The 230,686-nt window shown below is 72.5% G+C and carries 184 protein-coding genes, 5 pseudogenes and 1 riboswitch (2 of these 190 only partly in view); of the genes and pseudogenes, 77 read left to right on the top strand and 112 right to left on the bottom strand.

Translation table 11 applies throughout. The features are described 5' to 3' along the window. The 5 genes from ACGF3H_RS15095 to ACGF3H_RS15075 form a co-directional block, all read right to left on the bottom strand. Positions 1-12: the start of an ABC transporter ATP-binding protein gene (locus ACGF3H_RS15095; protein WP_362499424.1), read on the bottom strand. It extends 1,113 nt beyond the left edge of the window; only the first 12 of its 1,125 coding nucleotides appear in the window; the start codon lies at positions 10-12; its stop codon lies beyond the left edge, outside the window. Positions 13-299: 287 nt separating this feature from the next. Continuing rightward, positions 300-707, bottom strand: a complete 408-nt coding sequence (gene msrB / locus ACGF3H_RS15090) for a peptide-methionine (R)-S-oxide reductase MsrB (RefSeq protein WP_362499422.1) — start codon at positions 705-707, stop codon at positions 300-302. 14 nt (positions 708-721) lie between these two features. After that, positions 722-2,119, bottom strand: coding sequence for a UDP-N-acetylmuramate--L-alanine ligase (murC, locus tag ACGF3H_RS15085; RefSeq protein ID WP_362499420.1), 1,398 nt, complete (start codon positions 2,117-2,119; stop codon positions 722-724). A 75-nt stretch (positions 2,120-2,194) separates the two neighbouring features. Next, positions 2,195-2,668 (bottom strand): indole-3-glycerol phosphate synthase, encoded by a 474-nt coding sequence (locus ACGF3H_RS15080; protein ID WP_362499418.1) that lies wholly within the window; start codon positions 2,666-2,668, stop codon positions 2,195-2,197. A 203-nt stretch (positions 2,669-2,871) separates the two neighbouring features. Then, complete coding sequence (locus ACGF3H_RS15075; protein ID WP_362499417.1) at positions 2,872-3,657, bottom strand: pyrimidine reductase family protein; 786 nt, start codon at positions 3,655-3,657, stop codon at positions 2,872-2,874. A 450-nt stretch (positions 3,658-4,107) separates the two neighbouring features. On the opposite strand from ACGF3H_RS15075, the gene zapE reads away from it, so the two are divergent. From zapE to ACGF3H_RS15010, 13 genes are all read left to right on the top strand, one after another. Continuing rightward, the gene (gene zapE / locus ACGF3H_RS15070) at positions 4,108-5,229 is read left to right on the top strand and encodes a cell division protein ZapE (protein WP_362499415.1); all 1,122 of its coding nucleotides are present in this window, start codon (positions 4,108-4,110) and stop codon (positions 5,227-5,229) included. 165 nt (positions 5,230-5,394) lie between these two features. Beyond that, the gene (locus ACGF3H_RS15065; RefSeq protein WP_362499414.1) at positions 5,395-5,793 is read left to right on the top strand and encodes a hypothetical protein; all 399 of its coding nucleotides are present in this window, start codon (positions 5,395-5,397) and stop codon (positions 5,791-5,793) included. 76 nt (positions 5,794-5,869) lie between these two features. After that, positions 5,870-6,451: a carbonic anhydrase gene (locus tag ACGF3H_RS15060; RefSeq protein ID WP_362499412.1), complete on the top strand. Its 582-nt coding sequence runs from the start codon at positions 5,870-5,872 to the stop codon at positions 6,449-6,451. 8 nt (positions 6,452-6,459) lie between these two features. After that, a complete protein-coding gene (locus tag ACGF3H_RS15055; protein WP_362499411.1) occupies positions 6,460-7,935 on the top strand; it encodes a SulP family inorganic anion transporter in 1,476 nt (491 codons plus the stop codon). A gap of 137 nt (positions 7,936-8,072) precedes the next feature. Then, entirely contained in the window at positions 8,073-8,849 is a 777-nt protein-coding gene (locus ACGF3H_RS15050; protein ID WP_362499409.1) for a slipin family protein, read from the top strand. A 99-nt stretch (positions 8,850-8,948) separates the two neighbouring features. After that, positions 8,949-10,316, top strand: coding sequence for a PhoX family protein (locus ACGF3H_RS15045; protein ID WP_362499406.1), 1,368 nt, complete (start codon positions 8,949-8,951; stop codon positions 10,314-10,316). Between the two features lie 32 nt (positions 10,317-10,348). Continuing rightward, the gene (locus ACGF3H_RS15040) at positions 10,349-11,866 is read left to right on the top strand and encodes an FAD-dependent oxidoreductase (RefSeq protein ID WP_362499404.1); all 1,518 of its coding nucleotides are present in this window, start codon (positions 10,349-10,351) and stop codon (positions 11,864-11,866) included. A 79-nt stretch (positions 11,867-11,945) separates the two neighbouring features. Beyond that, positions 11,946-12,809 carry a polysaccharide deacetylase family protein gene (locus ACGF3H_RS15035; RefSeq protein WP_393816488.1) on the top strand — a complete coding sequence of 288 codons (864 nt, stop codon included), beginning with the start codon at positions 11,946-11,948 and terminating at the stop codon, positions 12,807-12,809. A gap of 18 nt (positions 12,810-12,827) precedes the next feature. Next, on the top strand, positions 12,828-13,010 hold the full coding sequence (locus ACGF3H_RS15030; protein WP_351134023.1) for a hypothetical protein: 183 nt from the start codon (positions 12,828-12,830) through the stop codon (positions 13,008-13,010). A 64-nt stretch (positions 13,011-13,074) separates the two neighbouring features. Continuing rightward, positions 13,075-13,794 carry a peptidyl-tRNA hydrolase gene (locus tag ACGF3H_RS15025; RefSeq protein WP_362499398.1) on the top strand — a complete coding sequence of 240 codons (720 nt, stop codon included), beginning with the start codon at positions 13,075-13,077 and terminating at the stop codon, positions 13,792-13,794. A gap of 137 nt (positions 13,795-13,931) precedes the next feature. Further along, positions 13,932-15,296: a DUF692 domain-containing protein gene (locus ACGF3H_RS15020; RefSeq protein ID WP_362499395.1), complete on the top strand. Its 1,365-nt coding sequence runs from the start codon at positions 13,932-13,934 to the stop codon at positions 15,294-15,296. A gap of 44 nt (positions 15,297-15,340) precedes the next feature. Continuing rightward, positions 15,341-16,135, top strand: a complete 795-nt coding sequence (locus tag ACGF3H_RS15015) for a TIGR04222 domain-containing membrane protein (RefSeq protein WP_362499392.1) — start codon at positions 15,341-15,343, stop codon at positions 16,133-16,135. A 122-nt stretch (positions 16,136-16,257) separates the two neighbouring features. Next, positions 16,258-17,856, top strand: coding sequence for an alpha/beta hydrolase (locus ACGF3H_RS15010; RefSeq protein ID WP_362499389.1), 1,599 nt, complete (start codon positions 16,258-16,260; stop codon positions 17,854-17,856). 25 nt (positions 17,857-17,881) lie between these two features. On the opposite strand, the gene hemQ is transcribed toward ACGF3H_RS15010, so the two are convergent. Continuing rightward, positions 17,882-18,613: a hydrogen peroxide-dependent heme synthase gene (gene hemQ / locus ACGF3H_RS15005; RefSeq protein WP_362499386.1), complete on the bottom strand. Its 732-nt coding sequence runs from the start codon at positions 18,611-18,613 to the stop codon at positions 17,882-17,884. A 4-nt stretch (positions 18,614-18,617) separates the two neighbouring features. Then, positions 18,618-20,096 carry a protoporphyrinogen oxidase gene (gene hemG, locus ACGF3H_RS15000; protein WP_362499383.1) on the bottom strand — a complete coding sequence of 493 codons (1,479 nt, stop codon included), beginning with the start codon at positions 20,094-20,096 and terminating at the stop codon, positions 18,618-18,620. Between the two features lie 165 nt (positions 20,097-20,261). On the opposite strand from hemG, the gene ACGF3H_RS14995 reads away from it, so the two are divergent. Both ACGF3H_RS14995 and ACGF3H_RS14990 read left to right on the top strand, forming a co-directional pair. Next, positions 20,262-21,272, top strand: coding sequence for a DUF4349 domain-containing protein (locus tag ACGF3H_RS14995; RefSeq protein ID WP_362499380.1), 1,011 nt, complete (start codon positions 20,262-20,264; stop codon positions 21,270-21,272). A 27-nt stretch (positions 21,273-21,299) separates the two neighbouring features. Continuing rightward, positions 21,300-22,706, top strand: a complete 1,407-nt coding sequence (locus tag ACGF3H_RS14990) for an FAD-dependent oxidoreductase (RefSeq protein WP_362499377.1) — start codon at positions 21,300-21,302, stop codon at positions 22,704-22,706. A gap of 10 nt (positions 22,707-22,716) precedes the next feature. Here ACGF3H_RS14990 and ACGF3H_RS14985 read toward each other — a convergent pair whose 3' ends face one another. Then, positions 22,717-23,079: a hypothetical protein gene (locus ACGF3H_RS14985; protein ID WP_362499374.1), complete on the bottom strand. Its 363-nt coding sequence runs from the start codon at positions 23,077-23,079 to the stop codon at positions 22,717-22,719. A 134-nt stretch (positions 23,080-23,213) separates the two neighbouring features. Between ACGF3H_RS14985 and ACGF3H_RS14980 the strand changes: the two genes are divergently transcribed. Both ACGF3H_RS14980 and ACGF3H_RS14975 read left to right on the top strand, forming a co-directional pair. Further along, entirely contained in the window at positions 23,214-24,032 is an 819-nt protein-coding gene (locus ACGF3H_RS14980; RefSeq protein ID WP_362499371.1) for a rhomboid family intramembrane serine protease, read from the top strand. 57 nt (positions 24,033-24,089) lie between these two features. After that, positions 24,090-24,596: a hypothetical protein gene (locus tag ACGF3H_RS14975; RefSeq protein ID WP_362499368.1), complete on the top strand. Its 507-nt coding sequence runs from the start codon at positions 24,090-24,092 to the stop codon at positions 24,594-24,596. A 115-nt stretch (positions 24,597-24,711) separates the two neighbouring features. Here the strand turns inward: ACGF3H_RS14975 and hemE are convergent, their stop codons facing one another. Continuing rightward, positions 24,712-25,779, bottom strand: coding sequence for a uroporphyrinogen decarboxylase (gene hemE, locus ACGF3H_RS14970; RefSeq protein ID WP_362499365.1), 1,068 nt, complete (start codon positions 25,777-25,779; stop codon positions 24,712-24,714). Between the two features lie 184 nt (positions 25,780-25,963). Here hemE and ACGF3H_RS14965 point away from each other — a divergent pair, with 184 nt between their 5' ends. From ACGF3H_RS14965 to ACGF3H_RS14945, 5 genes are all read left to right on the top strand, one after another. Then, positions 25,964-26,641: a DUF3000 domain-containing protein gene (locus ACGF3H_RS14965; RefSeq protein WP_362499363.1), complete on the top strand. Its 678-nt coding sequence runs from the start codon at positions 25,964-25,966 to the stop codon at positions 26,639-26,641. Between the two features lie 307 nt (positions 26,642-26,948). After that, positions 26,949-27,611, top strand: coding sequence for a response regulator transcription factor (locus tag ACGF3H_RS14960; protein ID WP_362499360.1), 663 nt, complete (start codon positions 26,949-26,951; stop codon positions 27,609-27,611). Positions 27,612-27,755: 144 nt separating this feature from the next. Beyond that, positions 27,756-29,048: a ribonuclease D gene (locus ACGF3H_RS14955; RefSeq protein ID WP_362499358.1), complete on the top strand. Its 1,293-nt coding sequence runs from the start codon at positions 27,756-27,758 to the stop codon at positions 29,046-29,048. Positions 29,049-29,288: 240 nt separating this feature from the next. After that, a complete protein-coding gene (locus tag ACGF3H_RS14950; RefSeq protein WP_318214869.1) occupies positions 29,289-30,506 on the top strand; it encodes an acetyl-CoA C-acyltransferase in 1,218 nt (405 codons plus the stop codon). Then, on the top strand, positions 30,503-32,632 hold the full coding sequence (locus ACGF3H_RS14945; protein ID WP_362499355.1) for a 3-hydroxyacyl-CoA dehydrogenase NAD-binding domain-containing protein: 2,130 nt from the start codon (positions 30,503-30,505) through the stop codon (positions 32,630-32,632). Before ACGF3H_RS14950 ends, ACGF3H_RS14945 begins: the two co-directional genes overlap by 4 nt. 164 nt (positions 32,633-32,796) lie before the next feature. On the opposite strand, the gene ACGF3H_RS14940 is transcribed toward ACGF3H_RS14945, so the two are convergent. Then, positions 32,797-33,813: a hypothetical protein gene (locus tag ACGF3H_RS14940; RefSeq protein ID WP_362499352.1), complete on the bottom strand. Its 1,017-nt coding sequence runs from the start codon at positions 33,811-33,813 to the stop codon at positions 32,797-32,799. Positions 33,814-33,881: 68 nt separating this feature from the next. On the opposite strand from ACGF3H_RS14940, the gene ACGF3H_RS14935 reads away from it, so the two are divergent. Then, complete coding sequence (locus ACGF3H_RS14935; protein ID WP_362499350.1) at positions 33,882-34,256, top strand: NTP pyrophosphohydrolase; 375 nt, start codon at positions 33,882-33,884, stop codon at positions 34,254-34,256. Between the two features lie 14 nt (positions 34,257-34,270). On the opposite strand, the gene ACGF3H_RS14930 is transcribed toward ACGF3H_RS14935, so the two are convergent. The 19 genes from ACGF3H_RS14930 to ngcE form a co-directional block, all read right to left on the bottom strand. Further along, positions 34,271-35,731, bottom strand: a complete 1,461-nt coding sequence (locus tag ACGF3H_RS14930; protein WP_362499347.1) for a glycosyltransferase family 39 protein — start codon at positions 35,729-35,731, stop codon at positions 34,271-34,273. Positions 35,732-35,803: 72 nt separating this feature from the next. After that, positions 35,804-37,315 (bottom strand): amino acid permease, encoded by a 1,512-nt coding sequence (locus ACGF3H_RS14925; protein WP_362499344.1) that lies wholly within the window; start codon positions 37,313-37,315, stop codon positions 35,804-35,806. Positions 37,316-37,451: 136 nt separating this feature from the next. Further along, the gene (dxs, locus tag ACGF3H_RS14920) at positions 37,452-39,380 is read right to left on the bottom strand and encodes a 1-deoxy-D-xylulose-5-phosphate synthase (protein WP_362499341.1); all 1,929 of its coding nucleotides are present in this window, start codon (positions 39,378-39,380) and stop codon (positions 37,452-37,454) included. A gap of 202 nt (positions 39,381-39,582) precedes the next feature. Then, positions 39,583-41,376: a selenocysteine-specific translation elongation factor gene (selB, locus tag ACGF3H_RS14915; RefSeq protein ID WP_362499338.1), complete on the bottom strand. Its 1,794-nt coding sequence runs from the start codon at positions 41,374-41,376 to the stop codon at positions 39,583-39,585. Positions 41,377-41,383: 7 nt separating this feature from the next. Next, a complete protein-coding gene (gene selA / locus ACGF3H_RS14910) occupies positions 41,384-42,721 on the bottom strand; it encodes an L-seryl-tRNA(Sec) selenium transferase (protein WP_362499336.1) in 1,338 nt (445 codons plus the stop codon). A 3-nt stretch (positions 42,722-42,724) separates the two neighbouring features. Further along, positions 42,725-43,732 carry a selenide, water dikinase SelD gene (gene selD, locus ACGF3H_RS14905; protein ID WP_362499334.1) on the bottom strand — a complete coding sequence of 336 codons (1,008 nt, stop codon included), beginning with the start codon at positions 43,730-43,732 and terminating at the stop codon, positions 42,725-42,727. Between the two features lie 236 nt (positions 43,733-43,968). After that, positions 43,969-44,253, bottom strand: coding sequence for a hypothetical protein (locus tag ACGF3H_RS14900; RefSeq protein WP_362499331.1), 285 nt, complete (start codon positions 44,251-44,253; stop codon positions 43,969-43,971). After that, entirely contained in the window at positions 44,250-44,687 is a 438-nt protein-coding gene (locus tag ACGF3H_RS14895; RefSeq protein WP_362499328.1) for a hypothetical protein, read from the bottom strand. The genes ACGF3H_RS14900 and ACGF3H_RS14895 overlap by 4 nt, the downstream gene beginning before the upstream one ends. Beyond that, a complete protein-coding gene (locus tag ACGF3H_RS14890) occupies positions 44,684-45,202 on the bottom strand; it encodes a hypothetical protein (RefSeq protein ID WP_362499326.1) in 519 nt (172 codons plus the stop codon). The genes ACGF3H_RS14895 and ACGF3H_RS14890 overlap by 4 nt, the downstream gene beginning before the upstream one ends. Positions 45,203-45,420: 218 nt before the next feature. Next, positions 45,421-45,744, bottom strand: coding sequence for a hypothetical protein (locus ACGF3H_RS14885; RefSeq protein WP_362499323.1), 324 nt, complete (start codon positions 45,742-45,744; stop codon positions 45,421-45,423). A gap of 93 nt (positions 45,745-45,837) precedes the next feature. Beyond that, on the bottom strand, positions 45,838-46,383 hold the full coding sequence (locus ACGF3H_RS14880) for a hypothetical protein (protein ID WP_362499321.1): 546 nt from the start codon (positions 46,381-46,383) through the stop codon (positions 45,838-45,840). Next, positions 46,383-46,898: a MauE/DoxX family redox-associated membrane protein gene (locus ACGF3H_RS14875; protein ID WP_362499319.1), complete on the bottom strand. Its 516-nt coding sequence runs from the start codon at positions 46,896-46,898 to the stop codon at positions 46,383-46,385. Before ACGF3H_RS14875 ends, ACGF3H_RS14880 begins: the two co-directional genes overlap by 1 nt. A gap of 330 nt (positions 46,899-47,228) precedes the next feature. After that, positions 47,229-48,521 (bottom strand): sugar ABC transporter permease, encoded by a 1,293-nt coding sequence (locus ACGF3H_RS14870; RefSeq protein WP_362499316.1) that lies wholly within the window; start codon positions 48,519-48,521, stop codon positions 47,229-47,231. Continuing rightward, the gene (locus tag ACGF3H_RS14865; protein WP_362499314.1) at positions 48,518-49,309 is read right to left on the bottom strand and encodes an ATP-binding cassette domain-containing protein; all 792 of its coding nucleotides are present in this window, start codon (positions 49,307-49,309) and stop codon (positions 48,518-48,520) included. Before ACGF3H_RS14865 ends, ACGF3H_RS14870 begins: the two co-directional genes overlap by 4 nt. A 165-nt stretch (positions 49,310-49,474) precedes the next feature. Next, positions 49,475-50,590 (bottom strand): sugar ABC transporter substrate-binding protein, encoded by a 1,116-nt coding sequence (locus ACGF3H_RS14860; protein WP_362499311.1) that lies wholly within the window; start codon positions 50,588-50,590, stop codon positions 49,475-49,477. 120 nt (positions 50,591-50,710) lie between these two features. Then, positions 50,711-51,922 (bottom strand): ROK family transcriptional regulator, encoded by a 1,212-nt coding sequence (locus tag ACGF3H_RS14855; RefSeq protein ID WP_362499309.1) that lies wholly within the window; start codon positions 51,920-51,922, stop codon positions 50,711-50,713. Positions 51,923-52,105: 183 nt separating this feature from the next. Further along, on the bottom strand, positions 52,106-53,029 hold the full coding sequence (locus tag ACGF3H_RS14850; RefSeq protein WP_362499307.1) for a carbohydrate ABC transporter permease: 924 nt from the start codon (positions 53,027-53,029) through the stop codon (positions 52,106-52,108). A 2-nt stretch (positions 53,030-53,031) separates the two neighbouring features. Then, the gene (locus ACGF3H_RS14845; protein ID WP_362499304.1) at positions 53,032-53,958 is read right to left on the bottom strand and encodes a sugar ABC transporter permease; all 927 of its coding nucleotides are present in this window, start codon (positions 53,956-53,958) and stop codon (positions 53,032-53,034) included. 85 nt (positions 53,959-54,043) lie between these two features. Then, the gene (ngcE, locus tag ACGF3H_RS14840) at positions 54,044-55,492 is read right to left on the bottom strand and encodes an N-acetylglucosamine/diacetylchitobiose ABC transporter substrate-binding protein (protein ID WP_362499301.1); all 1,449 of its coding nucleotides are present in this window, start codon (positions 55,490-55,492) and stop codon (positions 54,044-54,046) included. A 425-nt stretch (positions 55,493-55,917) separates the two neighbouring features. On the opposite strand from ngcE, the gene ACGF3H_RS14835 reads away from it, so the two are divergent. Beyond that, a complete protein-coding gene (locus ACGF3H_RS14835; RefSeq protein WP_362499299.1) occupies positions 55,918-59,727 on the top strand; it encodes a GH92 family glycosyl hydrolase in 3,810 nt (1,269 codons plus the stop codon). A gap of 163 nt (positions 59,728-59,890) precedes the next feature. Here ACGF3H_RS14835 and acnA read toward each other — a convergent pair whose 3' ends face one another. Further along, positions 59,891-62,605, bottom strand: coding sequence for an aconitate hydratase AcnA (acnA, locus tag ACGF3H_RS14830; RefSeq protein ID WP_362499458.1), 2,715 nt, complete (start codon positions 62,603-62,605; stop codon positions 59,891-59,893). Between the two features lie 292 nt (positions 62,606-62,897). Here acnA and ACGF3H_RS14825 point away from each other — a divergent pair, with 292 nt between their 5' ends. After that, positions 62,898-63,095: a DUF4236 domain-containing protein gene (locus tag ACGF3H_RS14825; protein WP_362499460.1), complete on the top strand. Its 198-nt coding sequence runs from the start codon at positions 62,898-62,900 to the stop codon at positions 63,093-63,095. 75 nt (positions 63,096-63,170) lie between these two features. After that, entirely contained in the window at positions 63,171-64,700 is a 1,530-nt protein-coding gene (locus tag ACGF3H_RS14820; RefSeq protein WP_393586909.1) for a helix-turn-helix domain-containing protein, read from the top strand. Between the two features lie 357 nt (positions 64,701-65,057). Here the strand turns inward: ACGF3H_RS14820 and ACGF3H_RS14815 are convergent, their stop codons facing one another. Beyond that, positions 65,058-65,576: a transglycosylase SLT domain-containing protein gene (locus ACGF3H_RS14815; RefSeq protein WP_362499464.1), complete on the bottom strand. Its 519-nt coding sequence runs from the start codon at positions 65,574-65,576 to the stop codon at positions 65,058-65,060. Between the two features lie 1,539 nt (positions 65,577-67,115). Between ACGF3H_RS14815 and ACGF3H_RS14810 the strand changes: the two genes are divergently transcribed. Next, positions 67,116-67,940: a dienelactone hydrolase family protein gene (locus tag ACGF3H_RS14810; protein WP_362499466.1), complete on the top strand. Its 825-nt coding sequence runs from the start codon at positions 67,116-67,118 to the stop codon at positions 67,938-67,940. Here ACGF3H_RS14810 and ACGF3H_RS14805 read toward each other — a convergent pair. Next, positions 67,870-68,577: a GNAT family N-acetyltransferase gene (locus ACGF3H_RS14805; RefSeq protein ID WP_362499468.1), complete on the bottom strand. Its 708-nt coding sequence runs from the start codon at positions 68,575-68,577 to the stop codon at positions 67,870-67,872. The genes ACGF3H_RS14810 and ACGF3H_RS14805 overlap by 71 nt on opposite strands. A gap of 126 nt (positions 68,578-68,703) precedes the next feature. After that, entirely contained in the window at positions 68,704-69,237 is a 534-nt protein-coding gene (locus tag ACGF3H_RS14800; protein WP_362499469.1) for a hypothetical protein, read from the bottom strand. Between the two features lie 274 nt (positions 69,238-69,511). On the opposite strand from ACGF3H_RS14800, the gene ACGF3H_RS14795 reads away from it, so the two are divergent. Next, positions 69,512-72,340: an AMP-binding protein gene (locus tag ACGF3H_RS14795; protein WP_362499471.1), complete on the top strand. Its 2,829-nt coding sequence runs from the start codon at positions 69,512-69,514 to the stop codon at positions 72,338-72,340. Positions 72,341-72,494: 154 nt separating this feature from the next. Then, on the top strand, positions 72,495-75,524 hold the full coding sequence (locus tag ACGF3H_RS14790) for a BTAD domain-containing putative transcriptional regulator (protein ID WP_362499473.1): 3,030 nt from the start codon (positions 72,495-72,497) through the stop codon (positions 75,522-75,524). Positions 75,525-75,592: 68 nt separating this feature from the next. On the opposite strand, the gene ACGF3H_RS14785 is transcribed toward ACGF3H_RS14790, so the two are convergent. After that, positions 75,593-75,757: a hypothetical protein gene (locus ACGF3H_RS14785; protein WP_362499474.1), complete on the bottom strand. Its 165-nt coding sequence runs from the start codon at positions 75,755-75,757 to the stop codon at positions 75,593-75,595. Positions 75,758-75,982: 225 nt separating this feature from the next. Here ACGF3H_RS14785 and ACGF3H_RS14780 point away from each other — a divergent pair, with 225 nt between their 5' ends. The 7 genes from ACGF3H_RS14780 to ACGF3H_RS14750 all read left to right on the top strand — a co-directional run bounded on the left by ACGF3H_RS14780 (position 75,983) and on the right by ACGF3H_RS14750 (position 87,532). Then, positions 75,983-77,824: a BTAD domain-containing putative transcriptional regulator gene (locus ACGF3H_RS14780; RefSeq protein WP_362499476.1), complete on the top strand. Its 1,842-nt coding sequence runs from the start codon at positions 75,983-75,985 to the stop codon at positions 77,822-77,824. Between the two features lie 93 nt (positions 77,825-77,917). Beyond that, positions 77,918-78,850 carry an aromatic prenyltransferase gene (locus ACGF3H_RS14775; protein ID WP_362499478.1) on the top strand — a complete coding sequence of 311 codons (933 nt, stop codon included), beginning with the start codon at positions 77,918-77,920 and terminating at the stop codon, positions 78,848-78,850. A gap of 96 nt (positions 78,851-78,946) precedes the next feature. Then, positions 78,947-80,731: an FAD-dependent monooxygenase gene (locus ACGF3H_RS14770; RefSeq protein WP_362499479.1), complete on the top strand. Its 1,785-nt coding sequence runs from the start codon at positions 78,947-78,949 to the stop codon at positions 80,729-80,731. A 49-nt stretch (positions 80,732-80,780) separates the two neighbouring features. Then, positions 80,781-82,298: an FAD-binding oxidoreductase gene (locus ACGF3H_RS14765; protein ID WP_362499481.1), complete on the top strand. Its 1,518-nt coding sequence runs from the start codon at positions 80,781-80,783 to the stop codon at positions 82,296-82,298. Positions 82,299-82,404: 106 nt separating this feature from the next. Further along, positions 82,405-84,087, top strand: coding sequence for a prenyltransferase/squalene oxidase repeat-containing protein (locus ACGF3H_RS14760; protein ID WP_362499483.1), 1,683 nt, complete (start codon positions 82,405-82,407; stop codon positions 84,085-84,087). Between the two features lie 39 nt (positions 84,088-84,126). Continuing rightward, the gene (locus ACGF3H_RS14755; RefSeq protein WP_362499484.1) at positions 84,127-86,238 is read left to right on the top strand and encodes an MMPL family transporter; all 2,112 of its coding nucleotides are present in this window, start codon (positions 84,127-84,129) and stop codon (positions 86,236-86,238) included. 187 nt (positions 86,239-86,425) lie between these two features. Continuing rightward, positions 86,426-87,532, top strand: a complete 1,107-nt coding sequence (locus tag ACGF3H_RS14750) for an AfsR/SARP family transcriptional regulator (protein ID WP_362499486.1) — start codon at positions 86,426-86,428, stop codon at positions 87,530-87,532. 135 nt (positions 87,533-87,667) lie between these two features. On the opposite strand, the gene ACGF3H_RS14745 is transcribed toward ACGF3H_RS14750, so the two are convergent. The 4 genes from ACGF3H_RS14745 to ACGF3H_RS14730 all read right to left on the bottom strand — a co-directional run bounded on the left by ACGF3H_RS14745 (position 87,668) and on the right by ACGF3H_RS14730 (position 91,682). Then, positions 87,668-88,729: a class I SAM-dependent methyltransferase gene (locus ACGF3H_RS14745; RefSeq protein WP_362499488.1), complete on the bottom strand. Its 1,062-nt coding sequence runs from the start codon at positions 88,727-88,729 to the stop codon at positions 87,668-87,670. Next, positions 88,729-89,853 carry a type III polyketide synthase gene (locus ACGF3H_RS14740; protein ID WP_362499490.1) on the bottom strand — a complete coding sequence of 375 codons (1,125 nt, stop codon included), beginning with the start codon at positions 89,851-89,853 and terminating at the stop codon, positions 88,729-88,731. The genes ACGF3H_RS14745 and ACGF3H_RS14740 overlap by 1 nt, the downstream gene beginning before the upstream one ends. A gap of 82 nt (positions 89,854-89,935) precedes the next feature. Further along, positions 89,936-91,087 carry a DegT/DnrJ/EryC1/StrS family aminotransferase gene (locus tag ACGF3H_RS14735; RefSeq protein WP_362499492.1) on the bottom strand — a complete coding sequence of 384 codons (1,152 nt, stop codon included), beginning with the start codon at positions 91,085-91,087 and terminating at the stop codon, positions 89,936-89,938. A 46-nt stretch (positions 91,088-91,133) separates the two neighbouring features. Then, positions 91,134-91,682 carry a cupin domain-containing protein gene (locus ACGF3H_RS14730; protein WP_362499493.1) on the bottom strand — a complete coding sequence of 183 codons (549 nt, stop codon included), beginning with the start codon at positions 91,680-91,682 and terminating at the stop codon, positions 91,134-91,136. Between the two features lie 268 nt (positions 91,683-91,950). On the opposite strand from ACGF3H_RS14730, the gene ispH reads away from it, so the two are divergent. After that, positions 91,951-93,966, top strand: coding sequence for a 4-hydroxy-3-methylbut-2-enyl diphosphate reductase (gene ispH / locus ACGF3H_RS14725; RefSeq protein WP_362499495.1), 2,016 nt, complete (start codon positions 91,951-91,953; stop codon positions 93,964-93,966). Positions 93,967-94,062: 96 nt separating this feature from the next. Continuing rightward, the gene (locus tag ACGF3H_RS14720) at positions 94,063-95,673 is read left to right on the top strand and encodes a class I adenylate-forming enzyme family protein (protein WP_362499496.1); all 1,611 of its coding nucleotides are present in this window, start codon (positions 94,063-94,065) and stop codon (positions 95,671-95,673) included. A gap of 10 nt (positions 95,674-95,683) precedes the next feature. Here the strand turns inward: ACGF3H_RS14720 and ACGF3H_RS14715 are convergent, their stop codons facing one another. Together ACGF3H_RS14715 and ACGF3H_RS14710 are read right to left on the bottom strand one after the other, a co-directional pair. After that, positions 95,684-96,040 (bottom strand): DoxX family protein, encoded by a 357-nt coding sequence (locus tag ACGF3H_RS14715; RefSeq protein ID WP_362499498.1) that lies wholly within the window; start codon positions 96,038-96,040, stop codon positions 95,684-95,686. A gap of 228 nt (positions 96,041-96,268) precedes the next feature. Further along, positions 96,269-97,759: an MFS transporter gene (locus ACGF3H_RS14710; protein WP_362499500.1), complete on the bottom strand. Its 1,491-nt coding sequence runs from the start codon at positions 97,757-97,759 to the stop codon at positions 96,269-96,271. 64 nt (positions 97,760-97,823) lie between these two features. Between ACGF3H_RS14710 and ACGF3H_RS14705 the strand changes: the two genes are divergently transcribed. Further along, positions 97,824-98,642: a helix-turn-helix transcriptional regulator gene (locus tag ACGF3H_RS14705; RefSeq protein WP_362499502.1), complete on the top strand. Its 819-nt coding sequence runs from the start codon at positions 97,824-97,826 to the stop codon at positions 98,640-98,642. Positions 98,643-98,723: 81 nt separating this feature from the next. Here the strand turns inward: ACGF3H_RS14705 and ACGF3H_RS14700 are convergent, their stop codons facing one another. After that, positions 98,724-99,152, bottom strand: a complete 429-nt coding sequence (locus tag ACGF3H_RS14700; RefSeq protein ID WP_362499503.1) for a DUF6299 family protein — start codon at positions 99,150-99,152, stop codon at positions 98,724-98,726. Between the two features lie 242 nt (positions 99,153-99,394). Here ACGF3H_RS14700 and ACGF3H_RS14695 point away from each other — a divergent pair, with 242 nt between their 5' ends. Continuing rightward, on the top strand, positions 99,395-99,589 hold the full coding sequence (locus tag ACGF3H_RS14695) for a DUF5999 family protein (protein ID WP_362499505.1): 195 nt from the start codon (positions 99,395-99,397) through the stop codon (positions 99,587-99,589). A gap of 18 nt (positions 99,590-99,607) precedes the next feature. Here ACGF3H_RS14695 and ACGF3H_RS14690 read toward each other — a convergent pair whose 3' ends face one another. Genes ACGF3H_RS14690 through ACGF3H_RS14680 form a run of 3 tightly spaced genes read right to left on the bottom strand, consistent with a single transcriptional unit; the run spans position 99,608 to position 102,258 of the window. Next, the gene (locus ACGF3H_RS14690) at positions 99,608-100,435 is read right to left on the bottom strand and encodes an alpha/beta hydrolase (RefSeq protein ID WP_362499507.1); all 828 of its coding nucleotides are present in this window, start codon (positions 100,433-100,435) and stop codon (positions 99,608-99,610) included. Positions 100,436-100,462: 27 nt separating this feature from the next. After that, entirely contained in the window at positions 100,463-100,861 is a 399-nt protein-coding gene (locus ACGF3H_RS14685; RefSeq protein ID WP_362499508.1) for a RidA family protein, read from the bottom strand. Then, positions 100,858-102,258, bottom strand: a complete 1,401-nt coding sequence (locus ACGF3H_RS14680; RefSeq protein WP_362499510.1) for an acyl-CoA dehydrogenase family protein — start codon at positions 102,256-102,258, stop codon at positions 100,858-100,860. The genes ACGF3H_RS14685 and ACGF3H_RS14680 overlap by 4 nt, the downstream gene beginning before the upstream one ends. Positions 102,259-102,322: 64 nt before the next feature. Between ACGF3H_RS14680 and ACGF3H_RS14675 the strand changes: the two genes are divergently transcribed. The 3 genes from ACGF3H_RS14675 (at position 102,323) to ACGF3H_RS14665 (ending at position 105,867) form a co-directional block, all read left to right on the top strand. Further along, a complete protein-coding gene (locus ACGF3H_RS14675; protein WP_362499555.1) occupies positions 102,323-104,041 on the top strand; it encodes an AMP-binding protein in 1,719 nt (572 codons plus the stop codon). Positions 104,042-104,056: 15 nt separating this feature from the next. Continuing rightward, on the top strand, positions 104,057-104,887 hold the full coding sequence (locus ACGF3H_RS14670) for a PaaX family transcriptional regulator C-terminal domain-containing protein (RefSeq protein ID WP_362499512.1): 831 nt from the start codon (positions 104,057-104,059) through the stop codon (positions 104,885-104,887). Positions 104,888-104,982: 95 nt separating this feature from the next. After that, complete coding sequence (locus tag ACGF3H_RS14665; protein ID WP_362499514.1) at positions 104,983-105,867, top strand: sulfotransferase; 885 nt, start codon at positions 104,983-104,985, stop codon at positions 105,865-105,867. 6 nt (positions 105,868-105,873) lie between these two features. Here ACGF3H_RS14665 and ACGF3H_RS14660 read toward each other — a convergent pair whose 3' ends face one another. Together ACGF3H_RS14660 and ACGF3H_RS14655 are read right to left on the bottom strand one after the other, a co-directional pair. Continuing rightward, the gene (locus tag ACGF3H_RS14660; protein WP_362499515.1) at positions 105,874-108,264 is read right to left on the bottom strand and encodes a bifunctional salicylyl-CoA 5-hydroxylase/oxidoreductase; all 2,391 of its coding nucleotides are present in this window, start codon (positions 108,262-108,264) and stop codon (positions 105,874-105,876) included. A 3-nt stretch (positions 108,265-108,267) separates the two neighbouring features. Then, the gene (locus ACGF3H_RS14655; protein WP_362499517.1) at positions 108,268-109,095 is read right to left on the bottom strand and encodes an enoyl-CoA hydratase family protein; all 828 of its coding nucleotides are present in this window, start codon (positions 109,093-109,095) and stop codon (positions 108,268-108,270) included. 328 nt (positions 109,096-109,423) lie between these two features. Between ACGF3H_RS14655 and ACGF3H_RS14650 the strand changes: the two genes are divergently transcribed. Further along, complete coding sequence (locus ACGF3H_RS14650) at positions 109,424-109,864, top strand: ATP-binding protein (protein ID WP_362499519.1); 441 nt, start codon at positions 109,424-109,426, stop codon at positions 109,862-109,864. On the opposite strand, the gene ACGF3H_RS14645 is transcribed toward ACGF3H_RS14650, so the two are convergent. The 10 genes and pseudogenes from ACGF3H_RS14645 to ACGF3H_RS14600 all read right to left on the bottom strand — a co-directional run bounded on the left by ACGF3H_RS14645 (position 109,821) and on the right by ACGF3H_RS14600 (position 121,903). Next, positions 109,821-111,263 carry an amino acid permease gene (locus ACGF3H_RS14645; RefSeq protein WP_362499520.1) on the bottom strand — a complete coding sequence of 481 codons (1,443 nt, stop codon included), beginning with the start codon at positions 111,261-111,263 and terminating at the stop codon, positions 109,821-109,823. The two genes, ACGF3H_RS14650 and ACGF3H_RS14645, sit on opposite strands and share 44 nt — an antisense overlap. 102 nt (positions 111,264-111,365) lie before the next feature. Further along, a complete protein-coding gene (gene argF, locus ACGF3H_RS14640) occupies positions 111,366-112,373 on the bottom strand; it encodes an ornithine carbamoyltransferase (RefSeq protein WP_362499521.1) in 1,008 nt (335 codons plus the stop codon). Positions 112,374-112,452: 79 nt separating this feature from the next. Beyond that, on the bottom strand, positions 112,453-113,676 hold the full coding sequence (locus tag ACGF3H_RS14635) for an arginine deiminase (protein WP_362499523.1): 1,224 nt from the start codon (positions 113,674-113,676) through the stop codon (positions 112,453-112,455). Between the two features lie 327 nt (positions 113,677-114,003). Beyond that, a pseudogene (locus ACGF3H_RS14630) lies at positions 114,004-116,569 on the bottom strand (polynucleotide kinase-phosphatase). Beyond that, positions 116,566-118,074: a 3' terminal RNA ribose 2'-O-methyltransferase Hen1 gene (locus tag ACGF3H_RS14625; RefSeq protein ID WP_362499525.1), complete on the bottom strand. Its 1,509-nt coding sequence runs from the start codon at positions 118,072-118,074 to the stop codon at positions 116,566-116,568. The pseudogene ACGF3H_RS14630 and the gene ACGF3H_RS14625 overlap by 4 nt, the downstream one beginning before the upstream one ends. A 143-nt stretch (positions 118,075-118,217) precedes the next feature. Continuing rightward, the gene (locus tag ACGF3H_RS14620; RefSeq protein WP_362499526.1) at positions 118,218-119,141 is read right to left on the bottom strand and encodes an LLM class F420-dependent oxidoreductase; all 924 of its coding nucleotides are present in this window, start codon (positions 119,139-119,141) and stop codon (positions 118,218-118,220) included. Between the two features lie 47 nt (positions 119,142-119,188). Then, positions 119,189-119,659, bottom strand: coding sequence for a DUF6099 family protein (locus tag ACGF3H_RS14615; RefSeq protein ID WP_362499528.1), 471 nt, complete (start codon positions 119,657-119,659; stop codon positions 119,189-119,191). Positions 119,660-119,836: 177 nt separating this feature from the next. Continuing rightward, positions 119,837-120,190: a nucleotide pyrophosphohydrolase gene (locus ACGF3H_RS14610; protein WP_362499530.1), complete on the bottom strand. Its 354-nt coding sequence runs from the start codon at positions 120,188-120,190 to the stop codon at positions 119,837-119,839. Next, positions 120,187-121,359 carry an ATP-binding protein gene (locus ACGF3H_RS14605; RefSeq protein WP_362499531.1) on the bottom strand — a complete coding sequence of 391 codons (1,173 nt, stop codon included), beginning with the start codon at positions 121,357-121,359 and terminating at the stop codon, positions 120,187-120,189. Before ACGF3H_RS14605 ends, ACGF3H_RS14610 begins: the two co-directional genes overlap by 4 nt. 151 nt (positions 121,360-121,510) lie before the next feature. Next, positions 121,511-121,903 carry a cell division protein SepF gene (locus tag ACGF3H_RS14600; RefSeq protein ID WP_362499533.1) on the bottom strand — a complete coding sequence of 131 codons (393 nt, stop codon included), beginning with the start codon at positions 121,901-121,903 and terminating at the stop codon, positions 121,511-121,513. A gap of 211 nt (positions 121,904-122,114) precedes the next feature. Between ACGF3H_RS14600 and ACGF3H_RS14595 the strand changes: the two genes are divergently transcribed. The 7 genes from ACGF3H_RS14595 to ACGF3H_RS14565 all read left to right on the top strand — a co-directional run bounded on the left by ACGF3H_RS14595 (position 122,115) and on the right by ACGF3H_RS14565 (position 130,992). Beyond that, positions 122,115-125,246, top strand: coding sequence for an FAD-binding and (Fe-S)-binding domain-containing protein (locus ACGF3H_RS14595; RefSeq protein WP_362499534.1), 3,132 nt, complete (start codon positions 122,115-122,117; stop codon positions 125,244-125,246). A gap of 787 nt (positions 125,247-126,033) precedes the next feature. Next, positions 126,034-127,428: a chloride channel protein gene (locus ACGF3H_RS14590; RefSeq protein WP_362499536.1), complete on the top strand. Its 1,395-nt coding sequence runs from the start codon at positions 126,034-126,036 to the stop codon at positions 127,426-127,428. A gap of 68 nt (positions 127,429-127,496) precedes the next feature. After that, entirely contained in the window at positions 127,497-128,018 is a 522-nt protein-coding gene (locus tag ACGF3H_RS14585; protein ID WP_393587391.1) for a potassium channel family protein, read from the top strand. A gap of 133 nt (positions 128,019-128,151) precedes the next feature. After that, positions 128,152-128,337: riboswitch (cobalamin riboswitch) on the top strand. Positions 128,338-128,366: 29 nt separating this feature from the next. Continuing rightward, complete coding sequence (locus tag ACGF3H_RS14580) at positions 128,367-129,062, top strand: energy-coupling factor ABC transporter permease (protein WP_362499537.1); 696 nt, start codon at positions 128,367-128,369, stop codon at positions 129,060-129,062. Continuing rightward, entirely contained in the window at positions 129,059-129,406 is a 348-nt protein-coding gene (locus tag ACGF3H_RS14575; RefSeq protein WP_362499539.1) for an energy-coupling factor ABC transporter substrate-binding protein, read from the top strand. The genes ACGF3H_RS14580 and ACGF3H_RS14575 overlap by 4 nt, the downstream gene beginning before the upstream one ends. Next, complete coding sequence (cbiQ, locus tag ACGF3H_RS14570) at positions 129,407-130,156, top strand: cobalt ECF transporter T component CbiQ (protein WP_362499541.1); 750 nt, start codon at positions 129,407-129,409, stop codon at positions 130,154-130,156. Continuing rightward, entirely contained in the window at positions 130,153-130,992 is an 840-nt protein-coding gene (locus ACGF3H_RS14565) for an ATP-binding cassette domain-containing protein (protein WP_362499543.1), read from the top strand. Before cbiQ ends, ACGF3H_RS14565 begins: the two co-directional genes overlap by 4 nt. Before the next feature lie 15 nt (positions 130,993-131,007). Here ACGF3H_RS14565 and ACGF3H_RS14560 read toward each other — a convergent pair whose 3' ends face one another. The 3 genes from ACGF3H_RS14560 to ACGF3H_RS14550 form a co-directional block, all read right to left on the bottom strand. Next, a complete protein-coding gene (locus ACGF3H_RS14560; protein ID WP_362499545.1) occupies positions 131,008-132,624 on the bottom strand; it encodes an MFS transporter in 1,617 nt (538 codons plus the stop codon). A 394-nt stretch (positions 132,625-133,018) separates the two neighbouring features. Further along, complete coding sequence (locus tag ACGF3H_RS14555; RefSeq protein ID WP_362499547.1) at positions 133,019-133,675, bottom strand: TetR/AcrR family transcriptional regulator; 657 nt, start codon at positions 133,673-133,675, stop codon at positions 133,019-133,021. Between the two features lie 202 nt (positions 133,676-133,877). Then, positions 133,878-134,339: a VOC family protein gene (locus tag ACGF3H_RS14550; RefSeq protein WP_362499549.1), complete on the bottom strand. Its 462-nt coding sequence runs from the start codon at positions 134,337-134,339 to the stop codon at positions 133,878-133,880. A 278-nt stretch (positions 134,340-134,617) separates the two neighbouring features. Here ACGF3H_RS14550 and ACGF3H_RS14545 point away from each other — a divergent pair, with 278 nt between their 5' ends. Beyond that, positions 134,618-137,023, top strand: a complete 2,406-nt coding sequence (locus ACGF3H_RS14545) for a beta-N-acetylglucosaminidase domain-containing protein (protein ID WP_362499551.1) — start codon at positions 134,618-134,620, stop codon at positions 137,021-137,023. Next, on the top strand, positions 136,972-137,364 hold the full coding sequence (locus tag ACGF3H_RS14540) for an IclR family transcriptional regulator C-terminal domain-containing protein (RefSeq protein WP_393816494.1): 393 nt from the start codon (positions 136,972-136,974) through the stop codon (positions 137,362-137,364). Before ACGF3H_RS14545 ends, ACGF3H_RS14540 begins: the two co-directional genes overlap by 52 nt. 75 nt (positions 137,365-137,439) lie before the next feature. On the opposite strand, the gene sigJ is transcribed toward ACGF3H_RS14540, so the two are convergent. Continuing rightward, a complete protein-coding gene (gene sigJ / locus ACGF3H_RS14535; protein WP_362499553.1) occupies positions 137,440-138,378 on the bottom strand; it encodes an RNA polymerase sigma factor SigJ in 939 nt (312 codons plus the stop codon). 223 nt (positions 138,379-138,601) lie between these two features. Between sigJ and ACGF3H_RS14530 the strand changes: the two genes are divergently transcribed. Next, complete coding sequence (locus ACGF3H_RS14530; RefSeq protein ID WP_362490914.1) at positions 138,602-139,030, top strand: nuclear transport factor 2 family protein; 429 nt, start codon at positions 138,602-138,604, stop codon at positions 139,028-139,030. 80 nt (positions 139,031-139,110) lie between these two features. On the opposite strand, the gene ACGF3H_RS14525 is transcribed toward ACGF3H_RS14530, so the two are convergent. Then, the gene (locus ACGF3H_RS14525; protein WP_362490912.1) at positions 139,111-140,169 is read right to left on the bottom strand and encodes a vWA domain-containing protein; all 1,059 of its coding nucleotides are present in this window, start codon (positions 140,167-140,169) and stop codon (positions 139,111-139,113) included. A 728-nt stretch (positions 140,170-140,897) separates the two neighbouring features. On the opposite strand from ACGF3H_RS14525, the gene ACGF3H_RS14520 reads away from it, so the two are divergent. From ACGF3H_RS14520 to ACGF3H_RS14495, 6 genes are all read left to right on the top strand, one after another. Beyond that, complete coding sequence (locus ACGF3H_RS14520; RefSeq protein WP_362490911.1) at positions 140,898-142,373, top strand: FAD binding domain-containing protein; 1,476 nt, start codon at positions 140,898-140,900, stop codon at positions 142,371-142,373. Beyond that, positions 142,370-144,766, top strand: a complete 2,397-nt coding sequence (gene xdhB, locus ACGF3H_RS14515; RefSeq protein ID WP_362490909.1) for a xanthine dehydrogenase molybdopterin binding subunit — start codon at positions 142,370-142,372, stop codon at positions 144,764-144,766. The genes ACGF3H_RS14520 and xdhB overlap by 4 nt, the downstream gene beginning before the upstream one ends. A 1-nt stretch (position 144,767) precedes the next feature. Further along, entirely contained in the window at positions 144,768-145,577 is an 810-nt protein-coding gene (gene xdhC, locus ACGF3H_RS14510) for a xanthine dehydrogenase accessory protein XdhC (protein WP_362490933.1), read from the top strand. A gap of 269 nt (positions 145,578-145,846) precedes the next feature. Next, positions 145,847-146,356 (top strand): nucleoside deaminase, encoded by a 510-nt coding sequence (locus ACGF3H_RS14505; protein WP_362490906.1) that lies wholly within the window; start codon positions 145,847-145,849, stop codon positions 146,354-146,356. Between the two features lie 293 nt (positions 146,357-146,649). Beyond that, positions 146,650-148,386, top strand: coding sequence for a subtype B tannase (locus ACGF3H_RS14500; protein ID WP_362490903.1), 1,737 nt, complete (start codon positions 146,650-146,652; stop codon positions 148,384-148,386). Positions 148,387-148,569: 183 nt separating this feature from the next. Continuing rightward, positions 148,570-149,544 (top strand): glycosyl hydrolase, encoded by a 975-nt coding sequence (locus ACGF3H_RS14495; RefSeq protein WP_362490902.1) that lies wholly within the window; start codon positions 148,570-148,572, stop codon positions 149,542-149,544. Positions 149,545-149,593: 49 nt separating this feature from the next. On the opposite strand, the gene ACGF3H_RS14490 is transcribed toward ACGF3H_RS14495, so the two are convergent. The 10 genes from ACGF3H_RS14490 to ACGF3H_RS14445 all read right to left on the bottom strand — a co-directional run bounded on the left by ACGF3H_RS14490 (position 149,594) and on the right by ACGF3H_RS14445 (position 163,463). Continuing rightward, the gene (locus ACGF3H_RS14490; protein ID WP_362490900.1) at positions 149,594-150,271 is read right to left on the bottom strand and encodes an alpha/beta fold hydrolase; all 678 of its coding nucleotides are present in this window, start codon (positions 150,269-150,271) and stop codon (positions 149,594-149,596) included. Between the two features lie 61 nt (positions 150,272-150,332). Then, a complete protein-coding gene (locus ACGF3H_RS14485) occupies positions 150,333-151,388 on the bottom strand; it encodes a LacI family DNA-binding transcriptional regulator (protein WP_362490897.1) in 1,056 nt (351 codons plus the stop codon). Next, a complete protein-coding gene (locus ACGF3H_RS14480) occupies positions 151,381-153,858 on the bottom strand; it encodes a glycoside hydrolase family 2 protein (protein ID WP_362490894.1) in 2,478 nt (825 codons plus the stop codon). Before ACGF3H_RS14480 ends, ACGF3H_RS14485 begins: the two co-directional genes overlap by 8 nt. Positions 153,859-153,905: 47 nt before the next feature. Beyond that, the gene (locus tag ACGF3H_RS14475; RefSeq protein ID WP_393587233.1) at positions 153,906-154,784 is read right to left on the bottom strand and encodes a carbohydrate ABC transporter permease; all 879 of its coding nucleotides are present in this window, start codon (positions 154,782-154,784) and stop codon (positions 153,906-153,908) included. Continuing rightward, positions 154,781-155,746, bottom strand: coding sequence for a sugar ABC transporter permease (locus ACGF3H_RS14470; RefSeq protein ID WP_362490892.1), 966 nt, complete (start codon positions 155,744-155,746; stop codon positions 154,781-154,783). Before ACGF3H_RS14470 ends, ACGF3H_RS14475 begins: the two co-directional genes overlap by 4 nt. Before the next feature lie 132 nt (positions 155,747-155,878). After that, positions 155,879-157,192, bottom strand: coding sequence for an extracellular solute-binding protein (locus ACGF3H_RS14465; RefSeq protein ID WP_362490891.1), 1,314 nt, complete (start codon positions 157,190-157,192; stop codon positions 155,879-155,881). Positions 157,193-157,882: 690 nt separating this feature from the next. Continuing rightward, complete coding sequence (locus ACGF3H_RS14460) at positions 157,883-159,646, bottom strand: thiamine pyrophosphate-dependent enzyme (RefSeq protein ID WP_362490888.1); 1,764 nt, start codon at positions 159,644-159,646, stop codon at positions 157,883-157,885. A 14-nt stretch (positions 159,647-159,660) separates the two neighbouring features. Next, positions 159,661-161,244 carry an FMN-binding glutamate synthase family protein gene (locus ACGF3H_RS14455; protein WP_362490885.1) on the bottom strand — a complete coding sequence of 528 codons (1,584 nt, stop codon included), beginning with the start codon at positions 161,242-161,244 and terminating at the stop codon, positions 159,661-159,663. A 90-nt stretch (positions 161,245-161,334) separates the two neighbouring features. Further along, complete coding sequence (locus tag ACGF3H_RS14450) at positions 161,335-162,168, bottom strand: SDR family oxidoreductase (protein WP_362490883.1); 834 nt, start codon at positions 162,166-162,168, stop codon at positions 161,335-161,337. Positions 162,169-162,293: 125 nt separating this feature from the next. Continuing rightward, the gene (locus ACGF3H_RS14445; protein ID WP_362490880.1) at positions 162,294-163,463 is read right to left on the bottom strand and encodes an MFS transporter; all 1,170 of its coding nucleotides are present in this window, start codon (positions 163,461-163,463) and stop codon (positions 162,294-162,296) included. A gap of 336 nt (positions 163,464-163,799) precedes the next feature. Between ACGF3H_RS14445 and ACGF3H_RS14440 the strand changes: the two genes are divergently transcribed. Together ACGF3H_RS14440 and ACGF3H_RS14435 are read left to right on the top strand one after the other, a co-directional pair. Continuing rightward, complete coding sequence (locus tag ACGF3H_RS14440; protein ID WP_362490878.1) at positions 163,800-164,636, top strand: helix-turn-helix domain-containing protein; 837 nt, start codon at positions 163,800-163,802, stop codon at positions 164,634-164,636. Between the two features lie 87 nt (positions 164,637-164,723). Then, entirely contained in the window at positions 164,724-165,017 is a 294-nt protein-coding gene (locus ACGF3H_RS14435) for a DUF3253 domain-containing protein (RefSeq protein ID WP_362490875.1), read from the top strand. Positions 165,018-165,082: 65 nt separating this feature from the next. Here ACGF3H_RS14435 and ACGF3H_RS14430 read toward each other — a convergent pair whose 3' ends face one another. Continuing rightward, positions 165,083-166,507, bottom strand: a complete 1,425-nt coding sequence (locus ACGF3H_RS14430) for a non-reducing end alpha-L-arabinofuranosidase family hydrolase (RefSeq protein WP_362490872.1) — start codon at positions 166,505-166,507, stop codon at positions 165,083-165,085. 494 nt (positions 166,508-167,001) lie between these two features. Between ACGF3H_RS14430 and ACGF3H_RS14425 the strand changes: the two genes are divergently transcribed. Continuing rightward, complete coding sequence (locus ACGF3H_RS14425) at positions 167,002-168,432, top strand: endo-1,4-beta-xylanase (protein ID WP_362490869.1); 1,431 nt, start codon at positions 167,002-167,004, stop codon at positions 168,430-168,432. A gap of 109 nt (positions 168,433-168,541) precedes the next feature. On the opposite strand, the gene ACGF3H_RS14420 is transcribed toward ACGF3H_RS14425, so the two are convergent. The 7 genes from ACGF3H_RS14420 to ACGF3H_RS14390 all read right to left on the bottom strand — a co-directional run bounded on the left by ACGF3H_RS14420 (position 168,542) and on the right by ACGF3H_RS14390 (position 176,702). After that, complete coding sequence (locus tag ACGF3H_RS14420) at positions 168,542-169,219, bottom strand: hypothetical protein (protein WP_362490867.1); 678 nt, start codon at positions 169,217-169,219, stop codon at positions 168,542-168,544. A 38-nt stretch (positions 169,220-169,257) separates the two neighbouring features. After that, positions 169,258-171,615: a hypothetical protein gene (locus ACGF3H_RS14415; protein ID WP_362490864.1), complete on the bottom strand. Its 2,358-nt coding sequence runs from the start codon at positions 171,613-171,615 to the stop codon at positions 169,258-169,260. 17 nt (positions 171,616-171,632) lie between these two features. Then, positions 171,633-172,061: a hypothetical protein gene (locus ACGF3H_RS14410; RefSeq protein ID WP_362490861.1), complete on the bottom strand. Its 429-nt coding sequence runs from the start codon at positions 172,059-172,061 to the stop codon at positions 171,633-171,635. Positions 172,062-172,476: 415 nt separating this feature from the next. After that, positions 172,477-174,429 (bottom strand): hypothetical protein, encoded by a 1,953-nt coding sequence (locus ACGF3H_RS14405; protein ID WP_362490858.1) that lies wholly within the window; start codon positions 174,427-174,429, stop codon positions 172,477-172,479. Beyond that, positions 174,402-175,571 (bottom strand): NACHT domain-containing protein, encoded by a 1,170-nt coding sequence (locus tag ACGF3H_RS14400; protein ID WP_362490855.1) that lies wholly within the window; start codon positions 175,569-175,571, stop codon positions 174,402-174,404. The genes ACGF3H_RS14405 and ACGF3H_RS14400 overlap by 28 nt, the downstream gene beginning before the upstream one ends. Further along, positions 175,552-175,935 (bottom strand): hypothetical protein, encoded by a 384-nt coding sequence (locus ACGF3H_RS14395; RefSeq protein WP_362490852.1) that lies wholly within the window; start codon positions 175,933-175,935, stop codon positions 175,552-175,554. Before ACGF3H_RS14395 ends, ACGF3H_RS14400 begins: the two co-directional genes overlap by 20 nt. A gap of 167 nt (positions 175,936-176,102) precedes the next feature. Next, positions 176,103-176,702: a TetR/AcrR family transcriptional regulator gene (locus ACGF3H_RS14390; protein ID WP_362490849.1), complete on the bottom strand. Its 600-nt coding sequence runs from the start codon at positions 176,700-176,702 to the stop codon at positions 176,103-176,105. A 112-nt stretch (positions 176,703-176,814) separates the two neighbouring features. Here ACGF3H_RS14390 and ACGF3H_RS14385 point away from each other — a divergent pair, with 112 nt between their 5' ends. Continuing rightward, positions 176,815-177,390: a hypothetical protein gene (locus ACGF3H_RS14385; protein WP_362490846.1), complete on the top strand. Its 576-nt coding sequence runs from the start codon at positions 176,815-176,817 to the stop codon at positions 177,388-177,390. 741 nt (positions 177,391-178,131) lie between these two features. After that, positions 178,132-178,816, top strand: a pseudogene (locus ACGF3H_RS14380) (nucleotidyl transferase AbiEii/AbiGii toxin family protein). A 168-nt stretch (positions 178,817-178,984) separates the two neighbouring features. Here the strand turns inward: ACGF3H_RS14380 and ACGF3H_RS14375 are convergent. After that, a pseudogene (locus tag ACGF3H_RS14375) lies at positions 178,985-179,329 on the bottom strand (transposase); the annotation flags it as partial. 320 nt (positions 179,330-179,649) lie between these two features. Here ACGF3H_RS14375 and ACGF3H_RS14370 point away from each other — a divergent pair. Genes ACGF3H_RS14370 through ACGF3H_RS14360 form a run of 3 tightly spaced genes read left to right on the top strand, consistent with a single transcriptional unit; the run spans position 179,650 to position 188,634 of the window. Then, positions 179,650-180,516, top strand: coding sequence for a hypothetical protein (locus tag ACGF3H_RS14370; RefSeq protein WP_362490844.1), 867 nt, complete (start codon positions 179,650-179,652; stop codon positions 180,514-180,516). Next, positions 180,513-183,617 carry a caspase family protein gene (locus tag ACGF3H_RS14365; RefSeq protein ID WP_362490841.1) on the top strand — a complete coding sequence of 1,035 codons (3,105 nt, stop codon included), beginning with the start codon at positions 180,513-180,515 and terminating at the stop codon, positions 183,615-183,617. The genes ACGF3H_RS14370 and ACGF3H_RS14365 overlap by 4 nt, the downstream gene beginning before the upstream one ends. 31 nt (positions 183,618-183,648) lie before the next feature. Beyond that, on the top strand, positions 183,649-188,634 hold the full coding sequence (locus ACGF3H_RS14360; RefSeq protein WP_362490838.1) for a hypothetical protein: 4,986 nt from the start codon (positions 183,649-183,651) through the stop codon (positions 188,632-188,634). A 9-nt stretch (positions 188,635-188,643) separates the two neighbouring features. Here ACGF3H_RS14360 and ACGF3H_RS14355 read toward each other — a convergent pair. The 4 genes and pseudogenes from ACGF3H_RS14355 to ACGF3H_RS14340 all read right to left on the bottom strand — a co-directional run bounded on the left by ACGF3H_RS14355 (position 188,644) and on the right by ACGF3H_RS14340 (position 193,870). Further along, a pseudogene (locus ACGF3H_RS14355) lies at positions 188,644-189,502 on the bottom strand (IS5 family transposase). A gap of 232 nt (positions 189,503-189,734) precedes the next feature. Beyond that, a complete protein-coding gene (locus ACGF3H_RS14350) occupies positions 189,735-189,965 on the bottom strand; it encodes a hypothetical protein (protein ID WP_362490835.1) in 231 nt (76 codons plus the stop codon). Between the two features lie 428 nt (positions 189,966-190,393). Continuing rightward, positions 190,394-191,746: a class I SAM-dependent RNA methyltransferase gene (locus ACGF3H_RS14345; protein WP_362490832.1), complete on the bottom strand. Its 1,353-nt coding sequence runs from the start codon at positions 191,744-191,746 to the stop codon at positions 190,394-190,396. 60 nt (positions 191,747-191,806) lie between these two features. Beyond that, positions 191,807-193,870 carry an APC family permease gene (locus ACGF3H_RS14340; protein ID WP_362490829.1) on the bottom strand — a complete coding sequence of 688 codons (2,064 nt, stop codon included), beginning with the start codon at positions 193,868-193,870 and terminating at the stop codon, positions 191,807-191,809. A 516-nt stretch (positions 193,871-194,386) separates the two neighbouring features. Here ACGF3H_RS14340 and ACGF3H_RS14335 point away from each other — a divergent pair. Both ACGF3H_RS14335 and ACGF3H_RS14330 read left to right on the top strand, forming a co-directional pair. Beyond that, positions 194,387-195,058, top strand: coding sequence for a TrkA family potassium uptake protein (locus ACGF3H_RS14335; RefSeq protein WP_362490827.1), 672 nt, complete (start codon positions 194,387-194,389; stop codon positions 195,056-195,058). Continuing rightward, positions 195,058-195,735, top strand: coding sequence for a TrkA family potassium uptake protein (locus tag ACGF3H_RS14330; protein ID WP_362490825.1), 678 nt, complete (start codon positions 195,058-195,060; stop codon positions 195,733-195,735). The genes ACGF3H_RS14335 and ACGF3H_RS14330 overlap by 1 nt, the downstream gene beginning before the upstream one ends. Before the next feature lie 64 nt (positions 195,736-195,799). On the opposite strand, the gene ACGF3H_RS14325 is transcribed toward ACGF3H_RS14330, so the two are convergent. From ACGF3H_RS14325 to ACGF3H_RS14290, 8 genes are all read right to left on the bottom strand, one after another. Continuing rightward, the gene (locus ACGF3H_RS14325) at positions 195,800-196,633 is read right to left on the bottom strand and encodes a DUF3159 domain-containing protein (RefSeq protein WP_362490823.1); all 834 of its coding nucleotides are present in this window, start codon (positions 196,631-196,633) and stop codon (positions 195,800-195,802) included. A gap of 3 nt (positions 196,634-196,636) precedes the next feature. Next, a complete protein-coding gene (locus tag ACGF3H_RS14320) occupies positions 196,637-197,035 on the bottom strand; it encodes an OB-fold nucleic acid binding domain-containing protein (protein WP_362490820.1) in 399 nt (132 codons plus the stop codon). Positions 197,036-197,109: 74 nt separating this feature from the next. After that, positions 197,110-197,826 carry a response regulator gene (locus ACGF3H_RS14315; protein WP_362490817.1) on the bottom strand — a complete coding sequence of 239 codons (717 nt, stop codon included), beginning with the start codon at positions 197,824-197,826 and terminating at the stop codon, positions 197,110-197,112. Then, positions 197,826-200,369 (bottom strand): sensor histidine kinase KdpD, encoded by a 2,544-nt coding sequence (locus tag ACGF3H_RS14310; protein WP_362490814.1) that lies wholly within the window; start codon positions 200,367-200,369, stop codon positions 197,826-197,828. Before ACGF3H_RS14310 ends, ACGF3H_RS14315 begins: the two co-directional genes overlap by 1 nt. Before the next feature lie 122 nt (positions 200,370-200,491). Then, on the bottom strand, positions 200,492-201,184 hold the full coding sequence (locus ACGF3H_RS14305; protein WP_362490812.1) for an ABC transporter ATP-binding protein: 693 nt from the start codon (positions 201,182-201,184) through the stop codon (positions 200,492-200,494). Positions 201,185-201,365: 181 nt separating this feature from the next. Continuing rightward, positions 201,366-202,118 (bottom strand): DUF3710 domain-containing protein, encoded by a 753-nt coding sequence (locus ACGF3H_RS14300; RefSeq protein WP_393816487.1) that lies wholly within the window; start codon positions 202,116-202,118, stop codon positions 201,366-201,368. Between the two features lies 1 nt (position 202,119). Further along, entirely contained in the window at positions 202,120-202,680 is a 561-nt protein-coding gene (dut, locus tag ACGF3H_RS14295) for a dUTP diphosphatase (RefSeq protein WP_362490808.1), read from the bottom strand. Then, positions 202,677-203,261, bottom strand: a complete 585-nt coding sequence (locus ACGF3H_RS14290; protein WP_362490805.1) for a PaaI family thioesterase — start codon at positions 203,259-203,261, stop codon at positions 202,677-202,679. The genes dut and ACGF3H_RS14290 overlap by 4 nt, the downstream gene beginning before the upstream one ends. Positions 203,262-203,318: 57 nt before the next feature. On the opposite strand from ACGF3H_RS14290, the gene ACGF3H_RS14285 reads away from it, so the two are divergent. Further along, positions 203,319-203,780: a DUF3093 domain-containing protein gene (locus ACGF3H_RS14285; RefSeq protein WP_362490802.1), complete on the top strand. Its 462-nt coding sequence runs from the start codon at positions 203,319-203,321 to the stop codon at positions 203,778-203,780. Between the two features lie 13 nt (positions 203,781-203,793). On the opposite strand, the gene ACGF3H_RS14280 is transcribed toward ACGF3H_RS14285, so the two are convergent. From ACGF3H_RS14280 to ACGF3H_RS14265, 4 genes are all read right to left on the bottom strand, one after another. Beyond that, positions 203,794-204,726 (bottom strand): hypothetical protein, encoded by a 933-nt coding sequence (locus tag ACGF3H_RS14280; RefSeq protein WP_362490799.1) that lies wholly within the window; start codon positions 204,724-204,726, stop codon positions 203,794-203,796. 13 nt (positions 204,727-204,739) lie between these two features. Continuing rightward, a complete protein-coding gene (locus tag ACGF3H_RS14275) occupies positions 204,740-205,036 on the bottom strand; it encodes a DUF4193 domain-containing protein (protein ID WP_003993510.1) in 297 nt (98 codons plus the stop codon). A 406-nt stretch (positions 205,037-205,442) separates the two neighbouring features. Beyond that, on the bottom strand, positions 205,443-206,690 hold the full coding sequence (locus ACGF3H_RS14270; protein WP_362490796.1) for a HAMP domain-containing sensor histidine kinase: 1,248 nt from the start codon (positions 206,688-206,690) through the stop codon (positions 205,443-205,445). Positions 206,691-206,696: 6 nt separating this feature from the next. Beyond that, positions 206,697-207,350 carry a response regulator transcription factor gene (locus ACGF3H_RS14265; RefSeq protein WP_003993508.1) on the bottom strand — a complete coding sequence of 218 codons (654 nt, stop codon included), beginning with the start codon at positions 207,348-207,350 and terminating at the stop codon, positions 206,697-206,699. A gap of 471 nt (positions 207,351-207,821) precedes the next feature. Here ACGF3H_RS14265 and ACGF3H_RS14260 point away from each other — a divergent pair, with 471 nt between their 5' ends. Continuing rightward, on the top strand, positions 207,822-207,995 hold the full coding sequence (locus ACGF3H_RS14260) for a hypothetical protein (protein ID WP_362490793.1): 174 nt from the start codon (positions 207,822-207,824) through the stop codon (positions 207,993-207,995). 91 nt (positions 207,996-208,086) lie between these two features. On the opposite strand, the gene ACGF3H_RS14255 is transcribed toward ACGF3H_RS14260, so the two are convergent. Then, positions 208,087-208,905 (bottom strand): inositol monophosphatase family protein, encoded by an 819-nt coding sequence (locus ACGF3H_RS14255; RefSeq protein WP_362490790.1) that lies wholly within the window; start codon positions 208,903-208,905, stop codon positions 208,087-208,089. Between the two features lie 8 nt (positions 208,906-208,913). After that, positions 208,914-210,041: a ferrochelatase gene (locus ACGF3H_RS14250; protein ID WP_362490788.1), complete on the bottom strand. Its 1,128-nt coding sequence runs from the start codon at positions 210,039-210,041 to the stop codon at positions 208,914-208,916. A 141-nt stretch (positions 210,042-210,182) separates the two neighbouring features. Between ACGF3H_RS14250 and ACGF3H_RS14245 the strand changes: the two genes are divergently transcribed. Both ACGF3H_RS14245 and ACGF3H_RS14240 read left to right on the top strand, forming a co-directional pair. Next, positions 210,183-211,442: an MFS transporter gene (locus ACGF3H_RS14245; RefSeq protein ID WP_362490786.1), complete on the top strand. Its 1,260-nt coding sequence runs from the start codon at positions 210,183-210,185 to the stop codon at positions 211,440-211,442. After that, a complete protein-coding gene (locus ACGF3H_RS14240; RefSeq protein WP_362490783.1) occupies positions 211,384-212,721 on the top strand; it encodes a D-arabinono-1,4-lactone oxidase in 1,338 nt (445 codons plus the stop codon). The genes ACGF3H_RS14245 and ACGF3H_RS14240 overlap by 59 nt, the downstream gene beginning before the upstream one ends. Here the strand turns inward: ACGF3H_RS14240 and ACGF3H_RS14235 are convergent. After that, positions 212,645-213,502, bottom strand: a complete 858-nt coding sequence (locus tag ACGF3H_RS14235) for a hypothetical protein (RefSeq protein WP_362490781.1) — start codon at positions 213,500-213,502, stop codon at positions 212,645-212,647. The genes ACGF3H_RS14240 and ACGF3H_RS14235 overlap by 77 nt on opposite strands. Positions 213,503-213,974: 472 nt before the next feature. On the opposite strand from ACGF3H_RS14235, the gene sepH reads away from it, so the two are divergent. Next, positions 213,975-215,033: a septation protein SepH gene (gene sepH, locus ACGF3H_RS14230; RefSeq protein WP_362490778.1), complete on the top strand. Its 1,059-nt coding sequence runs from the start codon at positions 213,975-213,977 to the stop codon at positions 215,031-215,033. 71 nt (positions 215,034-215,104) lie between these two features. On the opposite strand, the gene ACGF3H_RS14225 is transcribed toward sepH, so the two are convergent. Further along, a complete protein-coding gene (locus ACGF3H_RS14225; RefSeq protein WP_362490776.1) occupies positions 215,105-215,956 on the bottom strand; it encodes a sulfurtransferase in 852 nt (283 codons plus the stop codon). 249 nt (positions 215,957-216,205) lie between these two features. Here ACGF3H_RS14225 and ACGF3H_RS14220 point away from each other — a divergent pair, with 249 nt between their 5' ends. Then, positions 216,206-217,009, top strand: a complete 804-nt coding sequence (locus ACGF3H_RS14220; protein ID WP_362490773.1) for a VOC family protein — start codon at positions 216,206-216,208, stop codon at positions 217,007-217,009. Positions 217,010-217,039: 30 nt separating this feature from the next. Here ACGF3H_RS14220 and ACGF3H_RS14215 read toward each other — a convergent pair whose 3' ends face one another. The 10 genes and pseudogenes from ACGF3H_RS14215 to ACGF3H_RS14170 form a co-directional block, all read right to left on the bottom strand. Next, complete coding sequence (locus ACGF3H_RS14215; protein WP_362490772.1) at positions 217,040-218,224, bottom strand: VWA-like domain-containing protein; 1,185 nt, start codon at positions 218,222-218,224, stop codon at positions 217,040-217,042. Between the two features lie 11 nt (positions 218,225-218,235). After that, entirely contained in the window at positions 218,236-219,441 is a 1,206-nt protein-coding gene (locus ACGF3H_RS14210; protein WP_362490769.1) for an AAA family ATPase, read from the bottom strand. Beyond that, positions 219,438-221,219 carry an ankyrin repeat domain-containing protein gene (locus tag ACGF3H_RS14205; RefSeq protein WP_362490766.1) on the bottom strand — a complete coding sequence of 594 codons (1,782 nt, stop codon included), beginning with the start codon at positions 221,217-221,219 and terminating at the stop codon, positions 219,438-219,440. The genes ACGF3H_RS14210 and ACGF3H_RS14205 overlap by 4 nt, the downstream gene beginning before the upstream one ends. Beyond that, positions 221,216-222,349, bottom strand: coding sequence for a gala protein (locus ACGF3H_RS14200; RefSeq protein ID WP_362490763.1), 1,134 nt, complete (start codon positions 222,347-222,349; stop codon positions 221,216-221,218). Before ACGF3H_RS14200 ends, ACGF3H_RS14205 begins: the two co-directional genes overlap by 4 nt. A gap of 101 nt (positions 222,350-222,450) precedes the next feature. Beyond that, a pseudogene (locus ACGF3H_RS14195) lies at positions 222,451-222,526 on the bottom strand. Positions 222,527-222,585: 59 nt separating this feature from the next. Further along, positions 222,586-223,476 carry an endonuclease/exonuclease/phosphatase family protein gene (locus ACGF3H_RS14190; RefSeq protein ID WP_362490761.1) on the bottom strand — a complete coding sequence of 297 codons (891 nt, stop codon included), beginning with the start codon at positions 223,474-223,476 and terminating at the stop codon, positions 222,586-222,588. An 88-nt stretch (positions 223,477-223,564) separates the two neighbouring features. Continuing rightward, positions 223,565-224,215, bottom strand: a complete 651-nt coding sequence (locus tag ACGF3H_RS14185) for a thymidine kinase (RefSeq protein WP_362490758.1) — start codon at positions 224,213-224,215, stop codon at positions 223,565-223,567. Positions 224,216-224,264: 49 nt separating this feature from the next. Then, positions 224,265-225,458: a nucleotide pyrophosphatase/phosphodiesterase family protein gene (locus tag ACGF3H_RS14180; RefSeq protein ID WP_362490756.1), complete on the bottom strand. Its 1,194-nt coding sequence runs from the start codon at positions 225,456-225,458 to the stop codon at positions 224,265-224,267. Further along, on the bottom strand, positions 225,458-226,054 hold the full coding sequence (locus ACGF3H_RS14175) for a DUF5998 family protein (protein ID WP_362490753.1): 597 nt from the start codon (positions 226,052-226,054) through the stop codon (positions 225,458-225,460). Before ACGF3H_RS14175 ends, ACGF3H_RS14180 begins: the two co-directional genes overlap by 1 nt. 107 nt (positions 226,055-226,161) lie before the next feature. After that, on the bottom strand, positions 226,162-229,071 hold the full coding sequence (locus ACGF3H_RS14170; RefSeq protein ID WP_393816486.1) for a GNAT family N-acetyltransferase: 2,910 nt from the start codon (positions 229,069-229,071) through the stop codon (positions 226,162-226,164). A gap of 174 nt (positions 229,072-229,245) precedes the next feature. On the opposite strand from ACGF3H_RS14170, the gene ACGF3H_RS14165 reads away from it, so the two are divergent. Continuing rightward, entirely contained in the window at positions 229,246-229,527 is a 282-nt protein-coding gene (locus tag ACGF3H_RS14165; RefSeq protein WP_019755624.1) for an HPr family phosphocarrier protein, read from the top strand. A 189-nt stretch (positions 229,528-229,716) separates the two neighbouring features. On the opposite strand, the gene ACGF3H_RS14160 is transcribed toward ACGF3H_RS14165, so the two are convergent. Beyond that, positions 229,717-230,409, bottom strand: a complete 693-nt coding sequence (locus ACGF3H_RS14160; protein ID WP_362490747.1) for a GntR family transcriptional regulator — start codon at positions 230,407-230,409, stop codon at positions 229,717-229,719. A gap of 238 nt (positions 230,410-230,647) precedes the next feature. Continuing rightward, positions 230,648-230,686: the 3' portion of a M23 family metallopeptidase gene (locus ACGF3H_RS14155; RefSeq protein WP_362490744.1), read on the bottom strand. The gene runs 726 nt beyond the window's last position; 39 of the gene's 765 nt are visible here — the last part of the coding sequence; the start codon falls outside the window, past its right edge; it ends in the stop codon at positions 230,648-230,650.

Genomic DNA, 230,686 nt, shown 5'->3' with positions numbered 1-230,686 from the left:
CATCCGTATCAAAGCGCCGAATGCCCTTCGGGTCTGGCAGAAGCTGCCCGCTCCGGCCGCGGTCGGTGGGGCCGTCGCCGGTCGAGTGTAGACGGGGGTTCTGCGGCGCCCTGGGGTCCGGGCGACTCCTTCCCCCTCCGGGCGAGTTCACACCGGCGTTCTCTCCCACCGGGGCCGGCCGGGGCGGGCTCGCCGGTGCGGGCGGACGGGGCCAGGCCCGCCCTGAACGGCGGAGCGGGAGCGTCACGGAGTTCACCGTGACGCTCCCGCTCCACGCGGACGTGCCCTGACGGGTGCCGTCAGCCCTCGGCCGGCGCCAGCCGCAGCGCGATGCTGTTGATGCAGTACCGCTGGTCGGTGGGGGTCGGATACCCCTCGCCCTCGAAGACGTGCCCGAGGTGGGAGCCGCAGCGGGCGCAGCGCACCTCCGTGCGCACCATCCCGTGGGTGCGGTCCTCGATCAGCTCGACCGCGTCGGTGTCCTTGGGGTCGAAGAAGGACGGCCAGCCGCAGTGCGAGGCGAACTTCGTCTCCGAGGTGAACAGCTCCGCGCCACAGGCGCGGCAGGAGTAGACGCCCTCGGTCTTGGTGTCGGTGTACTCACCGGTGAAGGCCGGTTCCGTGGCGGCCTGGCGCAGCACGGCGTACTCGGCCGGGTCCAGCTCCGCGCGCCACTGCTCGTCCGGCTTCTCGACGTCGTACGCCATGAGTCCTCAGCCCCTCACTTGCCCGTGCTCGACAGCTGGTCCAGGATGCGCGGTCCGAGGTCGGTGACGTCGCCCGCGCCCATGGTGAGAACGAGATCACCGGCCTTCGCCATTCCCGCGACCACCGCGGGCGCCCCGTCCTTGTCGTGGACCGGTGTGACGTCCGCGCCCGCCGCCCGGGCCGCCTCGATGATCAGCGCGCTGGTGACGCCGGGGATCGGGTCCTCGCGGGCGGGGTAGATGTCGAGGACCACCGAAGCGTCGGCCAGGGCGAGCGCCTGGCCCATCTCCTTGCCGAGCTCCTGGGTGCGGGAGAACAGGTGCGGCTGGAAGAGGACGAGGATGCGGGCGTCGCCGACCGCGGCGCGCATGGCCTCCAGGTCCGCCGTCATCTCGGTGGGGTGGTGCGCGTAGGAGTCGACGACCTGGACACCGGCCGCCTCGCCCTTGAGCTGGAGGCGCCGCTTGACGCCCGTGTAGGCGGCCAGGGCGGGGGCCAGCTCGGCGGCGGGGACGCCCAGGGCGACGCCCGCGGCGAGGGCGGCGACCGCGTTGTGGGCGTAGTGGCGGCCGGGCACGGAGACCCCGAAGGTCAGCTCGGTGCCGTCCATGAGGACGGTGACCTCGCTCCTGAGGCCCTGCGGGACGACCGACAGGACGCGCACGTCGGCGTCCTCGGACTCGCCGTACGTGACCGTCCGCACCGAACCGGCCAGCCGGCGGGTCAGCTCCCGGGCGCCCTCGTGGTCGGCGGAGATCACCAGCGTGCCGCCGGGGACGATCTTCCCGGCAAAGATCTCGAAGGACTCGTAGATCTCGTCCATCGACGCGTAGTTGGCGTGGTGGTCGAGCTCGACGTTGAGGACGATGGCGACCTGGGGCGCGTACGTGTGGAAGCTGCGGTCGCTCTCGTCCGCCTCGGCGACGAAGATCTCGCCGTCGCCGTGCAGCGCGTTGGAGCCGGGCGCGTCCAGGTCGCCGCCGATCGCGTACGACGGGTTCAGGCCGAGCTCGGACAGGGCGACCGCGAGCATCGAGGTGGTGGTGGTCTTGCCGTGGGTGCCGGCGACCGCGATCGGGCTCAGGCCGTTCATCAGGGCGGCCAGGGCGTCCGAGCGGTGCACGACCGGGATGCCCAGTTCGGCCGCGCGCGCCAGCTCCGGGTTGTCCTCGCGGATGGCCGACGACACGACCACGCAGCTCGCGTCGTCGGCGAGGTGCTCCGCGGCGTGCCCGATGTGCACGGTCGCGCCCAGCGCGCGCAGCGCCCCGGCGGTCGCGGAGTCCTTCGCGTCGCTGCCCGCCACGGCGGCCCCGCGCTGGGCGAGGATCTTCGCGATGCCCGACATCCCGGCGCCGCCGATGCCGATGAAGTGCGGTCGGTCCATGGCGGTAGGAAGGCCGGGTGCCATGCGCTGTTCTCCCCAGAGGTGCGGTGCGTGCTGGTGGGCGCGCCCCCGGCGCGGGGCCCGGAGCGCGGCCCCAGCCTATGCCTTGCTGTGGGAGAACAGCTTCAGGACCGGTACGCCGACCTTGTGCCGGGCCCGCGAGGCCCAGTCCCGGTGGAAGAACTCCTCCACGTAGTGCGGATCGGTCAGCACGATCACCTCGTCCGCGCCGATCTCCTGGACGAGCGATCTGAGCGCGTCCAGCGGGTGCTCCTCGACCAGGCGGCCCTCGGCCTCGGCGCCGGACGCGCGCAGCGCCGTGAGGGACACCTCCAGCGCGCGCTGCCCGACGCTCAGCGCCTCCTCCCCCTCCGGCGTCTCACCCTCGCGGACCGCGTCGTCGAGCTCGCCGAGGGCGACGTCGTCGATGGCCCGCAGCAGCCGGTCGGCCTGGTCGCCGCGCGGCTGGAGCAGCACGTGGAAGGCGACCGGTTCGTCCCCGTGCAAGGTGGTGACGAACTCCACGTCGGCGGACGTCAAGGCCTTCTCGATCATCAAAACGCTTGTGAACACCAGGCGCCCCTTCTCCTTCACGGGCCCGTGGGCCCAGCCTCCGCAGGCCTGCCGAGCCCTGCGGAAACCATCCTGCCCCGTGATCGCACAGGTACTGCCGGATTCAGTGTGCCCGGCACGGACTGAGCGGAACGAGTGATTCCGGATACGGTCCCCGGCTGCGCACCGGCGGCCGAACGTCCGTCCGGGTTCGCCGCCGCCGCTCAGTCGCGCCGGTACCGGCTGAAGAGGAAACCTTCCTCCTCCAGCAGGGACGCCAGCGCGTACCGCCGCGGCACCTCGACCGAGGGCCCGCCCGCGATGCGCTGCGCGTCGCCCGCGGTGAGCATCGGGGAGACGGTCAGGCACAGCTCGTCGAGGACGCCGGCCGCGACGAACTGTCCCAGCAGCCGCGGGCCGCCCTCGGTCAGCAGCCGGGTGTGGCCGAGTGCGGCGAGCTCGCGGACGGCACGGGCGGGGTCCACGCCGACACCGTCGCCGGCGGTCACCACCCGGGCGCCGGCCCTCTCGGCGGCGGCCACCCGGTCCGGGGCCGCCGCGGCGCCGGTGAGGATCAGGGTGGGCACCAGGGGCGAGGTGAACAGCGGCAGGGAGAAGTCCAGCTCCAGGCTCGCGCTGACCACCGCGATCACCGGCGCCGGGCCCTGTCCGGCCGCCTCGCGCAGCTCCGCGAACTCCGCACGCGCGCGTGCGGGCCGGTACCCCTCCTGGCGTACGGTCTCGGCGCCGGCGATCACCACGTCCGCGAGGGCCCGCAGGGTGCCGAAGATCCGCATGTCGGCCGCGCTGGAGATGGGCTGGGAGCGACCGTCGTGCTGGGCGGCCCCGTCGAGGGTGGAGACCATGTTGGCCCGCAGCCAGGCTTCCCGCCGCCCGTCCGCTTCGGGGTACGCGTAGGCGGCGGCCAGCTCGGCGAGACTCCACTCCCGGTCGCCCCCGGCGGAGTCGCCCTCTGCTGTCGGATCGGTCACAGGGAACAGACGTCGCATGCCGAGCAGTGTTCCACGCCCCCCACCAGCGAACCCCACCCCACCACAGCCGCCCCCGGCCGTCGAAGCCGCGGACAGACGAACCGCACCCCGGCCGTCGGAACCGCGGACAGACGAACCGCACCACCACAGCCGCCCCGGCCGTCAGAGCCGCGGACAGACGAACCGCACCACCACAGCCGCCCCGGCCGTCAGAGCCGCGGGCAGACGTGCCGCACCCCGGCCGTCGAAGCCGCGGGCAGTCGTGCCGCTGGGGCGGCACGGGTGGGCGCGGCGGCACCCCGGCAGCGCCGGGCCACACGACCCACCCCCGCCCCGCCACGACGCCGGGCACCCTGCGCCATCCGCTCGCGCACCCGCACCCGCACCCGCACCCGCAGCACCGGGCCCCGCTCCCCCGCGTCACCACCACACCGGCCCACCACCGGACAGGCCCTACCATTGACCACCGTGTCGTCCTCCTCCGCCGCCCCCGGTTCCGCCCCCTCCGGCTCCGCCCCGATAGCCGGGGCGACCCCGCTGTCCCTGTGCGCCCGCGAGCCGCACGTACCGGCGGACCGCCTGGTCGCCGAGATGGTGCCGCCCCCGCGCTTCGACTCGGTCCGCTTCAGCACGTACATCCCGGACCCGAACCAGCCCAGCCAGAGCGAGGCCGTCCAGGTCCTTGAGGGCTTCGCCGCCGGGCTGGGCGAGGCCCCCGGCACGGGCACCGGCAAGCGCGGCTTCTTCGGCCTCGGCCGCGGCAAGGCCCCCAAGCCCCCCACCGGCCCCCGCGGCGTCTACCTCGACGGCGGCTACGGCGTCGGCAAGACCCACCTCCTGGCCTCCCTGTGGCACGCCACCCCCGCCGACCCCGCCCGCAAGGCCTTCGGCACCTTCGTGGAGCTGACCAACCTGGTCGGCGCCCTCGGCTTCCAGCAGACCGTGCAGACCCTCTCCGGGCACCGCCTCCTGTGCATCGACGAGTTCGAGCTCGACGACCCGGGCGACACCGTCCTCGTCTCCAGCCTGCTCGCCCGGCTCGTGGAGGCCGGTGTCGCGCTCGCCGCCACCTCCAACACCCTGCCGGGCAAGCTCGGCGAGGGCCGCTTCGCGGCGGCCGACTTCCTGCGCGAGATCCAGGGACTGTCCGCCCACTTCCGCGCCCTGCGCATCGACGGCGAGGACTACCGCCACCGCGGCCTGCCCGAGGCCCCGGCGCCGTACTCCGACGAGCAGGTGACCCGGGCGGCGCGGGAGACGGACGGCGCCTCCCTCGACGACTTCCCCGCGCTCCTCGACCACCTGGCCCGCGTCCACCCCAGCCGCTACGGCGCCCTGACCGACGGCGTCTCGGCCGTGTGCCTCACCGGGGTCCGGCCGGTGCCGGACCAGTCGACGGCGTTGCGGCTGGTCGTCCTCGCGGACCGGCTCTACGACCGCGAGGTGCCGGTGCTGGCCTCGGGGCTCCCCTTCGACCGGCTGTTCAGCGAGGAGATGCTGAAGGGCGGCTACCGCAAGAAGTACTTACGGGCCATCTCCCGGCTCACCGCGCTGGCCCGGGACGCGGGCCGGCTCGTCGACGCGGACTGACACACCGTCCGTTTCCCGCCGACCGACCGCCGTTTTCGGGCTCTCTTGGGCTCGTAACGCCACGTTAACCCTGCAAAGCCCTCCGCGGGGTTACCGTGCTTCTTGACCAAACGTTGACCAATCGTCGGCGTGCACGAGAAGCGTGAACCGGCCGGAGGGGGGCGCATGTTCCGAGGTACGACGCCCAGGACCCTGCTGCTGCCCCTCGCCGCCGTCCTGTTCGTCCTCCAGCTGTTCGCACCCGCGCCGTCCTTCGCAACCGCGCACACGAGCCGTGATGCCGTGGCCAACGCCCAGTCGGAGTTCGTCCCCGCCGGCACCGCGCAGCCCGACGAGACCGTCACCTGTGACGCGCCCGGCCGCTCCGGGAACACGCACGGCCCGGCGCGCGTCCGCGACCGGCACCGCGCCACCGCCGCGCCCGAGCCCGAGGCCCCCGAGCCGGCACTGTCCCGGCAGCGCACGGCCGCACCCGGACAGGTGCTGCCCGGCCGCGCGCACGAGCGCCGCTCGAGATCCGCCACCGACCGCGCACCCGCGGCCCTCCAGGTCTTCCGCTGCTGAGCGACGGAGCACCCCCCACTTCCGTCCGCACCCGTCCGACGCGCCCCCACTGCGCGCCAGGAGGAATGACCGCATCATGCAGCCCCTCATCGACAACGCCCGCACGTTCGGACAGCGCCCTGAGGAGTTCGCCGGGCACGCCGAAGGCCAGTCGCCCGAAGTCCTGTTCATCACCTGCTCCGACTCCCGGGTCGTACCGGCCCTGATCACGGGCGCCCGGCCCGGCCAGCTCTTCGAGCTGCGCACCGCCGGCAACATCGTCCCGCCGTACAGCGCCGAGCGCCCCTCCGGCGAGGCCGCCACCATCGAGTACGCCGTCGAGGTCCTCGGCGTCACGGACATCGTGGTCTGCGGCCACTCGCACTGCGGTGCCGTCGGCGCGCTGGTGCGCGGCGACGACCTGACCGCCGTACCCGCCGTGCGCGACTGGCTGGCCCAGGCCGCGGACGAGCCGAAGCCCTGCGACCCCGCCGACCCCACGGTCGCCGAGGCCGTCCGGCACCACGTCCTGGCCCAGTTGCTGCGACTGCGCTCCTACCCGTGCGTCGAGCGGCGGCTGGCCGAGGGCCGGCTGCGCCTGCGCGGCTGGTACTACGAGGTCCACACCGGAGCCGTGCGCCAACACCGCGCGGACACCGACGCGTTCGAGACCCTGTGAGCGGCGCCGTGAACATATCCCGGTTCCCCCACTGGCGGCAGGACCTCACCGCCTCGCTCGTCGTGTTCCTGGTCGCCCTCCCGTTGTGCGTGGGCGTCGCCGTCGCCTCCGGTGTCCCGGCCGAACTCGGCCTCGTCACCGGCATCGTGGGCGGCCTGGTCACCGGATTCCTGCCGGGCAGCAGCCTGCAGGTGTCCGGTCCGGCCGCCGGCCTGACCGTGCTGGTCTTCGGCGCGGTCGACACCTACGGCCTGCCCGCACTCGGCGTGATCGTGCTGGCCGCCGGGCTGCTCCAGCTCGCCATGGGCGCCCTGAAGCTGGGGCGCTGGTTCCGGGCGATCTCCCTGTCGGTCGTCGAGGGCATGCTGGCCGGCATCGGCCTCGTGCTCATCGCCGGCCAGCTCTACTCGGCGGCCGGGCTGGAGGCCCCCTCCTCCGGCATCGACAAGATCACCGGGCTTCCGGGGGCCGCCGCCGACGCCCTGGGCAGTACGGAGGCCCTCACCTCCCTCGCCCTCGGCGCGGGCACCGTCGCCGTGATGGTGCTCTGGAAGCGGCTGCCGAAGCGGGTCCAGGCCGTGCCGGGCGCGCTGGCCGCGGTCGGACTGGCCACCGCGGTCACGGCGGTCTTCGGCCTGTCGGTGGCGACCGTCGAGGTGAACGGCCTGCTGGACTCGGTCCAGCCGCCCGGCGCGGACGCCTTCGGCGGGCTGGCGGACGTGGGCCTCCTCGGCACGATCGTCGCCTTCACCCTGATCGCCTCGGCGGAGAGCCTGTTCAGCGCCGCCGCGGTGGACCGGCTGCACACCGGTCCGCGCACCGAGTACGACAAGGAACTGATGGCCCAGGGCGCCGGCAACTCGGTGTGCGGTCTGCTCGGCGCGCTGCCGATGACCGCGGTCATCGTGCGCAGCTCCGCCAACGTCGGCGCCGGCGCGCGGACCAAGGCGTCCCGCGTGCTGCACGGCGTGTGGCTGCTGCTGTTCGCCGCGCTGCTGCCGTCCGTGCTGGCGCTGATCCCGCTGCCCGCGCTGGCCGGCGTCCTGGTCCACGCCGGCTGGAAGCTGATCCCGTTCCGCGGCATCGTGTCGCTGTGGCGCGGGCACCGGGGCGAGGCACTGATCCTGGTGGTCACGGCCGTGTCGATCGTCGCGGTGAACATGTTCGAGGGCGTGCTGATCGGCCTGGCCCTGTCCGTGGCCAAGACCGCCTGGGAGGCCTCGCACCTCAAGCTGGAGATCGTCGACAAGGGAGCGGGTCCGGTCCAGGCGCACCTGTCGGGCAACGCGACCTTCCTGCGGCTGCCGAAGATGCTGGAGAGCCTGGAGGCGCTCCCCCAGGACCGCCCGGTCGAGCTGGACCTGTCCGGGCTGCACCACCTGGACCATGCCTGCCGCACCGCGCTGGAGAACTGGGCCGAGCGGCACAGCGCGGCCGGCACGGAACCGGTGAAGGTCACGGAACCGGCCCGGGCCGCGGTGTGACGCCCGCCGGACGCCCGTAGCCCGGCGTTCGCACCGGTGCCCGATCCGGGCGTTGCCTGCGGGCATGGCCCCGGACCGGGCACCGGGCATATCGTTGCAGGAGCAGGCGAATCGGACCTCTGGGCAAGGAGGCCGTCATGCTCCAGGAGCTGCTGACCGCGGTGGCCGCCGTCGGAAGCGCCGGGGTCCTCTACGTCGTCTCGGCGGCGCGGGTCGTCAAGCAGTACGAGCGCGGGGTGGTCTTCCGGCTCGGGCGGCTGGCGGGCGACGTGCGCTCCCCCGGGTTCACGATGGTGGTCCCGTTCGTGGACCGGCTGCACAAGGTCAACATGCAGATCGTCACGCTGCCGGTGCCCGCACAGGAGGGCATCACCCGTGACAACGTGACCGTACGGGTCGACGCCGTCGTCTACTTCAAGGTGGTCGACGCGGCGAACGCCCTCGTCAAGGTCGAGGACTACCGGTTCGCCGTCTCCCAGATGGCGCAGACCTCGCTGCGGTCCATCATCGGCAAGAGCGAGCTGGACGATCTGCTCTCCGACCGGGAGAAGCTCAATCAGGGCCTGGAGCTGATGATCGACAGCCCGGCGGTCGGCTGGGGGGTGCAGATCGACCGGGTCGAGATCAAGGACGTGTCGCTGCCCGACACGATGAAGCGCTCCATGGCGCGGCAGGCCGAGGCCGACCGGGAGCGGCGGGCCCGGATCATCAACGCCGACGCCGAGCTCCAGGCGTCGAAGAAGCTCGCCGAGGCGGCGGAGCAGATGTCCGAGCAGCCGTCCGCCCTGCAACTGCGTCTGCTGCAGACCGTGGTGGCCGTCGCCGCGGAGAAGAACTCGACGCTGGTCCTGCCCTTCCCGGTGGAGCTGCTGCGATTCCTGGAGAAGGCCCAGGAACGGCCCGTGGAGCGGTGACGACCGGTGACACGTGCGACACGCGTGGTTCCCGGGGCTCCTGGCAGGTGATAGACACGGCGGGGTCACAGTCCTGTCCGCCAGCAGGAAGGTTGCCCCATGTCCGCAACACGACGTCAGGTGCTCGCCCGCTCCGGCGCGCTCGGAGCCGGCATCGCCTTCACCGGAGCCCTCTCCGAACTCTTCGCGGGCACCGCCGCCGCACAGTCCCTCGGCCACTCGGGCTACGGCCCCCTGGTCCCCGACCCGGACGGTCTGCTCGATCTGCCGAAAGGATTCCGCTACCGGGTCCTGTCCCGTGAGGGCGACCGGTTGCGCTCCGGCGAGGGCCCGGTGCCGTCCAACCACGACGGCATGTCGGCCTTCCCGGGCGGACGAGGCCGCACTCATCTGGTCCGCAACCACGAAAACCGTGCCAACGGCAGGGTCCCCGTCCCCACGGTCGAGGGCCTGACCTACGACCCGGCGGGCAAGGGCGGCTGTACGGCGCTGACCCTGGACTCCCACAACCGCGTCCTGTCCGAGCGGGTGGCGATCGCGGGCACGGCCGTCAACTGCGCGGGCGGCCCCACCCCCTGGCACACCTGGCTGACCTGCGAGGAGACCGAGGACAAGGCGGGCACCAGCGGCTACACCAAGGACCACGGCTTCATCTTCGAGGTCGACCCGGCCGACCCCCACCGCACCGGCGCGGTGCCGCTGACCGCGATGGGCCGCTTCCAGCACGAGGCGATCGCCGTGGACCCGCGGCGGGGTGTCGTGTACGAGACGGAGGACGCCTTCGAGCGGCCCTTCGGGCTCTTCTACCGCTTCCTGCCGAAGAAACCCCTGGGCGGCACGGGCTCGCTGCGCGCGGGCGGCAGGCTGCAGGCCATGCGCGTGCCCGGCGTGCCCGACCTGTCCTCGATCCAGGAGACGGGCGCCGAGTTCGACGGCATCGAGTGGGTCGACGTGCCCGACCCGCTGGCGGTCACGACGCCGATCCGCCACCAGGACTTCGGCCGAGGCGGCATCACCCACGCGCAGAAGCTGGAGGGCTGCTACTGGGGCGGGCGCTGCGTGTACTTCGTGTCGTCCTTCGCCCACAGCGCCGAGGGCTCGGCGGCCGACCACTACGGCCAGATCTGGCGCTACGACCCGGAGCGGCGCCGCCTGACGCTGGTGATCGTCTTCGGCCCGGACACCGACGTGCAGCTGCCCGGCGAGTCCCCGGACAACATCTGTCTGGCGCCGAGCGGCGGCCTGATGGTCTGCGAGGACGGCAACGGCGCCCAGCACGTCTTCGGGGTGACCCGGCGCGGCGAGGTGTACGCGATGGCGCGCGGCCGGCAGAACATCGGCACGGCCGAGGAGCCCGAGTGGGGCGAGTTCGCCGGGGTGACCTTCTCGCCCGACGGCGACACGATGTACGTCAACTGCTACACACCGGGGACGACCTTCGCGGTGACCGGCCCCTGGCGCCGGTGAGAAGCGTGTAGACACGGGGTACCCGAGGCCGCATGACGGAGAACGCGCAGCTCAGCGGCTCGTACTGGCTTCAAACGGCACCGGGTGCCCCGCGTCCGCCCCTGACGGAGGACATCGAGGCCGACGTCGCGGTGATCGGCGGCGGGATCGCCGGACTGAGCACGGCGTCGGAACTGGCGCGAGCCGGACGGAGCGTGGTGGTGCTGGAGGCCGGCCGCATCGCCGCGAGCGTCACCGGCCACACCACCGCCAAGGTGTCCGTCCTGCACACGCTGGTCTACGACAAGCTGCGCCGCACCCGGGGCCCCGAGGGCGCCCGGCTGTACGCGCGCTCGCAGACGGAGGCGATCGAGCACGCCGCCGCCCTGGTGGACGAGCTGGGCGTCGACTGCGAGTGGGAGACCCGCGACTCGTACACCTACGTGTGCGACGCGGGCCGCGTGGACGAGCTGCGGGCCGAGGCGGCCGCCGCGAAGGAGGCGGGGCTGCCGGCGTCGTTCGTGACGGAGACCGGGCTGCCGTTCCCGGTGGCCGGCGCCGTGCGGGTGACCGGGCAGGCCCAGTTCCACCCGCGCAGATACCTGCTGGCCCTCGCCGAGGACCTGGAGGCGCGCGGCGGACGGATCTTCGAGGACACCACCGTCCACGGTCTGGAGGAGGGCGAGCCGTGCCGCGTCTCGACGGGCACGGGGATGACGGTCACCGCCCGTGACGTCGTGGTCGCCACCCATTACCCGATCTTCGACCGGGCGCTGCTGTTCGCCCGGCTCTCGCCGCGCCGGGAACTGGTCGTCGCGGGGCCGGTCGAGGCGGACCGGGACGTCGCCGGCATGTACATCACGCCGGACGAGGGCACCCGGTCGGTGCGCACCGCGCCCCTGGACGACGGCCGACGGCTGCTGATCGTCACCGGTGAGCACTTCACGCCCGGCACCGGGGACACCCGGGAGCGGTTCGACCGGCTCTCGGCCTGGGCCCGCGACCACTTCCCCGGCGTGAGCCTCACCCACGCCTGGGCCACCCAGGACATCGACCCCACCGACACCGTGCCCATGGTGGGCCCGCTGCACCAGGGCACGCGGCACGCGTACGTGGCCACCGGGTTCGGTGGCTGGGGCATGAGCGGCGGCGTCATGGCGGGCCTGTTGCTGACGGCGCTGATCACCGGGCGGGAGTGCGCCTGGAGCGGGCTGTACGACCCGCGGCGGCTGAAGACGCAGGCGCGCGAGGTGCCCCGGTTCCTCAAGACGCAGGCGCAGGTGGCCGGCCACTTCGTCGGGGACCGGCTGAAGCCCGCGCCCCCGGTGGACGCCCTGCCGCCGGGCGAGGGTGCCGTGGTCCGGGCGGGCGGCGACCGGCTCGCGGTCTACCGGGACGAGGCGGGTGCGCTGCACGCCCTCTCGCCGCGCTGCACCCACCTGGGCTGCCTGGTCGGCTTCAACGCGGCCGAGCGTGCCTGGGAGTGCCCCTGCCACGGCTCGCGGTTCGCCACGGACGGCACGGTGATCCAGGGTCCGGCGACCAAGCCGCTGGAGCAGCGGGACATCTGACCCGGGAGGGTGACGCCTCGGGCACGTCGCGGCACATAGTCGTACAAACAGAACAACATACTCATACGTTCGTGCGGTGATGACCTTCGTACGACGCACCACCGCACTGTGCGCTGTCGCCGCCGCCTCCGTCGCCCTCACCGCCTGCGGGAACACGGAGGCCCGGCAGGCTCCCCGCCCGGCGCCGTCCGCCCCCTCCGCCGGTCCCTCGAAGGCCGCCCCCTCCGGGCCGCCCACCCTCGCGCCCGGCCCCGCGGGCCTCACCCCCGTCTTCGAGCACGGTCCGCGCGACGGCGGCAAGACCGTCGCCCTCACCTTCGACGCCGACATGACGGCGGACGAGGGACCCCGGGCGGCGGCGGGCGAACGGTTCGACAACCCCCGGCTGATCGCGACCCTGCGGAAGCTGAAGGTGCCGGCCACGGTGTTCATGACCGGGCGATGGGCCGAGGAGTACCCGGACGAGGCCCGCTCCATCGGCCTGGACCGGCAGTTCGAGATCGCCAACCACTCCTACAGCCACTACGCCTACACGGACGACTGCTACGGCCTGCCGACCGTCCCCCGGGACCGGATGCGGTCGGACCTGGAGCGGGCGTACACGGCCTTCGAGAAGGCCGGGGTGCCGAACCCGATGCCGTACTTCCGTTTCCCCGGCGGCTGTTACGACAGGACGGCCCTCGGGGAGCTGACCCCCGCGGGCGTCACCGCCGTGCAGTGGGACGTGGTCAGCGGGGACGCGTTCGCGACGGACGCCGACGCCGTGGCCCGGCAGGTGCTGGACGGCGTGCGGCCCGGTTCGGTGGTCGTCATGCACTGCACCCGCAGTGCCGCCCCGGTGACCGAGCGGGCGGTGCGCACGGTCGTGCCCGAACTGCGCGAGCGGGGCTACCGCTTCGTGAAGGTGTCCGAGCTGATCGACGCGACGGGCGGACGGCGCTGACCGTCCTACGCTGGAGGCATGAGCAGCGACGAGGACTACTGCCTGATCGACGCGGCCCGGCCCCCCGTGGCCGACGGCCCGCCGTACGCCGAGTGCGTGCTGTGCCGGGAGCCGACGGAACACCCGGAGTCGTACAAGGGGATCACCCTCTGCCCGCGGTGCGAATGGCAGGAGGCCCAGCGGACCGCCTGCTCGGGGTGATCCCGGCGGGGCGTGACCCCGGGGGCCCTCCGGTCGCGCCCGCGCGGCTTGGCAGACTGGGGCCGTGAGCACCGAGCCGACGACGCCCGTCCCCGACAGCCCCTTCCGCCCCGAGCCCGGCGACCGCGACCTCGCGCCGCAGTTCGTCCTGCCGCTGGTCGTCCGCATCGAACGGGCGGCGCCCCCGGCCCGCACCGACGCCCTGGAGACCGCGGCCCGCGCGGTGCTGGTGATGCTCGCGGACGAGCGGTCGACGGGCGACGGCGAGTGGGCCGAGGCGGTGCGCGACTGGCAGGACGCCCGCATCCGCAAGGTGGTGCGCCGGGCGCGCGGCGCCGAGTGGCGGCGGGCCGAGGCGCTGCCCGGCATCACGGTGACCGGGAAGGCGGCCGAGGTGCGGGTCTACCCGCCGGTGCCGCTGGACGGCTGGCCCAAGGACCTGGCCCGTCTCCAGGTCTCCGGCACCGACCTCGACGACCCGGAGCCCCCGGCCGGCGCCGGTCCCGCGACGCCCGTCCTCTGGACGAACCCGGGCCTCGAGATGTCGGCCGGCAAGGCGATGGCCCAGGCCGGCCACGGTGCGCAGCTCGCCTGGTGGGAACTGGACGACGCGGCGCGGGCCGCCTGGCGCGACGCGGGCTTCCCGCTGGCGGTGCGCACCGCGGACCCGGCCCGCTGGGACGCCCTCACCACCAGCGGTCTGCCGGTGGTCCGCGACGCCGGGTTCACGGAGATCGCGCCGGGCTCGTGCACGGTGGTGGCGGACCATCCGGCGCTGCGGTAGCGCTCCGGGCGACGCGCGCGCCGGCCGGGCCGGCGAGGGCCGCGAACCTCAGATGTTGCTCTGTACATGCCCGCCCCGGGGTTCGGGCCGGACGCCCCGGGCCATATCCCCGTCGAACCGACGGGGAGGGACGGACCATGGAGCGACTGGGGACCGGCATCGGATGGCGGCCGGAGATCGCGGACGTCGTGGAGCGCATGCCCGGCATCGACTGGGTCGAGGCCGTGGCCGAGAACCTCTGCCCCGGCCACCTGCCGGAATCGCTGCTGCGGCTGCGCGAGCGCGGCGTCACCGTCGTGCCGCACGGCGTCTCCCTCGGCCTCGGCGGCGCCGAGCGGCCCGACGCGGGCAGGCTGGCGGCGCTGGCCGAACGGGCGGACGTGCTGGGTTCGCCCCTGGTCACCGAGCACATCGCGTTCGTCCGGGCCGGCGGGCCGCTGTCCGCCTCCCCGCGACTGGAGGCGGGTCACCTGCTGCCCGTTCCCCGCACCCGCGACGCCCTCGACGTGCTGTGCGAGAACGTGCGCATCGCCCAGGACGCGCTGCCCGTACCGCTCGCCGTCGAGAACATCGCCGCGCTGATCTCCTGGCCGGACGAGGAGATGACGGAGGGACAGTTCCTCTACGAACTCGCCGACCGGACGGGGGTGCGGCTGCTCATCGACGTGGCGAACCTCCACACCAACCACGTCAACCGCGGCGAGGACCCGGCCGAGGCGCTGCGCGAACTGCCTCTGGAGGCCATCGCCTACGTCCATGTCGCGGGCGGCTTCGAGCGCGACGGCGTCTGGCACGACAGCCACGCCCACCCCGTGCCCCGGGCGGTGCTCGACATCCTGACCGACCTCGCCTCGCGCGTCGCACCGCCGGGCGTGCTGCTGGAACGCGACGAGAACTTCCCCGGGGAGGACGAGCTGCGGGGCGAGGTGGAGGCGATCCGGACCGCGGTGGACAAGGGCCGGGCGTCGGCGCCGGGGCCGGTGCTCACCGGCGCCGAGGCGGCACCGCGGCGGGAGCCGGGGCTCGCCGTGCCCGAAGCCGCCCGTCAGCGCCTCGCCCTCGCCCAGACCGCGCTGCTGTCCGCGCTGGTCGCCGGCACGCCCGTACCCGAGGGATTCGACCGGGCGCGGCTCGGTGTGCAGGCGCGGGCGCTCGCCGGGAAGCGGGCGGACGTGGTCGCGAAGGTCGCGCCCGAACTGCCGGTGATCCTCGGCGCGGAGTACCGGACCGCCTTCCTCGCGTACGCCCAGGGGCATCCGATGACCGGCGGGTACCGGCGGGACGCGCTGGAGTTCGCCGGGCAGCTGCTGCGGGACGGCCGGTCGCGGGACGCCCGCGCGCGGCGGGAGTTGCGGGAGTGGTGGCTGGACCGGTCGGGGCCGGCGCCGCGACCGGAACGGCCCGGGGTCCGGTGGGCCCGCGCGACCCGGCGGGTGCTGCTGGGCCGCGGAGGACGCACGGCGGAACGTCACGCACCGACAACGCTGCGTCCCGGAATGTGAAAAGGGCATGGCGCCGGCGTAACCCCTTGGCATAGAAGTACGGCATGTTCTGGGTCCTTCTCCTGCTGCCGGCCTGGGTCGTCGCCGGTCTGGCGTGCTCGCGGCTGTGCCTGGCCGCCGTGCGCGCGGCGGCCACCGACACCACGACCGCTGGCCGTGCGCACGCGCTGACGCTGTACGAGGCGGCGTTCCTGTCCGGCGGTCCACGGCGGGTCGCCGACCTGACGCTGGTGTCCATGGCGCGCCAGCGTCGCCTGCTGCTCGCGCACACCGGCTGGGCGACGGTCGTCGATCCGCGGGGCCGGGACGAGATGGAACGGTCGGTCATCGGGGCGATAGGGCCCGAGGGGCAGTCCCGGATAGCGCCGGTGCGGGCCGCCGCCGCCACCGCCGACGCGGTACGGGGCCTGGCGGACCGGCTGGTCGGCGCGGGCCTCGCCGTGCCGGACGGGACCCGCAGCATCGCGGCCGGCGTCCGGCGGGTGCGGCTCGCCGCGCTCACCGTGTGCGCGCTGGGCGCCGCAGCACTGGCGCTGCCCGTCCCGGCGGACCTGCCGCGCCACCTGATCGCCCTGTGGTTCGCGCTGCCGCTCGTCCTGACCCTGAGCTCCCTGGCGATCGCGCGGATGGAGGTCCACCCGTACTCGCGCTGGGCCTCCCCGGCCGGACAGCGGCTGCTCGGCACGCTCGCCCGGGAGGCCGAGGGCACGGCGGACGAGCGTACGTACCTCACGTCCGTCGCCGTGCGCGGCATCCACGCCATCGGTGAGCCGGACCTGCGGGCCGCCTTCGCGCACCGGGAGGAGTACCTCGGGCAGCCGCGCGAACGGCAGGGCTGAGCCGGGCGCCCGGGGGCGGCGGGCGGGCCGTTCGGCGCCGACACCCGCGGGCGGTGCTTGCCTCGCCCGGCCACCGGACGAAACATCCCTTCTGTCGCCGCCGTGCACCGAAGGGATATGCGATGCGAGCTGCCGTCCTGCTCCCGGCCGCCGGTTCCCTGCTGCTGACCGCCCTCACCGCCGCGCCGGCACCGACGGCCCCGGCGGCCGGCGCGACCGCCGAGGCGCGCGGCACGGCCGTGGCCGCCGCGCGGGCCGCCGCGGCCGGCATCGCGTTCGGCAGGTGCCCGAAGGCCGAGGACCTGCCGGGCAGCCTGCGCTGCGGCACCGTCACCGTCCCCCTCGACTACGCCCGCCCCGACGGCCGGCAGATCGAACTCACCGTCAGCCGGGTGCGGGCCACGCACAGGGACCCGCACAACGCGCGGCACAGGGTGCCGGGGCAGGGCGCCCTCGTCCACCAGCCGGGCGGACCGGGCACCGGCGGGCTGTACGGCCCACTGATCGGCATGATGCCGCAGTGGCAGCGGATCGCGGCGGCGTACGACCTGGTCGGCTACGCCCCGCGGGGCGTCGCGCCCTCCGCGCCGCTGTCCTGCCAGGACCCGAAGGGCTTCGTCGAGGGACCGCGCCCCGCCCCCACCCGGCCCTCCGCGGCGTTCGAGCGGGAGCGCGTCGCCGAGGCGGAGGCGTACGCACGCGGCTGCCACGAGCGGACCGGGGACGCGCTGCGGCACTACCACTCCCTCAACAACGCCCGCGACCTGGACGTCGTGCGGGCCGCTCTGGGCGAGCCGAGGCTCACCTTCATGGGCACGTCGGACGGCACCTACCTCGGGGCGCTGTACGCGGAGCTGTTCCCCTCGCACGTGCGGAGGATGGTGTTCGACTCGCCGGCGGATCCCACCCCGGAGCGGGTCGGGTACCGGAACCTGCTCGACCGGTCGGAGGCCTTCGAGGGCCGCTGGAGGGACGTCAGGGAGTGGATCGCCCGGCACGACGACGTGTACCGGCTCGGCGGCACGCCGGGGCAGGTGCAGCGCGCCTACGAAACGGCGAGCGCGCGGCTCGCCCGGCGGCCCGCGGGCGGCACGGTGGGCCCCGCGCAGTTGCGGGGGGCGTTCCTGGACGCCGGGTACGACGACGTCTACTGGCCGTACCGCGCCGAGGCGCTGTCGGCCTATCTGCGGGGCGATCCGCAGCCGCTGGTCGACCAGGCGGGGACGCACCCCGAGGAGGAGGACGCGGCGGCCGAGGCGGAGAACGCCGACGCGGCCCGCACGGCCGTCGAGTGCAACGACGCGGCCTGGCCGGCCGGATTCGCCACGTGGGACCGGGACAGCACGCGGCTGGCGCGCCGGGCGCCGTTCGCGACGTGGAGCAACGTGTGGGCGCACCTGCCGTGCGCGTTCTGGCGGGGGCCCCGGCAGCGGCCGCCGGACGTGCGCACCGGACCGGGCGAACTGCCGCCGACGCTGGTCCTGGCCGCCGAACGCGACGCCGCCGCCCCCTACGACGGCGTGCTGGAGCTGCACCGGCGGCTGTCGGGCTCGGTGCTGGTGACCGAACGGGACACCGGCACGCACGGCATCGGGGGCGGCCCCGACGCCTGCGTCAACGGCCGGCTGGAGGCCTACCTGCTGGAGGGGCGTCTCCCGGAGCGGGACACGTCCTGCGCCGGAAGACCGGAACCGAGGCCGAGGCCCGGGCCCGGGTCCTGAGCCTCGGCAGTCGGCGGGCGACGGCTCAGGCCAGCCCGGCCACCAGCTCCGCGACGTCCTTGCGGCGCCCGGTGTAGAACGGGACCTCCTCGCGGACGTGCATGCGGGCCTCGGAGGCGCGCAGGTGGCGCATGAGGTCGACGATGCGGTCCAGCTCGTCGGCCTCGAAGGCGAGGAGCCACTCGTAGTCGCCCAGCGAGAACGAGGCGACCGTGTTGGCGCGCACGTCCGGGTAGCCGCGGGCCATCTTGCCGTGGTCCGCCAGCATGCGGCGGCGGTCCTCGTCGGGCAGCAGGTACCAGTCGTAGGAGCGCACGAACGGGTAGACGCTGACGTAGTTGCGCGGCGTCTCGTCGGCGAGGAAGGCCGGGATGTGCGAGCGGTTGAACTCGGCCGGGCGGTGCAGCGCCATGTTCGACCAGACCGGCTCCAGCGCGCGGCCCAGCTTCGTGCGGCGGAAGAGGTTGTACGCCTCCTGGAGCTGGTCGCTGGTCTCCGCGTGCCACCAGATCATGAGGTCGGCGTCGGCACGCATCCCGGAGATGTCGTAGGTGCCGCGGATCGTCACGTCCTTGGCGGCGAGCTGGTCGAACAGCTCCTGGACCTCGTCGGCGTAGCCCGCGCGGTCCTCGGGCAGCACGTCCTTGAGCTTGAAGACGGACCACAGGGTGTAGCGGATGACCTCGTTGAGGTCCTTGGCCAGCTTGCCCTTGTTGGGGATCCGGTCGGCGGCGGGGGTGGAGGCGTCGTCACTCATGGCCCTATTCTCCCGCTCCGCCGTGCAGGCTCTGCACCGGGTGGGCGGTGAGCTCCTCCACACCGCGCGGGTCCCCGTGGATCCGGTCGACGGCCGCGTACGCGCTCGCGATGCTCGCCGGGATGCCGACGCCGTCGTACGCCGCCCCGCACACGGCGAGACCCGGGAGCTTCGCGACGTGGGCGCGGACCCTGGCCACGCGCGCGTGGTGACCGACGGGGTACTGCGGCAGCCCGTCCTGCCAGCGGGTGACCCGGGTGGCGACCGGTGCGGCGGCCAGGCCGGTGGCCTCCCGCAGGTCGTGCCGGGACACGGCGACGAGGCCGTCGTCGTCGCGGCCGAGGATCTCCGTCTCGCCGTACCGGCCGACGGAGGTGCGCAGCACCACCAGGTCCGGGTCCTCCTCGCCGATCCAGCCCCACTTGCGGGAGGCGAAGGTGGACGCCTTGATGGTGCGCCCGTCGACCGGCGGCACGAGGAAGCCGCTGCCCTCGGGGAGAGCGGCGGCGTCGGAGCGGCGGTAGGCGAGGGTGACCAGGGCCATCGAGGCGTACTCCACCGCCGACAGCTCGGCCGCGGCCGCCGGCGCCTCGGCGCGCAGCAGCTCGGCGGCGGGCCGGGCGGGCACGGCGACGACGACCGCGCCGGCGTGCAGCACCCGGTCGCCGAATACGATCCGCCAGCCGTCCCCGGCCGTGCGCCGCAGCTCCGTCACGGGTGCCCCGGTGACGATCTCGCCGCCCCGCGCCCGCACCGACTCGGCGACCGCGAGCGGGAGGGTGCCGATGCCGCCCTCGATGCCCATGAACACCGGTCCGCTCGGCGGGGAGGTGGCCGTGCGGCCCTGGAGGGCGCGCACCGCCTCGGTCAGGGACGTGTGGGCCCGGGCGGCCTCGAAGAGCTGGGGCACGGCCGAACGCAGCGAGATGCGGTACGCGTCGCCCGCGTAGACCCCGCCCAGCAGGGGCTCCACGAGCCGGTCGACGACCTCGCGGCCCAGGCGCGCCGCCACGTACTCCCCGACCGCCACGTCCTCGCCGACCTCGGTGCGGGGCAGCTCGGCGTCGCGCTCGATGCGGGCGAGGCCCTCGGGCGAGAGCACGTCGGACAGGGCGGCGGCGGTGCCGGGGACGCCCATGACGTGACCCTTGGGCATGGGGCGCAGGGCGCCGCGGGTCCACAGGGAGGCCGACGCGGTGGCCGGCGGCTGGAGGCGGCCGGCGAGACCGGCCGCGCGGGCGAGGCCGACGGCCTCGGGACGGCGGGCCAGCATCGACTCGGCGCCCAGGTCGACCCGGACCCCGGCGACCTCGCCGGGCAGCAGCTTGCCGCCGACGCGGTCCGAGGCCTCCAGCACGGTCACGCGGGCCCCGCGCTCCAGCAGCCGGTGGGCGGCGGCCAGTCCGGCGATGCCGGCTCCGACGACGACGACGTGCCCCGTGTCAGCGGGTGCCGTGCCCGCCGGGATCTCGCTTGCGCACATGTCCCCAGCCTCTCAGACCCCGCCGGCGCCGCGGCCGCCAGGCCGGGTGACGACTCGCCCGCGGGCGAGTCCGGACCGTGACCTCTTCGGGACCGTTCCGCGCCGTCGTCCGCGCCCCTCGCGACGTCGTAGGAACGACAGTCGACACCGACCCCGGGGGGCCCTGTGCGTACACCACCTTCCCCGCGCGCCGTACCGGCCGCGGCCGCCGTCCTGCTGGCCGCGGCCCTGGCGCTCACCGGATGCAGCGCCGGCGGCGGCTCCGGCGACTCCGGCAGCGCGAGCGACGCCAAGGCCGCCGCACCGGCGAGCGAGGCGCGGGGCGCGGCGGGCGCGGCGGGCGCGGCGGGCGCGGCGGGCGCGGACGCGGACGAGGAGCGCTCGAAGGCGACCGCCCCGCCGAAGGCCGCCGCGAGCCACATCGTCCGCACCGCCTCCCTGACGGTCCAGGTCGAGGACGTCCCCGAGGCGCTCGAGAGGGCCCGCGCCACGGCCGAGGACGCGGGCGGCTACGTCGGTGACGAGACCACCGGCCGGGACGGGGACGGCCACGAACGGACCCGGCTCGTCCTGCGCGTGCCCGTCGGCGCGTACCAGGACGTCCTGTCCGAACTACAGGGCGCCGGCAAGCTGCTGGAGCGCCATGCGAAGGCGGAGGACGTCACCGACCAGGTGGTGGACGTGGAGAGCCGCATCGCGTCGCAGCGCGCCAGCGTGGCCCGGGTGCGCGAGCTCATGGACCGCGCGACCAGGCTGAGCGACGTGGTGACGCTGGAGGGCGAGCTGAGCTCCCGTCAGGCCGAGCTGGAGGCGCTGCTCGCCCGGCAGGCGTCCCTGAAGGACCGCACGAGCCTGGCCACGATCACCCTCTCCCTGTCGGAGACGCCGGTGAGGAAGGAGGCCGCCGAGGACGACGGTCCCGGGTTCACGGACGCGCTGGCGGGCGGCTGGGACGCCTTCGTGTCGATGCTGCGCTGGGTGGCGGTGGTGTTCGGCGCCGTCCTGCCGTTCGCCGCGGTGGCGGTGCTGCTCGTGCTGCTGTGGCTGCGGGTGGTGCGGCCCCGGCTGCCGCGCCGCCCGGACGCCCCGCCGGTGACGACGGCGGTCGGCCCCCTGCCGACGGCCCGGCCGGTACCGGGGGACACGCCCGCCGGGGGGACGGGCGGGCGGGACTGAAATGCCGCACCCCCGTAGCGTGTTCGCATGAGCATGAGTGGTGCGAGCGGTACGCGGGGCGCGCGGGAACGGCTGGTCGTGGTCGGCGGTGACGCCGCGGGGATGTCCGCGGCGTCGCAGGCGCGCCGGCTGAAGGGGCCGGACGAGCTGGAGATCGTGGCGTTCGAGCGCGGCCACTTCAGCTCGTACTCGGCGTGCGGCATCCCCTACTGGGTCGGCGGTGACGTCTCCGACCGGGGCCGTCTCGTCGCCCGTACGCCCGAGGAGCACCGGTCTCGCGGCATCGACCTGCGGATGCGCACCGAGGTGACGGAGATCGACGTGGACGGCGGGCGGGTGCGCGCGCGTGACGTCGACTCGGGCGCCGAGACCTGGACGCCGTACGACAAACTGGTGATCGCGACCGGCGCCCGGCCGATCCGGCCCGACATGCCGGGGTCCGACGCGCCGGGTGTGCACGGGGTGCAGACCCTCGACGACGGGCAGGCGCTGCTCGACACGCTGGCCCGCACGCGGGGACGGCACGCGGTGGTCGTGGGGGCCGGGTACATCGGCGTGGAGATGGCCGAGGCGCTCATCAACCGCGGGTACGAGGTGACGGTGGTCAACCGCGGCCGGGAGCCGATGTCCACGCTCGATGCGGACATGGGCCGGATGGTGCACGAGGCCATGGAGGGCCTCGGCATCACCATGGTGAACGACGCCGAGGTCACCAAGGTGCTGACGGGTGAGGACGGCCGGGTCCGGGCGGTGGCCACCGAGGACGCCGAGTACCCGGCGGACGTGGTGGTGCTCGGCATCGGCGTGCGTCCGGAGACCGCGCTCGCCGCCGGGGCCGGCCTGCCGATCGGCAGCCACGGCGGGCTGCTGACCGACCTCGCGATGCGGGTGCGCGGGCACGGGAACATCTGGGCCGGCGGCGACTGCGTGGAGGTGCTCGACCTGGTCTCCGGCCAGGAGCGGCACATTCCGCTGGGCACGCACGCCAACAAGCACGGGCAGGTCATCGGCACCAACGCGGGCGGCGGCTACGCCACCTTCCCGGGCGTGGTCGGCACGGCGGTCAGCAAGGTCTGCGACCTGGAGATCGCGCGGACGGGGCTGCGGGAGAAGGACGCGCTGCGGGCGGGTCTGCGGTTCGTGTCGGTCACCGTCGAGTCCACCAGCCGCGCCGGGTACTACCCGGGGGCCTCGCCCATGACGGTGAAGATGCTCGCCGAGCGGCGCACCGGACGGCTGCTCGGTGTGCAGATCGTCGGCCGTGAGGGCGCGGGCAAGCGGGTCGACATCGCCGCGGTGGCCCTCACGGCCCGGATGACGGTGGAACAGATGACGGCCCTGGACCTGGGGTACGCGCCGCCGTTCTCCCCGGTGTGGGACCCCGTGCTGGTGGCGGCCCGCAAGGCGGCGGGGGCGGTGGAGGAACGGCGCTGACAGCTCCGCCCTACGCCGTGCCGTTGATCCGGTCGATGGCCTGCCGTGCCTGTTCGCCCGGGGGCCGCGAGGGCAGGGACGACACGGACGCCGGGGCGGTCATGGAGGCCGGGGCCGCGACCGGCGCCGGGGCGGTGACGGCGGGCGGCTGCTCGCCGGCCGGCTTGGCGTGCGCGGCGGTCCGGACGGAGCGCAGCCGGTGGCTCACCGCCTCGTCCAGTGTCACGGGCCGTTGCCGCTGCGCGGCCAGCCGCCCGGCCTCCTGCCCGAGCCGGGCGACGTCCTCCCAGGGCAGGCGCAGCACGAGGGCGACCTCGGCCTCGCCGTCGGGCAGGGCGTGCATCGCCGGAACCGGTGTGACCCGTTCGTTCATCGCCTGATCCTCACGTCGTCCCCGCGTCCCGCCTTCCCCGGGCCGCGGGCGGTTGAGAGGACATACGCGCCCACGGACGGGGGCGTTCAGGGAGCGTGCCGATTCACCGCCCGTCAGGCGGGCAGTAGTGTCCCGTGGTCATCCCCGTCCATGACGTGAACCCGGCGCGCCGCACGCCCTGGGTGACGTACGCCCTGATCCTCGCCAACGTCCTCGTGTTCCTGTTCACCCCCGGCATGACCGGTTCCCTGACGGGTGGGAGCAGTCTCGCGCAGCTGTGCCACCTCCAGGCGTTCCTGGACCACTGGGCGGCGGTGCCCCAGGAGTTGCTGCAGCACAGGGTGCCCCGGCTGGTGCCCACCGGCGAGACCGGGGTGGGCCCGCGGGGGCCGGGGTGCGTGATCGGCCCGCCGGACTACGACAAGTCGCCGGAGCTGAGCGTCCTGACGGCGACGTTCCTGCACGGCGGCTGGCTGCACCTGCTCGGCAACATGCTCTTCCTGTGGATCTTCGGCAACAACGTCGAGGACCGCATGGGCCATCTGCGCTTCCTGCTGTTCTACGGCGTCTGCGGCTACGCGGCGACCTACGGCTTCGCCCTGCTCAACGCGGACTCGGGCGAACCACTGATCGGCGCGTCGGGCGCGATCGCCGGAGTACTGGGCGCCTACCTGGTGCTGTATCCGAAGGCCAGGGTCTGGGTCCTCGTCCCCTTCCTGATCTTCCTGCCGCTGCGCCTGCCGGCCTGGATCGTGCTGGGCTTCTGGTTCGTGCTCCAGGCGGTCTACTCGTCCGGCGGGGCCGTCTCCGACGCGGGCACCGTGGCGTACGTGGCCCATGTCGTCGGCTTCGTGGCCGGCATGCTCATCGCCTGGCCGCTGCGGCGCGGCACCCCTCCCCCGCCGGAGCCGCGCGGGCTGCTGTTCGGCAGACGGGCCAGGCCGGGCTGGTAGCGGCCCCGGGGGCGGCGGCCCGGCGAGAGCCCGTGCCCCGGCCGTCACCGCACGCCGGTGAGCACCGACGAGACGTCGACCGCCGTCCCCGCGGGGGTGGGTATGCTCCGGGTCGAACTGGTCGACGGCGTGGGGGAACCGATGGCGGTGGGGGACGGTCCGGTGCTGGACGAGGGCCGGATCAAGCATCTCGAACTGATCCAGATGGTCGTGGCCCGGATGGGCAACAACTCGTTCCTGATCAAGGGCTGGTCGCTGACGGTCACCGGCGCGCTGCTCGCGTTCGCCGTCCGCGCCGACGACCGGGCCGTGGCGGCGGTCAGCCTGGCACCGGTCCTGGCGTTCTGGCTGCTCGACGGCTACTTCATGTACCGGGAGCGCCTGTACCGGCGCCTGTACGACCGGGTGCGGCGCCCGGAGGTGACGGTCGAGCCGTTCGCGATGGACGTGGAGCCGGGCCGGGAGCGCGCGGGGGCGGCGAAGGCGGCGTTCTCGCCCACCCCGGTCTGCTTCTACGGGGGGCTCCTTGTCGCCCAGGTCTTCGCCCTGCTGGTCGCCGCCTGACCCACGGGCACCGGCCCCGGCCGGTCGCGCGTGACGGGGCGTCACCTGCGCGCGCGGCGCCCGCCGCCGGCCTTTCCGGGCCGGGGCGCGCGCCGCGCGGGGTCGTGCGTGAGGGTCAGCGGGCGGTCCGGGTGTGGACGTACTCCACGAGCCGGGTCAGCGCGTCCGGGTCGGTGGTCGGCAGGACGCCGTGGCCGAGGTTGAAGACGTGGCCCTCCAGGCCGGCCGCCGCGTCGAGGACCTCGCGGGTCTTGGCCTCGACCACCTGGGGCCCGGCGAAGAGGACGGCCGGGTCCAGGTTGCCCTGGAGCGCCTTGCCGGGGCCGACGCGGCGGGCGGCCTCGTCCAGCGGGACGCGCCAGTCGACGCCGACGACGTCCGCGCCGGCCTCGCCCATGTCGCGGAGCAGCTCGCCGGTGCCCACGCCGAAGTGGATGCGCGGCACGCCGTACCCGGCGACGGCCTCGAAGACCTTGCGGGAGGCGGGCTGCACGAAGCGGCGGTAGTCGGCGGGGGCGAGGGCGCCGACCCAGGAGTCGAAGAGCTGGACGGCGCTCGCGCCGGCCTCGAGCTGCACCGTGAGGAAGGCGGCGGTGATGTCGGCGAGGCGGTCCAGCAGGTCGGCCCACAGCTCGGGGTCGCCGTACATGAGGGCCTTGGTGTGCTCGTGGTTGCGGGACGGGCCGCCCTCCACGAGGTAGCTCGCGAGGGTGAACGGGGCGCCCGCGAAGCCGATCAGCGGGGTGGCGCCGAGCTCGCGGGTGAGCAGGCCGTACGCCTCGGTGACGTAGGAGACGTCCTCGGGGGTCAGGTCGCGCAGCTGCGCCAGGTCCGCGCGGGAGCGGATCGGGTTCGCGATGACGGGGCCGATGCCCGGCTTGATGTCCAGGTCGATGCCGATGGCCTTGAGCGGGACCACGATGTCGCTGAAGTAGATCGCCGCGTCCACACCGTGCCGGCGCACCGGCTGGAGGGTGATCTCGGCGACCAGTTCCGGCCGCATGCAGGACTCGAGCATCGGGATGCCCTCGCGCGCCTTGAGGTACTCCGGCAGTGAGCGCCCGGCCTGCCGCATGAACCACACCGGGGTGTGCGGCACGGGCTCGCGCCGGCATGCCTTGAGGAACGCGGAGTCGTACGTGGCGGTCGGCTGCTTGCCCGCGGGGCTCTGGTTGGCACTCACAGCGGCAAGTCTCGCACGGCCCGCGGACACCGCCCGCCCTCGGGTACGGGCACGCCCGGCCGGGGCGCGCGCACCCGCACGGGGGCCCCGGTGCGCCCTCGCGGTACCGCGTGATCCGGACATCGCGCCCGCACGCGGGTGTCCCTCCCTGCGCCGGGGCGCCGTTCCGCTTAATCTTCCCCGCATGGCTGCGGCTCAGGGACGACTGTCGGACGACGCTGGCGGAATGGACGAACCGAAGGGCACCAAGGAGGGCGGGCGGCAACCGGGCGGTGCGGCACCGCCGCCGTTCACGGCCGCCGTCGACGCGCTCCAGACCGCGCGGCTGCGGCCGCAGATCGAGGTGGAGGCGACGCGCGCGCCGCAGCGCCTGGCGCCGTTCGCGTACGCGCTGGAGGCCGCGGTCGTCGACGGCGACGACGACCTGGCCGACGGGCGGCTGGTGCTGCTGCACGATCCGGCCGGGCACGACGCCTGGCGGGGCACCTTCCGGCTGGTCACCCTGGTGCGCGCCGAGCTGGAGCCGGAGATGGCCGCCGATCCGCTGCTGCCGGAGGTGTGCTGGTCCTGGCTCACGGGCGCCTTCCAGGCCCGCGGCCTGGCCTACGGCGAGCCCAGCGGCACGGTCACACGGGCGAGCTCGCACTACTTCGGCGGACTGTCGGCGCGTCCGTCCGCCTCGCAGATCGAGATCCGCGCGTCCTGGACGCCCCGCGAGGGCGTGAACGGTGCGCCGGACACCGCGGCTCATCTGGCCTCGTGGTGCGACCTGCTGGCCCAGGTCGCGGGTCTGCCGCCGGCCGGCCCGGGCGACGCGTCGATCGTCACGCTGCCCCAGCGGCGCGGACCGCAGTCCCGCTAGGGCCGAAGCGGGGGCGGTCTTTTCGTACAACGCCGGCGCACGCCCATGCCCGCCGAACCGTTGGTCACTTTGTCGACACGGCCACTTTCAGCCCCGTATCGACAAATATCTCGACAGAGATCGAAACCGTTCGATCTTCGAATGATCGACCGCGTGTCCGAATTGCTCGGATTGTTACTCACCAGATCGTGATCATTCTCTAAAGGCGGACGCATTCGGTGCCGAAGACGACTGTGACCTTGAAAGCACGGTTCGTCCCGGCTTCGCCCCCCAGGAGCCGGTCCCGTCCCGCACCCCAGGAGGCCTGGTGTCCGTTCTCCTCGAGCAGCCCGCAAGCCTGGTCGCCTACCGCCCGAACAAGCCGACCGCCATGGTGGTCGTGGCCGACCCGCGCGTCCGTTCCACCGTCACCCGCCATCTCTGGGCGCTCGGTGTGCGCGACGTCATCGAGGCCTCGTCCGTCGCGGAGGCTCGTCCCCGCATCGGCAACCCCCGCGACATCTGCGTCGCAGACGTCCATCTCCCCGACGGCTCCGGACTCACCCTGCTGTCCGAGACCCGCGCCGCGGGCTGGCCCAACGGGCTCGCCCTGTCCGCCGCCGACGACATCGGCGCCGTCCGCAACGCCCTCGCCGGCGGTGTCAAGGGCTACGTCGTCACCGGCACCCGTACCAACATCGGGCTCCCCACCCGGCCCGGTGCCGCCCCCCTCGGCGGCGCCGCCGCCCGACTGCACCGCCGCCCCCCGGGCGCCCCGAGCCACCCGGGCGGTTACCGCGAGCTCTCCGGCCGCGAGGTCGAGGTGCTGCGACTGGTCGCGGAGGGCCAGTCGAACAAGGCGATCGGCGTCTCCATGGGCCTGTCCGCCCTGACCGTCAAGAGCCACCTGGCCCGCATCGCCCGCAAGCTCGGCACGGGCGACCGCGCCGGAATGGTGGCGGTCGCCCTGCGGACCGGCATCATCCACTGACCGCCCCGACCCCCGACTCCCCGACCCCTTCCCGTCTCCCATGAGCCCGGTCTTTCACTGACCTGGCCGGATCACGACCCCCCACAGCCCGCCGACGGAACGTTCCGTCGGCGGGCTGCGCGCATACACCGATACCCTTGACCGGTGACCGACGCCCACGAAACCGCAGCAGACCGTTCACTGCGAACCACCGGAGGCGCCCCTCCGGACGACGCCGGATCTTCTGTGAGTCAGGCGCCGATCCCCTTGCTCGAACCACGCGAGGGCGTTCCGCCGGTGATCGCCGACGCGGCCGCCCTCGCCGAGGTGACCGCCGCCTTCGCCGCCGGCAGCGGCCCCGTCGCCGTCGACGCCGAGCGCGCCTCCGGCTACCGCTACGGCCAGCGCGCCTACCTGGTGCAGCTGCGCCGCCAGGGCGCCGGCTCCGCGCTGATCGACCCCGTGGCCTGCCCCGACCTGTCGGAGCTGGGCGCGGCGATCTCCGACGCGGAGTGGGTGCTGCACGCGGCCACCCAGGACCTGCCGTGCCTGCGGGAGATAGGGATGGTGCCCACCCGCCTGTTCGACACCGAGCTGGCGGGCCGGCTCGCCGGCTTCCCCCGGGTCGGCCTCGGCGCGATGGTGGAGAACGTGCTGGGCTTCGTCCTGGAGAAGGGTCACTCGGCCGTCGACTGGTCGACCCGTCCCCTCCCCGAGCCGTGGCTGCGCTACGCCGCCCTCGACGTCGAGCTCCTGGTCGACCTGCGCGACTCGCTGGAGAAGGAGCTGGACCGCCAGGGCAAGCTGGAGTGGGCCCGGCAGGAGTTCGACGCGATCGCCTCGGCGCCGCCGGCCGAGCCCCGCAAGGAGCCGTGGCGCCGCACGTCCGGCATGCACAAGGTGCGCCGGCGCCGGCAGCTCGCGGTCGTCCGGGAGCTGTGGCAGACCCGGGACCGCATCGCGCAGCGCCGTGACGTCTCCCCCGGCAAGGTGCTCGGGGACGCGGCCATCGTGGAGGCCGCGCTCGCCCTGCCGGCCAACGCGCACGCGCTCGGGGCGCTCGGCGGCTTCGGGCGGGTGAACCGCCGGCAGCTGGAGCAGTGGCAGGCCGCGGTCGACCGGGCCAAGGGCCTCACGGAGTCGCAGCTGCCGCAGCCCGGACAGCCGGTGACCGGTCCCCCGCCGCCGCGCGCCTGGGCCGACAAGGACCCGGCCGCCGCCGCCCGGCTGACCGCGGCGCGGGCCGGGGTGACGGCGCTGGCCGAGCAGCTGAACATGCCGCAGGAGAACCTGATCACCCCGGACACCGTGCGCAGGGTCTGCTGGGAGCCGCCGAGGCCGGCCGACCGGGAGACCGTGGCCGCGGCCCTCACCGGACACGGCGCACGGCCGTGGCAGGTCGAACAGGTGACGCCGGTACTGGTGACGGCCCTGAACCAGGAGGCGGCGCCCGCCTGACGGAGACGGGACAGGGCGCGGGGCCCCCGCGGCGCCCGTGCCCCCGCCGGCCGTGACGGTGTCGCGGCGGCGAACCGGCGCCGCCGACGGGGTGACGTCCGCCCGGCTTCCGGTGTGACCTTCGCCGCTTGGGGCGGGGGGACTGGGCAGCTACGTTACTCATAAGTAGCATGGGCCTGAGCGCGCGCTCAGCGTGCCGCAGCAGTGCAGTGCCATCCCGCACCCTGGAGGAGAGCCATCGTGCCTCGTACCGTCAGGGACGTCGTCTTCGTCGACGGCGTCCGCACCCCGTTCGGCAAGGCGGGCCCGAAGGGCATCTACCACGAGACCCGCGCCGACGACCTGGTCGTGAAGGCGATCCGGGAGCTGCTGCGCCGCAACCCCGGTCTCGACCCCAAGAAGATCGACGAGGTCGCCGTCGCCGCGACCACGCAGATCGGCGACCAGGGCCTGACCATCGGCCGCACCGCCGGCATCCTCGCGGGCCTGCCCACTTCGGTCCCGGGCTACTCGATCGACCGCATGTGCGCGGGCGCCCTGACCGCCGTCACCACGGTGGCCGGCTCGGTCGCCTTCGGCGCGTACGACGTCGCCATCGCGGGCGGTGTCGAGCACATGGGCCGCCACCCGATGGGCGAGGGCGTGGACCCGAACCCGCGGTTCGTCAGCGAGAAGCTGGTCGACGAGTCCGCCCTCTTCATGGGCATGACCGCCGAGAACCTGCACGACCGCTACCCGAGCATCACCAAGCAGCGCGCCGACGAGTACGCCGTGCGCTCGCAGGAGAAGGCCGCCAAGGCGTACGCCAACGGCCAGATCCAGGCCGACCTGGTGCCGATCTCGGTGCGCCGCACGAACGCCGAGGCCGGCGAGACGGGCTGGGGCCTGGTCACCGCCGACGAGCCGATGCGCCCCGGCACCACCCTGGAGAACCTGGCGGGCCTGAAGACGCCGTTCCGCGTCCACGGCCGGGTCACCGCGGGCAACGCGGCCGGTCTGAACGACGGCGCGACGGCCTCCCTCATCGCGAGCGAGGACTTCGCCCGCGAGAACGACCTGCCGGTCAAGATGCGCCTCGTCTCGTACGCCTTCGCGGGCGTCGAGCCGGAGGTCATGGGCTACGGCCCGATTCCGGCCACCGAGAAGGCCCTCGCGCAGGCGGGTCTGTCGATCTCCGACATCGGCCTGTTCGAGATCAACGAGGCCTTCGCCGTCCAGGTCCTCGCGTTCCTGGAGCACTACGGCATCGCCGACGACGACGCGCGCGTCAACCAGTACGGCGGCGCCATCGCCTTCGGCCACCCGCTGGCCTCCTCCGGCGTCCGGCTGATGACGCAGCTGGCCCGCCAGTTCGAGGAGCAGCCGCACGTCCGCTACGGCCTGACCACCATGTGCGTCGGCTTCGGCATGGGCGCGACGGTCATCTGGGAGAACCCGCACTTCGAGGGGGACAAGTGAGCACCACCGCAGAGCTGCTGAAGGGTGCGGCCGAGCTGTTCCCCGGCGAGGTCGTCACGCAGGCACACGTACGCCACTTCGACCTGCCCCTGGGCGCCGGGCGCTTCGCCCTGATCACCCTGGACAACGGTCACGACCACACCAAGCCGACCACCCTCGGCCCGCAGTCGCTGGCGAACATCGACGCCGCGATCGACCAGGTCGAGAAGGAGGCCGCGGACGGCGACATTGTCGGCGTCGGCGTCACCGGCAAGCCGTTCATCTTCGCGGTCGGCGCCGACCTCAAGGGCGTCGAGCTGCTGAAGCGGCACGAGGACGCGCTGGCCATCGGCAAGGGCGGCCACGACGTCTTCAAGCGGCTGGCGAAGCTGGCCGTGCCGACGTTCGCGTACTACAACGGCGCGGCCATGGGCGGCGGCGTGGAGATCGGCCTGCACTGCGCGTACCGCACGGTGTCGGCGGCGCTCCCGGCGTTCTCGCTCCCCGAGGTCTTCCTCGGCCTGGTCCCCGGCTGGGGCGGCTGCACGCTGCTGCCGAACCTGATCGGCGCGGACAAGGCCGTCTCGGTGATCATCGAGAACAGCCTGAACCAGAACAAGCAGCTCAAGGGCAAGCAGGTCTACGAGCTGGGCATCGCGGACGCGATCTTCGAGGGCGCGGACTTCCTGGAACAGTCGCTGATCTGGACGGCGTCCGTCCTCAAGGGCGAGATCGCCGTCGAGCGTCCCGCGATCGACCGCGGCGAGGCCTGGGACCAGGCCGTCGCGCGCGGCCGGTTCATCGCGGACGGCAAGGTGCACGGCGCCGCCCCGGCCGCCTACCGCGCGCTGGACATCATCGCCGCCGCCAAGAACGGCGACCTCCAGCAGGGCTTCGACGCCGAGGACCAGGCGCTCGCCGACCTCATCATGGGCGGCGAACTGCGGTCCGGCATCTACGCCTTCAACCTGGTGCAGAAGCGCGGCAAGCGCCCCGCCGGTGCCCCGGACAAGTCGCTGGCCCGCCCGGTGACCAAGGTGGGCGTCGTCGGTGCCGGCCTGATGGCCTCGCAGCTGGCGCTGCTCTTCCTGCGCCGCCTGGAGGTCCCGGTCGTCCTGACCGACATCGACCAGGAGCGCGTCGACAAGGGTGTGGGTTACGTCCACGCCGAGATCGACAAGCTGCTCGGCAAGGGCCGTATCAACCAGGACAAGGCCAACCGCCTGAAGGCCCTGGTGACGGGTGTCCTGGACAAGGCCGAGGGCTTCGCGGACGCGGACTTCGTCATCGAAGCGGTCTTCGAGGAGATGGGCGTCAAGCAGAAGGTGTTCGCCGAGGTCGAGGCGGTCGCCCCGGCCCACGCGATCCTGGCGACGAACACCTCGTCCCTGTCCGTGACCGAGATGGCGTCGAAGCTCCGGCACCCCGAGCGGGTCGTCGGCTTCCACTTCTTCAACCCGGTCGCGATCCTCCCGCTCCTGGAGATCGTGCGCGGCGAGCAGACCGACGACGCGGCGCTGGCCACGGCGTTCGGCGTCGCCAAGAAGCTGAAGAAGACCGCGGTCCTCGTCAAGGACGCCCCGGCGTTCGTCGTGAACCGCATCCTGACCCGCTTCATGGGCGAGATCCAGAACGTCATCGACGAGGGCACGCCCGTCGAGGTGGCGGAGAAGGCGGTGGAGCCGCTCGGCCTGCCGATGTCCCCCCTCGTCCTGCTGGAGCTGGTCGGCCCGGCCATCGGCCTGCACGTCTCGGAGACCCTGAACCGGGCCTTCCCCGAGCGCTTCACGGTCTCCCCGAACCTGAAGGCGGTCGTCGAGGCGGGCAAGCGCGGCTTCTACGTCTACGACAGCGGCAAGCCCGAGCTGGACCCGGAGGTCGCCGCCCTCCTCAAGCAGGGCGACACGGTCCTGACGGAGGAGCAGGTGCGCGCCCGCGTCCTGGACGCGGTGGCGCAGGAGATCGGCCTGATGCTCGACGAGGGCGTCGTCGCCGAGGCCCAGGACATCGACCTCTGCCTGATCACCGGCGCCGGCTGGCCCTTCCACCTGGGCGGCATCACGCCGTACCTGGACCGTGAGGGCGTGTCCGAGCGGGTGAACGGGAAGCGGTTCCTGGAGTCGGGCGTGGCTTCCGTTCCCGCGTGACGCCGCGACGCTCCGGTACGTGAAGAGGGCCCCCGCCGTGCGCGGGGGCCCTCTCTCCGTACCGGGACGAGCGACGGTCAGGACGGGTTCCGGCCGAGCGTGCCGACCGTGCAGGCGGCCCTTCCCGGCCGGACCGGGCCGCCGCCGCCCGGACACCGCTTCCGTCAGACCGGCTGCCAGGCCCCGAGCGCCAGCCCCGGCTCGTCCTTGCGGCGGGCCAGCAGGAGCCGGCCGGTCGACGGGGACAGCGCCGCCGCCACCACCCGGTCCTCGGCGTCCAAGGCGAGGGAGACCTCGGCGTCGGCGTCCAGTTGCGGACCCGACTCGGTCCACCAGGCGCCCGCCGACTCCTGCTCGGCGGGATACGCCGTGAAGGCGACCCGGCCGGAGGACGAGCGCTGGGCCAGCAGCGTGCAGCCGTGGCCGTCGAGCTCGCAGCGGACGGCCGCGACCGGACCGGGGCCGGCCGCGGGGAGCACGGACAGCGGGTCGGCGCCGGGGCGCCAGGCGCGAAGGGTGCCGGACCCGTCGGTGAAGAACAGCGTGGTGTTCTCGTCGGAGGTGGCAAGGGCACGCAGGGTCTCCGGCCGGACCGTGGCCTCCACCGCGTCGACCAGCTGGAACTCGGTACCGGGCGCCTCCTGGCGCCAGTGCAGGATCGTGCCGGCGCCGGCCGCGTACGCCTCGATGCGTCCGCCCCTGCCCACCACCGCCACGGGCGCGTCCTGGAGCTCGGCGCCCTTGAGGTCACGCCACGGGCCCCAGCCGCCCTTCTGCTTCTGCGCCCGCATGCTCAGCCCGCCGCCGCCGTTGCGCACGAAGAGGTGCGCGCGGCCCTGGGGGTCGACCGCGACGGCCGGCCTGCCGGTGCGGTCCCCCTTGCCGTTCGGATGCCCCACGGGTTCCCAGTCCAGGGCGGCCAGCAGGGGCCGGAAGTGGGTGGAGTGCACCAGACCCGACTCGCCGGGCACCGTGGGACGCCAGGCGACCAGGTGTGCGTAGGAGTCGGCGCCCTGGCCGACCGCCGGGCCGGGATGCACCCGCTGGTCCCCGCCCACCCTGCGCGGGGCGTCCCAGGTGCTGCCGGGTGCCCTCTCCGCACGGCACAGGACAGCGTCCTGGGTGACCAGGTAGACGCTGAGTCGGCCGTCCCGGCCGCGTACGAGCCAATCGCCGTTCACCTGATCACCTTATGACGCCGGCCAACGGCGCGCGCCGGGCGGGTCCCCCTGCGTGCGACCCTGGCCCCATGAGCGACAGCGGTCTTCTCCTCGTGATCGTCGACGGCGCGAACGTCGTGGGGTCGGTGCCCGACGGATGGTGGCGGGACCGGCGGGGGGCCGCGGAGCGGTTGCGCGACCGGCTGGCGGCGGACGGGGTGCCGGGCCGCCCCGGCCCGGTGGAGATCGTTCTCGTCGTCGAGGGCGCGGCCCGCGGCGTCGACTCCGTGCCCGGCGTCCGGGTGGAGGCGGCGCCCGGCAGCGGGGACGACCACATGGTCGAGCTGGTAGCGCGGGCCGGTGACCGCCCCGTCCTGCTGGTGACGGCGGACCGCGAGCTGCGCCGCCGGGTCACGGAGCTGGGTGCCGAGGTGGCGGGTCCCCGGACGGTCAGGCCGGTCTGACGGGGAGCCGGCGCCTACCCCCCGCCCCGCTCCGCCCCCGTGCGCCGGTACAGCACGGCCCCGTCCACCTCCCCCGCCTCCTCGTACGCCGCCCCCAGCAGGCGCCGCAGGGTGGGCAGGTGGTCCGGCGCGTACGGCTTTCCCCGGGAGTCGTCGACGACGAGGGCCGGCGGGTGAGCGGTCAGTTCCTCGCGGAGGATCCGCCAGGCGCCCTCGACCCCGTAGCGCTCGCCGACCGTGGTGCCGTCACGGCCGCCGCCGTAGTTGGTGAGCAGGCCGGCGGTGAGGTAGCGGGTGGCCGGGGTGCGGCCGGCGAACCAGTACGCCTCGGGGTGCATCCCCCAGAACAGGACGCGGTCGCCCGGGCGGGTGCGGTGCGCGGTGGTGTCCGCGAGGCGACGGGCGTGGTCGAGTTCGGTGCGGGGCGCGAACAGGCCCCAGGTGAGGAACAGGGCGCAGGCGGACGCCGTGACGAGGAGCGCGCGCGTCCGGTGTTCCCGGGCGGCGGTGCGCAGCGCGGCGGTCGCCAGCAGGGCGAGGGGCGGCAGGAGTTGCAGGAAGTAGTGTCCGTGGAAGTGCAGGCCCACCGTGACCGCCCCGGCGGACGCGGCGAGCCACAGCCACAGGTCGGCCGTCCCCGGGCGGGCGACCCGCAGCGACCGCAGGACGGGTGGGATTAGTCCCGCGCAGGCCACGGCCAGGACGCCGGTGTTGGCCAGCGCCCGGCCCAGGACGGGAAGGACGGACCCGCCGAGGGACGCGTAGGTGCCCGATCCGGTGACCGTCCAGAAGAGGAAGCCCGCCGGGTCGGTGACCAGCGCAGCGGCGAGTGCGGGTGCCACGGTCCCGGCCGCGAGCCGTGCCGTCCCCGCCCGCCGTGCGCCGCACAGCCACAGCACCGGCAGCAGGACCGCGGCGCCGGTCTGCTTGGCGAGGAACGCGCAGCCGACGGCGAGTCCGGCGGCGCCCGGGCGGCGGCGGTCGGCACACCACATCGCGGTCGCCGTGCACGGCAGCATGAACACCTCGAACGTGGCCGCCTGCGCGTCCTCCGGGTTGAGCCCGACGGAGATCAGCAGGTACAGCACTCCGGCCGTACGGCCCGCGGCGTCCCCCCAGCGGCGCCGGGCGAGGGAGGCGAGGGCCACGGCGGTGGCGAGCTGGGCGAGGACCGCCAGGACCCGGACCGGCATCAGCGACTCGGGCCCGGTTACCGCGAAGGCGGCCTGGTACAGCCAGGGCACCAGCGGCGGTTTGCGGTCGACGACCGTCTCGTACAGCGCGCCGCCGTGCGCGAGCAGGCCCGCCTGGACGGCCAGGTAGCCCTCGTCGGGGTTCCACAGGGGGCGGGTGAAGGAGGGGACGCGGGTGACGCAGGCCAGCGCCGCGAGCAGGGGCAGCAGGCGCGTCCAGTAGCCGGCGCCCTCGCGCGCGGTCGTGACGGTTCGTGACGGGGCGAGGAGGCGGGCGTGCATCCCCGTACGCTAACCGGCCCCGCATTTCCCCCGATACGGGACATACGGGGCCGGAGTGGCCTTCGAGGAAACTTACGGAGTGTCGCCTCCGGGCGGCGCGGCCGGTGTCTCCTTGCCCGGGGCCATGCGGCTGTGCGTGCGGCCGTAGAGGAAGTAGACGACGAAGCCGATCGCCATCCAGATGCCGAACCGGACCCAGGTCTCGGCGGGCAGGTTCAGCATCAGCCACAGCGAGGCGGCCACGGACACGATCGGCAGCAGCGGCACCAACGGGGTGCGGAAGGCGCGCGGCAGGTCGGGGCGGGTACGGCGCAGGATGATCACACTGATCGCGACGACGACGAAGGCGAACAGCGTGCCGATGTTCACCAGCTCGGCGAGCTCGCTCAGGCTGGTGAAGCCCGCGACGATCGCGATGATGACGCCGAGCAGGATGGTCGGCCGGTACGGGGTCCGGAACCTCGGGTGGACCACGGAGAAGAAGCGCGGCAGCAGTCCGTCGCGGCTCATGGCGAAGAACACCCGGGTCTGGCCGAGCAGCAGGATCATGCACACCGTGGTCAGGCCCACGGCGGCCCCGAAACTGATCACGCCGGAGAAGAAGGGGTGGCCGGTGGATTTGAACGCGTCGGCGAGCGGGGCGTCGACGGACAGCTTGGAGTAGTGCTGCATGCCGGTGACGACGATCGAGACGGCGACGTACAGCGCGGTGCAGATGAACAGGGAGCCGAGGATGCCGCGGGGCATGTCGCGCTGCGGGTTCTTGGTCTCCTCGGCGGCCGTGGCGACGATGTCGAAGCCGATGAAGGCGAAGAAGACGACCGACGCGGCGGTGAAGATGCCCATCACGCCGAAGTTGGACGGCGCCCACCCGAACATCAGCTGGATCAGCGGGGAGTGCAGCCCCCCGCCGGCCTCGACCGGCTGCTCGTCGGGGACGAACGGGTCGTAGTTGGAGCCGTCGACGAAGAAGGCACCCGCGATGATCACGATGAGGACGACGGTCACCTTGATGGCGACGACGAGCGTGGTGATGCGGGCCGACAGCTTCATGCCGAGGACGAGGATGCCGGTGAGCACCAGCACCAGGGCGGCGGCGAGGATGTCGAAGCCGAACCCGTCGGCGCCCTCCCGGCCGCCGAGGGCTTCGGGGAACTGCCAGCCGGCGTTGTCCATGAACGAGCGGATGTAGCCCGACCAGCCGACGGCGACCACCGCCGTTCCGAGCGCGAACTCCAGGACCAGGTCCCAGCCGATGATCCAGGCGGGCAGTTCGCCGAGCGACGCGTAGGAGAAGGTGTAGGCGGAGCCGGCCACCGGAACCGTGGAGGCGAACTCGGCGTAGCACAGCGCGGCGAGCGCGCACACGACACCGGCGACGACGAAGGCCAGGGCGACGGCGGGCCCGGCGTTGTCCTTGGCGACGGTGCCGGTCAGTACGAAGATGCCGGTGCCGATGATGACACCGACACCGAAGACCGTCAGGTCCAGCGCGGACAAGGACTTCTTGAGCGCGTGCTCCGGCTCCTCGGTGTCCCGGATGGACTGCTCGATCTTCTTGGTCCTGAAAAGGCTGCTGCTCACGGGTACCTCCGACGCTTGTCGTCCTCGACATGATCGTGAGGGGGCGTAGTGCGTATGCCCGGGGGTGAGCGGATTCACGCGGATGGGCAGGTTTCACCACTGCAACGAGTGGAGAACCTGCCCATCCGGCCGTACGTCAGTCGCGCGCCGCCTCCACCGGGTCCACCTCGGCACCGGGGCGCTCGTACCGTCCGTCGAGCTTGGCGACCAGGCCGGTGACCTGGCGGGCGATGTCGGGCGCGGTGAGCCCGATCTCGGCCAGGACCTCGGCGCGGGAGGCGTGGTCGAGGAAGCGCGGCGGGATGCCGAAGTCGCGCAGCGGCACGTCGACGCCCGCGTCGCGCAGGGCCTGGGCGACGGCGGAGCCGACGCCGCCCACGCGGGAGTTGTCCTCGACCGTGACGACCACGCGGTGCCGCTCGGCGAGCGGGGCCATGGCCTCGTCGACGGGCTTGACCCAGCGCGGGTCGACCACGGTGGTGGTGATGCCCTGCTTGTTCAGCAGGTCGGCGACCTCCAGGCACATCGGCGCGAGGGCGCCGACGGAGACCAGCAGGACGTCCGGGTCGTCGGTGCCGGGGGCGCGCAGCACGTCCATGCCGCCGACGCGGCCGACCGCCGGCACGGCGGGGCCGACGGCGCCCTTGGAGAAGCGGACCACGGTCGGCGCGTCGTCCACCTCGACGGCCTCGCGCAGCTGGGCGCGGACCTGGTCGGCGTCGCGCGGCGCGGCGAGCCGCAGGCCAGGGACGACCTGAAGGATCGACATGTCCCACATGCCGTTGTGGGAGGCGCCGTCGGTGCCGGTGACACCGGCCCGGTCCAGCACGAAGGTCACACCGCACTTGTGCAGGGCCACGTCCATCAGGACCTGGTCGAAGGCGCGGTTGAGGAAGGTGGCGTACACCGCGAAGACGGGGTGGACGCCGCCGTGGGCGAGACCGGCCGCGGACACGGCGCCGTGCTGCTCGGCGATGCCGACGTCGTAGACGCGGTCGGGGAAGGCCTTGGCGAACTTGTCGAGGCCGACCGGCTGGAGCATGGCCGCGGTGATGGCGACGACGTCCTCGCGCTCCTCGCCGATCTTGACCATCTCGTCGCCGAAGACGGACGTCCAGTCGGCGCCGGAGGTGGAGATGGGCAGGCCCGTGTCGGGGTGGATCTTGCCGACGGCGTGGAAGCGGTCGGCCTCGTCCTGGAGGGCGGGCTGGTAGCCGCGGCCCTTCTCGGTGAGGCAGTGAACGATGACGGGGCCGCCGAAGCGCTTGGCGCGGGTCAGCGCGGACTCCAGGGCCTCGAGGTCGTGACCGTCGATCGGGCCCACGTACTTGAGGCCGAGGTCCTCGAACATGCCCTGCGGGGCGATGAAGTCCTTCAGGCCCTTCTTCGCGCCGTGCAGGGTGTCGTAGAGGGGCCGGCCGACGACCGGGGTGCGCTCCAGGAGGTCCTTGGTGCGGGCCAGGAACCGCTCGTAGCCGTCGGTGGTGCGCAGGGTCGCGAGGTGGTTGGCGAGGCCGCCGATGGTCGGGGCGTAGGAGCGCTCGTTGTCGTTGACGACGATGACGAGGGGGCGGTCCTTGGCGTCGGCGATGTTGTTCAGCGCCTCCCAGGCCATGCCGCCGGTGAGGGCGCCGTCACCGATGACGGCGACGACGTGGTCGTCGCGGTGGAGGACCTGGTTGGCCTTGGCGATGCCGTCCGCCCAGCCGAGGACGGTGGAGGCGTGGCTGTTCTCGATGACGTCGTGCTCGGACTCGGCCTGCGAGGGGTAGCCCGACAGGCCGCCCTTCATCTTCAGCCTCGAGAAGTCCTGGCGCCCCGTGAGCAGCTTGTGCACATAGGACTGGTGGCCCGTGTCCCAGAGCACCTTGTCCTTCGGCGAGTCGAAGACGCGGTGCAGGGCGAGGGTGAGTTCCACCACGCCGAGGTTGGGACCGAGGTGGCCGCCGGTCTTGGAGACGGCGTCGACGAGGAAGGTCCGGATCTCCTCTGCCAGCCGGCCCAGCTCTTCCAGGCTGAGCCGGTCCAGATCGCGCGGTCCCGTGATGCGGGTCAGCAGCGGCACCCGTGCCTCCTTGCGTTAGAGCTGGTGAGAGCTGGTTGTGCGGATCGATCGTGGTCAAGCCAAATCAGGTCCCGTCGAGTCTAATGTTCCGGCCCGGGCTCCAGTCATCGGAAGTGCCGTACATTTGTCGCAGTTTCGCCCGGAAACCGGCCCGGCCGGTGCGCGCGTGTGGCCCAGGGAACATCCGGCCGGACCGCGCCGGTCAGTCCCCGGCTCCGTCGCGCGCCACCACGTGCCGCAGGCCCTCCTCGGTGGACCGGGTGTGTCCCAGCCGGTCGAGGAGCTCGAACAGGGGCACCGCGACCCGCCGCGAGGTGCCCAGCACCTGGCGTCCGGCGCTGAGCGTGAAGGGCTGCGGCAGCCGGGCCAGACGGGCGAGCGCGAGCGGCACGGCCTCGGGGTGCACGTACACGCTCCGGTCCAGGCGGCACAGCCGCCCGCGGTCGGCCGCGGCGCGCAGGTGGAAGAGGGTCAGCCCGAGCGCGTCCAGCTCGGGCCGGCCCGGGGCGTCGAACGGGTCGGCGCGCAGCCGCGCGTACACGGCGTCGAGCGCGCTCTCGGTGCGGTCGGCCGGGGCGGGCCGGGCGTCCGCGTCGCGCAGGCCCCCGCTGTCCCGCACCAGGCCCAGCTCGTCGGCCGCCGCGCTCAGCAGGGCGCCGTCGACGAGGCCGCTCGCCCGGAGCGCGGCCTCGCGGGGCAGCGCCGGGGCGTCCGGCCGTGCGGCGGCGCGTGCCCGTACGGCCTCGGCGAGCCGTGCCGTGCGCTCGCGCCACCAGCCGGCGTCGACGTACCACCCGGCGATCTCGCGGGTCCCCCGCGGCGCGGGTGCGTCGGGTGCCAGGTGTCCCGACCGGGTCAGGGCCGTGCGCGCTGCCGCGCCGCGCCGGGTGATCTCCGCGGCGGCGTCGGGCCGGTCGGGGCGGGCGGCGAGGTCCGCGTGGCGGCGGGCGGCGGCGCCCCGCCGGGTCAGCGGCGGGGGTTCCAGGTCGAGGACGACCAGGCCGGCGACGATGCGCTGCTGCCCCGGGTCCCGCAGCAGCGCCCGCTCCCCCACGTCGAGGGGCAGGGTGCGCTCCGCCCGGATCCGCGCCGTGTCCTCGCCCAGGCGGCGCACGTGCACGGGGACGGCGGCGGAGCCCACGTGCAGGACCAGATGGCTCGCACAGCGGTCGGCGAGCCAGTCGACCCGCGCGTCGAACGCCCCGGTGCCCGCCCACCAGCCGGGTGCCACCAGGGCGTCGCCGCGGCGGATGCCGTCGCGGGGTGTTCCGCGCAGGTTCACGGCGACCCGGGCGACGGCGTCGGCCCGCTCGACGCCCCGGCCGAGGCTCTGCACCTGCCGGACGCGGACCGGCTCCCCGCGGGACCAGAGCAGCAGTTCGTCGTCGCGGGCGATGGAGCCGCGGCCCAGGGTGCCCGTCACGACGGTTCCGGCGCCGCGCACCGTGAAGACGCGGTCCACCCACAGCCGGGTGCGCGGGGTGGGGGCCGGGGCCGGGAGCCGCGCGGCCAGACGGGCCAGCGCGCCGCGCAGTTCGGGCAGGCCCGCGCCGGTCGGCGCGCTGGTGACGACGGCCTCCAGGCCGGCCAGCGGAGTCCCGGCCAGCCGGTCCCTGGCCTCCTCGACGGCGAGGTCGCCGTCGCCGAGGTCGGCGCGGGTGACGACGAGGACACCGTCGCGCACGCCGAACGCGCTCAGCGCCTCGACGTGGTCCTGGGTCTGCCGGCTCCACCCCTCGTCGGCGGCGATCACGAGCAGCGCGGCGGGCACCGGGCCGACACCCGCCAGCATGTTGGGGACGAACTTCTGGTGACCGGGCACGTCGACGAAGGTCACCGTCTCGCCGGTGGGCAGCGTCGTCCAGGCGTAGCCGAGGTCGATGGTCATGCCGCGCCGCCGCTCCTCGGCCCAGCGGTCGGGTTCCATTCCGGTCAGGGCGCGGACCAGGGTCGACTTGCCGTGGTCGACATGGCCCGCGGTGGCCACGACGTGCACGGCCGCCTCACCCCGCCGGGCAGGTGCCGGGGCACCCGGCGTCGCGGGCCGCGGCCACGGCCGCCGTCAGCAGGTCGTCGTCCCGTTCCTCGGGGACGCAGCGCAGGTCGAGCAGGAGCGCGCCCCTGGCGGTGCGTCCCACGACGCTGGGGCGGCCCCGGCGCAGCGGGTCGGCGAGGTCCGCGCAGACCCGCACGGCCCAGCCCGGCAGCCGCTGCCCGGGGGCGCCGCCGCCTCCGACGGCGCCGTCGTGCGGGACGACGCCGGCGCTGACCCCCCGGGCCGTGAGCCGGTCGGCGAGCGCGGTGCTGCGCGCCCGCAGCCGCACGGGGTCGGTGTGCAGGGCGCGGTGCACGGGCGGCTCGGGGCCGCGCAGGGTCGCCTCCAGGGCGGCGAGGGTGAGCTTGTCGACGCGCAGGGCCCGGGCCAGCGGGTGGCGGCGCAGCCGTTCGACCAGGGCCGCGGTGCCGAGCAGCAGCCCGGCCTGCGGACCGCCGAGGAGTTTGTCGCCGCTGGCGGTGACGAGGGCGGCGCCCTGGCGCAGCCAGGTGGCGGCGTCGGGCTCGTCCGGCAGCAGCGGGTCGGGGCGCAGCAGGCCCGAGCCGATGTCGCCGACCACGGGCACACCGAGGCCGGCCAGGTCGGTGACCGCGACGGCCGAAGTGAAGCCCTCGACGCGGAAGTTGGACGGGTGGATCTTGAGGATGCAGGCGGTCTCAGGGCCGAGGGCGTCGCGGTAGTCGGCGAGGTGGGTGCGGTTGGTGGTGCCGACCTCGCGCAGCCGGGCGCCGGTGCTGACCAGCAGGTCGGGCAGCCGGAACCCGTCGCCGATCTCGATGAGTTCGCCGCGGCCGACCACGATCTCGCGGCCCTGCGCCAGGACCGTGGCCGCCAGGGCGAGCGCGGCGGCGCCGTTGTTGACGACGTGGACGTCGCCGGCGTCCGGCACGGCGGCGCGCAGCGCGTCCAGGGCGCCCCTGCCTCGCCGGTCGCGCCGGCCGCTGTCGACGTCGTACTCGACGTCGACGTGCCCGGCGGCGGCGTCCACCGCCGCGCGGGCCTGCGCGGACAGGGGGGCGCGGCCGAGGTTGGTGTGCAGGACGATGCCGGTGGCGTTGAGGACGGGGCGCAGCGACATGGCGTGCTCGGGCAGCAGGGCGACGGCCGCGTCGACGATCCGCTCGGGCGGCACCTCGGCGGCGCGCACCTGGTCCTGGGCCCGGTGCACGGCCTGCTTGACGAGGGTGGGGCCCAGCCGGTGCGCGGCCTCCACGAGCCGGGGGTCGGCGAGCAGGGTGTCGGTGCGGGGCACGCGCGGGCGGTCCGGTGCGGGGGTGCGCGTCATGGGTCAGCCGACCGTCACGAAGTGGTCGCCGCGCGGGGCGAGATGGCCGATGACGGGAGCGCCGGGTACCTCCCCGGCGACGAGGAGGCCTCCGGAGGTCTGGGCGTCGGCGAGCAGCAGCCGTTCCTCCTCGCCGACGCCGGGCCCGAAGCGGGTGTGCGGGGCGACCCAGTCGAGATTGCGCCGTGTGCCGCCGCTGACGTACCCGTCGCGCACGGCCTCGCGGGCCCCGTCGAGGTACGGGACGGCGGCCGGGTCGAGGACGGCCGTGACGCCGCTGGCCCGGGCCATCTTGTAGAGGTGGCCGAGGAGCCCGAAGCCGGTGACGTCGGTGGCGCAGACGGCCCCGGCGGCCAGGGCGGCGCGCGCGGCGGCGGCGTTGAGCGTGGTCATGGCTTCCACCGCCGCGGGGAAGCGCTCACCGGTCGCCTTGTGCCGGGTGTTCAGTACGCCGATGCCGAGCGGCTTGGTCAGTGACAGCGGCATCCCGGGCCTGCCCGCGTCGTTGCGGAGCAGCCGCTCGGGGTCGGCCTGCCCGGTGACGGCGAGCCCGTACTTGGGTTCCGGGTCGTCGATGCTGTGTCCGCCGGCGAGGTGGCAGCCGGCCTCGGCGGCCGTGTCGGCGCCGCCGCGCAGCACCTCGGCGGCCAGTTCCATCGGCAGGGTCTCGCGCGGCCAGGCGAGCAGGTTGACGGCGACGACGGGGGTGCCGCCCATCGCGTAGACGTCGGAGAGCGCGTTGGCCGCGGCGATCCGGCCCCAGTCGTAGGCGTCGTCGACCACGGGGCCGAAGAAGTCGGTGGTCATGACGAGGGTGCCGGTGGCGGTGGTGACCACGGCGGCGTCGTCGCCGTTCTCGGTGCCGACCACCAGCTCGCCGGGGGGCCGCTGACCGTTCGTTCGGGCCGGTACGGCGGCCATGACGGCCTCCAGCTCACCGGGCGGGATCTTGCAGGCGCAGCCGCCGCCGCGCGCGTACTGGGTGAGCCGGATCGTCGTCGTGCCGTTCAACACCGTTTCCCTGCCTGTGCGTCGTGCGTGTCGGTTCGTCGTGCCGGGTGCCGGGTGCCGGTCCGGTCCGGCGGGTGGCTCGGGGTGTCCGCGGAGGTGCCAGTATCCCTGGTGGGCCTCCGCGCCGTGCGGAGCGGGAGGGTCGGAGCAGCTCCGCCCGGCGGGTCCGGGTGCCGTCCGTCTCCGCCGGGTGTGCCGGGGCGCGCGGCGATCGCCGCGCGCCCCGGCGGCGATCGTCAGACGAGCAGCGGGCCCATGTTCTTGGCCGCCGGCTGGACCTTGACGCTCTCGCCGTCGCCGAAGACGCGGACCGGTTCGCTGCTGCGGGTCATCGACCCGGCCGCGACCATGCGGACCGCCGGGTCGATGTCCAGGCGGTCGTCCCCGGTGAGCCGGTGGACGGCGAAGACCTCCTGCGGCGTGCCGTCCGACGCGACGCCGAGCGCCACGTACACGAGGCGGGTGCCGTCCGCCTTCTCGTTGACGAACACCACCCCCCTGTCGGTGGGAGTACGAGTCATCGTGCGTTTTCCTTCCGAGCCGAAGTGGATGCGCCGGCCGCCGCGTCGTCCTGCGTCCGCTCATGGAGCGGGTCGATGTCGGCGAGCGTCGCCTGGAACAGCACGTTCCGCCAGTCGCCCCCGTACGGGAAAAGGCCACTGGTGGTGCGGATCCCCAGCTTCGAGGGAACACGGGAGGCGCGGATGTGGCTCTGCGCCTCCCCCATCGCGTACATGCTCTCCAGCGTCCGCCAGAGAGTCACGCTGAGGACCGTGCGGTCTTTCCAGAGCACGACCGGTGCGGCGCCCACGAATCCGGGGGCGACGCGCCGGACCTCTCTCTTGATGCGCATGTGCATGAGCAGCACGACGACCACGTTCAGCGCCGTGCGGCATTCGAAGCGGGTGAGGGCGATATGTCCCCGGGAGTCCCGGGCCGTGGTGTAGCTGTTCATCGCCAGGCCGTCCAGACCGTGTAGGCACCCAGGAGCACGAGGCCGAGACCGGCCGCGCGCCGCATCCACGGGAACCAGGGCCGTACTCGGTCTCCGAACTGGGTGAGGGGAACAAGGGACCAGGTGACGCTGCGCACCGTCACGGCCGCCACCCCCACCAGCGCCATGCAGACGAGCAGCAGCGGCGAGGATCCGGGGTACAGCAGCACGGCTGCCGCGAGCACACCCCAGGTCAGGGAGGTCGACTTCTGTGTGGTGAACAGCAGGCCGAGATCGAAGCCCCAGGTCAGGCCGAGCATGCCGGGCGGCATGGTCCGGACGTGTTCCTGCGGCACCTGCCGCCAGATGTGCGGCGTACGGTTCGCCAGGTCGGCGACGCCGAACACCACCAGGGCCACTGCGGTGATCGTCTGACGCCATGACGTGTCGGCGACCAGGGCGACGCCCTGTCCGAGCACGTACACGGCCAGGGACATGAGGCCCGCGGCAATGGCCTCTCCCACCGCCAGACTCACGAGGAACCGGCTACCACTCGATCCGCTTCGCTTCAGCATCGGGCCGGCGACCCCGGCCATCGACTGACCTCAAGGGCTGAAGACTTGCAGGATCGCCGCGACGCCGGCGATCACGAGCCAGGTCACCATGCGGTGTTGACTCCTTCGTGTCCAGGTCGGGGACGCGGGGCGTCCCTATGACCGCATCGTTCAGTGGTGGATCGTCGGGCGGAGGCCGGTCAGTTGTAGCGGCACTCGAAGGCCGACTTGACGTTGCCGGGCGTCTCGCAGCAGCTGCAGTGCAGGGAGCCGCTCATCGAACAGCCCCACAGGTAGCCGAGGTGAGCACGGCAGTACGTCATCGTGGTGTAGCCGGACGTGCCCGGCGGGTGGGCGAGGTTGCAGCAGTTGTCGCTGTCGGCCGCGGCGGGTGACGCGGAGCTGAAGACTCCTGCGGCGGCCATGAGACCGCTGGCCCCGAGGCCGCCGAGCATGCGGCGCCTACCGAGCCGGAGCTTCGGCTCGGTCGCGTCGGCGCCTGCCGTTCTGCGGGCAAAACGCATTCGGGTGCTCCTGTTCTTCTCTGGATACGGATTCTTTCTCTGCCGGGATCCGCGGCGGGCGCCGCGAACCACGTCGGTGGGCGCGTGAACGCGTCAGACGGCGGCACGGGCGGTGCCGGCCGGACGCACCTCACGCAGCAGTTCGGCGACCGAGGTGAAGAGATATCCCTCGCTCAGCACGCCGTTGTCGAAGACGAGCGCGGTCGGGCTCTGGGTCACGGAGAAGGAGCCCGCGACCCAGCCGCCCCGCTCGTCGACGTAGGTGGGAATGTCCGCCAGTCCGTTGCGCAGGACGAACTCCTCGCCGTCCGCCCGCTCGGCGCAGGAGACCGCGATGCCGACCGTGTCCGCCACGCCCTCGAGGGCCCCCCCGGAGATCTGCGCGGCGACCTTGGCGCAGGTGGCGCAGACGGTGCTCAGCACGAGGACGACGACGCGGGATCCGGTGTCCAGGGCCCTGAGGGGCTCGGGCCACTCGTCCACGACGGCGCCGAGGCGGTACTCCTCCAGCGGGGAGACCTCCGTCGACGCGGCCGGAGCGGCGCCGCTGGTGCGGGACGCGAGTTCACCCATCATCGCGAAGAGCAGGACGACGGCGGCGGTCAGAAGCAGCAGTGCACAGGCCAGAACGATCGTCATCAGGCAGATCCCCATCTGCGAAGGAAGGAGCGGTAGGCGGTCGCCGCGGCGGTCCGGTGCGTGACCAGGAGCCAGCCGCTGGAGACGGCGGAGGTGAGCGTGGCCGCGGTCGCGGCCGAGCCGGCGTCGGGCCCGGCGAGGAGACCCGTGAGTGCCACCGCGGCGAAGGCCAGGCCGGTGATCACGTTGGCGGTGCCGAGCGGCTTGTCGTTGTCCACGCCGAAGCAGCCGCACGGGCGGTCGCTGCCGCGGAGCAGTCCCGCCGCGCCGAGCGCGGCGAAGGAGAGACCGAGCACGGCGACGGCCCCGTACCCGACGGGGCGGGTGGCCGGGGCGATCAGCAGGACGAGCGTGGCCACTTCGAGCAGGGCGACCATGCGGACAACGATGTCGGCCGGCCGGCGTCGTCCTCCCGTGAGTTCCTGGAGAGCCGAGGCGGCGACGGAGGGCCCCACGGTTTTCGCCGCGGCTGCCCGGAGGAGAACGGCGGCCACCCCGACGTTCAGCAGAGTCATGGGCATGTCAAATTGCGACAAAGCGGCCCCCTGTCATGCGTGAAAGATATCCACTGTGAATTGCGGCAGAGGCACTCGGAGGAGAGGAAAAGGAATATGTCTCTGTGGTCCCCGCCGGATCATCATGCCCAGGGAGATCGAGGTCGTCAACGCTTTATCGAACACCCCTCAAACGGAGTTTCGCGTTCCACCCTCACGTCTATTTCTTCGCAAAAAGGCCCCGGACCGGCCGGAATCACGATAGATGAGTCCCCCACACACAAGGACGGTGCCCGGTGTCGTTTCCGACACCGGGCACCGTCACTCAGGGACAGCCAAGGGCTGGAGCCGTCAGGCGCGGCCCGCCGATCGCTGGGTCCTGCGGGTGACCGCGTCGATGACGACGGTCGCCAGCAGCACACCACCGGTGATCATGTACTGCACCGGCGAGGCGATGCCCTGCAGGGCGAGGCCGTACTGGATCGACACGATGACCATCACACCGAGCAGCGCGTCCCAGGTGCGGCCGCGGCCGCCGAAGAGGGACGTGCCGCCGATCACGGCCGCGGCGATCACGTTCATCAGGAACTCACCGGTGCCCGCGCCCTGGTTGGCGGAGGCGATCTTCGAGGCCACGAAGAGGCCGCCGATCGCGGCGAACGTGCCGGCGATCGCGAAGACCGAGATCCGGACCAGCTCCACGTTGATGCCGGCGCGGCGGGACGCCTCGACGCTGCCGCCGAGCGCGAACACCTTGCGGCCGTAGGCGGTGCGGCGCAGCACGAAGTCCGTGAGGATCAGGAACGCCAGGAAGATCACCACGGCCAGGGGCAGGCCCTTGTACTGGTTGAAGACGATCGCCACGACGAAGGCCAGCACGGCGAGCAGCACGGTGCGCACGATGACCTCGCTCAGCGGCCGGGACGGCACCCCGGCGGCCGCACGGCGGCGGTTGTCGAAGAACGCGGTCAGGAAGTACCCCGCGGTCACGAGGACCGCCAGGCCGTAGGCGGCCGCCACATCGCTGAAGTAGTAGCTGGTCAGCTGGGCGACCACACCGTCGGGGTCCAGGTTGATGGTGCCGTTGCTGCCGAGTATCTGCAGCATGAAGCCCTGCCAGAACAGCAGGCCGGCCAGCGTCACGGCGAAGGCCGGCACACCGATCTTCGCGAAGACGAAGCCGTGGATCGCGCCGGCCACGGTGCCCGTCAGGACGGCCAGCACCAGGGCCAGGATCTCGTTCATCCCGTGCGTGACGCTCAGGACCGCGAACGTGGCACCCGCGACACCGCTGACCGAGCCGACCGACAGGTCGATCTCGCCGAGCAGCAGGACGAAGACGATACCGACGGCGATCATGCCGGTGCCGACCATGGCGACCGACATGTCGGAGAAGTTGCCGGCGGTGAGGAAGTTGGAGTTCAGGCTGGTGAAGATGGCCCAGATGATCAGCAGACCGACGACGACCGGGAGGGAGCCCAGGTCACCGGCCTTCATCTTCCGCTTGAACTCGTTGACGTAGCCGGCGAGGCCCTGTTCGCGCACCAGCAGCCGGGGGTCGACCGTGGGGACCGCGGCGGAGGCGGCCTCGGGGTTCGCGACCCCGGGGTCCCCGGCGGGGGTGGAGGTCTTTTCGATGCTCACTTCTGGATCTCCCCATTGGTGCGCGCCGCACGACGGGTCACGGCGTTGTCCGTGGCGCCCGTGATGGCGGAGATGATCTCTTCCTGCGAGGTCGACTTGACCTCGAAGACGCCGTTGTTGCGCCCGAGGCGCAGGACGGCGACCTTGTCGGCGACCGCCTTGACGTCGGCCATGTTGTGGCTGATGAGGATGACGGCGTGGCCGCGCTCGCGCAGCCGCTCCACCAGGTCGAGGACCTGCGCGGTCTGCTCGACGCCGAGGGCGGCGGTGGGCTCGTCGAGGATGACCAGCTTGGGCTCGCCGAGCATGGAACGGGCGATCGCCACGACCTGGCGCTGACCGCCGGAGAGCGAGGCGATCGGGATGCGGACGCTGGGGATGCGGATGGACAGCGTGTCCAGCAGTTCGCGGGAACGACGCTCCATCTCCACCTCGTCCAGGACGCCGCGCTTGCGGAGCTCCCGGCCCAGGTAGAGGTTGCCGACGACGTCGATGTTGTCGCACAGCGCGAGGTCCTGGTAGACGGTCGCGATGCCCAGGTTCTGGGCGTCGTGCGGCTTGTTGATGGTGACGGCCTTGCCGTCCCACTCGATGGCGCCTTCATCGATGGGGTGCACGCCGGCGATCGTCTTGACCAGCGTGGACTTTCCGGCGCCGTTGTCGCCGACCAGGGCGACCACCTCACCGGCGTGGACCTCAAGCTCTACGTCGGTGAGCGCCTGGACGGCACCGAATCGCTTGGAGACCCCGCGCAACGCCAGCACGGGCGTAGCGGACACGTGAACCATCTCCTTCGCCGCCTGACCCGGCGGGAGGTTGTGCAGAAGTTTGGGGGGTGGTGGTGTTCCGTCCGGCGCCCCGCGTAGCTTGCGGGGCTGATGGTGCGGGGCGCCGGAGGAAGCGGCGTGCAGCCTGTCCCGTACGCGCTCGGGCGGTACGGGGGACGGGTCTGCCTACTTCACGCCGGCCGTGTCGCAGGCGGCCTTGTACTTGCCGGCGCAGATCTCGTCGACGGTGTAGAAGCCCTCCTTGACGACCGTCTCGTTGATGTTGTCCTTGGTCAGGGAGATGACCGGGACGAGCACCGTCGGGACGCCCTTGGTGGTGGCGCTGTCGGACTTGCTGGTGGCGATGGAGTCGAGCGACTTCCCCTGGGCGAGGGCGACGGCCATCTCGGCGGCGACCGTGGCCTCCTGCGGGTAGGACTTGTAGACGCTCATGTACTGCTCACCCGTGAGGATGCGCTGCACGCCCGCCAGCTCGGCGTCCTGGCCGGTGACCGGGATGTTGCTGATGCCGGCGGCCTTCAGGGCGGTGATGATGCCGCCCGCCATGCCGTCGTTGGCGGAGTAGACGCCGACGATCTTGTCCTTGCCGAGGGCGGAGATGGCGCCCTCCATGTTGGCGTTGGCGTTCTCCGGCTTCCACTCCTTGGTGTCGTACTCGCGGCCGACCTTCACCTTGCCGTCGAGGACGTCGTGGGCGCCCTCCTTGAACTGGCCGGCGTTCGGGTCGGTGGAGGAGCCGTTCATCATGACGATCTGGCCGTCCTTGGCCTTGTCGCCCAGCGCCTTCAGCAGGGCCTCGCCCTGCGTCTTGCCGACAGTCACGTTGTCGAACGAGGTGTAGGCGTCGATCGGGCCCTCGGCGAGGCGGTCGTAGGCGACGACCTTGATGCCCTGGTCCTTGGCCTTCTTGATCGAACCGGCGATGGACTTGGAGTTCACCGCGTCCACGATCAGCACGTCGACCTTGTTGGTCACCATCGTGTCGACCTGCTGCGACTGCAGCGTGGCGTCCTGCTTGGCGTTGGCGTAGATGACCTCGCCCTTGTTGTTCGTGAGCTCCTTGACCTTCTTCTCGATCAAGGGCTTGTCGAACTTCTCGTACCGCGCGGTCTGGTTCTCCGGAAGGAGCAGACCGACCTTGATGGCGTCGCCCTTCTTGGCGGCGGAGTCGGACGAGTCGGCCTTGTCGCCGGACTCCTTGGCGCTGCCACAGGCGGCGAGCGAGACGGCCATCGCGGTGGCGGCAACGGCAACGGCGGCACGACGCATACGCGTGTTCATTCAGAAACCTCCCTGACGAGGCCGCGTCGTTGCGGCCGAGGTGGCTGGAAGTCAACTCGGCCACACGTGCGACGTCAAGAAGTAAATCCTTAACGAGATGGCAACGGTGCCATCCGTTCTCTAAGTGAAGGCAGGGGTGGCCGCGGGCATGGCCGCGGTGGCACTTCCGTCCAAAAGCGTCGAATCACCCATCTCGCTGAGGGCCAGGGCGAGCGCCCCGAGGACCTCCGCACGGCCCCCAAGTGCCCCTGGAAGGACGGAGAGTCGACGGGCGGCGCTGGGGATGGCGTAGCGGCCCACGGACTCCCTTATCGGGCCGAGCACCAGCTCTCCGGCCTCGGCGAGATCGCCACCGAGGACCACGCGGCTGGGGTTGAGCAGGTTGCAGAGATTGGCGACGCCGCTGCCGATGTGGCGGCCGACGTCGGCGATCACCCGACGGCAGCCCGGGTCGCCGTCCCGCGCCAGCCGCACGACGCCCTCCATCGTGAGGTCCGTGCCGTGGCTGGGCTGGAGCAGCGGGAGCACGTAGCGTGCGGCCGCGAAGGTCTCCAGGCAGCCCCGGTTCCCGCAGCGGCAAACGGGACCGGCCTCGTCCAGGGTGATGTGCCCGATCTCTCCCGCGGTGCCGCCGGGCCCGCGATAGATCTTGCCGTTGATCACCAGACCGGCTCCGACACCGCTGGCGACCTTGATGTACGCCAGGTCGCGCACCCCTCGGCCACTGCCCCAGACCAGCTCGCCCAGGGCGCCGAGGTTGGCGTCGTTGTCCACGTGCACGGGCACGCCGAGCCGCCCCCGCAGCTCCTCGGCGGGCCGGGTGCCGCCCCAGCCGGGCAGGATGGCGGTCGAGCCCAGCGTCCCCGACTCCACGTCGATCGGGCCGGGCACGCCGAGACCCACGCCGGCGATCTTGGACCGGTCGACGCCGGTGGCCTCGATCAGCCGGCTGACCAGCTGCTCCGCGCGGTCGAAGCCCTGCGCCGACGACGCGTCGACGTCCAGCGGCTCGGACTCCTCCGCGAGCACCTGGTGGGCGAGGTTCCCGACCGCGACGCGCAAATGCGTGTGCCCGAAGTCGACGCCGATGACGATGCCGGCGTCCCCGCTCAGCGAGACGCTGCGGGCCCGGCGGCCGCCCGCCGAGGTGGGCGTGACCTCGACGGTCCCGCCGTCCTTCAGTTCCCGGACGATGTTCGAGACCGTCGCCGCGGACAGACCCGTCGTCCTCGCGATCTCCGCCTGCGTGAGCGACCCGGCGAGCCGTACCGCTCGTACGACCCGTTCCAGGTTGGCTCGGTGCAGCGACGACTGCGACCCGGGAGTCTCCACGACGACCTCCTGCGCGCGGGGCCGCTTCGATGAGACCCCGTCTATGTCCAACTAGTGAACTCTAAGCTGAGCCGTTCGGGTCGCCTCCCGTCAAGAGGTTGAACCGCATCCGGGTGCCCCGCACACGCACACGTATGCCGCCCCCGGCGGTCCGGGAGCGGCATGCGCGAGGGGCGGGCGGGGTTACTTCAGGGCGCCCGCCGTGAGGCCCTGGACCACCTGGCGCTGGAAGATGATGTACGCGGCCAGCACCGGCAGCATCGCCATCACCAGGCCCGCGAACAGCCCCGACCAGTCGCCCTTGTAGCCCTGGCTGACCGCCAGTTGCACCAGGCCCTGGGTGAGGACGTGCTTGTCCGGGTCGGTGTTCAGCACGGTGGGCAGCATGTACTGGTTCCACTGCCCCAGGAAGTTGAAGATCCCCACGCTGATCAGGCCGGGCTTGGCCATCGGCAGCATGATCTGGAAGAACGTCCGGGTGTGGGAGGCCCCGTCCACGAACGCCGCCTCCGCCACCGAACTCGGCAGGGTCCGGAAGAACCCGGTCAGGAAGAACACCGTGAAGGGCAGCGAGTAGGCGATGTAGACCAGGATCAGCCCGTGGATGGTGTTCAGCAGGCCCATGTTGTCCACCACGTAGAACAGCGGGACCAGCGCGAGCATGATCGGGAAGCTCATGCCGCCGATGAACAAGTAGTAGATGAACCGGTTGCCCGGGAAGTCGAACCGGGCGAGCACGTAGGCCGCCATGGAGCCGAGCACCAGGGTGCCGACGAGCGAGCCGCCGACCACCAGGACGGTGTTGAGGAAGTAGTCGCCCATGTGGGCCTGGGACCAGGCCCGCGACCAGTTGTCGAAGTTCAGCTTGTCGGGCAGCGACCAGGGCGAGCCGAAGATGGAGGCGTCGTCCTTGAAGGAGGTCATCACCGCCCACACCAGCGGCATCCCGACCATGATCGCCCAGATGACGAGGACGCCGTGGGAGAAGACGTTGAGGGTGGTGCCCTCCTTCTTCCCCCGGGTGGGTCCGCCGGGCGGGGCCTCGGTCTTGCGGACGACAGGGCCGGACTCGGCCGGTACGGGCGCGGGGGTCTCGGTCGTCTTCATGATCAGAACTCCAGCCGCTCGCGCCGGCCCAGTCGCATCACGACGGCGGCGAAGGCCAGCGTGACGATGAGCAGGGCGACGCCGATCGTGGTGGCGTAGGCGGCCTGACCGTCACGGAACGCCTTCTGGTACACGTACAGGACCATGACGGTGGTCGAGTAGTCGGGGCCGCCGGGGCCGGTCGTCATGATCTGTACGACCGCGAACGACTCGGCACCGAGCGCGAGGATGCCCATGTAGACCCAGCCGGACTGCACGGTGTCCCACAGCAGTGGCAGGGTGACCTTGAAGAAGGTCGTCGCACGGTTCGCCCCGTCCAGCAGCGCGGCCTCGTACAGTTCCGCCGGGATGGACGCCATGCCCGCGGAGAACAGGACCACGAAGAAACCGACCGTGGACCAGACGAGCACCGCCATCACGCACCACAGCGCCAGGTTCGGGTCGCCCAGCCACAGCGGCTGAATGGAGTCGAGACCGATGCCGCGCAGCAGCGAGTTGATCGCGCCGCTGTCGGGGTTGTACGCGAACGCGAACAGCAGCGCGACGATCGCGATCGACAGCACCTGCGGGAAGAAGTAGACGATCTTGTAGAAGCCGGAGCCGCGGACCCCGGTGATCACCGGCCCGCCGCGGCGGTGGCGTCCGCCGACGTTGATCATGAAGGAGAAGAACAGCGCCAGGCCGAGCGTCACCAGCGGCACCAGCAGGGCGAACATCACGCTGTGCTGCAGCGACTTCCAGAAGATGTCGTCGTCGAGCATCCGTGAGTAGTTGTCGAAGCCGACCATCTTGAACTCGGGACTCAGTCCCGTCCAGTCCGTGAACGAGTAGTAGATGGACTGGATGAACGGCCAGACGACGAAGAGCGCGTACAGTCCCAGGGGAACCGCCAGGAACCCCACGATGAACCGGTACTTGCCGTGCTGCATTGCTACCGACCCCGATCTGCGCGCGGGTGGCGCCGCCAGGGCCCGGCCGGCGACGAGGCGCGGACCAGGCCCTGGTGACACGTCCTCACTGGTGCTTGTAGTGCTTGATCGAATCGTCCTTGGCCGCCTCGTCGGCGAAGCCCTGGATCTTCTTGATGGCCTCGGCCGGGGTGATGCGGCCGGCCATCATCTCGCCGAGCCCGGAGACGCCGATCTTCTCCTTCTGGAGCTGCACGTACCAGTCCTGCAGACGGGGGTTCACCACGTTGGTGCCCGCCAGTTCCAGCGCCGCGACACCGGACTTGAGGCCCGGGGTGAGCTCGATGCCCTCGGTGCCGCCGTTGTACGCCGTCAGCGACTTCACCTTGGCCGTGAAGTTCTTCGAGGACGCCTCGCCGAGCATGATGCGCAGCTGCTCCATGCCGCCGGCGCCGTTGGCCGCCTTGGCCGGGACGATGAACGGCTCGCCGCCGGAGGCCCAGATGGTGCCGAACGGCAGCTTGTCGGAGGAGTCGATGCCGGGCGGGGCGGAGACGGAGAGCTGGAAGTCGGCGGGGATGACCTTCGCGGACTCGTTCTCCACCCAGGAGCCGTTCGGGATGAACAGGGCGTCGCCCTTGGCCCACGCGGTCTGCGACTGGATGTGGTCCAGGCCAGGGGTGCCCTTGAGGACGTAACCCTTCTTGTAGAGCTCGTAGTAGGCCTCGAAGACGGTCTTGACCGCCGGGTGCTTCCAGGCGTTCGGCTCGAGGTTGTCGATGGCGTCGAGCACCTCGACGCCGCCCACCTTGCCGATCATCGGGTACATCGAGAAGGGGAGGTAGTAGGGGTACTTGCCGGCGTAGGTCCAGCCGGCCATGCCCTTCTTCTTCGCCTTCTCGCAGACGGCGAGCATCTCGTCCCAGGTCTTGGGATACTCCGCGTCCAGCGAGTCCAGGGCCTTCTGGGAGTACCAGTTGCCGTACACCGTGTAGGCGTAGTACAGGATCCAGACCTTCTCGCCGTCGAACTGGCCCATCTCCACGATGCCGGGGCGCAGCGTGTCGCGGACCTTCTTGGCCGGGTCGTCGTAGGACGGGGCGTCCAGCAGCGGGGTCAGGTCGGCGAGCTGGTTCTTGCCGACCAGCACGCCCATGTCCATCTGCTCGGCGCCGGAGTTGTCGACGAGGTCGGGCGGGTTGCCGCCGTTGAAGCGCGGCTGCAGCGTGGACTGGATCTTCTGCGTGGCCGCGAACTTCACCTTGGCCTTGGGGAGGTTCTTCTCGTAGACCTTGACGGCGTCCTCGGCGTACTCCTTGCCGAAGCCGCCGTCGAAGAGGACGAATTCCATCTGGGCGGTCTCGTTGACGGCCAGCGGGTTCTTGGCCGTCTTCTTGCCGGACTCGGCCTTCTTCTGGTCGTCCCCGCCGCCGCTCGCGCAGGCGGACAGGAAGCCCATGGCCGGTACGGAGATCAGGCCGAGCGCGGCGGACCGCTTGATCAGATCGCGGCGGCCGACGCCCGTTCGGTTGTTCTCGGCGGAAGTGGATCCCATGCTCAAGTCCTCGCCTTCTCCAGGACTCAGGCGGTGAACCGGATCCTCCCCGGCACCGCGATCGGGTCACGCTGGGTCGTGCAGGAAGTGCGGATACTGCTGTACGGGCGCCTTGGCGGTGTGCTTTCGCGGTTCCCCCCACGGATCCCCCGGTGGCCGACAGGTATAGTCCACTTCCGGTCGACGGAGCAAGATCGAATGCATGGTTCCCGGCACGTCTTTTCCGAGTTGAGACCTGGCGGAAATATGGGCGGACTGCGTGCCCCCTGAAGGAAATCCGACGGGCACCCGGCCCGGACGCCACAGGCAACACCCTTGACATCACTGGCATCTTCACGCGCTACTGTTCCTTGCGCTGTGAATTTGACAACGTTGTCCATTTCCTCGGAAAGCGCTTCCGGGGAGCGCACGGAGGGTGCTGGGGCATGCGGTACAGAGTTCGGCACAGATGGGGCTCGGCGGTCGTGCTGACGACCGCCCTCGCGGTGGCGGTGGGTTCGCAGGGGGCCGCGGTCGCGCTGCCCGCGGCGCCCGCCGCGGCCGACCGGGAATTCGCGTCCTCGTTCGAGGCGGACGACCCGGTTCCGGACTGGCTCAACACGGTGGAGACCGCCCCGGACGGCAGCAGGCGCGCCGCGGGCGTCGACGGCGGGTACAGCACGGGCATCCCGGGCAACGTCACCGACCACGTCACCGGCGTACGGGCGAGCGACGAGAACACCGGCGGCGGTGAGGTGAAGGAGAACCTCGTCGACGGTGAGCCGAGCACCAAGTGGCTGACCTTCGCCCGAACCGGCTGGGCCGAGTTCGACCTGGACAAGCCGGTGCGCGTCACCAGGTACGCGCTCACCTCGGCCAACGACCACGACGAACGCGACCCGGCGGACTGGACGCTGCAGGGCTCGGCGGACGGCAAGAGCTGGCAGACGCTCGACAGCCGCGCCGGGCAGGCCTTCGGCGAGCGGTTCGAGACGAAGACGTACGACCTCGCCGAGGCGGCCGAGTACCAGCACTTCCGGCTGGAGGTCACGAAGAACAACGGCGGCGACATCCTCCAGCTCGCCGACGTGCAGCTGTCCACGGGCGACAGCGACACTCCCGTCCCCCAGGACATGCTCTCGCTCGTGGACCGCGGCCCGAGCGGCTCGCCGACCGCCAAGGCGGGCGCCGGCTTCACCGGCAAGCGCGCCCTGAGGTACGCCGGCCGGCACACCGCGGACGGCCGGGCGTACTCGTACAACAAGGTGTTCGACGTCGACGTGAAGGTCGACCGCCGCACCGAGCTGAGTTACAGGATCTTCCCGTCCATGGCGGACGGCGACCTCGACTACGACGCCACGAACGTCTCCGTCGACCTCGCCTTCACCGACGGCACCTACCTGAGCGACCTGGGCGCCACCGACCAGCACGGGTTCGCGCTGACGCCGGCCGGTCAGGGCGCCGCGAAGGTCCTCTACGTCAACCAGTGGAACGCCGTCGAGTCGGCCATCGGCACCGTCGCGGCCGGCAAGACCGTCGACCGGATCCTGGTGGCCTACGACTCCCCCAAGGGCCCGGCGAAGTTCCGCGGCTGGCTGGACGACGTCGCCATCAGGTCCGCCGGGCCCCAGCGGCGCGAGGCCCATCTGTCCGACTACGCGCTGACCACCCGCGGCACCAACTCCAGCGGCAGCTTCTCGCGCGGCAACAACTTCCCGGCGACCGCCGTACCGCACGGCTTCAACTTCTGGACGCCGGTGACCAACGCGGGCTCGCTGAGCTGGCTGTACGACTACGCCCGCGGCAACAACGCGGACAACCTGCCGACGCTCCAGGCGTTCAGCGCGAGTCACGAGCCGAGCCCGTGGATGGGCGACCGGCAGACCTTCCAGGTGATGCCCTCCGCCGCCGCCGGCACCCCCGACACCGGCCGGGAGGCGCGCGAGCTGGCCTTCCGGCACGAGAACGAGACCGCCCGCCCCTACTACTACGGGGTGCGGTTCGAGAACGGTCTCAAGGCCGAGATGGCGCCGGCCGACCACGCGGCGATCATGCGCTTCACCTACCCCGGTGACGACGCGAGCGTGATCTTCGACAACGTCACCGACCAGGCCGGCCTGACCCTGGACGAGAAGACGGGCACCTTCACCGGCTACTCGGACGTCAAGTCCGGCCTGTCCACGGGCGCCACCCGGCTGTTCGTGTACGGCGAGTTCGACAAGAAGGTCACCGGCGGCGAGTCGGCCGGCGTCAAGGGCCACCTGCGCTTCGACGCCGGCAGGGACCGCACGGTCACGCTGCGCCTGGCGACGTCGCTGATCGGCGTCGACCAGGCGAAGGACAACCTGCGCCAGGAGATCCCGAAGCGCACCTCCTTCGACAAGGTACGCAGGAACGCCCAGAAGCAGTGGGACGGCATCCTCGGCAAGGTCGAGGTGGAGGGCGCCACCCGGGACCAGCTGACGACCCTGTACTCCAGCCTCTACCGGCTGTACCTGTACCCGAACGCCGGCCACGAGAAGGTCGACGGCACGTACAAGTACGCCTCGCCGTTCCAGAAGATGCCGGGGGCGGACACCACGACGGCCACCGGCTCGAAGATCGTGGACGGCAAGGTGTACGTCAACAACGGCTTCTGGGACACCTACCGGACCACCTGGCCCGCGTACTCCTTCCTGACGCCGTCCACCGCCGGTGAACTGGTCGACGGGTTCGTGCAGCACTACAAGGACGGCGGCTGGACCTCACGCTGGTCCTCCCCCGGTTACGCGGACCTGATGACCGGCACCTCCTCGGACGTGGCGTTCGCGGACGCGTACGTCAAGGGCGTCGACTTCGACGCGAAGGCGGCGTACGACGCGGCCGTCAAGAACGCCACCGCGGTGCCCCCGTCCTCGGGCGTGGGCCGCAAGGGCATGGCCACCTCGCCGTTCCTCGGCTACACCAGCACCGAGACGCACGAGGGCCTGTCGTGGGCGCTGGAGGGCTACCTCAACGACTACGGCATCGCGAAGATGGGCGAGAAGCTCTACAAGGAGACCGGCGAGAAGCGGTACCAGGAGGAGTCGGCGTACTTCCTCAACCGCGCCCAGGACTACGTCACCATGTTCGACGCGAAGGCCGGCTTCTTCCAGGGCAAGGACGCGGCGGGCAACTGGCGCGTGGACTCGGAGAAGTACGACCCGCGCGTGTGGGGCTACGACTACACGGAGACCAACGGCTGGGGCTACGCCTTCACCGCACCGCAGGACAGCCGCGGCCTGGCCAACCTGTACGGGGGGCGCGGCGGCCTCGGCGACAAGCTCGACGAGTACCTCGCCACCCCGGAGACGGCCTCCCCGGAGTTCGTCGGCTCCTACGGCGGCGTCATCCACGAGATGACCGAGGCACGCGACGTGCGCATGGGCATGTACGGGCACTCCAACCAGGTCGCCCACCACGCCCTGTACATGTACGACGCGGCCGGGCAGCCGTACAAGACGCAGAAGAACGTCCGCGAGGTGCTGCAGCGTCTGTACACCGGCAGCGAGATCGGGCAGGGCTACCACGGCGACGAGGACAACGGAGAGCAGTCGGCCTGGTTCCTCTTCTCCTCCCTGGGCTTCTACCCGCTGGTCATGGGCAGTGGCGAGTACGCCGTCGGCTCCCCGCTGTTCACCAAAGCGACCGTCCACCTGGAGAACGGGCGGAAGCTGGTCGTGAAGGCGCCGAGGAACAGCACGAGGAACGTCTACGTGCAGGGGCTGAAGGTCGACGGCAAGCGCTGGAACTCCACTGCGCTCCCCCACTCGCTGCTGGCGAAGGGCGGGGTCCTGGAGTTCGACATGGGCGCGAAGCCGTCCTCGTGGGGTACCGGCAAGGACGCGGCGCCGGTCTCGATCACCAAGGACGACCGGGTGCCGGCCCCGCGCGCGGACGCCCTGTCCGGTGACGGGGCGCTCTTCGACAACACGTCGGCGACGGACGCGGCAGTGACGTCGGTGGACCTGCCGCTGCCGGCGTCCGGCAAGGGCGTCGAGGCGGTCCAGTACACGCTGACCTCGTCGGCGGACCGGACGAAGGCCCCGGCCGGCTGGACGCTCCAGGGCTCGTCCGACGGCACCACCTGGCGGACCCTGGACCGGCGCTCCGGCGAGTCCTTCGCCTGGGACCGGCAGACGCGGGCGTTCTCGGTGAAGTCGCCGGGCACGTACGCGAAGTACCGGCTGGTCCTGGAGGGCGAGCACACGCTGGCGGAGGTGGAACTGCTGGCGTGAGCGGGGCGTGACGGCGGCGGGCAGGGGCCGTCGGCCCCGGACCCGCCGCCCGCGGCACGGACGGGGCGGGCGGTCGTCCGACGCCCGTGTGCGCCCGCCGCAACGCCCGAGGGCCGCACCCCCGTCGCCGGGGGTGCGGCCCTCGCTCGCTGAGCCGTACCGCTTACTTGCGGATGAGGCTGCGCAGCACGTACTGCAGGATGCCGCCGTTGCGGTAGTAGTCGGCCTCACCGGGGGTGTCGATGCGGACGACCGCGTCGAACTCGACACCGGTGTCGGTGGTGACCTTCACCGTGCGCGGGGTGGTGCCGTCGTTCAGCTCGGTGACGCCGGAGACGGAGAAGGTCTCCTCGCCGGTCAGGCCGAGGGAGGCCGCGTCCTGGCCCTCCGGGAACTGCAGCGGCAGGACGCCCATGCCGATGAGGTTCGAGCGGTGGATGCGCTCGTAGGACTCGGCGATGACGGCCTTGACGCCGAGGAGCGCGGTGCCCTTGGCGGCCCAGTCGCGGGACGAGCCGGAGCCGTACTCCTTGCCGGCCAGGACGACGAGCGGGATGCCCTGCTCGATGTAGTTGCGGGAGGCGTCGTAGATGAACGACACCGGCCCGTCCGCCTGGGTGAAGTCGCGGGTGTAGCCGCCCTCCGTGCCCGGCGCGATCTGGTTGCGCAGGCGGATGTTGGCGAACGTGCCGCGGATCATGATCTCGTGGTTGCCGCGGCGCGAGCCGTAGCTGTTGAAGTCGCGGCGCTGGACGCCGTGCTCCGTCAGGTACTTGCCCGCCGGGGTGTCGGCCTTGATGGCACCGGCCGGGGAGATGTGGTCGGTGGTGACCGAGTCGCCCAGCTTGGCGAGCACCCGGGCGCCGGAGATGTCCTCGACCGGGGCCGGCTCCATGCCCATGCCCTCGAAGTACGGGGGCTTGCGGACGTAGGTGGACTCGGTGTCCCACTCGAAGGTGTCGCCGGTCGGGATGGACAGCGCCTGCCACTGGGCGTCGCCCGCGAAGACGTCGCTGTAGGACTTGGAGAACATGTCCTCGCCGATGGCGTTGGCGACGACGTCGTTGACCTCGGCCTCGGTCGGCCAGATGTCCTTCAGGTAGACGGGGTTGCCGTCCTGGTCGGCGCCGAGGGCGTCCTTGGTGATGTCGACCTTCATGGAACCCGCGAGGGCGTAGGCGACGACCAGCGGCGGGGACGCCAGGTAGTTCATCTTGACGTCGGGGTTGATGCGGCCCTCGAAGTTCCGGTTGCCGGAGAGGACCGACGTGACGGCGAGGTCGTGGTCGTTGACGGCCTTGGAGACCTCGTCCGGCAGCGGGCCGGAGTTGCCGATGCAGGTGGTGCAGCCGTAACCGACCAGGTTGAAGCCGACCTTGTCGAGGTAGGGGGTCAGGCCCGCCTTCTCGAAGTAGTCGGTGACGACCTTGGAGCCCGGGGCGAGGGTGGTCTTGACCCACGGCTTGCGGGTCAGGCCCTTCTCGACCGCCTTCTTGGCCACCAGGGCGGCGGCGACCATGACGTACGGGTTGGAGGTGTTGGTGCAGGAGGTGATGGCCGCGACCGTCACCGCACCGTGGTCCAGCTCGTAGGTCGTGCCGTCGGGGGCGGTGACCGGGACCGGGTTGGACGGCACGCCGTTGGTGACGGCGGGGGCGTCGGACGCCGGGAAGGACTCCTGGCCCGCCTCGTCCACGCTGTCGACGTAGTTGCGCACGTCCTGCTTGAACTGCTCGGCGGCGTTCGCCAGGACGATGCGGTCCTGCGGGCGCTTCGGGCCGGCGATGGAGGGCACGACCGTCGACAGGTCGAGCTCCAGCTTCTCGGAGAAGTCCGGCTCGGCCTTCGGGTCCAGCCAGAGGCCCTGCTCCTTGGCGTACGCCTCGACGAGGGCGACCTGCTGGTCGGAGCGGCCGGTCAGGCGCATGTAGTTCAGCGTCTCGTCGTCGATCGGGAAGATCGCGGCGGTGGAGCCGAACTCCGGCGACATGTTGCCGATGGTGGCGCGGTTGGCCAGCGAGGTGGCGGCGACGCCCTCGCCGTAGAACTCGACGAACTTGCCGACGACGCCGTGCTTGCGCAGCATCTCGGTGATCGTGAGCACCAGGTCGGTGGCGGTGGTGCCGGGGGTGAGCTCACCGGTGAGCTTGAAACCGACGACGCGCGGGATCAGCATGGAGACCGGCTGGCCGAGCATCGCGGCCTCGGCCTCGATGCCGCCGACGCCCCAACCGAGGACGCCGAGGCCGTTGACCATGGTGGTGTGCGAGTCGGTGCCGACCAGGGTGTCGGGGTAGGCCTTCCCGTCACGGGTCATGACGACGCGGGCCAGGTGCTCGATGTTCACCTGGTGGACGATGCCGGTGCCGGGCGGGACGACCTTGAAGTCGTCGAAGGCGGTCTGGCCCCAGCGCAGGAACTGGTAGCGCTCCTTGTTGCGGCCGTACTCCAGGTCGACGTTCTGCTGGAAGGCGTCGTTGGTGCCGAACTTGTCGGCGATGACGGAGTGGTCGATGACCATCTCGGCCGGGGAGAGCGGGTTGATCTTGTTCGGGTCGCCGCCCAGCTCCTTGACGGCCTCGCGCATGGTGGCGAGGTCGACCACGCAGGGCACGCCGGTGAAGTCCTGCATGATCACGCGGGCGGGCGTGAACTGGATCTCCTGCGACGGCTGGGCCTGCGAGTCCCAGCCGCCGAGGGCGCGGATGTGGTCGGCGGTGATGTTCGCGCCGTCCTCGGTGCGCAGCAGGTTCTCCAGCAGCACCTTCAGGCTGTAGGGAAGGCGCGCGGAGCCCTCGACCTTGTCCAGCCGGAAGATCTCGTACGACTCGTCGCCCACCTGCAGCGTGCTGCGGGCGTCGAAGCTGTTCGCCGACACGACAGTCTCCTTCATTCATGTGCGCGTACCACCGCATCCTGCCGCCACGCCGCCCTGGCCGGTCCGCTGAGGTAGGGCTAAGTTAGGGTACCCTTACCAGGGTGGCGGCTGCGGTGCGCCTCGGCAGATATCTCGATGTCGAGATAACTCTAGTACATGGGGGCGGACTGGTCATGCCCGGGCGCGATGTGGCGTGCACCCCACCCCGAGTGACCCGGAGGGCCATCTCCACGCAGAACCGGGGTATCCGATGCGTGCCGGGACCATCCGGCACGACTCGGAAGGGGGCACGATGCCGCTCACGTTCCGCAAGAGCTTCCGGATCCTCCCCGGAGTGCGGCTGAACATCAACAAACGTTCGTGGTCCATCACGACCGGCGGCGGGAACGGCCCGCGCCACACGCGCAGCAGCACGGGACGGCGTACGACGTCGATGGATCTGCCGGGACCCTTCGGCTGGCGCCGCACGACCACCGGCCGGCGCCGCTGACGCCCCTGTGACGTCGCATCACCCGAACAGACCCCCCAAGAGGCGCCATCTCATATCTGAGATAGCCTCAACCTCATGGCAGACGACTACCTCGTACGCATCGGCAAGCTCATCCGTGACGCCCGGCAGCACCGCGGCTGGACGCAGTCACAGCTTGCGGAGGCGCTCAACACCAGTCAGAGCGCCGTCAACCGCATCGAGCGCGGCAACCAGAACATCAGCCTTGAGATGATCGCCCGCATCGGCGAAGCGCTGGACAGTGAAATCGTCTCCCTGGGCTACGCGGGTCCGATGCACCTGCGCGTGGTCGGCGGCCGCCGGCTGTCCGGCGCCATCGACGTGAAGACCAGCAAGAACGCCTGCGTGGCCCTGCTGTGCGCCTCACTGCTCAACAAGGGGCGCACGGTGCTGCGCCGGGTCGCCCGCATCGAGGAGGTCTACCGCCTCCTGGAGGTGCTGGGCTCCATCGGCGTGCGCACCCGCTGGATCAACGACGGCACCGACCTGGAGATCGTGCCGCCGGCCGAGCTGGACATGGAGGCCATCGACGCCGAGGCCGCCGTCCGCACCCGCTCCATCATCATGTTCCTGGGCCCGCTGCTGCACCGCATGGACCGCTTCCGGCTGCCCTACGCCGGCGGCTGCGACCTCGGCACGCGCACCATCGAGCCGCACATGATCGCGCTGCGCCGGTTCGGCCTGGACGTCGCCGCGACCGAGGGCCACTACCACGCGGTGGTCGACCGGAGCGTGCGCCCGGGCCGCCCGATCGTGCTGACCGAGCGGGGCGACACGGTCACCGAGAACGCGCTCCTCGCGGCCGCCCGGCACGACGGCGTCACCGTCATCCGCAACGCCTCGTCCAACTACATGGTCCAGGACCTGTGCTTCTTCCTGGAGGCCCTCGGCGTCAAGGTCGAGGGCATCGGCACCACCACGCTGACCGTGCACGGCCTGCCGGTCATCGACGTCGACGTCGACTACTCCCCCTCCGAGGACCCGGTCGAGGCGATGAGCCTGCTGGCCGCCGCCGTCGTGACGGAATCGGAGCTGACGGTGCGTCGCGTCCCCATCGAGTTCCTGGAGATCGAGCTGGCCGTCCTCGAGGAGATGGGTCTCGACCACGACCGCACGCCGGAGTACGTCGCGGACAACGGCCGCACGCGCCTGGTGGACCTCACCGTCCGGCCCTCCAAGCTCGAGGCGCCGATCGACAAGATCCACCCCATGCCCTTCCCGGGCCTGAACATCGACAACGTCCCGTTCTTCGCGGCCATCGCGGCGTCCGCGCAGGGCAAGACCCTCATCCACGACTGGGTCTACGACAACCGCGCGATCTACCTGACCGACCTCAACCGCCTCGGCGGCCGCCTCCAGCTCCTGGACCCCCACCGTGTCCTGGTCGAGGGCCCCACCCGCTGGCGCGCCGCCGAGATGATGTGCCCGCCGGCCCTGCGCCCGGCGGTGGTCGTCCTGCTGGCGATGATGGCGGCGGAGGGCACGTCGGTGCTGCGCAACGTCTACGTCATCAACCGGGGGTACGAGGACCTGGCGGAGCGGCTGAACTCGATCGGGGCGCAGATCGAGACGTTCCGGGACATCTGAAAGGGCTCCGTAAAGACGCCGTCGTCCCCCCTCCCGACCTGCATGGACGCGAGGCCGTAGGGAGCGTGGTGGCTTCCTTGGGACGCACGGGGCGCGACGCAGGCGGGGGGCGGGGGGGCGGGGGGGGCCCCCCGCCCCCCCCCGGGGGCGGGGGCCCCCCCGCCCCCCCCCCCGCCCCCCGCGGGGGGGGCGGGGCGGGGGGGGGGGGGGGGGCCCGGGGGGGGCCCGGGGGGGGCGCGGGGGGGGGGGGCGGGGGGGCGGGGCCCCCCCCCCCCCCCCGCCGTGCTGCCTGGGCCCCGCCGGCCTCCGCGCGGGACCGGTTGTCCCGGGGGCCCAGGCGGTCAGTGGGTCCGCCGGTCAGTAGGCGGAGTCGACGTTGTCCATGGAGCCGTACTTGTCGGCCGCGTAGTTGCAGGCGGCGACGATGTTGGCCACCGGGTCGGTGATGGAGTCCTTGGTGCCCTTGACGTGGTAGTAGTCGAAGGTGGGCTGGATCGTCTGGAGCAGACCCTTCGAGGGGATGCCGTTCTGGGCGTTGACGTCCCAGTTGTTCTGCGCCTTCGGGTTGCCGGACGACTCGCGCATGATGTTGCGGTGCAGTCCCTCGTAGGTGCCCGGGATGTTCTTGGCGTCCATGACGTCCAGCGCGGTGCGGATCCAGCCGTCGAGGTCGTTGCCGTACTTCTTCTCGCCGGCCTTGACGATGGCCTCGATCTTGTCGGTCTGGGCCTGGGTCTGCGCGGTGGAGGCCTTGGCCGGCTCGGCGGCGTGCGCCGGGCTCGGGGCGAGGGTGAGGGTGACGGCGGCGGCGCCCGCGGCGGCGAGGGAGGCCACGGCGGACTTACGGATGTTGGGGCGGCGCATGATGGCGTGCATGGGTGTACCTCTCCATTCGGGAACGTGATGGGGAGGCCGACGGGGGGTCGGCGACGCGGTGTCCGCGTTGGACGCGGCTTCGCGTCATCAGGGCCGGTGTCTGGATCACGGACGGGCTCTTCCCGTCCGGTCCCGGCGCTCGGCTCCCCGGTACGCCGAACACATTGCGGAACGCTCCGGCGCCGCGACAAGTGTGTGACCTACTACGCCGCTTCGCAGACGGGCCGCGTGACGGCCCCGGACGGCTGGCGCCCGGGCGGGCGAGCGGCCGTCGAACGTCTACTAACTCGGGCCCTGTGTGACGTGAGCCCTGTGCGCGCCCTCACAGAGCCGGTCACCCGGCGGTCACCTGTCGTCACCCTGCGAAGACAGATGCCTCACTCGACGGAACACCGCCGTCACCGTTCGGGGTCGCGAGGAAGGCCCGCGTCCCGATACCAGGCGAGGTGGTGCCCGAGGACGCACGTGACGAGGCTGTGTCACTCGGTACGCGCGGAACTCCGCGCCCGCCGCGGCCGGGGGACGCGCCTCAGCGGGACCGCGTGCCGAGGTCCGTGAGCAGGTCGTTCAGCACCGTTTCCTCCTCGTCCCAGACACCGCACTCGGGGGGAGTGACGGCCAGGGCCGGGTCCCAGGGGGCGGCGGCGGGCGGGCCCTCAAGGCCCTGTCTCGGCCAGTGTGGTCACCGCTGCCCGGTGTTCCCCCGCCATGTACCGCGACGGCCGCCAGACGCTACGCACCAGTGCCGTGGCGATGCGGACCCGCCCCGATCGAGATCACCGTGGTAGCCGTCCGGGGCCTGGGCAAGCCGGTGCGCGAGGATACGGAAACCGACTGTCCGGCTTTGCGCCTCCAGGGCGGCGTACACGTCCTCCGGTCGCAGATGCACCGCGAACCGCTCCTTGGCGGCGAGGAAGGCTCGCAGGACCGGTAGAGGCAGGAGGTCATCTCGCTCGGCCCTTCCACCGCGGCCCCGAGCTCACGCTCCCGCGGCGGCGAACTCCACGAGACCGAGGCGTTCTTCGCGGCGACCCGGGAGCGCTACGACGCCGTGCTGGAGTGCCTCTCCCGCACCCGTCCCCACCTGGCGGTACGCCGACTGCCCTGCTCGGGGCGTTCCGTGGACGAGGTGGCCGCCGAGATACGCGACGCCGTCGCGGCCTTGTCCTCGCAGCCCCTTCCCGGCGAGATCTACGGTGTCCGGGTCAGCGACCGACTCCCCCACATCGCCGCAGGTCACCGCGTCGGCTGGTCTTTTCCGGGACATCTGGCCGGCGGTGCCGCCGTGTGGCCGTCATAGCCGCCAACCCCTCTGCCGGGTCGGCGCGTTGGCATCGGTGTCGTCTCGTGGTCTATGGTCCGGGCATGACTACCGGGACGGCCTCGTGCCACACACGGATCGGTGACCCGGTGCTCCTCTGAGTGCCGTGCGGGCCGGTGCGGGTCCGTGGTCCGGTCGAGGGTCCCGCGCCGCCGCGCGGGCCCCGCCTCCGTCGTGTCGATCACGCACTCGGCACATCGACCACGACCGGAGGACCCATGCCCGTCAAGACCCTGCAGATTCCCACCGCGGACGGCCACGCCGACGCCTTCGCCGCCTTCCCCGACCGCGGCGAGCGGCACCCGGGGGTGCTGATGTACCCGGACGGCTTCGGCGTCCGGCCCGTGCTGCGGGACATGGCCCGCGAACTGGCCGGACACGGGTACTACGTGCTCGTGCCGAATGTTTTCTACCGGCACGGCCCGGCGCCCGTGATCGACCTTCCCGAGTACATCGGAGAAGACGACCGGGCCGCGGTCCTCGCCCGGCTGATGCCCCTGATCGAGGCGCACACCGTCGACCGCGTCCTGCGGGACGCCGACGCCTACCTCCGTTCTCTCACCGCTCAGCCCGAGGTCGTCGGCGGACCTGTCGCGGTGACCGGTTACTGCATCGGCGGTCTCCTGGCGACGCGTACCGCCGCGGCCCACCCCGGTCGGGTGGCCGCCCTCGCCGCCTTCCACGCCCCCGTGGGCGCGGACGGGGCCGACGCTCTCTCCGGGATCACCGCTGAGGTCCACTTCGGTCATGCCGCGAGCGACCTGACGCCCGACGGCCTGCGCGAGCTCAACGAGGCGCTGGAGGCCGCGGAGGTCGACCACACCTCCGAGATCTACCCCGGCACGGTCCACGGCTTCACCATGGCCGACACCGACGCCTTCGACCCCGGCGCACTGCAGCTTCACTGGGAGCGGTTGCTTCCCCTTCTCGGCCGGTCCCTGGCCGGCGGCCGAGGCGTCGGCCAGGGGGCCGTCACGGGGTGCGGTAGCCCCGGAACGTCACCTGCTTGCGGGTCTCGAAGCCGAGGCGTTCGTACAGCGTGATCGCGGCGGTGTTCGTCTCGGCCACGTGCAGGAAGGGGCGTTCGCCACGGGCCTCGACGCGCGTGACGAGCGCTTCGACCAGGCGTGCCGCGTGGCCCCGGCCGCGGGCCTCAGGAGCGGTGCAGACGGCGCTGATCTCGGTCCAGCCCGGGGGCCGCAGCCGCTCCCCGGCCATCGCCACCAGCGCGCCGTCCTCCCGGATGCCGAGGTAGGTGCCGAGTTCCCGGGTGCGCGGCCGGAACGGCCCCGGCTGGGTCCGCGCGACCAGATCGAGCATCTCGGGCACGTCGTCCGCGCCGAGTTCGACGACCTCCGCGCCGGTCCGGGCACGGGGGTGAGGGAGCCGGCCGTCACCGGGCAGGACCAGCTGGCGGCCCTCCAGGCGGAAGACGGGCTCCCAGTCCGGTGGCGGAGTGGCCGGACAGCTGAACAGGTCGGCGAACGCCCCGGGGCCGAGCAGTTCGGCCAAGTCGGTCCAGGCCGGCGCGTCCGCGTCGGCGGGGACCGCGCAGAAGGTCGTCACGTCCGGCAGGTAGGTCGCGGCCCGGCCCAGCCGCCGGGCGAGGTGTGCGTGAGCGCCGCGGAGCGACCGTCCCACCGGGTCGTCGAGGGCCCGGATGTCGTCGTCGTCCGTCATGGTGCCGCACCTCCCGTGGGCCGGTCGACCCGCCGGCGATCATATGCGTGCGCCGGGAGAGCACTCACGGCGTCCCCCGGGGGCAGGGGCTCCCGGGGGACGCGGTCGGTGCGGTGCGGGTGGTGACTACCAGGTGAAGGCCGCCGACTGGTTGCCGGTGGCGACGCAGTAGGACGTGAAGCTGCCGCCCGCGTCGTTCACGGTGAACTTCAGGGACCAGTTGGACGCGCTCGGCGCGCCGGTGAGGGCGACCGAGTCGGTGGTGTCACCGCTGGAGAGGGACCCGCTCGCGAGCGGGAGCGGGCCGAAGGTGAGCGGGTCGCCCGTGTTCGCGGCCTCGTGCACGGTGCCGGAGAACTGCACCTCGCTCGTCGCGCCACCCGACGTCTTGTTCAGCTTCAGCGTCGTGGTCACGGTGTTGGCGTCGAGCGGGAACTGTGTGCGGATGTCCGTCGAGTCGATCCGGACCGTCTTGCCGCTGCCGGAGTCGGCCGCGGTGAGCGTGACGGTGCCGCTGCCCGCGAACCCGCAGTCGTACGAGGCGGTCGCGGTCGCCGGAGCGACGGCGACGGCCGAGCCGGCCAGGGCCAGGGTGGTCGCGAGCGCGCCGGAGGCGGCGATCGCGGTCAGGGTGAACCGTCGCGTCGAGAAGCCGTGCATGGGGGTGTGCTCCTTCGTGGCAGGTGCCGTATTCCTGACAGAACTGGGCTGTGCGGTCGCCGGGCCCGGCGTCACTGCCCCAGTACAGAACGTGATCCTCTGCTCGTGGTTGGCGATCTCTTGGTCCGCGCCGCTGAGCTGGGCGGAACGGCCCTGGGCGAGCCGTCGCCCCGAGGGGTCCCCGGTGTTCGCATAGGTCGGATATGGCGCCGCCGGGCACGGTGGGCGGATTCCTTCGACCCGGGGGACGCCCATGGACCTCACAGGAGCAGCCTTGTCCGAACCGCAGACCGGCGCCGGCGCCGGCGCCGGCGCCGAGTGGTGCGTCGTGCTCAACGGTGAGGGTCAGTACTCGCTCTGGCGGACCGGTCGTGAACTGCCCGCCGGCTGGCGCGTCGAGGGGACCAGGGGGACGCGGGAACGGTGCCTGGCGCGGGTGCAGGAGGTGTGGGCCGATCCGCGTCCGGCGGGGCTGCGCCGTCGTACGGCGGAGGGAGGGCGGGCGGGCGGCGTCTGCGTCACCGAGATCGTCGGGCGGCTGGCGCGGCGGGTGCCGGGGGCGGCGGCCGTGCGGGGGGACGGGTTCGCGCTGTCCTTCGGGGAGCTCGACGCGGCGGCGAACCGCTGGGCCCGGTACCTCGGGTCGCTGGGTGTGGGGCGTGGCGCGCTGGTGGGGGTGCTGCTCGGGCGGGGCGCCGGGCTGCACGCGGTGACGCTGGGCGTGTGGAGGGCGGGGGCCGGGTGCCTGCCGCTGGATCCGGCGTTCCCGGCGGCCCGGCTGCGGGCGCTGCTCGCCGCCACGGGGGCGCGGTTCCTGGTCTCCGAAGTGGCGTACGGGCCGGACGGGTTCGAGGGCGAGGTCCGGTACGTGGACGATCCCGAGGTCTGCGGTGCGCTCGCCGGGCAGTCGGGCGGACCGCTCGGCGGTGCGCCGGATCCGGAGGACGTGGCGTACGTGACGCAGGTGCCCGCGGCGGCCGGGCGTCCGCTGGCCGTGGCGGTCACGCACGGCGGGCTGGCGCATCATGTGACGGCGGCGGCGCGGGGGTTGGGCGGGGTCGGGGACGGTGGTACGGCGGTGTTCTCGTCGGTCGCCTCCGAGTCGGCGGTGACGCGTTTGTGGGCGTCGTTGTGCGCCGGCCGGCGGGTTCTGCTCGCGCCGCGGACCCTGGATCTGGCGGGGCTGGGCGAGTGGCTCGCGGCGGCGGCCCCGTTCGCGTTCCTGGTGCTGACGCCCGGCCAGCTGGAGCTGCTGGTGCGGCAGCTGGGGGACGCGGGGACCGCCTCCCTGGCCGGGGTGTTCGTGGTCGCGGGCGGGGCGCCGGGGCCCGCCGTGGCACGGCTCACCGGGCTGCTCGGTCCCGGGCGGCTGCGTACCGCGTACGGGACGGCGGAGACCTCGTACGGCGGCGTCGGTCCCCTGCCGCCCGGCGCTGACGCAGGGCTGCGGGTGCTCGACGGTGCCTGTCTGCCCGTGCCGGACGGTGCGGTGGGCGAGCTGTACGCGGCCGGCCCGGGGGTCGCCCTGGGTTACGTGGGGCAGGCCGCGCTGACGGCGCTGCGGTTCGTCCCCGACCCCCGCGGTCCCGTGGGGGCGCGGATGTACCGCACCGGGCAGCTCGCACGACGGACGGCGGGTGGTGAGGTGCGGCTGCTCGGCCGCAGCGACCGGCAGCTGTGGGTGCGCGGCCACCGGGCCGACCCTGCGGAGACCGAGGAGGCGCTGTACGACCATCCGGGTGTCGGGGAGGCCGTCGTCCTCGGCGTGCGGGCCGCGCCGGGCGATGTCCGCCTGGCCGCCTACGTGGTCCCGCGCCCCGGCGCGGAGGGGCTGGACGCGGCGGCGCTGGCGGCCCACTGCGGGCGGCGGCTGCCCGGGCACCTGGTACCGGCGACCATCACGCTCCTCGACGAGGTGCCGCGCGACGCCGACGGGCGGGTGGAGCGGGCGGCGCTGCCCGGGCAGGGCGGGCCGGGCAGCGCCGGTGGGCCAGCCTCACGGAAGCGGCGCACGTTCCTCGGCGGGAGCAGCCTCGCGGAGCTGCTGGCGGCCCACCGGGTGCCGGGCGCCTGCGTCGCCGTGCTGGAGGACGGCGCCCTCGTGGCGGTCGAGGCAGCGGGCAGCGACGGCGCGGGCAGGCCGATCACTCCGCGCACCGCCTTCCCGGTGGGGACGTCGAGCCGGTACGTCGCGGCGCTGGGCGCGCTGCGCCTGGTGGAGGAGGGGGTGCTGGCCCCGGACGCCGTGGTGGGCCGCAGGGGGGACACGCCGATCACCCTGGCGGATGTGCTGGGCCGCGCCGGCGATGCGCCGGGCCGTGCCGGCCGCCCGCTGCGCCGGGCCGGCGAAATCCGGGGTCGCGCCGACGATCCGCTGAGCCGCGCCGGCCGTCCGCCGGGCCGAGCCGGCGAAACCCCGGACCGTGCCGACGATCCGCCGAGCCCTGCCGGCCGTGCGCCGGACCGTGCCGACGTCGGCGCCCTGCTGCTGCCCGCGCTGCTGGAGGACGTCACGGGCGAGGCGTTCGGGCCGCTGATGCGGCGGCTGGTGCTCGGGCCGCTGCGGCTGGACGACAGCCGCTTCGGCGAGCCCTCGCCCCGGACCGACGGCAGGAGCGGCGCTCGGGTGGCCCGCGTGGGCCACGACGCCGCCGGGCGCGCGCTCGACGGCGGCCGGGCCGGGCACCCGTACGAGCTGTGGACCACCGCCGCCGACCTGGCCGAGGTGGTGTTGGAGCTGCGGCGTTCCCTGCTCGGCGCTCCGCTCGCCCTGCTCGGCCCCGACACCGCGGCCCGTGTGTGGCGACCGGGCCCGGACGGCCTCCGCTCCCTGGCCGCGACCCTCGCCGGCGCCGACCACGTCCCCAACTCCGGCCCCGGCTCCGGCTCCGACCCCGACACCGACACCGACCCCGTGTTCGCGTACGAGGCCGCCCCGCCCGGCTTCCACGCCTCTTCGGTGCTCCGCCTCCACGCCGGCCGCGGCCTCGTGGTGCTGGCCAACGGCCGGGCCGGAAACCGGGTGGGCGAGGAGATCGAGGACCGGCTGCGGAGCCTGCGCCGACCGGCGAGCGGGGGCCGGACGGCTGGTGACGGTAGGTGACAGGCATCCCCGGATCCCCGGGTGACGGCGAAGTCACGGGCACGCAGCGTGAGTTGTCGGAGAACTGTGTTGTCAGGACCAGATCCGGTCCACACAATGTCTCCGCAATGTCTTCGCGGGGGGCGGGACGTGCGCGGTCCTGGAAGGAGGCGGTGTGGCGCCTCGTTTGTCGTTCCAGGTGCTGGGCCCTCTCAAGGTGAGCGTGGACGGCCGTCCGCTGCTGCTGCGCAGCGCACGGCAGCGCACGGTGCTCGCCGTGCTGTTGCTCACCCCGGGCCGGGCCGTCTCCGTGGACGCACTCACGGACGCCGTCTGGCCCAGCGATCCGCCCGTCACGGCACGCAACCAGATCGCCATCTGCGTCTCCGCGCTGCGCAAGACGTTCCGCGACGAGGCGGGCGTCGACGGCCTCATCGAGACGCTGCTGCCGGGATACGTGCTGCACCGGGACGGCCACTACGTCGACGTGGCCGACCTGTACGAGTCGGCCGCGGCCGCCCGTGCCGCCGCCGAGGCCGGGGACCCGAGCGAGGCCGCGGCACGCTTCGAGGACGCCCTGGCGCTGTGGTCGGGGCCGGTGCTCGACGGCATGGACGGCGGTGCGCTGAACGGCACGGTCGACCGGATCTCCGAGCTGAGGACCGACCTGACCGAGGAGTACGCCACCGTCCAGCTCCAGCAGGGCCGCTACCGGTCGGTGCTGGAGTGCCTGGCCCCGCTCGTCGCGGAGAACCCGCTGCGCGAGCATGCCCGCGCCCTCCTGATGCAGGCCTACCGCGCGTCGGGCCGCAGGTCCGAGGCGCTGGACTGCTACCGCGAGGGGCGCCGCGTCCTCGTCGCGGAGCTGGGCGTGGAGCCGGGCGCCGAACTGCAGGAGCTGCACCGCACGGTGCTGGAGGGTGAAGGGCGGGCCCCGGTGCGGACCGCCGCGTCCGCGGACACCGTCGCTCCGGACGCTCCCCCGGGCCCCACCCCTGCCGTAGTGCCGCGTCAACTCCCCCTGGCGCCCGAGCCGTTCGTCGGCCGGGAAAAGGAGCTGGAGGCGTTGCAGGGGCTCGTGCCCCCGGCGCCGGGGTTCGCGGGCGCCATGACGGTCCGGGTCGCGACGGTGTGCGGCCCGGCCGGCGTCGGCAAGAGCGCGCTCGCCCTGCACTGGGCCGACCGCGTCGCGGGGCGCTTCCCCGACGGCCAGCTCTACCTTGACCTCCAGGACGGGCACGGCGGGCCCGGCACCCCCGAGGCGGCCCTGGAACGGGCGCTGCGCGCGCTCGGGGTGCCGGGCACCTCGATCCCGGCGGGCGTCGAGGACCGCGCCGCGCTCTACCGCAGCACCCTGGACGGCAGACGTCTGCTCGTCGTCCTCGACGACGCCCGCTCCGTGGACCAGATCCGTCCGCTGCTGCCGGGCCGCGGTCCCGCCCGGGTGCTCGTCACCAGCCGGGACCCGCTGAACGGGCTCACCGGGACGCTGGCCGTGGCCCGGGTGGAACTGGGTGCCATGAGCCCGGCCGAGTGCCTGGACCTGCTGGCCGCCACGATCGGCGAGCACCGGGTGTCGGCCGAACCGTCCGCGGCACGGCGCCTGGTGGAGCTGTGCGACCGGCTGCCGCTGGCCCTGCGCGTCGTCGCGACCCGGCTGCTGTCCGACCAGCGGTGGTCGCTGCGCCAGATGGCGGCGCGGATGGAGGACCGGCGCGAGCGCGTCAGCGTGCTCAGCCCGGGCGAGAGCGGGGTGCGCTCGGGCGTCTGGCTCGGCTACCGGGCGCTGTCGGTGCAGGCCGCCCGGCTCTACCGGCAGTTGAGCATGCTGGACGTGCCCGACGTCCCGTCCTGGATCGGCGCCCCCGTCCTCGGCGTCACCCCGGAGGCGTCCGAGGAACTGCTCCACCAGCTCGTCGGCGCCCAGCTCCTGGAGATCCGTCCCGCGCCGGGCGGCGGGCCCCGCTTCCGCTTCCAGGAGCTGATGCGCCGGTTCGCCCGGGAGCGGTGCCTGGCCGAGGACGCTCCGCAGGAGCGCCGGCAGGCCCTGGAAAGGGTCCTGACCGCCGTGCTCACCCTGGTGCACGCGGCCCAGGAGCAGCTGTACGGCAAGGGCGAGGCCCCGCACGGCGGTTCGTCGCCCGTCGAGCCGGTCCCGGGCGAGACGGTGAGTGAGCTCGTCGCCGACCCCGTGGAGTGGTTCGAGGACGAGCGGGAGACGCTCGGTGCCCTGGTGGCGCAGGCGGTGCGCGACGGGCAGACGGAACGGGCCTGGCTCCTCGCGGTGGGGACGGTTCCGTTCTACGAGACGCGCAACTATCTGGAGGACTGGCGGCGCACCGCCGAGTGCGCCCTGGAAGGCGCCCGGAACGCGGGCGACACCCGCGGGGCCGGCACCATGCTCCGCACCCTGGGGACGCTCGCGATCTACCAGCGCCGCTACGGCGAGGCGCGGGAGCGGCTGCTCACCGCCCTGACCCAGCTGGAGCGGACCGACGACGTCCAGGGACGGGCCATCGTGCGGCGCAACCTCGCCGTGTGCGCCCGCTTCCTCGGCGACCTCGGCGAGGCGGCCCGCTACTGCGAGGAGTCCCTGGTGCTGTTCCGGCGGGCCGGGGACAACTCGGGCCTGTCCCACGCGCTGGGTCTGCTGGCCCAGGTCGAGATCGAGCAGGGCAACCCCGAGCGCGGCGTGGAGCTGAGCAACGAGGCGATCGAGGTCAGTTACGAGGCCGGGTCGCTGCGCAGCCGCACCCAGAACCTCTACCGGCTCGCCGAGGCGCTGCTCGGCGCGGGCCGGTCGGCGCAGGCGGAGCGGATCTGCCACGACGTGGTGGGACTCACCCGTGGGCAGGGCGACCGGCTCGGTGAGGCGCACGGCCTGTGCGCCCTCGGCGAGGCGCAGTGGCGGCAGAACGAGCCGCACAAGGCCCGGGCCAGCCTGCGGCGGGCGCTGCGTCTCGCGGAGGAGGTGCGCGACCGGTTCCTGCAGGCCCGCATCGTGACCCACCTGGCCTGCGCCGAGGCGATCCGCGGCGGATCCGGCGCCGGCGAGCCGCTGGACTGGGCCGAGACCGAGTTCCGTACCCTCAACGCGCCGGCGTGGGAGCGGCGCGCCGGCCGGCTGCGCGCGGTCCTGGAGTCGCACGACGCGCCCCGCCCGATCGAGGGGTCGGTCCTGGCCGGTCTGCTGGCCGACCGCTGACCCTCCCGCCCCTCTTCCCCGTTCCCTCCGTCACTCCGCGCTGGAGCGTCCCGCGTCCCGCGTGCGCGTCAGGTCCAGGGCAGGTCGTCCTCCCCGGCAGTGGCCTGCGCGCTGATCCCGGTCCAGGGCAGGTCGTCCGTGCCCTGCTCGCCTGCGCCCAGGGTGAGGAGCAGCGGGAGGAAGAGGAGCGCGGTGCCGGCGAGCGCACTCGCGAACGTACGGGGATTACGCATGGAGGAATCTCCTCGTCATTTTGGGAATGCCCGCAGAAATAGCCTGACGGAATTTCTGGAATCATCCTAGGGGTGTGCGTTTTTAGGGTTGTTTCGCCGTCATTTCGCGTGCCCTAATCGAGACGATAACGCGCGAAAAGCGCCTGTGGGTAGCGTCCTCGAGCGTCATTCGAAGGACATTGGACCGAGCGGGACGGAGAGTGCGCTGTGCCGAACTCTGCTGGTGTGTCTCCCCGGACCGCCGATGCGGCGTCCGGGGAGGCCGGCCCGGACACGGCCGCCTCGGGAGCGCTCGCGTTCCGGCTGCTGGGCCCGGTCTCCGCGGCCCGGGCGGGCACGGTGGTCCCGCTGTCCGGAGCGAAGATCCACACCGTGCTCGCGGTGCTGCTCCTGGCGCGCGGTGCTCTGGTCACCGACAGCCGGCTGAGCGCCGCGCTGTGGGCGGAGGAGCCGCCGGCCACCTCGAACGCGCAGATCTACACCTATGTCTCCCGGCTCAGGAAAACCCTGGGGAACGACGTCCGGATCTCTCGGCAGGGTCCGGGATATGTGCTCGACACCGGGAATTGCGAGGTCGACCTGTTCTCCTTCGAGCGGCTCGAACGGCTCGGCCGCCAGGCCCTGGAGGAGAACCGTCACGCGGAGGCGGGCAGGCTGCTCGGTGAGGCGCTCGGCCACTGGAGCGGCCAGGCCCTGGAGAACGTGACCGAGCACCTGCTGCGGTTCGAGCGCCCGCGTCTGGAATTCCTGCGGGCGCAGGCGCTGGAGCGGCGGATCGAGGCGGACCTGTCGCTCGGCCGGCACCGTCTGCTGGTGCCCGAACTCCTCTCCCTGGTGGCCCGCTTCCCCATGGACGAGAGTCTGCGCGCCCACCTGATCACCGCGCTGCACCGCTCCGACCGGCAGGCCGAGGCCGTCCAGGTCTACGGAGAGGGCCGCCGGATCCTCGACGAACAGCTGGGCGTCGTGCCCGGACGGCAGCTCAGCGAGGCCTATCTGCGGATGCTGCGCGGCGAGAGCGCCGTCCCGGTGCGCCGTCCGGTCCTGCTGCTGCCCGCCCGGGCCGCCGCGTTCACCGGGCGCACCGCCGAGGCGGCCCGGCTCCGCTCGTTGCTGCTGCGCCGCCCCGCGGGGCCCGGCGCGCGGCTCAGGGCGGCACTGGTCACGGGCATGCCCGGCAGCGGCAAGACGGCCCTGGCCGCCGAGGTGGCCCACGGGTGCGCCGAGGCGTTTCCGGACGGCGTGGTGCACGCCGACCTCCAGGACGCCGACGGGGCCGCGCGGCCGCCCGCGTCGGTGCTCGCGGAGCTCCTCGCCGCACTGGACGGGACCGAGGAGACCGCGCGGACCGCCCGGCACGGTACGGGCGGGCTGGTGCGCCGCTATCGGGCCCGGACGGCGGACGCCCGGCTGCTGGTCGTGCTCGACGACGCCTCGGGCGACGCCCAGCTGACCGGACTGCTGCCCGCCGGCCCGGACAGTGCCCTGCTCGTCACCAGCCGGACGCGGCTGACCGCCGTGCCCACCGCCCACACCGTGAGCCTCGGTCCGCTGGACGACGAGGACGCCGTGGCGCTGCTCACCGAGTGCGTCGGCGACGACCGTGCACGGGCCGAACCCGGGGCTGTCCGGGACGTGGTGCGCCACTGCGCCGGGCTGCCGCTCGCGCTGCGCATCGCCGGCGCCCGGCTCGCCGCGCGGCCGCACCGGTCCGTGGCCCGCTTCGCCGGCCGGCTCGCCGACCCGCACACCCGGCTCGCCGCCCTGAGCTACGGCACCCTCGACCTGCCCCGCACCTTCGACCGTGCGGTGACCCGGCTGAGCCCGGCCACCAGGGCCGTGCTGCCGTGGCTCGCCCCGGTGGGGCCGGGCCCCTTCACCGCCCCGTGCGCGGCCGGGGTGACGGGTCTGGCCGAGGCCGAGGCGGAAGGCGCCCTGGAGGAACTCGTCGACGCCGGCCTGCTCTTCGCGGAGCCCGGCGGCGCCCTCGGTGAGGACCGCTACCGCTTCCACCCGCTGGTCCTGCTGCACGCCGACACGACGCCCCGAACGGACCTGCCCCGGTGAACGCCCCGGCGGCCGGCGGCCGGTGCGGTGACAGCCCTGTTCACAACGGACGGCCGGGACCGGCCGCCACGACGCACAAGGATGGTGACTGCCATGAGTGAGGCGGCCCCGATCACTCGACAGGACGCGGTGCGGGCCCTCTACTCGGCCATCGAGGAAGCGGCCGGACTGCTGGAGGTGGAGTACGCACCCGACGACGTGCTGCGCGTCCTGCACCTCTACGGAGGCGATCTCACCCAGGCCGTGGTCGCGTTCCGGGTGTCGACCGGCGCGGGCCGCGCGGGTGAGCTGGACTGCCGGTTCACGGTGCCGCAGGACGTCGATCCGTACCGACTGGCGGTGGACAACGGCCTGTTGGAGAAGACCGGCCACCCCGTGTCCCGGCTGCTCGCCGACCTGCGCGACAACTGCCCCGTCGACGGTTACGGCATCGACTTCGGTGTCGCGGGAGGGTTCAAGAAGATCTGGGTGGTGCTTCCCCGCACCGCCCTCCAGGACGTCACGAAGCTCGCCGGCCTCCCGTCGATGCCGCGCAGCCTGGGCGAGAGCCTCGGCTTCATCTCCCGGCACGGCCTCGGCGACACCGTGGGCCTGCTCGGCATCGACTACCGCAACCGCACCGTCAACATCTACTTCGGCGAGCCGCCCGCCGGGGGCATCGCCCCGGAGTCCGTGCGCTCCATGCTCCGCGAGGTCGACCAGGCCGAGCCCAGCGAGCAGATGCTCCGGCTCGGCCGCCAGGCCTTCGGCGTCTACGTGACCCTCGGCTGGGAGTCCCCGGCCATCGAGCGGATCTGCTTCGCCGTGGCGACGACGGACCCGGCCTCCCTGCCCGTCGAACTCGACGAGCGGATCGGGGAGTTCGTGCGGCACGTGCGACGCGCCGATCCGGACACCAGGTTCGTCTACGCCGTCGCCTCCCAGCCCGACGGTGAGTACTACAAGCTCCAGTCCTACTACCGGTGGGGCGCCGGCGTGCCGGAGATCATGCAGCTCCCCGAGGGGGCCCTCGCGGACCCGGTCTGACCCGGCGCGGAATCCCGCCTCTTCACTCCCCGCTCTCGTCTCTCCCTCTCTTCTCGTCTCCCCTTGCTGTCTCATCCGTTTCCGGAAGGACGAACCTTGAGCACCGTAGAAGTTCCCGTACTGATCGTGGGCGGCGGCGGCTCCGGCCTGGCCGCGTCCGTCTTCCTGTCCGGCCACGGCGTCGAGCACCTGCTGGTGGAACGCCGCCCGGACACCTCGCGCCTGCCGAAGGCGCACTACCTCAACCAGCGCACGATGGAGATCTTCCGCCAGTACGGCCTGGCGGACGACGTCGCCGAACCGGCCGCCTCGCCCGAGCAGTTCGGCACGGTCCGCTGGCAGACCACGCTCGCCGGCGACGGCCCGCTGGACGGGCGGGTCATCCACGAGATGGACGGTTTCGGCGGCGGCGCGCTGCGCGAGGCGTACGAGGCGGCGGGCCCCGTGATGCCGACCAAGCTGCCGCAGCTGCGCCTCGAACCGGTGCTGCGCCGCCACGCCGAGGAGCGCAACCCCGGGGGCGTCCGGTTCGGCCACGAGCTGGTCTCCCTGACCGAGAACACCGGGAGCGGGTCCGGCGAGGGCATCACCGCCGAGATCCGCGACACGCAGACCGGCGAGGTCACGACGGTCGTCGCGCAGTACGTGATCGCGGCGGACGCCGGCCGCACGGTGGGGCCCGCGCTCGGCGTGCGGATGGAGGGCCTGCCCGCCCTGTTCGACGCCACCACTGCGTACTTCTCCGCGGACCTGTCGCAGTGGTGGACCGAGGGCTCGGTCATCACCTGGTTCGTCAACCCCTACCGCCCCGACCTGTCCAGCGCGCTCATCGAGATGGGCCCGACCTGGGGCAAGCACTGCGAGGAGTGGGGCCTGCACCTGCCGCTCGCCGGCATCGACCGCACCGACGAGGAGGCGGTCGTCGGCCGCATCCGCGAGGTGCTCGGGCTGCCCGGGCTGGAGCTGACGCTGCACGAGGTGACCAGCTGGAGCGTGGAGGCGGTGCTCGCCGAGCGCTACCGCCACGGCCGGGCGTTCCTCGTCGGCGACGCCGCCCACCGCCAGCCGCCCGCCGTGGGGCTCGGCCTCAACAGCGGCATCCAGGACGCGCACAACCTCGCCTGGAAGCTCGCCGCGGTGCTCTCGGGCCGCGCCGGCGACGCGCTGCTCGACACCTACGAGGCCGAGCGCCGGCCCGTCGGCCAGTTCAACCTGGGCTGGGCGATGTCCGCCGCCGGGCACCTCCAGGTGGTCACCAATGCCGCCGTCGGTCTCGGTCCGCACGTGCCGCCGGAGCGCCGCACCCCGGTGTTCTTCTCCTACTTCTCGCCGACCCCGGTCGGTGCGGCGCAGCGCGCCCGGGCCGCGGAGATCTTCGCGACGCACCGCGGCGAGTGCCAGGCCCTCGACGTGGAGACCGGCTTCGCCTACGAGCAGGGCGCGGTCGTCCCGGACGGCAGCCGCCCGCCGGCCCGCTCACCGCTGGGCGACGAGTACCGGCCCACGACCCGGCCGGGTCACCTGCTGCCGCACGCCTGGGTCGAGCGGGACGGCCGGCGCGTGTCCACCCACGACCTGGTCGGCTCCGGCACCGGCTTCGTGCTGATCACCGGGCCGGAGGGGGCCGCGTGGGCCGAGGCCGCCGAGCTGGCCGGCGAGAAGCTCTCGGTGCCCGTGACCGCGGTCCGGATCGGCGGTGAGGACGCGGAGTGCACCGACGCCGACGGGGTCTGGCAGCACCTGCGCGGGACGGACGCGGCGGGTGCCGTCCTGGTCCGGCCCGACCAGCACGTGGCCTGGCGTGCCACCGGCGCCGAGGCGGACCCGGCGGGGGCGCTGACCGGCGCGCTCGCCCTCGTCCTGGGTCACCGGGCCCCGTGACCGCCCGCACCCCCGTCCCGTACTCCCCGACGAACACGGAAGAAGCAGCATGATCAACAGACGGTCCTTCCTCGCCGGCGCCGGCGGTGCCGCGCTGGCCACCACGGCGCTGACCGGTGCCGCGCAGGCCAAGGGCGACGCGTTCGGCACCCGGTGGAGCCGGCTCGCCGACCGCCTCCGAGGACGCCTCGTCCTCCCGTCGGACGCGGACTACCAGCGGGCCAAGCAGCTGTACCAGGTGCAGTTCGACGCCACCAGCCCCAGGGCGGTCGCCTACTGCGCGTCCGCCGCCGACGTCTCCGCCTGCGTGCGCTTCGCCGAGGCCCACGGCATACCCGTCGCCGCGCGCAGCGGCGGCCACAGCGCGGGCGGCTACTCCACCACCGAGGGCCTGGTCATCGATGTGTCGGGGCTCGATTCCGTCGTGCGCGGCGAGACTTCGGTGCGGATGGGCCCCGGTGCCCAGCTCGTCGACATCGCGGACACGCTCGCGCCGGCCGGTCTCGGCATCTCCGGCGGGTACTGCCCCACCGTCGCGGCCGGCGGGTTCTTCCAGGGCGGCGGCATGGGCCTGTTCACCCGCAGCATCGGCATCGCCTCCGACAAGCTGACGTCGGCGCAGGTGGTCCTCGCCGACGGGCGTCTCGTCACGGCCTCGCCCCGCAGCCACAGCGACCTGTTCTGGGCGCTGCGGGGCGGCGGCGGCGGCAACTTCGGGATCGTGACGTCGTACGACGTCACGCCGTCGCCGCTGACCGACGTGGCCGCCATCAACCTCGTGTGGACCTTCGACCGGTCCCTGGACATGCTGGACGGCTGGACCCGGTGGCTGCCCGACGCCCCGTGGACGATCGGCAGCGGTGTCAACGTCACCCTCACCGACGCCGGGCCGGGCACCGTGCCGACCGCGTCGGTGTTCCTCGGGTCGGTGGACACCGGCGCGGGCTTCGACGCCGAGATCGCCCGGCTGATCTCGCTGGTCGGCCGCCCGCCGGTGTACCAGCAGAAGTTCACCGCCCCGTACCGGTCGGTCCTGATGTCGCTCTACCAGTGTTCCGACCTGACGGCGCAGCAGTGCCACCGCGCCGACACCTCCCCCGACGGGCGGATCCAGCGCCCGGCGTTCGGTGCCTGGCGAAGCCGGCTGTTCGAGCGGACGATGCCGCGCGAGGGCTGGGCGAAGGCGCTGGAGACGTTCGACGCCAACCGGTTCGCCGGGCAGATGCGCCAGTTGCAGATCTCGGCGCTCGGCGGCCGGGCCAACACCGTGGCCCGCGACGCGACCGCCTACGTCCACCGCGACAGCCTGTTCTCGGTCAGCTACCTGACCTCGAACGCCGCCGCACCGGTCACGGACGAGGCCAGGGCCGCCGCCTGGGAGTACGTCGACGACGGCTTCGCGGTGATCGACCCGTACTCCAACGGCGAGACCTACCAGAACTTCATCGACCCGCGCCTGCCGGACTGGCGGCGCTCCTACTACGCGGAGAACTACGCGCGGCTGGCCCGGGTCAAGGACCGCTACGACCCCCACCGGTTCTTCCGGTTCGCACAGGGCGTCAGGTGATCCGCCGCCCGGCTCCGCGCGGGGGCCCCTCCCCGGCGGGGCCGGGCCCGTCCCCCGCAACCCCGGGCCCACCGGCCCTCCGGACCGGCTCAGACAGGAGTACTCCATGAAGATCGCGGACCCGGTGCGTCCGGCCCCGCTGCCGTTGCCGTTGCCCGATGAGGTGTCCCCGGGCCAGGTGCACCGGGCCACGACCCGGCTGGTCGCCCACATCAGCGGCCGGACCGACGACGACGGTGCGATACGAGAACAGTGCGAGAGCAGAGTGCTGGAGTCGGCGCTCGCCCTCGCGCTCCTGACCCGGACCGGCGTGGACTCCCCCGCCCGGGACCGGCTCCTCGCTTGTCTGCGCGGGTACCAGGAGTCCCCGGACGAGCTCGACCGGGTGCTCGCCTCGCGTGCCCTCGCCGCCGCCGCGGGCCGGCGGCCCGACGGCGACAGCGCCCTCGTCGCCACGCTGGCGTCGGGCGTCCTGGGTGCCGCACCCGGCTTCATCTCCACCCGCCGCCGCCTGATGGTGTACGCGGTGCTCTCGGTGCTCGGCTGCCCGCTGCCCGCCGACGCCGAACTCCCGGGCGGCGGCGAGGTCCCCACCGACCCGTTGCACTCGTGGGCCGCCGTGCAGCAGGCGTCCATCGTGCTGATCCTGGCCGGTGCCCTCGGCGTACGGAACCGGGCCACCGAGGCCGCCCTGGACACGCTGCTGGCCACCGACCCCGGCGGCACGGTGTGGGAGGGCTACGTGCTGATGCACCTGCTGGTGCTGCACGCCCTCGCCGGGACGCCCGGCCACGAGGAGACCGTGCGCCGCGGCATCACGACGCTGCTGCGTCACCAGCGCCCCGACGGGGGCTTCCCGTTCGTCCTGGAGATGCACAACTGGTGCACGTCCACCGGCGGTCTCGCCCTGCACGCGGCGGGTGCCGAACCGGCGCTGCTGCGCCGCATGGCGTCGACGCTCGCCGCCCAGCGGGGCGGCGCCACGCTGCGCTCCCTCTCCCGCGGCGAGGCGCTGACCGGCGGCTGGTCCATGTCCCCGCTCGTCGCGCAGAACGACGTCGACGACACCTCGTGCGCCCTGGAGTTCCTCCAGGCGGTCGACCCGGTCGCGCACGCCGGGACGGTGCGCGAGGGCGTGGCCGCGCTGCTGGCCGTGCAGGGCGCGGACGGCGGCTTCCCGACCTACGTCGGGGGCGCCTCCTCCGAGCCGTGCATGACGGCCGCCGCGGTCTGCGCGCTCGGCCCGCACCCGGCCACCGCGCCGCAGCGCGGCAGGGCGCTGGCGTTCCTCGCCGGCAGCCAGCTCGCGGACGGGGGCTTCGAGCCGGGCTGGAGCCGCAGCCGCCTGCACAGCCTGTTCCGGGTGCGGCTCGCCGCCTGCACGGCGGGCCCGGACGACCTGCGCACCGCCGCCATGGCCGCGCGGATCGAGCGGACGGTGCGCGAGACGCAGAACGCCGACGGCGGCTGGGGCATGCAGCCCGGCGACCCCAGCGACGACATCAGCACCGCCTACGGGCTGATCACGCTCTGCCACGCGGACGATCCGCGGCCCGTCGGCGCGGCCCTGACCTGGCTGCTGGAGCGGCAGAAGGCCGACGGCGGCTACGACGGCCCGCCCGACATGGTCGGCCCGCGCCCCTTCGCCTACCACTTCCCGCTGCTCACCGACATACCGGTGCTGCTGGCCCTCGGGCACGCCCGCGCCCGGGTCCCCGGCCTGCGGGGCGTGCTCGCGGGACGCGGTGCGTCCCTGGGCCCGCTGTCCGCCACGACCACCTCCCCCTGAGAAACACCACTCACCCCCACGGAACACGGAGAGACACACATGCTGCGAAAACTGGCCGCCCTGCCCAGCGGAAGGGTGGGCAAGTGGGTCGTCATCGCGCTCTGGGCCGTCGTACTGGTCCCGGCGCTGATGCTGGCCGGGAAGCTCGGTGACGCGGAGGAGAACGACAACTCGGCCTGGCTGCCCGGCAACGCGGAGTCCACCGCGGTCGTCGAGCGCGCCCAGAAGCTGATGCCCGCCGACTCGGTGCCCGCGATCGTGGTCTACGACCGGGCCGCCGGGGTCACCGACGCCGACCTGGCCAAGGCCCGGGCGGACGTGACGGCGTTCCGGGGCATCGAGAACGTCGTGGGCACGCCGCAGGGACCGGTCCGGTCCGAGGACGGCAAGGCCATCCAGACCATCGTCCAGGTCCACAAGGACAAGTCCGGCTGGGAGGGGCTCGGCAAGGTCGTCGACGCGATGGCCGACGTCGGTGAGAAGGACGCGGACGGCCTCGGCTTCCATGTCGCGGGGCCGGCCGGCTACGGCGCCGACTCGATCAAGGCGTTCGGCGGCGGCGGCGCGCTGACCACCATCACCGCGCTGGTCGTGGTGGTGATCCTGCTGATCACCTACCGCAGCCCGCTGCTGCCGCTGCTGCCGCTGATCACCGTCGGCGTGGCCCTGATGGCGGCGGAGGCGCTGATCTACCTGCTGGCCGACAACGCCGGCCTCGTCGTCAACAAGCAGACGAGTTTCATCCTGGTCGTGCTGATCTTCGGCGCGGCGACCGACTACGCCCTGCTGCTGATCTCCCGCTACCGGGAGGAGCTGGCACGGCACGAGGACCGGCACGAGGCGATGGCGGAGGCCCTGTACCGCTCCGGCCCGGCGATCGTGGCCAGCGCGGCGACCGTCGCGATCAGCCTGATGCTGCTGATGCTCGCCGTCCTCAACTCCACCAAGGGCATGGGCCCGGCCTGCGCCATCGGTGTCCTGGTCGGCCTGCTCGCCATGACGACGCTGATGCCGGCGCTGCTGGTCGCCTGCGGCCGGTGGATCTTCTGGCCGTCCAAGCCCGTGTACGGCGCCGGGGCGGAGCAGAAGGAGAGCGTCTGGAGCCGGGTCGGCGCCGCCGTCTCGGGCCGGCCGAGGCTGGTGTGGGTGGGCACCGTGCTGGTGCTCGGGGCGATGGCGCTCGGCACGCTCGGGCTCGACGCGTCGGGCCTGTCGAACAAGGACCAGTTCACCGACAAGCCGCAGATGGCGGTCGGTGAGGAGATCCGTGCCGCGCACTTCCCGGCCGGCTCCGGCGACCCCGTCTACGTCGTGACCAGGGCCGGTGCGGCCGAGCGGGTCAGGTCGGCGCTGGCCGGGGTGGACGGGATCGGCGGCGTCGCGGACCCGGTGGTCAAGGGCGGCGAGGCGGTGCTGCTCGCGCAGTTGGAGCACGAGCCGAGCAGCGAGGCGGCGATGCGCACCGTCGACTGGGCCCGGACCGCGGTCCACCGGATCGAGGACGCGGACGCGCAGGTCGGCGGCAGCACCGCGATCATGGTCGACACGGAGAACGCGGCGGCCCGGGACTCCAAGGTGATCATCCCGATCGTGCTGCTGGTGGTCCTGGTCATCCTGGGGGTGCTGCTGCGCGCCGTGGTCGCGCCGCTGCTGCTGATGGCGACGGTGCTGCTGTCGTTCGGGGCGGCCCTCGGCGTCAGCAGCCTGGTGTTCGAGCACGTCTTCGGCCTCGCCGGGGCCGACGCGTCCTTCCCGCTGCTGGCGTTCGTGTTCCTGGTCGCGCTGGGCATCGACTACAACATCTTCCTGGTGACGCGGGTCCGCGAGGACGCGGTGCTGCACGGCACCCGGCGCGCCGCGCTGACCGGCCTGTCGTCCACCGGCGGCGTGATCACCTCGGCGGGTGTGGTGCTGGCGGGCACGTTCGCGGCGATGGCGTCGCTGCCGCTGGTCTTCGCGGTGGAGCTGGGCTTCGCGGTGGCGTTCGGCGTGCTGCTCGACACCATCGTGGTGCGTTCGGTGCTGGTCACCGCACTCACCCTGGACGTGGGCCGCTGGATGTGGTGGCCCAGCAAGCTGTTCCGGCACCGCGACGACGTCGTGGCGCCGACGGGCGAGCCCGATCAGGTGCCCGTGTACAGCGTCAGGTGAACCAACCCTGCCGCGGGTTCCCGGCGCCGTCGTGTGCGGCGGCGCCGGGCCCGTGCGCGGGAGGCCGGCCCGGGAACCGCGGGAAGCGGACCGGGCCGTGCGCGTGAACGTCGCAGGGCTTTGGGGCAGAGCGAGGCGCGTGCACCGTCCGGGGCATGCGCGGACACACACGTACGGGGCTGACACGATGAGTGCAGAGACGCTGGAATGGGGAATCCGCCGCGGCACCGTGACCGCCGTCCCGGTGGCCGTCGGACGGCGCGGAGGACGGGTCGCCGCCGAGCAGCCACCAGGGGGGAGCCCGGGGAGAGCGGACGGCACGGGAGCACAGCGCATAGCGGACCTCGAGCGCGAGGTCCGCGAGTTGAAGCGGGCCAACGAGACGCTCAAGCAGTACGTCAGCAGGGCGCTGGACCTCGACACCGCACCGCCCCGGCGCCCCGGCTCCCGTGTCCCGGACGGTGCCGGACCCGGCAGCGCGGAGGCGGCCGGTCCCCCGCGCCGTGCCGCGTCGGGCGCGGGGGTGGAGTTCCGCGTCCTCGGTCCGGTGGAGGCGGCCGTCGGCGGCCGGTGGGTGGACCTCGGGGCGCCCAAGCAGCGTGCGGCGCTGGTGCTGCTGGTGAGTCAGGTGGGGCAGCCCGTCTCGGTGGACGTGCTCGTGGAGGCGCTGTGGGAGGGCCGGCCGCCGCAGTCGGCGATCACGTCGCTGCACGCGTACATCGCCAATCTGCGGCGCGCCCTGGAGCCGCACCGGGCGCCGCGCACCCCGTCGACGGTGCTGTGCACGCGCGGGCGGGGCTATCTGCTGAACAGCCGGGCCGTCGAGGTCGACGCCCACCGCTTCTGGGAGAACGCCACCGCCGGCTGGCAGGCGCTGGACCGGGGCGATCCGCAGCGGGCGCTGTACGCGTTCGAGGCGGGCCTCGCCCTGTGGCGCGGGGAGGCGTACGCGGAGGTGGCGGAGGCCCCGCACGTCGCACCCGAGGCCGTGCGCCTGGAGGAGCTGCGCCTGTCGGTGGTCGAGGGCCGCTGCGCCACCCTGATCGCGGTGGGCAACCACGAGATGGCGGTGCCCGAACTGGTGGCCTTCACCCAGGCCCATCCGCTGCGCGAGTACGGCTGCGAACTGCTGAGCCTCGCCCTGTACCGGGCGGGCCGGCAGGCGGACGCGCTGTCGGTGCTGCGGTCGCACCAGCAGAAGATGGTGGAGGACCTGGGCATCTCGCCGAGCCCCGCGCTCCAGCACCTGGAACTGGAGATCCTGCGCCAGGCACCGGAGCTGGAGCGCTCGTAGGACGCGCCCTGTCGCGGCGAAGCCCCCGGCGTGACGGTCCCCGCACGGGCCGCCGCGCCGGGGGCTTCGCCGTCCGTACCCCGCTCCCGTGACGGGCCCCGGCCGAGTGGGGTGGCCGGGACCGGGACGGGCGGTTCAGCGGGCGAGCACGAGGGTGGTCGGCGAGGGGGTGTCCAGGAAGCGGATGTCCTCGAATCCGGCGGCGGTGAGCCACGCGTGGTAGTCGCCGCGCCGCCACGTGGAGCCGTGGCGGCTCTTGAGGAGCATCTCCCCGGCGAAGGTCAGGGCGAAGGACGGGCCGCCGCGCTCGTCGTCGGTGATGTAGTCCGAGACGACGAGCGTGCCGCCGGGCCGCAGCGCCCTGCGGATGCGGGTGAAGACCGCCCGGTTGGCCTCGGGTCCCTCCTGGTGGGCGATGTTGGAGTACATGACGACGTCGTGGTCGCCGTCGCCGAAGCCGACGGTGTGGAAGTCGCCGTCGACGTGCTCGACCCGGTCGCCCACGCCCTGTTCGGCCAGCAGCCGCCGGGCGATGGCGTTGATCGGCGCCCAGTCGATCTGGGTGGCGCGGGCGTCGGGGTTGAGCCCGAGCCAGACGGCGGAGCAGACGCCCGAGCCGCCGCCGATGTCGAGGATCGACACCTTCCCGGCGCCGGCCAGTCCGAGCGCCTCGGCGGCGATGTGCGCGACGGGCACGGACTGCGCGGCGATGGCCTGGACGAGGTTCTCCCAGTGCGGGTTGTCGGCGACCTCCACGACCGCGTCCGTCACCGGGCCTCCGGCGCGCACGACGTCGGGCAGGGCGGCCAGCGAGCCCAGGTGGCCCATCTTGAGGCGGGCGAACCCGGCGAGCGAGACGGGCGGGCCCGCCACCAGGAAGGCGGCCGCCTCCGGGCCGTTGCGGTAGCGGCCGCTCTCCACCTCGACCAGGTCGAGGGCGACCAGGCCGTCCAGGAGCGCCTGTGCGCCGCGCGGCGCGATCCCGGCCCGTTCGGCGAGCGCCTCCGGGGTGTCGGCGCCGCTCTCCAGGTGGGTGAACAGGTCGTACGTCGCCGCCGTGCCCAGGATGCCGGTGGCCCAGTAGCCGTTGATCATCCGCAGGATCCGGTCGGAGGTGGGTCCGGCCTGCGTGCCGCCGGTGCTGTCGGTGCCGGTGCTGTGGGTGCTGGTGCTGGTGCTGGCGCCGGTGCTGGTCATCAGATCCTCCCTGCGTACGGGCGCGGCGCGGCCACGGCGGCCGGGCGTTCCCGGTGGTGTCGGGCCGTGCCGTCGACCCAGGTGCCCAGGGCCATCTCGGCGGTGATGCCGGGGCCGAAGCCGGCGATGACGCCGGTGGCGTCGCTGGGCAGCGGTCCCTCCTCGAACCGCCGGCGCAGTGCGTCGAGCACCACGGCGCTGGCGATGTTCCCGTACTCGGTCAGCGTGCCCCAGCTGTGCCGGAAGACCGTGCGGTCGACGCCGAGGTACTTGGCGAGGTCGTCCAGGATCCGGGGGCCGCCGGCGTGGATGACGTAGAAGTCGAGGTCCGCGGCGTCCCAGCCGTTGCCCGCGGCGAGGTCGCGCAGCACCGGGGCGAGCGGTTCCATGGTGCCGGGCACCCGGCGGTCCAGCTGGAAGTGGAAGCCGGTGTCGCGGACGGCGTAGGAGATCCAGTCCTCGGTGTTCGGAATGAGGTACGAGGCGTTGCGCCGCAGTCGGACGCCGGTGACGCCGGGGCCGCCGCGGCCGCGCACCACGGCCGCCGCGACCGCGTCCCCGAACAGACCGTCGGACAGCAGCGAGCCGATGTCGTCGGCGTCGGGCTGGTAGCACAGGGAGCACAGTTCGCACGAGACGATCAGTACGTTGCTGTCGGGGTGGGCCGCGCAGAAGTCGTGGGCGCGGTTGATGGCCGCTCCGCCCGCCGCGCAGCCCAGCTGGGCGATGGGCAGCTGCCGGGTGTCGTAGCGGAATCCCATGGTGTTGATCAGCCACGCGGTGAGCGAGGGCATCATGAATCCGGTACACGAGACGTAGATGATCGCGTCGATGTCCTCGGCCCTCAGCAAGGCGTTCGCCAGGGCCTCTTCGACGGCTTCGGGGCAGCGTTTCTTCGATTCCGTCTCGTAGATGCGGTTGCGTTCTTCGAAGCCCGGGTGGTCCAGGGTCTTCTCGACGGGTTGCACCAGGTGCCGTTTCTGCACTCCGGTGTTTTCTATCAGACGGAGCGCGAGGGGAAGCTGGGGCTTTCCCGCATGGGCTTTCCTGGCGAAATCCAGGGTCTGCTCCATGGTGATGGTGTATTCCGGTACGCGCACCGCGGGCTTGCAGAGGATGGGCATGTCCGGCGTCCGCCTCTCGGGAGGGTGTGGTGGGGTCGATGTCGTGCGGGGTGCCGCGGAGCACGGCCGTCCGGCGCCCGGGTCAGCTCGGGCGCAGGTTGTTCCTCAGCTCGGCCCGCAGCACCTCCACGACGCGTTCCACCTGGTCCGGGCGGAGTTCGGCGTGCATGGGGATGGCCAGGTTGCGCTGGAAGAGGTCCGCCGAGACGGGGCAGCGCTGCGCGGTGTCGTACACCGGCTGCAGATGGCCGGCCCAGGTGCCGTGCCCGCAGCCGATGCCCTGGGCGCGCAGCGTGGCGGCGAGCCCCGAGCGGTCCACGCGCGGGTCGAGGGTCACCAGGTAGGACTGCCAGGCGTGGGTGCGGTCCGCCGGCACGTGCGGCACCGTGAGCAGTTCCTCGTCGGCGAGCAGCTCCGTGTACGACGCCGCGATCCGGGTGCGGCGCTCCAGGAGTTCGTCCACCCGGGCCAGCTGCACCTGGAGGATGGCGGCGGCGATGTCGGAGAGCTTGTAGTTGTAGCCGATGTCGGTGAACGAGGGGATCGGCAGCCCGACCACCTGCGCCTGGTCGTAGATGCTGCCGATGCCGAACGACGAGCGCAGCCGGGCGTCCGCGCCGATCACCGGGTCGGCGGCGAGCAGTGCACCGCCCTCACCGCTGCTGGCGCCCTTGCGGCCGTGGAAGGACAGGCAGGCCACCGGCGCCAGCGCGCCGGCCGGGCGGCCCTGGTAGGTGGCGCCGACCGCGCAGGCGGCGTCCTCGACGACGAACAGGCCGTGGCGGTCGGCGACGGCCATCAGTTCGGTGTAGTCGGCGGGCAGTCCGACGGTGTCCACCGCGATCACGCCCACCGTGCGCGGGCCGATCAGGTCCGCCACCGCCTGCGGGTCGACGGTGCCGGTGTCGCGGCGCACGTCCGCGAAGACGGGGGTCGCGCCGACGTAGCGCACGGCGTGGGCCGGGGCGGGGAAGGTGTAGTCGGCGACGATCACCTCGTCGCCGGGTTCTACGCCGAGGGCCAGCATGGCCAGGTGGAGCGCCGCCCCGCAGTTGCTCAGCGTGACCGCGTCACCGACGCCGTAGTGCTGCTTCAGCCGGGCCTCGAGCGCCTTGCCCCTCGGTCCCTGGCCGGCCGGCCAGCCCGAGGCGAACACCTCGGCGACGGCGGCGAGTTCCTGGTCGCCGAGGCTCGCGTGCACGAGCGGAATGCTGTCCGTGGTCGTCGCGGTCATCGGAGGTCACCCCTCGGTTCTGCGTCGGCGGTCGAGTCGTCGCTGGTCACGCCGCGGCCCGTCCGGCCGGGGCGGGGGCGGGCGGGGTGAAGCGGAGCGGAGTGATCTGCTGGACGTCGTAGCGCCTGCGCATCCGCTCCACGGCCTCGGAGTCCACGGTCCGGCCGGCGGCGAAGATCTCGACGATCTCCTCGAAGTAGCGCTCGTGGTCGGGCGAGGGAGAGCTCTGGAAGAGCATGCGGGCCGGTGCGTCCGTGGCGTTGCGGAAGGCGTGCGGGGTGCCGGGGGGCACGAACATGCAGCTGCCCGTGACGGCCCGGGCGGCGCGGTCGCCGTCCGGCGACTCCCAGCCGTGCCAGGTGTCCCCGGACCGCTCGGTGGGCTCGAACGCGAAGAGCTCCAACTCCCCTTCCAGGACGTAGAAGAACTCCTGGGAACGGCTGTGGGTGTGCGCGCCGACGTCGAAGCCCGGCGGCACGACCACCTCGAACACGGAGGACGAGGAGCCGTCCGCGGCCGTGACCTTGAAGGTCACGTCCTGCGCTTTCGTGACGAGTTTCCGGCCCTGACCGGGCGGGACGATGAGACCGCTCATGCTGTGTCGCTCTCTCGGGTGAAAAGGGGTAAGGGAAATGGCGAGGGAAATCCGGGGGCGGGCCGCCGGCCTCCGGGTCGAGAATGCCAGCGGCGACTTGGGGTCCACTGGGTCCGCGATTGGCGTCCGCTTGCCGCCAAGCGGAGGCCAATCCGCCGCGTATTCCCCGGCAAGGGAAGGCGTCGAGGATGCATTTCGCGGTCCGCCGATCACCGTCGGGACGGCTGCATCCGTACGGAATTCCGTCATCCATCCCGAGGGGGAAATCATGCCGTCCGCCCCGCGACGAGTTCTGCTGGCCGAGCCCCGGGGAGCCTGCGCCGGCGTGCACCGGGCCATCGAGACGGTGGAACGCGCGCTCCAACTGCACGGCGCACCCGTGTACGTGCGCAAGCAGATCGTGCACAACGAACACGTCGTGCGGGATCTGGAGGGCAAGGGCGCCCGTTTCGTCGACTCGGAGGAGGAGGTGCCGGCCGGTGCCGTGTGCGTCTTCTCCGCGCACGGGGTCTCCCCGCGGGTCCGCGACAACGCCCGGCGGCGGGGGCTGACGGTCGTCGACGCGACGTGCCCGCTCGTGGCCAAGGTGCACCAGGAGGCCGTCCGGTTCGCCCGGGACAAGGACACGCTGATCCTCGTCGGGCACGCCGGCCACGAGGAGATCGAGGGCACGTACGGGGAGGCCCCGGAGCGCACCGTCGTGGTCGGCAGCGTGCAGGAGGCCGGGCGACTGGACCTCGCGCCGGGCACGAGCGCCGCGTACCTCACCCAGACCACGCTGTCGGTGGACGACACGGCCGAGATCGTGGCCGTCCTCGAGGAGCGGATCCCGGGACTGACCGGCCCGGGCAGTGCCGACATCTGCTACGCCAGCCAGAACCGGCAGAACGCGGTGAAGGCGATCGCGGGCCGCAGCGACCTGGTCCTGGTCGTCGGCTCGGCCAACTCCAGCAACTCGGTACGTCTGGTGGAGGTCGCCCGGGCCGCGGGCACCGACGCCCGGCTGCTGCCCGACCCGGACCTGCTCGACGCCGCCTGGCTGGAGGGCGTCGCCACCGTGGGCCTCACGGCGGGGGCGAGCGCGCCCGAGGCCCTGGTGGAACGGGCGCTGCGCCGACTGGCGGACCTGGGCTTCGGGGACGTCGAGACGGAGGTGACGGCGGTCGAGAACGTGGCGTTCCGGCTGCCGCCGGAGCTGGAGGAAGGGGGTGCCTCGGGCGGCACGGAGGCGGCGGAGCCCGTGGGCGCCGACGAGGAGACCTGCGGCAAGCTGCTGGACCGCGTCGACCGGCGGATCGGGGAGCTGCTGAGTGCCGAGGAGGCGCGCTGGAGTGCCGTGGACCCGCGGGTGGCGGTGCCGGTGACGGCCGTCGCGGAGCTGGTCGCGGCGGGCGGCAAGCGGCTGCGGCCCCTGTTCTGCGTCACCGGCTACCTGGCGGCCGGCGGCGGGGCCGCCGCGGACGAGGACACGGTCGTCGACGCGGCCGCGGCGCTCGAGCTGCTGCACGCCTTCGCGCTGATCCACGACGACATCATGGACAACTCGCCCACCCGGCGCGGCACTCCGACCGTCCACGCCGCGTACACGGACCTGCACGCACGGCGCGCCTGGGCCGGGGAGTCACGCCGGTACGGGGAGGCCGTCGCCCTGCTCGCCGGGGACCTGGCGCTCGGCTACGCGAACCGGCTCGCGTCCGGGCTGACCGGCGCGGCGGCGCGGGTGTGGCACGAGCTGGTCACGGAGATGATCATCGGACAGCAGTTGGACATCGCCCTGGCCGCCGAGATGGAACCGGACGCGGACCTGGCCCGCTGGGTCGCCGTCTGCAAGTCGGGCCGCTACACCATCCACCGCCCGCTCGCCCTGGGCGCGGCCATCGCCGGACGCCCCGGGCTGCACGCGGTGTTCGAGGCCTACGGGGTCGCGGCCGGCGAGGCGTTCCAGCTGCGGGACGACCTGCTCGACGCCTTCGGCGACGCGGCGGTGACCGGCAAGCCGACCGGTCTGGACCTCGAAGAGCACAAGATGACCCTGCTCATCGCCCTGGCCGCGGCCAAGGATCCGCGGGTCGCCGGGCTGGTCGAGGCGGGCCGCCGCGCCGGCTGGGACCCGGCCGGCCTCCGTGCCGCCCTGCTCGCCTCCGGGGTGCGCGCGGACGTCGAGGAGCGCATCGACGCCCTGGTCGCCGCCGCCCGTGCGGCCCTGTCGGACGCCGGCCTGCCGCACCACTGGCGCCGCCGCCTGGAGGAACTGGCCGACATGGTCGCCTACCGCGACCGCTGACGCCGCTGCCGCGCACCCGCACCCGCACCCGCACCCGCACGCATTCGCACCTCACTCGGTGGAACCACGGACCAGCAGGACGCACAGGGAGACCTCATGGGAAGTACGTTGCTGAACAGGCTGAGCCGGCGGCCGGACCGCGCGCCGGTGCCCCCGTCGCTGCACAAGCGCGGCCTCTACCTCGGTGTCGTCCCGGAAAGGGCCGCGCGCGTCCGGGGCGGCATGCCTCTCGTCCTGGACCACGACCTCGACGTGCTGCCTGAGGCCGGACGGCGCCTGACGGTACGCCAACTCGCCGCTCACGTCGCGGACATCGCGAACCGGCTGGCCGTCGCCGGAGTGCGCCGCGGCGGACACGTGGTGATCTGCAAGGCCCCCAACTTCGACCTCTGGCTGCTGGCGACGGCGGTGGAGCGCATCGGCGCGGTCCCGGTCATGCTCTCGCAGCACCTGGACTCCGAGGCGATCGCCGCCCTGATGGCCCGGCTGGAGCGGCCGCACCTGGTCACCGACGGGCCCAGGCTCCGCTCCCTGACCGAGGACGGCGTGGACCTGGGGAAGCTGACCCGGGGCGTGATCGGCGTGGGCGACGCCGGGCCGGGCGCGGTCGCGCTCGCCGGGCTGGACGGCTCGGTGCCGGTGCGGCCGGTGCTGCGCGGCCTGGACGAACCGGCCATGATCACGCACACCTCCGGCACCACGGGACTGCCCAAGCTGGTCGTGCACACGCCGCGGACGATGCGCTCCCGGCTGCGCCCGCAGCTGTTCCTGCTGGGGCTGATGCGCAAGCGGGGAACCGTCGCGATCCACATTCCCTTCGGGCACTCCCGGACGTTCGCGGCGATGTCGCTCTGTCTGCTCCAGGGGATGCCGGCGCTGCTGGTGAGGGACGGCACCACGGAGGCCGTCGCCGCGTTCTTCGCGGAGCGCCGGCCCTGGCTGATCGAGGCGCTGCCCAACTCGTTCCTGGTGTGGGAGGACCTGGCCGACGACCCGCGCCGCCCGTTCGCGTCGGTGAAGTACTTCAGCAGCACCTTCGACGCGATCCACCCGAGGACGGTGCGCCGGCTGCTGCACGCCTCCGACCAGCGGGCGCAGTTCTTCCAGATCTACGGGCAGAGCGAGGTCGGCCCCGCCGCCGGCCGGCCGTACTACCGCCGGTTCGTGAACCGGATGGACGGCCGCTGCGTGGGCTACCCCCTGCCGGGCAGCGCCCGGGTGCGGCTGGTGAGCCGGGACGGCAGGCGGCCCTCGCGGCAGAACCCCGGCTTCATCGAGGTGCGCTGGGACGGGCTGGCGAAGACGTACCACGGCGAGCAGGAGCGCTACGACGCCAACCTGCACGACGGCTGGTGGCGCACCGGGGACGTCGGTTACCGCACCTCGCTGGGCTGCCTGCACATGCTCGACCGCGAGTTCGACGCGATCGCCGGGGTGGGCAGCAACCTGGAGATCGAGGACGTCCTCCTGGACGAGCTGGCGGAGCTCGCCGAGGTCGTCGTGGTGCCGGGCCCCGGCTCCCGGGCGGTCCCGGTCGTCTGCACCCACGGTGACGATCCTCTGGATCCGGACCGCTGGCGCGCCGCCACGGCCGCGTACCCGCAACTGGCGGAGCCGGTCCAGATCCCGCTGGCCGAACTGCCGCGCACCGCCACGCTGAAGACCCGCCGGGTCGAGCTCTCCCGCCGTCTCGAGGCCGGCCTGTAGGCCCCGGGGATCACCAGGCGCCGTGGTCGAGCAGGCCCAGGGTGAGGACGGCCACGGCGGTGATCAGGAAGACGATTCCGCCCACGATGTCGCGGGAGCCCACCCGCAGGTGGGCGATGATCGCGCCGATGAAGTAGAGGATGAGGCCACAGGCGGCGAGCGTTCCCAGCAGCGGCACCGCGAGCCCGGCCAGCAGTCCCACGGTGCCCGCCGCCAGCAAGGACCCGAGGACCGGCACGTACTTCCGGGGGATCCCCTTCATGTCCGCCTGGGTCTTGGGGTATTCGTGGCCGATCAGGTAGGTGACGGCGGCGGCTCCGTTGAAGACCGCACCGATGATGGTGACCGTGACGAAGGCGATGTTCACGTTCTCTCCGCTCTGTGGAGACAAGGGTTGCCGGGTGCACCGGTGACCGGGAGGCCTGACAGCCGCTGCGCAACACCACGACGCGTCGGTGCTGTCTGGGTCGGGATGCTTTGTGCGGTGATGATCGTACAGGCCGGCCCGGCGCTAGATCGGCGTTCTGTACTCGCCCTCGGCCACAACTGGCCGGATTCGAGATCGAGTTCAGCCGCGACCCTCGTCGCGTCCCCGTCAGCCGGTCGCCCGGCGGGCTCGGCGCAGGAGCGGGACGGTGAGCAGGGCACCGGCGGCGAAGGCGGCCGCCGCGATGCCCGCCGACAGGCGCAGGCCGGTGAAGAAGTCGTGCGCCGTGGCGGTGAAGGTGCCGAAGAGGGCCACGCCCACGGCGCTGCCGACCTGGCGCGACACGTTGAAGACGGCGGTGGCGACGGCGGTGTCGGCGGCCGGAGCGGCTTCGACGACGGCGGCGACGGCCGCCAGGGCAGTCATGGTCTGGCCGAGGCCGGTGGCGATCAGCGCGAAGAGCAGGACGGGATACGGCGTCCCGGGCCCGGCGAGCAGCCAGCCGAGGAAGCCGGCGGTGCCGAGGACGAGACCGGCGGCCATCGGGACGTACGGGCCGGTGCGGTAGGTCATGCGGCTGAACAACGGGGCGGCCGCCAGGCCCATGCACACCGAGGGCAGCAGGGCCAGGCCGGTCTCCAGGGCGTCGAGCCGGCGTTCCTGCTGGAAGTACAGCGTGGCGAGGAAGAGCATGCCGTAGTAGCCGAGACTGATCAGCATGCCGATCACGGTGGTCGCGGTGAAGGCGCGGTTGCGGAACATGGACGGCCGCAGCAGCGGGGCACGCCGGGTGCCGCCCCGCAGCGAGCGTGTCTCCAAGGCGCGTTCCGTCAGGACGAAGCCGGCCAGGGCCACGGCGCCGATGCCGAACCCGGACAGCACCAGGGGGGACGTCCAGCCGTGCGTGCCCGCCTCGTTGAGGCCGCCGGCCACTCCGACGAGGCCGACGACGGCGAGCAGCTGGCCGACGGGGTCCGCCTTCCGCGTGCCCGGACGGGGCGTGGCGGAGGGGATGTGCCGCAGCGTCAGCAGGACGGCGAGCAGACCGAAGGGCAGATTCAGCCAGAACACCGCACGCCAGTCCGAGCCCGAGACGAGCAGTCCGCCGACGGCCGGTCCGGCGCCGAAGGCGACCGACGCGACGGCGCCCCAGAACGCGATGGCCCGGGCCCGCACCGCGCGGTCGGGGAACGTGGCGTTCAGCAGGGCGAGCGAGGCGGGCACGAGCAGCGCCGCTCCCGCGCCCTGGGCGAGCCGTCCCGCGATCAGCAGTCCGGAGGTGGTGGCCAGGCCGCAGGCCACGGACGCGGCGGTGAACAGTCCCAGGCCGGCGAGGAACACGCGGCGGTGCCCGAACCGGTCGGCGACACCTCCGCCGAGGAGCAGCAGCGCGGCGAAGACGGTGCTGTACCCGTCGACGACCCACTGGAGCGCGGAGGGCCCCGTGCCCAGCGAGGTCCGGATGTCGGGGATCGCGACGTTCACGACGGTGACGTCCAGCATCACCAGGAAGTAGCCGAGGCTGAGCGCGATCAGCGGCGGCAGGGAGAGGGAGGCGGTCCGGCCCGTCGCGGCGGTCGTGCCCGTCGTGCGGCCGGGTGTCGCGGGAGCCCGTCCGGACTGCTCCCGGGCGTCCGTGGGAGTCGCTGTGGTGGTCATGGAAGGAGCATCGGCCCCGGATGCTTCGCCGTCCGACGAAGTGTCGTTGTTCTAGGCTGCGTCCATGCCGAACGCCAGCCGTCCCGCCCCGCTCCCGACCGCCGGCACCGCGCCGTCCGGGCACCGGGGAGACCCGCTCAAGCACCACCCCGACATCGCGCGGGCCGCCGCTCTCCTCGCCGACCCGTCGCGCGCCCGCATCCTCAAGTGCCTGGCCGACGGTCGGGCGCTGCCCGCGAGCGTCCTGGCCGGTGAGGCCGGCATCGGCGCCGCGACCGCCAGCGTGCACCTGGCCAAGCTCGTCGAGGGCGGGCTCCTCACGGTCCAGCGGCAGGGCCGGCACCGCCTCTACCGGCTCACCGGCCCGGACGTGAGTGCCGCCATGGAGTGTCTCGCCCTGATCGCGCCCCCGCTGGCCCTCACCTCCCTCAAGCAGAGCAACCGCACCAACGCCCTGCACCGGGCCCGCTCCTGCTACGACCATCTCGCCGGCCGGCTCGGTGTGGCCCTGATGCGCGGCCTGCTGGAACGCGGCGTACTCACCGGCCACGACGGCGTCCACCGGCCGGACGAGGCCGTGCGCGACCGGCCGTCGTCCTACGGCCACGACGTCCGGTACGCGCTCACCCGCACCGGCCGGGCGACGCTCGCCGGGCTCGGCGTCGACGCGGACCGGCTGCCGCCGCGCCGGCCCGCGATCCGCTACTGCGTCGACTGGAGCGAGCACCAGCACCACCTGGCCGGAGGGCTGGGCGCCGTCCTCACCGCACGGCTGTTCGCGCTCGACTGGGTGCGGTGGGGGCCGAGCCCGCGCGTGGTGCTCCTGACCGACGCGGGCGCGCACGGTCTGGAGCAGGCGCTCGGAGTCGTGATCGGCGACTGAACACCCGGGGCCAGGAGGAGCCGTCGCCCGTCGCGGGAGCCCCGCACGGGCGACGGCTCCTCCCCGCCACCGGCCGCGGCCTCAGGCCTTGGCCAGCTTGACGTCCCGCTCGTGCACGGCGTGGAAGTACGGCAGCACGAGGATGCCGGCCGGCCGCATCTCCATCAGGGTGGCCTCGACGTGGGCCGGGCCGGTCCGCAGGGTGCGCACCGTCGTGCCGGTGTTGGACCAGCGGTGCAGGCTGCCGTCGCACACCGCGCGGGTGCCGCCGATGCCGTACGAGACGGAGTCGTCGTTCTGGCTCACCGAGGAGCTGACGAACACCGGACCGGTGCCGGGGACGCAGCGGTAGGTGCCGGACAGGGTGATGGTGCCGTCCGCGGCGATGCGGCCGGTGGCGTCGACGGTCACCGTCTCGGCGGTGTCGGCCTTAGCGGTGGCGGTGGCGGCGGCCGGCACGATCAGGGCGGCGCCGGCGGCCGCGGCGAGGGCGGCGAGGCGTAGGGACATGGGAGACCTCCGGGTTGGTCGGAATGAGGGGTTCCACTCGTACCCGGCGGTCAACCGGAAGAGGGTGATCCTCACCCCTTCGGTGGCGAGTCCGCGCCGGCCGTCGTGGAACCGTCGCCGTGTTGTCCGGGTGTTGTCACGCTTGGCCGCAGCCCCTTGGCGCCGGCCGCCGGCGGGGCGCACGGTCGGTCCTGACGGGCGGTCCCACCGGCGGGACGGCCCTCACGACGTGGAGGTGCGCCATGTGTTCCCACCGGCCTTCCTGCCCCGCAGCCGACTCCCCCGCCGCGCACGTCGTCGCCGCCCGTCCCGAGCAGGGGTGGACCCTGCTGTGCGACGGCGGCATCGTCTTCGACGACACCGGCGAGCTGCTGCCCGACGGCCGTGCCGTCGTGCCGCACCGGATGCCCGCCGAGCGGCCGGCGACGGCCGCCTGATCGCCCCGGGCGTGGCCCTCAGGGCTTCCCGGCGACGAACTCCCGCAGCAGGGAGGCGAGGAGTTCCGGCTGGTCCTCGGCGATGAGCGTGCGGGTGTCCTCGACCTCCACCAGCCGTCCCTGCGGGAGGAGTTCGGCGAGGCGGCGGCCGTGGTCGCGGGGCATCATCAGGTCTTCGAGGGCCCAGACGACGAGCGCGGGCCGGTCGAAGCGCCGCAGTCCCCGGGCGGCCTCCAGCAGTTCGCCGCGCCGCACGTGGGTGTTGTAGTGCCGGAAGTCGCGGCGGATCGCCGGGTCGGTGCGCAGGGGGCGCAGCCAGCCCTCGACGATCGTGTCGGGTACGGGGCGCTTGGTGAGCGCGCCGATCCCGACGGGCAGGCGGCGCAGGAGCCTGAGGCCCAGCGTGCGGACCAGCAGGGGCACGCCGCCGGGCACGCGGCAGGCGAGGCCGATCAACTTGCCGGGCAGTCCCGGCGGATAGTTGTCGAAGGCCTCGCACGAGATCAGCACCAGCCGGGCGAGGCGCTCGGGGTGCCGGGCCGCCACCGTCTGGGCCCGGCCGCAGTCGCTCTCGACGAGGGTGACGTCGGTCAGGTCGAGGCGGTCGAGGAACTCGGCGATCAGCTCGTTGACGAGGTCCGGGGTCGGCGGGCGGGACAGGGGCCGGCGGTGCGAGCCGTAGGGCAGGGTCGGCGCGATCACCCGGTGGTCGGCGCGCAGGCCGTCGGTGACCTTGCGCCAGACGGTGGAATCGTGGACCAGGCCGTGGAGGAGGACGACGACCGGCCCCTCGCCGCCGGTGTCCTCGTACTCGACGGTTCCCGCGCTCAGTTCGATGTCCGGCATACCCGAACTCTAGGGCGGGCGCGGCACTCACGGCAGTACGGCGAATCCGTCCAGTTCCACCAGCGCCCGCTCGTCCCACAGGCGTACGACCTCCACGACGGCCATCGCCGGGTAGTCGCGCCCGGCGAGACGGCGCCAGGTACGGCCGAGGCCGGCGGCGTGGCGGCGGTAGTCGGCGACGTCGGTGGCGTAGACGGTGACGCGGGCGAGGTCGGCGGGGGTGCCGCCGGCGGCGCGCAGGGCGGTGAGGAGGTTGCCGAGGGCCTTCTCGAACTGCTCGGGGAGGCTGTCGCCGGTGATCTTCCCGTCGGTGTCCAGCGCGGTCTGGCCGGCCAGGAAGACGACGCGGGTGCCGGTGGCGACGACGGCGTGGGAGAAGCCGGTGGGCGGGGAGAGCTCGGACGGGTTCACACGTTCGGCGGTCATGCGCCGGCCTCCGCGGTCGTGTCCGGTGTGCGGTACAGCTCCTTGGCGATGATGTCGCGCTGCACCTCGCTCGCGCCCTCGTAGACGCGGGGGGCGCGGACCTCGCGGTAGAGGTGTTCGAGGAGGTGGCCGCGTTGCAGGGCGCGGGCGCCGTGCAGCTGGACGGCCTGGTCGACGACGTACTGGGCGGTCTCGGTGGCGAGGAGCTTGGCCATCGCGGCACGGCCCGGCACGTCCGGCGCGTTCTCGTCGTACGCCGTCGCCGCCGCGTACACCATGAGGCGGGCCGCCTCGGTGCGCAGGGCCATCTCGGCGACCTGGTGGGACACGGTCTGGAGGTCGCGGAGCTTGCCGCCGAAGGCGTCGCGGGCGCGGGTGTGTTCAAGGGTGGCGTCCAGGGCGGCGCGGGCCATGCCGACGGCGAAGGCGCCGACGCTGGGGCGGAACAGGTTGAGGGTGCCCATGGCGACGCGGAAGCCGCGGTCCGGCTCGCCGAGCACGTCGGCGGCGGTCACGGGCACGGCGTCGAAGGCGAGGGCGCCGATGGGGTGCGGCGAGAGCATGTCGAGGGGGGTGCCGGTGAGGCCGGGCCGGTCGGCCGGCACGAGGAAGGCGGTGACGCCGCGGGCTCCGGCGCCGGGGGTGGTGCGGGCGAAGACGGTGTAGAAGTCGGCCTCGGGGGCGTTGGAGATCCAGCACTTCTCCCCGGTGAGCCGCCACGCGGACCGTCCGTCGGGTTCCGCGACCGGCGCGGTGCCGGGGCCGGCCGGCCGGCCGCCGCTGGGCGAGCCGCCGCCCCGCACGGAGACGCCCTGTGCCCCCGCGGCCTCGCCGGCGCCGGCCGCTCCACGCGTCACGGCAGCCCCGGCCCGGCCCGCCGCGTCCCGTGACGCGTCCCCGCTCCCGTCCCACGCCCCCGCCGGCCCGGCCTCCTCCGTCGCGTCCCGCGCTCCCGCCGGTTCCGCCGCTCCCGCCGGTTCCGCCGGTTCCGCCGGTTCCGCCCTCAGCGTCAGGGCCGCCGCGTCCGAGCCGGCCGCGGGCTCGCTCAGGGCGAAGGCGGCCACCGCGGTGCCGTCGCTCACCCGGGGCAGCCAGCGGGCGCGCTGGGCCTCGGTGCCGTAGGCGTGCACCGGGTGGGCGCCGAGGCCCTGCAGAGCGAGCGCGGTCTCGGCCTCCGTGCAGGCGTAGGCGAGGGACTCGCGCATCAGGCACAGGTCGAGCGCGCCGGAGGTGAACAGGCGGGGCAGCAGGCCGAGGGCGCCGAGTTCGGCGACGAGGGGACGGTTGACGTGGCCCGGTGTCCCTTTGCCGGCCAACGGGCGCAGCCGCTGCGCGGCGAGGGTGCGCAGCCGCTCGCACCAGGCGAGTTGTTCCGGTTCGAGCGAGAATGCGGTCATCGCCGGTCCCTTCCCCTGCTCCCCTGCCCGCCGTGCCACACCCGAGGTTATCGCGCCCCGTTGACTGCCGTCACCAACACGATACGCTCGATGCGCGAGCCCACCACGACACAGGGGGCGAACCGCCATGGCAGATCCGCACGCCGCAGATCCGCACCGCGCCGGACCACACCGCTCGGCCCATGTCGACACGTTCGCGCGCGACCGTCTGCCACCCCCCGGCCAGTGGCCCGAGCTGCGCTTCGACCTGCCGGAGCTGCACTACCCGGACCGTCTGAACTGCGCCGCCGAGCTCCTCACCGGCCCGCCCGACGACCGCCCGGTCTTCCGCACGGCGTCCGGGGACGGCTGGACGTACGGACAGCTTCGGGCCCGCGTCGACCGGCTCGCGCACCTGCTCACCGGCGACCTCGGTGTCGTGCCCGGCAACCGGGTGCTGCTGCGCGGCCCCACCACCCCGTGGCTGGCCGCCTGCTGGCTGGCGGTGCTCAAGGCGGGCGCGGTGGCGGTCACCGTGCTGGCGCAGCAGCGCGCGCACGAGCTGCGCGCGATCTGCGAGATCGCCCGCGTGCGGCACGCCCTGTGCGACGTCCGCGCCGTGGACGACCTCGCCAAGGCGGAGATCCCGGGGCTGCGGATCGCGGCGTTCGGCGGGGACGCGCCCGACGACCTGCTGACCCGTGCGGAGGCCGGCTCCACGCCGGACACCCCGTTCCCGGCGGTGGCGACCGCCGCCGACGACGTGGCGCTGATCGCCTTCACCTCGGGCACCACCGGACGGCCCAAGGGCTGCATGCACTTCCACCGGGACGTGCTCGCGATCGCCGACACCTTCTCCCGGCACGTGCTGCGGCCGCGCGCGGACGACCTCTTCGCGGGCAGTCCGCCGCTCGGCTTCACCTTCGGACTCGGCGGGCTGGTGATCTTCCCGATGCGGGCCGGGGCGAGCGCGCTGCTGCTCGAACAGGCCGGCCCGCGGCAACTGCTGCCCGCGGTCGCCGAACACCGGGTGTCGGTGCTGTTCACCGCGCCGACGGCCTACCGGGCGATGCTGGACGAGCTGGACGCGTACGACGTGACGTGCCTGCGGCGCTGCGTCTCGGCGGGCGAGAACCTGCCGGCGGCCACCTGGCACTCCTGGCACGAACGCACCGGCCTGCGCATCATCAACGGCATCGGCGCCACCGAACTGCTGCACATCTTCGTCTCGGCGGCCGACGACGACATCCGTCCCGGCACCACGGGCGTCCCGGTGCCGGGGTGGGTCGCGCGCGTGCAGGACGAGAACGGCGTGCCCGTCCCGGACGGGGTGCCGGGCCTGCTGGCGGTGCGCGGTCCGGTCGGCTGCCGTTACCTCGCCGACCCGCGGCAGCGGGAGTACGTGCGCGACGGCTGGAACATCACCGGGGACACCTATGTCCGCGAGCCCGACGGGTACTTCCGCTACGTCGCACGCGCCGACGACATGATCATCTCCGCCGGGTACAACATCGCCGGGCCCGAGGTGGAGGACGCGCTGCTGCGGCATCCGGACGTGGTGGAGGCGGCGGTGGTGGGCCGGCCCGACGCGGCGCGCGGGCAGGTCGTGGTGGCCCACGCGGTGCTGAGGGACGGCGCCGAGCGGGACGCGGAGGCCCTGCGGACGTACCTCAAGTCCGAGCTGGCGCCGTACAAGTGCCCGCGCGAGATCCACTTCCGGGACGCGCTGCCGCGCACGGCGACCGGCAAGCTCCAGCGATACCGGCTCCTGGCCTCCCCCGACACCCGGGGTGACCTGGGCTGATGCCGACGACCTAAGATGATCGACGTGTCCGACCAGCACCCGCAGCCCACCCCGAGGTCCCTGATCGTCACGCTCTACGGCGCGTACGGCCGCTTCGCTCCGGGCCCGGTGCCCGTCGCCGAGCTGATCCGGCTGCTGGCCGCGGTGGGGGTGGACGCCCCTTCCGTCCGTTCGTCGGTGTCACGGCTGAAGCGGCGCGGGCTGCTGCTGCCCGCCCGGACGGCACGGGGCGCGGCCGGTTACGAACTGTCCGACGGAGCAAGGCAGTTGCTTGAGGACGGGGACCGGCGCATCTACGCCGCGGCGCCCTACGCCGACGAGGGCTGGGTGCTCGCCGTGTTCTCGGTGCCCGAGTCGGAGCGGCAGAAGCGCCATGTGCTGCGCTCCCGCCTGGCCGCGCTGGGCTTCGGCACCGCCGCCCCCGGGGTGTGGATCGCCCCGGCGCGGCTGTACGAGGAGTCCCGGCACACGCTGGGCCGCCTCGACCTGGACGGCTACGTGGACTTCTTCCGCGGGGAGCACCTGGGTTTCTCGCCCACCGCCGAGGCGGTGGCGCGGTGGTGGGACCTGACCGCGATCGCCGAGGCGCACGAGGCGTTCCTCGACCGCCACGCACGCGTGCTGCACGACTGGCAGCGCCGTCCGGACACCCCGCCCGAAGAGGCGTACCGGGACTACCTCCTGGCCCTCGACACCTGGCGCCACCTCCCCTACGCCGACCCGGGCCTCCCGGACCGGCTGCTGCCCGCCGACTGGCCGGGCACCCGCTCGGCGGCCGTCTTCCGGGCGTTGCACGAGCGGCTCCGGGACGCCGGAGCCGCCTTCGCGGCCCAGGAACCGGCCTGAGCCACCGGGGAGATCCGCGTCACATTCACCTGCCATAAGGGAACCCTCAGCCCTCTCCGACCCTCTTCTCAGGTTTCTTGCCTAGCGTCCGGCCCATGAGTCTCACGCGTAGCTTGAACCGGGCCCTCACCGTCACCACCGGCCTCCAGGTGCGGAGAGCTCCCCGGCCCACGGCGACGACGCCCGCACCGCGGCCCGCGAAGCGCGGGGCCGCCCCGTACCGATGTCCGTCGGGCGAGGAGCTGGAGTCCGAACGGCTGCTGCGGCAACCGGTCTTCATCATCTCGTCCATCCGGTCCGGCTCGACCCTGCTGCGCATGATGCTGGGCGCCCACCCGCGCCTGCACGCCCCGCACGAGCTGCACCTCGGACGGATGGAGGTGACGTGCACCAACTGGTTCTCCCAGCGGGCGATGGGCGCCCTCGGCCTGGAGCGCGGCGACCTGGAGCACCTGCTGTGGGACCGTGTCCTGCACCGTGAACTGGTCAGGTCCGGCAAGGACTTCGTCGTCGAGAAGACGCCGGCCAACGTCTACATGCACCAGCGCCTGAAGGACTGCTGGCCCGACGCCCGGTTCGTGTTCCTGCTGCGCCACCCCGAGTCGATCGCCCGGTCCTGGCACGAGAGCGACCCGGTCAAGCGGCCCTACGACAAGGCCGTCGGGGACGTGCTGCCCTACCTGACGGCCGTCGAGGAGGCCCGCACCGCCGACGCCGACGGCTTCACCGTGCGCTACGAGGACATCACCACCTCCCCCGAACGGGAGATGCGCCGCCTGTGCGCGTTCCTCGGCCTCGACTACGCACCCGCCATGCTGCACTACGGCGAGAAGAGCGACGCCGAACTGGTCAGGGGCCTCGGCGACTGGCGCGACAACATCCGCACCGGCACGGTGCAGCCGGGCCGTCCGCTGCCCGCGGCGGACCGGATCCCCGCGCCGCTGCGCGCGATGTGCGCGGCCTGGGACTACGCGTCCTGAGCGGGCTCAGTCCCGCAGCGCGAGCCGGGGTTTGGGGGCGTCGGTGCGTCCGGTCTGCGGGCGGCGGCTGCCCGCCCGGTACGGCGCCGGCCAGACGGCGCCCGGACCCGTGTAGCCCTGCTCGGCCGCCGCGTGCAGCGTCCAGTGCGGATCGTAGAGGTGGGGGCGGGCGAGGGCGCACAGGTCGGTGCGACCGGCCAGGATCAGCGAGTTGACGTCGTCCCAGGAGGAGATCGCGCCGACGGCGATCACGGGGACGCCCGCCTCGTGCCGGATGCGGTCCGCGAAGGGGGTCTGGTACGACCGTCCGAACTCCGGCCGTTCCTCGGCCACGACCTGGCCCGTGGACACGTCGACGGCGTCGGCGCCGTGTGCGGCGAAGGCGCGGGCGATCTCCACGGCCTCGTCGGCGCTCGTGCCGCCCTCGGCCCAGTCGGTCGCGGAGATCCGCACGGTCATGGGCCGTTCCCCGGGCCACACGCCGCGTACGGCGTCGAAGACCTCCAGCGGGAAGCGGAGCCGCTTCTCCAGGGTGCCGCCGTAGACGTCGGTGCGGCGGTTGGTGAGCGGGGAGAGGAAGCCGGAGAGCAGGTAGCCGTGGGCGCAGTGCAGTTCGAGCAGGTCGAACCCGGCGCGCGCGGCCCGGGCGGCGGCGGACGTGAACTGCTCGCGCACGTCCGTCAGCTGCGCCCGGGACAGCTCGCGGGGGATCTGGCCGTCCGGCCGGTACGGCAGCGGGGACGGGGCCACCAGCGGCCAGTTGCCCTCCGGGAGGGGCTCGTCCATGCCCTCCCACATCAGCCGGGTCGAGCCCTTGCGTCCGCTGTGCCCGAGCTGCACGCCGATCGCGGTGCCGGGTGCCTGGGCGTGCGCGAAGTCGGTGATCCGCCGCCACGCCTCGGCCTGCCGCCCGGTGTACAGGCCGGCGCAGCCGGGGGTGATCCGGCCCTCGGGACTGACGCACACCATCTCCGTCATCACCAGCCCCGCGCCGCCCAGCGCCCTGGCGCCCAGGTGGACCAGGTGGAAGTCGCCGGGGACGCCGTCGGTGGCGGAGTACATGTCCATCGGGGAGACGACGACGCGGTTGCGCAGGGTCAGGCCGCGCAGCCGGAACGGGGTGAACATCGGGGGCGTGCCGGGCGGGCAGCCGAACTCGCGCTCGACGGACTCGGTGAAGCGGGGGTCCCGCAGCCGCAGGTTGTCGTGGGTGACGCGGCGGCTGCGGGTGAGCAGGCTGAAGGCGAACCGGCGGGGCGGCTCGTCCACGTACCGGGCGAGGTCCTCGAACCACTCCAGGCTGGCGCGGGCCGCCCGCTGGGTGGAGGCGACGACGGGGCGCCGCTCCTCCTCGTAGGCGGCCAGGGCCTCCTTGAGCGAGGGCTGCTCGTCCAGGCAGGCGGCGAGCGCGAGGGCGTCCTCGACGGCCAGCTTGGTGCCGGAGCCGATGGAGAAGTGGGCCGTGTGGGCGGCGTCGCCGAGGAGGACGACGTTGCCGTGCGACCAGCGTTCGTTGACGACCGTGCGGAAGGTGGTCCACGCCGACCTGTTGGACCTGAGCGGCCGGCCGCCGAGGGCGTCGGCGAAGATTTCGGCGCAGCGGCCTGCGGATTCCCGCTCGCCCAGCCCGGCGAAGCCGGCCGCCCGCCACACCTCCTCGCGCATCTCGACGATGACGGTGGACGCGTCGGGCGCGTAGGGGTAGCCGTGCAGCTGCATCACGCCGTGCGGGGTCTCGGCGATCTCGAAGCGGAAGGCGTCGAGGGCGAAGTCGGCGGCCAGCCAGATGTAGCGGCAGCGGTGGGCGGTGATGTGCGGGCGGAACACCTCCGCGTAGGCGTCCCGGGTGGTGCTGTGCACGCCGTCGGCGGCGACGACGAGGTCGTGGGTCCGCGCCAGCCGGTCCGGGTGCGGTGCCTCGGTGCGGAAGCGGAGGTCCACGCCGAGGTCGCGGCAGCGGGCGTGCAGGATCCCCAGGAGGCGGCGGCGGCCGAGGGCGGCGAAGCGGTGGCCTCCGGAGGTCTGGCGGGTGCCTCGGTGGACGATGTCGATGTCGTCCCAGCGGACGAAGTCCTGCTTCAGGGCCGCGTAGACCTCCGGGTCGGCGTGTTCGATGCCGCCGAGGGTCTCGTCGGAGAGGACGACGCCGAAGCCGAAGGTGTCGTCGGGGGCGTTGCGTTCCCAGACGGTGACCTCGCGGTCCGGGGCGAGGCGCTTGAGGAGGGCGGCGGTGTAGAGGCCGCCGGGGCCTCCGCCGATGATCGCCGCGCGTAGGGGGTGGCTCGTGTCCGCGGGCGGGAGCGGCGCCGTTGTGGCTGGGCGCGCCCCGCGGCGGAGCCGCTGATCGTCACCGCCCCGCGCCCCTGAGGCCGGGACACTCCCCTCGGTCGCACGCATGCCCTACCTCCCTCGCCACTTCGGGGGGCGCTTCTCCGTGAAGGCGGCGTGGAACTCCGCGTAGTCCTCGCCGTTCATCAGGAGGGCCTGGGTGGAGGCGTCCAGCTCCACCGCCGCCGCCAGGGGCATGTCCAGCTCGGCCGTCAGCAGCGCCTTGGTCTGGGCGTGCGCGAGGGCCGGGCCGTCGGCGAGGCGCTGGGCGAGGGCCCGTGCGGCCTCGTCGGCGTGGCCCTCGTCGGTGAGCTCGCTGATCAGGCCGATCCGCTCGGCCTCCGGCGCCCGCACCGGTTCGCCGAGCATCAGCAGGCGGGTGGCGTGGCCGAGGCCGACGACCCGGGGCAGCAGGTAGGCGGCGCCCATGTCGCCGCCGGACAGGCCGACGCGGGTGAAGAGGAAGGCGAAGCGGGTGCTGGGGTCGGCGACGCGGAAGTCGGCGGCGAGGGCGAGGACGGCGCCCGCCCCGGCCGCGACGCCGTGCAGCGCGGCGATCACGGGGAACGGGCACTCCCGCACGGCCCGCACCACCTGGCCGGTCATCCGGTTGAAGTCCAGGAGCTGGGCGGTGTCCATGGACAGGGTGGCGCCGATGATCTCGTCGACGTCGCCGCCGGAGCAGAAGCCGCGCCCCTCGCCGGCGAGCACCAGGGCCCGCACGGACCGCTCCCGGGACAGCTCGGCGAGCAGGTCGCGCAGGTCGGCGTAGGCCTCGAAGGTGAGCGCGTTGAGCTTGTCGGGACGGGCCAGGGTGACGGTGGCGACACCGTCGGTGAGACCGACGCGCAGGTGCCGCCAGTCGGAGGTGCGGGCGGCGGAGCCGGTGAAGGGACTCATGACGGGCGGCCTCCTGGGACGGGCACGGCATCACTGAGCGCTACGCCTCGAAGTTATCACTCATCTGTGACCGTCGTCACGAGTACGCGATAGGCCGTGTGGGGGCGGGGATGCGGACGATCGCCTTCCGTCACGTCTGTCACGGCACGACGATGGCCCGGTAACAACGGGAGCACCGGGGCGAGGGAGGACGTTGAGCCGGGTAGGCCGTCCGCTACCGGGGCCGAAGGTCCCGCGCGGTGCCCGTCGAAGGGCCCTGCCGGGCGGCGCCGTACCATTCATAACGTTGAAAGCAGGACAGGACCGCCTGCTCCGGAACGGACTCGCCGTGCACGATCGACCTTCTGCCCCCGCCCTCTGGCGCATCGCGCTGCCGCACACCACCGCGGCCGTGCCGGTGGCCCGTGCCCTGGTGCGCACGGCGCTGGCCGAACTGGAGCACACGGCCGACAGCGACACCGCGGAGCTGCTGACGGCCGAGCTGGTCGCCAACGCCGTCGAGCACACCTCCGGCGGAGCGCCGATAGAGCTGGTGGTGGAGCTGCTGCCGACCGGCTGCCAGGTCGAGGTGCACGACGGCGACCCGCGGCCGCCGGGCGACCTCACGCGCCCGGACACGGAGCCCCCCGACCCCTGGCAGGAGCACGGGCGCGGTCTGCTGCTGATCCGCGCCCTGAGCTCGTCCTGCGGCCACCGCCCCACCGACTCCGGCAAGGCGGTCTGGTTCAGGCTTCCTGGGGTACCCGCTCAGCGGCGTCCTCCGCGGTGAGCGCGGCCCGGGCGAGCCGGGAGTGCCGGCGCCCGTAGGCCGAGTAGACCAGCAGGCCCACCGCCAGGAACACGGCGAACTGGAGCCAGGTCGTCGCGCCCGTCTCGTAGATCAGGTAGAGGCAGAAGCCGACGCCGAGCAGCGGTGTCACCGGGTACAGCGGGACGCGGAAGGTGCGGGTGAGGTCCGGCTCGCGGCGACGCAGGGCGATCACCGCGACGTTGACGGCGGCCATCGTGGCCAGGGTGCCGATGGTGCACAGGTTGACCACCGCGTCCAGCGGGGCGAAGGCGGCCGGGAGCGCGAAGACCACGCCGACGATCAGGGTGCCGGCGACGGGCGTGGCCGTGCGCGGCGAGACCTTCTCGAACACCGGCGGGACGAGTCCGTCGCGGGACATGGACAGCAGGATCCGGGTCTGGCCGTACATCACGGCGAGCACCACCGAGGCGATGGCCACGACCGCGCCGAAGGCGACGATGCCGCCGCCGATCGTGGACCCGGTGACCTCGTCGACGACGTAGGACAGCGCGGCGGGCCGGTCGCCGACCGTGTCGCCGCCGACGGCGCCGATCGCGGCGACGGCGACCGCGCAGTACAGCAGGGTGACCAGGCCGATGCAGACCAGGATCGCGACGGGGATGTCCCGGCGCGGGTTCTTGGCCTCCTCACCGGCGGTGGTGATGGCGTCGAAGCCGATGTACGAGAAGAAGGCGGCCGTGGTGCCGGCGCCGATGCCGCCGAGGCCGGCCGGTGAGAACGGGGTGAGGTTGCCGTCCTTGAAGGCGGAGAAGCCGATGGCGCAGAAGGCGACGAGGACGGCGAGCTTGAGGACGGCCATCGCCGCGGTGGCCCGGGCGCTCTCGCGCACGCCCCGCACCAGCAGCACGCAGGCCAGGGCGATGACGATCACCGCGGGGAGGTTGATCAGACCGCCGTCGCCGGGGCCGGCGGAGAGCGCGTGCGGCAGCGTGAGGCCGATGACGCTGTCCAGCAGCTCGTTGACGTACTGGCTCCAGCCGACCGCGACCGCGGAGACGGACACGCCGTACTCCAGCAGGAGGCACCAGCCGACCAGGAAGGCGGTGCGCTCGCCGAGTCCCGCGTACGCGAAGGAGTACGAGGAGCCGGAGACGGGGATCGCGCCGCCCAGCTCGGCGAACGCGAACGCGGTGAAGACGCAGGTGATCGCGGCGAGCACGAAGGAGACGACGACGGCCGGGCCGGCCTCGGCGACCGAGTCGGACAGGCCGACGAAGATGCCGGTGCCGACGATGGCTCCGACGCCGAAGCAGACGAGCTGGAACAGCCCCATGGTGCGCTTCAGGCCGTGGCCTTCGCGGTCGGCGCCGGATTCGGCGACGAGGAGTCGGGGCGACTTGATGCGGTGAGCAGGCATGGCGGGTGGTGCTCGTTTCTGGTGGTGCGGGGCGCGACGGTGGTCGCGGTCGGCGGCGCGGAAGGGGTGGCTCCGGGCCGCCGGTCAGCTTATCGGTGGTGCTCAGGCGAGGGTGGCGACCAGGACGGCCTTGATGGTGTGCAGACGGTTCTCCGCCTCGTCGAAGACGATCGAGTGCGCGGACTCGAAGACCTCGTCCGTGACCTCGAGGGAGTCGAGACCGTGGGCCTCGAAGACCTCCTGGCCGACCTTGGTGCCCAGGTCGTGGAAGGCCGGCAGGCAGTGCAGGAACTTCACGTCCGGGTTGCCGGTGGCGCGCAGGACGTCCATGGTCACCGCGTACGGGGACAGCGCGGCGATCCGCTCGGCCCAGACCTCCTTGGGCTCGCCCATGGAGACCCAGACGTCCGTGACGACGAAGTCGGCGCCGCGCACGCCCTCGTCCACGGTCTCGGTGAGCGTGACGCGCGCCCCGCTCTCCTCGGCGAGCTTGCGGGCCTCCTCGACGACCTCCTGGGCGGGCCAGTAGGCCTTCGGGGCGACGATGCGCACGTCCATGCCGAGCAGGGCACCGGTGACCAGGTAGGAGTTGCCCATGTTGAAGCGGGCGTCGCCGAGGTAGGCGAAGGAGATCTCCGACAGGGGCTTGGTGCTGTGCTCGGTCATGGTGAGCACGTCGGCGAGCATCTGGGTGGGGTGCCAGTCGTCCGTCAGGCCGTTGTAGACGGGCACCCCGGCCCGGGCGGCCAGCTCCTCGACCTTCTGCTGGCTGTCGCCGCGGTACTCGATGCCGTCGAACATCCGCCCGAGCACGCGGGCGGTGTCCTTGACCGACTCCTTGTGGCCGATCTGCGAGCCCGACGGGTCCAGGTACGTGGTCGAGGCGCCCTGGTCGGCGGCGGCGACCTCGAAGGCGCAGCGGGTGCGCGTGGAGGTCTTCTCGAAGATCAGCGCGATGTTCCTGCCCCGCAGGTACGGTGTCTCGCTCCCGGCCTTCTTGGCGGCCTTCAGCTCCGCGGCCAGCTCGACCAGGCCGCGGAACTCGTCCGCGGTGAAGTCGGTCTCCTTGAGGAAGTGGCGGCCGGCGAGGGCGGTCGGGATCGTCGCCATGGGGGCGCTCCAGAGGTACAGGGACAGGGACTCCTGGAAGTCTATACGAACTTCTGAATTTATATACGGCTCGCTCGTCCTACACGGCCGCCCGTTCCACCGGACAGCTCATGCAGCGCGGTCCGCCCCGCCCCCGGCCCAGCTCGCTGCCCGGGATCTCGATCACCTCGATGCCCTGCTTGCGCAGGTGCGTGTTGGTGGTCGAGTTGCGCTCGTAGGCGACGACGACACCCGGCTCGACGGCCAGGACGTTGCAGCCGTCGTCCCACTGCTCGCGCTCGGCCGCGTGGACGTCCTGCGTCGCGGTCAGGACGCGGATCTCGCCCAGGCCGAGCGCGGCGGCGATCGCGCGGTGCATGTGCTCGGGCGGATGGTCGGTGACCTTCAGCTCCTTCTCGCCCACGCCCGGCTCGATGGTGTAGGAGCGCAGCATGCCGAGCCCGGCGTACTGGGTGAAGGTGTCTCCGTCGACCATCGTCATCACGGTGTCGAGGTGCATGACGGCCCGGCGCTTGGGCATGTCGAGGGCCACGATCGTGCGGGCGGAGCCGGCCGCGAACAGCTTGTGGGCGAGCATCTCGACGGCCTGCGGGGTGGTCCGCTCGCTCATGCCGATGAGCACGGCGCCGTTGCCGATGACCAGCACGTCACCGCCCTCGATGGTGGAGGGGTAGTCGGCCTGGCCCTCGGACCACAGGGAGAACGTCTCGTCGCGGAAGAGCGGATGGTGCCGGTAGATCGCCTCGAAGTGGACGGTCTCGCGCTGCCGGGCCGGCCAGCGCATGGCGTTGATGGAGACACCGTCGTAGATCCAGGCCGAGGTGTCGCGGGTGAACAGGTGGTTGGGCAGCGGGCCGAGCAGGAAGTCGTCCAGCTCCATCACGTGGAAGCGCACGGAGGTCGGCTCCGTGTGCGCGTCCAGGAACTCGCGCTTGGTCATGCCGCCGACCAGGGCCTCGGCGAGCTCGCGGGCGGGCAGGGTCTCGAAGGCGGCCCGGAGGTGGTCCGTGGCCAGCACTCCGTACTCCTTCTCGTCGAAGACCCGGTCCAGGACGAGCCGCCGGGCCGCCGGGACGTCCAGGGTCTCGGCGAGCAGGTCGCCGAAGAGGTGCACCTCGACCCCGCGGTCGCGGAGCACGTCGGCGAACCCGTCGTGCTCGGCGCGCGCCCGGCGCACCCAGAGCACGTCGTCGAAGAGAAGGGCGTCCTTGTTGCTGGGGGTGAGCCGTTTGAGCTCGAGATCCGGCCGGTGCAGGATGACGCGGCTGAGCCGCCCGGCCTCGGAGTCGACGTGGAATCCCATGCCTCCATCCTGACCATTCGGGCGCACGTTCACCCCCCGCTTGCGCGGACCCGTGCCGCGACGCCGGGCCGGGCGGCGCCCCTCGGGCGCAGCGAGGCCCGACAGGCGCCCGCGGGTGCGCCGGATGCGGACGGCCGCCCCGCGTGCCTCCCGTGCCCCGGGCGGGGGCCGGTGCGCGACCTGCGATGCGACGCCGGGCCGCGCCCGTCCCGTGGAGGCCGGCAGGGCCGGTCGGCCTCGAAGCGGGCCGGTGTCGGCCCCGGCACCCCCGTCGAGCCGTACGCCGGCTGAGGGCGGTGCCGGAGGACCGGGACGGGGCGAGCGGGGTCACAGGCGGGGGTCGACCGGTTCCGACTCCAGCGCCAGCACCCCGAAGACCGCCTCGTGCACCCGCCACAGCGGTTCGCCGTCCGCGAGCCGGTCCAGGGCCTCCAGACCGAGGGCGTACTCGCGGATCGCCAGCGACCGCTTGTGGTTCAGGAACCGCTGCCGCAGCCGGGCCAGGTTGTCGGGGCGCGTGTACTCGGGACCGTAGATGATCCGCAGGTACTCGCGGCCCCGGCACTTGATGCCGGGCTGCACCAGACGGCCCTTGTCGTCGCGCACCAGTGCGCCGACGGGCTTGACGACCATGCCCTCGCCGCCGCGGCCGGTCATCTCCAGCCACCAGTCGACGCCGGCGCGCACCGACTCGGGGTCGCCGGTGTCGACGTACAGCCGCCGGGTGGTCTGCAGCAGGCCGCTGCCGTCGTGCTCGACGAGCCGGTCGACGAGGGCGAGCTGCTCGTCGTGCGGCAGGGCGGCCAGGCTACGGCCCTGGGCGGCGAGGACCTGGAACGGGGCCAGGCGTACGCCGTCCAGACCGTCGGTGGTCCAGCAGTAGCGGCGGTAGGCGTCGGTGAACGCGGCGGCGTCCGCGGACCGGGCGCGCTGGCGGTCCAGCAGCCCGGAGACGTCGACGCCCCGTGCCGCGGCGCCCTCCAGGGCGGCCAGCGCGCCGGGGAACACCGCGCCGGAGGCGGCGCCCACGGCGGCGTACTGGGAGCGCAGCAGCCCGGAGGCCTTCAGCGACCACGGCATCAGCTCGGCGTCCAGCAGCAGCCAGTCGGTGGACAGCTCGTCCCACAGGCCGGCCCCGCCGATCGCCGTGCGCAGCCGGCCGAGGATCTCCTCGGTGAGGGACTGGTCGTCGAGGAACGGGCGGCCGGTGCGGGTGTAGAGCGCGCCGGCCGGGCCGTCCACTCCGAAGCGGCGGCGCGCCGCCTCCGCGTCGCGGCACACCAGGGCGACGGCCCGGGAGCCCATGTGCTTCTCCTCGCACACGACCCGCGCCACCCCGTCGGCCGCGTACTGCGCGAACGCCTCCCTCGGGTGCTCCAGGTAGCCGTCCACCCCCGAGGTGGCGGTGGGTGCCATGGTCGGCGGCAGGTACGGCAGCAGGCGGGGGTCGGTCGCGAAGCGGCTCATGACCTCCAGGGCGGCGGCGCCGTTCTCCTCCCGGACGGTGATGCGGCCGGCGTGCCGGGTCTCCACGGCCCGTCGGCCCTGGACGTCCGCCAGGTCCAGCGGCCGGCCGTCGTGCCCGCCGGGCGCCTCGGTGCGCAGCGGCTTCGCCGGCTCGTACCAGACCCGCTCGGCGGGTACGTCGACCAGCTCGCGCTCCGGCCAGCGCAGCGCGGTGAGCTTGCCGCCGAAGACGGCGCCGGTGTCCAGGCAGATGGTGTTGTTGAGCCAGGTGGCCTCGGGGACGGGGGTGTGGCCGTAGACGACGGCCGCGCGGCCCCGGTAGTCCTCCGCCCACGGGTAGCGCACCGGCAGCCCGAACTCGTCGGTCTCACCGGTGGTGTCGCCGTACAGGGCGTGGCTGCGGACCCGGCCGGAGGTGCGGCCGTGGTACTTCTCCGGCAGACCGGCGTGGCAGACCACGAGCCGTCCGCCGTCGAGGACGTAGTGGCTGACCAGGCCCTCGATGAACTCCCGTACCTCGGCGCGGAACTCCTCGCTCTCGGCGTCCATCTGCGCGACCGTCTCGGCGAGTCCGTGGGTGTGCTGGACGTTGCGGCCCTTGAGGTGGCGGCCGTACTTGTTCTCGTGGTTGCCGGGCACGCACAGCGCGTTCCGACTTCACCATGGCCATCACGCGGCGCAGCACGCCGGGGCTGTCGGGGCCGCGGTCGACGAGGTCGCCGACGAAGACGGCGGTGCGGCCCTCGGGGTGGACGCCGTCGGTGTAGCCGAGCTTGCCGAGCAGCGACTCCAGCTCGGCGGCGCAGCCGTGGACGTCGCCGACGATGTCGAAGGGGCCGGCGAGGTGGGTCAGGTCGTTGAACCGCTTCTCGGTGACGACGGTGGCGTGCTCGATCTCCTCGGCGCCGCGCAGGACGTGCACCTTGCGGAAGCCCTCCCGCTCCAGCCGGCGCAGGGAGCGGCGGAGTTCGCGGGTGTGGCGCTGAATCACCCGGCGGGGCATGTCGGCGCGGTCGGTGCGGGCGGCGTTGCGCTCGGCGCAGACCTGCTCGGGGACGTCGAGGACGATGGCGATCGGCAGGACGTCGTGCTTCCTGGCCAGGTCGATCAGCTGACGCCGTGCGTCCTGCTGCACGTTCGTCGCGTCCACGACGGTGCGGCGGCCCGCGGCGAGCCGCTTGCCCGCGATGTAGTGCAGGACGTCGAAGGCGTCCCGGCTCGCGCTCTGGTCGTTCTCGTCGTCCGCGACCAGACCTCGGCAGAAGTCGGAGGAGATGACCTCCGTGGGCGTGAAGTGGCGGCGGGCGAACGTGGACTTGCCGGAGCCCGAGGCGCCGATCAGCACGACGAGGGAGAGGTCGGTGACCGGCAGGGCGCGGGCCCGTGCGGTGGCGTCGGTGGTGCCGGTGGTGCCGGTGGTGGTCATGCGGCCTTCTCCTCCTTCTCGTTCGCGGTCTTCGGGTCGATCGCGGTCTTCGGGTCGTTCGCGGCCAGGGTGAACACGGCCATCTGGGTGGGCGGGCCCACCTCGGGGTCGTCGGGTCCGACGGGGCGGAACTCCACGGCGTAGCCGTGCCGTTCGGCGACCCTCCGCGCCCAGGCCCGGAACTCCTCGCGGGTCCACTCGAAGCGGTGGTCGCGGTGGCGTACGTGACCTGCCGGGAGGGTCTCCCAGCGCACGTTGTACTCCACGTTGGGTGTGGTGACGACGACGGTGCGGGGCCGGGCGGAGCCGAAGACGGCGTACTCCAGCGCGGGCAGCCTCGGCAGGTCGAGGTGTTCGATCACCTCGCTGAGCACGGCGGCGTCGTACCCCTTGAGCCGCTTGTCGGTGTAGGCGAGGGAGCCCTGGAACAGGTTCACGCGGGCGGCCTGCCGCTCCCCCATGCGGTCCAGCTTCAGCCGGCGCGCGGCGATGGCGAGCGCGCGCACGGACACGTCCACGCCGGCGATCTCGGTGAACCGCGGGTCCTTGAGCAGCTCGCGCACCAGGTGCCCCTCGCCGCAACCGAGGTCGAGGACGCGCGCGGCGGCGCCGTGCCGGAGCGCGGTGAGGATCGCTTCGCGGCGCTGCACGGCGAGGGGGGTGGGCTTCTCCTCGGTCTCCGGGGCCGCCTCCTGGGCGACGGCGTTGTCGATCTCCTCGACGACGCTGTCGTCGGTCTCGGCCAGCCGGAGGAGCTCCAGCCGGTCCATCGCCTCGCGGGTCAGCGACCAGCGGCGGGACAGGAAGCGGTTGGTGATGAGCCGCACCTCGGGGTGGTGGTACAGCCAGGCTCCGCCGGCCCGCATCAGCTTGTCCACCTCGTCCGGGGCGACCCAGTAGTGCTTGGCGTCGTCCAGCACCGGGAGGAGGACGTACAGGTGGCGCAGTGCATCGGACAGGGTGAGCGCGTCCGACTCCAGCGTCAGCCTCACGTAGCGGGAGTCGCCCCACTCGGGGAACGCGGTGTCCAGCGGGACGGGTTCCACGGTGACCGCCCAGCGGAGCGGCTCGAACAGACGGCGTACGAGGTCGGGGCCGCCGCGGGCGGGCAGCACGGGCACCTCGACACGCAGCGGGAGCGGTGCGGCGGCGCGCTCGGGGCGTGCCGTGCACACGCCGCGCAGCGCGCTGGAGAAGACGTTGGCGAGGGCCACGGCGAGGAGGGAGGAGGCCGCGTAGGGCCGGTCGTTGACGTACTGCGCGAGTGCCGCGTCGGGAGCGCCGCCGCGTCCCTTGCCCTTGCCGCGCCGGACCAGGGCCACCGTGTCCACCTCCAGCAGCAGCGCCGCCGTGCAGCGCTGTTCGTCCGCCTCGGGGTAGAGCACGTGGGCCGTGCCGAACGAGGTGGAGAACGCCTGCGCCTTGTCGGGATGCTTGTGCAGCAGGAAGCCGAGGTCGGTCGCGGGGCGCTCGGGGGTGCCGGTGGTGGTGATGGTCAGGAACATGCGGAGGGCCTCTCCGGCTGGACGGGACACAACTGCGCCGTCGTACGCGAAAGCCCCCAGGAGCGGTGATCCTGGGGGCTCGGCAGGACGACGGTCACACGATCGCACAGGGCGGACGGCCGGCGCCTTCGTTTATCGCGGGGTCAGGTCAGCTGCGTCTGCACCCGGGAGGAGATCAGCTCCAGGTGGTCCAGGTCGTCGAGGTCGAGGATCTGGAGGTAGATCCGCTGGGCGCCGGCGGCGGCGTAGCGGCCGATCTTGTCGACGACCTCGGCCGGGGATCCCGCCAGGCCGTTGGCCTTCAGCTCGTCGACCTCGCGGCCGATCACGGCGGCCCGGCGGGCGACCTCGGCGTCGTCCTTGCCGACGCAGACGACCAGGGCGTTGGAGTAGGTCAGCGCGTCGGCGCCGCGGCCGGCCTGCTCGGCGGCGGCCCGTACCCGGGCGAACTGGCGCTCGGTGTCCTCGATCGAGGCGAACGGGATGTTGAACTCGTCGGCGTACTGCGCGGCGAGACGCGGGGTGCGGGTGGCGCCGTGACCGCCGATGAGCACGGGCACCTTCGCCTGGGCCGGCTTGGGCAGCGCGGGCGAGTCGGTGAGCTCGTAGAACTTCCCGTGGAAGTCGAAGGTCTTGCCGGTCTCCGTGGCCCACAGGCCGGTGACGATGGCCAGTTGTTCCTCGAGGCGGGCGAACTTCTCCTTCGGGAAGGGGATGCCGTACGCCTTGTGCTCCTCCTCGAACCAGCCCGCGCCCAGGCCCAGCTCGACGCGGCCGCCGGACATCCGGTCGACCTGGGCGACCTGGATGGCGAGCACGCCGGGCAGCCGGAAGGTGCCTGCGGTCATGAGCGTGCCGAGCCGGATGCGCTTGGTCTCGCGGGCGAGGCCGGCCAGGGTGATCCAGGCGTCGGTGGGTCCGGGGAGACCGTCCGCGGAGCCCATGGCGAGGTAGTGGTCGCTGCGGAAGAAGGCGTCGAAACCGAGGTCCTCGGTGGCCTTGGCGACGGCGAGCAACGTGTCGTAGGTGGCCCCCTGCTGGGGCTCGGTGAAGATACGGAGTTCCATGTCCTCCATCCTGCCCGGTCGGACGGCGTACGCCGGACAGGCTCCGCCTATCCCGCCTGCCGCTCCGGTAAGGAGGCGTCCCGGTCCGCCAGTCTGCGCAGCATCTCCAGGACCCGGTCGCGCGATTCGTCCGCCGCGTCGATGGCCTCCATGCACTGCCAGTAGGTGCCCTCGTCCTCCACCGTGCAGGCGATGCCGACGAGGGCGATGCCGATCTCGCCGAGGAGCGTGCCGAGGCACATCAGGGCCTGGCGGGCGTCGCCCAGCTCGGTGAGCTGGGCCGCGCGCAGCTCACCCGGGGCCAGCTCGGGAGTGCGCAGCACTCCGCAGCCCCGGCCCGCCAGTTCGGTCAGCCCCAGGGCCTCGCCGCGCAGTTCGGGCGGCCCCTGGACCGCCAGCCGGCTGCCGATCGCCTGGGCGAGAGCCTGCGTCTGCCACACCTCCGTCAGGATCTCCGGCACCGCGCCGCCGGCCGCCAGGGCACGTCCGCTCTTCACGATGAGCCGCACCGCGTCCATGCGCTGCCCCCGTCTGTCCGACGCGCCCCTGGCGCGTCCGCCCGAACTCCGTTGCTCACTACCCAGAGTGAAGGCGCGGGGGACGAAAAGCTATAGCTGGGCAGAAATATTCGGACAACAATGGGGATACGGACCCGGGCGTGACTGCGGAGAGTGATAACGGAGTGCGTGGCTCCCCTATTCCTCGCCCTCGCCTCGCGCGGGAAACCGGGACTCGTTGCGGTCGATCTTCGCGTCCAGCGCGGCGAGCGGGTCGATGCCGAGCACCTCGCAGAACTGGAGCAGGTACGCCAGGACATCGGCGACCTCGTCCCGGACGCGGTGCGCGGAGTCGGGATCGTCCATGACACGGGCCGACTGCTCGGGCGTCAGCCACTGGAAGATCTCGACGAGTTCGGACGCCTCCACGCTGAGCGCGGCGACCAGGTTCTTCGGGGTGTGGTACGGCTGCCAGTTCCGCGCGGCGGCGAACTCGGCCAGCCTGCGCTGCAGCGCCGCGAGGTCCGGGGAAGGCCGGGGATGATCGGTCACGGCCCCAGGTGTACCACCGTGACGCCCGGTGCCGCCGCCCAGGAGGCGTCCGCGACGGCGCCGACGAGGCGGATGTGCCCGCGGTCGCACATGCGGGCCGCCAGCCGGAGCAGTTCGGCGCGCTGACGCACGTCCAGGCCGCGGTCGAGGCCGTCGGCGAGGACGGTGAGCGTCTGCAGCGCGGCGGGCACCTCGCCGGCCGGGTCGACCTCCAGGACGCCGGGGCCGGTGAAGAGCACGAGGGCGAGGGCGAGGTAGCGCAGCTCGCCGTAGCCGAGGCGCGGGAGGCCGGTGCGGATGCCGTCGCCCCGGTCCAGCAGTGCGCGGACCGCACCGCCGGCGAGCGGTTCGGTCACGACGTCCTCGACGGGGCCCGCGCATCCGGCGCGCACGGCGGTGACGAACTGGGCGTGGCGCCGGCCGCACTCGGTCCGGGTGCGCCACAGCACGTCGGCGAGGTTGTCGCAGCCGCCGAGCAGCCGTCCGGAGCCGGTGGGCACGGGCGCGCGCATCCGGGCGGGGCGCGGGTCGCAGGCGAAGACGGAGCGCAGGGCGACCACCGTCTGCTCGGCCGCCGCCAGCACCCTGCGCTGCCCGTCGGTCTTGCCGGCCACGCGCAGCGGCAGCAGCGGGGTGCCGAGCCGGTCGTCGGGCAGCGGGGCGCGGGTGACCGGCGCCGACCCGGCCGTGTGCCAGGCGGCCTGCACGGCCCGTCGGCCGGGGTCGCGCAGGGCGGTCTGGAGCAGGACGAGTCCACCGGCCGTCAGCCGCTCCCCCACGATGCGCAGTTCGGGCTCCGCCTGCACGGCGACGTCGAGGCTGACGGGCCCCTCGGGGCCGTCGACCGTGCAGCCGATGCGGAAGCCGCGGCGCCGCTGGGCGTCGGGGCGTGCCCGCTCGGGGACGCAGGCGACCGGGTCGGGGAAGACCGTGCCGAGTTCCGCGCCGCCGCCGAGGCGGGCGAGCGCCTCGTACGCCCGCAGCGCGCTGGTCTTGCCGCAGCCGCTGGGCCCGGCGAACAGGGTGAGGGGCGCCAGCGGGATCCTGGCGCGCTGGTGACGGGCGAACGCGGACAGCCGCAGTTCCGTGACGCGCGGTCGGTCCGGGTGCGCGGGAGCGGGGGCAGGGGCAGGGGCGGGGGACGCCGTCGACGCGGGTGACACGGCCATGTCCGGACCGTAGGGCTCCGGATTCCGGGCGAACCGTTCCGTCCGGGCGACGTTCCCACGATCGGGGGACGGGCCCGTCGGGCCGGGGGTGCGGGTCACACGCCGGGGTCCGCCGGACCCTCGCCGCACCGGCCCCCGGCCCGGAGGACCTTCAGAGCCCGGGGACCCCGGCCGCGCCCTCCATCAGGCCGTTGACCTCGGTGCCGGCCGGCGTCAGGAGGAACACGTTGCGGTCGACCCGGTGCATGCCGCTGGCCAGGCCGAAGACGACGCCCGTGCTGAAGTCCAGGACCCGCTTGGCGACCTCCGTCTCGGCGCTGGTCAGGTCCAGGAGCACCGGGATGCCGCCCATCAGTGTCTCGGCGACGTCGCGGGCGTCCGCGAAGACGTTGACCCGCAGGACGACGAAACGGCGGCGCGCCTCCGTCTCCGCCTCCGGCATGGCGCGATGCCCGACCGACGACGGCCAGGCGTCGCGCCCGCGCAACGGAACGACCTGGGCGAGCCCTTCCCACTGTTCATCGGTGACGTCGTAGCTGTTCACCGGCTCCCCCGATTCCACTCGCCTTCATTGCGTGCACCAGCCAATTCTTACGTCAACTCACCCGTTCGGCCCAACAGCGACACGGTCCGCGGCCGTCCCGGCGCTCACCGCCACCCCGAGGTTGCCGCGCCCCGCGGGGGGTACCCGCCGGCAGCCGCGCGGCACGGCCGGCCGCGGTCGTCGCACCGTACATCTCGCCGAGGAGGGTCCCATGGGCGCGCTGAACCTGCCCGAACCCGTCGTCCGCGACGGGGCGCCGCCGCCTGTGGACACCGCCGGGCTGCGGGCGGCGCTGCGCGAGCGGGTCGACGGCGAGGTCAGGTTCGACGCGGGGAGCCGGGCGGCGTACTCGACGGACGCCTCGAACTTCCGGCAGACACCGATCGGCGTGGTCGTCCCGCGCACCCCCGAGGCGGGCGCCGAGGCGGTGGCCGTGGCCCGGGAGTTCGGCGCGCCGGTGCTGTCGCGGGGCGGCGGGACCAGCCTGGCCGGACAGTGCACCAACGCGGGCGTGGTCCTCGACTGGTCGAAGTACTGCACGCGCGTGGAGTCCGTGGACGCGGACGCGCGGACCTGTGTCGTGCAGCCGGGGATCGTGCTGGACGACCTCAACCGGCAGCTCGCCCCGCACGGTCTGCGCTTCGGACCCGAACCCGCCACCCACGCCAACTGCACCATCGGCGGCATGATCGGCAACAACTCCTGCGGGGCCACCGCGCAGGCGCACGGCAAGGTCGTCGACAACATCGCCCGCCTGGAGGTGCTGCTCTACGACGGCACCCGTTTCTGGTGCGGGGAGACCGGCGACGAGGAGTACGCCGAGATCGAACGGCAGGGCGACCTGCGGGCGACGGTGTACCGGCGGCTGCGGGCCCTGCGCGACACCTACGCCGACGAGATCCGCCGCCGGTTCCCGGACATCCCGCGCCGGGTGTCCGGCTACAACCTGGACTCGCTGCTGCCGGAGTACGGCTTCGACGTCGCCGGACTGCTGGTGGGCAGCGAGTCGACGCTGGTCACCGTCCTGCGGGCGGAGCTGGAACTCGTGCCGGTGGTGAGGGAGCGCACGCTGGTGGTGCTGGGGTTCGACAGCATCGAGCGGGCCGCCGACGCGGTGCCCGACGTGCTGCCGCACGAGCCGATCGCGCTGGAGGGCGTCGACGCCCGGCTGGTGCGCGACGAACGGATCAAGCGCCTCAACGCGAAGGCACTGGCCGAGATGCCCGACGGGGACGCCTTCCTGATGGTGCAGTTCGGGGGCGACACCGTCGAGGAGGCGGACGCGCGGGCGCACCGGATGCTGGAGGCGGTGCACCGTTCCGAGCACGACGCCGACTGCGCGTTCATGGACGACCCCGCGCACGAACAGGACCTGTGGCAGGTCCGCGAGGCCGGTCTCGGCGCCACCGCCCACATCCCGGGCAGGCCCGACACCTTCGAGGGCTGGGAGGACTCGGCGGTGGCGCCGGAGAAGCTGGGCGACTACCTGCGCCGGCTGCGGTCCCTGTTCGAGGAGTTCGGCTATCTCAGCGACACGGGTCCCAGCCTGTACGGCCACTTCGGGCAGGGCTGCGTGCACACCCGCATCCCCTTCGACCTGTACACCGCCGACGGGGTGGCGGCCTACCGCCGGTTCATGGAACGGGCGGCCGACCTGGTCGTGGAGTTCGGCGGGTCGCTGTCGGGCGAGCACGGCGACGGGCAGAGCCGGGGCGAGCTGCTGCCGCGCATGTTCGGCGACGACCTGGTGGAGGCGTTCGGGCGGCTGAAGGCCGTGTTCGACCCGCTGGACCGGATGAACCCCGGGAAGGTCGTGGCGCCGTACGGGCTCGACGAGAACCTGCGGCTCGGCGGCGACTGGGCCCCGTACGAGCCCCGCGACCTGCACTTCCGCTTCCCGCACGACGGCGGGTCGTTCTCGCAGGCCGCCAACCGGTGCGTCGGCGTCGGCAAGTGCCGCCAGCACACCAGCGACGGCACGGTGATGTGCCCGTCGTACCAGGTGACCCGCGAGGAGGAGCACTCCACGCGGGGCCGGGCGCGGCTGCTGTTCGAGATGCTCGACGGGCACGGGGACGGGGCGGTCCGGGACGGCTGGCGCTCGGAGGCGGTCAAGGACGCCCTCGATCTGTGCCTCGCCTGCAAGGGCTGCAAGAAGGACTGTCCGGCCGACGTGGACATGGCCACGTACAAGGCGGAGTTCCTGTCCCACCACTACGCGGGACGGCCGTGGCGCAGGCCCCGCTCGGACTGGTCGATGGGCTGGCTGCCGGTGCTCGCGCAGGCCGTGGGCCGTGCCCGGCTCGGGCCGGTCGTCAACGCGCTCACGCACACGCCGTTGCTGTCCCGGGCCGCCGTGGCCCTCGCGGGTGTGGCGGACCGGGAGGTGCCGCTGTTCGCGGAGCGGACGTTCGAGCAGTGGTTCGCCCGGCACGAGCCGGAGGGCGACGGGCGGCGCGGCACCGTGCTGCTGTGGCCGGACACCTTCACCAACCATTTCCACCCGCACGTCGGGCGGGCGGCCGTGCGGGTGCTGGAGCACGCGGGCTGGCGGGTGGAGCTGCCGGGCGAGCCGCTGTGCTGCGGGCTGACGTGGATCTCCACCGGGCAGCTCGGCACGGCGGAGCGGGTCCTCACCCGGACCGTGCGCAGCCTGGCCCCGCACGTGCGGGCGGGCGGTCTGGTGGTGGCCCTGGAGCCGAGCTGCACGGCCGTGTTCCGGGCGGACGCGGGGGAACTGTTCCCCGGCGACCAGGACGTGCGCCGGCTGGCGGAACAGACGGTGACGCTGTCGGAGCTGCTGACCGAGCACTCCCCCGGCTACGAGCCGCCGCAGGTGCCCGAGCGGTCCGCGAGGGCGCTGGCCCAGGTGCACTGCCACCAGCACGCGGTCATGGGCTGGGACGCCGACCGCGAGTTGCTGCGCCGGGCCGGGGTGGACGCCGAGCGGCTGGACTCCGGCTGCTGCGGGCTGGCCGGCAACTTCGGCTTCGAGCGCGGGCATCTGGACGTCAGCGAGGCGTGCGCGGAGCGGGTGCTGCTGCCGCGGCTGCGGGAGGAGGACGAGGCGACCGTGGTGCTCGCCGACGGGTTCAGCTGCCGCACGCAGATCCACGAGTTCGACAGCGGCGGTCACGAGGGCGTGCACCTGGCGGAGCTGCTGGCCTCGGCGCTGCCCGGCTCCGCCGGGAACACGGACGCGCCGGGCAGCGCCTACGGCACCGCACCGGGCGTCCGCCCCGCGCCCCCCGGCCGCCGGACGCGGGCCCTGACCCTCGCGGCCACCGCCCTGGCCGCGGCAGCCACGGCGACCGCACTGTCCCGCGGCCTGCGACGCCACTGAGCCGACACCTGCGTTCCCCTGCGGGACCCGCCCCGCGCACCCGGCCACCCGGGCACGGGCACCCGTGCGATCACCACCGGCACGCAGCGGCACCAGGCCGCGGCCCACGACGCCCACTGAGCCGACACCCGCGTTCCCCTGCGGGACCCACCCCGCGCACCCGGCCACCCGGGCACGGGCACCCGTGCGATCACCACCGGCACGCAACGGCACCGGGCCGCGGCCCACGACGCCCACTGAGCCGACACCCGCCCTCCTCTACGGGACCCGCCCGCACACCCGGCCACCCAGGCACGGGCACCGTCCGGTCACCACCGGCACGCAGCGGCATCGGGCGCGGCCCGCCACTTAGCCGCCCCGCCACGCCGGGGCAGCACCGCCCCGGGACCGACGTGGCCCCCGCACGGCCCCACGGCGCCGGCGCCGTCCGGTCCGGAGGCCGCGGTGCCGCCGAACGGGGCTGACACCCGCAGGGACGCGTTCCCGCCTCGGCTGGGCCACCGGGCCTCCTCCCCGGCCGCCGCACACACCCGTGACGAGGCGGGCTCCGAGCCGGGTCGTGTGCCCGTCTGCGGTGGGCGGCGGGACCGGGCGGGCGGCATACGCCCGGAGGGCGGTTCGTGGCATGCGGGGGCGGTGGTCCTCGCGTTAACTGAGGCGCACACGATGCACGCGCGGCGGGCCGTCGGTCCGCGTCGAGAGGTGGGCGGACCATGGGAGGGCCCGTGACGACTCAGCCCCTGCCGCCGCTCGCCGGGCCCGCCCCGGGATCGCGCCGGACGGCCCCGTGACGGCGCCCGAGGGCCCGGCGGCCGAGGGCCCGGCGGCCGAACCGGCGAACGCCGTTCCGGCCCGGGCCGAGCAGTCCCTGCGGCACACCCTGCTCAGCCCCGGGTATCTGCTGCTGTTGCTGCTGTGCGTGCTGCTCGGCGTACCGATCGCGCTGGCCTGCTTCTTCTTCGTCAGCCTGCAGCACGAGCTGCAGCACTGGGTGTGGACGTCGCTGCCGGAGGCCGCCGGGTACGGCGACCCGCCCTGGTGGTGGCCGCTGCCCGCGCTGGTGCTGGCGGGACTGATCCTGGCGCCGATCGTGACCCGGATGCCGGGCGGCGGAGGGCATCTGCCGGTGAACGGGCTGGGCGGCGCGCCCGTCGGGCCGAAGGCGCTGCCGGGTGCCGTCCTGGCCGCGCTGGCCACCCTGCCGCTCGGTGTGGTCCTGGGCCCCGAGGCCCCCCTGATGGCCGTCGGCAGCGGGCTCGCCCTGCTCGCGGTGCGGCGGGCGCGCGCGGACCCGAAGGCGAGCGCGATCCTGGCGACGGCCGGCTCGACCGCCGCGATCTCCACGATCCTCGGCGGCCCGGTGGCGGCGGCCGTTCTGCTCATGGAGGGCGCGGGGCTGGCCGGCGCCCGGATGGCCGCCCTGCTGCTGCCGTGTCTGCTGGCCAGCGCGACGGGCGCCCTGGTCTTCACGGGCTTCGGACAGTGGACCGGCCTGGACATCGGCGCGCTGTCGCTGCCGCAGGTGCCGCCGAGCACCGGCCCCGACGCCGCTGACTTCCTGTGGGGCGTCCCGACGGCGGCGCTGATCGCGGTACTGATCACGCTGGCCCGCGCGCTCGGCCGCCGCACCGTCGGCTGGACCAGCCACCGCACGGCTGTCCGCACCGTCCTGTGCGCCACGGCGGTCGGCGTCTGCATCGCCGCGTACGCCCTGATCACCGGCCGTTCGCCGGCGGAGGCGGCGTTGTCCGGTCAGGCGGCTCTCGCCCAGCTCGCCGCGCATCCGCACGCCTGGTCCGTGGGCGCGCTCGTCGCGCTCGTCGCGTGCAAGGGGCTGGCGTGGGGCATCGCCCTGGGCAGTCTGCGCGGGGGCCCGATCTTCCCCTCCGTGCTGCTGGGCACGGCGACGGCGATGGCCTGCTCGGGCCTGCCCGGCTTCGGCGTCACCCCGGCCCTCGCCCTCGGCATCTCCGCCGCGGCGGCCGCGGTGACGGGGCTGCCACTGGCCAGTTCGGTGCTCGCGGTCCTGCTGGTGGGCAGGGACGCGCACGACCAGATGCCGCTGATCGTCGTCGCGTCGGTGGTCTCGTTCGTCGTCGCCCAGGTGATCCGCCGAAGCCCACCGGAGACGGAGGCATCGGCGCGGCCGGGGGCGGCACCCGAGGCGGAGCCGGATCGGTGACCTGCCGTCGGGACGGCCGGGACCGCCGGGCCGGGCCCGGTGCCTCCCTGCGTTCGGCGCGTCCCTGGCTGGCCAGGGTGGGTGTGGCCCTGGGCCTCGTCGTGGCCTACTTCCTGCTGCCCCTCGACCGGCTGGGCCCCCACCACCCGGTGCTGAGCTGGGTCTTCTTCGCCGTGGGTCTGACGGCCGTGGCCGCGCTGCTGCTGCGGCAGATCCGCCACGTCCTCACCGGCCGCACGGACACCCATCCCGGTGTGGTCATCCCCCTGCTGGTCCTGCTGTCGGTGCACGTCTTCGCCGCGACCTACTACGTCCTGGCCAAGCAGCCCGGTGAGTTCGACGGGCTGCGCACCCGCGTCGACTCCCTGTACTTCACCGTCGTCACCCTGGCCACCGTCGGCTACGGGGACATCACCCCGCGGGGCCAGACGGCGCGGATCGTGACGATCCTGCAGATCATCTACAGCTTCGTCTTCCTCACCGCCGCCGGCACGGCACTGGGCCAGCAGCTGCGTTCCCGGGTGGCCGGGCACGGCGACGACGAGCCCGGCCGTGACGACCCGCCACCTCGCCCTCCGCCACGGGGGTGAGGAGATCTTCGCCACGTAGCGCGAGGAGTGCGGCGCCGTACGGCGGGGCGCCGGCACGGAATGCAGTCACGGCCGCGGGTCCGGCGGGGGCCGGCCGCGGGGAGGCCCGCTTGTCACCACCCTCGTGGGCGCACTACTGTCGCCACGCCTTGGTGAACGGGAAATCCGGTGAAGTACCGGTGCGGCCCTCGCCACTGTGATCGGGAAGTCCGGCTCCAGCCCTCACGGGCAGCCACTGGGTCCTCGCGGACCCGGGAAGGCGGAGTGCGGGCGGTGGTACCCGTCAGCCAGGAGACCGGCCAAGGCGCGTCGTCCATCCACGAGGTGCTGGAGAGGGTCTGCTGAGCCATGCACATAGCCGAGGGCTTTCTGCCTCCGGCGCACGCGATCGCCTGGGGCGTCGCGTCCGCGCCGTTCGTCCTCCACGGAGTACGGTCACTCACCCGTGAGGTCCGGGAGCATCCCGAGAGCACGCTGCTGCTCGGGGCCTCCGGAGCCTTCACGTTCGTACTGTCGGCCCTGAAACTGCCCTCCGTCACCGGGAGTTGCTCGCACCCCACCGGGACCGGTCTGGGCGCCATCCTGTTCCGGCCGCCCATCATGGCGGTGCTGGGCACGATCACCCTGCTCTTCCAGGCCCTGCTGCTCGCCCACGGCGGTCTGACCACACTCGGCGCCAACGCCTTCTCGATGGCGATCGCCGGCCCGTGGGCCGGATACGGCACCTACCGCCTGCTGCGCCGGTACGGGGCACCGCTGATGGTCACGGTGTTCTTCGCGGCGTTCGTCGCCGACCTGTCCACCTACTGCGTCACCAGCGTGCAGCTCGCGCTGGCCTTCCCCGACCCGAGCAGCGGATTCCTGGGCGCGCTCGGCAAGTTCGGGTCCATCTTCGCCGTCACGCAGATCCCGCTCGCGGTGAGCGAGGGCCTGCTCACGGTGGTCGTGATGCGGCTGCTGGTGCAGTCCAGCAAGGGCGAGCTGACCCGGCTGGGCGTGCTGTCCGCGGACGCCGGCGAGCGCGAGGAGGCGGTGGCCCGATGAAGCGCAACACGAAGATCAACCTCCTGCTGCTGCTCGCCGTGGCCGTGCTGGCGGTGCTGCCGCTGGCGCTCGGCCTCGGCGACCACAAGGAGGAGCCGTTCGCCGGTGCCGACGCCGAGGCGGAGACGGCGATCACGGAGATCGAGCCGGACTACGAGCCGTGGTTCTCGCCGCTGTACGAGCCGCCGTCCGGCGAGATCGAGTCCGCGCTGTTCGCCGTGCAGGCGGCGCTCGGCGCGGGGGTGCTGGCCTACTACTTCGGTCTGCGCCGGGGACGGCGGCAGGGCGAGGAGCGGGCGGCCCGGGCCGCCCGGCAGGACGCGCACGCGCCCGAAGGGGACTGAGTGCTGCCGATCGACGCGGCGGCGCACAGCAGCCGGTGGCGTCACCGCCACCCGGTGGACAAGGCGGTGCTCGGGCTGGGTCTGACCGTGCTGGCCATCTCCCTGCCGCCCTGGCCGGGCGCGGCGCTGGTGCTGGTCGCGGCGCTGGCCGTGCTGCTCGGTCCGGCGGGTGTGCCCGGGCGTCGGCTGTGGCGGGCCTACCGGGTGCCGCTGGGGTTCTGCGTCACCGGCGCGCTGCCGCTGCTGGTGCGGGTCGGGGGCCCGGACGGCTTCGTGGGCGCGGCGGACGGCGGTGCGGCGCGCGCCGGGGAGCTGCTGCTGCGCACGTCGGCGGCGTCCCTCGGGGTGCTGCTGTTCGCGTTCACCACGCCGATGTCCGACCTGCTGCCCCGTCTGGTGCGGGCCGGGGTGCCCGCCCCGGTGGTGGACGTGGCGCTGGTGACGTACCGGATGAGCTTCCTGCTGCTGGACTCCGTGCGCCGGATCCGCGAGGCGCAGGCCGCGCGGCTGGGGCACACCACCCGGGCCGCCGCCTGGCGTTCGCTCGGCGGGCTCGGCGCCACGGCGTTCGTGCGGGCCTTCGACCGGGCGACGCGGCTGCAGGCCGGGCTGGCGGGGCGCGGTTACGACGGGACGCTGCGTGTCCTGGTGCCCGAGGCCCGGGTCTCCGTGCCCTTCACGGCGGCGAGCGTCGCGCTGCTGGCGGCGCTGGCCGCCCTCACCTTCGTACTGGAAAGGCCGTTGTCGTGAACGAGCCCGCCGAACCCGCCCTGGTCGCCCTGCGGGGCGCGTCCTTCGGGTACGAGGAGGGGCCGGTGGTGCTGAGCGGCCTGGACTTCGAGGTGCGCGCGGGGCGCGCGCTGGCGCTGCTGGGGCGCAACGGCAGCGGCAAGACGACGCTGATGCGGCTGCTCAGCGGCGGCCTGCGGCCGCAGGCCGGGCAGTTGACGGTCGACGGGCGGCCGGTGACGTACGACCGGGCGGGGCTGACGCGGCTGCGGACCACCGTGCAGCTGGTGGTGCAGGACCCGGACGACCAGCTGTTCGCCGCGTCCGTCGCCCAGGACGTGTCCTTCGGGCCGCTGAACCTCGGGCTGCCGGACGCGGAGGTCCGCTCCCGGGTCGAGGAGGCGCTCGCCGCGCTGGACATCGCCGCGCTGGCCGACCGGCCCACGCATCTGCTGTCGTACGGGCAGCGCAAGCGGACCGCGATCGCCGGCGCGGTCGCGATGCGGCCCCGGGTGCTGATCCTCGACGAGCCGACCGCCGGGCTGGACCCGGACGGGCAGGAGCGGCTGCTCGACACCCTCGGCCGGCTGCGGGCGGGCGGCACCACGGTGGTGATGGCCACGCACGACGTGGACCTCGCCCTGCGCTGGTCCGACGACGCCGCCCTGCAGACCCCGTCCGGGGTGCACACCGGCCCCACGGCGCCGACGCTGGCCCGCGCCGACCTGCTGGGTCTCGCGGGGCTACGGCTGCCGTGGGGCGTGGCGGCGGCTCGGCTGCTGTGCGCCCGGGGGCTGCTGACGGACCCGGCCGAGGGTCCGCGCACGGCGGAGGACCTGGCGGCGCTGGCCGACTGACCGGTCCGGTGCCGCTCAGCTCGCGGAGTCGCTGTACTCCGCGTCCCGTGCGGAAGCCGGCCGCTCCTCGGGCCGGCGTTCCGCGGCGGCACGGCGGCCGGGCAGGACGGCGAGGACGATCGCGGTGCCGGCGGCCATGATGATCCCGCCGATGAGACTCGTCGTGGCGACGCCGTGGGCGAAGGCCTCGTGGACCGCGTCGGTCAGGGCCTGGGCCTGCTGCGGCCCGCCCGAGGGCGACTTGGCGACCTGTCCGGCGACGGCCAGTCCCGCGCCGACGGAGTCCTGGGCGGTGTCCAGCGCGGCCGCCGGGAGCCGGTTGCCGGCCAGGTCGGCCAGTTCGTCGCGGTAGGCGGTGCCGAGCAGGGAGCCGAGGATCGCGATGCCGAGGGAGCCGCCGAGCTCCAGCGCGGTGTCGTTGGCGCCGCCGCCGACGCCGAGTTCGCTCTCCGGGAAGGAGCCCATGATGGTGTCGGTGGCCGGGGAGACGCTGAGGCCGATCGCGAGACCGAGCAGCAGCATCGGGGCCAGGAAGCCGGAGTACGTCGAGTCCTTGTCGACGAGGACGAGCAGGAAGACGCCGACGGTGCCGATCACCATGCCGGACCCGATCATGGCCTTGACGCCCAGCTTCGGGGTCAGGCGCCCGGTGACCGCGGCGCCGACGAACACGGCCCCGGCCAGCGGCAGCAGCCGTACGCCGGTCTCCAGGGCGCCGTAGCCGAGGACGAACTGCAGGAACTGCGTGGCGTAGTAGATGGCGCCGTAGGTGCCGAAGAAGAAGAACAGCACGGCCAGCATCGAGCCGCTGAACGGCCGCTGGAGGAACCTGCGCACGTCCAGCATGGGCTGCGGGTGGCGGAGCTCCCAGGCCACGAAGGCCACCAGGCCGACGCCCGCGACGACGGCCGCGGTGACGGGGCCCGCGCCCCAGCCGAAGTGCGGGCCCTCGATGGCCGCGTAGACCAGGCTGCCGACGGAGACGATGGAGAGCAGGCCGCCCACGTAGTCGATGCGGCCCATGCCGGCCGCGCGGGACGGCGGCACGAGAAGCAACGCGCCGAGGACTGCGAGGACCGCGACGGGGACGTTGACCAGGAACGTCGAACCCCAGGCGTGGTCGCCCAGCAGCCAGCCGGCGACCAGCGGGCCGACGGCTATGGCGAGTCCGGACGTGGCGGTCCAGGCCGTGATGGCACGGGCCCGCTCACCCCTCGGGAAGATCGCGACGAGCAGGGACAGGGTGGCCGGCATGACGACGGCGGCACCGACGCCCATGACCGCCCTGGCGGCGATGACCAGACCGGTCTCGTCGACCAGGCTGCCCATGACCGAACCGCCCGCGAAGATCACCAGGCCGGTGACGAGGGCGCCGCGGCGGCTGTACTTGTCGCCGATCGCGCCCAGCACCAGCATCAGCGCGGCGTAGGGGACGGTGTAACCGTCGATGACCCACTGCAGGTCGCTGCTGCTCAGGCCCAGGTCGGCGGTCATGGCCGGGGCGGCCACGATCAGCGACGTGTTGGCCATGACGACGATCAGCAGGCTGAGGCACAGCACGATCAGGGCCCACCAGCGCCGTGGATACGGCCCGGTCATCTTCTCGACGGGTGTGGTGGCCAGTAGGGGCATGGGGGCTCCCGGGTACGAGGGCGGAGTTAATTGCCCATCGGTGTGCAGACTAGTCTCAGGTTAGTTTCTTGCCCACCGATGTGCAAAACACCTTGGGGGTACCCGCCGACGACCACCACACGCACCCGGAGGCCGGGCCGGGAACGCCCGCCGGGGGGAGCGGACAGTCAGACCGCGACGGCATGCTGCGTGTACCGGGGCGAGCGCGGGTGCTTGAAGGAGCCGGGCCGGCAAACCTCCGCGCGGGGCCGGCGAGCGCCGGGCGCGCCCGGAAGGGCCGGGCCGGGAACGCCCGTACGGGGCGAGGCTCGTGCGGGCGTGCGCCCGGGAAGGCCGGGCCGGAAAACGCCCCTGCGGGGGGCGAGTCGTCAGGCCGCGCCTGAGGGGTGAGGGCTCAGTCGCCCGTCGGCGGATGCGCGGGGAGCGTCGGGGCCACCGACTCGACGACGGTGCGGGCCCGGTCCTGCGGGACACCCGCCGCGACGAGGGCGGCGACGGCGGCCCGCGTGCCGTCGTCCTCCAGCGCGCCGGTGTTGACCTGCTCCAGCAGGGCGACCGTCATCGCCTCCAGCCCGGCGCTCAGCACGGCGGGCGGCAGGTGGGCGGGGAAGGTGCCGTCGCGCTGGCCGCGCTCCAGGATGGCGGTGACCTCGGCGCGGGCCGGCGTGAGGATCTCGGCCACGCGCTCCGCGCCCAGATCGTGCCGGGCCAGCGCCAGCAGCATCCGGTAGCGGTCGCCGACGGGCCACATCAGCAGCAGGAAGTACGCGAGCGCGCGCTCGGCCGGTTCGGCCGGGCCGGACCCCTCCGCGGCCGACTCCATCGTGCTCCTCAGCACCTCGGAGGCCTCTTCGGCGAGGGCCTCCAGCAGCGCCGCGCGTCCCGGGAAGTGACCGAAGAGGGTGCGCCGTACGACCCCGGCGGCCCGCGCCAGTTCCTCCAGCGTGGTGTCCGGGTTCCGCCCGAGCTCCCGGCGGGCCGTGGCCAGGATGCGCGCCCGGTTGGAGCGCGCGTTGCGTCGCTGCGGCTCGCGGGCCACGGGCTTGGACACGGAAGGACCTCGGTGGATCGGCGTACGGCGGGGCGGAGGAGCGTCCATTCTGGCACGGAGGGCTCCCCCGGCCCGGTCACCGTCCCCCGGCCCGGTCACCGTCCCCCGGCCCGGTCACCGTCCCCCGGCCCGGTCACCGTCCCCCCGTTCGAGGGCGCCGGCCGCCGGACCGGGTGATGCCGCCTGCCGCGGCCGGCCCGCGTCAGTCCAGGCAGAACTCATTGCCCTCGGGGTCGGCCATCACGATGAAGCCGGTGCTCATGGGGGGCTCGGGCTCGAACCGGCGGACCCGTTCCGCGCCCAGCGCGACGAGCCGTTCGCACTCGGCCTCCAGCGCCGCCATCCGCTCCTCCCCCTGGAGCCCGGGCGCCGCCCGGACGTCGAGGTGGACCCGGTTCTTGGCGGTCTTGCCCTCCGGGACCCGCTGGAAGAACAGCCGCGGGCCGTTCCCGTCCGGGTCCTCCAGGGCCGATCTGGTGTTGCGCTGCTCCTCCGGCACGCCGATCCGCGCGAGGAAGTCGTCCCACGCGGCGAGCGGGTCGGCGCCCTCGGGCACGTCGACTCCGGGCGGGCCGGGGTGGACGTAGCCCAGGACGTCGCGCCAGAAGCCCGACAGTGCCCGGGGGTCGTGGGCGTCGAAGGTGACCTGGAACTGACGGCTCATCGCGTTGCTCCGTTCGCAGTGGGGCTCCGGTCCCGTCCGACCGGTCCGTCGAGCCCACCCTGACATCCGACGCGGTCGGATCCTGTCCGCCATTCCCGTGACGGGCAGGCGCCGGAACGTCCCCTCGCCCACGGAGCCACGGCAGGCGAGCGTTGGCCAGAGTAAAGGTGATCGACGAAGAGGTCTAGACCCCATACGTCTTACGTTGCTCCCGTGCGTCCCGCCATCATCATGGGAACAAGGCCCAGTTGATGGTCCAGACCATGCTTGGAGAACTCATGGGAAGACGCGCGAACGCCATCGCGACGATCGGCACGATCTTCGCGCTCGCAAGCGCCATGACGCTCGAGGCGTTGCCGGTCGCCGCCGCCGGCGCGGCGTCCGTGTCCCCGTCGGCGTCCACGGTGCCGCCCGTCTCGCCGACCCCGCAGTCCCTCGCCCGCGCGGGTCGTGACGCCGTCGTGACCGGCCGGGTGCTCGTCGTCGCCGACGGGGACACGGACGCCGCCGCCCGCGTCCGCCTCGTCGAGGAACTGAAGGCACACGGCGCCGACCGGGTGGACGTCGTCGCCCCGGGGAAGCTCCCCGCGGCCGCCGCCGGCCTGCTCACCCTGCGGCTCGGCCCGGCCGCACGGCCCGACATCGCGGCCGCGCTGGGGGACACGGCCGTACCGGACCGCGCCGAGGGCTACGCGCTGCACGTCTCGGGGGCCAGACCGGGCGCGCGGGTCACCCTGGCCGGCAAGGACGCGGCCGGTCAGTTCTACGCCGTGCAGACGCTCCGGCAGCTCTTCGTCCGCGCGGGCGACGGCTGGGCGGTGGCGGGCGTGCGGGTGAGCGACTTCCCGTCGATGCCGCTGCGGGGCACCATCGAGGGCTTCTACGGACAGCCGTGGACCCACGCCGAGCGCCTCGACCAGATGGACTTCTACGGGGACGTCAAGGCCAACACCTACATCTACGCGCCCAAGGACGACCCCTACCACCGGGGCAAGTGGCGCGAGCCCTACCCGGCCGACAAGCTGGCGGAACTGGGCGAGCTGGTGCACCGGGCCACGGCCAACCACGTGCGCTTCACCTTCGCCGTCTCGCCCGGGGAGTCGATCTGCTACTCGGACCCGGCCGACCGCACGGCCCTCAAGGCCAAGCTGCAGGCGCTGTACGACCTGGGGACCCGCGCCTTCTCCATCCCGCTCGACGACATCAGCTACACCCGCTGGAACTGCGAGGGCGACCGGGCGGCGTTCGGCGCACCCGGCCGCGAGGCCGCCGCGCGGGCGCAGGTCGACCTGCTCAACGACGTGCAGCGCACCTTCGTCGCGACCCACGAGGGCACGCGGTCGCTCCAGATGGTGCCCACCGAGTACGGCGACCTCACCGACACCGCCTACAAGCAGACCGTGCGGGCCACCCTGGACCCGGCGGTCGTGGTGATGTGGACCGGCACGGACGTCGTACCGCCGAAGATCACCAACGACGAGGCCGACCAGGTGTCGAAGCTCTTCGGCCGCAAGGTCTTCGTGTGGGACAACTATCCGGTCAACGACTTCGGCAACACCAGCGGCCGGCTGCTGCTCGCGCCGTACGACAAGCGTGAGGCCGGGCTGTCCTCACACCTGTCCGGCATCGTGGCCAACCCGATGAACCAGCCGTACGCCAGCAAGGTCGCCGTCTTCGGCACCGCCGACTTCACCTGGAACGACCGTGCCTACGACGCACGGACGAGCTGGCCGCGCGCCATGGCCCACCTCGCGGGCGGCGACCGCGAGGCCACTCGGGCACTGCTCGTCCTCGGCGACCTGGAACACCTGGCCCCGACCTTCGGTGCCACGCCCTGGCAGCCGCAGGCACCCGAACTCGCCCGGCGCGTCGAGGAGTTCTGGACCTCCTGGGACGCGGGAGACCGCGCCAGGGCCCTCACGGCCATGCGCGCCTACGCGACCGCCGTCGCCGAGGCCCCCGCCACCATCCGCGGCGGTGCGGTGGAGAAGGGGTTCACCGTCGACGCGGCCCCGTGGCTGGACGCCACCGAGCTGTGGGGCCGGGCGGCGGTCACGATGCTCGACGCCCTCGCGGCACGGCAGGCCGGGGACGAGGAGGCCTCCGGCCGGCTCCTCGCCGAGTCGAACGACCTGCAGCAGCGGGCCCGCGCCGTGCGGGTCGACCCGCCGCGCAACTCCTGGGGCAGCGTCCAGCCCAAGGTCGGCGACGGAGTGCTCGACGCGTTCCTCGTGCAGGCCGGCGTCCGGCTCCAGCTGTGGGACGTTGCGGGCGGCGGGGAGAACCTGGCCCTGAAGGGGACGGCGTCCGCGTCCAGCGTGGAGCAGGACCTCGACCGGCTGGCCCCGCGGTACGTCAACGACGGCCTGCTGGGCACCCGTTGGGCCTCCGGGTACGCGGACGACGCGTGGGTGCAGGTCGAGCTCGCCGCCCCGGCGAGGGTCGCGGCGGTGACCCTCGCGTGGGAGAGCGCCTGCGCGAAGCAGTACACCGTCCAGACCTCGCGGGACGGCGTGCACTGGACCACCGCGTCCGCCCAGCGCCCCGAGGGCTGCGGCAACGACGTCGTCCGGCTCCCCGCCGCGGAGGCGGTGCGGTACGTCCGCATGCAGGGCGTCGAGCGCAGGACCACCTGGGGCTACTCGCTCCACGAGATGGGTGTCTACGGGGCCCCCGCGACCTGACACCCGGCGCGTGCCCCGTCCTCCTCGCGCGACGGGGCACGCGCCGTGGCCGTGGTGACCGGTCCGCCGCCCGGCGCCTCGTCCCGCAGGCGGACCTGGCCCGGCTGCGCACGGAGCCAAGGCGCCTGCGGCGCAACGGGGTCGCCGTCGACAAGGAGCGCTCGGAACGCGGCCTCGTCGCCGTCGGCGTACGGGTGCGCGGCCCGGACGGCACCGCGCCGGCCGGGCTGTCGGTGTCGATGCGCGGCGTGCGCCACGACCCGCACCGCCTCCAGTCCCTGGTGGCCGCCCCGGACACCACGGCACGGGCGCTGGAGGAGGACCTGGGCGAGCAGCCCTGAGCCCCGGCCGCCACGACGGTACGGGCGTCACAGGACGGCACGGCCCCGCGCCTCGCGCCGAGGGCGAGCACGTCGTCACACGGTCCAGGGCCGGAGTTTCTCCGGGTTGAGGACGCCCCAGACGTGCCGGATGCGGTCGTCGGCGACGTCGAACGCGTACACCGCCACGGTGGTGCCGGCGTCCTGCGCGACCAGGCCCGGCCGCCCGTTGACGGTCCGTTCGACGAGCACGAGGCCGGACAGCCGGTCGGCGACCCGGACGAAGAAGTGCGCCACCTGCTCACCGCCCTCGATCGGGTGCGCGACGGCGGTGACGTGTCCTCCGCCGTCGCCGACCGCCGTCGCGGCGGGGTCGAGGAGGGCCACCAGGGCCCCGATGTCCTTGGCCTCCCAGGCCCGTCTGAAGTCCCTGACGACACGGGCGGCCCGGTCGGCGGGCATCGGACGGGACGGCGGCCGCGCGTCGCGGACCCGGCGACGGGCCGAGGAGGCCAGTTGGCGGCAGGCGGCCGGGCTCCGGCCCACCATCTCGGCCACCTCCGTGAAGGAGTAGCGGAAGACGTCGTGCAGGACGAATGCGACGCGTTCGGCGGGGGTCATGGACTCGAGGACGACCAGGAAGGCCATGTGGACCGACTCGTCCAGGGTGACGCGGTCGGCCGGGTCGCCGGTCTCGGCCCCCGGCGCCCCGTCGGGCCGCCCGGTGCGTTCCGGCAGCGGCTCGGGGACCCACTGCCCCACGTAGCGCTCGCGCCGGGCCCGTGCCGAGCCGAGCAGGCTGAGGCAGATCCGGGTGGCGACCGTCGTCAGCCAGCCGCCGACCGACTCGACCTCCTCCTGCCGCTGCCGGGACATGGCGTACCAGCGGACGTAGGTCTCCTGGACGACGTCCTCGGCCTCCGACAGGGAGCCGAGGAGCCGGTAGGCGAGGTTGGTCAGCCGGCGCCGTTCGCCGACGAGCGCGGCCAGGCTCGGATCGAGCGGGTCGTCTTCCGGTCCGGGCTGGACGGTCACGGTGTCCCTCGTTCTCTCGTGTCGCGGTCGCTTCCGACGGTCATGACGGAACGGCCCGGTGGAGTGTGAGGCGGCGTGCCGACCTCACACTCCACCGGGCCGTTCCGTCACAGGGCTGGACCGGCCGGCACGAGGCGCGCTCGTGCCGGCCGAACCGCCTGACCAGACCCCCGGCACCGCGGCCGGCGAACCGGCCGCGCGTGCACCTCTCGAGGAGAATGCGATGACACACGGATCCGACATCAGGGCGCTGCTGGAAGAGCGGGTCGAGGCCTGCCGGAGCAAGGACATCGACCGGCTCATGTCCCTCTACTCCGACGACATCGTCTACTACGACGTCGTCCCCCCGCTCCGGTTCACGGGGCGTGAGGAGGTCCGCAGCAACTTCCTGCGGTGGTTCGCCGGCTACGCGGGCCCGATCGGGCTGGAGACGCACGCGTCGGCCGTCGCGGGCGGTGAGGGGGACTTCGCCTTCGCCCACATGCTCCACCTGGACTCCGGCACTCGCCCGGACGGTGCCGAGACGAGCGTCTGGGTGCGTGCGAGCGTGGGCCTCAGGCGGTCGGAGGGCGGGTGGCTGATCACGCACGAGCACATCTCCGTGCCGGTCGATCCGGAGACCCTCCAGGCATGGTTCCCGCCGGGCGATTGAGCCGGTGAGCCGGCCGCTGCCGGCTCCCACTCCGGCTCCGGCTCCGGCTCCGGCTCCGGCTCCGGCTCCGGCTCCGGCTCTCAGAGCATGATGAGCAGGCGGGTCTTCGGCTTGAGCTTCCTGTTGACCGAGCGGCTCTGCACGTACACCTCCAGCTCGGGGTTGTTGCCCGCCTTCACGGAGACGGTTCCCTGGATGCCCGTGCCGAACAGGAGGCTGCGGGCCGCGTCACCCGTGTAGGCGCGGTCGGTGGCCTTCTCGACCACGATGACCTCCTTGTTGGGCTGGACCAGGGCGCGGGCGCCCAACTGGTAGTAGCAGGAGCCTCGTTCGTAGGTGACTCCCGGGTGCGAGTCGACGAACGGGCGGATCTCGATCTCCTTGTCGACCTTCAGGAGCCGGTACTTGTCGGCCGGCACCGGTTCGAGGGTCGCCCGCACGTCGTCGACGGATATGTCCTGGCCGACGGCGAACAGGTTCTTCGTGCCGCGCACGCCCTGCTCGCGGCCCCGCAGGAAGCTGGTGGCGGCGGCCCTCACGGTGCCGATCGCCTCCTCCACGCCCTTCTGGGAGTCCGCGTCCCAGATCGCGATGTTGCCGGCCGGGAAGCCGTAGTTCTGCGCGGTGCGCTTGGCCAGGGAGTTCGGGACGAGGATCGCGGACGTCCAGTGGCCCGGGAGTCCGCTCATCTTCGCCGTGATCCTGTCGAGCCAGGGGCCGAGGATGGTCATGTCGCCGTCGTGCCGCCGGTCGCCGCCGGACGCGTTCTCCTCGCCGTCCGTCACCACGATCTGGAGGAAGCTGTGCTCGCCGTACTCCTCCCAGATGTGCCCCAGGTCGTCCAGGGACTTGAGGGACGCCTCGATCAGGGCCGTGGCGCCGTTGTTGACCTTGTACAGGCCCCGCATGGACGGCAGGTGCTTCACGTCCATGTCCCAGACCAGGTTCTCCACCCTGTGGTCGAAGGAGTAGAGGCTGATGCGGGTCTCATGGCCGAGGCTGTCCGACTCGGCCTTGAGGCCGGCCACGAACTCGTCGACGACACGCACGAGTTGACTCTGGTGCTGGTGCATGGAACCCGAACAGTCCACGACCAGCGCGACGTGATTCACCTTGTGCTGGATCCTGTTGGCGGACATGGTTCTGCTCCTTCTGCGAGGCTCCCCGACTGATGCTCGAACACTAGGAGGAGGCACTGACATCGCCTCCTGACGTGGACTCGGCCGCCCGCCGGGCGCGCGCCCCGGCATCGAGGAAGACGCCCGCGGACGGGGGCGGGCGTGGTGCGCCCCCTGCCGGGGCGGCGGGGCTCTGCTGCGGGGAGGGAATTCGGCCCCGCGATTTCTTCAGCGGCCCATCGCATCTGCGATGGAATGCGGCCGGCACTCCTCGTAAATGCGAGGCGGAGTTTCCGCGACGCGGCCGGCGTGTTGCCGCCGGAAGATCCCGCACCGCGGTCCCGCGGCCGTGTGCTCACGCCGGGCGCCGGGGCGGCGGCGGAAGCCGGGCGGCGGCCGAGCCTTGACCGACGGCACCGCGGCACCGTATTTTCGACCGGACCGACTCGTGAGCTGCCGGAAGGAGGCGAAGTCGGATGTCGATCATCTCCGACCTGCATCGCCTCGCGCAGCGGACCGTCTGGGTCCCGGGTCGCGTCGCACACGGCTGCTGACCAGCCTCTTCTTCCCGGCGTGCCGGATTCACGGCCCCGGTGTCTTCTGCTCTCTTCACCCGCCCGCGGCACGCCCCCGCGCGCCGATTTCCCGGTCGGGATTCTCACGCTTCAGCAGCGCCACCGAAAGAGAAAGTCCCTAGAAATGGCGACGAGCATCATCTGTACGACCGCGCTCCGAAATGAGGATGTGCCATGGTAGAGGCACGGATCACGGTCAACGGGAAGAGCACACCGATTTCCCCGGCCGCACCCCAGACGACGGTTCTCGATTTCCTGCGCGACCGTGGCCTCACCGGGACCAAGGAAGGCTGCGCCGAGGGCGAATGCGGTGCGTGCTCGGTCCTGGTGGCGCGCCCGGGGGTGAACAAGCCGACCGACTGGGTGGCGGTCAACGCCTGCCTGGTTCCGGTCGCCTCCCTCGACGGCCAGGAGATCGTCACCTCCGAGGGGCTCGCCACCGCCGGTGAACCCGGTACGCCGCCCGCCCTGCACCCGGTGCAGGAGGAGATGGCGGTCCGGGGCGGCTCGCAGTGCGGTTACTGCACGCCGGGGTTCGTGTGCAGCATGGCCGCCGAGTACTACCGGCCCGACCGCTGCGCGCACGCGGACACGGACGCCGGCGCGGCGGACGGACACGACAGCGAGCACGGACCGAACGGTTTCGACCTGCACTCGCTGAGCGGGAACCTGTGCCGCTGCACCGGCTACCGTCCGATCCGCGATGCCGCGTTCGCCGTCGGCGCGCCCACCGAGGACGACCCGCTGGCGCGGCGCCGCGAGCAGTCCCCGCCCGCGCCGGTCGCCACCGAGTACACCCGGGACGGCAGCGCGTTCGTCCGGCCGGGTTCCCTGGCCGAGGCGGTCCGGCTGCTGCGCGAGCGGCCCGACGCGGTGGTGGTCGCCGGCAGCACCGACTGGGGTGTCGAGGTGAACATCCGCTCCCGCCGGGCGGACTGCGTGGTCGCCGTCGAGCGGCTGCCCGAACTGCGGGAGCTGCGCGTCGAGTCCGACCACATCGAGATCGGGGCGGCACAGACGCTCACCGAGATCGAACGCCGCCTCGACGGCGACGTGCCGCTGCTGGCGGAGCTGTTCCCGCAGTTCGCGTCCCGGCTCATCCGCAACAGCGCGACCCTGGGCGGCAACCTGGGTACCGGCTCCCCCATCGGTGACAGCCCGCCGGTGCTGCTCGCGCTCGAGGCGTCGCTGGTGCTCGCCGACGCCGACGGCGAGCGCGTGGTCCCGCTCGCCGATTACTTCACCGGTTACCGGCAGAGCGTGCGCCGTCCCGGCGAGCTGATCCGCGCGGTGCGCATCCCGCTGCCGCTGTCGCCCGTCACGGCCTTCCACAAGATCGCCAAGCGGCGTTTCGACGACATCTCCAGCGTGGCGGTCGCGTTCGCGCTCGACATCCAGGACGGTGTCGTCCGCAAGGCGCGCATCGGCCTGGGCGGCGTCGCCGCCACCCCGATCCGCGCCCTCGCCACCGAGGCGGCCCTGGAGGGCAAGCCGTGGGTGACGGAGACCGTCGAGACCGCGGCGCAGGTGCTGCAGGCGCAGGGCACGCCGATGAACGACCACCGTGCCAGCGCCGACTACCGCGCGGCGATGCTCGGCCAGAGCCTGCTGAAGCTGTACGCACAGACCCGTGAGGCGGTGTCGTCATGAGCCATCTGTCCGAGCGTCCCGAGAAGCCCGTCGTCGGCGTCTCCATGCCGCACGAGAGCGCGACGTTGCACGTCACCGGCACCGCGCTGTACACCGACGACCTGGTCCAGCGCACCAAGGACGTGCTGCACGCCTACCCGGTCCAGGTCATGAAGGCCCACGGCCGGATCCTCTCGCTCGACACCGCGTCGGCGCTCGCCGTGCCCGGTGTGGTGCGCGTGCTGACCAAGGCCGACGTGCCCGGCGTCAACGACGCCGGCATGAAGCACGACGAGCCGCTGTTCCCCGACGAGGTCATGTTCCACGGGCACGCCGTGGCCTGGGTGCTCGGCGAGACCCTGGAGGCGGCCCGGCTCGGCGCGGCGGCCGTCGAGGTCGAGCTCGACGAACTGCCCTCCCTGGTCACCCTCCAGGACGCGATCGCGGCGGGCAGCTACCACGGCGCCCAGCCCGTGATGGAGGCCGGCGACATCGACGCCGGTTTCGCCGACTCGGCCCACGTGTTCACCGGCGAGTTCCAGTTCGCCGGCCAGGAGCACTTCTACCTGGAGACGCACGCGGCGCTGGCCCAGGTCGACGAGAACGGGCAGGTGTTCATCCAGAGCAGCACCCAGCACCCGTCGGAGACCCAGGAGATCGTCTCGCACGTGCTCGGCGTGCCCTCCCACGAGGTCACCGTGCAGTGCCTGCGCATGGGCGGCGGTTTCGGCGGCAAGGAGATGCAGCCGCACGGCTTCGCGGCCGTCGCCGCGCTCGGCGCCAAGCTCACGGGCCGGCCGGTCCGGTTCCGGCTCAACCGGACGCAGGACCTGACCATGTCCGGCAAGCGGCACGGCTTCCACGCCACGTGGAGGATCGGCTTCGACGCGGACGGCCGCATCCAGGCCCTCGACGCCACCCTGGTCGCCGACGGCGGCTGGAGCCTGGACCTGTCCGAGCCGGTGCTGGCCCGCGCGCTGTGCCACATCGACAACACCTACTGGATCCCCAACGCGCGCGTCGCCGGCCGCATCGCCCGGACCAACACGGTCTCCAACACCGCCTTCCGCGGCTTCGGCGGACCGCAGGGCATGCTGGTGATCGAGGACATCCTGGGCCGCTGCGCGCCGCTGCTCGGCCTGGACCCCATGGAGCTGCGGGAGCGCAACTTCTACCGGCCGGGCCAGGGCCAGACGACGCCGTACGGGCAGCCGGTCACGCAGCCCGAGCGGATCTCCACCGTCTGGCAGCAGGTCCAGGAGGACGCGGGCATCGCCGACCGCAAGCGCGAGATCGCCGCGTTCAACGCCGCGCACCCGCACACCAAGCGGGCCCTGGCGATCACCGGCATCAAGTTCGGCATCTCGTTCAACCTCACCGCCTTCAACCAGGGCGGCGCGCTGGTGCTGATCTACAAGGACGGCTCGGTCCTGATCAACCACGGCGGCACCGAGATGGGCCAGGGCCTGCACACCAAGATGCTGCAGGTGGCCGCGACCACGCTGGGCATCCCGCTGCACAAGGTGCGCCTCGCCCCGACGCGCACCGACAAGGTGCCCAACACCTCCGCCACCGCGGCCAGTTCCGGAGCGGACCTCAACGGCGGCGCGATCAAGAACGCCTGCGAGCAGCTGCGCGATCGACTGCTCCAGGTGGCCGCCTCCCGGCTCGGGGCGAACGCCTCGGACGTCCGCATCGTCGAGGGCGTCGCGCGCGCCCTGGGCAGCGACAAGGAGCTGGCCTGGGACGACCTGGTGCACACGGCGTACTTCCAGCGCGTGCAGCTGTCGGCGGCCGGTTACTACCGGACCGAAGGGCTGCACTGGGACGCGAAGACGTTCCGGGGCTCGCCGTTCAAGTACTTCGCCCACGGCGCCGCCGCGACCGAGGTCGAGGTGGACGGCTTCACCGGCGCGTACCGCATCCGGCGGGTGGACATCGTGCACGACGTCGGCGACAGCCTGTCCCCGATGATCGACATCGGCCAGGTCGAGGGCGGCTTCGTGCAGGGCGCGGGCTGGCTCACGCTGGAGGAACTGCGCTGGGACACCAGCGACGGCCCGAACCGCGGCAGGCTGCTGACCCAGGCGGCGAGCACGTACAAGCTGCCGAGCTTCTCGGAGATGCCCGAGGAGTTCAACGTCACGCTGCTGGAGAACGCCACCGAGGAGGGGGCGGTGTTCGGGTCCAAGGCGGTGGGTGAGCCTCCGCTGATGCTGGCGTTCTCGGTGCGCGAGGCACTGCGGCAGGCCGCGGCGGCGTTCGGGCCGGCCGGCATCAGCCTGGAACTCGCCTCCCCGGCGACCCCCGAGGCCGTGTACTGGGCGATCGACGCCGCCCGCAAGGGGGGCGCCCAGGCCGTCGGCGAGGCGCGCGGGATCCCCACCGGTGCCGACGCCCTGAGCAATGCCTGACATGACCTGGGTGGCCGCGGTCGCGCGGTTGCGAGCCCACCGGGAAGCCGGTGTGCTCGTGACCGTCGCGGCCGTGCGCGGTCACGCCCCCCGGAAGGCCGGCGCCAAACTCGTCGTGGGACCGTCCGAGACGTGGGGTTCCATCGGCGGCGGCAACATCGAGGCCGTCGCGATCGACCGGGCCCGCGAGCTGATCGGCAAGCACGACGCGGAGCCGGAGCTGATGGAGTTCAAGCTCAACGACAAGGTCACCAACCGGCACGGCGTCCAGTGCTGCGGCGGCGCCGTCACCGTCCTGCTCGAACCGCTGCCGGTGGTGCCGGCGGTGGCGGTGTTCGGCGTCGGTCACGTCGGGCTGGAGCTGGCCCGCGTCCTGGCCCGCCACCACCTCGACCTGCACCTGATCGACAGCCGCCCGGACATGCTCACCGACGAGCGGCTCGGTGTGCTGGCGGACGCGGTGGCGCAGATCCACGTGCACCACACGCCGCTGCTTCCCGAGGAGGTGCTCGAGGAGCTGGCGCCGGGCACCCACGTCCTGATCATGACGCACGACCACGCGGAGGACGCCGCGCTCGCCGACGCCGCCCTGCGCACCGCCGGTCTCGGCTCGATCGGCCTGATCGGCTCGGCCGCCAAGTGGACGCGGTTCCGGCACCGTCTGGCCACCGAGGGCGGCCACGACGCCGCCACCATCGACCGGATCAAGACCCCGATCGGGCTTGCCGAGATCACCGGCAAGGAGCCCGCCACGATCGCGGTGAGCGTCGCGGCGGACCTGCTCCGGACCTTCGAACAGGACGGCCGCTGAGGGGTGCCCGTGGCCGGCTCCGGCCGGCCCGGGCCGCGACTCAAGCAACAGGGACGACGACGGACCGGCCTTGTAGAACTCTACGAAGAGGCCGTCTCCGCCTGCGGGGTTTTCATGTTTTCCACCCCTAGCTGACGCACCCCGACCGGCTGTGTACTCCTCTCACAAGCCGCTCCTCGCATGCCGAACGATCCCGCAGCCCGAGAGATGCGGCGGCGTCCCGCATGGGGCGGGGCATCCGGGGATACCCCCACCGTTTCCGAGAAGGAGTGACCGTGACCGCGCACACCCACGAAGCGAGCATCCAGGACCTCAAGCGCGCCTGGATGGAAGAGGCGATCAGCCTGGCCACCAACAGCGTGCAGAACGGCGGCGGTCCGTTCGGCGCACTGGTCGCCAAGGAAGGCAAGGTCGTCGCGCTCGGGAACAACCAGGTCACCGCGACCCTGGACCCGACGGCGCACGCCGAGGTGAGCGCGCTGCGGGCCGCGTGCAAGGAACTCGGCACCTTCTCGCTCGAGGGCTGCGTGCTGGTCACCTCGTGCGAGCCGTGTCCGATGTGCCTGTCGTCCGCGCTGTGGGCCCGCGTCGACGGCATCGTGTACTCCGCCGACCGGCACGACGCCGCGGTGGCCGGCTTCGACGACCGCAAGTTCTACGACCTGTTCGACAAGAAGCCCCAGTCGAACTGGCCGACGCGGGTCGAGCACCTCGACCTGCCGAACCGCACGGCGCCGTTCGACGCGTGGCTGGCCAAGTCCGACCGCATCGACTACTGACCCGGCGTCGACGGCAGTCCTTCACCGCGCCGGGCGGCGGTGACCCCGCACATCACCGCCGCCGGCGCCGGCCCGATGCCGCGCCCCCTCACCTCGTCACCGAGAACCCCGGCACCATGCCTGCAAGATTGCTGTGCATATTGTTAACAATCTTGTAGCGTGCGTCACGCCTCTACCCGAGGCATCGGCGAAGCACTTGGTGCTCATCGAGGGGAGACCCCATGCAGCGGCATTCCGCGTCCACCGGACACGACGTTCCCACCCGGCCGACGGGCGCACCGGGAGGGCGTGCCGTGATCCGCAGGCACCTCGTGAGAGGCATCGCGCTCGCGGGTTCCCTCGCGCTCACGGCCGTGGCGGCGCCGGCCACCGTCGCGGCGGCCGCGTCGGGCACCGCCCCCGCCCACAGCCGCGGCCACGACACGGACCCTCAGGACTCCGCGCTGGCCTTCGACCCGGCCGCGTACACGACCATCACCGTCACGGTCGACGGCCGGCCGATGAACGTCCGCTGGTACAGGCAGATCTGCTACGTCGCCGACCCGGTCGCCGCGGCGGCCCGGCAGCCCGCGGGCCCCGGCGGCGGAACCACCACGATCCCGGACACGGCCTGCGGCTACCAGAGCATGAACGTGTTCGTCCCCGAGAGCGCCGTCGACGACCAGCGGGCTCCGGTCTACTTCGCGGTGAACAACGGCGGCTGGATGGCCAGTCACCTGCGGGCGAGTGTGACGGCCGGCACCTCCTACGACAGCTCCACGAGCAACGTCGGTGCCGCGCTGAAGGCGGGCTACGTCTTCGTGGACGTCGCCAACCGCAGCCGCGGTCTGGTCGGCGCCGACGGCTCCTCGCCCGGCAAGGCGCCCGCGGCGGCGGTCGACGCCAAGGCCGCCGTCCGCTACCTGCGCCTCAACGACGCCGCCATGCCCGGCAGCGCGGAGCGGATCGTCGTCAACGGGACCAGCGGCGGCGGCGCGCTGGCGTCGATCCTGGGCGCTTCCGGCAACAGCGCCGAGTACGCCCCGTACCTCGCCGCGGTCGGCGCCGCCGGCATCGACGCGAAGGGCCGCAGCACCCTGCGCGACGACGTCTTCGCCGTCAACGCCTACTGCCCGATCACCGACCTCGGCAACGCCGACGCGGCCTACGAGTGGCTGTACAACGTCCTGGCCACCCGGGACACGACCGGCCAGAATCCCTCGCGCGCGGACGCCGCGGCGATCGCGGCCCGATTCCCCGCGTACGAGCAGAGCCTCGGGCTGCGCAACCCCGACGGCTCCCGGCTCACCGCGGCCACCCTGCTCGACACCATCGAGAAGGAGGTCGTCCGCTCCGCGGAGACCTACCTGCAGGCGGATCCCTCTCACACGATCCCGCCGCTGGGCGGCACCTTCGAGATCACGTCCGGCGGCCCCGGCGGACCCACCACCACGTCGTACGTCAACGACTGGATAGACGTCGACGACGCCACCGGCAAGGTGCGGTCCCTCGACATGGCGAAGTACCTGGCCTTCGTCACCCGGCAGGCCCCGCTCAAGACGACCCCCGCCTTCGACGCCGTGGGCGTCCACGGCAACACCACCAGCGGCACCGAGACCAACCTGTTCGGCCCGCCCGCCCAGACGTACATGAACTACACCGAGTACAGCTGGAACCACAACGACGTCGCCGGCGACGGCAGCGGCATCGACGACACCGGGCTGACCTGGAAGCAGTACACCGCGAAGAAGAGCACCACCGTCGACGACCAGGTCCACCTGATCAACCCGATGGACTTCATCGGCACCGGCGCCGACACCGCTCCCAACTGGTACGTCCGCCACGGCACCCGTGACCGGGACACCGCGTTCACGGTCTCGGTCAACCTCGACCGGGCACTCGCCTCGGACCGGCAGGTCGAGAACCTGGACTACCGGCTCGCCTGGAACCAGCCGCACGCCGGCAACTACGACGTTCCCGAGGCCATGGCCTGGATCGCCCGGGCCGTCCGCAAGGCCGGCGACCCGCTGGCCGACCGTCGTTCCCGGTAGCCGAGACGCCGCCGGCAGCGTTCAGGAAACGTTAAGCAAAGGTTCTCACGGACCCATTGCGGAAGTTAAGCAACCCATTGACGGCCGTCGCCGCGGCAGCCACCTTTGTGGCGAACCGTATTCCGTTCGACCATGAGAGCTGGGATGCCCATGAGAAGAATTCGGTACTGGGTCGCTTCCGTCGTGACCGCTGCGGCCGTCACCGCAGCGGTTCTGGTCTGGCCCGCGACGGAATCCGCGCAAGCATTTCCCGCCACTTCCAAGCAGACGGTGCTGAACTATCTGCGTGACATCACCGGGAACCACATCGTTTCCGGGCAGCACAACAAGGAGCCCGCCTCCGCGCCCGGACAGTACACGCAGCAGGTCAAGGACGTGACCGGGCAGTACCCCGGGCTGTGGGGCGGCGACCTGATGTTCGCCGCCGGCGACGTGGCCAACCGGCAACGGGTGGTCGACCAGGCGAAGACCGAGTGGGCGAACGGCTCGCTGGTCGCGCTCACCTGGCACGTCTGCCCGCCGACCGGTGGGAGCAGTTGCGCGTTCGAGGGCGGCGTGAAGTCGCACGTCTCCGACGCGCAGTTCTCACAGATCATCACCGAGGGAAGCGCCCTGAACAACGCCTGGAAGCGGCGCCTCGACGAAGTCGTCCCCTACCTCCAGCAGCTGAAGAACGCGGGCGTCCCCGTCCTCTTCCGGCCACTGCACGAAATGAACGAGTCCTGGAACTGGTGGGGAAACCGGCCCGGAGCGAAAGGAAGCGCACGGCTCTACCAGATCACCCGCGACTACCTCGCCGGAACGAAAGGGCTCGACAATCTGATCTGGGTCTGGAACGTGCAGGACAATCCGGCGGGCGGCTGGAGCGGTTATTACCCCGGCAGCCAGTACGTGGATGTCGTCTCGCTGGACGTCTGGTACAAGAACCACCCCAGTTCCGCCGACTACCAGCAGATGCAAAGCATCGCGGGGACGAAACCCATGGCTCTCGCGGAGATGGGCAAGGTCCCGAACGACGCGCTCCTCAACAGCCAGCCCCGGTGGGCGTGGTTCATGATGTGGTCCGAACAGCTGCGCGGGAACAACACGAACGCCGAGATCCAGGCGGCGTATTTCCACCCCCGTGTGCTGAACCAGGGTGAGGTCGTGCTGCCCTGACGCCCCCCTGCCGCGGGCCCTGCGCGACTCGGCCGGCCGGCGGTGCCGGTCACAGCCAGCCGCGCAGCGCCCGCAGGAATCCCGCCGGATCGTCACGGTGGACGGTGTGCCCCGCGCCGTCCACCGTGCGTACGTGCCAGCCGCGGCGGCTCAGTGCCGCGGCCTCCCCCGGCGGGATCCGCTCGCTGGGGCCGGCGAGCACGACGAGCGAGGGGACGGCCGGGGCGTCCGGCAGGCCGGGCAGGTGCGCGAGGGCGGTGACGGATGCGGGGTCCCAGGCGGCGAGGGCGTGCAGCTCGGCGGTGATGTCGTCGTCGTGCCAGCGCGGGTGTGCGGCACGCAGCTGCCCCCGGGTGGCGTGCTTGACGGCGCGCAGGGCGTCCAGGTCCCGCCGCCGGGGCAGCCAGGCGGGGTCGCAGTGGACGGCACGGCCGCACCGCAGTCCGGGCACGGCGAGCAGGAGCGCGGCCGAGCCCAGCGAGTGGCCGACGCCGAGGTCGGGGGCCGCCGGCAGGGTCTCCAGCAGGCCGGCGGCGAGCGCGCTGGGCGTGTACGCCTCGGCGGTCGCGCTGGCTCCGTGGCCGGGCAGGTCCACGGCGACGACCCGGTAGCCGTGTCCGGCGATCACCGGGGCGACGCGGTTCCAGCTGCGTGAGTCCGTCATGATGCCGTGCACCAGTACGGCGGTTCGGGGGCCGTGGCCCCAGATCCGCGTTTCGAGTTTCATAAGTCGCCGTCCAGGAGCGCCCGGGCACGGTGGAGCACGGCACCGGACCCGCGGCGCCCGGTCAGTCGGTGGCCCGCGGCGGCGCGCTGCTGCCGCGGGGCAGCAGGACGGGGGTCGCGGCGGGGCCCGAGGAGGGGTTGCGCCGGTGGACCACGTCGAACAACCGGCGGGTGACGTCGGCACCGAAACCGAAGACGTCGTGGCTCATCGCGGACAGGGTCGGGTGGGTGAGCTGGCAGAGCTGGGAGTCGTCCCAGGCGATCAGGCTGATGTCCCTCGGCACGCTCAGGCCCATCTCGGCGGCCACGGAGAGGCCCGCGACGGCCATGATGTCGTTGTCGTAGACGATCGCCGTGGGCCGCTCGCGGGAGGCGAGCAGCGACCGGGTGGCCCGGGCGCCCTGCTCACCGGAGTAGTCGGTGGTGAGGCTGCGGGCCGGCTCCAGGCCCAGTTCCGCGACGATCGCGTTCAGCGCCGCGGTACGGATCATGGTGTGGCCGAGCGTCGGGTGGCCGCCCACCCGTGCGATCCGCCGGTGTCCGAGAGCGGCGAGGTAGCGCACCGCCTCGTGGACGGCGGTCTCGTCGTCGGTCCACACCGAGGTGAAGTCGCCGGTCAGGGACGGGTGGCCGACCGCGACGGCCGGCAGCCCGATCGTCGCCAGTTCGGTGATCCGGGGGTCGTCGCGCCGGATGTCGACCAGGATCGAACCCGCGATCCGGCGCGACTGCCACCACTGGCGCTGCACGGCGATCTCCTGGGCGGTGTCCCGCACCAGGTGCAGCAGCAGCGAGCACCCCTGCTCCTCCAGGACCGACTCGACCCCGGAGACGAACTCCATGTAGAAGGGTTCGAGGCCCAGTTGCCGCGCCGGGCGGGCGATGACCAGGCCGACGGTGTCCCCCGCTCCGGTAGCCGACCCGGACAGCTTGATCGCGGCCTGGTTCGGCACCCACCCCAGTTCGGCCACGGCCGCCATGATGCGTTCCCGCGTGGCCTCCGAGACGCCCGGGCGGTTGTTGAAGGCGAGCGACACCGCGCCACGGGACACACCGGCCCGGGCCGCCACGTCGGTGATCGTGACGCGCCCCGGCCGGCGTGCCTTCCCCTCAGGCACGGACGGCTCCGCCTCCGTTGACGCAGAACAGTGCGGCCCGGGCGGCCGTCGCGTCGGGTCGTGCCCAGCCGGTGACCCGCCACGTCGTGCTCTCGCCGGGCAGGAGGGTCACCCGCCCCTGGTCGGTGCGGGCGTGCGCGTCCAGCCGGTCGGCCTGGAGCAGCAGGTCCCGTACGAGCGTGCCGGCCGTGACCGTGATCAGCGCGTCGTCCTCGCCGTCCGCGCTCACCCGGACCTCGTAGGACGCGTCGGGGTAGGCGAACTCGCGGTCCGCGCAGGGGAAGTGCACCGCGCGCAGACCGTCCGCGTCGGCCACGAGGAACTCCCGGCGCACGTCGCCGAAGCGCGCGACCTGCTCCGGCAGCCGCTCCAGCGCCACCTCCCGTCCCCCGGCCTTCAGCGTGACCTCGGCGTGGGCCAGCACCGTGCCGTCCGCACCGATCCGGCGGACCGTCGCGGTGGTGCCCCAGACCGCCGCGCCCTGGTTGCAGCCCACGAGCACCGGATCACCGTCCCGGTCCTGGATCGTCAGCAGCCGGTCGGCGTACAGCCGGCGCAGCTCGAAGTAGAGGGGCTTGAGCCGGCCGTCGCCGTCGATCGCCGCCCAGGACGTGACCGGCCAGCAGTCGTTGAGCTGCCACAGCACCGTGCCGGCGCAGCGCGGCCAGTGGGACCGCCAGTGTTCGACCCCCGCGGCCACGGCCCGCGCCTGGTTGAGCTGGGTCAGGTAGTGCCAGGTGTCGAAGCCGGCGGGCGGCGCGAAGTGCGGGGCGAGCCCCCGGTTCAGTTTGCCGTTGCCGTCCTCGGCCTTCTGGTGGTGCAGCATGCCGGGCGAGTCCGCCGTCAACGGCCTGTCGGACAGGGCACGTTCCAGCGTGGCGAGCGCCGGCGGCGCCTGCCAGCCGAACTCGGCGACGAAGCGCGGCACCGTGCCGAGGTAGTCGCCGTAGTCGCGGCGGTTCCAGACCTCCCACGAGTGCGCGGTGCCGTGGCGGGGGTCGTTGGGCGCGTGGTCCCAGGATCCCGACCAGGGGCTGCCCGCCCAGTACGGGCGGGTCGGGTCCGTCTGCGCCACGACGCGGGGCAGCAGGCCCAGGTAGTAGCCCTCGCCCCACGAGTCGCCGGCCAGGGCCTGCTCCCAGTCCCAGTCGGCGAAGCCCCAGAGGTTCTCGTTGTTGCCGTTCCACAGCACCAGCGACGGGTGGGGCATCAGCCGGGCCACGTTCTCCCGGGCCTCGGCCTCGATCTCCGAGCGCAGCGGCTGTTCCTCGGGGTAGGCGGCACAGGCGAACAGGAAGTCCTGCCAGACCATCAGGCCCAGTTCGTCGCAGACGTCGTAGAAGGCCCGGTCCTCGTAGATGCCGCCGCCCCACACGCGCACCAGGTCCACACCCGCTTCGGCGGCCTGGGTGAGCCGGGCGCGGTAGCGGTCGGCGGTGACGCGGGCGGGGAAGGCGTCGTCGGGGATCCAGTTCACTCCGCGGGCGAAGACCGGGGTGCCGTTGACGACCAGGGTGAACGCGCTCCCGTGGGCGTCCGCGGAGGTGTCGAGCTCGATCGTGCGGAAGCCGATGCGGCGCTCCCACGTGTCCAGGGTCCCGCCGCCGTCCGGGTCGCGGAGGACGACCTTGCACCCGTACAACGGCTGGTCCCCGTAGCCGCGTGGCCACCACAGCTCGGCGTCCGGGACCCGCACCGTCACCGTGGCGCTGTTCTCCCCCGGTGCGACGGCGGCCTCCGCGGAGGCGTCGCCGACGGCGGCCACCAGCCGCAGGGTGCGGTCACGTCCGGTCGCCGTGCGGTCCAGGTCTACGGTGATCTCGGCGACGCCGGTGCCGTCCTCGGCGACGGTGACGTGCGGACGGACCGCGGCCAGCCGGGCAGTGGACCACTGCTCGATCCGCGCCTCCCGCCACACGCCGGCCGTGACCAGGGTGGGACCCCAGTCCCAGCCGAACGAGCAGGCCATCTTGCGGATGTGGTTGAACGGCTCGGGGTAGGAGTTGGGCCGCTCCCCCAGTGCGGACCGCACAGCCTCCGCCTCGGTGTAGGCGGAGGTGAAGGCGACTTCGAGCGGGGCGGGCCCGTTTTCCGGCAGCCCGGTGACGTCGAACCGGTAGGACCGGTGCATGTTCCGGGTGCGGCCCAGCAGCCGGCCGCCGACGTGCACGGCGGCGACCGTGTCCAGGCCGTCGAAGACGAGGTCGGTGCGCTCGAACGCCTCGTCCCGTGCGGGCAGTTCGGTCGCGTACGTCCAGTCGGCACGGCCCACCCACGCGACCTCGTCCTCGTTGCGGTCGAGGTACGGGTCGGCCAGCCATCCCGCCGCCATCAGGTCGGTGTGGACACAGCCGGGCACCTGCGCCGGCACGGCGGTCCCGAACAGCCCCGCGGGCGCCTGTTCGGGCGTGTGACGGTCGGTGTTCAGGCGCAGCGTCCAGCCCTGGGACAGCGGGGTGCGGACCTTCATGCGGGACTCCTCGTGAGACGTGGTGCGGGGCGCGGCGGCAGGGCGGGTCACTTGGTGGAACCGGCCGCGAAGCCGCTGTAGATGAAGCGCTGGAGCGCCAGGAACACGATCAGGGTCGGCACGATCACCAGGATCGCGCCGGCGGAGATGGTCTCCCAGTGGGCGCCGAAGGGGCCCTTGAACCGGAACAGGGCGGTGGAGATGGTGCCGAGTTCGGGGTCGGGCATGTAGAGGAAGGGCACGTAGAAGTCGTTGTAGACGGCGATGCCCTTGACGATGACGACGGTGGCGACGGCCGGCCGCAGCATCGGAAGGATGATCTTGCGGTAGATGGTCCAGTGACTGGCGCCGTCGATGCGCGCGGCCTCGTCCAGGGACGTGGGGATGGACCGGATGAACTGCAGGAAGATGTAGATCGAGACGATGTCGGTGCCGGTGTAGAGCAGGATCGGCGCCCACCGCGTGTTGAAGGCGCCCAGTTCGTCGATCACCTGGAAGGTGGCGACCTGGGTGGTGACGCTGGGTACCAGCGTGGCCAGCAGGAAGGCGCCCATCACCAGTTTCTTCAGGCGAAACCGGAAACGGTCGATGGCGTAGGCGGTCATCGAGCCGATCAGCACGGTACCGGCGGTGGAGACCACGAGGATCAGCGCCGTGTTGCCGAACGCCCGTAGCATCGCGCCCTGTTCGAAGGCGGTCGCGTAGTTGCCGAAGTGGAACCAGTCGCCGGGCAGCGACAGCGGGCCGTCGTTCGCCACCTCCGACGGCGTTTTCAGCGACGTCAGCAGGACGACGCCGAGCGGGACGACGACCACGGCCGAGGCCAGCAGCAGGGAGAGGTACTTCAGGGCGACGGCGGTCCGGGACAGCGGGCCGCGGGCGGCGCGGCGCGGACGCGGGACGGGGACGGTGGTGTCGGTGGTCACGAGAGCTCCACCCTCTCCTCGGGAATCAGCCGGCGCTGGACCCAGGTGATCAGCAGGATCAGGACCAGCAGGACGACGGCGGAGGCCGACGCCAGACCGACCTTGTCGAACTGGAAGGCGAGTTTGACCGTCTGGATCACGAACGTCTCCGTGCCGTTCGCACCGCCGGTCATGATGTAGGGGATCTCGAAGACGGCCAGTGAGCCGGACACGGCGAGGACGAAGCTCAGGCTGATGACGGGCTTGATGCTGGGCGCGATGATGTGCCGGAACTGCTGCCAGCGGTTCGCCCCGTCCAGCTGCGCCGCCTCGTACAGGTGCGGCGGAATGGACTGGATGGCGCCCAGGAAGAGCACCATGTTCAGCCCCATGAAGCGCCACACCGACACCCCGGCCAGCGAGGGGTTGGCCAGGTCCGCGTCGCCCAGCCACAGGTGCTCGCCCTCGACGCCGACCGCGCGCAGCAGTGTGTCCAGGGTTCCGTCGGGCTGGAAGAAGTACAGGAACACGAAGCCGACGGCCACGCCGTTGATCAGGTAGGGGAAGAAGAGCAGCCCCTTGAACAGGTTGCGGAAGCGGGTGGCGAAGCTGAGGACGGTCGCGAAGTACAGGGCGAGTGCGATCTGCGCGATCGAGGCGACCAGGTAGAAGCCGCTGACGAGGAACACCTCGAACCGGGCGGGCCGCGTCACCAGGTCCGTGTAGTTCTCCCCGCCCACGAAGGAGCGGGTGGGGCTGACGCCGTCCCAGTCGGTGAAGCTGTAGCCGATCATGTCGGCCACCGGGACGTAGGTGAACATCACCAACAGCGTCAGCGGGGCGGCCAGGAAGAGCCAGGGGGTCAGGGCGGCGGCACGACGGCGTCCGCCGGTGCCGGACGGGCCGGCGGCGGGCTCGGGAGGCGGTGCGCTTCGCCGGCCGGCGGCAGGCGCCCCGGCGCGGGTCTTCTGGGCAGCGGTCATCTCATGGTTCCTCGTGGTGGGTTCCCGGTCGGGCCTGCTGAACGGCGGCGGCGCGGCGGACGACGGTTCCCCTGCCGTCCCGGTGCGACCGGGACGGCCTCTCCGGGCCGTTCCCGCCGTACCGTGGTGCGGTCAGCCGCCGAGGGTCTGCTGCGCCTCGGACCACTTCCCGTTCAGCTCGTCGAAGTAGCTGTCCATGTCGCCGTCGGCGGCGCCGCGGGCGACGTCCACGAGCTTCTGCCGGTAGTCCTGAGCGGTGATGCCGATCTCGGACGCCTTGTCGATCCCGTTGACCTCGGCCAGGTTCTCCTGGCGCTGCTGGATCAGGGTGACATCGTTGTCGTCGAAGTCCTTGAGCGTCTCCGGCAGCGGAGCGCCCTTCACGGAGGAGGGGGATCCCTCGGCGGCGGCCTGGCCGGACTTGGTGATGTACCAGTCGATCCAGGCGCGGGCGGCGGCCTTCCGGTCGGAGTGGACGTTGACCGCGTACTGGTAGTCGGGGCGCAGGACCGAGCAGAACTTCCCGTCCTTCTGCGCGGGGAACGGCATGAAGCCGATGTCGTCGGGGTTCGCGCCGGCGGCGTCGGCCGCGGCCCTCACCTGGGAGATCGCCCAGGAGCCGAGCCACATCGACGCGATCTTGCCGGTCGCGATCCGGGCCTTGGAGTCTTCCCAGTTGGTCGTGGTGGGGTCGGGTTCGGAGAGTTTCTTGTCGACGACCGTGTAGAGGAGCTTGTCGATCGCGTACAGGTCCGACCCCGGGCTCCAGGGCTTCTCCGTCTTCGCCAGGGCGTCGTAGGAGCCGGGGTCGCAGGTGGGAGCACCGATGGCGTTCGTCCAGTTGGTGAGCGGCCACCCGTCCTTGTAGTTCGTGTAGTAAGGCGTGGCGCCGGTCTTCGCCTTGACCGCCTGGAGATCCGCGACGAACTCCTCGGGAGTGGCGGGCCATTCGGTGATGCCGGCCTTCTTCCAGACCGCCTTGTTGTAGACGAACCCGTTGGCCACGCCGATGTTCGCCAGGCCGTAGACCTGGCCGTCGACGGTGGCGTGGTCGGTGTAGTCGAACTTCGCCGACAGTTCGCCGGCCTTGCCCAGGGGGGCGAAGAAGGTGGGGTACTGCTCGACGGACAGCGAGTTCGGGATCAGCAGGACGTCACCGTACTCGTCGGTGTTCATCCTGATCTTGGTCTCGCCCTCGTAGTCGGTCAGTCCCTCGAACTTGACCTTCACTCCGGGGTACACCTTGCGGAACTCCGCGGCGTACTTCTCCAGCGTGCCGTCGGCCATCTGGTCCGTCCTGTTGGTCAGGACCGTGATCTCGCCCGACACCTTCGCCGGATCGCTCGGCGGCGCGGCGATCTCACCGCCTCCGTCGCCGCCCTGACCGCTACAGGCTGTCGCCGCCACCATGACCGCGGCCACCACGGCCACCCGTTTTCTCCGCATCCCCGCCACCTCTCCTCGCGAACCGCCGACGCCGGACCGAGCAGGAACGCCGCGTCGACTGCCGGGACCCCGGCCTGATGAGCGCTCAACGTAGACGTACGTCCGCAGGCGTGTCCATAGACCGGTCTAGATGTTTCTCACCGAATTTCATGGGCCTGACCTGGGGCTTTACTAAACGATGACTAAATCGGACGGACGGTGGAGCCACTTCGGGAGGAGGTGCGGCCCGACGGTGGACATCGTTGTCAGAGCGTGGTCCGATGGGGTGCCGTCCCGGGCCCGGCCGTACGCGCGACCCTCGGGGAGAGGCATCACGAGGAGTAGCCGGGGTGTGGGGGGGCGGCGTCTTCGATCGCTCCTACCGCACCGGCGACTCCTCGCCCCTCGTCGGCATCAAGGGCTGCACCGCACCACGCACAGCAACGCGACCGGCCGGCGCCTCCGGAAGGAGAACCGGCCCAGCCTGGAAAGGAACGAGGCCACAGCAAGGGGCTCCCAGTCAGGTCGAAGCGCGTCGGACAGCCGTCGACGCTGTCATCGCGCCCCGAAAGCATTCGGGGAGTTGCTGGGAGTCTCCTGAGAGTTCGCACGGCGGGGCGGGGCCGGGCGGTTCCGGGCAGGACCGCCGGCCGCCGCGGCCCGATTCACAGACAGGTCTCCGGGTCGGCCAGGTGCCGGTGCCGGTGCCGGTCAGTCTCCGTCAGGCTCTCCGTGGCTGCGGACGACCTCCTTCACCTTGGCCAGCGCGAACCCCCAGCCCTGTTCGACCGTCGGCTCGGCGGGGACGGCGATCTCGTCGGGGTTGGTGAGAACGTCGAGCAGCACGGGGCCCGGAGTGCGCAGGGCGCGTTCGACGGCCTTCTCCACGTCCTCGGGGTCCGTCACGCGGATGCCGGTGATGCCCAGGGCCTCGGCCACGGCGGCGAAGTCTGGGTTGTCGAGCACGGTGCCGAACTCGGGCAGACCGGCCTGCTCCTGTTCGAGCTTCACCATGCCCAGCCGGCGGTTGTCGAAGACGACGAGCTTCACGGGAAGCCGGTACGTCTTCAGGGTCATGAGGTCCCCGAGGAGCATGCCCAGTCCGCCGTCACCGCAGAAGGCGACGACCTGCCTCCCGCGGTCCAGGAACTGGGCGCCCAGGGCCTGGGGCATGGCGTTGGCCATCGAGCCCAGGTTGTAGGAGCCGATGAGGCGTCGCTCGCCGCGCATCTCGACGAAGCGTGACAGCCACACCGTGGCCATGCCCGTGTCGGAGGTGAAGACGGCGTCGTCGGCCGCGAGGCGGTCGACGGCCGCGGCCAGGGACTCGGGCCGGATGTCGTGGGAGCGGTTGTCCAGCGCGGAGCGGATGCGGCCCACGACGCCCTTGTCGTGCGACGGGTCGGCGAGCCGGGCCTGGCCCGTGCGCCACCGGTCGAAGCGCTCCCGCGCCGTGTCCAGGTGCGAGCGGTCCCGCGCCCCCTCGGCTCCGGCGGGCGCGGCGGTGAGGTGGTCGAGGAGGTCGCGTACGGTGGCGCCGGCGTCGCCCACCAGCCCCACCTCGACCGGCACCCGGCGTCCGATGTGGGTCGCCTCGGTGTCCACCTGGATGACGGTCCGGCCCTCGGGATACCAGTCCCGGTAGGGGAAGTCGGTGCCGAGCAGCAGGAGCGTGTCCGCGTCCTGGAGGGCCCGCGCCGCGGCGGGATTGCCGATCAGGCCCGTCTGGCCGACCTGGAAGGGGTTCGCGTCGCCCTCGAAACCGGCCTTGGCCTTCAGGGTGAGCACCATGGGGGCGGCCAGTCGGTCGGCGAGGGCGAGAACGTCCTGGCGGGCGGCCCGGGCCCCCTCGCCGACGAGCAGGGTGACACGCTCGGACCGGTCGAGGAGCTCCGCGGCGCGGCGGACGGCGGACTCCTCCGGCCGGCTCAGCGGAGCGTTCAGCGAGAACCGGGCCGGCCGGTCCGCGGTCAGTTCGCGCTCGCCCAGGTCGCCGGGCACGGTGAGGACGGCGACGCCCTTGCGGCCCAGTGCGTGGCGCACGGCGGTCTCCAGCATCTGCGGCAGCTGGTCGGGCGAGGTGACGGTCGCGCGGAAGACGGCGACGTCGCTGAAGAGGGCGTCGTTGTCGACCTCCTGGAAGTAGTCGCTGCCGATCTCGGCGAGCGGCACCTGGCCGGCGATCGCCAGGACCGGGGCATGGCTCTTGGCCGCGTCGTACAACCCGTTGAGGAGGTGCACGAAGCCGGGGCCGACGGTGCCCATGCACACGCCGAGGGTGTCGGTGAGCTGCGACTGGGCGCTCGCGGCGAAGGCGGCCGCCTCCTCGTGCCGGCAGCCCACCCACTCCAGGCCGTCGGTGGAGCGGATGGCGTCCGTCAACGGGTTGAGCGCGTCCCCCACGACGCCGAACACCTGGCGCACGTCGAGCTCGCTCAGGGCGTCCACGATCACTTGGGCAACGGTACGGGCCACGTCATTCCTCCAGGTCACACGGTGAAACGGTCAGGGTCGGCGGCCTTCCAGTCGGCCGCCCAGGAAGCCGGTGGCCCGGCGAGCAACTGCCCCGGCTCGAGCCACTCGTACAGCTCCTCGTAGGAGCGTTCGGTCAGGGGGTCGACGCGCCGGTGGAGCATGTGCGGGCGCAGCTCCGCCGGGTCGGTGACGCCCATGGACGCCATGATCTGCAGTGCGCTCGCCACGGTCGCCTCCTGGAAGCGCCGGACACGCGGTGTCTTGTCCCGCACGTCGAGGGCACGGGCCCGGCGGCGGTCCTGGGTCGTGACGCCGGTGGGGCAGGTGTTGGTATGGCACCTCTGCGCCTGGATGCACCCGACGGCGAACATCATCGCCCGTGCCGCGTTGCCGTAGTCGGCCCCTTGCACCATGCGCTTGACGAGGTCGGTGCCCGTGGCGATCTTGCCGCTCGCCCCGATCCTGACGCGGTCGCGCAGGCCCGCCCCCACGAGGGCGTTGTGCACCGTGAGCAGGCCCTCGGTGAGCGGGGCACCCACGTGGTCGGCGAACTCCAGGGGCGCGGCCCCGGTCCCGCCCTCGGCGCCGTCCACCACGATGAAGTCGGGCGCCGTGCCCTCCTCCAGCATGGCCTTGCACACGGCCAGGAACTGCCTGCGTGAGCCCACGCACAGTTTGAACCCGGCGGGTTTGCCGCCGGACAGCTCGCGCATGCGGGCGACGAAGCGCACGAGTTCACGCGGGGTGGAGAACACCCGGTGGTACGGCGGGGAGACGACCGTGCGTCCCTCGGGCACACCGCGGACGCGGGCGATCTCGGCGTCCACCTTGGCGCCCGGCAGCACACCGCCGATACCGGGCTTCGCCCCCTGCGACAGCTTCAGGGACACGCACTTGACATGGTCGTGAGCGGCCTTGTCGGCGAACCGGGCCGCGTCGAAGTCCCCGTCCCGGGTCCGGCAGCCGAAGTACCCGGTGCCGATCTCCCAGACGAGGTCGCCGCCCGGACGCAGGTGGTACTCCGACAGTCCGCCCTCGCCGGTGTCCTGCGCGAACCCTCCGGCCGCCGCTCCGCCGTTGAGGGCCAGGACCGCGTTGGCCGACAGCGAGCCGAAGCTCATCGCCGACACGTTCAGCAGGGCCATGTCGTACGGCCGGGCGCAGTCCGGGCCGCCGACGCGCACCCGCGGCGGGGAGTCGGGCACCGGGCACGGAGCCATCGACGGGACGAGGAACTCGTAGCCGGGCCGGTACACGTCCCGCTCGGTGCCGAACGGCTCCTCCGCGTCGGTGCCCTTGGCACGCTCGTACACGATGCTGCGCACGTCCCGGTCGAAGGGGCGGCCGTCGAAGTTCCGCTCGACGAAGTACTGCTGGAGCTCCGGGCGGATGCGTTCCAGGAGGAAGCGGGCGTGGCCGATGACGGGATAGTTGCGCAGCACCGCATGCCGGCGCTGCGCCAGGTCCCGTACGGCCAGCAGCCCCAGCAGGAGCACCGGCACGGCGGCGAGCCACCACCAGGGGGAGATCAGGGCGGCCGCCGAGGAGGCCAGCACACCGGCGGCGAGCGTCGAAAGGGCGAGGGCTATGCGTGTCACCACTCGCTCCTTGCCCTGCGATCGCTCCCCATGTCCCGCGGTCGCGTCAAAGGTCCGCCAAGTGCGGGGACGCCGGAGGAGCGGCGGTGCTCAGCGAGGGGTGCCGGACGCCTCGTCGTGGCGTGGCACGACACGGAAGTCGAACGGGAGCGTCCCGGGGTCCAGGGCGGTCGCCCCGCCGTCCACGGTGAGGACTGCGCCGTTCACGTACGACGCCGCCGGGGACAGCAGCCAGCCGACGGCCTCCGCCACCTCGTGCGGCCGGCCCGGCCGGCCCAGGGGGAGGAACCCGGTGACCTCTTCGTAGGCCGCCTCCACCCCGTCTCCCCGCAGGTCCGCCTCCGCGGCGAAGCGCGCCATGCGGCGGTCGGCCATCTCGCTCCTCACCCAGCTCGGGCACACGATGTTGGCGCGCACGCCCTGCCGCCCGTAGTCGACGGCGACGGAACGGCACAGCTGGAGGAGGGCCGCCTTGGACGTGGCGTAGGGGGCGTTGCTCGTGCCGTTGCGCAGCGCGGACACCGACGCGACGGCGACCACGGCCCCGCTCGTCTCCAGCAGGTGCGGGATCGCCGCGCGCAGGAGCAGCAGCGGACCGGTGACGTTGGTGCGCATCACCTCGTCCCAGTCCTCCAGCGACAGGTCGCCCACGCTGCCACCGCGTCCGATGCCCGCGTTGAGCACCAGCCCGTCGAGCCGTCCGTAGGCGTCCAGGGCCGCACGGACCAGAGTGCCGACGGCCTCGGGATCCGCCGCGTCGGCGGGGTGCGCGAGGACGCCGGTCTCCCGTTCCAGGCGTCGCAGCGGCTCGCTGCGCCGGCCGGAGACGACCACGTCGTGCCCTTCTTCGCGCAGCAGCCGGGCGGTGGCCTCCCCGATCCCCGTACCTCCGCCGGTCACGATGACGACTCTCTTGTCCACCACTGCTGTTCGGCTCCTCGGCCACTTCGGTACCGCCACGACACGACCGAGCCTAGATCCCGCCGAACGGCTGCCCTCTGTTTCGGGACAGGGGACGCCCCGGCCCGGACCTCTTCTCGGACCGGCGCTCAGCGGTAGCGGGCCCGGCCCACCGCCGCGGCCACCGTCAGGGGCACGGTCAGGACCGCCGCCAGCCAGAACAGGGGGCGGTAGCCGTGCGCCTGAGCGGTTGAGGCGGCCAGCCCGGTGGCCACGGCACTGCCCACGTAGAGGGCAGTGCCGAACAGGGCCACGCCCGTGGCGCGGGCCGCCGGGGTGAGGGCCGTCGCCCACGACTGGATCGTGGAGTGCATGAAGGACCAGCCGCCCCCGAGGAGCAGGGCGGCCACGACGAGCACCCCGGTGGTCTGGCGGTATCCGGCGAGCAGGTACGCCAGCGCCATCTGCGCTCCGCCTGCCCCGATCAGGCCCACCGGGGACCACCGTCCGACGAGCCGCCTGACCACCTGCGCCGCGGCCATGGCGCCGGCTCCGTACAGGGCCGCTACCGCGCCGGCCAGGGCGGTGGGAACTCCGTGCTCCTCCAGGGCGGGGGCCAGGTAGGTCAGGAAGCCGAGCAGCACCGCCCCCTCCAGCATCGCCACCGCCATGACGTACCACTGCCACCGGGAGGACAGGACCACGCGGAAGGGCGCCGACAGGGAACCCGGGCGCGTCCGCTCGGGCTCGGGGAGGCGGCGCAGGGCCACCGCCAGGTAGGCGGCGAGGACGCCGGGCACGGCGAACACCAGCCGCCACGTGAGGTAGTGCGCCAGCGTTCCGGCGACGACCGTGGCCACGGCGGTGCCCAGCGCGAACGCGGTCATCAGCTCGCTGAGGGGGCGCTGCCGTGCGGCGGCGGGCACCGTGTCGCCCACGTACGTCAAGGAGGCGGCGATGGAGGCGGCGAAGAACGCGCCGGCCAGGGCGCGGGCCCCGATCAGCACGGGGGCGTCGGGAGCCAGGGCCGAGGCCAGGGCGGCCGCCGCCGCGCCGGTCGACGACACCCGCATCACCCGCACGCGGCCCCAGCGGTCGCTGATCGCCCCCCACACCGGCTGCATCAGCCCGTAGGCGAGGTAATAGCCGCTCACGGCCGGCACCACGGCGGGGAGCGGGACCCCGAGCCGCGGGCCGATGAGAACGAGCATGGGCGCGATGCAGAAGCGGTCGAAGTTGCTGACGAATCCTGCGGTGCGCAACAGCCGCAGGGAGGACGCCGGCAAGGTGGCGACGGGTGTCGGCGCGGCGGTGGTCACAGGGGGACGCCCCTTCCGGAGGGGTACGACGGGAACGGGTGAGGGAAGGGACCGCTCCTCGGCGGACGCGGTCCGTCACCAGTTCAGCACCGGGCCCGGCGGGGCGGAGACCACTGGCTGTTGGCGTCACTCACAGCCTGCCGGTCCGGCGTCGCGCCTGGTGGGGCAGCATGACGAGGGGGCGCCCGCGTCGGGGCGGACGCCCGCTGTCCGAAGGAGAGGCACGATGACGCGCGGTCGGCCGTCGCCCCTGCCCACCCGCACACCCTCCGTCACGGACCGCGCTCCCTCGCCGGCCGGGGCCGGCCGCGGACGTGGTGGCCGGAGCCGTGGCCGGTGAGCGCGGTACCCACCCCGTCGGACGGCTCCCCCCGCCGTGAACTGGGGGCCTTCCTGCGTTCCCGCCGCGAACGGCTGGCACCGGCGGAGGTGGGCCTGCCGGACGTACCGGGACGCCGGACCCCGGGGCTGCGGCGGGCCGAGGTCGCGGAACTCGCCGGCATCAGCGTCTCCTGGTACACGTGGCTGGAGCAGGGCCGGGCGCGTGCCTCGCGGCAGGTGCTGAGCGCGGTGTCGCGGGTACTGCGGCTGGACGCCGCCGAGACCGCGCACGTCCTGTCGTTCGCGGAGGAGAGCAGGCCACCCGCCGACGCTGCCACCTGGGTGTCACGCAACCTGCTCAGTCTGGTGCAGGCCATGGGACCGCACCCTGCCGTGGTCCTCGACCCGCACTGGGACCTGCTGGCGTGGAATGCCGGGTACGCCGCTCTGCTGACCGATCCGGCGCGGCTGCGTCCCAAGCAGCGCAACCTTCTCTGGCTGGTGTTCCGCTGGCCGCCGGCGCGCGTCCTGCTGGCCGACTGGGAGAACGAGGCTCGCGCCCTGCTCGGCCAGTTCCGGTCCCGGGCGGCCCGCCGGCCGGACGATCCGCGGTTCGCCGAACTCGTCGGCGAGCTGCTGGCGGACGACGACGCGGCCCGTTGGTACGAGCGCCGGGAGACGGCCGGGTTCGAGCCCTCGATCCGTCGTTTCCGGCATCCGTCCGTGGGCGCGCTGCGCCTTCGGTACGTGAAGCTGGCCGCCGTCGACGAGCCCGGTCACCACTTCCTGGCCTACCTGCCCGACGACCGCGAGTCCGAGGACGCGTTGCGCCGCCTGCAGCCGGACCGGTGACGCGTCACGGCACGGGGAGGTGCGTCGGCCGGCGCTCCGGGCTCGGCCGGCCGACGGCTGCTCGCGAACGGTGCCACACTCGATGGCGTGGCGGAGACGGACCGACAGCTCGCCCATCGGCTGGAGCAGGCCATCAGGGACCTGCTGGAGCGCCGTGCGGCCACGGCCTCGATCTGTCCGTCCGACGCCGCGCGAGAGGTCTACGAAGGTGACGACGACGGCTGGCGAGCCCTGATGGAAGCGGCTCGCCGAGCGGCCTGGCGTCTGGTGGCGGCCGGCGAGGTCGAGGTGACCCGGGCCGGCCGGCCCGTGACGGAGGCCGAGGCCCGCGGCCCCGTCCGCATCCGCCGCGCCGGTTCTCACCGGCCCCGCTCGCGATGACCCTCACGGCCGGCCGCGTCCGCGCCGGACATCGCACCACCTCATGGTCGTCGTGATCGGAAAGGTCAGCGCCGCAGGGTGAGGACGCCCGGCCGCCACGGCAGCCGGTTGTACTCGCCGCCCGCGTTCGGGTCCTTGCCCTGGTAGAGGAACTGCAGGTTGCAGGGGTCGACGGTCATGGTCTGGTCGGGGTTGTCGCGGACCAGGTCGCCGTGGCTGATGTCGTTGGTCCAGCCGGCCCCGCTGTTGGCCTTGCCCGCGAAGGGGTTGCTCTCAGCGGTGGCCTGCGGGGTCCAGGACCCGTTGAGGCTGGAGGCGGTGAAGGAGCGGAAGTAGCGCCCGTTCGCGCCCATGGCCTCGACGATCATGAGGTACTGGTTCTGGCCCTGAACCTTGTAGACCTGGACGCCCTCGAAGAGGTTGGCCTTCGTGTCGCTCATGACCGTCGTGTACGACGAGCCGAAGGAGCCCGGGAAGTTCCCGATCGGCATGCTCGCCCGGTAGATCTTGCCGTTGTCACCGGCGAAGAACAGGTACATGTTCTGGCCGTCGGCGATCAGGGTCTGGTCGATCGGTCCGGTGTCGGATCCGGAGATGCTCCCGGTGAACAGCGGCTGCGGAGCGGACCAGCCGTTGGGATCGGTGGGGTCGCTCGACGTGCGGTAGATGAAGGGCCATGCACCCCACTGGTACGCCAGCACCCAGACGTTCTTGGGCGCGAACCAGAACAGCGTGGGCGCCACCGCGGCCTGGCTCATCCCGGTCTGGCCGGCCGATGCCATGTCCGACCAGTTCGTGAAGGGACCGAACATCATCGAGCCGTACGACGATCCCGACACGTTCGACGCGTAGACGAGGTGCTTGCCGTTGTGCGTCACGGTGGTGAAGTCCTTCACCGCGGCCCACCCGTTCGCCGGCTGCGCCAGCACGCCCGTCGACGTCCAGCGGTACGTCGACGGCAGCGCGCACGTGCCGTCCGTCGGCGGCGTCCCGGTCGGACCGGTCCACTTCTGGTTGCTGCCGCCGTTGCACGTCCACAGCTGCACCGCCGTGCCGTTGGCCGTACCGGCGCCCGCCGCCTCCAGGCACAGCCCGGACTCCACGCCGACGACCGTACCGTCGGAGTTCACCCGCCACTGCTGGTTCGCACCGCCGGAACAGCCCCAGATCTGCACGCGGGTACCGGCCTTGGTGGCGTGGCCCGGAACATCCAGGCACTTGTTCCCGTACACGGTCAACTGGTGGGCATCCGTCGACGTCCACTGCTGGTTGGTTCCGTTCCAGCAGTCGTAGATCTGCAGGTACGTGCCGTCGGTCTGAGCGGCGCCCGGCACATCGAGACACCGGCCCGAACCGGTACCGCGCAGGATGCCACTGGCAGCCGCCTGAGCCGGGGCGGCGACGAGCATCGCCGCCGACGCGGTCAGGGCCGCGACCACGGCGGCGAGGACCGCAGACGGACGCCTGCGGCGGAAACTTCGTCTGTGCATGGAGATTCCCCAACCTTGAATTGACGGTTCCGGTCGGCCGCGTCGCGTCACGCGGGTTCGACATGTCGAACGAGGGTCGCAATGTCGAGCACGGTGAGTGTTAGGGAGCAGCCGTACCGCGTCAACCTCTCTCGCACGAATCGCTTCTGTTTCCGAAACAATTGCGCCGACCTGGGCGCCGAGCGCTGCCCACGGAGCAATGTCGAGGTCAAGTAGCCACGGACGTTCCCCTGGAGGCGTGGACAAGTGATGGGGCGAAAGTTTCGACTCCCAGGCAGAAAAATTCTGTCCGCCGAGGGTGTTGACGATGCATCGTCAACACCCAATCATTCCTGTCCTGAGGAACCGGCCACGGCTCGACACGTCGAACGGCGACCCTGAGTCGCAGCTCCTCCACATCCCCTGACCGCGGTGACCGGTGTCTCCAGGCTGCCCGCGCCACGGCCGCCCCCACGCTTCGACCCTTCCGTGACTTCTGCCTTGGAGGCTCAGTGATGGGCTCGCATGCCCTTGCCAGAACCCTCGTCCACCGCACCATCCGCGGCCTGCTGTCGGCGCTGGTCGTCGGCGTCCTCGGCCTGGCGGCCGCCCTGGTCGCGCCGCCGACCGCACACGCCGCCGAGAGCACGCTCGGCGCCGCTGCGGCGCAGAGCGGCCGCTACTTCGGCACCGCCATCGCCTCGGGCCGGCTGGGTGACTCGGCATACACGTCGATCGCGAACCGCGAGTTCACCATGGTGACGGCGGAGAACGAGATGAAGATCGACGCCACCGAACCGCAACGGGGCCAGTTCAGCTTCACCGCCGCCGACCGCGTCTACAACTGGGCGGTGCAGAACGGCAAGCAGGTGCGCGGCCACACCCTGGCCTGGCACTCCCAGCAGCCCGGCTGGATGCAGAGCCTCAGCGGCAGCACGCTGCGCCAGGCGATGATCGACCACATCAACGGCGTGATGGCCCACTACAAGGGCAAGATCGTCCAGTGGGACGTCGTGAACGAGGCCTTCGCCGACGGCAGTTCGGGCGCGCGGCGCGACTCCAACCTGCAACGCAGCGGCAACGACTGGATCGAGGTCGCCTTCCGCACCGCCCGCGCCGCGGACCCGGCCGCCAAGCTCTGCTACAACGACTACAACGTCGAGAACTGGACCTGGGCGAAGACGCAGGCCATGTACGCCATGGTCCGGGACTTCAAGCAGCGCGGAGTGCCGATCGACTGCGTCGGCTTCCAGTCGCACTTCAACAGCGGCAGCCCCTACAACAGCAACTTCCGCACCACCCTGCAGAACTTCGCCGCCCTCGGCGTCGACGTGGCCGTCACCGAACTCGACATCCAGGGCGCCTCACCCACGACCTACGCCAGTGTGGTCAACGACTGCCTGGCCGTGTCGCGCTGCCTCGGCATCACCGTGTGGGGCGTGCGCGACAGCGACTCCTGGCGTTCCGGGGACACGCCGCTGCTGTTCAACAACGACGGCAGCAAGAAGGCCGCCTACACCGCCGTCCTCGGCGCACTCAACGGCGGCTCCACCACACCGCCCGCGGACGGCGGCCAGATCAAGGGCGCCGGGTCGGGCCGTTGCCTCGACGTGCCCAGCGCGAGCACGGCGGACGGCACCCAGCTCCAGCTGTGGGACTGCCACAGCGGCACCAACCAGCAGTGGACGTACACCGACGCCGGCGAGCTGAGGATCTACGGCAACAAGTGCCTGGACGCCGCCGGCACCGGCAACGGCGCCAAGGTCCAGATCTACTCCTGCTGGGGCGGCGACAACCAGAAGTGGCGCCTGAACTCCGACGGATCGATCGTCGGTGTCCAGTCCGGTCTCTGCCTCGACGCCGCCGCGGCCGGCACCGCGAACGGCACCCTCGTCCAGCTCTACTCCTGCTCCAACGGCAGCAACCAACGCTGGTCCCGCACCTGAGCGAACCCGGCGGCACGGCCTGCACGGCCCGGTGGTCCGGGACACCATGGCGTCGACGGTGTCCCGGACCTCCGGGCGGCCCCGTCCGGGACGCGCGTCGCCCCGACGGTCAGGCGGGGTCGAGGACGGGCCGCGCGGGGAGCCCGCCGTTCTTCTCGCAGCGCAGTTCCTTGGCCATGGCCAGCGAGAAGGAGTGGGCCACGGTCGCGTAGGCGTCCTTCAGAGCTTCGACGTCTCCTTCGGGATCCTTCGGCATGCCCCCGCGTTCGACGCCGATCACGATGTGGGCCAGTGCCGAGGGAAGGGGGAACCTGTCGCTCTGACAGGCGAAGTAGACGTACGCCTTGTCCGCCGCCGTCACGGTCTCCTCCCCCATCTTCAGCACGGTGAACTCCGGGTCCCTCGGGCCGTCCGACGGGGCGTCCTCGGCCAGACTCCAGGTGATCCTCAGCTCGAAGTGCGGCGTGCCGAGGGGCGTGTAGACGCGGCAGGCGTCCTTCCTCGGGGCGGGGGGCGGGTACTCCGCGGCCAGGTCCGTCGCGGCCTCCGCGACGGAGTACTCCTCCGAGGACGCCTCGAAGCGGGACGACCCGGTGATCACCTTCAGCGCCTTGGACGCGTCGGCAGACATGGCGCCGCCGCAGAGCTCCGTCCCCGCGACGACCTTGTAGTCGTCCGGGACCCCGTCCTCGTCCCCGTCCCCACCGCAACCGGTGGCACCGAGAAGCAACGAGCCGGCCACGGCCGCGGAGAGGAGTCCTCCACGTACCGACCTACGACTGACCACTGTCCGTATCCTCACGTGTCCTCTGCCGTCCACCGGCCTCAGCCGGTCTCCGGGTCGTTGCCCTGCTGGTTCTCCCGTTCGTTGCCGACTCCGTAGCCGAGCAGCATCGATTCGCGCAGGTCCTGAGCGAACGGGTCCCTCTCGTCCACTCCGTTGTGCCGCAGGAACTCCTCCATCGGGGACTCGGCCATGTTCTCACCGGCGGAGTAGATCTTGGTCTTCTCCTGCCGGGTGAGCTCCTCCACCTTCTCCTTGTGCTCGTCCACCGAGTTGTCGGAGACGTCGCCGACCATCTGGCCGATGAGCTGTTCGGCGGCGCCGCTGGCGGTGTCGGTCGCCAGCGGGATCAGCACCGCGGCCGTGCCGACGGCAGCCGTCGCGGGCAGGAAGGCGACGCCCGCCGCGATGCCAGCCGTGGCCCCGAACTCGACCCAGCCCGCCCGTTTGGCGACCGCCTTCTCGTAGTCCTCGTGGGTCTTGAGGTTGGTCGCCTCCACCTGGTCGGCCCGGGACTGGTCGAGCATGCCCTGCACCTCGGCGCCCGTGCGCACGGTCGCCCTGGCGCTCGCCTCCACCGCCTCGGTGATCTTCCCGTCCGGGCCCACGGTCCCTTCCAGCACGCTGCGGGTGTAGACCTGCTCCGCGGTCGAGACGGTCGCATAGGCGTCCGGGTGCTGGCCGAGGGTGCTGAGGAAGCCCCGGACGACGCTCCGCCCGTTGCCGTCCGCGGTGTCCGAGAAGTCGATGTGCCCGTCCGGGTTCTTGCCGGGCGCGAACACGCTGTCCGGATCGTTCTTGGCCAGCGCCCAGTTGACGTCGTCGATGTAGCCGGCGCCCATGACGCCCAGGCTGTCGGCCATCGCCTCGTGGTGCTCCTTGAGCAGGCCCGGGTCGTCGCTGTACTTCTCCATGACCTTCTGCATGATCGCCGCGTTGTCCGCGTCGCGCACCACGTGGGCGTCCGGGTGGCCGGTGGGGTAGCCGAGGGTCGCCGCCTCCAGGGCGTGGCCGAGGGCGTCGGGCATCTGGTCGAGCGACGCCTTGAGTTCCTTCTCGTCGAGCGAGTTGACGTCGGGGAAGGACTCCCACTTCTCGTTGCTGAAGAAGTCCAGGTAGTTGTCGATCGCCTGGCCGTCCTTGTCCTTGCCGAGGTTCGCCGTGGCGCCGTGGTCGACCGTGCCGTCCTCGTTGTACGCGGTCGGGGGGTCGGTGAAGAACTTCTTCGCCGCTTCCGGGCTGTTGCCGAGCGCCTCCAGCATGGCGGTGGCCGGGTCGTAGCCGGCCCCGTTCACGCCGGAGGGGTTGAACGGGTTCTTGAACGGGCTGTTCACCACCTTGTTGTCGGCGAACATGTACGGGTCCTTCGCGTGCAGCTGCGCCACGTGTTCGGCGATCGGGTTCAGGAACTTCGCGTCGTAGTTCCCGTACCGCATGATTCCGCCGAGGAGCTGGTATCCGAACGGCCCGCCGTAGTCGTGCTTGGCCAGCGGAATGCGCTCCGTCCCCAGCTTGCGCAGTTCCGGGCCCCACTTGTCGGTGAAGTCCTTGTCGTGTGAGGCGGTGGCCAGGTTGAGGCCCAGGTTCTTCTGGAGCTCCTGGACGTCCTTGAGGCGCTCCTTGTCGACCTTGCCGTAGTCGTACGTGTCCGTGGAGAGCTGGCCGAAGAACGCGAGCGACTTCTCGGGGCCGAGCTTCTCGTAGAAGTTCTTGGCGAAGTCCACCGACGAGGCGTTGTCCTTCAGCAGCTCGTTCAGCTCCTGAAGTTGGGTGTGGGTGATGTCCCGGCCCTTGGCCGCCAGGGCGGCGGCGCGGGCGGCCTCCTCCTGGTCCAGCTTCGTGTACGTCGGCGCGCTGAAGTCCTTGCGGTCGGTGACGTTGGCCATGAGGGTGTTCTTGAGGGCCACGTCGGTGTCGTTGCAGTTGTCGACGATGAGGTCGATCCTCTTCTGCCACGACTCGATGTTCTTCTTCTCCTGCTGGAGGAGATCGCTGTAGTCGGGGTCGTGCCGGGCCGCGGGGATCTCGGACAACGGGTTCTTCGCGGTGACCTTGCCCTTGCCGTCCACGTGGACGCCGGCCGCGGGCCCCTCGTGGTCCCGGATGCCGACCAGGTCGTCCTTGGCCTTCTTGATGGCCGCGTGCCCCTCTTCCAGGATCAGCTTCACGCCCTTGGCCTCGGCCGCGGCGTCCGCGAACTCCTTGGCCGTCTTGCCGATGAACGCCTTGGTGACGCCTGCGTTGACGCCCTCCCAGGACGCCTTGTCCGCCTTCGCCTTCATTCCGTCGGCGGCGTCGGTGGCGAGCTTGTCCAGCTTCCCCGCCATCACCGACCAGTCGTCGACGGCGTCCTTCAGCTTCCCCACCGGGGCGTCGATGATGTCCTCGTACGTCAGCATGCGCGCGGTCCCCCGACCTATTTCATGTATTCCGTGAGCACGGATATGCGCGTCAGATCTCCCTCGACCTTCGCGTCGTCCTTGTCGTGCCGGGCCTTGCTGTAGTCGAGGTGGTTCGAGACCTGCGCGCAGGCGTCCAGCAGCGTCTTCAGGTGGGTCTGCCAGAAATCGTGCACTTTCAGCACGGCCGCACCGCTGGCGAAGTTCCCGTTGGTCAGCGCCGTCGCCGCTTCGAAGGTGGAGGCACGGGCAATGTCGCCGTCCTTCCCCAGCCGGCCCAGCAGGTCGTACGCGTCACCGCCGATGGCACCGAGGTCGTCCCGGTTGACCACGAGGTCTTTACCGCCGCCGGCTCCGCCGCCTTCGGCCGGAATGCCGTCGATCCGCATTGCGGTGCGCTCGGCCGCCGCCGCATGCAGTTCGGCCCATTCTTTCTCGAACGTCACGAATTCCCCCAAGTCCCTTCGCGCGGGCCACTCCACCGTACTCGCGCGACCACCGACCTGATCACCTGTCACTTGTATCATCAACCGCCCACGGGGTGGCCGGTAGTCGATGTCCGAAGCCCGGACGCCGGTTGTTCACTGCGTTCGCTTCGACCGACCGTACGTCGGACCAGAGTTGGGCCGCACGGGCATCGGTGGAACCCTCTGGGCACAGCCCTGGGCGCTGTCGTCACCGCTGGCTGCGGCGGATCGGAACCGGACGACGACGCCTCCGGCCCCGCAGCGGCCGCGCCGCCGACGAGCTCGGCGCCCCTGCCACCCGCACCCGCCGAGGGGGCCCGCCCGGCCGAACGAGTCCGAGCGTCACGGTGGACCGGTGAAGCGGTGAACCGGTGAGGTGAGGGCTCCCGCCGCATCACCCGGAGGCAAGTCCCGCCTCGCGTAGCGCGGTTCGGGCGAGGGTCTCGGCCACGTCGACGACTCGCGCCTGGTCGGCGTTCTGTTCGGTGTAACGGACGGTGACCATCGCGTTGTCCTCGCGTACCTGGATCACGGCCACCGGTGAGGACAGCCGCTCGGCACCTTCGGCGTAGACGTGTCCCACGTACAGACGCGCCTCGTCGCCGAGATCACCGAGCCGTCGTGACACCTGCACGGCCGACGGGCTCAGCTCGAAGTAGCCGCTTCCGGTGCTGCCGAACATCTGCGACGCGGTCCTCACCGCACTCTGCTCCAGGGCAGGCCCGACGACACGTGTACCGATCTCTATGCGTACCTTCCGCGCGGACGGTGGCCGCTCGTCCACGACGCAGTCCGGCTGCCATCTGTACGCCGTGTACGTCGCTGACCCCGGTGCGCGCGTGACGGGGTCTTCCGTGAGCGCGGCGACGTGCCGGGGGTCGAGAAGCCCGCACCCGGAGGGGAGCGAGCGCACCGGCCCGGTCACGAGCTCGGCCTGGGCGGCCCCGCGGAGCGTCACGACGTAGAGGCCCGCGATGAGCGCGAGGGCGAGCGCCGCGGACAGGAACCGGCTCCACCCGCCGGGCCGGCGAGCCCCGGCCCGCACCGGTTCGGCCGCTCCTTGCGCAAGGCGGTCGCGCAGCTCGATGTGCCGGAAACGGTACGCGCCCCCGGCCTGACGCAGGACGCCGCGCTGATGTGCGTCGTCCAGGAACGCCATGAGCCTCAGCGGCAGGCTGCCCGTCGCCGCGAGGTACAGGCGAGCCGCCTGGAGCCGGCCCCATGCCGAGACAGCCGTCACGTGGAGCGACCAGCAGACCAGTGTCCCCAGGGCGGTGACGGCCCAGTCACCGGCGGTGACCCTGTCCTGCGCCGCCGGGGTGACGGCGTACAGAGCCAGGGAGATCAGGGGGACGACGAGGACGAGCGGCACGAGACGGTCGCGATAGGACCAGGCTCCGTGAACGAGACCGGCCAACAGGAACGGCACCCCGTTCAGCACGTCGACGAGCATCCTCACGGCGCCCATGTCGGCGACGAGCGCGAACGCGGGGCCCTCGGTGTGACCGGCGAACCAGAGGGCCAGCAAGGGCAGCGGCAGTGTGCACAGGACGGTGAGCACGGGTGGCCCCGCGTCGAAGAGCCAGCCGAGGGTGAACACCGCGCGCCGGTCGGAGTGCAGGAGTGCTCTCGGGGAGCGCGCCAGAGACGGGTCGTCCGCGGCGAGCAGCAGACGGCGGCCACACCATCGGAGGCTCACCCAGCTGACCGCCGTCGTGCACCACAGCCACAGCCCGGAGCGGATGGACACCGTTGTCGCCCACCCCGCGGCGAGTCCGGCCACCCCGCACCACACCAGGACCCTGCCGCGTCGTCCTCTCATCGCCTCCCGCAGACGTGCGCCTGTGGGGCGAACGATGTGGTGCGGCGGGCGGTTCTCCGCGTTCTCCGCCGACGCCCCCGTGTGGAGAACGGCGAGCGCGCACACGATCGCGTGCGCCTGCCACAGGGAGAGTCCGAGGTGCGCGGGCCAGCCCCACGCGCCAAGATCCAGCCGGGCCATGAGTGCGACGCTCAGCGCGAACGCCGGTACCAGGGAGAGGACGCGGACTCGCCGGGGCACGTGCTCGTCGAGACGCCACCAGGCCAGCTGCTCCAGGTTCCTCGCCTTCATGCGCGCGGCGAGGAAACCCGCCCACGCGCGCGCCGCCTCCGGGGCCCAGCCCGTGCGTTCCTCGTGCGCCGGACTGTAGATCGCGTCGAGGTAGGCGCCGTAGAGGTGATGCTCGATGGCCGAGGTGTCGGCGAACGCACCTGGTGTGATCAGCGCACGGGGGTCGGTGTCACCCTCGCTGTACGTCTCCCGCGCCAGGTTCGCCGTCAACGGCACCCGCAGCACGTCCAGCACCGCGCCTCGGGGGTGCCGGCGGGGGCGCCTTCCAGGCAGGCGAGCACCTCGGCCCAACGAGACGTCCCCCCGCCGGGGTTCAGGTACTCGGCCACCGCGCTGTACTCCAGAGGGCACAGGTCGATCTCCGTCCGCGCGAACACGTTCTGTTCCGGGACGTGTTCGTGATACTCCGCCTGACGACTGGTCAGGACGAACGGGACACCGCCCTTCGTGCCGTCCCTGAGGCGGCGCATGGCTCTTTTCCGCACCTCGGGGGGCAGTTCGTCGTAGCCGTCCAGGACGGGCAGGACCTGTCGCGTCCGCAGCAGGGCCGAAGCGACGGCGATCGGCGGGGCACCCGGCACCGGAGTGCAGGCATACGGATGGTCGAGCGCGATCTGCCGTGCGATCCAGGTGAACAGGCCCTCCCGGGGGTCCCAGGACGCGAGGGGAAGGATGACGGGCACCGGCCCTCCCTTTCCACCGGTCTGCCGCTCCTGGAGCAACTCGGTGGCCAGGCGCAGAACCAGAACCGATTTCCCGGAACCCGGGCCGCCCAGGACGACCATGCGGCCAGTGCTCGTCCGGTGGAAGTACGCGGCGATCGAGCCGCCCACCGCTCCGGGGGACCCCGCTTCCCCTCCCCCTGCGCCCTCCCGCCAGGTCACCTCGACCGGCTCGGGATTACGGATGAGGTCCCAGCGTTCGTCCCCGCCGTAGCGGAAGGAAAGAACCTCCGCGAGACGGTCGGCGGCGAGCGCGAGGTACGGCGCCGACAGCCACAGGGACATGCGGCGTTCCCGGGACCGGCGAAGGACCCGACGGCCCGCGGCCAGGACGAGGATGCCGGCGAGGAGCAGCCGGCCCATCGTCACCGGGTCACGGCCGGGACCCTCCTCGAGGGGCAGGACGGGCCAGGCGAGCAGCAGGACCACCGCGATCGCGGCCGCGATGACGCCGGCCCGGGCGGAGCGGGCACGCGCAGCCGGCCGGTCGTGCCCTCCGAGACCTCTGTCCGCCCTCTCGATCACCTCGAGTCTCTCGACGTGGGCGATCTGGACCACGTTCCGCTGCCGCCCGCCCGACACCTCGAAGCGGGGCGACCGGTCCGACGGCTTCGGGGACTCCGGACCGTCGTCCTCAGTTGAGGGTGATGTCACCGTGCACGTTCTGCGCCATGACGACCGAGTGCTGGGTCCCGCCACTGACCTCGAAGGTCGCCGTCCCGGCTGTGCGGTGCGCGCGCTCCGCCTCCGCCCGCCAGCGGGTGAGGGCGTCCGCGAAGGAGGGATCGAGTTCGGCTCGCCGCTGCAGTACGGCCACCAGCTCACGAGCCCGCTCGGCCTCGTCGGGATGCTGTTCCAGCAGTTCCAGCTCGCCCTCCGCCGAACTCTCGGGAGGCCGGTCCCCGGCTGCCGGTTCCCGCCTGAGCAAGCCGCGCAACGACTGCCAGATCTGCTGCCCGGCGCTGCCCGCGGCCCCGCCGGCCAGTGCCATCAGCAGTTCTTCCGGAATCGGATCCACGGATCCCCCTTCACGAGACGACGCCGCTGCCCTCGCGGGCCGTGCTCCATCGTGCAGGACGACGTCCGCTGCCGTCCGGCGGTTCGGTGAAGCCCGCGACGATCCCGTGAGCCCGCAGACGCCGTCGCGGTCCTACCGGTCCCGCGCAGCTCGGGCACGAGCCGGGCTCAGCTTGCCGAACGTGCCGCGGAACGCGCCTGCAGGAGCCCTTCGACGCCCTCGAGGAACGTCTCGGTGACCGGTCCGGGATCGGAGAGGCATCCTGCGGCCATGGCGCCGTCCCGGAGCATGACGAAGTGCCGTCCCGCCGCCGCGGCGGGTGCGTCTCCCACCTGGGCCAGCAGGTCCGTGACGGTGTCGAGGAACCATTGCCGGTGCGCGAGGACGGCCCGGTGGATCGGGTGCGCGAGGTCGGGATACTCGGCCGCAGCGTTGAGGAAGGCGCAGCCGCGGAAGCCCTCCGACCGGATGCCCTCGGCGATGGCGCGGCCGACCGCGCGCACCTTGTCGCCCGGGGTCCCGGCATCCTCCTGGGCGGCCGACAGCTGCGCCCTGATGCCCTGGTCGGCCTGCTCGAGGTAGGCGAGAACGAGGTCCTCCTTGCCGGAGAAATGGCGGTACAGGGTCGCCCGCGTCACCTGCGCCTCCTCGATGATCCGGTCGACACCGACGGAGTGGATCCCCTCCGCGTAGAAGATCCTGACCGCGGTCCCGAGCAGCCGCGCCCGCGCCTCGGACGTGCTGCCCTCTTTCGTCTTCCGGCTCATGGCTCCCACCCTACAACCGAGGGAGAACGTTCGGTCTTGACAGGGTGACCGGGAGCATCCAAGGATAAAAAGAGACCGAACGTTCTCCCTCATCCCTGAGAGGCGATCCGCCATGGACACCGTCGTCAGCCACTCCGCCCCCGCCGCCCCGGCCCAGCTCCCGGCGGCTCTGCGCAGGCTGTACCTCCTGCGTTCCGCGTTCGCCGCCCTATGGGCGGGCCTGCTGTTCGCGACGGCCGACAGGCTCGGCCCGCTCAGCGGGACGCTGCTGGTGCTCTACCCCCTCTTCGACGCGGCCTGCGCGGTGGTCGACCTGCGGTCGGCGCGGGGCGCCGACGGCGCGGTCAGGAGGCTGTCCGTGAACATCGCGCTCAGCGTTCTCGCCGGCATCGCCCTGGCCGTCGCGCTCGCCTCCGGCATCCCGGCCGTCCTGCGGGTCTGGGGCGTCTGGGCCGTCACGGCAGGCATCACGCAGCTCGCCGTGGGCCTGGCCCGACGCCGTTCGGGCGGGCAGTGGCCGATGATCCTGAGCGGGGGCATCTCCACCCTCGCCGGCGCGAGCTTCATCCTCCAGGCCGGCAAGGACGACGGCGCCACACTCACGAACCTCGCCGGGTACGCCTTCCTCGGCGGCGCCTTCTTCCTCGCCTCCGCGCTGCGCCTCAAGTCAGTGGACCGGAACGACTGAACACCCGTCGGCGCGGGTGCACCCGGCGGGGCGGCAGAGCACGTGACCCGCCCTGCGAGACAGCTCGGTTCAGGCGCCCTTGCCCGCCGGCTCCAGGATCGCCACGCACTCCACGTGGTGCGTCATCGGAAAGACGTCGGTCTGACGGGATCCCAGAGAAGCCCTGGTCAGAGCCTGGCTTCCCAGCTCATCGCCCTTCGTACAGACGCCCAGAGCGTCAAGGCCGAGAGTCCGTGCTGCGCAGGGCTGGGCAGACTGCGGCAACCAGCTCACCCGGGGATCCACCCCGCTCGCTCCAGACGCCAGCTCGCACATCATGACCCCTCGCAACGTCTCCGGACGCCATAATGGGCTCACGGCGTCCAACCCACAGCACCCCGCACCCACCCCGGGGGATGCCTCGGGCGCGGACGCCGAGGACCTCGCGCTGTACCGGGAGAGTTCCGCCGCCGTCTACCGGAGTCGCTGGACGAGCTGCGCGGGCCGACCCACGGTGTCGTGGATCTGCCGCTGCACATGGCCTGGTCCGGGATGACCTCATACGATCTGGACAAGCCGCGCCAACGTATGGGCCTGTACCGCACCGTCCTGCACGAGGGCCTGCGTGATGACCTGCCCCGGTACCTCAACCGGGACCTGCTCCTCCAGCTGTGGCACCCTCGTCGGCCGCACCGTGCGCGCCGTATGGGAAGACGCCTGCCCTCAGCTCGCCTCCCGCACCCGGGCAGCCGCGTGACGGACATGCCGGAGCTGCACACGCGGCTCCTGGCGGATGTGATCGTCCTCGGCTCCCCATACCCCTTAGTTCTCACCGGCGGATATGCCGCACGGGCGCACCGCCTGGTGAACCGCCCCAGCCAGGACCTCGATGTCGCCACCGAGAACCCGGCGCCCATGGCCGACATCGCCGCCACGCTCCGGGCCGGCCTGGAAGGCCGCGGCTGGAAGGTGCACCGCGCTGGAGACTGCCCCGCTGTCCGCTCGCTTCACCGTGTCCGACCCGGCCACCGGGCAGGAATGCGAAGTCGACATCCTCACGGAGATCTTCTGGCGGCCGGTCGCCCAGAGCCCGTACGGGCCCGTCCTCGCGGAGGAGGACGTGTTCGGGACCAACGTCCGCGCCCTCGCCGACCGCGGAGCGCCCCGCGACCTGATCGACGTGTCCGCCACCTCCCGCCGCTGGACCAATGCCAAGCTCGAAGAGTTCAGCCGCCGCCACGCCCGCGGCCGCTTCGAGCACGAGGATCTGCAGGCGAACCTCACAGGCGCCGAGTGGACCGACGACGAAGCCTTCGCCGCCTATGGTTTCGACGAGTCCACCATCACCGCTCTCCGCTCCTGGGCCGTGGAGTGGGCCGACAACCTCGCAGCCCGCCCCCTCGAAGAGGCCGACGATCCGTACATCGACGGCTCGAATCCGGACTGAACCGCATCTGCGAGTTGCCGACGAGACCGACCGGCTCCGCAAAGCTCTCACTCACGCGGCCGAGATCCGCCGCAGCGCACACAAGAACGTCCAGATCCTCAAAGCCGATATCCGCGCCTGGTTCAAGACCTGCAACGCAGACCCCAAGCCGTTCATCTGGAACTAGACCTAGTGACCTGAGTCGGAGATTAGTCGGCAGTAGGCGGCGACTTTGTCGAGGGTCTCCTCGGCAGTCTTCGTCCAGACGAAGGGCCGAGGGTGCTCGTTCCAGTCGGCGAGCCAGGATCGGATGTCGCGTTCGAGGGCCTGGACGGAGCGGTGGACGCCTCGCTTGACTCTCTTCTGCGTGAGCTCGGCGAACCACCGCTCCACCAGGTTCAGCCGGGACGAACACGTCGGCGTGAAGTGCAGATGGAAGCCCGGGTGCGCCAGCAGCCACTTCCTGATGACCGGTGTCTTGTGGGTGACGTAGTTGTCCAGGATCAGGTGCACCTCAAGGTCGGCGGGCACCTTCTGCGGCGTAACGGCGCCCCTCAGACGACCGCCATGTGACCCACGCCATCAGCCGCGGCTGCTCGACTTCGCCTGGGGCCACGGTGGGCGAGATGGGAGCCGACAGGCCGCAGCCTCCCGGCTCGGCGCACGAAGTTCGGTGGATAGACGGCACGTCGTACACGTGCGGCGACTGATGCCACGTCAAGTCGTACACACGTAGCGGTTATCTACCACCAAGACCTCGGGCATGATGGAGGAGCTGACGGCTCCTGGGTTCCGATTTCGGGCGTCAGGGTTCCGCGCAGCTTACGTCGCACTCGGGCAGCAGGGGGAACACAGTGCCGCGCATCGTGGTCTGCCACGGCATCGGTTACCAATACAAGCACAGCGAGACGACGCTGACCGAGTGGTACGACGCACTCGGGATCGGCATGACGGACGCCGCGTGTCCGGTGCCGGACGCGGAGAATGTCGCCGCCGTGTACTACGGCAGCTGCTTCCGCAGTCGGGACAGCAAGGGCAGCGTGGAGGAGGAGCTGGACGACATCCCACCGTTGCGTATCGGAGACGTGCGCGACCCGCTCGAACTGGAGCTGCTGGAAGCGTTCGCCAACGGCACCGAGGCTCCGCTGCCAGGCGGCAAGGGACTGGGGCAGATGGCACTGCGCCGGCTGGAGCGCAGCGAGCGGCTCGGGAGGCCGGCGGGCCGGGCCGTGATCTGGATGGTCAAGCAAGTACGCCGCTACCTGGACCCGGACGACACCGTACGCGCCTGCGCGCAGCAGCGCTTCGCGCGTATCGTTACCCCGGACACCAAGGTCGTCATCGGCCACTCCCTGGGCTCCGTCGTCGCCTATGAGGCCCTGCGCGCGCACCCGGAGTGGAACGTGCACACCTTCGTCAGCCTCGGCTCCCCGCTCGGCATCCAGTCGATCCGGGACCGGCTACGGCCGACGCCGCCTGCGGCGGGCCACGGTTGTCCTCCCGTGACCCGCTGGGTCAACGTGGCGGCCAAGGACGACCCCATCGCACTGGTGAAGCACTTGGCGCCCCTCTTCGGCGATGTCGACGACCAGCCGGTCGTCAATCTGCCATGGCACCATCCGGGCAAGTACGTCTTCGGCAGCCACTCCGTGCTCCGTTACCTCACCACAGGAGAGGTGGCCGAAGCCGTCGCGAGCGCGCTGCTCGCCAGCGACCGGTGACGTCGGCGCCATACACCGCCGTCCGGTCGACGGGCATCGTCCGGACGGCGCTGGTCTCCGGCAGCGGCACGTTCGCCGACGGGTTCGCGCCGCTGCCCCGGGTCCGGGACGAGCTGCGGATGATGCGGGCCGTGCTGGCGGAGGCCGGGTACACCATTCACCGCCAGTCCCGGATCGACCCCACCTGCGACGAAGTCGCGACCAGCTTCGAGCAGGCGCTGGACGGCGTCGACGGCACGCCTCCCGACGTCCTGCTCTTCTATTACTCCGGGCACGGATACGACTACGGCGACGGAGACATCCTCCTCGCCGCTCACAACAGTGAGAAGGCCAAGCGGTCGACCATGCTGGGAGTGGACCGGCTCATTTCGTCGATCATCCCTGGCGAGAAGCCACGGCCCCGCGAAGTGGTCATCCTGATCGACGCGTGCCAGTCCGGGCTGGCCATCGCCCAGATGGAGCGAGCCGCGAAGGAACAGTGGGACAAGGGCGCAGACATGCCTGCACTCACCATGATCAGCTCCACGGACCGGATCACCGATGCCCAGCAGATGCACTTCGCCGACTCCTTCGCGGCAGCCCTGCGCAACACTCGCACCGACACAGAGGTCAAATACCTCGATACTCAACGCCTCTTCAGCGAGCTGAAGGTCCGCATGGAAAAGGGGTCGGAGAACCCTCGTGACCCCCAGTTGCCCAGCTGGGTGCCGCCCCGTGAGCAGCTCCGGGCCTTTCTCAACCCCCGCTATCTGCAGCCCAGGCGGCAGCCCCCCGAGGCGAACCCCGACAGCGGATGGGCCTTCTACGGGCGTGCCGAAGCCGTCCTGGACGTGGTCGCCTACCTAGACGACGCCTCGCCCGCCGACGGGCCCGCAGTGCCCCTCGTGATCACCGGGCAGCCGGGCTCGGGAAAATCCACGCTCCTCGACTGGATCCACGCCTCCTCCCAGGGACAGCCACTGCCGGCCGGGGCCCAGGCGCCCGCTCCGGCGCCCGCCGGATGCGTCGACCTGCTGATGGACGTCCGCAATCAGAACGTGGACACCGTGGTGTGGAAGCTGGCCGAGCGCTACGAGACCGGCGAGGGCGACTGCGCGGCTGTCGTGGAGGCCCTCGGCGGGCGAGGGCTGCGCCTCGTCTTCGACTCCATGGACGCCAGCACGGAGCCGGAACTCCTCTACAGCATGCTGCTGGCTCCGCTAGCCGCCCAGCCGCGGACCCGCGTGGTCGTGGCCAGCAGTCAGGTCCCGAACGGGTTCGAGGGGCGCCTCGTCGACCTCGACGCGGAGGAGTACTTCCGCACCGCCGACGTGGCCGGGCTCGTCGAGCAGGTGCTGAGGAACCGCGAGGGAACCACCTGGTCGGTCACGGACGCCCGTTCGGTCCATGACATCGCCCACGCCACGGCGGCGGCGGCCGGGCGGTCGTGGCTCCGTGCCTACCTCTTCGCTGTCGCCATGAGCAATGAGAACCCCGCGATCGCCCGGGTGCAGGCCGAACGGTCCAACGCCGATCTGTTCCTGGACGGACTCGTACGGCTCAGTCGCACGTTGGACGACGAGGACCCCCAGTGGGCGCGGGACATGCTCCTCCCGGTCGCCCTGGCGCAGGGCGACGGTCTCCCGGCCGACGGAGGGCTGTGGGCGGCGGTGGTCCGCGCGGCTGGCAGGCCCGGCGTGGGTGCCGTGGACCTCGCCAGCGTGTGCAGAGAGGCGAGGGACTACCTTGATGCCCCGGAGGACGGAATGAACAGCCACGGGTGGAGGCTCAAACATCCACCGACGGCCAAGTACCTGGCTGAGTCGGCCGATGCGCGCGCCTATCACTCGCTGTTCGTCGCGGCCATGACCGAGCAGCTCCCCGTGCTGCCCTCCGGACAGCGTGACTGGTCGAGCGCCGACCGGTACACCCGTGACCACCTTCCGCACCATGCGCGGCTCGCCGGTGTGCTGGACGAGTTCCTGGACGATCCCGAGTTCCTGCTGGCGATGAACGGCGAGAAGCTTTACCGGGCACTCGGCCTCATCCAAGAGACCGCCGACGACCGGGCGGCCAACGTACGCGCCCTGTGCTGGGAGCTGATGGGGACACGCTGGCGGCTGCCCGACGGGCATACTCTGGCCCGGCTGGCGCTGCACGCCCAGGCGCGAGGCCTGCACGAACTCGCCCGGCGTGCCCGCGAGTATGCGGTGGGCTGGCAGGCGGAGGCGGTCGACTGCCGCCCCCCTTCCCTCCGGAAGGCCCTGGAAGACCGCAGCGTCAAAGCGGTTCACTGCCTCCCCGACGGCGGTGAACTGGCCCTGAGCGGCAGCTGGATCTTCCATCGGCCGGGAGAGGCCGACGACACCTCCTGGACATCGTTCACCCCCGAGGGCGTGGCCAACCGCCGGGAAGTCCAGGCGCGGGTCACCGCCTCGTCCGTCATCGACCATGGCGGGCTGGCCGCACTGTTCGCGGGAGATATCACGGGCCAGGCGTGGGTCGCGCTCCTGGACGGCCCGGGGCAGCAGATCGAACCGCTAGATCTCGAGGGCCCCGTGATCACCTGCCTCAAGGTCGGACCGGACCTGCTGATCGCGAGCAGTGTCGGGTGGCAGTGGCGAAGCCGGGGCGAAACCGGGGCTCTCGTCAGGAAGCCGGGGCTGCGGCTCGGCGGGGTCACCGCGGCCGAGACCGCGCAGGGGGTCAGAGTCGCGGCGCGGACGGCGTCGGACGTGGTCGTGTGGCAGCGTGACGGCACGCTGCTGCACAGCTTCGCGCCGCGGCAGAGCCGTGGCCTGATGAAGATCGCTTCCGACGCCGAGGGCATCTACACCGGAGCCGGGGACGGCTCCGTGTGGTGGACGGCTTGGAACGGCCGCAGCCGTCGGCTGGTCACCGAGCATGCGAGCGGAGTCAGGGAACTGAGGCTGGGCACCGTCGGCGCCATACAAGTCCTGGTCAGCGCAGGCGTGCACGGTGACATCCGGCTCTCGTCGCCCACCGCTTCCGGTCCGTCCTGGCACGTTGACATCGGACTCGATGTCAACGCGGTGGACGTTCACCGGAACGGGGAGCTCGTCGTGGGAACCGCCGAGGGCCTGGTACGCATCGCACCGTGAGCAACACCTGCAAGGAGCCGAGGAGTCGAGCGTGAGTCATGAGGACCTGATGTCATCCTCCGCCCGCAGGGCGGCGGTACCCTACGAACTGCGCATGACACTTCATGCGCTGGCCACGGATCTGCTGCGCACGTCGGTCGATCCGATACGCGTCGAGTCCCGACTGCGCCATGTCATCACCCTCGGCAAGACGGTCCTCGACCATCAGATCCCGCTCCCTCGGCGGCCCTTCAACTTCTCGGGTGAGCAGAAGCCGATCGGGCCCGGCGCGCTGCTGTACGAGTACGCGGAAGCGGGGGCCACCCACCTGGGGGACGTGTTGAGCGAGCTGGACACAGGTCTCCTGTCCGAGCTCGACCAGCTGGTGACCCGGGCGGAACTGCTGCCGGCGGCCGGTGACGAGCCGCCCCGCGCGGCACCGGTAGGCGGAGTGCCCCTGTTGCTGGCGCCGGTGGACGACTGGTACGTCATCGCCAGCGCGGACATCGTGTTCGATCCCGGCGATGACGTCCGGTCCTGGTCACCGCTTCCCGACCCGGCCGCGATCGAGCGGGGGCTGCTCGCCGCCCGGCACCTGGTGTCGAGCGTGGGGACCCGGATGTCCGCCGACATCCGTCCCCGGGTCGAAGCAAGGGATCTACTCATCCCCTCCGCGATCGGCCCGGACTCATGCGCGCCCGCCGTCGCACTGTCCTGGATCGCCGCCGAGGGCAGTCTGCCGGGCCTCGGCGAGCTGGGTGTGCTGGCCCTGGCGAGAATCTCGCAGGACGGTGACTGGCTGCCGCCCGCCGCGCCCGAGCAGGCCATGGCGGCCGCCGTCGAGGCCGGCCTCGACGTCCTGTGGCGGGATACCGACGGCTGGCGGCTGCGCCGGGCAAGCTCCGTCGCGACCGACTCGGAGCCGACCCTGCTCGGAGCGGTCCGCCTGCTGTGGGCAGAGCAGTGGCAGGCGACGGTGCGGCGCTGGGCCGCGGAGACGCTCGCAGAGCAGGAGTGGCGCATCCTCCACTCGACCGGCTCGGCCGGCTCCGCACCGGGGTGGTACGGGCCGACGGATCGGCGCCTGGTGGAGTTCGAGCGAGCCTCCTTCCTGTTCAAGAGGTTCCACGGGAAGCCGCTGTCCCGGGTGATCCAGTCCGGCACCCGTAACTCCGGGAAGACGGTGTGCGCCCAGCAACTGGTGCACAAGTTGGAGAGCGCCGGCTGGCAGACTGTAGTGCTGTCGCCCGACCGCCGCCAACTGCCCTGGGACGGCGAGCTGCTTGCAGTGGTCCGCGCCGCGCTCACCACCACTGGCGTCGACAGCGCCCGCCGGAAGGTGCTGGTCGTCCTGGAGGACTTGCACGCCTTGGAGGACGGCAACGTCGGCGAGGCCCTGGAGTCCCTCAGCGAGCTCAAGGCGGGTGTCCTCGCGCTGACCCATTTCGTCGACGGAGCGGCCAACCGCTGGGACAACCATGGCGTGACCTCCTATGCCACCGTGGTGGCATCGGAGGAGGTGCCCGACCTGGCCCACCAGATGATCCGCCAGGCGCCCGGGGAGTACCGGGTCCGGGCCGACGACACGGCGGCTATCGACCTGGCGGTCGAGGCGTGCCAGGGGGACCTGCGTCTGCTGGTCGATCTGCTGCGGGAGGAACCGGCTGGCAAGTCCGCTCCCGCGGCGGCGCTGCCTGAGCGGGGCCTGGGAGTCGAACTGGTGCGGGCGCGGGCGCAGACCGTCTGCGACGGCCTCGATGCCGACGCCCAGGCCGCGGTGTACCAGCTCGCCGCGGTGTCATGGCTCGACGAAGGGGTACCGTCCGCCCATGTGGCGGCCATCCCCGAGGAGACCCGCGCGGCCCTCGGCCTGGTCGTCCAGGAGGGGCTAACGAGGATCCCCAGCACCGTCCGGGCCGAGGCGGTGATCGCCTGTGCGAGCCCCGAGGGGCTGGACGCCCTTCCGGCCCATCTCGAACCGTACGCCCTGGTCCTCCTCCGGGAGGACAACCACCAGCGTCTCGACGCTCTGCTGCGCAAGTGCGCCGCCTACGCGCCGGAACAGCTCGCGCAGCTGCTGGAACTGGCCTCGGTACGCCGTGCGATCACCGACTGGGTGGCGACCGCGCACCCGCGCAAGGCCCTCACTCTACTGCGGCTCTGTCGGCGCAACAGCGATGCCGACTGGACCGCCGCCGCACTCCCGGCGGTCCTCGAACGAGTTTGCTCGGTAGGGGATCTGACGGTGCCTGATGTGACACTCGCGCTCGCCGCGATGTGGGACGACGAGTTCCGGCTACCCCAGAACGTGTTGTCAGACCTCGTTGCCTGGATAGGGGAGCCACAGGGCGGCCTGGACTCGGTCCTCGCCCGGTCCTCCACCCTCACGGAGCGGTACCACCTCGTCAATGCCCTGCTCAAGCTGGCCGGTGAGGGCACCACACCAACCGGAACGGTCTGCGAGTGGCTCGAACAGCGCGCCGATGACCTAGTCCAAGGTGCCGATCCCGCCCGTCACCGGGACCTCATCGCCGTACGGCGTATGGACGACCTGATCTTCGCCAAGTCACGGCAGGCCCGGGACGACCACCCCGCGTCGGCGCTGCGCCCGCTGTTCAAACCGGCGCAGTTCCTCCTGGAGGCACATCCCACCCGGGACAGGTCCCTTGCCGCCATCCTGTCCTGGCTTTCGCTGTGGTTGCACTTCGACGGTGCTCGGGACTGGAACGAACTTATCGAGCAGTACAAGACGCAACTCCAAGCGGCTCTGGCGTACTCCGACGCCATCCAGATAAGTCAGGCCCTGTACGACCTGTCGCAGAGCAACCGCGGGTTCAGCAACCGTCTCCTCAACCATCTGAAGTTCGGCCGCACACTGGTTCCCGTGGTGAAGGCGGCATCGCCCGCGGAGGCAGCCATCCTCATCTCGACCGTACGGAACATCCATGGTGGCACTCTCCGGACACTGCTCTACCGGGAAAACCGGGACGGCGCCTTGGTGGCTGACGCCGGCCTGGCTCGCGAGCTAGCCAAGTCGGTTCGCAGCTTCGAAGACGTGCGAGGCGCGGGCATGCTCCTCAGCAGCGTCAGCCGCGTCGATGACCTCTACTGCGACACCCAGGAACGATTCGGTTACCGCCTGGCGTGCGAGATCGGTCAGGATTTCGTCGAAAGGGTCATGAGGCGAGAACGCCGACCCGCCATCGTCTACCACCTGCTGCGCGGCCTGTGGGAGTCGGGCGCGGACTATCGGAAGTCGATCGAGGATGCGGCGCTCGACCTCGTCGTGTCCAGCATCCACGCACAGCGCGGCACAGCCCGCCCTTGGGGTCCGCGCCTGGCCATGCTCCTGATCCAGGATGACTACTTCGGCCAGCGGTTCCTCCACCAGCTGGCGGAACGACTGGACCGGAAGGTGCTGCGCGACCGGATGTCCCAAGTGGCGCTCGACCCGGAGAGCATGGTGCACACCCATCGGCTGGGGCGGGCGCTGGTACCCGACATCGGCGCGGACTTCGCCAAGCGGCTCGAATTGGACGAGGCCGTGCGCAGTCCGCTCCTGAACACCGCGAGCAACATGGCACAGAAACTGCAAGTCATGGCCGACACCCTGCGGGGTGGCGGCAAAGTCGCGGCGACCGCTCTGGTACTCAGCCACTTCAAACGGCAGAACCCCCGCTGGAACTGGGCCGAGCGTCTGCGGGTCGGCCGCAGTATCGGCGCCTTCGTCACGGCGCTCGGCCAGTTGCGCAAGCTGGACCCGTCCGAAGCGGCCATGACCGTGGACTTCCTGAGCCAACCGCATGGCGGTCAGGATCTCTCTCATCTGCGGGAGCTTCTTCTCCGCAGCGTGGTGCACCCCCCGCTCACAGCCGAGTTGCTGAGTGAGGTGGAGCGCTGCAAGCCAGGACTCGGCAAGGCCGAACTCGCCGCCCTGCGGAACGAACGGAGGCGCTGGCGGACACTCATCGATGTCTTCAAGTTCGAGCAGGACCCGGTGACCCAGGGAATGGTGGGGCGCGCCCTGGCCCGAGTCGGGGTGACCAACCGCACCGAGGAGACCGAGTGGATGTATACCCTGCTCACCACCCGATGGGAGCCCACGATGCACCTCCTCGCCAGTCCCCGGGCCGTCACCGAGATGCTGACGCTCGCTCACATGTGGGAGCCGCAGTGGGGTGAGCAACTGGCCACCAGCGTCAACATCGATCGGTTGCTCAACCGGCTCCGGCTGAGTCTCCGGTCGGATCTGCAGGAAATCCCCGGCCTGCTGCAGGCTCTGTGGCTGACCGGTCAGAGTGATAAGTTCGACGACATCCTCAACCACGTGAGCGGCTTGCCCGCCGACCTCCTGGCGAATGTCTTGGGACTCCGTCAGGCGAGCAAACTGCTGAAGGTGGTCCAACTCACGAACAGATCCACTGACTCTATGGCCCCAGCGGTGGCACGGCTCGTCATGCAAGTGGCCGAACGGCGCCTGGTAGTGGAGGCCGAGACGCACTGGAACAGCATCGGGTGGGCGGCCCAGGCACTGCACGAGTGCTCCGGACTTCGTCTTCTCCCGGATGTGCTCCCTGCGCTGCCGCCCAACACCGTGGCCCATCCGGCCGCTGTTGCCTGGGCAACCGCGTGGTTGCCACGCACAGAGTGGTCCGCCACGACAGTCGTAGAGGCTGTGGACTCCTACGTAGGATCCGGCAGCACACAGCACTGGCATCCCCAGGAAACCTGTAAGGCCCTGATCGCCGCTGCGCGGGCCGACCTCCTTCCTGCCGACGGCCCACTCCCCACCCATTGGCATGCGGCCACCGAGGCGAGCCCCGAACTCCTCACGCTACTCTGTCGCGAAGCGGCACGTTCCCCGATCCTGCGCAACCACTTCGCGACTCCGAAGATCGCCGAAGAGCTGCGAAAGACGATCAGCGGGCCCGGGTTGTCCGATCATCTCCGCGGGGAGGAACTGCGATCCGCGGTGAAGCGGCTCTGCCCACAGGCACCCGAGCCCCACCCGAACCCGAACGTCGGGCTCGGGTACTAGGGTCCGTCTTCAAACGGATCTTGCCCAGAGCAGGAATGACGCGAGGGTGACCGCCCCTTCGTAGGAGGTGGCGGTCTTCTCGTATCGGGTGGCGATGCCGCGGAAGCCTTTGATCTGGTTGAAGCAGCGTTCGACGATGTTGCGCTGGCGGTAGACCTGCCGGTCGAACGCGGGCGGCCGCCCGCCGCGACGGCCACGGTTGTGGCGATGTCGCTGCTGGTCGGTCTTCTCTGGGATGGTCTGCCCGATGCCGCGCTTGCGCAGGTAGGCGCGGAAGCCGCGGGAGCTGTAGGCCTTGTCTGCGATGACCTGGTCAGGCCTGCAGCGGGGGCGGCCCGGGCCGAGTCGAGGGACACGGATGCGCTCCAGAAGTGACAGCGCGCAGATGCTGTCGTGGCGTTGTCCTGGCGTCACCAGGACTGCGAGCGGGCGCCCCTTGCCGTCGCAGGCGAGATGGATTTTGGTCGTCAGTCCGCCTCGGGATCGGCCGAGGGCGTGATCGTCCGGTTCGTCCGGCCGATGGCGCCCCCTTTTCGGCCGGTGGCGGCGGCGTGCTGGTGGGCGCGGACGATGGTGGAGTCGATCTGGACGAGCCAGTCGATGTCGCCGACCGCGTCCGCATTAGCTTGGATCTGCTGAAGAGCCTGATTGGACACGCCGTCCAGGGCGTAACGGCGAAAGCGGGTGTAGACGGTCTGCCACGACCCGTAGCGTTCCGACAGGTCACGCCACGAGATCCCGGTCCGGATCTTGTAGACCATCCCATTGATGACCTGCCGGTCCGACACCCGCGGCCGGCCGGTCGAGCCCGCGGTATCAGCGGAGCGAGCAACTCCCACTCCCGATCGGTGAGTTCATGACGACGTATCACCCCACCATGATTTACCACACGATGATCCTTTAAGACGGACCCTAGTCCGGCCCGGGCGGCGTCCGGGGTGCTGCGCCTGTGGGTGGTCTGCCGTGTGCACGGGCACCGGGCGTGGCGCACCAGCATGGACGTGCTCCCGACCAGGATGTTCTCGCCACCATCGTGAAGGCGGCCGGCTCAGACGGTGTCGGCCGCTTGGCAGCGCAGCATTACCCGGCCGGCCCATGGTCTAGCAGGCTTCGGCATTGCCGCCCTCGGGCCTGAAGAAGGCAACGACGGCCCTGCACATCTGCGTAGCCAACTTGCGGACGTCGCGGAGGTGACTGAGTGCTGCTTCGGCTTCCTTGTACGTCTTGGTCACCCCGCGCAGCGTTCTCGTCACCTTCTCACTGAACTGGGCGAGACGCTCGAGAAGCTCGATGCATGAGGACACGGTGGAGGGGCGGGGTTCTGTAGCCATGCGATCAGTCTTGTCGCCCGCTGGGCGTCTTGTCCGGGCAGTGCGTAATGAGACGCCCCCCCCGGTGCCACAGTAGGCGCAGCGCACCCAGCACCTCTTTTCTCGAGGAACCGACTGTGGCCCAGAGCACGAGCTTCCGGACCAGCATCGAGCAGGACACCCTCGCCGACCACCCTGCCCCGCATACCTCGACACTCCCTATGAGACGACCACCTCGCACTTGTCAGAAAGAGCGTCGAACGAGCGTCAAGACATTTCCCGAACCCGTCTCTTACGGAGTTGAGGCAGAGCGTTCCGGACCTACGCCCCCGCTGCGAAACCCCAGGTGAGACACGTGGCGGGAACCTATAACGTGCTCCACGCGGTGAACTTCGGGAAACAGGTCGAGCACACCCGGCCACGCCTGAGCAAAGCGGGAAAACTACAGGTCACAGCCCCTTTGCAGCGGGTTCCAAAATCGCCACGCACTCCACGTGGTGCGTCATCGGGAACAGGTCGAACACCCGCAGGGTCCGCACCCGGTACCCGCCGTCCCGGAAGTACCCCAGGTCCCGGGCCAGCGCAGCGGGGTCGCAGGCGACGTACGCGATCCTGCGCGCGCCCAGCGACGACAGGTGCTGCACCGTCTTGCGTCCGGCGCCCGCGCGCGGCGGGTCCAGGACGATCAGGTCGACCTCGGTGATCCCCGTGCGCGGCAGGACCGCCTCGACCTTGCCCTGTTCGATGCGGACGCGGTCGAAGCCGGCGAGGTTGTGCCGGGCGTCCTCGACGGCGCGCTTGCCCGACTCGATGCCGAGGACCGCGCCCTCGTCGCCGAGGCGGTCGGCGAGGGCGCCCGCGAAGAGGCCGACCCCGCAGTACAGGTCAAGGGCCGTCTCGCCCTTGCGGGGCAGCAGGCCCTGCATGACCGCCGTGACCAGCGTGTCGGCGGCCTTCGTGTGGACCTGCCAGAAGCCGCCGCTGCCGACGCGGTAGGTGCGGTCGTCCGCGCGCTCGCGGACGAAGGGGCGGCCGTGGACGCGGTGGACGCCGCCGTCCTTCTCGCCGACCCGCATGACGGAGACGGGGCGGTCCAGTTCGACGATGGGCAGCCGTGCGCCCGGCTTCGGGGTCAGGATGACCTGCCGGTCCTGGGAGCCGCTCGCGGCGATCGCCTCGACGGACTCCATGCCCGTCCAGTCACGCCGCTCGATGCCCAGCTCGCTGACGCCCTCGGCGGCGATCATGCAGTGGTCGATGGGCTGCACCTCGTGCGAGCGGTGCTTGCGCAGGCCCGCACGGCCCTCGTCGTCCACGGCGTACTGCACGCGCGTGCGCCAGGACGGGACCTGGCCGGCGGGCACCTTGTCGCCCTCGGCCGGCATCACCGTGCCGTCCCAGCCGGCCTCCTCGGGCGTGAGGCCCGCGAGGCGGCGGAGCTGCTCGGCGACGACCTCGCCCTTCAGCCGGCGCTGGGCACCGGGCTTGGCGTGCTGCCAGTCGCAGCCGCCGCAGCGGCCGGGGCCGGCGAAGGGGCAGGGTGCCTCGATGCGGTCCTTGGAGGCGTCCAGGATCTCGACGGCGTCCGCGCGCAGGAAGCGTGCGCCCTCCTCGCCCTCGGTCACCCGGGCCACGACCCGCTCGCCGGGCAGCGCGTGCCGCACGAACAGCACCTGCCCCTCGGCGGTACGGGCGATGCAGTGGCCGCCGTGGGCGACGGGGCCGATCTCGACCTCGTACTCCTCCCCCACCAGCGAGACCGCCGGGGTGTCCGCCTGCGACTTCTTCGGTTCTGCCTGCATGGCGGGGTGACTCCAGAGAACGGGACGACGGGCGACGTCAGAGGACAACAGCCGACCAGTCTACGTCGACGGCGAGGACTCCTTCGACCGGTCCTGATGTGCGGGGCCGCGCCGGACCGCGCCGGGCGCGTTCCAGTCCTGCCGCTTGCGGGCCCGCCGCTTGGCCGCCTCGGAGGACTCCAGCTGGTACGGGACGGAGGTGACCATGACGCCGGGGGTGAACAGGAGCCGGCCCTTGAGGCGCAGCGCGCTCTGGTTGTGCAGCAGGTGCTCGTACCAGTGGCCGACGACGTACTCGGGGATGATCACGGAGACCGCGTCGCGCGGCGACTCCTTGCGCAGGCTCTTGACGTACTCGATGACCGGCCGGGTGATCTCGCGGTAGGGCGAGTCCAGCACCTTCAGCGGTACGTCGATGCCGCGCCGCTCCCATTCGTCGCGCAGCGCCTTGGTCTCCGCCGGGTCGACGTTGACGCTGAGCGCCTCCAGGGAGTCCGAGCGCAGCAGTTTGGCGTAGGCGAGGGCGCGCAGGGTGGGCCGGTGGATCTTGGAGATCAGGACGACCGAGTGGACGCGGGAGGGACGGACCAGGTCGTCGCTCGGGGGTTCCTCGGGGTCCTCCGGGGCCGCGATCTCCTCGGCGACGCGGTCGTAGTGCTTGCGGATCGCGGTCATCGTCGCGAAGAAGATGCACATGCCGAGCAGGGCGACCCACGCGCCGTGCGTGAACTTCGTGGCGAGGACGACGACCAGCACGAGGCCGGTGAAGAAGGCGCCGAAGGCGTTGATGGCCCGCGAGCGGATCATGTGGCGCCGCTTGGCCTGGTCCCGCTCGGTGGCCAGGTGGCGGTTCCAGTGCCGGACCATGCCGATCTGGCTGAGCGTGAAGGACACGAACACGCCGACGATGTAGAGCTGGATCAGGCGGGTGGAGTCGGCGCCGTAGATGACGACGAGGAGCATGGCGGCGCCGGCGAGGAGCACGATGCCGTTGGAGAAGGCCAGCCGGTCGCCGCGGGTGTGGAGCTGGCGCGGCAGGTAGCGGTCCTGGGCGAGGATCGAGCCGAGCAGCGGGAAGCCGTTGTACGCGGTGTTGGCGGCGAGGAACAGCACCAGCGCGGTGGCCGCGGCCAGCACGACGAACAGGAAGCTGCCCTTGCCGAAAACGGCCTCGGCGACCTGGGAGATCACCGGGTTCTGCACGTAGTCCGCGCCGACGGCGACGCCGTTGTGGAAGAGGTCGGCGGCCGGGTTCTCCGCCATCCGGACCTTGGTCGCGGCGGCCAGCGCGATGATGCCGCAGAACATGGTGACGGCGAGCAGGCCCATCATCGCCAGCGTCGTGGCCGCGTTCTTCGACTTGGGCTTGCGGAAGGCCGGGACGCCGTTGGAGATGGCCTCGACGCCGGTGAGCGCGGCACAGCCGGAGGAGAAGGCGCGCAGCAGCAGGAAGACCAGTGCGAAGCCCGCCAGGCCCTGGTGCTCCGGTTTGATCACGTAGTCGGCGGTCGGTGCCCGCATGCTGTCCCCGAGGACCAGCCCCCGGAAGGCGCCCCACACGATCATGATGAAGACGCCACCGACGAAGACGTACGTCGGGATCGCGAAGAGCTTGCCCGACTCCTTCACTCCGCGCAGGTTCATGAGCGTCAGCAGCACGATCACGGCGACCGCGCAGAGGACCTTGTGCTCGACGACGAAGGGGATCGCGGAGCCGAGGTTCTCGATGCCCGAGGAGATCGACACGGCGACGGTCAGGACGTAGTCGACGAGCAGCGCACTCGCCACCGTCAGGCCCGCCTTAGGCCCGAGGTTGGTGTTCGCCACCTCGTAGTCGCCGCCGCCGCTCGGGTAGGCGTGCACGTTCTGCCGGTAGGAGGCGACCACGGTGAACATCAGCACGACGACCGCGACGGCGATCCAGGGGCTGAAGTGGTACGCCGACACGCCCGCGATGGACAGGACCAGCAGCACCTCGCCGGGGGCGTAGGCCACGGAGGAGAGCGGGTCGGAGGCGAAGACGGGAAGGGCGATGCGCTTCGGCAGGAGCGTTTCCCCCAGCCGGTCACTGCGCAGTGCGCGCCCGATCAGAATCCGTTTGGGCACGTCGGTCAGTTTGGACACAACAGAGGATCGTAGGCGTTCGAACGGGCGCCCGCCCACCCGCCACCCCCGATCCGTCCGCCGTCTGCTGCCCGGGTGAATTCGGGGGGTGCCGCGGCTGCGGATTCCGCAGGTTGCGGGACCGGCGTGCCTATATGACAAAACACCGCGTGATTCCCGGCCGTTGCGCTCCCTGGAGGTTCCATGCACCTGACCGCAGAGTTCGTCGGCGGCGGCGTCACGCTCCTCGGCCTCGGAATCCTGACTCTTGCCAGCATCCGCAGCATCGGCCGCCGGGGGTCGTCCGCCGAGGGCTGACGCGGCTCGTGCGGCTCTCGCGGCATTGCCGATACGTTGGGCGGGGTGCGGGGGCGCGGCTCCCGGGGCCCCTGGGGGCGCCTGGGCGGCGGCCACCGGCATGATGTTCCCCTGCGGCCCGCACACTGGCCGCTCCATGTCGCCAGGCGAGCCGAAAGAGAGACATGAGCACGACATCCACTAAGGTGGCAGTGCCCGTAGGAAGCGCGGTGTGACGCGATGCATATTGTCATCATGGGCTGCGGGCGTGTGGGTTCCGCTCTCGCCCAGACCCTGGAACAGCAGGGGCACACGGTCGCCGTGATCGACCAGGACCCCACCGCTTTCCGCCGTCTGGGCTCCTCGTTCGGCGGCCGCAGGGTCACCGGCGTCGGCTTCGACCAGGACACCCTTCGCGAGGCGGGCATCGAGGAGGCCGGCGCCTTCGCCGCCGTCTCCAGCGGTGACAACTCGAACATCATCGCCGCCCGCGTGGCCCGCGAGATGTTCGGCGTGGAGAACGTCGCCGCCCGCATCTACGACCCCCGCCGCGCCGAGGTCTACCAGCGCCTCGGCATCCCCACGGTCGCCACCGTCCGCTGGACGGCCGACCAGATGCTGCGCCGGCTGCTCCCCTCGGGCGCCGAGCCGCTGTGGCGCGACCCCACCGGTGGCGTCCAGCTCGCCGAGGTGCACACCTCGGCCTCCTGGGTCGGTCACAAGATCAGCCGGCTCCAGGAGGAGACCGGCGTGCGGGTGGCGTTCGTCACCCGGCTCGGGGAGGCGATCCTGCCTTCTTCGCAGACCGTGCTGCAGGAGGGCGACCTGGTGCACGTGATGATGCGCACCGACGAGGTCGACAAGGTCGAGGCGGCGTTCGCCAAGGGTCCCGAAGAGGAGGGCGGTCACTGATGAGGGTCGCCATTGCCGGAGCCGGCGCGGTCGGCCGTTCGATCGCGGGCGAGCTGCTGGAGAACGGTCACGAGATCCTGCTCATCGACAAGGCGCCGACCGCCATCTCGGTCGAGCGCGTCCCGATGGCGGAGTGGCTGCTCGCCGACGCGTGCGAGATCACGTCCCTGGACGAGGCGGCGCTCCAGCGCTGCAACGTCGTCATCGCCGCGACGGGCGACGACAAGGTCAACCTGGTCGTGTCCCTGCTGGCCAAGACGGAGTACGGCGTTCCGCGCGTCGTCGCCCGGGTGAACAACCCGAAGAACGAGTGGCTCTTCAACGAGTCCTGGGGGGTGGACGTCGCCGTCTCCACCCCGCGCCTGATGTCCGCCCTGGTGGAGGAGGCGGTGAGCGTCGGCGACCTGGTCCGGCTGCTGCGCTTCAGCCACGGCGACGCCAACCTCGTGGAGCTGACGCTGCCGGAGGAGTCGGCCCTGGCCGGCACCCAGGTCGGCGACGTCCAGTGGCCCCAGGACACCTCCCTGGTCACGATCATCCGCGGCAACCGGGTGCTGACGCCGTCCCAGGAGGACTCCCTGGAAGCGGGTGACGAGCTGCTGTTCGTGGCGGCGCAGGCCCGCGAGGAGCAGCTGGAGGACCTGCTGTCGGCGCGGCGGGGCGACGCCGCGAACTGACCGTCACGCGGTACGACGGTGGGGGCGCCCGGAATTCTCCGGGCGCCCCCACCGTCGTGTGCCGTCACGCCTTGCGGTGCCTGCCGCCGCGCGGGTCCGCGGCGCCGCTGTCGCCGTCCGCGGAGCGCGGCAGGGAGCCGGGGTCGGCGGTCTCGCCGACGAGCTCCGCCGGGTGCTCGCGGTCCGGCGCCGCGCGCCCGGCATTCTCCTTCTCGGCCTTCTCCGCCGCCTCCATCTCCGCGAACACGTCGATGGGCGCCGGCGCCTTGGCCAGGAAGACCCAGGTCAGCCAGACGGCGAGCAGGAAGGGCGGGATCTTCAGGGTGACCAGGACCCAGCCGAGCTGCTCGGTGTCCGCCCACCAGTACAGGGGGAAGAGGATCGCGCACTTGGCGAGCAGGATCAGGCCCCAGGCGTAGCTGGCCTTCGCGTACGCCTTCTTGCGGCCCGGGTTGCGGGTGCGCCAGGAGAGGTTCTCCTTGAAGACCGGGCCGAGGATCAGACCGATCAGCGGCACTCCGGCCAGCGACGTGACGATGTACGCCAGGGCCAGGCCCAGCGTGTAGAGCATGCCGGGCAGATAGAAGTTCTTCGCGTTGTCGGTCATCATCGCGAAGACGACGCCGAAGGCGACCCCGAAGACGCCGCTGAAGGCGTGCTTGACGGTGTCCTTCTTCACCAGCCGGACCGCGACCAGCACCAGCGAGACGGCCAGTGCCGCGATCGCGGAGAGGTGCAGGTCGTTGTTGATCGTGAAGATGGTGACGAAGAGCAGCCCCGGCAGCACCGTCTCGACCATGCCCCGCACGCCGCCGAACGCCTCGAACAGCGCGGCCTCCGTCACCGCCCGGGCATCGTCCGCTTGCGTGTCTTCGGTCGGCTTGTCGAGCGACGTCACCGGCTACTCCCGTCCGAGGGGTCTCAGTTCGTATTTCGGGTTGAAGAGCACCCGGCGGCCCCGGCTCATGGAGATCCGGCCCGATGCGATGAGCTTGCGCCCCGGCTCTATGCCCACGATGGAGCGTCTGCCGAGCCACACGACGTCCAGCGCGGCGGAGCCGTCGAAGAGCTCGGCCTCCAGGGCGGGGACGCCCGCACGCGGACGCAGCGTGACCGTGCGCAAGGTACCAGTAACCGTGACGATCTGCCGGTCCTGACAGTCCCCGATGCGTGTACAGCCGGCCGTGTCGGCGTCCTCCCGGAGCTCCTCCGACTCCAGGTCCTCCTGGGAGGAGGAGAGCCGGTCGAACATGCGCCGGAACCGGCCCACCGGCTTGTCGGAACGAGGAGCAGCACTCATACCTGAAAGCGTACCGGGGCACGCCGACAGCCATGCACCCCCTCGGGTCCCGCTCTGGAAGGGACCCCTCCGGTTCACTTCTCGAAGCGGTACCCCATGCCCGGCTCCGTGACGAAGTGCCGCGGATGCGCGGGATCCACCTCCAGCTTGCGGCGCAGCTGCGCCATGTAGACCCGCAGGTAGTTCGTCTCCGTCCCGTACGACGGCCCCCACACCTCCTGCAACAGCTGCTTCTGGCCGACCAGGCGGCCCGGGCTGCGCACCAGCACCTCGAGCAGATGCCACTCCGTGGGCGTCAGCCGTACGTCCCTGCCGTCCCGGTTCACCTTCTTGGCCGCCAGGTCGACGGTGAAGGCGTCGGTCTCCACGACCACGCCCTCCTCGCCGCCCGGGACGGGCTCGGCGCGGCGGACGGCGGCGCGCAGCCGGGCCAGCAGCTCGTCCATGCCGAACGGCTTGGTGACGTAGTCGTCGGCGCCGGCGTCCAGCGCCTCGACCTTCTCGTCGGAGGAGTGGCGGGCGGAGAGCACCAGGATGGGTACCCGGGTCCAGCCGCGCAGGCCCTTGATCACCTCGACGCCGTCCATGTCGGGCAGGCCAAGGTCCAGCACCACCACGTCGGGGTGGCGGGCGGCGGCCGTCCGCAGGGCGGTGGCGCCGTCGTGCGCGGCGTCGACCTCGTAGTGGCGCGCCCTGAGGTTGATCACGAGGGCGCGCACGATCTGCGGCTCGTCGTCGATCACGAGCACCCTGGTGGGGGTCCGGGGGGTGCCGCCCGTCGAACTCGGCATCAGGCAGCCTGACTTTCTGCTGTCGCGGTGGGATGGGTGTCGGTGCCCCCGGGTGCCGCCCGGAGGGTGAGGACCATGGTGAGGCCTCCGCCGGGGGTGTCCTCGGCGGTCAGGGTGCCGTCCATCGCCTCGGCGAAGCCGCGGGCCACGGCGAGGCCCAGCCCCACGCCGGTTCCGCGTGGGGCGTCGCCGTGGCGCTGGAAGGGCTCGAAGATGCGTTCCTTGGCGTCGTCCGGCACTCCCGGCCCCCGGTCGACGACCCGCACCTCGACGCGGTCCGCGAGGGCACTGGCGGCCACCAGGACGGTCCGGCCGGCCGGGCTGTACTTGACGGCGTTCTCCACCAGGTTGGCCATGGCCCGCTCCAGGAGCCCCGCGTCGACGGCGACCATGGGCAGCGTCTCGGGGACGTCCAGCTCCACGCTCGCCTCGGGCACCCCGCCGAGCGCCATCGGCACCACCTCGTCGACGTCGATCTCCCGGATCAGCGGCGTGACCGTGCCGGTCTGGAGGCGGGACATGTCGAGCAGGTTGCCCACGAGGTGGTCGAGGCGGTCGGCGCCGTCCTCGATGCCCTCCAGCAGGGCGGCCCGGTCCTCCTCGGACCACGCCACGTCGTCGGAGCGCAGACTGGTGACCGCCGCCTTGATGCCGGCCAGCGGGGTGCGCAGGTCGTGGCTGACGGCGGCCAGCAGCGCCGTGCGGATGCGGTTGCCCTCGGCCAGCGCGCGGGCCCGGTCGGCCTCCTCGCGCAGCCGCCGCCGGTCCAGGACGACGGCTGCCTGGGCGGCGAAGGCGGCCAGCACCCGGCGGTCCTCTGCGGGCAGCACCCGGCCGGTCAGCGCGAGCGCCATGTGGTCCCCCACCGGCACGTCCACGTCCGCGTCCTCCGGGCGCCCGACGGGCGGACCGAGGCCGGCCCGGCCGGCGCAGAGCCACGGCGCCACGTCGCTCTCCCGCTCCAGCAGGACGGCCGACTCCATGGCGAAGGTCTCGCGGACCCGTTCCAGCAGGGTCTCCAGGCTGGTCTCGCCGCGCAGCACGTCGCCCGCGAGGAAGGAGAGGATCTCCGACTCGGCGCGCAGCCGGGCGGCCTGGTGGGTGCGGCGGGCGGCGACGTCGACGACCGAGGCCACGGAGAGGGCGACGCCCACGAACACGGCGAGCGCAAGGATGTTCCTGGGGTCGGCGATGGTGATCCGGTTGACCGGCGGGGTGAAGAACCAGTTCAGCAGCAGGGAGCCGACCGCGGCCGAGGCGAGCGCCGGGTACAGCCCGCCGAGCAGGGCCGCCGCGACGGTCAGTGCCAGGTAGAGCAGGACGTCGTTGGCGAGTCCGAGGTGGACGGTGTTCAGCAGCAGCGTGAGCGCCACCGGTCCGCCGAGCCCCACGAGCCAGCCCCACACGAGCCGCAGGCGCCCGAGGCGCGCGCCCCTGGCGACCGGGAGTCCGCGCCCCTTGGCGGCCTCCTCGTGGGTGACGATGTGGACGTCCAGGTCGGGTCCGGACTCACGGGCCACCGTGGCGCCCACGCCGGGCCCGAAGACGTACTGCCAGGCCTTGCGGCGCGAGGAGCCGAGGACGATCTGGGTGGCGTTGACGCCGCGCGCGAAGTCCAGCAGGGCGGCCGGTATGTCGTCGCCGAGCACGTGGTGGAAGGTGCCGCCGAGGTCCTCGACCAGGGTGCGCTGCACCGCAAGCTCCTTCGGGGAGGCCGAGGTCAGCCCGTCGCTGCGGGCTATGTACGCGGCGAGCACCTCGCCGCCGGCGCCCTTCTCCGCGAGGCGCGCGGCCCGCCGTATCAGCGTCCGCCCCTCGGGGCCGCCGGTCAGGCCGACCACGATGCGCTCGCGCGAGCCCCAGATCTTCGACACCCGGTGCTCGCTGCGGTACTGCTGGAGGTACTCGTCGGCCCGGTCGGCCACCCACAGCAGCGCGAGCTCGCGCAGGGCGGTGAGGTTGCCGGGGCGGAAGTAGTTGGACAGGGCCGCGTCGACCTTGTCCGGCTGGTAGATGTTGCCGTGCGCCATGCGCCGGCGCAGCGCCTGCGGCGACATGTCGACCAGTTCGATCTGGTCCGCCCGCCGCACCGTCTCGTCCGGCACGGTCTCCTGCTGCCGCACGCCGGTGATCGACTCGACGACGTCGCCGAGCGACTCCAGGTGCTGGATGTTGACGGTGGAGATCACGTCGATCCCGGCGGCCAGCAGCTCCTCCACGTCCTGCCAGCGCTTGGCGTTGCGCGCGCCGGGGACATTGGTGTGGGCGAGCTCGTCGACCAGCGCCACGCGGGGGGCGCGGGCGAGGACCGCGTCCAGGTCCAGCTCCGTGAAGCGCGCGCCGCGGTGCTCCAGCTGCCTGCGCGGCACCTGCTCCAGCCCGTGCAACAGCACCTCGGTGCGCGATCTGCCGTGGTGTTCCACGAGGGCCACCACGCAGTCGGTGCCCCGCTCCACGCGCCGGTGGGCCTCGGACAGCATCGCGTACGTCTTGCCGACGCCCGGCGCCGCGCCGAGGTAGATCCGAAGCTTGCCGCGTCCCATGGCCTCATTGTCTTCCGGTCACCGCTGACTGCGCAGCGTCGACCCTACGGCCAGCGATCGGGACAATTCGGGTGGGGTGCGGGATGCCGGTCGTCCTTGACGGAACCCTGACGCCCGCGGCGTCACTGCTCGACGATCTCCCCGTCCCGCAGTTCCAGCACCCGGTCGGCGAGGCCGAGCAGGGTGGCGTCGTGGGTGGCGACCAGGGCGGTGACCCGCTCGCTGCGCACGACCGCCCGCAGCAGCTCCATCACGGCGTGACCGGTCTCGGCGTCGAGCTGGCCGGTGGGCTCGTCGGCGATCAGCAGCGCGGGGTTGTTGGCGAGAGCGCGGGCGACGGCGACCCGCTGCTGCTGGCCGCCGGACATCTCGCCGGGCCGCTGGGCCGCGTGGTCGGCCAGACCGACCAGGGACAGCAGCAGCCCCACCCGCTCGTCGCGCTCGCGCGGCGCGGTCCGGCGCAGGCGCATCGGAACGCCCACGTTCTCGGCCGCGGTGAGGATCGGGATGAGTCCGAAGGACTGGAAGACGAAGCCGACCCGGTCCCGGCGCAGCGCCAGCAGCCCGTCCTCGTCCAGCTCCGCGAGGTCGCGGCCGTCGACGGCGACGCGTCCGGCGTCCGGGGTGTCGAGGCCGCCGACGATGTTGAGCAGCGTGGTCTTGCCGGAGCCGGACCGCCCCTTGAGGGCCACCAGCTCGCCCCGCGGCACCTCGAAGGAGACGCCGCGCAGGGCGTGGACCGCGGCGGTGCCGTGGCCGTACGACTTGTGCACGTCCTCGACGCGCACCATGGTCTCGGTGACCACCTGGTTCATGTGTCCTCCCCCGCCGGCGACCGGGCGCCAGTATCGCCAGCGGACGCCCGGCGGACAACCGGTCCGTCCGGGGCCGCGCGGCCGCGGACATGGTGAAGGGCCGCGTCCCGTGCGGGTCGCGGCCCTCTCGTGCGGGTACGGACCACCGCGTCGTGCGGCAGCGGAGATCCGTACGGTGTCTCTACCGGACCTCGGTGATCTCCGGTCCGCGCTGGAGCTGGCCCATGCCGCCGGAGAAGCGGGAGCCCTCCTCCTGCTGGACACCCTCGGGGACCATCTGCGCGTCGTTCGGCAGCTTGAGGACGATCGGGTCGCGGGGGGCCATCGGGCCGTCGCCGCGGACCACGACCGTGTCCCGGAAGATCTGCTCCAGCAGGCCGGCGGCCTGCGGCTGCACCGCGCCCTGGCCGGAGATCACTCCGCGCAGGAACCAGCGGGGGCCGTCCACACCGACGAACCGCACGACCTGGAAGCCGCCCGTGCCGTCCGGCAGCTGCACCGGCACCTGGGCCCGCAGCTCCCAGCCCAGCGGACCCTCGACCTCGTCGACGATGCCACCCTGCTGGGTGATGCCGGAGCCGATCTCCTCGCGCACCTCGCCCCAGATGCCCTCGCGCTTGGGCGCGGCGAAACCCTGGAGCTGGATGGCGCTGTCGCGCAGCACGACCGTCGCGGCGACGATCGCGTCGCCCGCGACCTCGACGCGCAGTTCCATGCCGTCCACGCCGGGCACGAACAGGCCGCCCAGGTCCACGCGGCCCTCGCCGGGGTCGCTGACCTCGCTGCTGTCCCAGGGCCCGTGGGGCCGCGGTTCGGGTTCGAGCCGCACGCGCTCCCGCTCTTCGTCCGCCTCGGTGTCGACGCTGTCGACGACCTGCTCGGCCTCGCCGGCCGCGCCCTCGGCGGCATCACTCTTCTTGCGACGTCCGAACACGTCACTGTCCTTCCCGGTCGGATACGACCGAAGCGTATCGATTCCCACCCGTCGGGCCGCCCTCGGCGACCTGACCGCTTGTGCCGCTTTCCCGGTCCGTGCCGGCGTGGCCGCCGGTGGACCCGAAGCCCCCCTCGGCCCGCGCCGAGCCGGGAAGTTCCGCGACCGGACGGAAGCGGACCCTCTCGACCTGCTGGACGACCAGTTGGGCGATCCGGTCGAAGCGCTCGAACCGCACGCTCTCGCGCGGGTCGAGATTCACCACGATCACCTTGATCTCCCCACGGTACCCGGCATCAATCGTCCCCGGGGCATTCACGAGGGCGACACCGAAGCGGGCTGCCAGGCCGGAGCGTGGGTGCACGAAGGCCGCGTACCCCTCGGGGAGCGCCACAGACACACCCGTGGGCAGAACCGCCCGTTCTCCGGGCGCCAGTTCGCAGTCCACGGTGGTGCGCAGGTCGGCTCCCGCGTCACCGGGCTGCGCGTACGCCGGAAGCGGCACGTCCGGGTCGAGGAGGCGGATCTGGACGTCCAGGGGTTCGCGGCTGCCGGGGCTCACGGGTTCACCTCGAAGGCGCGGGCTCGACGGAGCTGGTCCGGGTCGTCCATGGCGGCGCGGATCTCCTGCTCGCGGCCGTGGTCGACGAAGTGATCGATCTTGACCTCGATGAACACCGCGTCGGCGCGGACCGCGACGGGGCCGTCGGGGCCGCCGATCCGGCCGGTGGCGGTGGAGTAGATCTTCCGGCCGGCCACCGCGGTCACCTCGGCCTCCAGGTACAGCGTGGTGTCCACGGGCACGGGCCGCAGGAAGTCGGTCTCCAGCCGGCCGGTCACCGCGATGGTCCGCAGCAGCCAGTTCAGCGAGCCGAGGGCCTCGTCCAGGGCGGCGGTCAGCACGCCGCCGTGCGCCAGGCCGGGGGCGCCCTGGTGGGCGGGCTGCACGGTGAACTCGGCGGTGATCGCCACGCCTTCGCCGGCCCGCGCCTGGAGGTGCAGTCCGTGGGGCTGGTCGCCGCCGCAGCCGAAGCACTGGCCGTAGTGCGCGCCGAGCAGTTCGCCGGGGGCGGGCGCGTCGGGGTGCCGTACGGGGTTCACGGCGTCGGCGGGGGGCTGAAGAGCCGGGGAAGTACCACTCACAGGCGCAGACCTTACCCGCGCGTCGGCCGATCACCGATACCGTGCCAAGCTTGCTTCATGCAGCTCTCCGCCACCTCGTACGAAGAACGTCTCACCGCGCCCCGTTCCTGGTGGCTGATCTCCTTCCTGGTGGGCCTCTCGTTCGCCCTGATCCTGCTGCCGTTCGGCACGCTGCCGATGCTGGGCGGTCTGGCGGGCGGCACGGCGGCGGCCGCGGTCGTGGCGAGTTCGTACGGCGCCGTCCGCATCCGGATCGTGGGGGACTCATTGATCGCGGGCGAGGCCAAGGTGCCGCTGGCGGCCCTGGGCGAGGCGGAGATCCTCGACGCGGAGGAGGCCCGCGCCTGGCGCACCCACAAGGCCGACACCCGTGCCTTCCTGCTGCTGCGCGCCTACATCCCGACGGCCGTGCGCGTCGACGTCACGGACCCCGAGGACCCGACTCCGTACCTGTACCTGTCGACGCGGGAGCCGGAGCTGCTGGTCGAGACGCTGCGGGCGGCGAAGGCGGCGGCATAGCGCACGCCGGGGGTCAGCGCCGGTCGCTGCCGGGCCGGCGCCGGAGCTCTCTTCCGAGGGCGCCCATGTCGAGGGCGTCCTCGGGGCGCTCCAGGGCGGGAAGCGCCTCGAGGGCGTCCCACGGCACCTGCCGTCTGCGCAGATCCGCGCGGATGCGGTCGGCCAGCTTTCTGGTGTCGCGCCGGTTCATGACGGCCCCCACGGCCGCGCCCACCATGAACGGCATCAGGTTGGGCAGGTCGCGCACCAGGCGCTTCATGATCTGCTGGCGCAGCTGGCGCTTCAGGTGGCTGTTCATCGCCGTGCCGAGGGTGGCCGGCTTGGTCATCTCGACGCCGCGCTCGTCGGACCAGGAGTTCAGGTACGCGGTGCTGCGCTGCGTCAGGGTGCCGGGCGGGCGTACGCCGTAGACCTCGTGGAGTTCGGCGATCAGCTTCAGCTCGATCGCCGCCACGCCGGTGATCTCGGCGGCCAGTTCGGTGGGCATCGCGGGCGGTACGGGGAGCATCGCCGCCGCGCCGACTCCCGCGCCGACGGTGGCGGTGCCCCGGGTGGCGCCGGTCACGAGCCGGTCGGCGAGCTCCTCGGGTCCGAGCCCGGGGAACTGTCCGCGCAACGTCGCCAGGTCGCGCACGGGGACGCGCGGGGCCAGGTCGATGACCCGGTCGGCGAGGTGCGCCAGGGCCGCCCGGGCCCGGTCGCCGCCCCTCCGGACGCCTTCTCCGGCCCTGTCCCGGAACGCCGCTGCCCGGCGCCGGGCAGCGGGTGCCGGTGCCTGGACGGTCGCCGGGAGGTCAGCCCGGTCGTTCCCCGGTTCGAGCGAGGCCGTCCCCGTGTCGGTCGGGCCCCGCTCGTCGTCACGCGCGCGCTGCGGGCCGTCGGACGGCCCTTGGTCCGCTTCCCGCCTGGGGAAGCGGCGCTTCCAGGAAGGGGTCGAGCCGGTCACGGCCGACCCCGCCTCAGTCGCAGTCGCGGCAGATCGGCTGGCCGTTCTTCTCCCGGGCCAGCTGGCTGCGGTGGTGCACCAGGAAGCAGCTCATGCAGGTGAACTCGTCCTGCTGCTTCGGCAGTACACGGACGGCCAGTTCCTCGTTGGAAAGGTCGGCGCCGGGCAGCTCGAGGCCTTCTGCGGCTTCGAACTCGTCGACGTCGACGGCCGAGGCGGACTTGTCGTTCCGCCGGGCCTTCAGTTCTTCAAGGCTGTCCGAGTCGACGTCGTCGTCGGTCTTGCGTGGGGTGTCGTAATCGGTGGCCATGGTCGCTCTCCCCCTCTGGGTGTCTGCGGGTGTCTCCAGCGCACGTAACGCGTGAGAGGCCGGACTTGTGCCCGACCCGAGGCGGAGATTTTGCCTCACATCAAGGTCTGTTACTCAATCGACACCCAACCGGACTCCTCATGAGTGATCGGCTTGGATGGCGATGGGGACCGTACACGGTCCTGATGCCGCACTACAAAGGCGTCTCACCGTGTACTTCCCGTGATCAGGACCCCTGAAAACCAGGATTTTCCCGGCCTTCCGACAGGGTGCATGATCACGGAGAGTAGAGGGCGGGAAAGCCGCCGCTGTGATCGATCACACACGTGAACCTCTGGACGGCGACCTGGAAATTCCGCTCAAAGCGAACATCCCCGGGCCCCGTCGAGATGTCGGGGTCATGATCTCAGATCGGAAGCGTGACACGCATCACGAGCCCTCCGCCCTCGCGCGGCCGCGCGTAGATGTGGCCGCCGTGCGCCCGGGCCACCGACCGCACGATGGACAGGCCGAGGCCGACACCCTTGTCGCTGCCCGTGCGCTCGGTGCGCAGCCGCCGGAACGGCTCGAAGAGGTTGTCGATCTCGTACGCCGGCACGACCGGCCCCGTGTTGGTGACCACCAGGACCGCCTGGCCGTTCTCCACGGCCGTGGTGACCTCCACCCAGCCCTGTTCGGCCACGTTGTAGCGCACGGCGTTCTGCACCAGGTTCAGGGCGATCCGCTCCAGCAGCACGCCGTTGCCCTGGACCACCGCGGGCTCGCGTTCGCCCTCGATCCGTACGCCCTTGGTCTCCGCCTCGGCGTGCACCTGGTCGATGGCCTGCCCGGCGACCTCGGCGAGGTCCACGGGCTTGCGTTCCACGATCTGGTTGTCGCTGCGGGCGAGCAGCAGCAGGCCCTCGACGAGCTGCTCGCTGCGCTCGTTGGTGGCCAGCAGTGTCTTGCCGAGCTGTTGGAGCTCCACCGGGGCGTTCGGATCGGACAGGTGCACTTCCAGGAGGGTGCGGTTGATCGCGAGCGGTGTGCGCAGCTCGTGCGAGGCGTTGCCGACGAAACGCTGCTGGGCCGTGAAGGCCCTCTGCAAACGCTCCAGCATGTCGTCGAAGGTGTCCGCCAGCTCCTTGAGCTCGTCGTCGGGCCCGTCCAGCTCGATGCGCCGGGACAGGTCGGAACCGGCCACGGCGCGCGCGGTGCGGGTGATCCGGCCCAGCGGCGACAGGACGCGTCCGGCCATGGCGTAGCCGAACGCGAAGGCGATCACGGCGAGGCCGAGCAGCGCCAGCAGGGAGCGGCTGAGCAGGTTGTCCAGGGCGACCTTGCGCTGATCGTCGATGCACTCGCTGATCGCCGCGTTGAACGTGGACAGCGAGAGGTTGCTGGCGTTGTTGACGACCGGGCACTTGTCGCTGGCGACCTTGATGTCGGTGCCGCCGACGATCTTGAACAGGGGTTCGTTGCCCGTGTTCAGCGCCTGCGCCGCCAGCAGGTAGATGATCGACAGCAGCAGGATGCCGGCGATCAGGAACATGCCGCCGTACAGCAGCGTGAGCCTTATCCGGATGGTGGGCCGCAGCCACGGCAGGGGGGTCGCCGGGCGCGGGTCCCAGGTGGGCTTCGGGGGCGCCCCGGGGGGCGCGGGTGTCGTCGCCACGGTCGATCAGATCCGGTAGCCGGAGCCGGGCACGGTGACGATGACGGGCGGCTCGCCCAGCTTGCGGCGCAGGGTCATCACGGTCACGCGCACGACGTTGGTGAACGGGTCGGTGTTCTCGTCCCACGCCTTCTCGAGCAGCTGCTCCGCGGAGACGACCGCGCCCTCGCTGCGCATGAGCACCTCGAGCACGGCGAACTCCTTGGGGGCGAGCTGGACCTCCTTGCCGTCGCGGAAGACCTCGCGGCGGTTGGGGTCGAGCTTGATCCCGGCGCGCTCCAGGACGGGCGGCAGCGGCACGCTGGTGCGCCGGCCCAGCGCGCGCACACGCGCGATGAGCTCGCTGAAGGCGAAGGGCTTGGGCAGGTAGTCGTCGGCGCCGATCTCCAGGCCCTCGACCCGGTCGCTGACGTCACCGGAGGCCGTGAGCATCAGCACGCGGGTGGGCATGCCGAGTTCGACGATCTTGCGGCAGACGTCGTCGCCGTGCACGAGGGGGAGGTCGCGGTCGAGGACGACCACGTCGTAGTCGTTGACGCCGATGCGCTCCAGGGCGGCCGCACCGTCGTACACGACGTCGACGGCCATGGCCTCCCGGCGCAGTCCGGTGGCCACCGCATCGGCGAGCAGCTGCTCGTCCTCGACGACGAGTACGCGCACGTCGCTTGTCCTTCCTGTGTCCACCCGCGCAGCGCCGCTCGGGCGCACGAGGGCAGGGGGGCTCGTGGGTGTGTTGGCCTCCATCCTGCCCTTTTCGGCCATAAGTCGGCTGTAAGGCGGCTGAGGGAGCGGTGCGGGTCGGACGGGGCGCCGGACCCGGCGCGGCCGGGCCCGGGAAACGGGCGTCCGGAAAGGATCACCGAACCCGGGAATGCGGGATTTTCTCGTGCGGTTGAGGTTTCCGCGGGAGGGAGCAGGGGGAGGACGGCTTTACACCCCGCGATCACGCTCTGCCTGTACCGCGCGCCACGCGGTACGACGCGGTCCGCTTCCGCAGAGCGGGCGTGGGTGTCCGGCACCGTCGCCGCCCAGCCGGGCAGCGCTGGGCACTCCACCGGAGACGTGATCGCCCCTTCCGAATCGGCACACCCCCGTGCCACCGACCCACGACCCAGGACGAGGGGGCGCAGCATGGACGCTTTCACCGCAGGACTTCTGCAGCGCATACAGACGACCGAGTCCGACCTGTCCCGGGCCCGCGACGAGGGCGACGAGTTCCTCGTCGAGGTCGAGCTGGGTGAGCTCGACGACCTGCGCCGCCTCGCTGCCGAGCATGGTGTGGAGGTCAGGGCGACCGGCGTCTGATCGGCCCGAAGAGCGACGGCGCCCCGGCGGGATCCAGCGCCGGGGCCCCGTCGTGCCGGGCCGTCGGGAGACGTCGCGGACGACGCTCCGGTCAGGCGCCGAAGTCCAGCAGGAGGCGCTGGAGGGGCGTGAAGACGTCAGGCGTGGCGGCGATCGTCAGGTCGCGTGACGGGCGCTCCGCGGGGCGCCCACCGGTCACGGCGCCCGCCTCCCGGGCGATCAGGTCGCCCGCCGCGAGGTCCCAGGGGTGCAGGCCGCGTTCGTAGTAGCCGTCGAGGCGGCCCGCGGCCACGTCGCACAGGTCGATCGCGGCCGAACCGCCGCGCCGGATGTCCCGCACGAGGGGGATCAGGCGCCGCGCGATCTCGGCCTGCTCGGCGCGGACCTCGGCGACGTAGTTGAAACCGGTGGAGATCAGCGCCTGGTCCAGCGGCGCCGCCGGCCGGCAGGCGAGCCGCCGTTCGCCGGCCCAGGCTCCCGTCGCCCAGGCACCGCCGCCCCGGACCGCCCAGTACGTCTCGCCGCGCATCGGTGCCACGACCACCCCGGCGACCCGCTCGCCGTCCTGTTCGGCGGCGATGGAGACCGCCCAGGTGGGCAGTCCGTACAGGTAGTTGACCGTGCCGTCGAGCGGGTCGATCACCCAGCGGACGCCGCTGGTGCCCTCGACGGCGGCGCCCTCCTCGCCGAGGAATCCGTCGTCGGGCCGCCGGTCGGAGATCAGGCCGGTGATCAGCTTCTCGGCGGCGATGTCCATCTCCGTCACCACGTCGATCGGGCTCGACTTGGTGGCCGCGACCCCGAGGTCGGCCGGGCGGCCGTCGCGCAGCAGTACGCCCGCGCGGTGAGCGGCCTCCTGGGCGATCTTCAGCAGCTCCGTGTGGAGGGGGTCGGTCGTCACGTCGGTCACGGGGCTCCTCAGGCGTAGGGGCTGTCGGCGCCGGCGGCGGCCGGCCGGGGGGCGCGGGCGGGGCAGCAGCCGACGGGGCACAGGTCGTGGCTCGGGCCGAGCGCGCCCAGGGCGCACCGCGTGATCTCCTGGCCGCGCTCGGCGGACGCCCGCTCCAGGACGAGCTCGCGGACCGCGGCGGCGAACCGAGGGTCGGCGCCGACGGTGGCGGAACGGCGCACCGGCAGCCCCAGCTCCCCGGCCTTCGCCGTGGCCTCCGTGTCGAGGTCGTAGAGGACCTCCATGTGGTCGGAGACGAAGCCGATGGGTGCCATCACCACGGCCGGGACGCCCGCCGCGTGGCGTTCCTCCAGGTGGTCGCAGATGTCGGGCTCCAGCCACGGGATGTGCGGGGCGCCGGACCGCGACTGGTACACGAGCTGCCACGGGTGGTCGACGCCGGTGCGCTCACGGACGGCGTCGGCGACGAGCTGTGCCACGTCCAGGTGCTGGCGGACGTAGGCGCCGCCGTCGCCGTGCTCCTCGACGGGGCCGGAGGTGTCGGACGCGGCGGTGGGGATCGAGTGGGTCGAGAAAGCGATGTGGGCGCCGTCCCGGACCTCCTCGGGGAGGTCGGCGAGGGACCGGACGACTCCGTCGACCATGGGCTCGACGAAGCCGGGGTGGTTGAAGTAGTGCCGCAGCTTGTCGATCTCCGGCAGCTCCAGGCCTTCGGCCTCCAGGGCGGCGAGCGCGTCCGCGAGGTTCTCGCGGTACTGGCGGCAGCCCGAGTACGAGGCGTAGGCGCTGGTGGCGAGGACGAGGATGCGGCGGCGGCCGTCGCGGACCATCTCGCGCAGGGTGTCCGTCAGGTACGGCGCCCAGTTGCGGTTGCCCCAGTAGACCGGCAGGTCCAGGCCGTGCTCGGCGAAGTCCTTGCGGAGGGCGTCCAGGAGGGCGCGGTTCTGGTCGTTGATGGGGCTGACCCCGCCGAAGAGGAAGTAGTGCTGTCCGACTTCCTTGAGGCGTTCCTTGGGGATGCCGCGCCCGCGCGTCACGTTCTCCAGGAACGGGACGACGTCGTCCGGGCCCTCCGGGCCGCCGAACGAGAGCAGGAGCAGGGCGTCGTAGGGGCTGGCATCGAGCACGTCAGGCATGTCTCGATCCTGCCACCCGGCACTGACACAGGACATCGGCGGGTGGCTGCGGTGCGTCCCGGGGGGTGCTTTCGGGGCACCCTCGCGCGTAAGCTGTATCGACTGCGATCGCACCTTACTGAGCCGTTACCGGAGACCTCGTTGCCCAGCCCCTACCGCGCCCTGTTCGCCGCCCCCGGCAGCAAGGGCTTCTCCTTCGCGGGCTTCCTCGGCCGGATGCCGCTGTCGATGATGGGCATCGGCGTGGTGACGATGATCTCCCAGCTCACCGGCCGGTACGGACTGGCCGGCGGACTGTCGGCCACCATCGCGCTCGCCGCGGCCGTGGCCGGACCGCAGGTCTCGCGGCTGGTGGACCGCTACGGCCAGCGGCGCGTGCTGCGCCCGGCCACGCTGGTGTCCCTCGCGGCGGCGGCGGTGCTGCTGCCGGCCGCGCACTACGGATGGCCCGACTGGGTGCTGTTCGCCGCCTGCGTCGGCATCGGCTGCGTGCCGAGCCTCGGGGCGATGGTCCGCGCCCGCTGGGCGGCCGTCTACCGGGGCACTCCGCAGCTGCACACCGCGTACTCCTTCGAGTCCGTGGTGGACGAGGTCTGCTTCATCTTCGGGCCGATCATCTCCATCGGTCTGTCCACGGCGTGGTTCCCGGAGGCCGGTCCGCTGCTGGCCGCCTGCTTCCTCGCGGCCGGTGTCTTCTGGCTGACCGCCCAGCGCGCCACCGAGCCCGTGCCGCATCCGCGCGAGCACAAGGGGCGCGGCGGCACCGCGCTGAGCTCCCGGGGGCTGCAGGTCCTGGTCGCGACGTTCGCGGCGACGGGGACGATCTTCGGGGCCGTCGACGTGGTCACCGTGGCCTTCGCCGAGGAGGAGGGGCACAAGGCCGCCGCCAGTCTCGTGCTGGCCCTGTACGCGGCGGGCTCCTGCACGGCGGCCATGATCTTCGGCCTGCTGCGCTTCGCCGGACCGCCCGAGCGCCGCTGGCTGCTGGGCGTCTGTGCGATGGCCGTGAGTATGATCCCCCTCCTACTGGTCGGGAACCTGCCGTTTCTGGCCGCGGCGCTGTTCGTTGCGGGTCTGTCCATCGCTCCCACGATGATCACGACGATGTCCCTCATCGAAGAGCACGTACCACGCGCGCAGCTCACCGAGGGCATGACCTGGGTGAGCACCGGGCTCGCGGTCGGGGTCGCGCTCGGTTCGTCCGCGGGCGGCTGGGTGATCGACGCGGCCGGCGCGCGGGCCGGGTACGGGGTTCCGGCGGTCGCCGGGGCCGTCGCGGTCGCGGTCGGTTTCCTCGGGTACCGCCGGCTCAAGCGGCCGGCTCCGCGTCGGGGAGGGACCGTTGAGCAGCACACGCACGGCGAGCGGAAAGACGAGCGGGAAGAACCGCACTTGGCGTAACTGGGGCGGCACCGTCGTCGCGCGCCCCGCGCGGGAGGTCGCTCCCGCGTCCGTCGACGAACTGGCGGAGGCCGTACGCAGGGCCGCCGAGGACGGGCTGCCGGTCAAGGCCGTCGGCACGGGGCACTCCTTCACCTCGATAGCCGCGACGGACGGGGTGCTGATCCGCCCTCACCTGCTGACCGGCATCCGTCGCGTCGACCGCGACGCCATGACGGTGACGGTGGAGGCCGGCACCCCGCTCAAGCGGCTCAACGTGGCCCTCGCGCGGGAGGGCCTGTCGCTCACGAACATGGGCGACATCATGGAGCAGACGGTCTCCGGGGCCATCAGCACCGGAACCCACGGCACGGGCCGCGACTCGGCCTCGATCGCCGCCCAGATCAAGGGTCTGGAACTGGTCACGGCCGACGGCTCGGTGCTGACGTGCTCGGAGAAGGAGAACCCCGAGGTCCTCGCCGCCGCCCGGATCGGCCTCGGCGCCCTCGGCGTCGTCACCGCGATCACCTTCGCGGTGGAGCCGGTCTTCCTGCTGACGGCCCGCGAGGAACCGATGCCGTTCGAGCGGGTTCTCGCCGACTTCGACCAACTCTGGGCCGAGAACGAGCACTTCGAGTTCTACTGGTTCCCGCACACCGGCAGCACCAACACCAAGCGCAACAACCGCAGCGCGGGCCCGGCGCAGCCGGTGGGCCGCCTCCAGAGCTGGTTCGACGACGAGTTCCTCTCCAACGGCGTCTTCCAGGCGGCCAACTGGGTCGGCCGCGCGGTGCCCGCCACCGTCCCGGCGATCGCGCGGGTCTCCAGCAGGGCCCTGTCCGCGCGGACCTACACGGACATCCCCTACCAGGTCTTCACCTCCCCGCGCCGGGTGCGGTTCGTGGAGATGGAGTACGCCGTTCCGCGCGAGGCCGTCGTCGAGACGCTGCGCGAGCTGAAGGCGATGGTCGACCGGTCGGGGCTGCGGATCAGCTTCCCGGTCGAGGTGCGGACGGCGCCGGCCGACGACATCACGCTCTCCACCGCCTCGGGCCGCGAGAGCGCGTACATCGCCGTACACATGTTCCGGGGCACCCCCTACCAGGCGTACTTCACCGCCGCCGAGCGCATCTTCACCGCGCACGAGGGGCGCCCGCACTGGGGCAAGATCCACACTCGGGACGCCGAGTACCTCGCCGGGGTGTACCCGCGCTTCGGCGAGTTCACGGCGCTGCGGGACCGTCTTGACCCTGATCGCCGCTTCCGGAACGACTACTTGCGCCGGGTTCTGGGGTCGTAGCCGAGGCGTCGGGGGCGGGGCTCGCGTCCTCGCCGGACCCGTCGCTCCCGGTGGCGCTCGGCGAGGGCGCCTGCCCGGAGCCGGTTCCGCCGTCCCCCGGTGCGGTGCCGTCCGGCGACGTGCCGGCGCCGGAGCCGCTCGGGGTGCCGGACGGAGTCGCCGCCGGTGCGTCGTCACCGGTGCCGGAGTCCCCCGGGTCCCGCGAGTCGGCCGAGCCCGTCGGGGCCGGGGAGCCGTCGGAGTCACCGGACGGTCCCGACTCCCCCGGGTCCGGCGCGGACTTGCCGTGACCGGAGAAGGCGCTGCCGACGGTCGTGCTCCCTCCGCCGCTCAGGTTGTGGCCGGAGACGACTTCGTAGGCGGTGATCCCGCCCATGGTGACGCCGAAGACGAGGGCCGCCGCGACCAGCGGCCGCTTCCAGCTCGTGACCCGCGCGCGGTAGACGGTGCCCTCGGTGAACTCGCCCGGTGCGGGCGCCGTTGGTCCGCCGGAGTGTCCGGCACCCGCCGCGACCCCCGCCTCGGCGGCGCGTCTGGTGCGCAGTTGCTCCCCGGTGCGCCTGAAGAAGTGCTGGAACACCGAGCCGCCGCAGGTGGCGATGACGCTGATCAGGCCGGCGCCGAGAATCGTGCCGTAGACGCCGAAGGAGGAGGCGAGTTTGGCCGCGACCACCGCCGCCAGGGCACTGCCCGCGACCTGAGGCACGCTCAAGTCGATCCGCTTGGATTCCACCTCCGCACGCATGTCCGCTTCACCGACGACATCGGGCCTTTCACGCATTCCCGGACCTTGCCTGTCTTTCCCGTACGTGATCGATCAACTGCACGAGGAGGGGACGTACGGTCGAAACCATTAGTTCCGTTTCTGGTGATTCCGTGAAGTAGGCCACGTGCGAGAGCGCGGGAATCGCGCCGGGGACGGCCGAGTGCTCCCTCTTGCCGGAACACGGGCGGCGCGCCAATCCACGCAGGTGGCCCGAATGGAGTACTGTTGCGAGCCCTGGGTCCGGTCTCCCGACAGGGGGTTCAGGACCTCGAAGGACCGCCGGGAGGGAGCTAGTTGCACAGGGTGACGGAGTTGGTCACTCAGCGTTGCGAATAGGTAACCGTGCCATAACGGCGATCCAGGGCCCGCGCCCGACACGCCGGGCAACTCGGCAAGGTTGTGGCAGGCTGCACCCGGGCAGGTCACACTCGACAGAGCGGAAGCAGCGACGCACGTGACGTCGGCAGGCACCACCCGGGAGGTCCCCATGCCCGAACTGCGTGTCGTGGCCGTCTCGAATGACGGCACACGGCTGGTGCTGAAGGCTGCGGACAGCACGGAGTACACGCTTCCGATCGACGAGCGGCTCCGGGCCGCCGTACGCGGCGACCGTCCCCGCCTCGGCCAGATCGAGATCGAGGTGGAGAGCCATCTCCGCCCCCGCGACATCCAGGCGCGTATACGAGCCGGTGCGACCGCGGAAGAGGTCGCCCAGATGGCCGGCATCCCCGTCGATCGCGTACGCCGCTTCGAGGGCCCCGTCCTCGCGGAGCGCGCCTTCATGGCGGAGCGGGCCCGCAAGACCCCCGTCCGCCGGCCCGGCGAGAACTCCGGTCCACCCCTCGGCGAGGCCGTGCAGGAACGGCTGTTGCTGCGCGGCGCCGAGAAGGACACCGTGCAGTGGGACTCGTGGCGCCGGGACGACGGCACCTGGGAGGTCCTGCTGGTCTACCTGGTCGCGGGCGAACCGCACTCGGCGAGCTGGACGTACGACCCGCCCCGGCGGCTCGTCCAGGCCGTCGACGACGAGGCGCGCGCGCTGATCGGCGAGACCGACGACCTCGCGGCGAACGAGCCCAGTTTCCCGTTCGTCCCGCGCATCGCGCGGCTGCCGCGCGACCGGCCGCTGGACCGCACCCTCGACCGGGAGCACCGGGAACGGCCCAGCCTGCCCGCACAGGCGTCGGAGCCGGCCGAGGAGACCACGGCCACCGCCTCGGGCGAACGCGAGCGGGACTCGCTGACCAGCCTGCTGGAGGCGGTGCCGAGCTTCCGGGGCGATCTGGTGGTCCCCGAGCGGGTGCCGGAGCCGGTGGAGGAACCCACCGAGGAGCCCGAGGTGGAGGAGCCCCCCGCCCCGGCGGCGTCGGCCGGTTCCGCCTACGCGGACGTGCTCATGCCACGCTCGGTGGGCAGCCACCGCGACCGCCTCACCGGCTCCACCGACCGCCAGGCCGAGGCCGACGGCGTCCGCCCCGGGCGCCGCGCTGCGGTGCCGAGCTGGGACGAGATCGTCTTCGGCACGCGGCGCAAGAAGCAGGAGTAGGCGGGGGTTTCCCCGCACGCGTCAGGGCCGCACCCCGCGGGGTGCGGCCCTGACGCGTCCACAGCCGGGGGCTACTGGGGGTCCGGTCCGACGGCCACCGGTCGCTCCGGGTCCGACGACCACTCCGACCACGACCCCACGTACAGCGCCGCCGGGATGCCGGCCACCGCCAGCGCCAGCACCTCGTGGGCGCCGGAGACACCCGAGCCGCAGTACACGCCGACCTCATCGCCGTCGGTCGCGCCCAGGGACTTGAAGCGGGCGTGCAGTTCCTCGGCCGGCCGGAACCGGCCGTCCTCCAGCACGTTGTCCGTCGTGGGCGCCGACACCGCGCCCGGGATGTGACCGCCGACCGGGTCGATGGGTTCGACCTCACCCCGGTACCGCTCCCCCGCCCGGGCGTCGAACAGCACCCCGGACCGGGCCAGCGCGGCGGCGCCGTCCGCGTCCAGCAGGCCCGACGCGCCCGGCGCCGGGGCGAAGTCGCCCTCGGCGGGCACCGGGACGTCGGCGGACAGGGACCCCTGCCAGGCGCGCAGTCCGCCGTCGAGAACGCGTACGTCCGGGTGGCCCGTCCAGCGCAGCAGCCACCAGGCGCGGGCCGCGGCCCACCCCTGACCACCGTCGTAGACGACGACCGGCCGGGCCGAGGAGACCCCCGCGCGGCGCATCGCGGCACCGAACACCCCCAGGTCCGGCAGGGGATGCCGGCCGTGCTCGCCCGGGGCGGAGGCGAGCTCCCGGTCCAGGTCGACGAAGACGGCGCCGGGGATGTGCCCGGCCGCGTGCTCGGCCCGGCCGTCGAAGGGCGGCGCACCGGCCGCCTTGGCCGTGCTCAGCTGCCAGCGGACGTCGAGCAGGACGGGCGGGTTCGTGCCCGCCAGCTCGTTCGCGAGTTCGGATGCGGAGATGATGGCGTTCATGGCCCCATCCTGGCGTACCGAGTGGCCGCCGCGTCGATGTCGGGCTACTCTGCCCGCCGGACAGTACCGATCACGAGGCGTACGGAATCGGGCACATGCTGTACTGCCCGGGCCGCCGGGCCGGCTTCCGGGGCCCGCCCGGGGCACGCGGCACCGGGTCCGGGGCGGCATCGGCACGAGGGGCCGCGCGAGGGGCCGACGGAGCGCAAGCGGACGCACGGCCCGCGCAGGGCCGAGGAGAGAGTGACGATGACCGATGCACGGGGGCCGGCCGGCCGCGGCGGCGAGACGCACGCCCGGCGTACACCCGGCACGCCCTGCTGGGTGAGCCTGATGGTGCACGGGCCGGCCGCGACCCAGGAGTTCTACGGAGCGCTGTTCGGCTGGGAGTTCCGGCCCGGACCGCAGCAGCTCGGCCCCTACGTGCGGGCGCTGCTCGACGGGCGTGAGGTGGCGGGCATCGGCACGCTGCCCGCGGGCCGGCAACTGCCCATCGCCTGGACGCCGTACCTCGCCTCCGACGACGTGAACCGGACGGCCGAGACGGTACGCGCGTGCGGCGGCACGGTGGGCGTGGGCCCGCTGGACGCGGCCGAGGCGGGGCGCATGGCCATCGGCTCCGACCCGTCGGGCGCCGTCTTCGGTGTCTGGCAGGCCGCGGCCCACCTCGGCACGGCCGTCACCGGTGAGCCCGGCACGCCCGCGTGGAACGAACTCACCACCTTCGAGGCGGCGAGCGTCGCCAAGTTCTACGAGACGGTGTTCGGCTTCGAGGTGGAGCCGGCGACCGCCGCCGGCCTCGACTACGTGACCCTCCGCCTCGACGGCCGTCCCGTCGCCGGCATCCACGGCATCGGCGACGCCCTGCCCCGCGAACGGGGGCCGCACTGGACGACGTATTTCGAGGTGGCCGACATCGGCGACTCCCTGGAGCGGCTGACCGAGCTGGGCGGGCACGTCCTGGAGCCGGCCCGGGACACGCCACGCGGCCGCGTGGCGTCCGTGGCGGATCCGGAGGGGGCGCGGTTCTCGTTGGTGCAGAGCCCGGGGTGATGAGCGGGGCCGACGCCTGGGGTGCTGCCGTCAGGCGGTGACGCGGACCGTCTCCACCCAGTCCGGCGGCCGGGGCGCGCCGGGGCCGATCAGCGCCGCGACGAGGCGGCAGGACGAGGGTTCGGCGGGCCAGGGGGTGTGGCCGTCGGTGAGGACCACGACGATGGACGGGCGCTCCCGTGCCGCGAGCGCGGCGTCGATGCCGACGCGCATGTCGGTGCCGCCACCGCCGCCGAGGGTGACCTGCTCGGTGGACGTCACCCGGGACACGGCGTGCACGTCGGCGTCGCAGGCGAGGACGGTGACGCGGTTGCCGCGTACGCCGACCTCGCGCAGCACGCCCGTGATCTCCCCCAGGGCCGCCGCGAGTTCCGCGTCGCCCATCGAGCCGGAAGTGTCGACGACGACGGCCACCCGGGGCAGCGGGCGGCGCAGGCTCGGCAGGACGACGCCGCGCAGCGCCGGGGTACGGCGTGACGGGCGGCGGTAGGTGTAGTCGACGGCCCCGCCGGCCCACGCGGCAGCCTCCCGCACCGCGCCGGACAGCGCCTGCCGCCAGTCCACCGTGGGTTCCAGGACCTCCTCTGCCCAGCGCTGCCACCCCGCGGGCAGGGTGCCCCGGGCGCGCTGGTGGGCGCGCATCGCCTCGGCGGTGTGCCGGCGCAGTGCGCGCGCCTCGGCGTCCCCGACCGGGACGGGGCCGGTGGACGCCGGGAGTTCCCAGGGCGACGGGCGGCCGTGGGCGCCCGATCCGCAGTCGTGCCCCTGGACGTGCGGGGGCAGTCCGTGCAGGTAGGCCTCGAACAGCTGCCCGTCGGGCAGGCCGAAGAGACGGGGCTCGACGCGTCCGGCGGGCAGCCGCAGGCCGTCGGCGAGGAGGTCGTCGTTGATCTCGCAGTCCTGGGCGACGTTGACGCGGTACCGGTCGCGCTGTTCGGCGGCGGTGAGCCGCCCGGCGCGGCCGTGGTGGTCGCGCAGCAGGTGCGCCGCCTCGTGCACCCAGACACCGGCGAGTTCCGCCACGGGCGTGGCGGCGACGAAGGCCGGTGACACGTAGCAGCGCCAGTGCCGGTCCACCGCCATCGTCCCCACGTCGGGACAGGGCACGACGGTCAGGGCGTACAGGGCCGACGCCAGATAGGGCCGGTCGTTCGCCGCCCGGTAGCGGGCGGCCAGCAGCTTCGTCCTGTCCAGTCCCCCGCCGGATGCCGCCACGTCCGCGGGCCTCACGGGCTGCCGGGCAGGGCCCCGGACATCCGCAGCAGGTCCAGGAACCCGTCGATGCCGGGCGGCACCGGCCAGTCCAGCCGGCGCATCGCCGCCAGGTCGGTGGCGGCCCGGGCGGCCACGTCCGGAACGCCGGCGTCGACGGCCTTGGCCAGGACCGTCCAGCCGGCCTCCCAGCGGGGCCGGGTGGGCTCGCTCTGGATGGCGGCGACCACCGCGATGAGGAAGGCCAGTTGCCGGTCGCCGCGCTCGGGCAGGGCGAAGGCGTCGGGGTCGGCGAGGACCCGCTCGGGGTCCGGCAGGTCGAGGTGCTCCAGGTACGACAGCAGCTCGATGCCCGCGCCGTCCCCGACGGCACCGGTGAGCGCGGCGGCCACCGCCTCGCGGCCGGCGCCGGTCGCGTAGCCCGTGGCGAGCAGCCGCAGGGCCATCTCCCAGGTCCGCGGGGACGGCCAGGACCGGCCCCGGCCCTCGGCGTCGGCGGGTATGTGGTGGACCAGGCCCGGGCGGGCGGTGAGGAACCCGGAGACGGCGCCGCGGGCCCGCGCGACGGCGCCGGGCACCTTGGCCGGATCGACGAGGGGGACGGCGACTTCCGGCCAGGTTCCGGCCATGCCGCGGGCGACCGTGGCGGGGTCGTGGGTCCAGTGGAGGTGGACGAAGCGGTTGGCGAGCGGCGGGCTGAGGTGCCAGCCGTCGGCGGCGCTGGAGGGCGGGTTGGCCGCGGCGACGATGCGTACCGCGTCGGGCAGGACGAGGCTGCCGACCCGGCGTTCGAGGACGACCCGCAGCAGCGCCGCCTGCACCGCCGGTGGAGCGGAGGACAGTTCGTCGAAGAAGAGCAGGCCGTGGCCGGCGCGCTGGAGCCGGACCGCCCAGTCGGGCGGGGCCATCGGCACGCCGGTCGTGGCCGGGTCGTCCCCCACGATCGGCAGCCCGGCGAAGTCCGACGGCTCGTGCACGCTGGCGATGACCGTCTCCAGCGGGAGGCCGAGTCCGGCGGCGAGCTGCTCCAGGGCGGCCGACTTGCCGATGCCCGGTTCACCCCAGAGGAGGACGGGCTGGTTGGCCGTCACCGCCAGTGCCAGCGCCTCCAGTCGGTGGTCGGCCGCGGGTTCGGTGCGCCGGGTGCGCAGCCGGGCGACGAGGTCGTCCGCGGCGGCCAGCGGGGGCGGCGCGGTGCGGGAGGCGGTTGCGGTGTTCAACGGTCCTCGTCCTCGTCGTCGTGGTCCTCGTTGTTGTCCATCATCTCGTCCCACCAGTCGGCGCCGAGGCCCGGATGCTCCTCCCGTACCCGTTCCCGCAGGAAACCCAGGTCGGCACGCTTGAACCGGCGCACGACCTGGGCCAGCGAGTACTCTGCGTCGTCGACCACGTCGATGCGGGCGCCGGCGGCCAGCAACGCTTCGACCAGGGCCCGGGAACCGCCGTCGTTGACCGCCACGAACAGCGGTGTGCGGTCCCGGTGGTCCCGGGCCTCGAGGTCGAGGCCCTCCTCGAGCAGCCGGGGCAGGAGCGGTTCGTGGTCGAGCAGGTGCAGTACGTGGAGCAGCGTGCGCCGGCCGGCGCCGCACACCCGGGGGTCCACGCCCGCGTCCAGGAGTTCGAGCACACCGTGGGTGTCACCGTGCTGGGCACGCAGGAACAGGTCGCGCATCTGGGCCCGCAGTGCCTTCGGCAGCCGGCCGCTTCCCGACGACCAGGTCTGCTGGACGGCGAAGCATCCGGCGACGGCGCCTCCGAAGGCTCGCAGGGCCCGCTCGCGCTGCTGCTCCTCGTCGCTGTGCGGCATGTGGAGCAGCCCGCCACCCGCGCGGAAGCCCACCTCGTGCCACTCGCCGCGGCAGCGGACCCTGACGGGCGCGGGGGCGTCGGGGCCCGGGGGGCCGGCAGGCCCCTCGGGAAGCCGGAGGGCCGGGAACAGCGCCTCGCGGACCAGAGGGTGCAGATGCGCGGGCTCGACTCCTTCGACGTGCAGCAGGTCGAGGTCGGGGAGCCTGCGCCAGAGCGCCTCGGGCAGGAAGGGCACGCCGTCGGCTTCCTTCGGGTCGACGGCACGGAGCCGCAGCCCGGTACCGCCCGGGGACGCCGGCTCCAGCAGGATGTTCATCCGCCAGTCGCCGGCGATGAGGAATCGGTCCCCCACCCCCTCGTCCGTCAGCAGGCGGACCTCGGGCTCCAGACGGGTGTGGCCGAGCGCGGTCCTGCGGAGGAACCACGCCGGGTCGGCCGGGTACCGCGTCCGGGTGTCCGGTGGGGACAGGTCGGCCTTGATGCCGACCGCCTCGAATGCCGCCCGGAGGCCGTCCCTGTGGTGCAGCAGGGTGGCCCATTCGGCCTGCGCCGCCGCGTCACCGGGACCGGGATCCCCCGTGGGCAGTTCCTCCGTTGCGCGCGGCCTGGCGTCGGGATGGAAGAACGGCGTCCGGTCGGTGCCGCCGCACCGCTCACGCAGTTCGCCGGTGCGCCGCGCGTCCCACAGGTGCCGGGCGTACCTCCAGTCGTCGGTCCGCGGGCCGAAGACGCCGGCGGCCCTCTCGTCCCGGACCGTGCCGAAGCGCAGGGTGACGCGCTGCGGGCCCTCCCGCATCGGTGGTGTGGTGACGTGGAGGTACGGCGTGGCCCGGGGGCCTTCGGCCGCCCGCACCGGCCGGTAGCGGGCGAGGACCACGGTGCGGCCGGTGTCCAGGGTGGTCCACCCGCCCAGTATGCGGGGCAGGTGCCAGCGCAGCAGGTCGGGGACCAGGTGGCGCATGTCGTCCTCCAGCGCCTCGGCCACCTCGTGGCCGCAGTGCTCGGCGATCTCCTGCAGGTCGACGTCGACGTCGACACCGGCCGCCGCGCAGGCCCCGCGCCAGTCGCCGGCCGAGCGGCGTTCGGCGGCGCGCTCGATCATCGTCCGGGGCACCGCGTAGCGGCGGATCCGCCGCCAACTCGACGCCTCCTCCGGTGAGAAGCACGGGAGGAGGGGGCGTGCGCTCACCGGTAGACACTTCCTATCGCGCTGAGGTCCGGATGGGCCCCGCCGGCGGGTCGCAGGCGCCGGGTCAGGGACCGTTTCACCTTGCGGGGCAGTCCTGGGCCCAGGCCGACGTACTCCAGCGGTGAGCCGTCCGGCACGGCCGCCAGCAGGGATTTCGCGCCCCGCCCGGTGAGACCGGTGTGGCGCAGTTCGAGCCGGCGCAGGGGGCTGCCGCCGAGGGCGGCGGCCAGGGCGCGGGCGCCGTCGTCACCGGTGGCGTTGGCGGGCGCGCCGAGGCTCCGCTCCGACGGCGGCCGGCCCAGGTCGAGCGCCTCGATGCCGTCCAGGGCTCCGGCGAGGGCCCGCGCCCCGGCGGGGCCGATCCCGTTGCCGCCCAGCCCGAGCCGTACCGGCCGCGCGGGGTCGGCCGCGGCCGCGAGGACGGCGGCGCCCTCGTCGCCGAGGTGGTTGGCGGGCAGGTACAGCTCGCGCACGCCCGCCTCCCGGATCAGCGCGGCCAGCAGCCCGGCGGCGTCGGCGGTCAGGCCGTTCCCGCCGAGGAAGAGGCGCTCCACCGGGCGCGGGCGGCCGGTGAGGGCGTGGAGCAGCGCGCGCAGTCCCGTGGTGGTGAGCCCGGTGTTGACCAGGTCGAGGGTGCGGACCGTGGTGTTGCGGCGGAGCATCGCGGCGAGGGCGCGGGCCCCGTCGTCACCCACCGGGTTGCGCTTGAGCCACAGGGCGCGCACGGTCGCGTCCGCCGACAGGGCGTCGGCGAGCGCGGCGGCGCCCTCGGGGCCGATGCGGTTGCAGCCGAGGTAGAGCGTGTGCAGGCCGTGGCCGTCGCCGAGCGCGCGGGCGACCGTCGACGCCCCTTCGTCGCCGATGGCGTTGGTGCCGAGCAGGATGTGCCGGGCGTGCGGTGAGGCGGCGGCGACGGGCAGGAGGCGGGCGGCCCCGTCCGGGCCGAGGCCCTGCTTGCAGAGGTCGACGCGGCCGTCCGCGCGCAGGGTGCCGAGTGGGAAGGTCTCGTCGGACTCCACCGCCCGGCCGGACCTCAGCCGGGCGAGCAGCGGGTCCAGGCCGGCCAGATCGCCGATCGGGATGTCCGGGTGCTCGATCGCCGGGCAGCGCACGGGCGTCGGCTGCGTCATCACCACTCCACCGGTCCGTCGCCGGTGCCCGCGTGCCGAGGGCGGCATCGCCCTCCGCCCGCCCGGGACGGACCGACGCCAATCGACTTTCACGACAAGGGTGGCAAGGCCGACCGGATTCGAACCGGCGTCCTCCAGCTTGATGCGTGGGCGCGACGACCTCTGCGCTACGGCCTTGCCGGGGTGATCATAACCATGTCCTCCCGCCCGGTGATCACTTGTTCGACGCCGGGAGTTCAGCGGCCGCGCCGGTGCAGCTCCAGGTCCGTGACCACGGGTCGGTGGTCCGACGCCTCGGTCGCCACCTCACGGGCACCGGCCACGGTGACGTCGGGCGAGACGGTGACCAGGTCGATGCGCTTGACCGGGTCGACGGCGGGGTACGTCGGGCCCCCGCCCGGGGCGGCGTCGCGGAGCTTCCGCCACAGCGGCGCCAGTTCCGGGGCGGTGGGCTCGGCGTTGAAGTCGCCGACGAGGATCTTCGGCCCGTGGTCGGCGGCCAGCACCTCCAGCATGTCGTCCACCTGGGCCGCCCTGATGGAGGGGTCGGCCCGGTAGTCGAGGTGCGTGACGTAGACGTGCGCGTGCGCACCCCGCACGTTGACGGTCACCTCGGCGAACCCGGGCGCCGGGGCCGGCACGGGTTCCGAGGTCTGGGTGGAGAGCCGGGTGATCTCGTGGTTCTCCGCCTCGATGATCGGGTGGCGGCTGAGCACGGCGACGCCGTAGCGGCGGCGTTCCGCGCCCGGGGCGGCCGGGTCCAGGTCGTAGATCGGCGCGAAGTACACCCGCATGCCCAGCTTCTCGGCCAGCGCGCGGGCCTCGTCGGCGAAGTCGCTGCGCGCGCCCCAGTGCACGTCGACCTCCTGGAGGCCGATCACGTCGGCCCGCAGGCCGCGTACGGCCTCGGCGGTCCGGTCCAGGTCGAAGACCTGGTCGGTACCGGCTCCGGCGTGGATGTTGTACGTGGCCACCCGCAACGGCACCGCCGGGGCCCGGGACCCCGGGGCCTCCCGGTCCCGGGCGGACGCCGGTGCCGCCGCGGCGAGCAGGGCGGCGGCGAGGAGGACGGCGGACGCGCGGCGGGTGCGGCGGGTGGAGGCGGGACGTCGGAAACGCGGCTGCATGCCTTCTCCGATCACGTGGGAACGGGACCGGAACAGTGACGCTCACCGCCTGACGGCGCGTCAACCCCGCCTCGCGGGCCGCCGCCCGTCAGACCGGGGTGACGGGGAGCACGTCCGGCGACAGCGCCGCCGCGTGAGCCGTCGCCGCCGTCATGCGGCGGCGGTGGTGGCGTCGGCACAGGACCTCGTAACCGACCTCGTCGGAGGACCGGGTGACGTCGCCGACGACCACCTGGGCGCCCTCGACGACCATGACGCCGCCTATGGTGCGGGCGTTGTGCGTGGCGCGGGCGCCGCACCAGCACAGGGCCTCGACCTGGAGCACCTCGACGCGGTCGGCGAGCTCGACCAGCCGCTGGGAGCCGGGGAACAGCTTGGAGCGGAAGTCGGTGGTGATGCCGAAGGCGTACACGTCGAGTTCGAGGTCGTCGACCACGCGGGCGAGCTGGTCGATCTGCTCCGGCGCGAGGAACTGCGCCTCGTCCGCGATCACGTAGTCCGCGCGACCGCCCTGGGAGAGGTGGTCGACGACGTGCGCGTACAGGTCGTGCCCGTCCTCGACCTCCACGGCGTCCGTGACCAGGCCGAGCCGGGAGGAGAGTTTGCCCTCGCCGGCGCGGTCGTCGCGCGTGAAGATGATGCCCGCCAGGCCCCGCGCCGAGCGGTTGTGCTCGATCTGGAGAGCCAGTGTCGACTTCCCGCAGTCCATCGTTCCGGAGAAGAACACCAGCTCGGGCATGAGGGGTTGAGCACCTTTCGGGCAGGGGGCCGGGCGGAGGGGCAGGGCGTCAGGAACGCACTTCGAGCAGGGGGACGAGTTGCTCGGCGGAGGTCATCGAGCCGTGGTTGCCGACCATCGCCGACTCTCTGGGCTCGCGCTCGGAGGCGATGAGCAGGACGTCGTCACGCGCGGCGGCGACCACGTCGCCTATGCGGCCGTACACCCGGTCGTCGATGCGGGGGCCGAACCATCCGGCCTCGATCGCCTCGTCGCGGGACGCCACCCAGAACTGCTCACCGAGCACCTCGCGCCAGCAGGTCAGGACGTCGTTGTGGGCGCCGGGGACGGCGTACACGTGCCGGGCGCGGCCCTCTCCGCCGAGCAGGGCGACGCCCGCCTTCAGCTCCCAGTCCTCGTCGAAGTCGATGCGGTGGTCCTCGTCGAAGGGCACGTCGATCATGCCGTGGTCGGCGGTGACGTAGAGGGCGCTGCGCGGCGGCAGCTGCTCGGCCAGGCGCTGGGCCAGCCGGTCGACGTGCATCAGCTGGCCGCGCCAGGTGTCGGAGTCCACGCCGTAGCGGTGGCCGGCGCCGTCCACCTCGGAGTAGTACGTGTAGACGAGGGCGCGGTCGGCGGCGGCCAGCTGCTCGGCCGCGACGTCCATGCGGTCCTCGCCGGAGAGCCTGCCGTGGAAGGTGCCGCCGCTGAGGGCGATCTTGGTGAGCGGGGTGTTCGCGAAGGTCGGGGAGGAGACCTGGGCGGCGTGCACACCCGCCTGCTGGGCGAGGCCGAAGACGGTGGGGTACGGCTGCCAGGCGGCCGGCGGGGTCCACGGCTGCCAGCGCAGCTGGTTCATCAGCGCGCCGGTGTCCGGATTGCGCACGGTGTAGCCGGGCAGGCCGTGGGCGCCCGGCGGCAGGCCGGTGCCGACGGAGGCGAGGGAGGTGGCCGTGGTCGCCGGGTAGCCGGCCGTGACCGGACGTCCGGTGCCGCCGCGTGAACTGCCGAGCAGGGAGTTCAGGAAGGGGGCTTCGTCCGGGTGGGCCCGCAGCTGCTCCCAGCCGAGGCCGTCGATCAGGAACACGCAGTTCCGGTCGGCGGGGCTCAGTTCCGTGATGGCCGCGGTCATGCCGGGGACGCCGAGGCCCGCGGCCAGGGTGGGCAGCAGGTCGGCGAGGGAGCCGGTGCCGTACTCGGGCACGGGGGCGGAGTCGACGGGGAGCGGTTCCGGGTGGGTGTCCCAGGCGGCGTGCTGCACCATCAGCGGGAAGAGTCCGCGGTCGCCTCGGAGAGGGCCTGTGCGAAGGCCAGCGCCTGGCGCACCGTCTCCGGGCCGTCCCCGGCCTCGCTGACGCGCAGGCTCAGGTCGTCGGCCGTCGAGCTGCCGGTGTAGCCGTGGTCGGCCTCGCAGTTCGGGTCGCCGCAGGCGGCCGGCTCCAGGTCGAGACGGGAGACGGCACCCCAGCCGATGGTCAGCACGATCTCGCGGGGCAGGGTGCCCGGCTTGTACTGCTCGGGGTTGGCGACCACGCGGCTGACGACGATGGACGAGATCCGGCCGAGCTTGACGGACTCCGTGGACGTCGTGGCGTAGGGCGTCGGGGAGGTGTCGTCGGCGGCCTGCTCGTCGGTGTGGCTGACGATGAAGCGGTTGCCGGTGAGCACCAGCACCGTCACGTGCCGACGCACCTCGTTCTGGTCGAACGTCGTCTCCTGGTGGACCAGGTACGACCGGATGGGCTCGCCGCCCACGGCGGCCTCCACCGCCTCGGCCACGAGGGCCGGGTAGTAGCCGCTGCGTTCGATCGCCGCTCGCAGCCCCTGGGTCGTCGTACTGGTCTTGGCCATGCCGTCCATCCTACGGGGGCCCACTGACTGCGCGGGACGCCCGTGCGGCAGCCGTACGGCCTCCGTGCGGTTCGCCCGTGCGGTACCCGGGCGTGCGCGTGCGGTGTCCCGCGTGGTCAGTACGCGGGCAGCGTCCGCGGGCCGAGGTCGTCCCGGGCGGGTGGGGGCGCGAGGCGGACGGAGGCACCGAGGACGCTCAGTCCCCGCGGCGCGACGACGACCGGTTCCAGGGTGACCGCGACGACCTCCGGGTGGTCGTCGACCAGGCGGGAGACGCGCAGCAGCAGCTTCTCCAGGGCGTAGGCGTCGACCGGGGCCGAGCCGCGCCAGCCGAAGAGGAGGGGCGCAGTACGGATCGAGCGGATCAGGGAGGTCGCCTCCCGGTCGGTGACCGGGATCAGCCGGTGCGCCACGTCACCGAGGAGCTGGGTGGCCGCCCCGGCGAGCCCGAAGGACAGCACCGCTCCGGCCGCGGGGTCGATGACCGCCCGGACGACCGTGTCGACGCCGCGCGGTGCCATGCCCTGCACCACCGGCCGCAGTTCCTCGGGCGCCCCGAAGAGGTCGGTCAACTCGGCGTACGCCCGGCGGAGTTGTTCCTCGTTCGCGAGGTCGAGGCGGACCCCGCCGAGGTCGGCCCGGTGGCGCAGGTGCGGGGCGGTGGCCTTGAGGGCGACGGGGTAGCCGAGGGCGCCGGCGGCGGTGACGGCGTCGTCGGGGGTGGGCGCGGGCAGGGCGCGGTGGACGTGGATGCCGTACCTGCCCAGCAGGTCGCAGGTCGCGTCGGCGCCCAGGGTGAGTCCCTGTCCGCGCGCGAGGTGCCCGCCGATCAGCTCGGCGGCGCCCTTCTCGTCGATGTCGTCGTACTCCGGGACCTTTCCGGGGTCGGCCGCGTCGCGTCGCCACTGCGCGTAGGCGACGGCCTGGGCGAGGGCACGGACGGCACGTTCGGCGGCGGGGTAGGCGGGGATGAGGTGGGCTCCCTCGGGGGCCTCGGCGGCTTCGGCGGAGGGCTCGGGAACGGGCGCACCGTCCGGGGGGACCGGCGAGGCCTGGGCGGGGGCGGCGTCCGGGGAGACCGGCGTGCCCTCGACGGAGGAGGCGTCCGGGGGAAGCGGCGAGGCCTGCGGTGCGGTGCTCGCGGAGGCCTGCGGTGCGGTGCTCGCGGCGGCGGACAGGGCCTGGGCGAGGCCGCCCAGTTCCACGTGCACCACGAGTACCGGCTTGCCGGGCTTCGTGGCCGCCGCCGAGCGCAGCGCCTCGGCCAGCGCCGCGTCCCCGGCCGCCCCCTCCCCCACCCACGGGATGGCGGTCACCACCACCGCGTCACAGGTGTCGTCGGCCAGCGCCCGGGACAGGGCGGCGTGGAAGTCCTGCGCGGAGGCCGCCGTCGTCAGGTCCAGCGGGGGGTGCGGCCGCAGGCCCTCCGACAGACACGCGTCGTAGGTGAGCAGCCCCAGGGACTCCGAGTTCCCGAGGATCGCCACCCGTGGACCGGCGGGCAGCGGCTGGCGGGCGAGCAGGAGGCCCGCGTCGACGAGGTCGGTGATCGTGTCGACGCGGATCACCCCGGCCTGCCGCAGCAGCGCGGAGACCGTCGCATGCGGCAGCCGCGTCGCGCGTACGGCGTGGCCCTGCGGTGCGACGCCGCCGTGCCGGGCGCCCTGCACCACCACCAGCGGCTTGACGGCCGCCGTGCGCCGGGCGAGGCGGGTGAACTTGCGGGGGTTGCCGATGGACTCCAGGTACATCAGCGCGACGTCGGTCTCCGGGTCCTCGTACCAGTACTGGAGGACGTCGTTGCCGGAGACGTCGGCGCGGTTGCCGGAGGAGACGAAGGTGGACACGCCGGTGACGCCGGTCACCCCGCCGCCGCGCCGGTGCAGCCGGGAGAGCAGGGCGATGCCGATGGCGCCGGACTGGGCGAACAGGCCGATCCGGCCGGGGCGCGGCATCTCGGGGGCGAGGGAGGCGTTGAGCCGCACCTCGGCGGAGGTGTTGATGATCCCGAAGGCGTTGGGGCCGATGATCCGCATGCCGTACGTGCGTGCCTGGCGCACGAGGGCGCGCTGGCGTTCGCGTCCTTCGGGGCCGCTGTCGGCGTACCCGGCGGAGATCACGACGAGGCCTTGCACACCGTGTTCGCCGCATTCGGCGACGACCTCGGGGACGTGCTCGGCGGGCACGGTGACGACGGCGAGGTCGACGGGGCCGTCGATGTCGCGCACCGAGCGGCGGGCGGGCACCCCGTCGAGTTCCTCCAGGTCGTCGGGGAAGGCCTTGTTCACGGCGTGGAGCCGGCCGGTGTAGCCCGCGTCCCGGATGTTGCCGAGGATGCTGCGGCCGACGCCGCCCGGGGTGCGGCCGGTGCCGATGACGGCGACGGAGCCCGGCTGGAGCAGGCGCTGCACCGAGCGCCCTTCCGCGCGCTGTTCGCGCGCGTACTGCACGGCGAGGGAACGGTCGGTGGGCTCGAGGCCGAACTCCAGGCGGACGACGCCGTCCTCGAAGCTCCGCTTCTGGGTGTACCCGGCGTCCATGAACACCTTGATCATCTTGGTGTTGGCGGGCAGCACCTCGGCGGCGAAGCGGCGGATGCCGCGCTCCCGGGCGACGGCGGCGATGTGCTCCAGGAGCGCGGAGGCGACACCGCGGCCCTGGTGGGCGTCCTGGACGAGGAAGGCGACCTCGGCCTCGTCGGCCGGGGCGGAGGCGGGCGCTCCGCCGGCGCCGATGCGGTCGTAGCGTACGGTGGCGATGAACTCGCCGCCGATCGTGGCCGCGAGTCCCACCCGGTCCACAAAGTCGTGGTGCGTGAAGCGGTGGACGTCCTTGGCGGACAGGCGAGGGTACGGCGCGAAGAAGCGGTAGTACTTCGACTCGTCGGAGACCTGCTCGTAGAAGCTGACCAGGCGCTCGGCGTCATCGACGGTGATGGGGCGGACGCGCGCGGTGCCGCCGTCGCGCAGCACCACGTCGGCCTCCCAGTGAGCGGGGTACTCGTGCCGGTCCGGCGAGGTCTGCATGGGCCCCAGAGTACGGCTCGCGTACGACAACGGCGCGGGGCAGTCTGTGGAGGACGGAACGTCGGGCCGAGGCCGCGGTCCGACGACCACCCGGGCGGCGCACAGCCGTCCAGCCATGCTTCACGATGTGGGAAACTGGTCTAGACAACCTGAACACCTGAAGGGCAGCAACACATGGCTGAGCGCCGCGTCAACGTCGGCTGGGCCGAGGGCCTCCACGCCCGCCCCGCCTCCATCTTCGTCCGAGCCGCCACGGCCACAGGCGTCCCGGTGACGATCGCCAAGGCCGACGGCAACCCCGTCAACGCGGCCTCCATGCTGGCCGTCCTGGGCCTGGGCGCCCAGGGCGGTGAGGAGATCGTCCTCGCCTCCGACGCCGAGGGCGCGGACGCCGCCCTGGACCGGCTGGCGAAGCTGGTCTCCGAGGGTCTCGAGGAGCTTCCCGAGACCGTCTGATGTGACGGCACACCGAAAAGGCCCGCCCGGACCACCGGGCGGGCCTTTTCCTTGCCCTGTTCCGGGCAGCCGCATTCCAGGCCGCCGAATTCCGGCAGTCCTGTTCCGGGCAGCCCCGTTCCGGGTGCCCTTTTCGAGCAGCAGGAGAAAGCCCCCCGGAATAGCCCCCCTTTGTATACGGCACCCGTGTTAATGCCGCAGGCTCGGCGTGTTTACGGGACGTTGCGCATTCCTCACACCGCCCGGTCGGTCGCCGGAGATGAAGCGCAACCGGTGCGCCGCCGCCGACCGCTCGACATGCAGCGCCATGAGCGCCCGCGCGCGGTCGCCGTCGCCGCGCGCCACCGCGTCCACGACCGCGCAGTGCTCCGCCCACGGCTCCGCCGCGCCGCGCGGCGTCTCCACCACGTACATCCAGTCGATCTTGCGGCGCAGTTGGGTCAGCATCGCCGTGAGCGAGGGACTGCCGGCGGCCTGCGCCAGGGTCTCGTGGAACCAGCCGTCCAGCGCACGCAGGTCCTCGCCGTGACCCTGCCTCGCGCGCTCCTGACCGAGCCTGACCAGGCCGCGCAGCACCTTGAGGTGGGCCTCGGTGCGCCGCCGGGCCGCTCGGGAGGCGCCGAGGGGCTCCAGCAGCGTGCGGGTCTCGAGCAGGTCGGCGGCCTCCTGTTCGGTCGGTTCCGCGACGCACGCGCCCGCGTGCCGCCGGGTCACCACGAAGCCCTCGGCCTCCAGGGTGCGCAGGGCCTCACGGACGGGGACGCGGGAGACGCCGTAGCGGCGGGCGAGCAGTTCCTCGGTGAGCCGGCCGCCGCGGCCGTGGACACCGGCGACGATGTCGTCCCGGATGGCCGTGCACACCAAGTGCGCCGGAATACTCATGTCCGACCTCCGCATTGATCCCCGCGAAACGGCGACGATGGACGCGCGTTTTCCGTGACTCTAGGCCAATGAGACGCGCTTTCGGACAGGCGCCGGGAATTCAGGGAAATTTTTTGGACATTTACGGGCCGGGAAAGGACCGGAGCCCGGGCTGGAACGGGGACCGGAACCCGGGCCGGGAAAACCGGAAGGCCCCGGCTCGGGAGCCGGGGCCTTCGGGGTGCCGTACCGTTCGTCGTCAGACGTTCACGCCGTGCGAGCGGAGGTAGGCGACCGG

Source organism: Streptomyces sp. NPDC048185, from assembly GCF_043202495.1.
Classification (GTDB): Bacteria; Actinomycetota; Actinomycetes; order Streptomycetales; family Streptomycetaceae; genus Streptomyces.
Note: the sequence above shows the minus strand (reverse complement) of the source record. Positions and strands in the feature narration are given on the sequence as shown.

Bases quoted from the DNA above. Each gene is read 5' to 3' on its own strand.
- msrB (WP_362499422.1), bottom strand. From the start codon at position 707: ATGGCGTACGACGTCGAGAAGCCGGACGAGCAGTGGCGCGCGGAGCTG.
- murC (WP_362499420.1), bottom strand. From the start codon at position 2,119: ATGGCACCCGGCCTTCCTACCGCCATGGACCGACCGCACTTCATCGGC.
- ACGF3H_RS15075 (WP_362499417.1), bottom strand. From the start codon at position 3,657: ATGCGACGTCTGTTCCCTGTGACCGATCCGACAGCAGAGGGCGACTCC.
- ACGF3H_RS15065 (WP_362499414.1), top strand. From the start codon at position 5,395: ATGTTCCGAGGTACGACGCCCAGGACCCTGCTGCTGCCCCTCGCCGCC.
- ACGF3H_RS15060 (WP_362499412.1), top strand. From the start codon at position 5,870: ATGCAGCCCCTCATCGACAACGCCCGCACGTTCGGACAGCGCCCTGAG.
- ACGF3H_RS15050 (WP_362499409.1), top strand. From the start codon at position 8,073: ATGCTCCAGGAGCTGCTGACCGCGGTGGCCGCCGTCGGAAGCGCCGGG.
- ACGF3H_RS15045 (WP_362499406.1), top strand. From the start codon at position 8,949: ATGTCCGCAACACGACGTCAGGTGCTCGCCCGCTCCGGCGCGCTCGGA.
- ACGF3H_RS15040 (WP_362499404.1), top strand. From the start codon at position 10,349: ATGACGGAGAACGCGCAGCTCAGCGGCTCGTACTGGCTTCAAACGGCA.
- ACGF3H_RS15035 (WP_393816488.1), top strand. From the start codon at position 11,946: ATGACCTTCGTACGACGCACCACCGCACTGTGCGCTGTCGCCGCCGCC.
- ACGF3H_RS15030 (WP_351134023.1), top strand. From the start codon at position 12,828: ATGAGCAGCGACGAGGACTACTGCCTGATCGACGCGGCCCGGCCCCCC.
- ACGF3H_RS15020 (WP_362499395.1), top strand. From the start codon at position 13,932: ATGGAGCGACTGGGGACCGGCATCGGATGGCGGCCGGAGATCGCGGAC.
- ACGF3H_RS15015 (WP_362499392.1), top strand. From the start codon at position 15,341: ATGTTCTGGGTCCTTCTCCTGCTGCCGGCCTGGGTCGTCGCCGGTCTG.
- ACGF3H_RS15010 (WP_362499389.1), top strand. From the start codon at position 16,258: ATGCGAGCTGCCGTCCTGCTCCCGGCCGCCGGTTCCCTGCTGCTGACC.
- hemQ (WP_362499386.1), bottom strand. From the start codon at position 18,613: ATGAGTGACGACGCCTCCACCCCCGCCGCCGACCGGATCCCCAACAAG.
- hemG (WP_362499383.1), bottom strand. From the start codon at position 20,096: ATGTGCGCAAGCGAGATCCCGGCGGGCACGGCACCCGCTGACACGGGG.
- ACGF3H_RS14990 (WP_362499377.1), top strand. From the start codon at position 21,300: ATGAGCATGAGTGGTGCGAGCGGTACGCGGGGCGCGCGGGAACGGCTG.
- ACGF3H_RS14985 (WP_362499374.1), bottom strand. From the start codon at position 23,079: ATGAACGAACGGGTCACACCGGTTCCGGCGATGCACGCCCTGCCCGAC.
- ACGF3H_RS14965 (WP_362499363.1), top strand. From the start codon at position 25,964: ATGGCTGCGGCTCAGGGACGACTGTCGGACGACGCTGGCGGAATGGAC.
- ACGF3H_RS14935 (WP_362499350.1), top strand. From the start codon at position 33,882: ATGAGCGACAGCGGTCTTCTCCTCGTGATCGTCGACGGCGCGAACGTC.
- ACGF3H_RS14930 (WP_362499347.1), bottom strand. From the start codon at position 35,731: ATGCACGCCCGCCTCCTCGCCCCGTCACGAACCGTCACGACCGCGCGC.
- selA (WP_362499336.1), bottom strand. From the start codon at position 42,721: ATGACGCGCACCCCCGCACCGGACCGCCCGCGCGTGCCCCGCACCGAC.
- ACGF3H_RS14900 (WP_362499331.1), bottom strand. From the start codon at position 44,253: ATGACTCGTACTCCCACCGACAGGGGGGTGGTGTTCGTCAACGAGAAG.
- ACGF3H_RS14895 (WP_362499328.1), bottom strand. From the start codon at position 44,687: ATGAACAGCTACACCACGGCCCGGGACTCCCGGGGACATATCGCCCTC.
- ACGF3H_RS14885 (WP_362499323.1), bottom strand. From the start codon at position 45,744: ATGCGTTTTGCCCGCAGAACGGCAGGCGCCGACGCGACCGAGCCGAAG.
- ACGF3H_RS14880 (WP_362499321.1), bottom strand. From the start codon at position 46,383: ATGACGATCGTTCTGGCCTGTGCACTGCTGCTTCTGACCGCCGCCGTC.
- ACGF3H_RS14875 (WP_362499319.1), bottom strand. From the start codon at position 46,898: ATGACTCTGCTGAACGTCGGGGTGGCCGCCGTTCTCCTCCGGGCAGCC.
- ACGF3H_RS14865 (WP_362499314.1), bottom strand. From the start codon at position 49,309: ATGGTTCACGTGTCCGCTACGCCCGTGCTGGCGTTGCGCGGGGTCTCC.
- ACGF3H_RS14860 (WP_362499311.1), bottom strand. From the start codon at position 50,590: ATGAACACGCGTATGCGTCGTGCCGCCGTTGCCGTTGCCGCCACCGCG.
- ACGF3H_RS14850 (WP_362499307.1), bottom strand. From the start codon at position 53,029: ATGAAGACGACCGAGACCCCCGCGCCCGTACCGGCCGAGTCCGGCCCT.
- ACGF3H_RS14845 (WP_362499304.1), bottom strand. From the start codon at position 53,958: ATGCAGCACGGCAAGTACCGGTTCATCGTGGGGTTCCTGGCGGTTCCC.
- ngcE (WP_362499301.1), bottom strand. From the start codon at position 55,492: ATGGGATCCACTTCCGCCGAGAACAACCGAACGGGCGTCGGCCGCCGC.
- ACGF3H_RS14835 (WP_362499299.1), top strand. From the start codon at position 55,918: ATGCGGTACAGAGTTCGGCACAGATGGGGCTCGGCGGTCGTGCTGACG.
- ACGF3H_RS14825 (WP_362499460.1), top strand. From the start codon at position 62,898: ATGCCGCTCACGTTCCGCAAGAGCTTCCGGATCCTCCCCGGAGTGCGG.
- ACGF3H_RS14820 (WP_393586909.1), top strand. From the start codon at position 63,171: ATGGCAGACGACTACCTCGTACGCATCGGCAAGCTCATCCGTGACGCC.
- ACGF3H_RS14815 (WP_362499464.1), bottom strand. From the start codon at position 65,576: ATGCACGCCATCATGCGCCGCCCCAACATCCGTAAGTCCGCCGTGGCC.
- ACGF3H_RS14810 (WP_362499466.1), top strand. From the start codon at position 67,116: ATGCCCGTCAAGACCCTGCAGATTCCCACCGCGGACGGCCACGCCGAC.
- ACGF3H_RS14805 (WP_362499468.1), bottom strand. From the start codon at position 68,577: ATGACGGACGACGACGACATCCGGGCCCTCGACGACCCGGTGGGACGG.
- ACGF3H_RS14800 (WP_362499469.1), bottom strand. From the start codon at position 69,237: ATGCACGGCTTCTCGACGCGACGGTTCACCCTGACCGCGATCGCCGCC.
- ACGF3H_RS14785 (WP_362499474.1), bottom strand. From the start codon at position 75,757: ATGCGTAATCCCCGTACGTTCGCGAGTGCGCTCGCCGGCACCGCGCTC.
- ACGF3H_RS14775 (WP_362499478.1), top strand. From the start codon at position 77,918: ATGAGTGAGGCGGCCCCGATCACTCGACAGGACGCGGTGCGGGCCCTC.
- ACGF3H_RS14765 (WP_362499481.1), top strand. From the start codon at position 80,781: ATGATCAACAGACGGTCCTTCCTCGCCGGCGCCGGCGGTGCCGCGCTG.
- ACGF3H_RS14760 (WP_362499483.1), top strand. From the start codon at position 82,405: ATGAAGATCGCGGACCCGGTGCGTCCGGCCCCGCTGCCGTTGCCGTTG.
- ACGF3H_RS14755 (WP_362499484.1), top strand. From the start codon at position 84,127: ATGCTGCGAAAACTGGCCGCCCTGCCCAGCGGAAGGGTGGGCAAGTGG.
- ACGF3H_RS14750 (WP_362499486.1), top strand. From the start codon at position 86,426: ATGAGTGCAGAGACGCTGGAATGGGGAATCCGCCGCGGCACCGTGACC.
- ACGF3H_RS14745 (WP_362499488.1), bottom strand. From the start codon at position 88,729: ATGACCAGCACCGGCGCCAGCACCAGCACCAGCACCCACAGCACCGGC.
- ACGF3H_RS14740 (WP_362499490.1), bottom strand. From the start codon at position 89,853: ATGCCCATCCTCTGCAAGCCCGCGGTGCGCGTACCGGAATACACCATC.
- ACGF3H_RS14735 (WP_362499492.1), bottom strand. From the start codon at position 91,087: ATGACCGCGACGACCACGGACAGCATTCCGCTCGTGCACGCGAGCCTC.
- ACGF3H_RS14730 (WP_362499493.1), bottom strand. From the start codon at position 91,682: ATGAGCGGTCTCATCGTCCCGCCCGGTCAGGGCCGGAAACTCGTCACG.
- ispH (WP_362499495.1), top strand. From the start codon at position 91,951: ATGCCGTCCGCCCCGCGACGAGTTCTGCTGGCCGAGCCCCGGGGAGCC.
- ACGF3H_RS14720 (WP_362499496.1), top strand. From the start codon at position 94,063: ATGGGAAGTACGTTGCTGAACAGGCTGAGCCGGCGGCCGGACCGCGCG.
- ACGF3H_RS14710 (WP_362499500.1), bottom strand. From the start codon at position 97,759: ATGACCACCACAGCGACTCCCACGGACGCCCGGGAGCAGTCCGGACGG.
- ACGF3H_RS14705 (WP_362499502.1), top strand. From the start codon at position 97,824: ATGCCGAACGCCAGCCGTCCCGCCCCGCTCCCGACCGCCGGCACCGCG.
- ACGF3H_RS14700 (WP_362499503.1), bottom strand. From the start codon at position 99,152: ATGTCCCTACGCCTCGCCGCCCTCGCCGCGGCCGCCGGCGCCGCCCTG.
- ACGF3H_RS14695 (WP_362499505.1), top strand. From the start codon at position 99,395: ATGTGTTCCCACCGGCCTTCCTGCCCCGCAGCCGACTCCCCCGCCGCG.
- ACGF3H_RS14690 (WP_362499507.1), bottom strand. From the start codon at position 100,435: ATGCCGGACATCGAACTGAGCGCGGGAACCGTCGAGTACGAGGACACC.
- ACGF3H_RS14685 (WP_362499508.1), bottom strand. From the start codon at position 100,861: ATGACCGCCGAACGTGTGAACCCGTCCGAGCTCTCCCCGCCCACCGGC.
- ACGF3H_RS14680 (WP_362499510.1), bottom strand. From the start codon at position 102,258: ATGACCGCATTCTCGCTCGAACCGGAACAACTCGCCTGGTGCGAGCGG.
- ACGF3H_RS14670 (WP_362499512.1), top strand. From the start codon at position 104,057: ATGATCGACGTGTCCGACCAGCACCCGCAGCCCACCCCGAGGTCCCTG.
- ACGF3H_RS14665 (WP_362499514.1), top strand. From the start codon at position 104,983: ATGAGTCTCACGCGTAGCTTGAACCGGGCCCTCACCGTCACCACCGGC.
- ACGF3H_RS14660 (WP_362499515.1), bottom strand. From the start codon at position 108,264: ATGCGTGCGACCGAGGGGAGTGTCCCGGCCTCAGGGGCGCGGGGCGGT.
- ACGF3H_RS14655 (WP_362499517.1), bottom strand. From the start codon at position 109,095: ATGAGTCCCTTCACCGGCTCCGCCGCCCGCACCTCCGACTGGCGGCAC.
- ACGF3H_RS14645 (WP_362499520.1), bottom strand. From the start codon at position 111,263: ATGCCTGCTCACCGCATCAAGTCGCCCCGACTCCTCGTCGCCGAATCC.
- argF (WP_362499521.1), bottom strand. From the start codon at position 112,373: ATGGCGACGATCCCGACCGCCCTCGCCGGCCGCCACTTCCTCAAGGAG.
- ACGF3H_RS14635 (WP_362499523.1), bottom strand. From the start codon at position 113,676: ATGGGATTCCACGTCGACTCCGAGGCCGGGCGGCTCAGCCGCGTCATC.
- ACGF3H_RS14625 (WP_362499525.1), bottom strand. From the start codon at position 118,074: ATGTTCCTGACCATCACCACCACCGGCACCCCCGAGCGCCCCGCGACC.
- ACGF3H_RS14620 (WP_362499526.1), bottom strand. From the start codon at position 119,141: ATGGAACTCCGTATCTTCACCGAGCCCCAGCAGGGGGCCACCTACGAC.
- ACGF3H_RS14615 (WP_362499528.1), bottom strand. From the start codon at position 119,659: ATGGACGCGGTGCGGCTCATCGTGAAGAGCGGACGTGCCCTGGCGGCC.
- ACGF3H_RS14605 (WP_362499531.1), bottom strand. From the start codon at position 121,359: ATGGCCGTGTCACCCGCGTCGACGGCGTCCCCCGCCCCTGCCCCTGCC.
- ACGF3H_RS14595 (WP_362499534.1), top strand. From the start codon at position 122,115: ATGGGCGCGCTGAACCTGCCCGAACCCGTCGTCCGCGACGGGGCGCCG.
- ACGF3H_RS14580 (WP_362499537.1), top strand. From the start codon at position 128,367: ATGCACATAGCCGAGGGCTTTCTGCCTCCGGCGCACGCGATCGCCTGG.
- ACGF3H_RS14575 (WP_362499539.1), top strand. From the start codon at position 129,059: ATGAAGCGCAACACGAAGATCAACCTCCTGCTGCTGCTCGCCGTGGCC.
- ACGF3H_RS14560 (WP_362499545.1), bottom strand. From the start codon at position 132,624: ATGCCCCTACTGGCCACCACACCCGTCGAGAAGATGACCGGGCCGTAT.
- ACGF3H_RS14550 (WP_362499549.1), bottom strand. From the start codon at position 134,339: ATGAGCCGTCAGTTCCAGGTCACCTTCGACGCCCACGACCCCCGGGCA.
- ACGF3H_RS14545 (WP_362499551.1), top strand. From the start codon at position 134,618: ATGGGAAGACGCGCGAACGCCATCGCGACGATCGGCACGATCTTCGCG.
- ACGF3H_RS14530 (WP_362490914.1), top strand. From the start codon at position 138,602: ATGACACACGGATCCGACATCAGGGCGCTGCTGGAAGAGCGGGTCGAG.
- ACGF3H_RS14525 (WP_362490912.1), bottom strand. From the start codon at position 140,169: ATGTCCGCCAACAGGATCCAGCACAAGGTGAATCACGTCGCGCTGGTC.
- ACGF3H_RS14520 (WP_362490911.1), top strand. From the start codon at position 140,898: ATGGTAGAGGCACGGATCACGGTCAACGGGAAGAGCACACCGATTTCC.
- xdhB (WP_362490909.1), top strand. From the start codon at position 142,370: ATGAGCCATCTGTCCGAGCGTCCCGAGAAGCCCGTCGTCGGCGTCTCC.
- xdhC (WP_362490933.1), top strand. From the start codon at position 144,768: ATGACCTGGGTGGCCGCGGTCGCGCGGTTGCGAGCCCACCGGGAAGCC.
- ACGF3H_RS14490 (WP_362490900.1), bottom strand. From the start codon at position 150,271: ATGAAACTCGAAACGCGGATCTGGGGCCACGGCCCCCGAACCGCCGTA.
- ACGF3H_RS14480 (WP_362490894.1), bottom strand. From the start codon at position 153,858: ATGAAGGTCCGCACCCCGCTGTCCCAGGGCTGGACGCTGCGCCTGAAC.
- ACGF3H_RS14470 (WP_362490892.1), bottom strand. From the start codon at position 155,746: ATGACCGCTGCCCAGAAGACCCGCGCCGGGGCGCCTGCCGCCGGCCGG.
- ACGF3H_RS14465 (WP_362490891.1), bottom strand. From the start codon at position 157,192: ATGCGGAGAAAACGGGTGGCCGTGGTGGCCGCGGTCATGGTGGCGGCG.
- ACGF3H_RS14430 (WP_362490872.1), bottom strand. From the start codon at position 166,507: ATGCACAGACGAAGTTTCCGCCGCAGGCGTCCGTCTGCGGTCCTCGCC.
- ACGF3H_RS14425 (WP_362490869.1), top strand. From the start codon at position 167,002: ATGGGCTCGCATGCCCTTGCCAGAACCCTCGTCCACCGCACCATCCGC.
- ACGF3H_RS14415 (WP_362490864.1), bottom strand. From the start codon at position 171,615: ATGCTGACGTACGAGGACATCATCGACGCCCCGGTGGGGAAGCTGAAG.
- ACGF3H_RS14390 (WP_362490849.1), bottom strand. From the start codon at position 176,702: ATGAGCCGGAAGACGAAAGAGGGCAGCACGTCCGAGGCGCGGGCGCGG.
- ACGF3H_RS14385 (WP_362490846.1), top strand. From the start codon at position 176,815: ATGGACACCGTCGTCAGCCACTCCGCCCCCGCCGCCCCGGCCCAGCTC.
- ACGF3H_RS14350 (WP_362490835.1), bottom strand. From the start codon at position 189,965: ATGGCTACAGAACCCCGCCCCTCCACCGTGTCCTCATGCATCGAGCTT.
- ACGF3H_RS14345 (WP_362490832.1), bottom strand. From the start codon at position 191,746: ATGCAGGCAGAACCGAAGAAGTCGCAGGCGGACACCCCGGCGGTCTCG.
- ACGF3H_RS14335 (WP_362490827.1), top strand. From the start codon at position 194,387: ATGCATATTGTCATCATGGGCTGCGGGCGTGTGGGTTCCGCTCTCGCC.
- ACGF3H_RS14330 (WP_362490825.1), top strand. From the start codon at position 195,058: ATGAGGGTCGCCATTGCCGGAGCCGGCGCGGTCGGCCGTTCGATCGCG.
- ACGF3H_RS14320 (WP_362490820.1), bottom strand. From the start codon at position 197,035: ATGAGTGCTGCTCCTCGTTCCGACAAGCCGGTGGGCCGGTTCCGGCGC.
- ACGF3H_RS14315 (WP_362490817.1), bottom strand. From the start codon at position 197,826: ATGCCGAGTTCGACGGGCGGCACCCCCCGGACCCCCACCAGGGTGCTC.
- ACGF3H_RS14310 (WP_362490814.1), bottom strand. From the start codon at position 200,369: ATGGGACGCGGCAAGCTTCGGATCTACCTCGGCGCGGCGCCGGGCGTC.
- ACGF3H_RS14305 (WP_362490812.1), bottom strand. From the start codon at position 201,184: ATGAACCAGGTGGTCACCGAGACCATGGTGCGCGTCGAGGACGTGCAC.
- ACGF3H_RS14285 (WP_362490802.1), top strand. From the start codon at position 203,319: ATGCAGCTCTCCGCCACCTCGTACGAAGAACGTCTCACCGCGCCCCGT.
- ACGF3H_RS14275 (WP_003993510.1), bottom strand. From the start codon at position 205,036: ATGGCCACCGATTACGACACCCCACGCAAGACCGACGACGACGTCGAC.
- ACGF3H_RS14260 (WP_362490793.1), top strand. From the start codon at position 207,822: ATGGACGCTTTCACCGCAGGACTTCTGCAGCGCATACAGACGACCGAG.
- ACGF3H_RS14250 (WP_362490788.1), bottom strand. From the start codon at position 210,041: ATGCCTGACGTGCTCGATGCCAGCCCCTACGACGCCCTGCTCCTGCTC.
- ACGF3H_RS14235 (WP_362490781.1), bottom strand. From the start codon at position 213,502: ATGCGTGAAAGGCCCGATGTCGTCGGTGAAGCGGACATGCGTGCGGAG.
- sepH (WP_362490778.1), top strand. From the start codon at position 213,975: ATGCCCGAACTGCGTGTCGTGGCCGTCTCGAATGACGGCACACGGCTG.
- ACGF3H_RS14225 (WP_362490776.1), bottom strand. From the start codon at position 215,956: ATGAACGCCATCATCTCCGCATCCGAACTCGCGAACGAGCTGGCGGGC.
- ACGF3H_RS14220 (WP_362490773.1), top strand. From the start codon at position 216,206: ATGACCGATGCACGGGGGCCGGCCGGCCGCGGCGGCGAGACGCACGCC.
- ACGF3H_RS14200 (WP_362490763.1), bottom strand. From the start codon at position 222,349: ATGACGCAGCCGACGCCCGTGCGCTGCCCGGCGATCGAGCACCCGGAC.
- ACGF3H_RS14190 (WP_362490761.1), bottom strand. From the start codon at position 223,476: ATGCAGCCGCGTTTCCGACGTCCCGCCTCCACCCGCCGCACCCGCCGC.
- ACGF3H_RS14185 (WP_362490758.1), bottom strand. From the start codon at position 224,215: ATGCCCGAGCTGGTGTTCTTCTCCGGAACGATGGACTGCGGGAAGTCG.
- ACGF3H_RS14180 (WP_362490756.1), bottom strand. From the start codon at position 225,458: ATGGTGCAGCACGCCGCCTGGGACACCCACCCGGAACCGCTCCCCGTC.
- ACGF3H_RS14175 (WP_362490753.1), bottom strand. From the start codon at position 226,054: ATGGACGGCATGGCCAAGACCAGTACGACGACCCAGGGGCTGCGAGCG.
- ACGF3H_RS14170 (WP_393816486.1), bottom strand. From the start codon at position 229,071: ATGCAGACCTCGCCGGACCGGCACGAGTACCCCGCTCACTGGGAGGCC.
- ACGF3H_RS14165 (WP_019755624.1), top strand. From the start codon at position 229,246: ATGGCTGAGCGCCGCGTCAACGTCGGCTGGGCCGAGGGCCTCCACGCC.
- ACGF3H_RS14160 (WP_362490747.1), bottom strand. From the start codon at position 230,409: ATGAGTATTCCGGCGCACTTGGTGTGCACGGCCATCCGGGACGACATC.